This window comes from Streptomyces sp. M41, from assembly GCF_043673425.1.
GTDB lineage: Bacteria > Actinomycetota > Actinomycetes > Streptomycetales > Streptomycetaceae > Streptomyces.
The window spans coordinates 1-225793 of the sequence record NZ_JBIMKE010000003.1; the positions used below are offsets into that span (position 1 = coordinate 1).

Consider the following 225793-nt stretch of genomic DNA (forward strand, 5'->3'; position numbering starts at 1 on the left):
CGAACCCGGAAGCTAAGCCTTACAGCGCCGATGGTACTGCAGGGGGGACCCTGTGGGAGAGTAGGACGCCGCCGAACAAATTTTGAGAAATCCCCCGTGCCATTCGGCACGGGGGATTTCTGCGTTTAGGGTCGTGGCCATGGACTACGACCTCGTCATCTTTGACAACGACGGCGTGCTCGTCGACAGCGAGCCCATTTCCAATCGGCTTCTCGCCGCATACCTCACGGAGCTCGGGCACCGCACGTCGTACGAGGACTCCATTCGGGACTACATGGGCTCGGCGATGCACCGGATTCATGAGCTGGTGCTGGAGCGGACGGGGCGGCGGCTTCCCGAGGACTTCGACGATGTCTTCCACGCGCGAGTGTTCGCCGCGTTCGAGCGGGAGTTGAAGGCCGTGGTCGGGGCGGCGGACGTACTGGAGAAGCTGGTGGAGGACGGGGTGCCGTACTGCGTGGCATCGTCCGGGAGCCATGAGCGGATTCGGGTCGGACATCGGACGACCGGGCTCGACCGGTTCTTCGAGTACGGGCGGATCTTCAGTTCTCAGGACGTGGGGCGAGGGAAGCCGGCGCCCGATCTGTTCCTGTACGCCGCCGAGCGGATGGGCGTCGCGCCGGAGCGATGTGTTGTCGTCGAGGACAGCCCGTTGGGGGTGCAGGCAGCCGTTGCGGCCGGGATGGACGTGTACGGGTTCACCGCGATGACTCCCGCCGCGAAGCTGAGCGGGGCCACGCGACTCTTCGTCGGCATGGGGGAGTTGGTCGCTCTGCTCGGCACGCGCGCTGAGCACGGCCCGAACTGAACTTGAGGGAAATTCATCTTTGGCTGGATCTACCCACCAGTACCCCGGGGCCCTACGCTCGCCGCCATGACGGATGTGCTGCGGCGCGGTAGGGCCTCGTTGGCGTTCGGGTTCTTCGCCCAAGGGGTCGCCTTTGCCCTGCTGGTGACGCGGATTCCGGCCATTCAGGACCGGTACGGAGTCTCCGACGCGCTGCTGCCGGCCTTCCTTGCCGCCGTGCCGATCCTCGCCGGTGTCGGCAGTGTGGCCACCGAGCGGCTGGTGAAGCGGATACCGGCGAGCCGGTTGCTGCGCTGGTCCCAGCCCGTCGTGCTGCTGGCGCTGCTCGGGGTCGGGGCGGGGGAGCGGATGCTCGAGCTGGGGGTGGCGCTCGCCGCGTTCGGATTGGCGGTGGGTGTGCTGGACGCCTCGATGAACATGCTTGGGGTGAGCCTGCAACGGTCGTACGGGCGCAGCATCATGCTCAGTTTTCATGCGGCGTACAGCCTGGGCGGGATTGTGGGGGCCTCCTTGGCCTGGGTGGGGGCGCACTGGGAACTCGCGCTCGGCGTGTCGTATCTGCCGGTTGTCGTGGTGTTGGTGCCGGCGGCGCTGGTGGGGAGCCGGTGGTATGTCGATGGGCGCGTGGGGTGCGACGGGGCGGAGGAGGGGGCTGGTGAGCGGGGGGCGGTCGGCTTCAAGGTGCTGCTGCCGCTGTGTCTGGTGATGACCTTCGCCTACATCGGGGATTCGACCGTCTCCAACTGGAGCGCGAAGTACTTGCAGGATGTGCTGGGGAGTTCGGAGCAGCTGGCGACCGTGCCGTACAACATCTATATGGTCACCACGCTGGTGGGGCGGGCCCTCGGGGACCTCGGGGTGCGGCGGTTCGGTGCTGTCGCTGTGGTGCGGATGGGGGCGCTGGTGGCTGCCGTCGGGTTCGCGGTGGTGGCCGCGGCTCCGGGGGCGCGGGTCGGCATGCTGGGGTTCACGTTGCTGGGGCTCGGGCTGTGTGTGCTGGTGCCGCAGACGTTCGTGGCGGCCGGGCGATTGTTTCCCGGGGCGTCTGATACGGCCGTTGCGCGGCTCAATGTGTTCAACTACGTGGGCTTTTTGATCGGTTCGCCCTTGGTGGGGGCGTTGGGCGATGTGTGGAATTATCGCGGGGCCATGCTGGTGCCGATGGTGTTGGTGCTGGTGACGCTTGTGTACGCCCGTTCGTTCGCCACTCAACCGGACCGATACGGTGACGGGCATGAGCGGCCGCGCACAGCTGATGTGGGACGAGGCAGTAACGGGCTATGACTTCGGCCGGGACCATCCGATGGACCCGGTCCGGCTCGCCCTGACCCGGAGGCTCGTCGATGCCTTCGGCCTGGACAAGGACGTGGAGGTCGTCGCGGCGCAGCCGGCCGGGGACTCGACGTTGCGGCTGGTGCATCGGGAGGACTACATCGAGGCCGTGAAGGCGGCCTCGGCCGATCCGCGGGCGGCCGACCAGTCGTACGGGATCGGGACGCTGGATGATCCGGCCTTCGCGGGGATGCACGAGGTGTCCGCGCTGATCGCCGGGCAGTCGGTGGGTGCGGCGGAGGCCGTGTGGCGGGGGGACGCGCTGCACGCGGTGAACTTCGCGGGCGGACTGCACCATGCGATGCCGGGGGGTGCGTCGGGGTTCTGTATCTACAACGACGCCTCGCTGGCCATCGCCCGGCTGTTGGAGCTGGGGGCGGAGCGAGTCGCGTACATCGATGTGGATGTGCATCACGGGGACGGGGTGCAGGCGGCGTTCTGGGAGGACCCGAGGGTTCTGACGATTTCGCTGCATGAGCATCCTCGGACGCTGTTTCCGCAGACCGGGTGGCCCGAGGAGACCGGGGCGGGGGCCGCGGAGGGGACGGCTGTGAATGTCGCGTTGCCGGCCGGGACCGGGGACGCGGGGTGGCTGCGGGCGTTCCACGCGGTGGTGCCGGAGTTGATCGCGGAGTTCCGGCCGCAGGTGTTGGTGACGCAGCACGGCGCGGATACGCACTTCGAGGATCCCCTCGCGCATCTCGCCGTGTCTTTGGACGCGCAGCGGGCCGTGCAGGTGGCCTGTCATGAGCTGGCGCACGAGTACGCCGACGGGAAGTGGGTCGCCCTGGGCGGGGGCGGCTATGCGGTGGTGGAGGTGGTGCCGCGGTCCTGGACGCATCTGGTGGGGATCGCGGCGGGGCGGGCGGTCGAGCCTACGGCGATGATTCCGGAGGGGTGGCGGCAGGAAGTCTTCGCCCGTACCCGGCAGTTGGGCCCGGCGCGGATGACCGATGGGCGCTGGCCCGTGGCCTGGACGGACTGGGAGGCGGGGTACGACCCCGCGGATCGGTTGGATCAGGCGGTGCTGGCTACGCGGCGCGCGGTGTTTCCGCTGCGGGGGTTGTTGGCGTAGGGGGCCGGGGGCGTCCTGCGCCGCGCCGCGTGTGGTGGTGTGCGTGAGGCGGGTTTCCGGCTTCCGTGGTGCCCTGGGCGGTGTCAGGGTGTTAGGCCGACTGTGCGGTGTTTCCTCGTTCCCCGACCCGTGCTCTGTTTCATCCGTCACGATCGCTGACGTGTTGAGTAGGGGAGCTCTCCGTGCCCATCTGTTGGCTGCTCGGCTTGCCGGGTGCGTGGCTACCAGTCGGGAGGCAAGTCTCAGGAGTTATCGGCTTTTCGCGGCCCGGGACCCTCGGGTCGTCATCGGGCTGGATCCCGTGGGGGCGTGGGGGCAGCGGGAGTTGGTCGCGCTGATGGCGGAGAAGTGCGGGGTTTCGGCCGATCTGGGGTGTGTTTCTGGTCATGATGTGATTGATCCGGGGCGAACCTTGAGCAGGCTCGATGCCTTTGCCGAACGGGTCGGTGCTGCCGCCCAGCGCAGGGCTCCCGTGCTCATCGGGACCGGACATCCGCATCGGCTGCTCGGGTTCTACGCCGGCTTGGCGGACGCGTTGTCGGCGGCGGGATGTGCCGTCCTCACCCCTGCGTATGGTCGCTGTGTCGACATAACGACCCGGTTCGGCCTACGTACGTACAACCTTGACTACGTACGAGGAGTCGCGCTGGTGCGAGAACCCGGCGCCTCTCGCCCCGGTTGTGAGCCCGGCGCACACACGCACTCACCGCTCCCGGTTCGTACCGCGCTGGCCGCCGCGGCCGAGGCCGGCGGGCCGTTGCCCGAGCTGGTCGTCGGGGATCACGGCTGGGTCTGCGGGGCAGGTCAGCTGGGGTTTGAGGCCATTGGGCTGGCCGATATCGATGACCCCGCGCTCTTCGTGGGGGAGGCCGAGGGGGTTGTGGCCGTCGCCGTTCCACTTGATGACGCTGTGCGGTCTGATTACTACCGGCCGCTTACCCGCTACGTACTCAATCGAGCGTGTCTGTCCCAGTAGGCCGCCGATGGGTGCACCTCTTCCCCACTCGCATCACAGGCCCCTACATTGGGGAGTGAGCACGCAACGACGAAGAGTCACCGGAAGGGGAAGCCGGTGGCCGTCGAGTGCGGAAGGTTCAGGTGTGTCATGGCTGCAGCTGGCGAGAGGCCTCTGAACGAGGTTCAGTTCCTTACCGTGGCGGAGGTTGCCTCGGTGATGCGAGTGTCGAAGATGACCGTGTACCGGCTGGTGCACAGCGGTCATCTGCCCGCGATCCGGGTCGGGCGGTCGTTCCGAGTCCCGGAGCAAGCGGTTCACGAATACCTCCGCGAGAGCTATGTGGGGGTGGAAACCGCCTGACGGCACTGGGCGCAGGGGGATCCTCAGGGCTCTTCGGGATACCCCCTCGCCCCCTCGATTACGACCTCAGCGCTCGGGCGGGTAGGCTAGCCCCTCGTAGGTCGTGTGGGCCCATGGCGCCCAAACACCGAGTGATGAGAAGTGAGCGAGGGTAGTCGTGGGCTCTGTTATCAAGAAGCGGCGCAAGCGGATGGCCAAGAAGAAGCACCGCAAGCTGCTCAAGCGCACGCGCGTTCAGCGTCGCAACAAGAAGTAGTAGCAAAAAGAAGTGCGCGACGCCGCGAGACGCGGCGACGCCCTTGTGGCCCCCCACCGCATGGTGGGGGGCCACATGCGTATCGGATGCTGTGCGGTGAGCCGTACCGTGTGCGTATGTCCGGACGAGAGGTTCGGCGGTCCGGTCGTCCACACGGGTTTCTCGTCACTTCATGCAGTGGGCGGTCATCACAGCGCAACATCGACCCGCTAAGTTGGCCGCACACGGGGAACTCGGCTGGGGTACGAGTGCTGGAAGGAAGGCGCTGATCTTGGGCAAGGTCGTGCTCGTGACCGGAGTGGCCCGTCAACTGGGGGGCCGGTTCGTACGACGCATCCAGCGTGACCCGGAAGTGGACCGGGTGGTCGCCGTGGACGCGGTGCCGCCCGAGCATCATCTCGGCGGTGCCGACTTCATCCAGGCCGACATCCGGCAGCCCACCATCGCGCGGGTGCTGGCCGAGAGCGGCGCCGACACCGTCGTCCACATGGACGTGACCGGAACCGCGCTGGGCAGCGGCAGCCGGACCACGGTCAAGGAGACCAACGTCATCGGGACGATGCAGCTGCTGGGCGCCTGCCAGAAGTCCCCGAGCGTGCAGCGCCTGGTCGTGAAGTCCAGTACGAACGTGTACGGGTCCGCGCCGCGCGATCCGGCCGTCTTCACCGAGACGACTCCGCCCAAGTCGCTGCCCAGCGGCGGCTTCGCCAAGGACGCGGTGGAGGTCGAGGGGTATGTGCGCGGCTTCGCCCGGCGGCGGCCGGACGTCGCCGTGTGTGTGCTGCGGTTCGCCAACATCCTGGGCCCGTCCGCGGACACCCCGCTCGCCTCGTACTTCTCGCTGCCGGTCCTGCCCACCGGGTTCGGCTACGACCCCCGGCTTCAGTTCGTGCACGAGGACGACGTGATCGAGGTGCTGCGCATCGGCTCGCACGAACCGGCGCGGGGCACGCTCAACAGCGGCACCTTCAACATCGCCGGCGACGGTGTCCTGCTGCTCTCGCAGTGCGCCCGGCGGCTCGGGCGGCCCACGGTGCCGCTGCTGCTTCCCGCGGTCACCTGGGCGGGGTCCCTGGTGCGTACGCTGGGTATGTCGGACTTCTCACCCGAGCAGATCCGGCTGCTCACACATGGCCGGGTCGTGGCGACGGACCAGATGCGAGAGACGCTCGGATTCAAGCCGAAGTTCACGACGGCGGAGACGTTCGCGGAGTTCGCACGCAGCCGCGGGCCGGGTCTGCTGCCGCCGGAGGCCCTTGCGGGGGCCGTCGACCGGATCGCCGCGCTGCCCGTGCTGGGCGGCGGCCACCCCCCGACGCAGAGCGCCAACTGAGGAGCGCATCAACGATGGCGGACGCCAAGGTCATTCCGTTCGACGACGACCGGTCCCGTGGGAGCGCCGGGCAACGGCCGTCGCGGCGCCGGAGCGCGGGGAGCCGGCGCAAGAGTGGTGAATCCGCGCTGGTCCGCGAGGTCCAGCCCCTCCCGGGACGGGCCTTCGCGCAGGATGATGTTCCTGTGACACATGAGGAACAGCCGGCCCAGAAGCCCGAGCGCGACGGCGGTCTGGAGCGGCGTGTCGCGAGCGGCCTGGCCTTTCTGCGCCGCCGCCTCACCGGGGAATACGAGGTCGACGACTTCGGGTACGACGAGGAGCTCACCGACCAGGTCCTGATGTCCCTGCTGCGCCCGGTGTACGAGAACTACTTCCGGGTCGAGGTGAAGGGTGTCGAGAACATCCCGGCCGAGGGCGGCGCGCTGATCGTCGCCAACCACTCCGGGACGCTGCCGCTGGACGGCCTGATGATGCAGGTCGCCGTGCACGACCATCACCCGGCGGGCAGGCATCTGCGTCTCCTCGCCGCCGACCTGGTCTTCATGCTGCCGGTGGTCAACGAACTCGCGCGCAAGCTCGGCCACACCCTGGCCTGCGGCGAGGACGCGGAGCGGCTGCTGGGGCAGGGCGAGTTGGTCGGGGTGATGCCGGAGGGCTTCAAAGGCATCGGCAAGCCCTTCAGCGAGCGGTACAAGCTCCAGCGCTTCGGGCGGGGCGGGTTCGTCTCGACGGCGCTGCGGCAGCGTACGCCGATCATTCCCTGCTCGATCGTCGGGGCCGAGGAGATCTACCCGATGATCGGAAACGCGAGGACGCTGGCCCGGTTGCTGGGCTTTCCGTACTTTCCGCTGACGCCGACGTTTCCCTGGCTGGGGCCGCTGGGTGCGATTCCGTTGCCGACGAAGTGGACGATCCAGTTCGGGGAGCCGATCGCGACGGACGGTTATCCGCCGGAGGCGGCTGAGGATCCGATGCTGATGTTCAATCTGACGGACCAGGTCAGGGAGCAGATCCAGCACACGTTGTACAAGTTGCTGGTGCAGCGGCGGTCGGTGTTCTTCTGAGTTCTTCTTGCTTTTGAGTTCGTTCGCTTGCTTCTCGGTTCTTACGCCGATGGGGTGCCCCCCCGTGAGAAGGGGCGCCCCATCGGCGTAAGACCGGCTGTCCGAGCGCGCTAGTTCGTGTCGTCGCCCTCGATGCCCAGGCCCGGGAGGAGGCCGGGGAGCAGGGGCGGGAGGGTGACCGCGGGCTCGGTGCTCGGTGTGGACGTGGACGGTGAGGTGCCGGTGCTTCCGGTGTCCTTCGGGGGGTCGAGCAGGCCGCCGGTGTTGCCGCCGAGCAGGCCCTCGCCCTCGCTGCCGGAGCCCTCGGTCGACTTGCTGGGGCTGCTGGAGTGGCCGCTGCCGGAGGAGCCGCTGCCGGTGCTGGGGCGGGCGGAGCGGTCCGAACCGGACGAGCCGGTCGATGCCGACCCGGAACCGCCGCGCCGCTTGCCGTCGCCGCCGTCGGCTGCCGGGGGTTGCGGGAGCAGGGACTGGAGCGGGGCGACCTCCTCGTCTATGGCGTCGAACACCGACGAGACGCGGTCACTGACGTCCCCGAGCTGCATGGGCAGGCGCTCGCGGAGGCTGCCCCAGGCGGCCCGGTGCGAGCGGGAGAAGGCGGACAGGGCCTGGATGGGGCCCAGCGACTTCGGGTCGCGCTTGTACGCCTCGCGCAGCAGGCGATGCCCTTCGGAGGCGTCGTGCTGCATGCCGGACAGGGCGCGGCGGATCGCGGTGAGCGACTCGTGGTCGAGCTCTCCGCCGCGACCGCGCTCCATCAGTCGCCGGGCCTCGCTCAGCCGGGTGGAGGCCTGGTCGAGATAGCTGCGCCCGCGCTCGTCGTCGCCGTCGGCCAGGACGTTGAGCTTGAAGTCCTCGATGCCTCGTTTGAGGCCGTAGAGGGAGTCGCCGGGCAGTGCGTCGGAACTCGCCGCGGCCACGCCGCCGAAGGCTCCCGCGGCGACGCCCACGCTGAGCCCGCCCGCGGTGAGGCCCTTGGCGAGCCGTGAGCGTGGCCGGAACTTCCCCAGCGGGGTCGCCCGGTGCGCCCCTCGGGGCCGGTCCGTACGCTGCCCTGGTAGGCCGGGGCGCGCTTCGCCCGCCGCTGTGCCCTCCTGGAGCATGGCCTCCATCGCGGCCACGAGCTGAGCCCGCTGCACGACCTTGACCTCGGGGTCGAGTACGGGCTTGGGCAGCTCGCCGAGACCTTCGGTGAGGGCCAACAGGCGCCTCTGCTCGGACTGTTCCGCAGCAGCCGGTGCCGGTGCCGATCCATCGGGCTGCTCGGCCTGCTCGGCCGCCGAGCCCTGGTCGGTCAGCTCTTCCAGGGCCTGGGCGAAGGCGTTCGCCCGCCGGTGTGCCGATACGTTCGCGATCACTGGCGGCACCTCCTCTCGTCATGACGGTCGACTCCCCAGGGGGTCCTGAGGGTTGCACGCCCTGACCACTTGCACACGATCGAGTGATCGAAGTCGGCCAGGGAGTGACCACAGGGAGCCTGCATCCCGCACAACGAGCGGCGCGGCACTTGGGTTACGGACGGAGGAGGAACGGACCGCGAAGTCAACGGACTTTCACCGACGGTGAGTTGGAGTTGCGGAGAGTATTGGTCGGGTACGGGTGACGCGCTCAGCGCGCGTCGTCGGGCAGCAGCCGGGCGAGCGTGCGCACGGCCCGGTACTGCAGGGTCTTGATGGCGCCCTCGTTCTTGCCCATGACACGGGCGGTCTCGGCGACGGAGAGGCCCTGGAGGAAGCGGAGCGTGACGCACTCCTGCTGCTGGGGATTGAGCCGGCGGACGGCGTCGAGGAGGGCGGCGTTGGAGAGCGACTCGAGGACGGAGTCCTCCGGGGAGCGCTCGACCTCGTTGGCGTCGAGCATCTCGCCGGTGGTGACCTCCAGGCGGAACCGGCTGGACTTGAAGTGGTCCGCGACCAGGTTGCGGGCGATGGTGACGAGCCAGGCACCGAAGTCCCGGCCCTGCCAGGTGAAGGTACCGATGCGGCGCAGGGCCCGCAGAAAGGTCTCGCTCGTGAGGTCTTCCGCGGTGGCCTTGCCGCCGACCCGGTAGTAGATGTAGCGGTAAACGGTGTCGCTGTACTGGTCGTAGAGCCGGCCGAACGCGTCGGCCTCGCCGGCCTGCGCGCGTTCCACCAGATCCATCATGCGGGCGCTGTCGCTGTCCGCGGCAGGCCGCCGAGCGGTCGTGGCGCCGGCCGAGCGCCCGCGTCTGCCGACGGCGGCGCTGCCGTCGGCGAGCGCGTAGCAAGGGCCTACGGGCGCGGTGGTTACGGCGAGGGCGGGGACGGCGTACGCGGTGGGGACGAAGCCGCGCAACAGGTCTTGGACCGTTGCGCGCAGCGTAGCCAGGCCCGAGGCGTCAACCCCGACGTGTGGGTACACGGGACTCCCAGAGGCAGAGCTTCCATCACGTGCAGTGCGGGACCGTTCACCCGTCGTAGCGACGGAGGGGTACCGGATTGCGTCTGAGGAGAATAACGCTTCGTGCAGGCACTGCTACGCCCAGTTGCTCAAATCACCGATTGCGTCTCTTCTGTAACCGATTGACGGCCGATCAAGTGCCGGAGAGTGACCGTTTGTTGATCGAAGTCGTCCGTGTTCCGGCTGACTCCGGGGCGTGTTGTGGCCGTGTGCAGCCAAGGGGACTGGACAGCGGGATGCCGGGGTAGGGGAGCGGATTGGCCTGCGCGGCCGGGCGTGGCCCCAGGGGGTGCCCGACGGCGTCTCTAGCGGCGGCGGCGGTGCAGGGCGATCGCCGCGGCCGTGCCGCCGGCCACCGCGCCGACGCCCGCCGCCGCGGGGATGCCGACCTTCGCCGCCTTGCGGCCCGTGCGGTAGTCGCGCAGGCGCCAGTCCAGCTGCCGGGCGTGTTTGCGCAGCTTGGTGTCGGGGTTGATCGCGTAGGGGTGGCCGACCAGGGAGAGCATCGGGATGTCGTTGTGCGAGTCGCTGTACGCGGCGCAGCGGGAGAGGTCCAGGCCCTCCGCGGCGGCCAGGGCGCGCACCGCCTCCGCCTTCGCCGGGCCGTGCAGCGGCTCGCCGACCAGCTTGCCCGTGTATACGCCGTCCACCGACTCCGCGACCGTGCCCAGGGCGCCGGTCAGGCCGAGGCGGCGGGCGATCACCGTGGCGATCTCCACCGGGGCGGCGGTCACCAGCCACACCTTCTGGCCGGCGTCCAGGTGTGCCTGGGCCAGCGCGCGGGTGCCGGGCCAGATGCGCTCGGCCATGTACTCGTCGTAGATCTCCTCGCCGATCGACTGGAGCTCGGCGACGCGGTGGCCCTGCACGATCGACAACGCCGAGTCGCGGGCCTCCTGCATGTGCTCGGGGTCCTCGACCCCGGCCAGCCGGAACCACGCCTGCTGCCAGGCGAACTTGGCGAGCTCGCGGGTCTCGAAGAACTTCCGCTTGTACAGGCCCCGCCCGAAGTGGAAGAGGGCGGCGCCCTGCATCACCGTGTTGTCCAGATCGAAGAACGCGGCGGCGTGCTCGTCGCCGAGTACCGGGAACTCCGGTTCCTGGTCGGAGACCTCCGTCGTCTCCTGCGACGACTTGCGCGCTGCCTCCGCAGAGGCCTCGCCTGCCAACACGCTCCGCGCCGTGGCGGAGCGCCTACGGGGAGTGAGCCATCCGAGAGCGGCCATGACCGTGAGCATAGCCAGTTTGTTCGGAGCTACCGGTCTCGTGAGGTTTGAAGGCCGTGAACTCTCCGCGACCGTGTCGTTAAAGGGACGGCTGCCGAAGCGGATGCCGTGCCGGGGCGACCGCCAGGTCAGCCGGTGGTTCCCCTTCCGCTCCGCCGTGGCCCGCGTCGCGCGAGAATGGCTGACATGAGCCCCTTCTTCCGCCGTGGCGCGGCCAGGCCCCTGCAGGACCGGCTGGTCACGCTGATCCGTAAGCCCGGGTGCCATCTGTGTGATGACGCACAGATCGTCATCGAGAAGGTGTGCGGGGAACTGGGCGTGCCCTGGGAGGAGAAGGACATCTCCCAGGACCCGCAACTCCACGACCAGTACTGGGAGCAGATCCCCGTCGTCCTGGTCGACGGAGCCCAGCACACCTTCTGGCGCGTGAACGAAGATCGCCTCCGCAAAGCACTGACCGACTAGTCCAACTGGTCGGGAAACTGGCTTAGGATCGACGGCGAGTTGGTCTCGGGGGCGGGGATCGTTGAGGAGAGTGTGCGGTTTTGCCCCCAGGAGCAGAGGAACGGTGGTGCGTATGCGCCGGTTCCAAGCCAGTGCGCCGGGCGTGCGTGAGCCCGGTCACGTTGGGCGGGCAAATCGGACACCATCTTTGTGCACGCGTTCACAAAGACATAGCCTGCATTCGACGGGGCGGTCATGTAGGGACGTGTGACCGCCTACAGCCCCGCTCTACCCGCAGGAGCACCGTGGCAACTGGCCGAGCACACCGACCGGCGACCCGCAGCCGAGGGATTCCCGAGGCCACCGTCGCCAGGCTTCCGCTGTACCTCCGCGCGCTGACCGCACTGTCGGAGCGCTCGGTACCCACGGTCTCCTCCGAGGAGCTCGCAGCCGCGGCGGGGGTCAACTCCGCGAAGCTGCGCAAGGACTTCTCGTACCTCGGGTCCTACGGGACGCGTGGTGTGGGGTACGACGTCGAGTATCTCGTCTACCAGATCTCCCGCGAACTGGGGCTCACCCAGGACTGGCCGGTTGTGATCGTCGGTATCGGTAACCTCGGCGCCGCCCTCGCCAACTACGGCGGATTCGCCTCCCGCGGCTTCCGGGTGGCCGCGCTCATCGACGCCGATCCCGCGATGGCCGGAAAGCCCGTCGCCGGGATCCCGGTGCAGCACTCCGACGACCTGGAGAAGATCATCCAGGACAACGGCGTGTCCATCGGTGTCATCGCCACCCCCGCCGGTGCCGCGCAGGCCGTCTGCGACCGGCTCGTGGCCGCCGGGGTCACCTCCATCCTGAACTTCGCGCCGACCGTGCTGTCCGTCCCGGACGGCGTCGACGTGCGCAAGGTCGACCTGTCGATCGAGCTTCAGATCCTCGCCTTCCACGAGCAGCGCAAGGCCGGCGAGGAGGCCGCCTCCGACGGCGGTGTCCCGGCCGCCGCCACCCGTGACGAGTCCGCCGACCAGGGGCCCGACGGGGACGTACCCGCCGTGATGCCGGCATGAGTCTCCTCGTCGTGGGGCTGAGCCACCGCAGCGCTCCGGTCAGCGTGCTGGAGCGTGCGGCGCTCGGCGCGGACGCCCAGATCAAGCTGCTCCAGGACACCGTCGCCGCCGAGCCGGCCACCGAGGCCGCGGTGCTGGCCACCTGCAACCGCATCGAGCTCTACGCCGACGTGGACAAGTTCCACGCCGGGGTCGCCGAGCTGTCCACGCTGCTCGCCCAGCACAGCGGGGTGGGTCTGGACGAGCTCACGCCCTATCTGTACGTGCACTACGAGGACCGGGCCGTCCACCACCTGTTCTCGGTGGCCTGCGGGCTCGACTCCATGGTCGTCGGGGAAGGCCAGATCCTCGGCCAGATCAAGGACTCCCTCGCCAAGGCTCAGGACCTGCACAGCGCCGGACGGCTGCTGAACGACCTGTTCCAGCAGGCCCTGCGGGTCGGCAAGCGCGCCCACTCCGAGACGGGCATCGACCGCGCCGGGCAGTCCCTGGTGACCTTCGGCCTGGAGCAGCTGGCCGTCGGGACGGACGTGGCCACCTGGGCCGGCGGCAAGAAGGCGCTGGTCATCGGGGCCGGGTCGATGTCGTCGCTGGCCGCCGCCACCCTCGCGCGTGCCGGTGTCGCCGAAGTCGTCGTCGCCAACCGCACCTTCGACCGCGCCGAGCGCCTCGCCCAGATCCTGACCGAGGCCGGAGACACGGACGTGTCCGCCCGCGCGGTACCGATGGAGTCGGTGCCGGTCGAGCTGACACGTGCCGATGTCGTCGTCTCCTGCACCGGCGCGACCGGGCTGGTCCTCACCGCCGCGGCGATCGCGGAGGCGGTGGAGGGCCGTACCGGCCGGCCGGTCGCCTTCGACGAGGCCGCCGACGGCGGTCGTACGGCGGACCAGGTGCCCGGAGCCCGGGCGCACGGCGACAGCACCGACGTACCGCAGACTCCGCTGCCGCCCACCAGCGTCGGCACGGACGAGAACTGTCCGCTGGACCTCGCCGGTGTGCAGGGAGGATTCTCCGTGCACGGGGAGGCCGCCGTCGCCGGCATGGACGCGGCCACGCTGGAGCAGCACGCGGCGTGGGCGGCGGGCAGTGCCGTCGACCGCCGGGAGGCCGCCCGGCGCAGCCCCGAGGCCGACGCCGAGCTGATCACCGCGCTTGCCGCGACCGTGGCCACCGTCGGCCGGATCCCGGAGCGCCGGCGGCCCGAGCCGGTCGTCGAGGCGCCCCGCCCCGCTCCGGTGCTCTGGCTGCTGGACCTCGCCATGCCGCGCGACATCGACGCAGCGGCGCACCGGCTGGCCGGGGTGCGGCTGGTCGACATCGAGTCGCTGGCGGAAGCTTCCGCCACCGCCTCCGACGAGCGGACCGCGTCCGCGGCGCCGATGGCGGCCGACGTCGACCAGGTCCGCCGTATCGTCGCCGACGAGGTCGCGGCCTTCGGGGCGGCGCAGCGGGCCGCGCACATCACGCCCACCGTCGTCGCGCTGCGCACGATGGCCGCCGATGTCGTGGCGAACGAGATCGCCCGGCTCGAGGGTCGGCTGCCCGGCCTCGACGACAAGCACCGCAGTGAGATCACCCAGACCGTCAAGCGGGTGGTCGACAAGCTGCTGCACGCCCCGACGGTCCGGGTCAAGCAGCTCGCGGCCGAGCCCGGCGGCGCCGGGTACGCGGACGCCCTGCGGACCCTGTTCGACCTCGACCAGGAGACGGTGGCCTCCGTCTCGCGCGCCGAGGACAGCACCGAAGAGAACCGAGGCCCACGATGACTCAGCAGGCACTACGGCTCGGCACCAGGCGCAGCAAGCTCGCCATGGCCCAGTCCGGGATGGTCGCGGATGCCGTGCGCCAGGTGACCGGACGGCCCGTCGAGCTCGTCGAGATCACCACGTACGGCGATGTCTCCCGCGAGTCGCTCTCGCAGATCGGCGGCACCGGCGTGTTCGTGACCGCCCTGCGTGACGCGCTGCTGAGGGGCGAGGTCGACTTCGCGGTGCACTCCCTGAAGGACCTGCCGACCACGCAGCCCGAGGAGCTGTCGCTCGCGGCCGTGCCGGTGCGGGAGGACCCCCGGGACGTGATCGTCGCGCGGGACGCCCTGAAGTTCACCGACCTGCCGCGCGGTGCGCGCATCGGTACGGGTTCGCCGCGCCGCATGGCGCAGCTGAACGCGTACGCCCGCGGCCACGGGCTGGACATCGAGACCGTGCCGATCCGCGGGAACGTCGACACCCGCATCGGATACGTGCGTGACGGTGAGCTGGATGCGGTGGTGCTGGCCGCGGCCGGCCTCAGCCGCATCGGGCGCATCGAGGAAGTGACCGACTTCCTGTCGGTCGACACCGTTTTGCCCGCCCCCGGCCAGGGGGCCCTGGCGATCGAGTGCACCGCGGACGACGCGGACCTGATCGCCGCGCTCGGGGAGCTCGACGACCCGTTCACGCGGGTCGCCGTGACCGCCGAGCGATCACTGCTCGCCGCCCTGGAGGCCGGCTGCAGCGCACCTGTGGGTGCGCTGGCCGACCTTCTGGCCGACGGGCAGATTGTCAAGGAAATGCGCCTGCGCGGCGTCGTCGGGACGACCGACGGCACCCGCACGGTGCAGCTGTCCACCACCGGTCCCGTGCCCGAGACGCACGACCAAGCGCTGGCGCTCGGTCGCGAACTCGCCACCGAGATGCTTGCGCAGGGCGCGGCCGGTCTGATGGGGGAGCGAGCACAGTGAGCCCCACCACCCTTCCCGCCGGCCTCGAACACGGGCACGTCACCTTCCTCGGTGCCGGACCCGGGGATCCGGGACTGCTGACCCTGCGCGCCGTGGAGGCGCTGGCGAACGCGGACGTGCTCGTCGCCGAGCACGACGTGCTCGACGTCGTGCGGACGCACGCGCGGTCATCGGTCGCGGTCGTGAACACGCAGACCGGGCCGACGCCGGATCCGCAACCGGGCGCGAGCACGCCTCCCCCGACGCTGGTTGACGGCACGTCAAAAAGCGCTGAGGTACCCGCAGTGCGGGATGCGGCACATCTTGTCATGGAGGCCGCGCGGGGCGGCAGGCGGGTCGTGCGTGCGGTGTCCGGGGATCCCGGGCTCGACGCGTACGCCGCCGAGGAGATGCTGGCCTGCGCCGCGGCGGGCGTGCCGTTCGAGGTCGTGCCCGGCGTGGCCACGGCCGTCGGCGTGCCCGCCTACGCCGGCGTTCCGCTGCGGGACGCGCAGGGCGCGGACGTGCGGTTCGTGGACGCGCGCACGGCATCGGACCGCTGCTGGACCGAGGTCGGGGCGTCCGACGGGACCGTGGTCGTCTCGACGACGCTGGACTCCGTCGCCGCGGCAGCCGGTGAGCTGGTGTCGGCGGGCCGCAAGCCCGATACGCCGATGACGGTGACCGTCGCCGGTACGACGACCCGGCAGCGGACGTGGACGGCCACGCTCGGCACCATCGCCCAGACCCTGAAGCAGGCGAAGGTGCTGCCGTCGCCGGAGGGCGGCCGGCCGGTGATAGCCGTGGTCGGTGAGCGTTCCGCCCCCGCCCAGCGTGATCAGCTGGCGTGGTTCGAGTCCAAGCCGCTGTTCGGCTGGAAGGTCCTCGTGCCGCGCACGAAGGAGCAGGCGGCCTCGCTCTCCGACCAGTTGCGGTCCTACGGTGCCGTGCCGCACGAGGTGCCGACGATCGCCGTCGAGCCGCCGCGCACGCCCCAGCAGATGGAGCGGGCGGTCAAGGGCCTGGTGACGGGCCGCTACGAGTGGATCGCCTTCACCTCGGTCAACGCCGTCAAGGCGGTCCGGGAGAAGTTCGAGGAGTACGGGCTCGACGCCCGGGCCTTCGCGGGGATCAAGGTCGCCGCGGTGGGCGAGCAGACGGCCAACGCGCTGATCGCGTTCGGTGTGAAGCCGGACCTGGTGCCGAGCGGTGAGCAGTCGGCCGCCGGTCTGCTGGAGGACTGGCCGCCCTACGACCCGGTGTTCGACCCGATCGACCGGGTGTTCCTGCCGCGGGCCGACATCGCCACGGAGACGCTGGTGGCCGGGCTGATCGAGCTCGGCTGGGAGGTCGACGACGTCACGGCCTACCGGACCGTGCGGGCCTCGCCGCCGCCGGCGGAGACACGGGAGGCGATCAAGGGGGGCGGCTTCGACGCCGTGCTCTTCACGTCGTCGTCCACCGTGCGCAACCTGGTGGGTATCGCCGGCAAGCCGCACAACGTGACCGTGATCGCCTGTATCGGCCCGGCCACGGCCAAGACCGCCGAGGAACACGGCCTGCGCGTGGACGTCATGGCTCCCGAGCCGAGCGTGCACAAGCTGGCCGAGGCGCTGGCCGACTTCGGCATGAAGCGGCGGGCGGCGTCCCTCGCGGCCGGGGACGCGGTGACCCGGCCGAGCGAGCGCAGGCCGGGGGCCCGGCGGCGGCGGGCGACCTGAGCACGCCGCCGCTGCTCGCGAGCTGAGCGCACGCGCACGCCGTTCGCGATATGACGAAAAAGGGCCCGCCCCGGTGATCCGGGGCGGGCCCTTTCACTGTGTCGCGCCGTCTCGCGCGCCGCGTCAGTCCCTGGTCCAGCCTCGCAGTGGTGGTGCGCTCAGGACCTCGTCCAGGGCTGTCTCGAAGGTGGTGGCCGTCAGGTCGTCGGGGACCGTGAAGGTCAGCGCCGCGGTGCGGCCGGAGCACTCGAGCAGATTCGCCGTCCAGCCCGCCGGCAGCAGTGCGATCAGGCGGATCGCGGCGAACTCCGGGTGAGCTCCGTCAGGTCCGCTGATGCGTGCGCGGTGCTCGATGGGCATGGGATGGGCTCCTGGAGGGGTGCGGGTGGGTCAGCGGGAGGTGCGGCGGGCGCGGCTGAGCTGGTAGACGCCGACGACGATGCCGGCGAGGATCGCGCCGCCGATGCCGTAGCGCATGCCGTTGTCCAGGTCGCTGGTGAGGACGGCTACCTCGGCGCCGACCAGGACGGCCAGCAGGGCGGCGAGCAGGATGACGGAGTTCGGGCGGTTGGTGTTGTCGTTCATGGTGTTCTCCTTGCTGTGAGGGGTGGTTGCGCAGTGGATGGTAAGGAAGCGGATCAGTCGGCGAGCTTGAGGGCCTGCCGGAACGAGAGCTTTCGGCCGGTCTGCATCAGGGCCCGGCGGTAGACCCGCTCGGCGCCCAGGACGACCAGGGCGGCGGCGGCCAGCGAGATCAGCAGCGAGGCCGCCGGCTCCCACCAGGCGGTGTCCCCGGCGATGATCCGGGCGGGCATCGTGATGGTCGAGGTCAGGGGGGCGAAGGACAGGATGCTCTGGGCGGCGCCGGAGGCGGTGATGCCGGCGACGAAGACGACGGCGACGATCGCGTTCACCGGCGTGGTGGTCGACTGGATGTCCTCGGTGCGGGTGGCGATGGCGCCCGCCGCGGCGAACACGCAGGCCAGGACGGCGATGCCGACGACGTAGTAGACGAGGAACCAGCCGAGGCCCGCCGTGACCTGACCGAAGGTCTCCTCATGGCCGGCGGCGACCAGGCCGATCGCGGCGGCTGCCGTGAACGCGACCATCTGGGCCAGGGCCAGCGTCGTACTGCCGACGATCTTGCCGATGAGCAGGTCGCGTACCCGGATCGAGCTGGCGATGATCTCCACGACCCGGTTCTGCTTCTCCTCCACGATGCTGGTGGCCAGTGAGACGCCGAGCAGGACGGCGGCCAGGTAGAAGAGGAAGCCGAAGAAGTACGTCGCCATGCGGACGACCGTCTCCGGGGTCTCGTCGGGGGAGAGCAGGGAGTGCTGGAGCGTGGCGCCCTCGGCGAGCTCGGCCATGCTGGTGCCGGCGGCGGTGGCGTTGGCCTCCAGGGCGTTCGCCTGGACGGCGGCGCCGAGCCAGGTGGCTGCGGTGGAGTCGGTGTCGGTGTCGCCGAGGAGCTGCCAGCCGGCCGGGGTGTTCAGCAGGCCGGCGTCGACGTCTCCGGAGCGGACCGCGGCGCGTACGGCGTCCTCGGAGGACTCCTTGCGCAGCGTGATCTCGATGTCCTGGTCGGCCTGTCCGGCCAGGGTCTCGGCCTGCTTCGCCAACTCGGCGGAGGCGGGGGCGACCGCGGCGACCGTGATCTTCCCGGTCGTCGAGGCGATGTAGAACTGGAGGCCGACCGCGCCGAGGATGACGGCGAGGGTGGCGAGCGTGGAGAGCAGGAAGCCGCGGTCGCGGATCTTCACGGAGATCTCGCGGCCGGTGACGATGCGCCACGCCGAGGGCGTACGGAGCTTGGGTGTGGGGGGTTCGGTGCGCATGGTGGGCCGGGGTTTCTGGGGGGTCGGTTCGGTGGACGGATCGGTGGCGGAACGAGTCGGCTCGGTGGGCTCGTCCGGCTGGGTCTGCGGCTCGGTCGTCAGCGTGGTCATGCTGCGGTCATCTCCCTGAACACGTCGGCGACACTGGGGACGATCTCGGCGAACTCGCGGACCGGGCCCCGGCGCAGTGCCTCCGCCAGGAGCCGGTCGGCCACGTCGTCGGTGGCCAGTTCCAGCAGGGCGGTGCCGTGGCCGGCCTCGACGACGTCGACGCCCTTGACGTCCCGCACCCAGTCGGTCGGGCCGGCGGTCACCAGGCGGTGCCGGACGCGGCCACGGCGGCGCAGGCTGTCGGCGGTGCCGCGGGCCAGGGTGCGGCCGGCGGCCTGGATGACCAGGTCGTCGCAGAGCCGTTCGACGAGCTCCAGCTGGTGGGAGGAGAACAGCACCGGGACACCGCGGTCGGTGTGCTCGCGCAGCAACTCGGCCATGGAGTCCACCGCGTGCGGGTCGAGACCGGAGAACGGCTCGTCCAGGACGAGGAGTCGGGGATCGCCGATCAGCGCCGCCGCGATCTGCACCCGCTGCTGGTTGCCCAGGGACAGTGCCTCCAGACGCTCGGTGCGCTTCTCGGTGAGCGACAGCCGCTCGATGAGGTCGCCGGCGGAGCGTTCGGCGCCGCGGGCGGACAGTCCGCGCAGCCGGCCCAGATAGACCAGCTGGCCGAGGACGGTCTGCTTCGGATACAGGCCGCGCTCCTCGGGCATGTAGCCGAAGCCGCGCCGGTCGACGGCCGTGACCGGAGCGTCGTTCCAGCGGATCTCGCCGCCGCTCAGGGCCAGGACGCCCATGATCATGCGCATCGTCGTGGTCTTGCCGGCGCCGTTCCCGCCGACGAAGCCGGTCATCCGGCCCTCGTCGACGCGGAAGGAGACGTGGTCGACCACGCAGCGGTCGCCGAAGCGGCGTACCACGTTGTCCAGTTCCAGCATTGCGTGTTCCTCTTCGTCTCGGGTGCGGCCCGGCCGTCAGGGCAGCGGGTGGGGGGCGGCTGAGCGGTGGTCGGTCAGGCGGGCCGGGCAGCCGGTGCGCTGCGGTGCGGTGGTCAGGCGGGGCAGATGCCAGGTCCAGTCATGGTTCTCGTCCATGCGCAGGTGCTGATAGCCGGCCGGGACGACCTTCACCGCCTGCCAGCCCATCGCCCGGGTCGAGGCGGGCAGGCGGGGTGTGAGGTCGACGACCAGCGGGTCGGCGCCGTCGGCGAGGAGAGCGGCGACGATCTCGTCGGTGCTCACCTTCCGTGCCGTCATGGGAGCTTCGGCCGGGGTGAATCCGGCGACCCAGTCGCGTACGGCCGTGCAGGCGCCGGCCGTGAGCATGTACCGGATGCGGTCGTGCTCGGTGACCACCGCCTCCGGCGCCTCGACCGGGCCGTCCTGGCGGGTGGCGTCCAGGGCGGCGCGGACCTGCCAGGCCTCCTGGAGGGCGCCGAGCAGGGCGTCGTGCGGGCGGTCGGACGCCTTCATGCCGACGGTCGCCGTCGCGCCCGTTGCTCCCCCCGGTTCGACCAGGCAGGCCACCACGCACCACAGACCGGGTACGGCCGTCGGGATGTGCGCGAAGGTCGCCGCGATGCCCTGGTCGAGGGCGCGCTGCCACAGGGTGCGCAGGGCGTCGCCGGTGGGGCGGTCGGGGGCCTCGGCCACCGCCAGGAGCGGGTCGGTGTAGCTGGGCAGGCGCAGTTGGCGGCCCCAGGCCGTGGTGAAGGCGTCCCGCTCGACGATCTCGACCAGTGCCGAACGCAGCGCCATGTCGCGGCTGCCACCGGAGGCGGCGCCCGACGGGGACGGGTCGAAGAGCGCCGCCGGTGCGGTGGTGGGCCAGTCGACCAGGCCCGCCGGGACCAGCACGGTCGAGTGATCGCTCAGCCGGGTCGCCCGGTACCAGTCGAGTGGGGCGGTCGCCGCCGCCGGGTGGGCGAGGGCGTGGGAGTGCGCCGGGAAGGCGCTGCCTCCGAGGTCCGCCGCGGTGCCGTGCACCACGGGGAGGCTGTCGTCCGGGTGCAGGGCCCGGCGTTCCACCGCCTCGCCGGCGCCGCGCAGGAGGGCGTCGGCGCGGGAGTGGCCGTTGGCGCCGGCGACCAGCGCGGACAGCGGGACGTCCGTGGTGTCCCAGCCCTGGACGGGGTTGAGGGCTACGGCCGTGCTCCACAGGGGGTTGTCGGGCTGCGGGGGCAGGAGCGAGTAGCGGCTGGCGATGCCGGTGGTGGGGGCGAGGGTGCGGGGGACGTCGATCACGGGTGCACCGCCTCGGCCGCGCCTTCGGGCACGGTGGGCGTCGACGCGAACGGCAGTGCCTGCGTGTCGTCCTCCGCTATCGCCGTCAGCGCCAGCAGCACTCCCGCCGACCCCGTCGCCAGGTCCGTCGACAGGCGGTAGCCGTGGTCGCCGAGGAAGTCGATACGGCCGGGCTCGGCCGCCATCGCCTCCCAGCCGAGGGCGTCCAGGTGGGCACGGATCTGCTCGGGGTCGTGGTGGTCGCCGGTCAGGGTCAGCAGGGCGCCCGCGCGGCCGGTGAACAGACCGCAGGAGCTGGCGAAGTGGGCGTGGACCGTCTCCAGCAGGAGGGCGTGGGCCTCGTCCAGGTCGCCGGCCGGGCGGTGCCGGGAGATCGCGCGGATCACCAGGGCCATGCCGGCGCTGCCGATCAGCCCGGGGCCCAGGCGCAGCCGGCTGTCCTCCTGCGACAGGTCGACCGTCTCCAGGTCGGCGCGCAGCTCGGCCTCGGCGGCGTCCAGGTGGCGCTGCTCGCCGGTGCGCTCGAACAGGCGCAGCAGGAACAGGGCGTGGCCGGAGCGGCCGTAGACCAGGCCGACGCGCTTGGGGCCGGGCGTGGCGCTCTCGGGGCCGCCGATGCGGTCGGCGACGGCGCGGGCCATGTCCAGGTAGGCCGCCGGATCGTCGCGGCGGTCGGCCAGGTGCAGGGCGACCAGGCCCAGGCCCGACCAGCCGTTGCACACCGAGTCGCTGACGCCGGCCGCCGGGGTGGCGAAGGCGCGCTCCATCAGGGCGTCGGCCTCCTCGGCCCGGCCGAGGTGGTCCAGGGTGTACGCGATGCCGGCGAGGCCCGTGTAGAAGCCGGGGCCGTCCGTCTCGGTGCCGGCGGCGTGGTCCACCAGCCACTGGACGTGCTCGGACGGGATCTCGTACCCGGCGCGGGCCAGCGACCACAGGACGCCCGCCGCGCCGTAGGCGAAGGTCGTACCGCCGCCCGGCGTCAGGAACTGCATGGCGTCGCCCGGGTAGAGGCGGTCGTCGCGCTCCGGGGAGGCCGCCTCGACGATGGAGCGCGCGATGGCCTCGCGCAGCGCCGCGTCCGGCAGGGCCGGCCAGTCGACGGAGAAGTCGCGGCCGGCGGTCAGCACCTCCGGGCCGAGGCCGTCGGCGATCGTCGTGACCAGCGACTCGGGCAGGTCGAACTGCTCGGTGGCGACGTCCAGAAGGGTGCGTACCTTCGCCACACCCCACGGCACGATCTGCGGCAGCGGCATGAACATCGTCAGCCGCAGCACGTTCAGGGCGAACAGGTCGCAGTCCGCGCCGGTCAGGTGGTGCGGGGCGTGGAAGCCGAGGGCGCCCATCGCCTGCGGGTGACGGTCCTCGACCGGGGTGCAGGTCTCCATGTCGATGAACGCGACCGTGTTGTCGGCCTTGAGCAGGATGTTGCCGGGGTGCAGATCACCGAAGACGACACCGCGCTCGTGCATCGCGGCCACGCCCGCCGTCACCTGGTCGAGGATGTCCAGCGCCCAGGTGGTGTAAGCGGCCCGCGCCTCGGGCGAGTTGTCGCCGGAGGTGAACGGGTGCCGGCTGCGCAGGACATCGATCAGCGCCTCGCCGTCGATGAACTCCCGGGCCAGGAAGCGGTGTTCGTGACCGTCGCGGTAGTCGATCAGTGCCGGTACGGCGGGCAGCCCGGCCAGCTTGGTCAGCGCCCAGTGCTCGCGCTCCATCCGGGTGATCGCGTCGGCTCCGCTGGCGTCCAGGCCGGCCAGCGGGCGGGCCTCCTTCAGCAGGACCTCCGCGCCGGTGCGCTGGTCGATGGCGCGGTAGACGCCGCCGCCGTTGGAGAAGTGCAGCGCCTTGTGGACCCGGAAGGGGAAGTTCTTCAGCGTGCCCTGCTTGCGCTCGGCGTGGGCCTCGGCGAGGAACGGCGGCAGCGTCACCCACTCCGGCGGACGGAACGCCGGGCGGCGCACGTCCGGGACCATCTCGCCCTGCGGGTTGCGGATGCCGGGGACCAGGGCGCCGTTCTCGGCGCGGGCCATCTTCAGCACGAACCCGCCGTAGCGGACGAACAGCGGGCCCTGCTTCCAGCGCAGGTCGCTGAGGATGTACGGCGCCGGGGTGCCGCCGACCAGTGCCTCCAGCTCGTTGAGCGTGCGCTCGAGGCTCTCGTCGTTCGGCGGGTAGATGGTGATGAACTTGCCGCTGGCGCTGCGGTCGCCGTACTTGGAGCCGCGCCGGCCGAGGATCTCGCGGGTGGAGATGTACTTGTACATCAGCCCCCGTTCGACGCAGTACGGGGCGACGACGTCCAGCAGCTCGGCCGCGTTCTCCGGGGAGGCGGAGACGTGGATCTTCCAGCCCTGGTCGGGGACGTCGAGGTCGGGCGGGGTGCAGAACGTCCACTCTCTTCCGCGGGTCACCGTCCAGCCGGGTCCTGGGATGCGGCCCGCGTGGAAATCCTGGTCGGTGGCGCCGTCGTGGTCGGGGGCGTCGTAGAAGAGGGAGTCCTCGCGGCAGAAGTCGAGGAAGCGGAAGTCGAGCACGGTACGTCTCCTGGCCGTTTCGGGTGGGAAGAGTGGGTGGGCGTTCGGACGGGCTAAGGGAGGAAGGGGCTCACGTAGGTGCGGTAGCCGACCTCCCAGAGGGGCAGGCTGCCGGTGGCGACCTCGGCCGCTCCCGTAGGTTCGTCCGGTACGCGGTCGACGGTCAGCCGGTAGCCGGTGACCGGCAGGTCGTAGCCCTCGCCGAGGGCGATGGGGAAGAAGGACGACAGGGGCGCGGTGCCGGTGGGCGCCTCGGCGCCCACGGTCGCGGTGCCCGTCGTGGGGTGCAGCACCGGGCCGTTGGCGGTCAGCGTGACCTGCTGGCCCGGCTCGATCCGGTCGGTGTCCGAGCCGTCCAGCAGTACCAGCTCGACGCCGTCGGCACGGGTGACGTACGCGGCCGAGACGGTGTGCGGGACGGGCAGGAAGAGCAGCGCCGCGCAGGCCGCGGCGAGCGCGCCGGTGACCGCGGCGACCCTCGGGCGGGCGGCGCCGGCGGCACGCACCTCGCCGGCCAGTCGGCGCATCCCGCGGCCCAGGAAGTACAGGCCGTAGGAGACTCCGCAGGCGGCGAGGCTCACGCCGATCCAGCCGCCGCGCTTGAGCAGGTCGATCCACAGCTGGAGGGCGGTGGACAGCAGGTACAGCGGGAAGACCATGCAGGCCAGGCCGTACCAGGTGGTCCAGCGGGTGGTGAGCTCGCGTTCGTAGCGGCCACCGAAGAGCAGCCGGGCGAGGGCGCGGCGGGCGTCGGTGATGGCACGGTCGCGCAGGTAGGGGATGTCGGCGTGGCTCATCAGGGCGATGTAGCCGTCGAGCTTGATGAACGGCAGCAGGTTCAGCAGGCCCGTGATGTAGCTGCCCAGGGCGAAGAAGACGAGGGTCGTCTTCAGGCTTCCGTCGGCCAGCGGCCAGGCCGCGAGGGCGGCGGCACCGGCGAGGAAGGTCTGTACGGCCGGTCCGGCGAGGGCGACATGGACGCGCTGGCGGCGCTTGGGCAGGCGCCAGGCGTCGGAGACGTCGCAGAAGAACGCCGGCATCAGGTAGAAGAGCATGATCCCGATACGGGAGGGACGGCCGCCGTAGCGGATCAGGGTGGCGGCGTGCCCCAGCTCGTGGATCGATGTGCCGGCGATCAGTCCGAAGAGGACGCCGAGGTAGGTCAGCGGCGTCAGCGGGCCGGACAGCGCGCCCGTCACGAAGGTGTTCTGCACGGCGAGCGCGGCGACACCGGCCAGCGCGGTCAGCAGCGCGGCGCCGATCAGGTACGGGTTGCCGAGGCGGACGAACAGCGGTTGCAGGGACTGCATCGCGCGGCCCGGTCGCAGCAGCGTGAACTGGAAGGTGAACGGCGGGACCATCTTGAAGCGGCCCTCGCGGCGCGGAGCCTTCATCTCGCCGTCGTCGATCAGGCCGAGCTCGTCCAGGCGGCGGACGGCGAAGCCGACCATGGGGGCGGACCAGTTGCCGCCCATCAGGCGGGCGAGCTCCGCGTGGTCGCGCTCGCCGTCGAAGTGCTGGGCGAGACCGGCGACATCGGGGCTCACCCGGATGTAGCGCGGGCCACGCTGCAGCACCCAGGTGCCGCCGTCGCCCATGGGCGGGTGGATCTCGGTGCCCGGTGCGCGGTTCGGCCGCTGCGTGTGCGCGGCAGGCGCAGCGGGTGATGCGGTGGTGGCGCTCACGGTGGGTTCCTCACGGGTCGTTTCGGTCTTGTAAGGGGGGGGCGCCCCCCGCCTCGGCCCAGCTCATTCGTTTGCCGGAAGCAGGGCCGAGGCAGGATCTGCGGTGCGCTCTGCGCGTCACCGAAGACCTAGTGAGTGCTGCTCACTGGGGGTCGCGTTCCCTTGGTGGGGCTCGATCAGGTGAGGGCGATCGAGGTGGCGACGGCGGAGGAGACGCCCGCGCCGATGGAGACGCCGGTCCAGAAACCGGGGGCCTCCAGGGCCTCCAGCTCCTGCATCTCCAGCTCGACGTTGCTGTCGACGGCGGTCTCGGCCTGGATGTCCTGCTTGATGTCAGCCATGTCCGTTGTCCCTACTCGCAGTTGTGGTGGTGTGGTCGTGGTGTTCGGGATCAGGTGAGGGCGATCGACGTGGCGACCGCGGAGGAGACGCCGGCACCGATGGAGACGCCGGTCCAGAAACCGGGGGCCTCCAGGGCCTCCAGCTCCTGCATCTCCAGCTCGACGTTGGCGTCGACGGCGGTCTCGACGGGGATGTCCTGCTTGATGTCGGCCATGACGGCTTCCTTTCGTTTCGTCGGGTGTTTCGTCGGGTGTGCGGTGAGGTGAGGTCGGATCAGCTGAGATCGGACCGGATGAGGTCGGATCAGGTGAGGCTGAAGGCGACCGAGACGACCGAGATGCCGACGCTGACGCCCGCGGAGGTCGCCCAGCCCGGGGCCTCCAGGGCCTCCAGCTCCTGCATCTCCAGCTCCGAGTCGGCGGCGACGGACTGCAGTTCGGTCTCGACGATGTTGTTCTCGCTCATGGTTTTCTCCCTTGTCGGATCGGTGAGTGGTGGTGGATGTGCCGGTGGTCGACGCCCGCAGCGGTGCGGATCAGGTGAGGCTCCAGGCCACGGAGACCAGCGAGACGCCGACGCTGACGCCCGCGGAGGTCGCCCAGCCCGGGGCCTCCAGCGTCTCCAGCTCCTGCATCTCCAGCTCGGAGACGGCGAGGTCCTGAAGCTCGGTCTCGACGATGTTGTTCTTGTCGCTCATGTGCTTCTCCTTCTGGTCGGGTCCCGGGGGATCCGGGACCGCGGTGGGTTTCCGGCACGGTCACCGGGCGGTGTCCGTGCGGGTCTTGGGGCCTCGGGCGGCGGGGGAAGATGCGCCCGAGGCCGGCTCGGTGGCCTCGGTGAGGAGCGCGCGCACATCGGCCGCGCTCAACTCGTCGAGGATGGGCAGGCCCGCTCCCCAGCCGCGCATGATGCGCGTGGTGGCCCGGTCGATCCGGCCGGCGTCGGCGCGCACCTCGCGGTCGACGCGCCAGTCGCGCATCAGCCGGAGCAGACCGGCGGCCGGGTCGTCGGGCAGCCAGGGGGCCGCCGTACGCAGGTGTGTCCACAGGCGGTGGATGCGGGCGGGGCTGCCCAGCCGGGTGTCGCCGGCGAGGGTGTGCCGCCACAGCACCGGCCACAGGGCCGACACCGTGCGCATCTTGGCCAGGTCCAGGGTGGTCGACAGCTCGTTGGCCATCGCCCAGCACTTGACGGCGTACGGGCTGCGGCCGATGTTGATCCGGCCGATCTGGCTCTCGCCGCTCGACTCGGCGATCCGCAGCCGCAGTTCGGCGGGTACGGCTCGCTGTTCGGCGCGCAGGGCGGCCACTTCGTACCCGGCGACGACCAGCCGGGTCGCGAGGGACTCCACTTCGGCGTCCTGCTCGGGGAGTTCGGTGGGGTCGCCCACGTACGGGCTCACCGTGCGGAAGAGGGCTTCGAGGACGCCGTCGGCGATCAGCTCGCCGGGCAGGGTCTCGGTGGCCTCCGGCGCCCACAGGGCCGCGGTGGGCCGTAGACAGGGACCGGTGGCGAGGAGTTTGCCGCCGTCGCGTTCGAAGCAGGCGACCGTGCCGAGTTCGCTGCCCGTGCCGAGGGTGGTCGGGACGGCGAGGACGCGGGCGCGGGTGCCGAGCGCGGCCGGCAGCACCAGGAAGCCGCTGCGCTGCGGGGCGGTGAGATAGCGGGGGAAGTCGGGGTGGCGGGCGGACAGGGCCGCCAGCTTGGCGAAGTCCAGGGTGGTGCCGCCGCCGACGCCTATGACCAGCTCGTCCGGGGCCAGCCGGGCGGCCAGGCCGGCGACCGCGTCCAGTCCGGTGGGGCCGTCCAGGACGACGAGAGCCGGGGTGATGCCGGCGCTCTCGACCTGGGCGAGGACCCCCCTGGTCACGCTCTGCTCGGCGACCGCCGGGTCGGCGACCACGGTGACGGCTCGGGTGCCGTCCTCGCGCAGCCAGCCGGCCAGTTCGTCGATGCCGCGCAGCGGGGGCGCCGGGGGCACGAACGCGGGCCGGATCACACCCTTGCGGACCTTCGCCGGCCGCGTGGTGCGGTGCCGGGTGGTGCGTGTCGCGGCGGCGGTGGTCTCGGTGGGCACGGCAGCTCCTTCTGCTCTGCGTCGCTGGGTCGCTCTGCGTCGGATACGGTGGGTTCACCTGCCTCGGCCCAGCTCATTCCTTTGCCGGAAGTGGGGCCGAGGCAGGGTTGGCGGCCGGTACGAACCCCCGGGTCGCCGGGGGCGGTCGAGGCCGCCGGGGTACGGCGGGGTCGGTCGGGGGAGCGGGCTCAGGTCGCGACGACGACCGAGACGCTGACGGCGGTGCCGATCGACACACCGGTCCAGAAGCCGGGCGACTCCAGGGCCTCCAGTTCCTGCATCTCCAGCTCGGTGGCGTCGGTGGAGAAGTCCTCGGTGGCGAAGGGCTGCTCGGTCTGCGGGGTCTGCTTGCTCATGGTGGGTCTCCTTGGCGGGGTGGGGCGGTCAGTGACGGGGGGCCGAAGCGGCGCTGGGAACAAGGGCGTTGAGGCCGGACTCCACGCAGGTCATGAGCTCGTCGACCTCCGCGTCGGAGTACGTCAGGCTGGGCACGAGCTGGATGCCCGCGGGGCCCGGGTGGACGATGGCGCCGGCCTTGCGGATCGCGGCCACGAGGTGGGCGACGCCGGGCGGCGAGAGCCGGTGGCCGCCGGGGCCGCCGATGTGCAGGGTGTGGAAGCAGCCCCGGCCCGAGGAGCCGGTGACCAGTGGGTGCCGTTCGACGAGGTCGGCGATGGCCGCTTCCAGTCGGGCGGCGACCCTGCGGCCGGCGACGACCGCGTCCAGGCGCCGCATCTCGGCGATGGCCGCGCTGATCGCCGCGGCCGGGATCGAGGAGCCGCCCTGGGTCTCGGCGTGGGTGAGGATCGCGTCGTGACCGGTGAAGGCGTCGGCGATCTCCTGCGAGAAGACCACCGCCGAGGCGGGACAGGTGCCGTTGGTCAGGCCCTTGGAGGAGAGCAGGACGTCGGGCCGGCCCGGCCAGGTCTGCGAGGCGAAGAAGGTGCCGGTGCGACCGAAGCCGGTGGCGACCTCGTCGGCGACCAGCAGGAACCCGGTCTCGTCACGCAGCCGGACCAGCTCGGCGAGGTAGTCGTCGGTCAGCGGGATGGTCCCGGTGCCGAGGACCGGCTCGACGACCACGGCCGCGATCTGCCGCCCGCTGCGGGCGATCAGGTCCTTCAACTCGCCCACGTCGTTGGGCGTGACATGGCGGATCAGCCGCTGGTCGACACCGTAGACGCGCTGGCCGAGGTCCTCGCCGGTGAGGGCGAAGCCGCCGAAGGTCAGTCCGTGGAAGCTGCCGCGCAGGGCCACCACGAGGTTGCGCTGCGGGCTGCCCTTGAGGGCGTGGTAGTGCCGTACGAGCTTCATCGCGGCGTCGTTGGCGACGCCTCCGCCGCCGGCGAGCATGACCCGGCCGTAGTGCTCGGGGCCGCAGACCTGGAGCAGGTCGTCGGCCGCCTTGCGGGCGTAGGTGTTCTCGAAGCGGAAGGAGTGCAGGTACGAGCCGTTGACGGCGGCCTCGGTGACGGCGGCGGCGATCGCCTCGTTGCCGTAGCCGATCTGCACGTTCCACAGACCGCTGTCGGCGTCGAGGACCTCGCTGCCGTCGGCGAAGGTGATGCGGTGACCGCGGGCGCTCACCGCGCAGTTGGCGTCGTCGCCGTGGGTGCTCGGCGGGATCAGATAGGGCCACAGGGCGCTGCTCATCGGGCGGCCACCGCCTTCAGCAGGGTCACGCGGTGCCGGTCGCCCATGCCGGTCAGCGGGCGGCGTCCGGCCACCGTCAGCCCGGCCTCGGCGAGTTCGGTCTCGATGGCGGCGATGCTCATCGTGCCGACCTCGTCGACGCACACGGTGACGGGGCCGTCGGCGGGCGCGTCGGCGGGGGCGATGGTGACATAGCGGTGGTCGGCGCCGGCCGGCCAGTACTCGTACAGGTCGTACGACCTCCCGCTCGCGCCGCTCACCCGGGAGTGCACCTCGGTGGGGGCCTCGTCGTCGGCGCGTTCCATCACCGAGACCAGGAACTGTCCGCCCGGCACGAGATGGGCGGCCACCGACCGGTACAGGCCGGCCCGGCCCTCGGCGTCCAGCAGGGACAGCGAGGTGGTGCCGAGCACGATGTGGCCGTAGCCGCGGCGCAGGTCGAAGGTGGACATGTCGCCCTGGACGACCGTGCAGCGGTCCCGCATCGAACGCGGGGCCCTGGCCAGACGGGACTTGAGCAGGTCGAGCATGTCGGCGGACAGGTCGAGGGCGGTGACCTCGCGTCCGGTGGCCAGCAGCGGGAAGGTGAAGCGGCCGGCTCCGGCTGCCAGGTCGAGGACGGGGCCCTCGATGCCGGTGCGGATGGCGGCGACGATGTCACCGATCTCGAAGCCGTCGGCGGCGGCGAGATCGTCGTAGACGGGGGCGCCCAGGGTGTCGTAGAGGCCGCAGAGCCGGGCGCGGTCGCCGAGGGCGGTGATGCGCTCGCCGCCGAGGCCGGGCGGGAGGGTGAGGACGGTCATCGGGCACCTGCCGGTATGCGGGTGGTCGGGGTGGCCAGGGGCAGGCCGCGGTCGGTGAAGAAGGCGCGGACCTGGTCCTGGACATGGACGGGAAGGTGGTCGGTGGTCCCCGAGATCAGGCCCTCCACCGCGGTGGCGAAGGAGTGGTCCACGGCGAACACGCGGGTGCCGACGACGACATAGGCCTGTTCGGGGTTCCACAGGACCAGCGGCAGCGACGGGTCGCGCAGGTCGGCGTCGCCGGTGACCGCGGCGGCCAGACGGTTGCCGAAGCCGGAGACCTTCAGGCCGCCGACGTCCTGGGCGGTCAGGGCCCGCAGCGCCTTGACGGCGGCCAGGTAGCGGCCGAGGAAGGGGCGGGTCTGGAGGGCCGCGGTGCGTGCCTCCTCGGGCACGGCGGCACCCAGGCTGACCGCGCACGGGGCCTCGGTGGCGGCGTTGACGTGGGCGTAGCGGGTGGCGAGGGTGGCCAGGTCGTCGCCGACGGTGCCCAGCGGGGAGCCGGACGGCGAGGTGGAGATCCCTCCCTCGGCGTCGACGTACAGCCGCAGGGTGGGACCGTCGGTGTCCAGGGTGCCGCCGAGCGCGGCGGTGTCGGCGAGCAGGACCGCCGGGGTGATCAGGAACTCGGGGAAGCCACCCTGGTGCAGGGCGCGGTCGGCGTCGGCGAGGAAGGCGGAGAAGTCCTCCATGCCGAACACGCGGATCAGGGTCGGGCCGAGGACGGACATGTACGCGCTGGAGGCGTAGTCCTGGGTCTGGAGATAGAAGTCCTCCCCCAGGGCGAAGTCCGCGCCGGCCTCGGCGAGAGTGCCGCCGTAGGGGATCGTGTTCCCGCTCGCCTCGCCCGTGCCGGGCACGAAGACGAGGGTGCCGGGGCCGGCCAGGCCGGAGGCGGTGACGGCGTCGAGGTGGCGGGCGTCGGCGAGGACGATCGTGGCGACGGAGCCCTCGGGCACGGAGGCCGGGCGCCGGCCGCCGGAACCCCACGACATGATGTGGTCCTTCGCGCGTCTGCGCGTGGCTGAGTCCATGGCTGTCTGTCCTGCTTGTCCTGTGTGGGTGGGAAGGGCGGAAGGCTTTGGGAGGCGGGCGTGAAGCGGCCGGGCGGGGCTAGACGGCGCTGCGGAGGATCTCCGTGAGGTCGCCGATGGCCTCCTGGGTGCCGAACATCTTGTTGACACCCGTGGTGTTGAGGACGATCTCGTCGACACCGGCCTGCCGGTACTCGTCGAGCCGTTTGACGACCTCGTCGAGATCGCCGGTGACGAAGGCGCCCACGTCGACCGCGCCGCGTGCGACGGCATGCACGTCCTGGCCGTCGACCTCGACGCCGGCCCGCCTGAGCATGTCCAGGTAGTGCGGGGCCTGGAGGTGGGCGAAGTTGCTGGCCAGCGCGAGCCGTTCGGGCGCGGTGTCCTCGCGCCGGAGGCCGACGGGGACCATCGCGACGATGCGCGGGCGTTCGGTGCGGCCGGCCCGGGCCATGCCCTCCTCCACCGCGGGCAGCAGTACCTCGCGCAGATAGGAGGGCGGGGTCAGCCAGGTGATGACGGTGTCGGCGACCTCACCGGCGAGGCGAGCCATGCCCGGCCGCAGGACGCCCAGTCCGACGTCCACGCGGGGCGCGGCGGCCGGGGCGAGCTGGGCCTGGAAGCTCCACTCGGGGCCGTCCATCCGCACCAACTCCCCGTCGAGGAGCCGGCGTACGGCCGTCACGTACTGACGGGCGACGGCGAGCGGCTTGGCGTACGGCGCGCCCAGCATGTTCTCCTGGAAGGCCGGGGCGCCCGGGCCGAAGCCCGCGATCACCGGGTGGCCGGTGGCCAGGGCGACCGAACGAGCCTGGTTGGCAGCCTCGAAGGGGTGCCGCAGCGGCATCAGGGTGACCCCGAAGCCGACCGGGACGCGAAACCCTGCTCCGGCCGCCCCGGTGAAGGTCTGGTGGGGCTCCAGGAGCATCGACTGTCCCTGCCAGAGCCTTACGGCGGGCGTCCAGTTCACCAGGCCCGCGAACGGCAGCGTCTGCTCGAGGCGGCGCGGCACGAACGGGATAAGAACCGAATAGTCCGTCATAGCGGCATATATCTCTCTCGTTTGAGGGCAGGGAAGGTCCTGGATGGGCGCGGTATCGGCGGGGTGTCGGGTGGGGCCGGGGCGCGTGGGGCGGGCGGGGCGGTGCTACGGGCGGTTCGGTGACCCGGCGCGCCCGGCGCCCGGCGCCCGGGCACCGTCCTCGGGGACTTGGCGGCTCGACGGCTTGGTGGCTCGGCGACCCGGCGACTCGGTGACTTGGTGGCTCGGCGGTGCGTGGGCCGGCCGCCCGCGGCCTAGCGCAGCGGGGGCGTTCCCCAGTCGTGGTTGTCGCCGTTGAGGACGTCGACGACCGGGCCCAGGACGCCGCCCGGGAGCGAGGGCAGGTGCGGCAGGCGGGACAGGTCCGGCAGCGCCAGGTGGGCGGAGACCGACGCCCGCTGCTCGGCCGCGGGCCGGGCCTCGCCGGCCTGGGCGGTGCCCTGGGCCGTCAGGGCGAGTGCGCCGGCGGCGAGCACGACCGCGGTGGCGCGGGCGCCGGTGCGGACGAGACGGGCGGCGGCGGACTTGGTGGCGGCAGCAGAGCGGTTCATGACTTTCCCCCTGAAGTGCGAATGGTCTGTGCTGTCCGCAAGGGAGCCGGTTCCCGCTCGAGGTTCCGTTCTCTTGCGGTCTGGCCTCCTTGCGAGAACAACTCTGCCGTGGCGACCAGCCCCAAACGAGATGTGGATCGTGCAACTTGCTGCGCCCCGCTCGTGCCGTTTCCTGCACGCCCCCCGGCAACCCGGGACGCGGCACGGCCATGGCGAAAGGGGTGTGACCCGAGGTATTTCTTGTGGCGGGATCATGACCATGTCGTGCAGGGGGAGTCCATGACGCAGCCAAGCCTTCAGTTCCTCGGAGTGGGCAGAGAGGAGGAGGCCGCCTATCGCCGGCTCCTGCGGGACCCAGCCACGGACCCCGGCCAAGCCGTCGCGGATGTCTCGGGGGAGATCGCCGACCAGCTCGTCGAGCTGGGGATCGCCACCCGCACCCACACCGGGTCGCTGCGGCCGGTACCGCCGGCCCGGGCCGTGGAACGGCTCATCGAACGCCGGCTCGACCGGCTGCGGGGCGAGTTGGAGGACGCCGCCGAGGCCGACGGCATCGTGGACTCGCTGCGCGCGGAGCGGGAGGCGGTGACCGCACTGCCGTCCGCGCCGTCCCAGGCGCCTACCGTGCAGCAGATCGAGGGCATGGAGGCCGTACGGGCCGTCATCGACGAACTCACCTTCTTCGCCCGCACGGAGAGCCTGACCACCAACCCCGGCGGCATCATCACACCCGAGTCCGCGGACTTCTCGCGCCCCATCGATCTGCGGATCCTGCGCCGCGGGGTGCGGATGCGCACCCTCATGGGGGCACCCGCGCTGGACGATCCGACCACGCTGTCCTATCTGCGGGAGCTCGCGGCCAAGGGGGCGGAGATCCGGATCTCCCACCAGCCCCTGGAACGCATGATCATCTGCGACCGGGCCGCGGCCCTCACCCCGATCGACCCGGCCAGTACCGCCAAGGGCGCGCTGCTCACCCGCGAACCCGGTCTCGTCGCCACCCTCGTCACCCTCTTCGACCGGATGTGGGCGATGGCGCAGGAGCTGCCCGCGCAGGACGACGACCTGCCCACCGAGATCGAACGGCGGATCCTCGGCACCCTGTACGCCGCGGAGAAGGACGAGAGCGGGGCACGCGACCTGGGCATCTCCGTACGCACGTACCGCAAGCACGTCGCCTCACTGATGACCCGCCTCCAGGCGACCAACCGCTTCCAGGCCGCGCTGCTGGCCCGGGAGCGGGGCTGGTTCTGAGGGACCGGGGCGGGATCGGGCGTCGGGGCACGATTGGGGTGGCGGGCCGCGGCGAGATGTCGGGCGCCATGTCGGGCCGCCGGGCCGCGTCGGGACGCCTGGTCGTGTCAGTTCGTGGGGCCGCGTCGGAACGACCGGGCGCGCGTCGGGCCGCCCGGCCGTGTCAGGCGGTGGGGCCGGGGCAGGTGGCGGGCCTGGTCAGGCGGGGTCAGGTCGCGGGGCAGGTCGGGCCGCCGGGCGGTGTGGGAACGTCTGGTCGTGTCGGGCCGCCGGGTCGGGTCGGGACGTCGGGGCGTGTGAGGTCGTGGGGCTGCGCCGCCACGTCTGGCCGCGTCGGAACGACCGGGCGCGCGTCGGGCCGCCCGGCCGCGTCAGGTGGCGGGGCCGGGGCAGGTGGCGGGCCTGGTCAGGCGGGGTCAGGTCGTGGGGCAGGTCGGGCCGCCGGGCGGTGTGGGAACGTCTGGTCGTGTCGGGCCGCCGGGTCGCGTCGGGACGTCTGGTCGTGTCAGTTCGTGGGGCCGCGTCGGAACGACCGGGCGCGCGTCGGGCCGCCCGGCCGTGTCAGGCGGTGGGGCCGGGTCAGGTCGCGGGGCAGGTCGGGCGGTGGGCCGGGTCGGGCGGCGGGCAAGGTCAGGTCGCGGGGTCCGGTCAGGTCGTGGGTACCGTGTGGCCGAAGCGGAGCAGGTTGGCCGGGTCGTAGGTGGCCTTGTCCCTGCACAGCCGGTCGTACACCTCCGGGCTCCAGGCCCGGGCTCGGTCGGCGTCGTCGCCGGGGGTGCCGTGGATGTTGACCATGGTGCGACCGGTGCCGTAAGGGGCCATGGCCGTGTGCAGGGAGGCCGTCGCCGCCTCGAGGGCCTCGGCCGCGGGCGGCGCCGCCATCACTCCCACCGCCTCCAGCAGATACCCGGCGTCCCGGGCGCAGATCGCGTCCGCCGACCGGGCGGGACGGGACAGGGCGCCGGCCATGTGGCGCAGCCCCGCCGCGAGAAGGGGGCAGTCGGCGGCCTCCGGGCCCACCTGGTCCAGCAGAGCACGGATGGCGTCGGGTGTCAGATCGCGGAGCAGGGAGCAGGACTCCCGCGCGGGCAGCGGGTCCTGGGGTTCTATGTGGATACGGTCCAGGGCCGTGTACGGCATCTCCTCCACGGTGTCCACCGTCACCGGCGCCGCCGCGCGGACCGGGGCCAGGAGTTCCTCGCCCTGCGCGGGGGAGCCCGTCCAGGCGATCGCGACCCGGGCCCAGAATCCGCCGCGCAGGGGCTCGGGGATCTGCGGGATGGGGGGCAGCCGCAGCATGGTGAAGGCGCTGCACATCTCCTCGGGGATCCGGCGGGTCCACTGCGCCCACGTGGTCAGCAGCGCCTCCGCGTGCTCGCCCGGGCAGTAGATGCCACCCCCGAGGAGCGTCGGGACCGGGAGGAGCTCACAGGTGAGGGAGGTGACCACGCCGACATTGCCCTTGCCGCCGCGCAGCGCCCAGAACAGCTCCTGCTCGTGGTCGGGGTCGCTGTCGTGGAGCGTGCCGTCGGGCGTGACGACCTGGAAGGAGAGGACTCGGTCGCTGGCGTAGCCGTAGGTCCGGCCGAGCACGGGCAGACCGCCGCCCAGGGTGTAGCCGACCGCCCCCGTGTCCGTGGACGTGCCGCACAAAGCGGCGAGCCCGTGCGGCGCGGCGGCGTCCAGGACCTGGCGCCACTTCGCCCCGGCCGCGACGGTCGCGAGGCGCCGTTGCGGATCGACGTGAACGTCCGTCATCCGGGCCGTGCTGATCAGCAGGCCGTGGTCGACGGGGAAGTTCGCGCCGTGGCCCGTCGCCTGGACCGCGACCGGGGTGCCGGTGGCCGACGCCCAGCGCAGGGCCGACACGACGTCGTCGACCCCCGTCGCGCCCACCACCACGTCGGGAGTGCGCAGCGCGGCCAGGTTGAAGCCGGTGACCTCCTCCGCGTAGCCGTCGTCGCCCGGGCGCAGCACCGGGCCGCGCACATCGGACAGGGCGAAGAGATCGGGGGTGTTGTGATGGTGGGTGGCAGTCATCGCGTCCTCCGCGGTGGGCGTATGTACGGAGGGACGGCGGCGGCGGGGCGGGAGGGGCGGGGCCGTCGGGGTCCTCAGGTGCGGGGCGGGTGCGGGGCGGGCGGGGGCCGGGGCCGGGGGCCGGGGGCCAGGGGGTCTTGCGGGTCTCCTCCTCAGGATGGACCCGGTGGCCGGGGGCCCGCATGCGGGCTTGCCCGGCCCGCTCCGGTGCCGACGGCTCGTCGGCAAAGGTGCCGCCGGGGCGGGCGTAGCGTAGGTGCCATGACGACGTACGGATCCTTCCCCGGCGCGCGGCCACGGCGTCTGCGGACCACTCCCGCCATGCGGCGCATGGTCGCCGAGACCAGGCTGCACCCCGCCGACTTCATCCTCCCGGCCTTCGTTCGCGAAGGCGTCGGTGAGCCGGTCCCGATCGAGGCCATGCCGGGCGTGGTCCAGCACACGCGGGACAGCCTGAAGAAGGCCGCCGCAGAGGCGGTCGAGGCCGGTATCTCCGGGATCATGCTCTTCGGGGTGCCCGAGGAGGAGAAGAAGGACGCGCTCGGTACGCCCGGGACCGACCCGGACGGGATCCTCCAGGTCGCCATCCGGGACGTGCGCGCCGAGGTGGGCGACGACCTCCTCGTCATGTCCGACCTGTGCCTGGACGAGACCACCGACCACGGGCACTGCGGTGTGCTGGACGCGGACGGCCGTGTCGACAACGACGCGACGCTGGAGCGGTACGCCGAGATGGCCCAGGTGCAGGCCGACGCCGGCGCCCATGTCGTCGGGCCCAGCGGCATGATGGACGGGCAGATCGGGGTCGTCCGGGACGCCCTCGACCAGATCGGCCGGGAGGACGTGGCCATCCTCGCCTACACCGCCAAGTACGCCTCCGCGTTCTACGGGCCCTTTCGGGAGGCCGTCGGCTCCTCGCTGAAGGGCGACCGCAAGACGTACCAGCAGGACCCGGCGAACGCGCGGGAGTCCCTGCGCGAGCTCGCCCTCGACCTGGAGGAGGGCGCCGACATGGTGATGGTCAAGCCGGCCGGGCCCTACCTCGACATCCTCGCCCGCGTCGCCGACACGGTGGACGTGCCGGTCGCCGCCTACCAGATCTCCGGCGAGTACTCGATGGTCGAGGCCGCCGCCGAGAAGGGCTGGATCGACCGGGACCGGGCGATCTTCGAGACCCTCACCGGCATCAAGCGCGCCGGCGCCCGCAACATCCTCACCTACTGGGCGACGGAGGCCGCACAGAAGCTCGGCCGGCAGTAGCGGGTCGGGCGGGACCTCGGCCGACGGTAGCGGGCCGCGCAGAAGCTCGGCCGCAGGGGAACGGGCCGGATCAGGACTTCGGCCGTCGGGTGAGAGGTCGCGCTGGATCCGGGCCGCTGGGTTCGGGGCCGCGCGGGTTCGGCGACCGGGTGGGCCGGGCCGTGTGGAGGCTCGTCGAGTCCGTGACCGTGGGCGCGTCCGGCGAGGTCGCGGTCGCCATGCCGCGCGTCGGGTTTGGTTGCTGGGTATGGAGCCGCGCTGGGTCTGCCTGTCGGGTGAGGGGTCGCGCTGGATCCGGGCCGCAGGGTGCGGGGCCGCGCTGGATCTGGCCGCCGGGTAAGAGGTCCGCGCAGGATCCGGCCGCCCGCGTAAGAGGCCGCCGTAAGGCTCCTGTTCACGGCCCTGCGGGCGCCGGGGGCGGGGTCGGAGTGGGGGCCGTGGGGCGGGGTGGCGTTGTGGTCGTGGGGGCGGTCGAGGAGGACGGTCCTTCATCGCGCAGGCCCTCTCCGTCCTCGCACGCGGTGAGCCCGAGTGCGGAGACCGCCACCAGGGTGGCGGCGAGCAGCCGGGCGCGGGCGCGAAGGGGGTGTGCGGACGCGGACATGGTGCGGCCCTCTCCTCGGGTGGGGGCGGAGGTCGGACCCCAGCCTGAGCGATCAGCTGTCCCCGCCGCCACCTTCGGCCGGGAATTCGGGACGCCCGGGTGGAAGTGGGGGCCCTGACCTGCGGGGACGCCACGTCCCGAGGGCCCGGCGTGGGACGCCCGACTGCGCCGGCGACGCGGTTCGGCCGACGGCGGGTCCGTATTCCGGAAACCTGCTTGTAGGCGCCATGCAGTTCTCTAGGCTGCCCGGCACGAGCCGTCCCCGTGTCGTCGCAGCCGAAGGAGCCGTGTCATGACCGTCATCGAGCCCGCCCCCCACCACGCCTCGGGCGCCCTGCCGCCGCTCGCGGCGCGGACCCAGGTGGTCGGCGGCTCGCCCGTCCGGGACATCCTGGCCGTCACCGCCCGCCCCGAGGTCATCAACTTCGCGGGCGGCCTGCCCGCGCCGGAGCTGTTCGACCGGGAGGGCATCGCCGCCGCCTTCCGTGACGTGCTCGCCGAGACGCCGGAGCGGGCGTTGCAGTACTCCACGACGGAGGGCGAGCCGAGCCTGCGGGCCGGGCTCGCCGCGCGGTTCTCGGCGCGGGGCCTGCCCACCGACGCCGACGACCTCCTCGTCACCACCGGCTCCCAGCAGGGCCTGTCGCTCCTGGCCACCGCGCTGCTGGAACCCGGGGACACCGTCCTCGTCGAAGACCCCTGCTATCTGGCGGCACTTCAGGCCTTCGGCCTCGCCGGAGCGCGGGTCGTCGCCGTCCCCTCGGACGCGGACGGGGTCGATCCGCAAGCCCTGGAGGAGCTGGTCCTGCGGGAGCGGCCGAAGCTCTTCTACACCGTCCCCACCTTCCAGAACCCGACCGGCAGGACCCTGCCCGCCGAGCGCAGGGCGGCCGTCGCCCGGGCCGCCGCGCGCCGCGGGGTGTGGATCGTCGAGGACGACCCGTACGGCGAACTCCGCTACGAGGGCGAGCGGGTTCCCTGGATCGCCGCGTACCCGGGCGCCGAGGACCGTACGGTGCTGCTCGGCTCCTTCTCCAAGGTGATGGCGCCGGGGATACGGCTGGGCTGGCTGCGCGCGCCGGCCGAACTGCGCCGCGCGTGTGCCGTCGCCAAGCAGGCCGCCGATCTGCACACCCCGACCCTCAACCAACTCGCCGCCGCCCGCTGTCTTCCTGGCCTCGACGCCCATGTCGCCCGCATCCGGGACGTCTACCGCGAACGCCGCGACGCCATGCTGGCCGGTCTGGCCGGCGCGCTCCCGGAAGGCTCGTCCTGGAACCGGCCCCAGGGCGGCATGTTCCTGTGGGCCCGCCTCCCGGAGTCGTACGACACGACCGCGCTGCTTGCGGACGTGGTGCGGCACGAGGTCGCCTACGTGCCAGGGGCACCCTTCTACGCCGGCCAGCCGGACCGGTCGACGCTGCGGTTGTGCTTCGTGACGCAGACGCCGCAGGAGATCGCGGAGGGGCTGCGGCGGCTGGCCCAGGGGCTGCGGTCCTAGGACCGACTATCCGGGACGGGTCCGTCCCGGGACCGCGAACGGGCCGGGGCGGATCTTCATAGAGTGAGGTCATGTCCGACACCTTGCGCTTCGACCTCGACGAATACCTCCGGCGGATCGGTTGGGAGGGGGAGCGGCGGGCCGACGCGGCGACGCTGCGGGGCGTGCACCTGGCGCATATGCGGAGCATCCCGTTCGAGAACCTGGACGCGCTGCGGCGCACGGCGCCCTCCCTCGAACCGGCCGATCTGACGGCCAAGTTGCTGCGCAGCCGGCGCGGCGGTTACTGCTACGAGCACAACACCCTGTTCGCGGGCGCGCTGGAGACGCTGGGCTTCCGGGTGACCCGGCTGGCCGCGCGGGTCGTCGTGGGAGCGGACCGCGTCGAGAGCCGCCCGCGCACCCATATGGCGCTGCTCGTCGAGGCGCCCGGCGATCCGCAGCCGTACCTCGCGGACGTCGGTTTCGGCGCGATCGGCGCGCTGCTGGAGGCGGTGCCGCTGACGGCCGGCGTCGAGTTCCGGGACGCGGAACGCCGGCACCGGCTCGTCCACGCGGCACACGACGGGCCGCTCCAGCTGTGGCTGCTCCAGGCCTACGACCAGGTGAAGGGCGACTGGGCCGACCAGTACGCCTTCACCCTGGAGCCGTTCGAGAAGCCCGACTTCGACGTCATCAACTGGCACATCGGCACCAATCCGCGCTCGCCCTTCACCCAGCGGGCCTACGTGCAGAGTGTCCGGGGCGGACGGCACCTCCTGCTCGACGGCCGGATCCTCACGGAGACCAGGGCCGACGGGACCGTCGTCGAGCGGGAGGTGGGCGGGGAGGCGGAGGCGCGGCGCCTGCTGGACGAGGAGTTCGGCATCGATGTGCCGGACGGGATGCGACTGCTGCCCTAGCGCCTCCTGGGCATCGGGCCCCCCAGGCATCGGGCCGCCTCCTACACGTCTGGCCACCCCCTACGCATCGGGCGGCTCGGTCAGTCCCACCAGAAGTGCCAGGCCGGCCGGCCGAGCAGGTGGTTCTCGGCGTAGCCGCGAAGGGTCGGCTCGCTGCCCTGCCAGAGGTTGTCGGGGCAGAACGCGAGGTGCTCGGCGGCCAGGGCCTCCGCCTCCGCGAGCGTGGTGGGCGGGGCGGCCACGGACACCAGCAGCGTGTCGAAGCCGAGGGCGACGACCCGTATGCCGAACCGGTCCTCCCAGGAGCGGAGCACCGCCGACAGACGGCCGGTGTCGTCCTCGTGGTTCACCGGGCCCGTCCAGCCGAGCGCCGCCGGGATGTCGGCGCTGCGGCGGGCCGGGACGAGGGCGAGCCGGGGCTCTTCCAGGGGGCCGTCGCCGTCGAGGAGAGAACCCACGAAGTCGGCGGCGAGGGACTCGGGGTCCAGGCCCGGGTCCGTGACGTGGCCGGCGTCGGCGGCGTCCGCGCGCTCCGCGTCTCGCTGTCCGGGCCAGTCCGCGTCGTCCTGCGCGCACGCGTCCCAGAGCTCCGCCAGCACCTCCTCGACGTCATGATCACCCGGATACGACATCTCGCCCGGCATCAACTCCCAGCTCTCCGGCCCGCCATGACCGGAGCCGACGTCGAGAAGGACCGGAAGCAGTCCGACGGCGGGTGCCGTACGCCGCAGCGCGGCCCAGCCGCTGAGTGCGGCCCGGCCGTCCGCCAGCCATATGAGCGGCTCGTGCCACGGCCCTTCATCCGTCGCGTCCAGCAGCCTCCCGGGCGGGAGTTGAAGTCCCAGGGCGGCGCCCGTGGGGTCGGTGGCCAGCTTCGGCAGATGATTCGGAAGTGTCGCCATGCCGGTGACTGTAGGGGGTGGCACTGACAATGAACTCCCGGGCCGCCACGGCCCGCGACAAGACCGCGGCCCGCCCCCTCCGGGCGGGAGAGGACGGGCCGTGGTCGTGGTGCGGGTGGTCAGAGCCGCTCGGGCGTCCGGATGCCCAGCAGGGCCATGCCCTGGTGCAGGGTCCGGGCCGTCACGTCGCACAGGAACAGACGGTTCTGCACCTGCTCGGGCGTCTCGGCCTTCAGCACCGGGCACTTGTCGTAGAACGACGTGTACAGCGACGCCAGCTGGTACAGGTACGCGGCCAGCTTGTGCGGGGCGTACTCCGCGGCGGCCTCGAAGACCGTGTCGCCGAACGCGTCCAGGTGCAGGCCGAGCGCCCGCTCCGCCGCGTGCAGTTCCAGCTCCGGGTGCGCGGCCGGCTTCGTCTCGCCCGCCTTGCGCAGGATCGACTGGATACGGGCGTACGCGTACTGCAGGTACACGGACGTGTCGCCGTTCAGCGACACCATCTGGTCCAGGTCGAACTTGTAGTCCCGGTTCGGCGACGTCGACAGGTCCGCGTACTTCACCGCACCGATGCCGACCTGCGTGGCCCGCTCCTGGATCTCGTCCTCGGTGAGGTCCTGCGCCTTCTCCCGGACGACCTCGGCGGCCCGCTGCACCGCCTCGTCCAGCAGGTCCTCAAGGCGTACCGTCTCGCCCTCACGCGTCTTGAACGGCTTGCCGTCCGCGCCCAGCACCGTGCCGTAGCCCATGTTGTGCGCGGTGACGCCGTCGCTCAGCCAGCCGGCCCGGCGGGCCGTCTCGAAGACCATCTTGAAGTGCAGCGACTGCCGTACGTCCACGACGTAGAGCAGCGAGGTCGCGTGCAGGTCGGTGACGCGGTTGCGGATCGCGGTCAGGTCGGAGGCCGCGTAGCCGAAGCCGCCGTCGGCCTTCTGCACGATCAGCGGCACCGGCTGGTCGTCCTTGCCCCGGATCTCGTCGAAGAAGACGACCAGCGCGCCCTCGGAGCGGACCGCTACGCCCATCTCCTCCAGCAGGCGTGCGGTCTCCGGCATGCCCTCGTTGTACGCGGACTCGCCGACGATCTCCTCGTCCCGGATCTCCATGTCGAGCTTCTCGAAGACCGAGTAGAAGTAGACCTTCGACTCGTCCACGAACTGCTGCCACAGCTCGAGCGTCTCCTTGTCGCCGGACTGGAGGGCGACGACCCGCTTACGGGCCCGCTCCTTGAACTCCTCGTCCGCGTCGAAGACCGCACGCGACGCCTTGTACACCCGGTTCAGGTTGCTCATCGCCTGCTCGCCGTCGACGTCGGCCGCGGGGGCCAGCTCGCCGGGGTGCTCGAACAGGTACTGGATGAGCATGCCGAACTGGGTTCCCCAGTCGCCGATGTGGTGCCGGCCGATCGTCTTCTCGCCGGTGAAGTCGAGCATGCCCCGCAGGGCGTCGCCGATGACCGCCGACCGCAGGTGGCCGACGTGCATCTCCTTCGCCACGTTCGGCTGGGCGTAGTCGACGACCGTGACGCCCGCGTCCTGCTTCAGCGGCACGCCGAGCCGCTCGCCGTCCGCGTGCCGCGCGGCGAGGTTCTCGGTGATCGCCCGGTCGGCGATCGTGATGTTGAGGAAGCCGGGGCCGGAGACCTCGACGTCCTTGATCACGTCACCCGTGACGATGTTGCCGACGACCTCCGTCGCCAGCTCCCGGGGGTTCGACTTGGCCTTCTTGGCGAGGGCCAGGATCCCGTTGGCCTGGAAGTCGGCCCGGTCGCTGCGTCGCAGCAGCGGGTCGGCGTCGGCCTCCGGCCGGGTGGCCGACAGGGCGTTCGCGAGACGCTGCTGGACTTGAGCGGTGAGCGACGTGACCGAGGTCATGGGATGGGTGCCGTTCTCCTCGTGGGAATTGATAGACACGCTCAGTATCCCATGGGGGGTAAAGGGGTTTTCCCGGGCGCGATGCCGTCTGGGAGAATGGGCACCGGCCGTTGACCGTACGGCTGCCCTGGAGAAAGAAGGACGTGCCGATCGTGGCTCAGAGCACCGAGACCACCGACTGGGTCTCCCGTTTCGCGGATGAGGTCATCGAGGAGTCGGAGCGTCGGGCCCCGGGCAAACCGGTCGTCGTCGCGTCCGGACTCTCTCCCTCCGGCCCCATCCACCTCGGCAACCTGCGCGAGGTCATGACCCCGCACCTGGTCGCCGACGAGGTCCGGCGGCGCGGCCACCAGGTCCGGCATCTGATCTCCTGGGACGACTACGACCGCTACCGCAAGGTGCCGGCCGGCATCGCGGGCGTGGACGAGTCCTGGGCCGAGCACATCGGCAAGCCCCTGACCTCCGTCCCGGCCCCGCAGGGCTCGGCGTACCCGAACTGGGCCGAGCACTTCAAGGCGGCGATGGTCGAGTCGCTCGCCGAGCTGGGCGTCGAGTTCGACGGGATCAGCCAGACCGCGCAGTACACCTCCGGGGTGTACCGCGAGCAGATCCTGCACGCCATGAAGCACCGCGGTGACATCGACGCCGTGCTCGCCCAGTACCGCACCAAGGCCAAGGGCGGCGCCAAGAAGTCGCAGAAGCCGGTCGACGAGGCCGAGCTGGAGGCCGCCGAGGGGTCGGGGGCCGCCAGCGAGGACGACGGCTCCTCCGGCTCCGCCGGGTACTTCCCGTACAAGCCCTACTGCGGCAACTGCGAGAAGGACCTCACCACCGTCACCTCCTACGTCGACGACACCACCGAGCTGTCGTACTCCTGCGACGAGTGCGGCTTCTCCGAGACCGTCCGGCTCAACGAGTTCAACCGCGGCAAGCTGGTCTGGAAGGTCGACTGGCCGATGCGGTGGGCGTACGAGGGCGTCGTCTTCGAGCCCAGCGGCGTCGACCACTCGTCGCCGGGGTCGAGCTTCCAGGTGGGCGGCCAGATCGTCGGGATCTTCGGCGGCAAGCAGCCGATCGGGCCCATGTACGCCTTCGTGGGGATCTCCGGGATGGCGAAGATGTCGTCCTCGCGGGGCGGGGTGCCCACCCCGGCCGACGCGCTGAAGATCATGGAGCCGCAGCTGCTGCGCTGGCTCTACGCCCGCCGCCGGCCCAACCAGTCCTTCAAGATCGCCTTCGACCAGGAGATCCAGCGGCTCTACGACGAGTGGGACAAGCTGGACGCGAAGGTGGCGGACGGTTCGGCGCTGCCGGCCGACGTCGCCGCGCACTCCCGCGCGGTGCGCACGGCGGGCGCCGAGCTGCCGAGGACGCCCAGGCCGCTGCCGTACCGGACGCTCGCGTCCGTCGCCGACATCACCGCCGGCCACCAGGACCAGGCGCTGCGGATCCTCTCCGAGCTGGACCCGGAGAACCCGCTGGCCGCGCTCGACGAGGCCCGTCCCCGGTTCGACAAGGCCGAGGCCTGGATCAACACCCAGGTCCCCGCCGATCAGCGCACCATCGTCCGCGACGAGCCCGACGCCGAGCTGCTGAAGTCCCTCGACGAGGCGTCCCAGCAGTCGCTGCGGCTGCTGCTCGACGGACTGGAGTCGCACTGGTCGCTCGACGGGCTGACCCATCTCGTCTACGGCGTGCCCAAGGTGCAGGCCGGCTTCTCCGCGGACGCCACGCCCAAGGAGCTGCCGCCGGAGATCAAGACCGCCCAGCGGTCGTTCTTCGCGCTGCTGTACCACCTGCTGGTGGGCCGGGACACGGGACCGCGCCTGCCCACGCTGCTGCTGGCGGTGGGGCAGGAGCGGGTGCGGGCCCTGCTCGGGGAGTGACACCGGTTCCACGGTGATGGGGGCGCCCGGTGAACACCGGGCGGCCCCATCGTCGTACGCCGTCCCCTCAGGCGATGTGGTCCTCCTCCAGCTCCGCCGAGTGGCGCTGCTGGAAGCGTTCCGCCATGGTCTTCAGCGCGCTGGGGCTCAGCGACGTGCCGTACGTCGCCTGGATGTTGTCGCCGAGCACCCGCGGCGTCGGATAGCTGCCGTCGATCGACTGACGGAAGATCTGGTAGTACTCGTCCTCACCCGGCTCCGCGGGCTCCGGCGTGCCGCCACCCTCACCGAGCTCACGTGTGCGGCCGGGGCTCACCGGGATCGGAAAGCTTCCGGTCTCCTCCGGCGAGGGCTCCTGGAGCGGGGGCTCCTCCTGGTACTGGTCCTGGTACTGCTCCGCCCGCAGCTGCTCCTGGTACCAGTCCTCGTAGTGCTCCTGGGGCTCGTACGAGGCGTTGTAGCCGCCCTGGTACTCGACCTGGCGAGGCGTGTTGAACCAGTCCTGCACATAGTCCGGTTCCTCGGCGGCGTCCGGGACGGCGGCCGGCTCCGGGCGCCGCTCGCTCGGCTGCGCCGACTGCTGGGGAACGGCTGCCGGCACGGCGGCGGGGCCGGCCGCGGCCAGGCCCGGGGCCTGAGCGGACACGTTCGCCGCGGGCACCGCGTCCAGGGCCTGCTTGGGCACCGGGGGCAGCAGGGCCGGCTCGATGCCCGCCGCCGCCAGACCCGCCGGGGCCGTCTGCGCCAGCGGGACGCCGTACCGGGCCAGGCGCAGCGGCATCAAGGACTCCACGGGGGCCTTCCTGCGCCAGGAGCGGCCGAAGCGGGAGCGCAGCCGGGCCTGGTAGACCAGGCGCTCCTGCTCCAGCTTGATGACCTGCTCGTAGGAGCGCAGCTCCCACAGCTTCATACGGCGCCACAGCAGGAACGTCGGCCCCGGTGACAGCAGCCAGCGAGTGAGCCGGACGCCCTCCATGTGCTTGTCGGCCGTGATGTCCGCTATGCGCCCGATCGCATGGCGGGCCGCCTCCACCGACACGACGAACAGGATCGGGATCACGCCGTGCATGCCGACGCCCAGCGGGTCCGGCCAGGCCGCCGCGCCGTTGAACGCGATCGTCGCCGCCGTCAGCAGCCAGGCGGTCTGCCGCAGAAGCGGGAAGGGGATGCGGATCCACGTCAGGAGAAGGTCGAGGGCGAGCAGCACACAGATGCCCGCGTCGATACCGATCGGGAACACATAGCTGAAGTTCCCGAAGCCCTTCTGGATGGCCAGCTCGCGTACGGCCGCGTACGAACCGGCGAAGCCGATGCCGGCGATGATCACGGCGCCGAACACGACCACGCCGATGAGAACGCGGTGCATCCGGGTCAGCTGCGGTGGCGCGGCCACTCGTACTCCCCTCCCCTTGCGTGTTGTTGCGCGCAACAGGGTGGCACATCTGTGCGGCGGGCGGATCGCCGTGACAGCCGAGCCCGGCCCCCATGGGGAACCGGGCTCGGCCAAAGGGCTTTGCTGAGCAGGGAGTTCGGGCTCAGCGGCACACAGGTGTGACGGTCAGCTCTTCTTCGACGCTGACTTGGACGGGGAGCTCGACGCCGTCTTCGAGGGGCTGCCGGAGGGGGACTTCGAGGGAGACTTCGAAGCCGACTTCGAAGGGGTGCTGCTCGGCGTGCCCGCACCGCCGGCGCCGTTGGCCTCCTTGACCGCGGCCACCGCCTCCTTGGCCGCCTTGCGCGCCAGCTTGTCCAGGGTGTCCGCGCTCGGGGTCTTGTCACCGGCGTAACCGGCGCCGTTGTAGTCGAGCGTGACGACCACGTTCTCCACCCGGGCCACCACCGTCTGCTGCTTGAAGGCGCCCTCCTTCTTCTTCAGGTCGTAGCGCACCGCGGTCGCCTCGTCGCCCACCCCGGCGACCGGCGCCGACTTCGTGTTCTTCGCGCCGCTGACCGCCCGGGCGTCCTGCAGTTGCGTCTCGTAGTGCTCCCGGGCCAGCTTGTCGCCCGAGCCGCGCGCGGCGTCCGAGTCGAAGCGCAGCAGGGAGACGTTGAGCCAGCGGAACTGCGAGCCCTTCACGCCGTTGTTGTCGAGGCTGCTCCAGGAGCAGGAGCCACGCGAGGAGGGGCTGTCCGACTTGCCGGCCTTGCCGGACTTGGCCTTGGGGACCAGGTCTTCCAGGGTCTTCTTCGACAGCACCTTGCACGACTGGGGAAGCGACTTGTACGCCGCCGCCTGCACGGTCGGCGTGGGGCTCGCGGAGGCCGACGTCGAGGCCGAGTCCTTCGCCGCGCCGTCTCCGGCTCCGTCGTCCGAGCCGGAGTCCGAAGAACAGCCCGCGGTGATCAGCATCACGGGGACGGCGACCGCGCCGGCAAGGACGCGGTGCAGGCCCTTCACCCGCTTCTCACGCTGCTCATGCTGGTCTCGCTTAGCTGCTCGCTGCATGGTTCCTTCACTCATGAGTGACACTCGTGGTTCCTGCGGTCGGATCGGGTCCGAGGGGCCACGGTACGCGGTGAAGAAGCTGTGCGGTCTCGTTTCGGTTACGTCGCACCCGGGCGCACCGGGGTGCCCGAGGGGCGCTACTCCGCCAGTTCGTCAGCCAGTTGCGCGGCCAGTTTCTGGGCCCTGTCCTGCATTTCCTCGCTGTCCGGGACCGTGCCGACGGTTGCCGGCTGCTCCGCGTACTCGATCGTCACGACCACGTTGGACGTGCGGAACACCACAGTCACCGTGCGCTGCTGGGCGGTCGAACCGGAGCCGCCGAGCTGGTCGTCGAGGAAGGCCTCGTCGCCGAGGTCCTCGAGGACGCGGGGCTGAAGCCCGGCCGGTGCCGAGGTGCCGGCGGAGGCCGAGGCGGAGGGGGACGCGGTGGCCGAGGCGGACGAGGACGCCGAGGATGAGGGTGAGCCGCTGGGGCGGCCGGACGGGGCGCCCGTACCCGTCTCGCCGGTCTCACCGGCGTCACCGGTCTCGGCGGTGTCGGTGCTCACCGGCTCCGGCAGGTCGGCGGCCTCCTGCTCCTTCGCGAAGAGCTGCTCCGCCTCGCTGTCGTCGCTGACCGATGTGTCGTACGACACCACGCGCGCGAAGTCGACGAGGAGATGGTCGGTGGCCTCGGCCGACTCCACCTTCCAACGGCACCCGGCCTTGCGGTCGGTGTCGTAGGTGGGCGTCGGAGTGCCCTCGTAGGTCTTCTCGCGCTGTTCCGCGTCGGCGAGCTGCTTGATGCCGGGCAGCAGGGAGTCGAGGGTCTCCTCGCCGACCACGCCGCAGGGTTCGGGGAGCGTGCGGTACCGGCCGGGCTCGGCCACCGCGGTCGCCGTACCCGAGTCGTCGGGGTTGGACTCGTCGGTGGTGCCGCCGTCGTCGGAGCCGCCGGTGCAGCCGGCCAGCAGCGCCGCGAGGAGCGCGGCGACGCCGGATACGTACGCCTTCCGCTGCACGGTCAGGCTCCTCTCCACGGTGGCCGGGTGGTCGGTCCGTTGCCGGTTCTTCAGTGTCCCCGCTGGTTAATCGCTTGCCGCGCGGGTGCGACCCCTGCAGACAATGTGTATCGCACGCACTGCCGTGAACGCCGGTCCGATGTCCCTTTTCATCGACCCTGGCGCCGGTATTGCGATTTCAGACTTGTGTTGGGTTTCCGGGGGATAGAGGACGATATGTCGTACGTGGAGATGCCGGGCGCGAAGGTGCCGATCCGGATGTGGACGGACCCCGCGACGGTCGAGGACGTGGCCCTTCAGCAGCTGCGCAATGTCGCGACGCTGCCGTGGATCAAGGGCCTGGCGGTCATGCCGGACGTCCACTACGGCAAGGGTGCGACGGTCGGTTCCGTCATCGCCATGCAGGGGGCCGTGTGCCCCGCGGCGGTTGGTGTGGACATCGGCTGCGGGATGTCGGCGGTGAAGACCTCGCTGACGGCCAACGACCTGCCGGGGGACCTGTCGCGGCTGCGCTCGAAGATCGAGCAGGCCATTCCGGTGGGCCGTGGGATGCATGACCACGCGGTCGATCCCGGCCGGCTGCACGGGTTCGCCTCGGCCGGGTGGGACGACTTCTGGGGCCGGTTCGACGGGATCGCGGACGCCGTCAAGTTCCGTCAGGAGCGGGCCGGCAAGCAGATGGGGACACTCGGCTCCGGCAACCACTTCGTCGAGGTCTGCACGGATACGACCGGTCATGTCTGGCTGATGCTGCACTCCGGTTCCCGCAACATCGGCAAGGAGCTGGCCGAGCACCACATCGGCGTCGCCCAGAAGCTCCCGCACAACCAGGGCCTGGTCGACCGCGACCTCGCCGTCTTCGTAGCGGACACCCCGCAGATGGCGGCGTACCGCAACGACCTGTTCTGGGCGCAGGAGTACGCCAAGTACAACCGCACGATCATGATGGCGCTCCTGAAGGACGTGGTCCGCAAGGAGTTCAAGAAGGCCAAGCCGACCTTCGAGGCCGAGATCAGCGCGCACCACAACTACGTGGCCGAGGAGCGCTACGACGGCATGGACCTGCTCGTGACCCGCAAGGGCGCGATCCGGGCCGGCTCCGGCGAGTTCGGGATCATCCCGGGCTCGATGGGCACGGGTTCCTACATCGTCAAGGGCCTCGGCAACGCCAAGTCCTTCAACTCCGCCTCGCACGGCGCCGGGCGGCGCATGAGCCGCAACGCGGCCAAGCGGCGCTTCTCGACGAAGGACCTGGAGGAGCAGACGCGGGGCGTGGAGTGCCGTAAGGACTCCGGCGTCGTGGACGAGATCCCGGGGGCCTACAAGCCGATCGAGCAGGTCATCGATCAGCAGCGGGACCTCGTGGAGGTCGTGGCGAAGCTGAAGCAGGTCGTCTGCGTCAAGGGCTGACGCGGCGAGGTCGAGGGCGGACGCGGCGAGTGCTCGCTCCGTGAGGGTGAGGTCCTCGGCGATCGTCGGCTCCGGCACTCCGAGCAGGCCCAGGATCAGGGCCGCCGGCAGGCCGGTGCGGTCCTTGCCCGAAGCGCAGTGGAAGGCCGGCGGGGTGCCCGACTCCGCTGCGTCCGCCACGAGTTCCAGGGCGGCACGGATCTCCTTCGTGCCGTCCTGCGCCACCTGAGTGCAGCGCTCGGCCGGATAGGGGCCGGGGTCCACGTCCGCGTCCGTCGTCGTCCAGCCGCCCAGGTCACGGAAGTTGTGCAGCACAGCGAAGGGTATGTGCCTGTCCGCACCGCGTGACCTACTGCGCCGCTACAGGTCCCGGTGCACCTTCGTGTTGGACGCCTGGGCGCGGGGGCGGACCACCAGGAGGTCGATGTTGACGTGGCTGGGGCGGGTCACGGCCCAGGTGATGGTGTCGGCGACGTCGTCCGCGGTGAGGGGCTCGGCGACGCCCGCGTAGACCTTCTCCGCCTTCTCCTTGTCGCCGGCGAACCGGGTCAGGGCGAACTCGTCCGTCTTGACCATGCCGGGCGCGATCTCGATGACGCGGACCGGGCGCCCGACGATCTCCAGGCGCAGGGTCTCGGCGAGGACATGGGCGCCGTGCTTGGCGGCGACGTAGCCCGCACCGCCCTCGTAGGTGGCGTGGCCGGCGGTGGAGGAGACGACCACGACCGTGCCGTCGCCGCTCGCGTCCAGCGCGGGAAGCAGGGCCTGGGTGAGGTTCAGGGTGCCGATGACGTTCGTCTCGTACATCGTGCGCCAGTCGGCCGGGTCACCGGTGGCCACCGGGTCGGCGCCGAGTGCGCCACCCGCGTTGTTGACGAGGACGCCGATCGTCCTGAAGGCCGTGGCGAACTCGTCGACCGCCGCGCGGTCGGTGACGTCCAGCTGGTAGGCGGTGGCCGAGTGACCGGCCGCGTTGATCTCCTCGGCCAGCGCCTCGATGCGGTCCTTGCGGCGGGCGGTCAGGACGACCCGGTAACCGGCCGCGGCGAGCTGCCGTGCCGCGGCGGCGCCGATTCCGCCGCTCGCGCCGGTGACGACGGCGATCCGGGCGGCGGGGGACGGGGCTGCGGTGGGCATGGCTGCTCCTCGTGCATGGTCGAGTCCAGGGACTGTCCGGCCAGGATAGGCGGGCGATGCGGTGCGACAATGGGATGGGTGATCCCCTGGGCAGGAGGTGGATCATGGGACAGGCACGCGAAGTCATGGACCGGCTCACCGCGGCGATCACCACGGCGGACTCCACCGCCATCGCCGAGCTCTACGCCACGGACGCGACCGCAGTCACCCCGGACGGCGGGGAGCTGCACGGGCGGGACGACATCGCCGCGTACTGGCGGCAGATGACGCAAGCGGTCCCGGACGGCAGGTACGAGACGGTGCACTCCTACGAGGTCGGCGACACCGCCATCGACGAGGGCGTCTTCACCGGCCGCAACACAGGGCCGATCCAGCTGCCCACCGGCGAGACGCTGCCCGCGACCCAGAAGGAGATCAGGATCCGCGGCGTGGACTTCGCCACCGTCGACGACAGCGGACACATCGTCGACTACCGGCTCTACTTCGACGAGATGGACTTCCTGGACCAGTTGGGGCTGCTGCCGCCGGCCTGACGCTCCGACTCTCAGCGGCGTGGTGCGTACATGATCACTGCCATGCCCACGAGGCAGATCAGGGCGCCTGTGATGTCCCAGCGGTCCGGGCGGTAGCCGTCGGCGATCATGCCCCAGGCCAGTGAGCCGGCGACGAAGACGCCGCCGTACGCGGCGAGGATGCGGCCGAACTCGGCGTCGGGCTGGAGCGTCGCCGCGAAGCCGTAGGCGCCGAGGGCCATGACGCCCGCGCCGATCCACAGCCAGCCCCGTTGTTCGCGCACGCCCTGCCAGACCAGCCAGGCGCCGCCGATCTCGAAGAGCGCGGCGACGACGAACAGGGCGGCGGAGCGCAGCACAAGCATGCGGCTCAGCTTCGCATGCCCGCACCCGGGTCCTCGCGTCACCTGTTGGACGGCGCCTGCCCGTGGCGCCGCGTGGGATACATCCGTACGACCACGGTGGAGCGAGGACTGGGCGGCCGGGAGCGGACGGTATGCGGCGGATGCGGATTGTGGCGGTGTGCGGGGCGGCCGTGCTGGCGGTGGTCGGCGGGGCGGCGCCGGGCGCCGGGGCGGCGGACGCGCCCGCGGCGGGCCTGGCGTATCACGGCTCCGCCGTCCTGTCCGCGGGCCGCGTCGACGTACGGTTCACGCCGCGCAACGACGGGCCGAAGGCGGTGCCGGACTCGACGGTACGGCTGCGCTGGTCGGCGCCGCTGGCGGAGCGGCAGACGCTGCCCAAGGGGTGTGCGCGGGCGGATGAGCGGACGGTGACGTGCCCGGTGGGCGCGCTGGCCGCGGGCAGGACCGGACAGCGGATCGCCGTGCGGGTACGCCTGACGGGGGCGCCGTCGGAGGTGCTGCTGGAGTTCGCCACCACGCCGGGCGGCGGGGCCGGCACGCAGCGGGTGCTCGTGCTGGACACGGGGGACACGTACTACTTCTGAACACCGGGGCTGTCGGCGTCGTAGCGCACGCGGGCCTCGCGGACCTCGTCGAAGTGGGTCTCCGCCCAGTCCTTCACGGCTGTCAGGAGCAGGGCGAGGTTCTGCCCGAGGGGTGTGAGCGCGTAGTCGACGCGCACCGGGACCGACGGGGTGACCGTGCGGGTGAGGAGCCCGTCGCGTTCCAGTGAGCGCAGGGTCTGGGTCAGCATCTTGGGGCTGACTCCGGCGATCTTGCGGCCGAGATCGCTGTAGCGCAGGGGGCCCGGGGCGAGGGCGGAGACGACGAGGCCGACCCACTTGTCGCTGATGCGGTCCAGCAGCTGGTTGGTGGGGCAGCTCTTGAGGAACGCGTCGTACTCGACACGGGCCTGCTCGCGGCGCTGGGCCGCCGTCGTGGTCGCCATGGCTCACCTCTGGGGTACATACGCACTCTCAGGTAACTACTTACCGATAGATAGTAACTCTTCCTAGGGTTGTGCGCAGTGATCGGGAGGACATCCCGGACGCGGACAGATCAGAAACCCTGAGGAGAGTCGCTGTGCGTGCTGTTGTGGTGAACTCGTTCGGTGGTCCGGAGGCCGTGGAGGTCGTGCGGACCGAGGTGCCGGAGCCCGCCGCGGGGCAGATACGGATCAAGGTCGGGGCCGCCGCGCTGAACCCCGTGGACGCAGGACTGCGGTCCGGCGTCTTCGGGGGTGAGGGGACGCGGATCGGGCTCGGCTGGGACGTCGCGGGGACGGTCGACGCGGTCGGTGCGGCCGTGGGCGGCCCGGCCGGGGGTCCCTGGGCCGTCGGCGACGCGGTGGTCGCGCTCCACTACGGCATGGTCGAGCCGCTGGGCACTCATGCCGAGTACGTCGTCGTACCCGCGAACGCGGTCGCGAAGGCGCCGGCCACGGTGGACGTCGTCCACGCGGCGACCCTGCCGCTGAACGCGCTGACGGCCGTACAGGCCCTGGATTCGCTGGAGTTGACGCCGGATACGTCGCTGCTGGTGACAGGCGCGGCGGGCGCGGTCGGCGGCTATGCCATCCAACTGGCCGCGCATCGGGGCCTGTCGGTGACCGGGCTGGCACGGGAGGGCGACGAGGCGCTCGTACGGTCGCTGGGAGCCACGCGGTTCATCAGCGGTGCCGTCGCGGAGGGCGGCTTCGACGCGGTGCTGGACGCCGCCTTCCTCGGCGAGAGCGCGCTGGCCCAGGCGCGTGACGGCGGCCGGTACCTCGGCGTCATCCCGCATGCCGAGCCCGCCTCGGTACGGGGCGTGCGGACCGGCGCGGTCGAGGTGAGCGCCGACGGTGCACAACTGGCGGAGCTGGTGCGGCTGCTGGACGCGGGCGTGCTGACGACGCGGGTGGCCGAGACCTTCGCACTGGACGACGCAGCCAAGGCACACGCCCGGCTCGCGGAGGGCGGCCTGCGGGGCCGGCTGGTGCTGGTGCCCTGACGCCGCGCCCGTGCGGGCCGTGGCCGTGAGTTTCCTGCCCTCAAGGACTCGCCGCGGGTCCCGTGCCCGCGAGCCCCGCCCTCAGGTCCCCGGCCCGCGGCGGTCCGCCTGCGTCTCCGCCGCGTAGGCCGTCGGCGGTACCCCCACCGTCGCCGTGAAGTCCCTGACGAGATGGGCCTGGTCGGCGTAGCCGAGGTCGGCGGCGAGGGCAGCCCAGTCGACGTCGCGGTGGGTGCCGGCGTGCTCCAGGGCCTCGTGGATGCGATAGCGCAGGATGACCCACTTGGGGCTGACTCCCACGTAGGCCGAGAAGAGCCGTTGCAGCGCCCGCACCGACAGGCCCCGCGCCTCGGCGAAGTCGCCGACGCGGCGCACGGTGCGGTCGGCGCGGATGCCGTGGACCAGGTCGATGGCGAGGTCGGCCTGCGGATCCGGTGCACAGGGCACGGCGAGCAGGAAGGCGTCGAGGGCGGCGACCCGGGCGCGGTCGTCGGCCGGGGTGACGATCGAGTCGGCGGTGTCCTTGGTGACCTGCGCGAACACCTCCTGTGCGGGCAGCGCGCGGCCGGTCCAGCGCGTCACCGGTGCCGTCGGGGCGTACGGCCGGAAGCCGCCGGGCCGGAACTTCGCCCCGCAGACCCGGCCCCGCCCGCTGAGCTTCCTGGTGTACAGGCCGAGCGCCACACCGGTGACCTCGCCGTACGGCGGCCCCTCGTCCTCGTCCCACTGGAAGGTGAGGTTGACGGCGGGGTGCGGGACGACGTGGGAGGCGTAGGGCGCGGGCAGGTCCCAGTCGATGAGCCAGTACCACTCGATGTACCGGCGCAGCGGTTCGGCGGGCTCGTGGCGACGGAACCGCACGCGGTTCAGCAGCCCGGACGGGTCGACGATCCCGCGGGTGTCGTGCCGGGGTGCCTCCATGGCGGGATCGTACGTCGCGTTTCTTCAAGAAGGGCAGCCGTCGATGTCCCTACCGTCGGGGCATGGACGCGAATGGTGTGAAGACGTACGGCATCGGCGAGCTGCTGGCGATGGCGCGCGAGCGGGCGGTTCCGGTGGTGCGGGGCATTCCCGACGAGGCGCTGACGGCACCCACGCCCTGTGCGGAGTACGACGTGAAGGCCCTCGTCAATCACCTCTACCAGGTGATCGTGCAGTTCCAGCGGCTGGCCGCGAAGGAGGCGTCGGACTTCGGCGACACCCCGGACCGGGTCACGGGGAACGCCGGGTGGCGCGAGGGGCTCGCCCGGGAGGCGGATCTGCTGGTGGCGGCCTGGTCCGCGCCGGGCGCCGAGGAGGGGCGGACCGGCGGGATGGACATGCCCGCGCGGCTGGTCGGCTCGATGGCGCTGCTCGATCTGACGGTCCATGTGTGGGACCTGGCACGGGCGACCGGCCAGGACTACGCGGGTGCCGGCGAGGCGGTCGTGGCGGAGCTGACCGGCGCGGTGGACACCCTGGCGCCGACGGCCCGGAGGATGGGGGTGTTCGGGGAGCCGGCCCCCGAGCCGGAGGGCGCGTCCCCCTTCGAGCGCCTGCTCGCGCGGACCGGCAGGGATCCCCACTGGGGGAGCCTCACCGGGGCAAGCCGCGAAGGCCGGGAATAGCCCGCCCGGGGTCTCCGTTCTCCAGGTATAGTTGAACCATCAACAATCTGGAGGGTGAGCGACCATGCAGTTCGGGATCTTCAGCGTCGGCGACGTCACGCCGGACCCCACCACGGGCCGTACGCCGACCGAGCGCGACCGCATCAAGGCCATGGTCGCCATCGCGCTGAAGGCCGAGGAGGTCGGGCTCGACGTCTTCGCGACCGGTGAGCACCACAACCCGCCGTTCGTGCCGTCGTCGCCGACGACGATGCTCGGCTACATCGCGGCGCGCACGGAGCGGCTGGTGCTGTCCACCTCCACCACGCTCATCACCACCAACGACCCGGTGAAGATCGCCGAGGACTTCGCGATGCTCCAGCATCTGGCCGACGGCCGGATGGACCTGATGATGGGCCGCGGCAACACCGGCCCGGTCTACCCCTGGTTCGGCCAGGACATCCGCCAGGGCATCAACCTCGCCATCGAGAACTACGCCCTGCTGCACCGGCTGTGGCGCGAGGACGTCGTGACCTGGGAGGGCAAGTTCCGTACGCCCCTCCAGGGCTTCACCGCCACGCCCCGGCCGCTGGACGGTGTACCGCCGTTCGTCTGGCACGGCTCCATCCGCTCCCCGGAGATCGCCGAGCAGGCGGCCTACTACGGCGACGGCTTCTTCCACAACAACATCTTCTGGCCCGCCGACCACACCAAGCGGATGGTCGAGCTGTACCGGACCCGGTACGCCCACTACGGCCACGGCACGCCCGAGCAGGCGATCGTCGGGCTGGGCGGCCAGGTCTTCATGCGGAAGAACTCGCAGGACGCGATCCGTGAGTTCCGGCCGTACTTCGACGTCGCGCCGGTGTACGGGCACGGCCCGTCGCTGGAGGACTTCATGGACCAGACCCCGCTGACGGTCGGCTCCCCGCAGCAGGTCATCGAGAAGACGCTGGCCTTCCGCGAGTACGCCGGCGACTACCAGCGCCAGCTGTTCCTCATGGACCACGCCGGGCTGCCGCTCAAGACCGTCCTGGAGCAGCTCGACCTGCTCGGCGAGGAGGTCGTGCCGGTGCTGCGCAAGGAGTTCGCCGCCGGGCGGCCTGCCGACGTGCCGGACGCGCCGACGCACGCCTCCCTGCTGGCGAAGAAGGGCTCGCAGGAGGTGACCGTCGCATGAAGCTCGTCGTCGTGTCCGCGGGGCTGAGCGTCCCGTCCTCCACCCGGCTGCTCGGCGACCGGCTGGCGGCGGCGACCGAGCGGTCGGCCGCGGACCCCGTGGAGGTCGAGGTCGTCGAGCTGCGCGACCTCGCCGTGGAGATCGCGCACAACTTCACCAACGGCTTCCCCGGCAGGCGGCTCGCCGCCGCGATCGACGCGGTGACCTCGGCCGACGGCCTGATCGCCGTCACACCGGTGTTCTCCGCGTCGTACAGCGGGCTGTTCAAGTCGTTCTTCGACGTGATCGAGAAGGACGCGCTGGCGGGTCTGCCGGTGCTGATCGCGGCGACCGGCGGCACCGGCCGCCACTCCCTGGTCCTGGAGCACGCCCTGCGTCCGCTCTTCGCCCACCTGCGGGCCGTGGTCGTCCCGACCGGCGTCTACGCCGCCTCGGAGGACTGGGGTGCCGAGGGGCTGGAGGCGCGCATCGAGCGGGCGGCGGGGGAGCTGGCGGGGCTGATGCGGGGGCTGTCGGGCGCCGGCGCACCCGCCCGGGACGAGCCGGCGGTGGTGCCGTTCGCGGAGCAGCTGGCGGCACTGCGACCGGCCGGGTGAGAGGCCGGTAAGAAGGGCGCCCGGAGAGCCGCTCGGCACGTCGTACGACCGGGAGGGCTTGGCAGGATGAACCCCGTGCCCCCGACTGTTCTCCTCGCCGAAGACGACCGCGCCATCCGCAACGCGCTGGAGCGCGCGCTGACCCTGGAGGGCTACCAGGTCACCGCGGTCGCCGACGGCGTCGAGGCGCTGGCGCAGGCCCACCGCACACCCCCGGACGTGCTCGTCCTGGACGTGATGATGCCCGGCATCGACGGCCTCCAGGTCTGCCGGGTCCTGCGCGCCGAGGGCGACCGCACCCCGATCCTGATGCTGACCGCGCTCGTGGAGACCCAGGACCGCATCGCCGGCCTGGACGCCGGCGCCGACGACTACGTCGTCAAGCCCTTCGACGTCGAGGAGGTCTTCGCCCGGCTGCGCGCTCTGCTGCGCCGCGCCGCCGACGCGGGCGCCCCCGCCCCCGCCGACGTACCGAAGCAGGCCGCCGCCGAGCCGTCCGGGCGGCTGATCGAGGGGGCCGGGCTGCGCATGGACCCGCAGGCGCGGCGGGCGTGGCGGGGCGCGCGGGAGCTGGAACTGACGCGGACCGAGTTCGAGCTGCTGGAGCTCCTGGTGCGCAACGCCGGCATCGTCCTCGACCACGGCACCATCTACGACCGCATCTGGGGCTACGACTTCGGGCCCGGCTCCAAGAACCTCGCCGTCTACGTCGGCTACCTGCGCCGCAAGCTCGACGAGCCCGGCGCCCCGCAGCTGATCCACACGGTGCGCGGGGTGGGTTACGTGCTGCGGGAGGACTGAGGTGGGCCGCGGACACGGCCCGGCCCGCCGACGGCTCGGGCGTCTGCTGACGGGGCGCCGCCGCACCGGCCTCGGCACCACCTTCGCCGTCTCCTTCGCGGCCGTGACCGCCGTGGTCACCGTCCTGGTCGGTCTGCTGTCGTACACAGCCGCCGCCCGGCTGGTGCGGGTGGACCAGGAGTCCGTGTTCTCCGAGGTCGTACAGGATCTGCGGGGCGAGGTCCGGCAGCGGCCGATGACGCCGGGGGACTTCTCCTCCTCCGCGCCGGGGCACGATCTCGTACGACCCGCCCGCACCGATGTGCAGGTGCTCGGCCCGGACGGCACGGTCGTCGACCCCGGCCGACCGGGGCTGCCGGTCACGGCCGCCGACCGGCGGATCGCGACCGACGCGACGGCCGGGCGGATGATCCAGCACAAGGACGTCGGCGTCGACAGCGACGTCTACCGCATCGCGACCGTCGCGCTCGGCGAGGGACGGGGCGCGGTGCAGGTGGCCCAGGAGTTCAGCGACACCGAGGATCTGCTGCGCGCCCTGCAACAGCGGACCCTGCTGCTGATGGCGGCCGTGGTGACGCTCGCCGGGCTCTTCGGCTGGTGGCTGGCCCGGCGCATCACCCGCCGCCTCGTCGTCCTCACCGCCGCCGCCGAGGGCGTCGCCCGCACCCGCCGCCTCGGCATCCAGGTGCCGGTCGCGGGCCACGACGAGGTCGGCCGGCTGGGCCGGGCCTTCGACCGCATGCTGGGGCGGCTGGCCCAGTCGGAGGAGGACCAGCGGCGGCTCGTGCAGGACGCGGGCCACGAGCTGCGCACCCCCCTGACCTCCCTGCGCACCAACATCTCCCTGCTGCGCCGCATCGACGAGCTGCCGCCCGCGACCCGGGACGAGCTGGTGGCCGACCTCGGCCAGGAGGCGCGCGAACTGACCGACCTGGTCAACGAGTTGGTCGACCTGGCGGCCGGGCAGTCCGACACCGAGCCGGTCCAGCGGGTGGACCTCGCCGACATCGCCGAGGAGGTGGCCGGGCTCACCCGGCGGCGTACCGGGCGGCGGATCGTGGTCCGGGCCGGCGGGGACACCACGGCCGAGGGGCGGCCGGCGATGCTTCAGCGGGCGGTGACCAACCTGGTGGAGAACGCCGCGAAGTTCGACCGCGACGGCACCTCACCCATCGAGATCAACGTCGCCGGGCCCGCCCGTCCCGGCACCGTACGGGTCGAGATCCTCGACCGGGGGCCGGGCATCGCCGAGGACGATCTGATCCGGGTCTTCGACCGGTTCTACCGCGCCGCCGACGCCCGGTCGCTGCCCGGATCGGGGCTGGGCCTGTCGATCGTGCGGGAGGTGGCGCTGGCCCACGCGGGAGCGCCGTTCGCCTTCCGGCGGGACGGGGGCGGCACGGTGATCGGCTTCACGGTGGGCGGCTCCGGCTGACCGGGCTGCCTTCGCCCACCCTCTTGCTCGTCCCGCGTTTTGGGCGACCATCTCCTCGGGGCCCCGGGCAGCGTGCCCGTGGGCGCGGGTGAGGGGAGGGACGTCGGCGTGCTGAGTGACGTGGAGGGCGCCGTCCTGGCGCAGATCGACGAGGCCGGGATCGGGCGGACACTGCTGGAGCTGATCGCGGTGCCGAGCGTGACCGGCAGCGCGGCCGAGTCCGAGCTCCAGCATCTGCTGGCCGGGCGGCTCGGACGGCTCGGGCTGGACGTCGATCTGTGGTCCATGGACCTGGACGCGCTGCGCGCGGACCCGGAGTTCCCGGGAACGGAGGCCGAGCGCGAGGAAGCCTGGGGCCTGGTCGGGGTGACGCAGGACGGCGGGGACGGGCCCACCTTCGTCCTCCAGGGCCATGTGGACGTCGTACCGCCCGGGGACCTCGCGGCGTGGCACGGTGACCCGTTCGCGCCGAGGGTGGCCGGGGACGTCGTCCATGGGCGCGGGGCCTGCGACATGAAGGCCGGGCTGGTCGCCCACCTCGCCGCGCTCACCGCGATCCGGGCCGCCGGGGTGCGGCTGCGCGGGCGGGTCGGCGTGCACTTCGTGGTGGGGGAGGAGGACGGCGGCCTCGGCGCCTTCGGCACGCTGCGCCGCGGCCACCGCGGGGACCTCTGCGTCATCACCGAGCCGACCGGCGGCGCCCTCGTCACCGCCAACGCGGGCGCGCTGACCTTCCGCCTCACCGTGCCCGGCAGGGCGGCGCACGGCAGCGCCCGCGACGAGGGCGTCAGCGCGATCGACGCCTATGTGCCGCTGCACCGGGCCCTGGCCCGCCTGGAGGCCGAGCGCAACCGGGACGCCGACCCGCTGATGGCCGAGCACCCGATCCCCTACGCCCTGTCGGTGGGGACCGTGCGCGCCGGGGACTGGGCGAGCAGCGTGCCCGATCTGCTGGTCGCCGAGGGACGGTTGGGCGTACGGCTGGGTGAGGACCCGGCCGAGGCGCGGTCCGCGTTCGAGCGGTGCGTGGCGCGGGCGTGTGCCGACGACCCCTGGCTGCGGGCGCATCCGGCGGCCGTGACCTGGCCGGGCGGCCAGTTCGCCAGCGGGCGGCTCCCGGCGGGGCACCCGCTGCCGGACGTTCTGCGAGGCGCCCACGCCGACGCCGGGGGAGCGGCGGGGATGCGGGAGTGCGGGGCGCCGTACGGGAGCGATCTGCGGTTGTACGCGGGGGCGGGGATACCCACGCTCCAGTTCGGGCCGGGGGACATCCGGGTGGCGCACAGCGCCCGGGAGCAGGTGTCGGTGGCCGAAGTGGTGCAGGTGGCGCGGACGTTGGCCGTCACGGTGCTGCGGACCGTCGGCACCAAGTGAGCCGGCACCGTGCTCCGGCGCCGGCGAACTCCTGAGCGCGCCCTGGGCAGTCCGGTGTCGACGGCCGCCTCACCCGGGCTGTGCCGGTGTCGGTGTGGGCGTCCGCGCTTCCGCCGCTTCCTCGGCCGGGGCCGCGCGACCGCCCGGGTGGCGCAGGGCGCACAGGAAGGCGATGCCCAGCGCGATGGCCATGCCGTAGAACACCCACTGGTTGGCCTCGGCGAAGTCCATGCGTACGGCGTCCATCGCGTCCCGCATCGCCTCGTCGGAGGTCCCCGTACCGGTGGGTGGGCGGGAGTCGCCGGTGCCCGTGACGGACTCGCTGACGTCGCGGGCCACCTCGTTCGCCACGTCCGAGGGCAGGCCCTGGCCCTCCAGGGTCTTCACGATGTTGGAGTTGGTGACATGGGTCAGGATCGTGCCGAAGACGGCCAGGCCCACGGCCGCCGCGAAGTTGCGGACGGTCTGGGTGATGCCCGTGACCTCGCCGTAGGAGGGGCCGATGGCCCGGTTGACGGCGTCGGTGGAGGCGGGGGCCAGGATGAAGCCGATGCCGGCGCCGGCCAGACACGCGTACGGCCACTGGTCGTGCATGGACAGATCGGTGAGCTTGCCCGCCCACAGCGCGAAACCGACGGCGCCCAGCACCCCGCCCATCTTCAGCGCCGGACGCGCGCCCTGCTTGTCGAGGATCCGGCCGCCCCACTGCGAGGCGATGGCGAACCCCACGAAGACGTACAGCAGGAACAGCGCCGCCTGGTTCGGGGAGGCGCTGAGGGAGACCTGGGCGTACACCGAGGCGAAGAAGAACAGCGGTACGAAGGCCAGCATCGCGAAGAACAGCACGAGCGCGTCCACGGTGAACGCCCTGTCCTTGAAAACACGCAGATCGATCAACGGCTGCCGCACGCCCCGTTCGTAACGGACGAACACGGCGAGGACCAGCAGCCCGCCCGCGATGCAGACCCAGGTCGCGGCACTGTCCCAGCCCCACGCCCAGGCCTGTTGGAAGCCGAGGACGCTCAGACCCATGCCGAGGGCCATCAGCACGGCGCCTGGCACGTCGAGGGTGCCTTCACGCCTGCGGTCGGAGATGTGAGCCATCCCGGTGAGGATCAGGGCCACGACGGCCACGGGGACGTTGACCCAGAACACCGCCCGCCAGGTCCATGAGGTGAGCCAGCCGCCGAGGAGCGGCCCGATGGCGGTCAGGGCGCCGGAGACGCCGAAGAACAGCGCGAGGGCGCGTCCGCGCCGGTCGGGTGGGAACACCGCCACCACGACGGCCAGTGCCGCGGGGAAGAGCAGTGCCGCCCCGAAGCCCTGAGTGGCCCGGAAGCCGATGAGCCAGCCCTGTGCCACGTCGCCCTCGGGGACACAGCCGCACAGCACCGACGAGACGACGAACACCACGGTGCCGATGACGACCACGCGGCGCGGTCCGTACAGGTCCGCGAGCCGGCCGCCCAGCGCGAAGAACGCGGCCAGGGAGAGCAGATAGGCGTTCACCACCCACTGCATGCCGGACGACGAAAGGCCGAGTTCCCGGGTGATGTCGGGGGCGGCGATGGAGACGATGGTCTGGTCGATGAACGTCATCGACACGGCGAACATCATCGCCGCGAGTGCCAGGGTCTGGCGTGGTGCCGGCCGGTTCACGGACGCGTTCTCGCCACGCCCAAGGTGCGTGCCACTCATCGCTCCAGTCTGCGGCCGACCGGTGGGCGTCGCATCACAGGCGGTGCGCACGGGTCATCGGGTTGTCGTCCCGCCCCAGGTGTGGGGCCGGAGGAGGCCACCGAACCAGGGCCTGTCCGATCAGCGGGGCGTGGAGACCCGGACAGGCCCTGGTGGACCGGGGTGGAGCGTCACACGCTCAGCCAGGCCGCCTGATCCGGCGCCAGCATGCCGCCCTCGACGGGCCCGCTGCTCAGCAGGACGGCCTCGTGGTCGGGCAGCCGGTACGGCTGGGCCGAGAGGTTGACCACGCACACGAAACCCGGGTCGCGGCGGAAGGCCAGGATCTCGGCAGGGGCGTCCAGCCAGGTCAAGGCGCCGTCACCGAGGGCCGGGTGCTCGCGGCGCAGCCGCAGGGCCGTGCGGTACAGCTCCAGCATCGAGTCCGGGTCACCGCTCTGGGCGGCCACGGCGAGGCCGGCCCAGTCGGACGGCTGGGGCAGCCAGGGCTGCGCCGTGGCGTCCTCGGCGCTGAAGCCGTACGGGGCGGTGGTGCCGGACCACGGGATCGGGACCCGGCAGCCGTCGCGCCCCCGCTGGGTGTGGCCGGAACGTTCCCAGACCGGGTCCTGGAGGGCGGACTCGGGCAGGTCCTCGACCTCGGGCAGGCCGAGTTCCTCGCCCTGGTAGACGTAGGCACCACCCGGCAGGGCCAGCATGAGCAGGGCGGCGGCACGGGCGCGCCGGGTGCCCAGCTCCAGGTCCAGGGGGCCCTCGGCGCGATAGACGCCGTTGGCCACCCAGCGCTCGGCCGGGCTGGGGCGGCCGTAGCGGGTGGTGTGGCGTACGACGTCGTGGTTGGACAGCACCCAGGTGGCGGGCGCGCCCACCGAGCCGAGCATGGCGAGCGAGTCGTCGATGACCGTGCGCAGGTCCTTGGGCTCCCAAGTGGACATCAGGAAGTCGAAGTTGAACGCGGTGTGCAGGCCGTCCGCGCGGACGTAGGCGGCGAGGCGCTCGGGAGTGTCCGCCCAGGCCTCGGCGACGAAGCAGCGGTCGCCGGGGAACTCGTCGGCCACCTTGCGCCAGGCCCGGTAGACGTCGTGGACCTCGTCACGGTCCCAGTGCGGGTGCTCGACGTGCCGCGTACGCCGTCCTTCGGCCGCGTCCTGCCGCGGCGGCAGGTCGGGCAGCTCCGGGTGCTTGATCAGCCCATGGGCGACGTCGATACGGAAGCCGTCCACGCCCCGGCTGAACCAGAAGCGCAGCACCGACTCGAACTCCGCGCGGACCTCGGGGTGCTCCCAGTTGAGGTCCGGCTGCTCGGGCGCGAACAGGTGCAGGTACCACTCGCCGTCGGGCAGCCGCGTCCACGCCGGGCCGCCGAAGCAGGAGACCCAGTCGTTGGGGGGCTGCGCGCCGTCGGCACCCCGGCCCGGCCGGAACACGTACCGCTCGCGCTCCGGGCTGCCGGGCCCGGCGGCCAGCGCCGCCCGGAACCACGCGTGCTGGTCGGAGGTGTGGTTGGGCACGATGTCCGGGACGACTCGGATCCCGTGCTCGTGGGCCTCCTCGATGAGCCGCTCGGCCTCTTCGACCGTGCCGAACAGCGGGTCGATCTCGCGGAAGTCCGCCACGTCGTAACCGTGGTCGGCCATCGGCGACTTGTACCACGGGTTGATCCATATGGCGTCCACGCCGAGGGACTTCAGATACGGCAGCCGGGAGCGGATGCCGGCGATGTCGCCGACGCCGTCGCCGTTGCCGTCGGCGAAGCTGCGGATGTAGACCTGGTAGATGACGGCGCTGCGCCACCAGGGTGCGGTGGGGGACACGGTCGGGTAGCTCCTTGGGAGTCGGAGGGAGACAGGGAAAGAGGGCAGAACGTGGGGGGAGGGACACCGTCTACTTCGCCGCGCCGGCCGTGAGCCCGGCCACGATGCGGCGCTGGAAGAGCAGCACCATGACCACCAGGGGCACGGTCACGAGGACGCCCGCGGCCATCTGGCTGCCGAACGGGGTCTCGTACGTCGTCGCGCCGGTGAACTTCGAGATGGCCACCGGTGCGGTCTGCATGTCCGGCTTGTTGGTCATCGACAGGGCGATGAGGAACTCGTTCCAGGCCGCGATGAACGTGATGATCGCGGTGGTGAAGATGCCCGGCGCCGCGAGCGGGATGATGACCCTGCGAAATGCCTGGCCGCGGGTGCAGCCGTCGACCATGGCGGCGTGCTCCAGCTCGTCCGGCATCTGCCGGAAGAACGTGGTCAGGTTCCACACCGCCAGCGGCAGCGCGAAGGACATGCTCGGCACGATCATGGCCTGGTAGGTGTTGATCCAGCCCAGATCGGTGAACAGCTTCAGCAGCGGGACCACGATCGACACCACCGGGAACATCGAGGTGGCGATGATCAGGGTCAGGATCAGCCGCTTGAAACGGAACTCCAGCCGGGCCATCGCGTACGCCGTGAACGTCGCCAGCAGCAGCGCCAGAACGGTCGTGATCCCGGCCACGACGAGGCTGTTGAGCAGCGCGCGGCCGAATCCCTGCGCCGGGTCGAACACCGCGCGGTAGTTCTCGAACGACACCGTGGTGGGCAGCAGTGAGGTGTCGAAGATGTCCGAGGTGCGGCGCAGGCTGGAGACCAGCATCCAGTAGAAGGGGGCCAGACAGTAGGCCACGACCACGATGACACCGGCGTACAGCAGGCCGCTGCGCCATTTCGCCGTGAGGGTCATGCCGCCACCTCCGTCCGGCGCGCGGCGAGCAGCCGTAGGCGCCCGCCCTTGCGTTTACGTGTGCCCGAGGCGCCGCCGGCGTCGCCGATCAGGTCGGCGCCGAGCAGCCGCACGAAGGCCAGGGCGACGAGGAAGACGTAGAGGAAGAGGAGCACCGAGTACGCCGAGGCCGGGCCGAAGCGGACGTTGGACGCCTCGTTCTGCGCGAGCATCGACAGGGTCTCCACCGAGTGTTTCTGGGCGCCGACGAGGATGTACGGCAGGTCGAACATCCGCAGCGCGTCCATGCAGCGGAACAGCATCGCCACCAGCAGCGCCGGCTTCACCAGCGGCAGCGTGATGTGCCAGAACTGCCGTACCGGACTCGCCCCGTCGATGCGGGCGGCCTCGTAGACCTCCTTCGGGATCACCTGGAGGCCGGCGAGTACCAGCAGTCCGATGAAGGGGGCCGTCTTCCACACCTCGGCGACGATGACCGCCACCTTGGCGTGGAAGCCCTCGGTGGTCCACAGGACCTGATGGCCGATCAGCGCGTTGGCGATGCCGTCGCTGTTGAAGATCCACCGCCACAGCAGTCCGGAGATGGCCGTGGGCACCGCCCAGGGCACCAGGATCCCGGCGCGGACCAGACCGCGGCCCCGGAACGCCTTGTGCATGATCAGGGCCATCGCCACCCCGACCAGCGTCTCCAGGGCGACGGTGACGACCGTGAAGAACGTGGTGTTCCAGAAGGCGTTCCAGAACCGCTCCCCGGCCTCGCCGAAGATGTCGGCGTAGTTGCGCAGCCCGACGAACGGCTCGGTCGCGCTGATGAACCCGGTCTCGGGGTCCAGCCCCTTGGGTCCGTACAGCGACTCGTTCAGTGCCATGAGCGTCGGATAGAGCACGACGATCGTCAGCACCAGCAGCGTCGGGGACACCAGCATCGCGGCCATCCGCGCCGAGCCCGAGGTCGCGCGGGGCACGCGGCTCGTACGGCGGCGGGCCGCCTGCTCGAGGGGCTCCCGCTCCACCACGGTGACCGCGGGCGGGGTCTTGGTGTCGGCCATCTCCCCGCTCCTCACTGCCCGTCGGACTTCTGCAGGGCTTTCTGGAGGTCCTTCAGCGCCTGGTCGCTGCTCTTGCTCCCGGACAGCGCGGCGTACGCCTCCTGCTGCACCGCCGAGGTCACGTCGCCGTAGCTCACGACGCGGGGCCGGGGCACGGCGCGCAGGATGGACTCCTTGAGCACCGGCAGGTAGGGGTACTGCTCGATGAGCGCCTTGTCGTCGTACAGGGAGGCGTACGGCGGGGCGAGGGAGGCGTCCTTGAGGAAGGTGGCCGCGTTGTCCTCGTTGCTGAAGAACTTCATGAAGTCCAGTGCCGTGGCCTTGTTCTTCGCGAAGGACGACAGGGCCAGGTTGTGGCCGCCGAGGCTGGAGGAGCCGGGGCTGTCCAGGCCGGGCAGCGGGGCGACGGCGTACTTGCCCTTGATGTCGCTCTTGCCGGCGAGGGAGTACACGTACGGCCAGTTGCGCAGGAAGATCAGCTTGCCGGACTGGAACGCCTGGCGGCCGTCCTCCTCCAGGTAGGTGATGCCTTCCTTGGGGATGGTGCGGTCCTTGACGGAGTCGACGAGGAAGTCCAGGCCCTTCTTCGCCTCCGGTGTGTCGACGTCCGGTTTGCCGGCGGCGTCGGTGACGACGCCGCCCGCGGAGTTGACGGCCTCGGCGAAGTTGACGGTCAGGCCCTCGTACTTCTGGAACTGCCCGGCGTAGCAGGACATGTCCTTGGCCTCGGGCAGCTTCTTCACCTTGGCGCAGGCGGCCTTCATCTGGGCCCAGGTGGCCGGCGGCTCGCTGACCCCGGCCTTCTTCAGCAGGTCGGTGCGGTAGTACAGCATGCCGCCGTCGGAGCTGGCCGGGACCGCGTACAGGCCGTCGCGGTACTTGGCCGTCTCCACGACCGGCTTCAGCATCTTCCCCAGCGGGAACCGCTTCTCGGGCAGCTGGTCGATCCACCGGTGGGCGGCGAACTCCGACGTCCACACGACGTCGAGCGAGAGCACCGTATAGGCGTCGGACTTCGTCTCCGCGTTCTGGATCATCTGCTGGCGCTGCGCGTCCGGGTCCGTCGGCAGCTGGATGAAGGTGACCTTCTCGTCGGGGTGCAGCTTGTTCCAGCGGTCGAGCATCGGCTGGACCGAGCCGGTGGTGTCCTTGCCGGCCACGTACGTGATGGGCCCCCGGCCCTCGAAGCTGCCCGGCCCGGCCTGCCCCGCGGCGCCGTCGTCGGACGAGCCGCAGGCGGTGAGGAGAAGGGCGCCGACGGCGATCACGGCCGCATGCTGGAACGCTCTGGTGGATGTGGTCTTCACGGTGTCTCCTGGTCGTACGAGGTCGTACGTGACTGTCTGTCCCGGTTGCGAGACCGCGTTGTCATGCTGTTCTCAGATCAAATCCGCAGGTCATTGCCCCTACTGGCGGCTCATGGATCATCTGAGCGGCTCCTGCGTGACAACGCTTGCAAGCTAGGGGCCACATTTGCCAGAAGTCAATGCGTTACCACGCGGTAATGCGATGCGGGAGATGGTTTACGGTGCATGAAAGCGCTGTCTCGATGAGCTCGCGAATCGTGCCGCTTGTGCTACCGTCCGCTCATGCCACCAGCTCAGCGGCACCCCACGATGGCCGACGTGGCCGAACGAGCCGGGGTCTCCACATCCACCGTTTCGCGCACACTGCGCGGCCTGTCCACGGTCTCCCCGGAGGTCCGCGCCCGCGTGGAGCAGGCGGCGCGCGAGCTGAACTTCGCCGTGTCCCGCCAGGCCGCAAGCCTTGTCACAGGCCGCACCGGGAACGTGGCGGTGATGGTCCCCACGCTCCAGTCGTGGTTCATGGGGGCCGCCCTGTCCAGCCTGGCCCCGCTGCTGCGGGCGGCCGGCCTGGAGCTGAACGTCTATGTGATCCCCGACCTGGCGGCGCGCACCTCGTTCTTCGAACGCCTCCCGGCCCGCCGCAACGCCGATGCGCTCCTGGTGTTCTGCTTCGACCTCACCGACGAGGAGAGCGCGAGCCTGGACAACCTCGGTATGCCGGTGATCTACGTCAGCCAGCACGTCGAGGGCCGCCCGAGCGTCTACGTCGACGACGTGGCCGCCGCCGTGCACGGCACCCGGCATCTGCTCAACCTCGGCCACCGTCGCATCGCCTTCATGCAGACCGTGGGCGCCAGCGGCTTCTCGTTCAGCTCCAACGAACGGCTGCTCGGCTACCAGCAGGCCCTCACCGAAGCCGGCCTTCCGCTCGACGCCGACCTGGTGGTCTCCACCCTGTCCGGCGACAAGCGCACCACCGCCGAGGCCCTCGGCCGGCTGCTGAGCCTGCGTGAGCCGCCCACCGCCGTCTTCGCCGAGCAGGACGAGGTCGCCGTGGCCACGATGTGGACGCTGCGCAGGACCCAGATCCCGGTGCCCGAACGCGTCTCCGTCCTCGGCTTCGACGACCAGCCCATCGCCGACTGGTTCGACCTGACCACCGTGGCCCAGTCGCCCTCGGACCTGGGCCGTGAGGCCGGCGAACTGGCCCTGGCCCTCATCGACGACTCCGACGCGGACCATGTCCGGCACGTCGTACTGCCGACGCATCTGATCCCCCGCGGCACCACGGCCCCACCGCCGGCGCCCCAGGGTGACGAGGGCCGCACCGGCTGAACCCCGCCGGGCACGAGCCCTCCCGGTCTCGCCTCAGCTCCCGGTCCCCGCGGGCCTCGACAGCAGGGCGCGTCCGGAGCTCAGACGGTCGCGAGCGAGACCTCCGTGGACTTGAACAGGGCGGTCACGGCGGTGCCTTCGGCCAGGCCGAGCTCGGCGACCGCGTCCTCGGTGATCGCGGCGGTCAGCTCCCCGCCCTCCACCGAGACCCGGACCGACGCCATGGCGGCGCCCGACGTGACCCCGCGCACGGTGCCGGCCAGCCGGTTGCGGATGGACAGTCCCTCGACCGGGCCGGTGGCCAGCGCAACCTCCGTGGCCTTGACGAGGGCCTGCACGGCGGAGCCGGTGGCCAGGCCGAGTTCCTTGACGGCGTCCAGGGTGATGGCGGCGGTGACGTACTGGCCGCCGTCGAGACGGACCTTGACCGTGGCCATGGCCTCCCCGGGGGTGACTGCCGTGACGGTGCCGGGGATCTGGTTGCGGATGCTCAGGCTCATGGTGGGTGCCTCGCAAGGGGGAGGGGAGAGGAAGCAAGCGCTGCAGGAAAGTGGGCGATTCGTTCAAGTTGATGCCGATCTACGGCTCACCGTAGCCCGGCGAGGACGCTTCCGCGCCGACCTCCTCGCAACCGCGAGTCCGCTGTCGCGCGAGCCCTCGCACACCGGGGTCGACGGGTCAGGGCCGGCCGCGGGCGTGCGCCCCCCTCGCGGAGCCCCGGTGGCTCTCAGGCCGGATAGGCGTGGGTCTCGGCCGCTTTCACCGATGCCCAGACCGTGGCTCCGGGGTGGAGGTCGAGTTCGGCGGCGGAGACCGTGGTGAGGTCGGCGGCGAGGGGGAGTTCGCCGGTGAGGCCGGCGCGGATCTGGTCGCCGTGGGTCTCCAGCCCCGCCACCGCGCACCGCCAGACGTTGCGGGCGCTGGAGCCGGTGGGCCGGTCGCGGTGGAGGGTGACCGCGCTCGGCGGGAAGGCGACGAAGACCGGACCGGTGAGGTCCTCGCTGATGGTGATCCCGGGTCCGCCGTCGATGTGGACCGTGTGCCCTTCGGCCCGACCCCGGTAGAGGTTGAGGCCGACCAGATGGGCGATGTAGTCCGTGCGGGGGCGGCGGGCGATGTCGGCAGGTGTGCCCTCCTGGACGACATGGCCGTCCTCGATGACCACGAGGCGGTCGGCCAGGACCATCGCGTCCAGCGGGTCATGGGTGACGAGTACGGCCACCGCCTCGAACCCGGCCAGATGGTGCCGGAGTTGGGCACGGACCTCGAGCCGGGTGCGGGCGTCGAGAGCGGCGAGCGGCTCGTCGAGGAGGAGCAGGCGGGGGTGGGTGGCCAGGGCGCGGGCGAGGGCGACGCGCTGGGCCTGCCCGCCGGAGAGGCGGCGGGGTTTGGCACCGGCGTGGGCGGCGAGGTCCATGCGCTCCAGCCACTCGGCGGCCTGCGCACGGGCCTGCGCCCTGGTGGCGCCGTGGCAGCGCGGGCCGAAGGCGATGTTGTCGAGCGCGGTGAGGTGCGGGAAGAGCAGATAGTCCTGGAAGACGACGCCGACCGGGCGGGATTCGGGCGGCGTACGGTCCAACTCGACGCCGTCCAGCCGGAGATGGCCGCCGGTCAGCGGCAGCAGCCCGGCGAGAGCCCGCAGGGCGGTGGTCTTGCCGGCGCCGTTGGGGCCGAGGAGGGCGACGACTTCGCCGGGTGCGGCGGTCAGTGCCACGTCGAGCCGGAAGGAGCCGCGCTCGACCACCAGCCGGGTGTCGAGCCCCGCACCGGCCGGACCGGCCGCACCGGTCTCGACGCTCGATCCGGACGGCGCGGCGGCTCCCGGAGTGCTCTTCGCGATGTCGGTCATGAGGCGGTCATCCAGCGGTCACGCAGTCCGGCCAGGACCGCGATGGACACGGCGAGCAGGACCAGGCTGAGGGCGATGGCCGCCGCCGGATCGCTCTGGAGGGCGAGATAGACGGCGAGCGGCATGGTCTGGGTGCGGCCGGGGAAGTTGCCGGCGAAGGTGATGGTCGCGCCGAACTCGCCGAGCGCCCGGGCCCAGGCCAGAACCGCCCCGGCCGCGATACCCGGCGCGATGAGCGGCAGTGTGACCCGGCGGAACGCGGTGAAGCGGGAGGCGCCCAGCGTGGTGGCCGCCTCCTCGTAGCGGGGGTCGGCGGCGCGCAGGGTGCCCTCGACGCTGATGACCAGGAACGGCATCGCGACGAACGCCTCGGCGACCACGACACCCGCGGTGGTGAAGGGCAGGGTGATGCCGAACCAGGAGTCCAGCCACTGCCCGACGATGCCGTTGCGGCCGAGCGCCATCAGCAGCGCCACACCGCCCACCACCGGGGGCAGGACGAGGGGCAGCGTGACCAGTGCCCGTACGAGACCGCGGCCGGGGAACTCCACCCGCGCCAGCAGCCAGGCCAGCGGCACCCCGAGCACCAGGCTCACCGCGGTCGCCGCCGTGGCGCACAGCAGCGACAACTGGAGCGCCTGCCACACCTCGGCGCTGGCCAGCTGCTCGGGGAGGGCGCGCCAGGGGGTCCGTACCAGAAGGGCGATCAGCGGCACCACGAGAAACGCCAGGCCGAGCAGGGCGGGCAGCAGCAGGGGCAGCGGGACGCCGGTCCGCACACGCCGGCGCCGCGGCCCACCCCGCAGGGTGTCGGCCGCGGCTTCGGCGGGCCCGTCGGTCGAGGTCACGGCTTGAGGAACCCGGCCGCGGTCAGGACCTTCTGGCCCTCGGCGGAGCGCACGAGCGCGACGAACGCCTTGGCGGCCTCGGCGTTGGGGGCGTCCTTGAGCAGGGTGATCGGGTAGTCGTTGACGGCGTCGGCGGACTCGGGGAACTCCACGCCCTCCACCTTGTCGCCCGCCGCGTGCACATCGGTCTTGTAGACGACGGCGGCGTCGGCCTCCTTCAGCTCGACCTTGGTGAGGGCGGCCTTGACGTCCTGCTCGTAGGAGACGGGCGTGAGCTTCAGCTTGCTCGCGTCCAGGGCCTTCTGGGCGGCGGCGCCGCAGGGCACCTCCTTGTCGCAGAGCACGACCTTCAGGCCGGGCCCGGTGAGGTCCTCGAGGGAGTCGATCTTGTCCGGGTTGCCGGGCAGGGTGGCGATCTCCAGCTCGTTGCGGACGAAGGTGGCAGGCGTCCCCGAGGCGTCGCCGGCGTCCGTGACGATCTTCATCGTCTTGGGGCTGGCCGAGGCGAACACGTCCGCCGGGGCGCCGCCGGTGATGCTCGCGGCGAGCGAGTCGCTGCCACCGAAGCTGAACGTCACCTTCGTGCCGGGGTGCTCCTTCTCGAACTGCTTGCCCAGCGTCGTGAAGCTCTCCTTCAGCGAGGCGGCGGCGAACACGGTCACCGTGCCGGAGAGCTTGCCCGAGCCGGAGGCGGACGCGGCGGAGCCCGACTTGCCCGAGGCCGGGTCCGAGCCGGACGAGGAGCAGGCCCCCAGGGCCAGCAGCGCGGCGGCTGTCAGAACGGCCGCCCGGACGGGGCGGTGGGTCCGGCGCGCGGCACGGGTCATCACGATGTACTCCCTCTGGTCCTCGCGGACGCGATCACTACTGGGCATGGCGGACACGACACCTGCGGCGCCGCGGTCCCTGCGGACCCGGCACCTGCGTTCCTGGCGGGCCGTCACGCGCTCTCGACGACCACGTCGGCCGACTCGGTCACGCCGGTCCGGGGATGACCCGGTGCCCCGGCTCGTCGCGATCGGCGGGGGGTTTCCCGTCCTCGATCCGGAAGGTGTTCATGCGCCGATGATACTGCCGCAGTTGCAAGGGAAAAGTCCCCTGTTTCTTCGCATGAGCCGGGACTGGGATCCATGAGGTTGGCATGTGCGTTCGTACAGGGTGTCCAGGGCGAGCGAGTCGTCAGTCAAGCGCCCACCGGTTCCGCCGCCCGTCACGGGCATGAAAAAGGCGGGGTTCGAAAACCCCGCCCGCACACAAGGAACCCCAGCTCAGGGCCACACCAAGCAATACGGCTGATGCCCCGCCTCATGCAACCGATGGCTGAAGTCCTGCCACTCATGCAGCAGCTGATACACGTTGAACGCATCCCGGGGCCCGCCCCGGTCCGGGACCGTCGACCAGATGAACGCCGCCGCGCCGACCGCTTCCTCTCCTATGCCGCGCAGGGGGTCCACGACCGTCATCGGGAGCTTGACCACCGCGTAGTCGGGGTGCAGGACGACCAGTTCCAGGGGCGGGACCTTGTGGAGCGGGACGCCTTCGATGCCGGTCAGGACCATCGCGGCCATCGTCTCCGGCTTGATCTTGGTGAACATGCCGTTCATGCCGAGTTCGTCGCCGCCGAGTTCCTCGGGGCGCATCGAGATGGGGACGCGGGCCGCGGTCGCACCGTCCGGCGCGCCGAAGTACTTGTACGTCACCCCCACCCGACCACCATTCCTGCTCGCCCTCAGCCGATCACTGTGACGGTCGGCCCGCTCTGACTCGTTCGGTACACCCGGCATATCCGGTACTACGTGTCCCTGACGTGGTTCGTTCGAATCCTCCGCGTCGCGCCGGTGCCTTCCCCGCCGGGCACGTCGAGGACCCAGGTCATCAGTCCCCTCGCCCAGTCCGCCACCGCGATGCATATCTCCACCCGACTGCTTTTCTAGGACCCGTGGCCCCCGCCGCGCAACCCGATCATCGTGTCAGTGACCTCCCCCACGGCCGCCCGCCGAAACGTGCGTTGAAACACCTGTCCGCGGGATCTTTCCGGTCCCTGAACATCACACCCCGCATGAGCTGTGTGTATCACGCCCAGTCTCGCAGATCGCGGGGCTGAGCCGCTGTGAGACCGGTCGCCGGGCGACGGGCCCGGCCGGCGTCACCTTCCGCTGGCCTACCCTGAGGAGGTCACTGGCAACCGGAGTCCGAGATACGTCGGAGAAGGTCAGAGAAGGTCGGAGTAGTCGCAGGTCATGAGCGAAGCGCCCTCTTCAGGAACGCCCTATCCATACGATGCGCCTGCCTCGCAGGCCCTGTTCGACCGTGCGGCCACCGTCACGCCGGGCGGCGTGAACTCCCCGGTGCGCGCCTTCCGTGCCGTGGGCGGTACGCCCCGGTTCATGGTGTCCGGCACCGGTCCCTGGCTGACCGACGCGGACGGGCGCGAGTACGTCGACCTCGTCTGCTCCTGGGGGCCCATGATCCTCGGGCACTCGCACCCCGAGGTCGTCGCCGCCGTCCAGGACGCCGTCTCCCGGGGCACCTCCTTCGGCACCCCCGGTGAGGGCGAGGTCGCGCTCGCCGAGGAGATGGTCGACCGGATCGAGCCGCTGGAGCAGGTGCGGCTCGTCTCCAGCGGGACCGAGGCCACGATGTCCGCGATCCGCCTCGCCCGCGGGTTCACCCAGCGGTCCAAGGTGATCAAGTTCGCCGGGTGCTACCACGGGCACGTCGACTCGCTGCTCGCCGCGGCCGGCTCCGGCGTCGCCACCTTCGCCCTGCCCGACACCCCGGGTGTGACGGGGGCCCAGGCCGGCGACACCATCGTCCTGCCGTACAACGACCTCGAGTCCGTCCACGAGGCCTTCCACCGCTATCCCGGTGAGATCGCCTGTGTCATCACCGAGGCCTCGCCCGGCAACATGGGCGTCGTCCCGCCGCAGCCCGGTTTCAACGAGGGTCTGAAGGACGCCTGCCGCAAGAACGGCGCCCTGTACATCTCCGACGAGGTCATGACGGGCTTCAGGACCAGCCGCGCCGGGTGGTACGGCGTCGACGGGGTCAAGCCGGATCTGATGACCTTCGGCAAGGTGATGGGAGGCGGCTTCCCGGCCGCCGCGTTCGGCGGTCGCGCCGATGTGATGGCGCACCTCGCGCCCGCCGGGCCCGTCTACCAGGCCGGCACCCTCTCCGGGAACCCGGTCGCCACCGCCGCGGGCCTCGCCCAGCTGCGGCTCCTCGACCAGGCCGCGTACGACAAGATCGACGCCGTGTCGGAGACCGTCCAGTCGCTCGTGACCGAGGCCCTCACCAAGGAAGGCGTCGCGCACCGGCTGCAGAACGCCTCCAACATGTTCTCCGTGTTCTTCCTGGACCGGGACGTGCGCAACTACGAGGACGCCAAGCGCCAGGAGTCCTTCCGCTTCACCGCCTTCTTCCACGCGATGCTGGAGCAGGGCGTCTATCTGCCGCCCTCGTCCTTCGAGTCCTGGTTCGTGTCCACGGCCCACGACGAGCGGGCGGTCCAGCGGATCGCCGACGCTCTCCCGGCGGCGGCCCGAGCGGCGGCGGAGGCCACGGCGGCATGAGCGACGACATGGGCAAGAGCGCGGGCGGCGTCGAGAAGAGCGTCGGCGGCGAGCGGGGCTCCGGGCACAGCGACGGAGACATCACCGTCGTCCACCTCGTGCGGCACGGCGAGGTAGCCAACCCGGACGGGATCCTCTACGGCCGGCTGTCCGGGTACCACCTGTCGGAGCTGGGGCGGCAGATGGCCGACCGGGTCGCCGAGCACTTGGCCTCCCGTGACATCACCCACGTCTGCGCCTCCCCGCTGGAGCGGGCGCAGGAGACCGCGACGCCGATCGCCAAGGCGCACGGGCTGGACCTGGCGACCGACGCGCGGCTCATCGAGGCCGACAACGTCTTCCAGGGCAAGACCTTCGGTGTCGGGGACGGGGCCCTGAAGAAGCCCGAGAACTGGAAGCATCTGTTCAACCCCTTCAAGCCGTCCTGGGGCGAGCCGTACGTCGACCAGGTCATCCGCATGATGGGCGCGCTCGGCTCCGCCAAGGACGCCGCGCGCGGGCACGAGGCCGTGCTGGTCAGCCATCAGCTGCCGATCTGGATCGTGCGCAGCTATGTCGAGAAGCGGCGGCTGTGGCACGACCCGCGCAAGCGGCAGTGCACGCTGGCGTCCCTGACGACCTTCACGTACCAGGGCGACAGGATCGTGTCCGTCGGCTACACCGAGCCCGCCATCGACCTTGTTCCGGCCCATCTGCGCGCGGGAGCGAGGCCGGCGAAGGGGAAGGGCAAGGCCTTCGGCGCCTGAGCGATTCCCCCCTTCTGGTACATGTTCGTGACATTTATTACGAACTATGTACTAGCTCACGGAACCTCCCCGTTCCACACGTCCTCTGACTGGGTGACCACCAGCGGATGTGTACGAATGGGGATGCAATGCGCACGCTCACCCGAAGGGGAATGCTCGGGCTCGGTGCGGGTGCCGCGGCGGCTGCCGGTCTCGCCGGCTGCGGCACCCTCACGTCGTCGGACGAGTCGAACGGCACCGGGGGTTCCGGGGGCAGGCAGGACAACCGGCACGGCCCCCAGTCCGACCCGGCCCGCCCCATCGGCGACGGCTCCACCTCGTACACCGGCAAGCAGCCCAAGCAGCCGGCCAAGCCCGAACCGCTGGAGCCGGGCCGGCAGCCGCCGCAGTTCGTGGTCTTCTCCTGGGACGGCGCCGGCGAGGTCGGCAACGGCCTCTTCCCGCGCTTCCTCGACCTCGCCAAGGAGCACGAGGCGCACATGACCTTCTTCCTCTCGGGGATCTACCTGCTCCCCGAGTCGAAGAAGCGCCTCTACGAACCGCCGAACAACCCGCGCGGCGCCTCCGCCATCGGCTACCTCACCGACGACCACATCAAGGCGACGCTGAAGAACGTCCGCCGCGCCTGGCTCGAGGGCCATGAGATAGGCACCCACTTCAACGGGCACTTCTGCGACGGCACCGGAACGGTCGGCAACTGGACCCCGAAGCAGTGGCGCAGCGAGATAGACCAGGCCAAGTCCTTCGTGAAGGAGTGGCGGACCAACAGCGGGTGGACCGACCTGCCGTCGCTCCCCTTCGACTACGACAAGGAGCTCGTCGGCGGGCGCACCCCCTGTCTGCTGGGCCAGGACAACCTGCTGCCCACCGCACGCGAGCTCGGCTGGCGCTACGACGCCTCCTCGCCCGGCGGTCGCCAGGTGTGGCCGGTGAAGAAGCAGGGGCTGTGGGATCTGCCGTTGCAGCAGATACCTTTCCCCGGCCGCGGCTTCGAGGTCCTGTCGATGGACTACAACATGCTCGCCAACCAGTCGATCAACTCGACGAACGCGCCCAGCCACAACTACCCGGGCTGGCGTGAGCAGTCGGCGCAGGCGTACATCCAGGGCTTCAAGCGGGCGTACGAGACAAATCGGGCACCCTTCTTCGTCGGCAACCACTTCGAGCAGTGGAACGGCGGCATCTACATGGACGCCGTCGAGGAGGCCCTCAAGCACATCGCGCGGGAAAAGGAGAAGGGCGGCGACGTCCGGCTCGTCTCCTTCCGGCAGTTCGTGGACTGGATGGACGTACAGAAGCCGGAGGTGCTCGACAAGCTGCGCACCCTGGAGGTCGGGCAGAAGCCCGCCGGGGGCTGGAAGGCGCTCGTATAGGGGCGTTTTCGCCCGCAAGGGGGGTGCGCAAGATCCCCAGAACGGGCATGCGAAACTTTTCACATGAGTGCCGCCCGTCGCGCCCGAAGCCGTGTCGCCCTGTTCGCCACCACCAGCGCAGCCGTTGCCGCGCTGACGCTGTCCGCGTGCAGTTCGGGCGGTACGTCCGGGGGCGGCGGCGACACCAACTTCGTCACCGGCAACAACGGCATCGCCACGGTGTCGCAGGACAACCGGGACGCCGCGCCCGAGCTGTCCGGCAAGACCATCGACGGTGAGCAGCTGAGCACCGCCGACTACAAGGGCAAGGTCCTCGTCATCAACATCTGGGGATCGTGGTGCCCGCCCTGCCGGGCCGAGGCGAAGAACTTCCAGACCGTCTACGAGGACGTCAAGGACCAGGGTGTCGAGTTCGTCGGCATCAACACCCGGGACACCAACCTCACCTCCGCGAAAGCCTTCGAGAAGGAGTTCGGGGTCACCTACCCGAGCCTCTACGACCCCACGGGCAAGCAGATGCTCCGCTTCAAGAAGGGCACGCTCAACCCGCAGCTGATCCCCTCCACGCTCGTCATCGACCGCGAGGGCAGGCTGGCGGCGCGGGCCCTCCAGGGCCTCAGCGAGGAGCGGCTGCGGGACATGATCAAGCCCGTCCTCGCGGAGAAGTGACGTGAGCGCAGTGTCCACGCTCGCCGCGGAGTACAACGGCACCGTGCTGCACGGTGCGCTGCTGCTCGCGCTGCCGATCGCCGTGCTCGGCGGTCTCGTCTCCTTCTTCTCCCCGTGCGTCCTGCCGCTCGTCCCCGGCTACCTCTCCTATGTCACTGGCGTCAGCGGCACCGATCTGGCCGAGGCGCGGCGCGGGCGGATGGTCGCCGGCGCCTCCCTCTTCGTGCTCGGCTTCACCGCCGTGTTCGTCTCCGGCGGCGCCCTGTTCGGTTACTGGGGCTCGACGCTCCAGGAGAACAAGGACGTCCTGACGAAGGTCCTCGGCGTCCTCATGGTCCTCATGGGCGTCTTCTTCATGGGCCTGATGCCCTGGCTCAGCCAGCGCGAGTTCCGCTTCCACACCAGGCCGGCCACCGGCCTCGCCGGGGCACCGCTGCTCGGCGCCCTCTTCGGTATCGGCTGGGCGCCCTGCATCGGACCGACCCTGTCCTCCGTGCAGACGCTCGCCTTCACCGAGGCCAGCGCCGGACGCGGCGCCATACTGACCGTCGCCTACTGCCTCGGCCTCGGCATCCCGTTCGTGCTCACTGCCGTAGCCTTCCGCAAGGCCCTCGGCGCCTTCGCCTGGGTCAAGCGCCACTACGTCTGGGTGCTGCGCACCGGCGGCATCATGATGATCGCGACCGGTGTGCTGCTGCTGACCGGCGCGTGGGACCGCATCGTGCAGGAGATGCAGGTCTGGTCCAACGGCTTCACTGTGGGGATCTGACTCGATGAGCGACACCAAGACCAGCCCGCCGGACAACACCCCGGGCCGGGCCGAGGACCAGGAGCTGGGCGCCGCCGGCTCCCAGCTCTCCACCGCCCCCGTCGAAGAGATCGCCGGCCTGCCCTCCCTCGGCGTGATCGGCTGGGCCCGCTGGTTCTGGCGCCAGCTCACCTCGATGCGGGTCGCGCTGCTGCTGCTCCTGCTGCTGTCGCTCGGCGCCATCCCCGGCTCGCTCATCCCGCAGACCGGCATCGACGAGACCAAGGTCGCCGCGTTCCGCAAGGCCCATGAGACGCTCGCGCCGATCTACGACAAGCTCGGCCTCTTCAACGTCTACAGCTCGGTGTGGTTCTCCGCGATCTACATCCTGCTGTTCGTCTCCCTCATCGGCTGCATCGTCCCGCGCACCTGGCAGTTCGTCGGCCAGCTGCGCGGCCGTCCGCCGGCCGCGCCCAGGCGGCTGACCCGGCTGCCCGCCTACACCACCTGGCGCACCGAGGCCGAGCCCGAGCAGGTCCGCGAGGCCGCCCTCGCCCTGCTGAAGAAGCGCCGCTTCCGCTCCCACCTCACCGGTGACGCCGTCGCCGCCGAGAAGGGCTATCTGCGCGAGGTCGGCAACCTCGCCTTCCACATCGCCCTGATCGTGATGCTGATCGCCTTCGCCTGGGGCCAGCTGTACAAGTCGGAGGGCAACAAGCTGATCGTCGAGGGCGACGGGTTCTCCAACACCCTCACCCAGTACGACGACTTCAAGTCCGGCAGCCTCTTCGGCCAGGACGACCTCGACCCCTTCAGCTTCGACCTGAAGAACTTCAGGGGCACCTACGAGCCGACCGGCCCCAACCGCGGCACACCCCGCACCTTCGAGGCCGACCTCGTCTACAGCGTGGGCGCCGACGGCAAGGAGGAGAAGACCACCGTCAAGGTCAACGAGCCGCTGGAGATCGGCGGCTCGAAGGTCTACCTCGTCAGCCACGGCTACGCCCCCGTCATCACGGTCCGCGACGGCAAGGGCAAGGTCGTCTTCCAGGACGCCGTGCCCCTGCTGCCGCTCGACGGCAACGTCACCTCCACCGGCGCGATCAAGGTCATGGACGGCTACCGCGACGCCCGGGGCAAATGGGACCAGCTCGGCTTCCAGGCCTTCTTCCTCCCCACCTACGTCAAGGGCAACGAGCTCGCCTCCCAGTTCCCCGCGCTGCTCAGCCCGATCATGAACGTGGAGGCCTACCACGGGGACCTCGGGGTCAACGCGGGCCTGCCGCAGAGCGTGTACCAGCTGAACAAGAAGAACCTGAAGGGCTTCAAGGACGCCAAGGGCGCGCAGCTCAGGAAGAACCTGCGGCCCGGCGAGACCATGAAGCTGCCGAACGGCGCCGGCTCGATCACCTTCGAGAAGCAGATCAAGGAATGGGCCGGCTTCCAGGTCGCCCGCCAGCCCGGCAGCGGCTGGGCGCTCGCCGCTTCTGTCGCCGCGATCCTGGGCCTCGCCGGCTCCTTGTTCATCCAGCGCCGCCGCGTCTGGGTGCGGGCCACCGCCGGGCCCGACGGCGTCACCGTCGTCGAGATGGCGGGGCTCGGCCGCAGCGAGTCCGCCAAGGTGCCCGAGGAGCTCGGCGACCTCGCCGCGATCCTCTACGAGCAGGCCCCGGGCGCGCCCGACGCCGCCGCCGACCCCGCAGAATCCGAAGCTTCCCCCGACCCCCAAGTCGTACCTGCCGAAGGGGCTGAGAAGTGACTCTCGCCGCCGCGACCGAGCTGGCCGCCGCCACCAACGAAAACCTCGCCAGCATCAGCAACACGCTGATCTACTCGTCGATGGCCGTCTACACCCTGGCCTTCTTCGCGTACATCACCGAATGGCTCTTCGGCAGCCGCAGCAAGGTCGGCCGCACCGCCGCCGCGCTCACCCCGGCGAAGACCAAGAGGGCCGAGGCACCCGCGGTCACCGTGAACAAGGGCGGCTCCACCGCCGTACTGGAGCGGCCGAAGGTCGTCGTGCGGACCACGGCCGGGCAGCGGGACGTGCCCGACGGGCCCGGCGCGCACGGGGGCGACGAGCAGGGCGACCTCTACGGGCGTATCGCCATCTCCCTCACCGTCCTCGCCTTCCTGATCGAGTTCGGTGGTGTGCTCACCCGGGCTCTGTCGGTGCAGCGGGCGCCGTGGGGCAACATGTACGAGTTCAACATCACCTTCTCCACGGTCGCCGTCGGCGTGTACCTCGCGCTGCTCGCGCTGAAGAAGAACGTGCGCTGGCTCGGGCTGTTCCTGATCACCACGGTCCTTCTCGATCTCGGCCTCGCCGTCACGGTCCTGTACACCGCCAGCGACCAGTTGGTGCCCGCCCTTCACTCGTACTGGCTGTACATCCACGTCTCCACGGCGATCTTCTGCGGCGCGGTCTTCTACGTCGGCGCCATGTCCACGCTGCTCTACCTCTTCAAGGACAGCTACGAGAACAAGCTCGCGAACGGCGGCACCCCCGGACGGTTCGCCAACTCCGTCCTGGACCGGCTGCCGGCCGCGGCCTCCCTCGACAAGTTCTCCTACCGCGTCAACGCCGCCGTCTTCCCGCTGTGGACGTTCACGATCATCGCGGGCGCCATCTGGGCGGGCGACGCCTGGGGCCGCTACTGGGGCTGGGACCCCAAGGAGACCTGGTCCTTCATCACCTGGGTCGCCTACGCCTGCTACCTGCACGCCCGCGCCACGGCCGGCTGGAAGGGCCGCAAGGCCGCCTACCTGGCCCTGATCGCCTTCGGCTGCTGGCTGTTCAACTACTACGGCGTCAACATCTTCGTCTCCGGCAAGCACTCCTACGCCGGCGTGTGACGGGCTGACACAGGTCAGCGGCCGTAAGGGGTGCATTTCGGGCCTGGCGGGGTCAGGCTGGTGGCATGACCGGTTCGATGGAACAGGGCATCAGCCAGACCCACGGGAACACCCACATCCTGCACCTTCTGGTGCGGCTTCCCCGGTCCATGGAGGCGGTCTGGCCCGCACTGGCGACGCCGGACGGCCTCGCGTCCTGGTTCACCGCGGCCGACGTGTTCGAACCGCGTCTCGGTGGCGCGATCACGCTGCGGGACCTGGGGGAGGGGCGGATCACCGCGTGGGACGTGGAGCGGATCGCCGAGTACACGCTGGTGAGCGGCGAGCGGATCAGGTTCCATCTGGAGCGCGACGGGGACACGGGCAGCGCGCTGCGCTTCACCCATGAGTTCCAGGGCGCGGAGGACTCCCGGCCGCGCTGGCGCGAGCGCTTCGAGCGGCTGCTGGACGCGCTCGATGCGGCCCCCTGACCCACGCGCCCGGCGAGGATCCCTCCGATCACGAGGCCGTCGAGGCGATGACGTCCCGCAGGCGCTCCACGTACAGCCGCATGTTCTTGTGCGCCACATCGGTGTCCGGGTGGCGGCCGGCGAACCACAGCCCCTCGTGGAGCCGGACCACCCAGGCGCACACCTGATCGCCGTAGGACACCCGGACCAGTCCGTACGCCTTCTGCTCGGCCCAGCGCTCGGATCCGGGGACGCCCCGGGTGTCGAGGTAGGAGACGATCGAGTACAGGTCGGGTGAGGTGGGGCGGAAGTCCGTGCCGAGCAGGTCGAGCACCCGGGCGAGCGGCATGCGGGCCAGGTGCCGGCCCGCGTGCAGCGCGGCGCGCACCGCCCGCAGGGCGGCGGGAAAGTCACGGGCCTCGGCCGCGGGGATCTCGATGGGGGCGCCGCCCACGTACCAGCCGACGGAGTCGGACCAGCGGGACTTCGCGCGGGTGTGGAGCGGCACGACGGTGCGGTAGACGGGCACCTCGCCGATCTCCTGGACGACGAGGGCGGTCGCGGCCAGCACGCCGACCGCGCTGCCGCCGTAGGGGCGGCAGTACGCCTCGAACGCGGCGGCGGTGTCGGGGCCGGTGAGCTTCTCGCGCAGCAGCCGCTGAGCGGGCAGCCCGCCGTCGGGATCGAGGCCGAGGTCGACGGGGAAGGCCGGCAGTCGGCCGTCGCAGCGGCCGATGAACTCGCGCCATCGGGCGACGATGTCATGACCGGCGTCGATCCGGTCGGCGTCGGCGCGCTCCATCTCGCAGAAGTCGACGTAACTGCTGACCGGCGCCAGGTCCACGGTCCGGCCCGCGACGGCCGCCGCGTAAAGCTCGTGGATCTCGGCGGGGATGCGGTGGATGGAGTGCGCGTCGACGTTGCTGTGGTCGAAGGCCATGTACACGCTGGTGGAGTCGGCACGGACGACGGCCGCGTAGATGAGGTTGGGCCAGCGCAGGGCGTCCGCCGTGGCGTCGAAGCGGTCCTGGAGATGCCGTACCAGTTCGTCCGGGTCGCTGAAGTCGCCGGCCTCCACGCGGTGCAGGGACACGGCGTCGGCGTCGAGGGTGAAGCGGCGCATTCCGTCGCCGGGCCGGCCGCTCCAGCGGAAGCCACTGCGCAAGGTCTCGTGCCGCGCGGTCCAGCCGCGCAGCGCCTCCTGGAGGGCGTCGAGGTCGGTTCGGCCCGCGATGTCGAACGCGGTGCCGAGCCAGGTCGGCACGGACAGGCCGTCCTCGCGCACGGCCCGGGCCGTTCTGATGTGCGACTCCTGGATGTATGCCGGGGGCCTGGAGTCCTCGGGCAGCTCGGCCGCCGCGGCGACGGTTGCGGGACTGAGCGTCCATTCGACGAGTCGTCCGGGCCGGACCTCGCAGCGCTGGATGTCAGTCGTTCGCACGGGCGGCTCCGTTCGCGGCGGGGGACCCACCCGAAAGGGTGGTATCCCGCCCAACGAGGCAACCCTTTGTCAGAAACGGTTCGCGGTGCTCAGCCGACGGTGATCGAGTCCAGCTTCTGCCGCAGATACACATGCGAGTCGACCGGCGGATAGGCCACTCGGCCCACGGGGGCGGGCACGGACTCGACGAGTGTCCCGGGTGTGCATTCGCCGAAGTACACCAGGGACATCAGCTCCTCGGCGGGTGCGTCGGCGGGTGGCGGCAGCACGCGGTGCCGCCCCGACCGCCACCGGTCGCCGGTCCAACGGGCCATCAGATCGCCGATGTTGATGGTGAAGGCGTCCGGGTCGTACGGCGCGTCCTCCCAGCCGGCACCCCCGTCCGCGGGGTCGGTGTAGACCTGCAAGCCGCCTTTGCCCGCCTGCCGGTCGAGGATCGTCACCGTGCCGAAGTCGGTGTGCGGTCCGATGCGGAACTGGCCGGGCTCCGGCGCGCCGACGACCTCTGTCCCCGGATACCAGTTGATGTTGAAGCCGTACGTCGGGTGGGCCATGTGCCGGGTGAAGAAGTCCGGTTGGAGGCCGAGGGCCTCGCCGAGCAGCCGGAGCAGCCGGTTCTCCAGCTCGCCCATCCGCGTCAGGTACTCCTCGCACAGGGGCTGCAGTTCGGGCACCTGCGCCGGCCAGACGTTGGGCGCGTACCACTCGGCGTTGACGACCGGGTCCTCGAAGGGCTCGTGCGTCGCGAAGGTCAGGGACTCCTTCAGGTCCGGCGGGGTCTCGGTGCCCTCCGCGTACCCGTTGGCCTCCGCACCCGGTCCGAGCCAGCCCCGTCCGCCGACCTTCGCCTCGTAGCGCTGTTTGACCTCGGCCGGGAGCGTGAAGAAGGCGCGGGCGGCCGTGCGGATGCGGGCGCGCAGGCCGGGGTCGACGCCGTGCCCGGTGACCAGCAGGAATCCGGCGGTCCCGAGGGCCGCGTCGACGGTGCGGGCGATCTCCTCGCGCGCCCCGGCGTCACCGTGGAGCCAGGGCCGGAGGTCGATCGTGGGGATGCGGGGCTCACTCACCGATGTCCTCGTTCCACAGTGCCGGTTCGTTCCTGATGAATGCGCGCATCATGCCGACGCACTCGGGGTCGTCGAGCAGCACGATCTCCACGCCGTGCTCGGCCAGCCAGTCGTGCCCGCCGTGGAAGGTGACCGCCTCGCCGATGACGACGCGGGAGATCCCGAACTGCCGTACCAGTCCCGAGCAGTACCAGCAGGGCGAGAGCGTGGTCACCATGGTCGTTCCGCGATACGACCGCTGCCGTCCCGCCGCCCGGAAGGCGGCCGTCTCCGCGTGCATCGACGGATCCCCGTCCTGGACCCGCCGATTACGGCCACGGCCCAGCAAGCCGCCGTCGGCCCCGTACAACGCGGCACCGATCGGGACACCCCCCTCGCCGAGCCCAACCCGGGCCTCGGCGACGGCGACGGCCAGCCACCGGCGTGCCTCTGCCTGATCCATGCCCTCACTCTGCTGCGCGGGGGGCGGGAGGGCAACGGCGGACGGGGGTGGGGCGGAGCGTGGGGCAGGGCGGTCAGGGGCCCTTGCGGTAGTCGTCCAGGCGGTCCGCGGCGCCGGCCTCAGCCGCCCGACACCCGCAGCAGCAGCTTCCCGGTGGACGTCCGCGCGCCCATGAGCCGGTGCGCCTCCGCCGCCTCCGCCAGTTCGAACTCCGCCGTGACCGGCAGCGCGACCGTGCCGTCCACGACGGTGGCGAATGCGCGTTCGGCGAGCGCCCGCAGCGCGTCCGGGTCCGTCGCGGCCAGGGCGAGGATGGAGAAGCCGCTCACCGTCACGCCTCGCGGGTAGAGCTCGCCCTGCCCCACCCGCCACGGCTCGGCGGAGCTCGCGTTCCCGAAGGAGACCAGCCGACCGAAGACCGCCAGCGACGCCAGGGACGCCCGGAAGGTGTCGCCGCCCACGGGGTCCAGGGCCAGATCGACCCCACGGTCGCCCGTCGCGCCACGCACCGCCTTCTCGAACTCGCCGACGAACACCTCGTCGTACCCGTGCTCCCGGGCGTACGCCGCCTTCGCCTCATTCGACACCACGCCGTACACGGTGCCGGCGCCCGCGGCCCTCGCCAACTGGCCCACCACCGTGCCGATTCCGCCCGCCGCGCCCTGCACCAGGACCGTCTCGCCCGGCTGGAGCCGTCCCACCGAGTGCACCAGGGCGTACGCGCTCGGCACCACCGTCGGCAGCGTGGCGGCGGTCCGCAGATCGACCCCGGCCGGCGCGGGGAACACGGTCGAGGCATCGACGACCACCACCTCCGCATAGGCCCCGCCCCCGGACAGGGCAGCCACCTCCTGCCCGACGGCCAGACCCTCGACACCCGCGCCGAGCGCCCGCACCCGCCCGGAGACCTCCAGGCCGGGCACATACGGCAGCCCCGGCACGCGATACCCCTCCGCGCGGGCCTTCAGATCGGCGAAGTTGACCCCGGCGAAGGCGACATCGACGCTCACCTGCCCGGGCCCCGGCTCGGGAACCTCGGCGGCCACCGCCTTCAGGACCTCGGGACCGCCGTACCGGTGGATCTCGATCGCGCGCATGCCGGACCTCCGTGCCGAGTGTTCAATCAAAAGCGAACACTCGCGAGTGTATGGTTTCCATCGAACACTCGGCAAGTGCGGCACGGATCAGAACGGGTCACGGGTCCCGGAAAGAGGGAACAGGAGGCCGGCGTGGCACAGCGCAGCTCCAGTCATCGGGTCGCCCCCGAGCACACGCACCCCGATGAAGTTCCGGTCCTGGCCGCTCTCGCGGCGCTCGCGGACCCCGTACGAATCCGTCTGGTACGGGACCTGGCGGGATCTCCCGAGTGGACCCGCAGCTGCGGCAGCTTCGACGTGCCCGTCGGCAAGGCGGCCCTCAGTCACCACTTCGCGGTCCTGCGCGGCGCCGGTCTCGTCGAGCAGCGCGACGAGGGGCCGAGGCGCGTCAACCGCCTGCGCCGCGCGGAGTTCGACGCCCGTTTCCCCGGGCTCCTCGCACTGGTGCTGCGGCCCGACCCGCTGGAGCGGACGCCGTCCACCGGCTGATCCCGGAACGGGGCGTGGGCCGGCGGATCGGCGGTCACATCGCGGTCAGGGCTCGTCCCGCTTGTTCCTGTCGTCCTTCTTGTCGTCGTCCTCGTCCAGGGACTTCAGGAAATCGGGGTTGTCGTCGGGCGCGACCCACTGCTGACGCCGACGGCCGCGCACTCCGGACCAGCCGTCGGCGGCCGGGCTGCGCTTCTTGCCCGCGATCAGCCAGGAGATGGAGCCGACGAGCGGGAACACCAGGACGAGGATCGCCCACAGCGGCTTGGGCATGTGGCGGATGTCGTCCTCCTTCGTGCTGATGCAGTCGATGAACGCGTACACGCTCAACGCCAGTGGCACGAGGAACATCAGCACCCGGAGCATGGGCCCTCTCCAGCGAAACGGTCGTCGGGGCCGGGGGCACGGGCCCCCGGGTTCAGGGCCAGGGTAGCCGCTCGGGGATACTTGACCCCATGGCTTACGACGATCTTCGTTCCCTGCTCAGGGCGCTGGAGCGCGATGGCGACCTCAAGCGCGTCAAGGCTGAGGTCGATCCGTATCTGGAGGTCGGGGAGATCGTCGACCGGGTGCAGAAGTCCGGCGGTCCCGCGCTGCTCTTCGAGAACGTGAAGGGCTCTTCGATGCCCCTCGCGATGAACGTCTTCGGGACCGACCGGCGACTGCTGAAGGCCCTGGGCCTGAAGTCGTACGGCGACATCTCCGAGAAGATCGGTGGGCTGCTCAAGCCCGAACTGCCGCACGGGTTCGTCGGGGTGCGCGAGGCTTTCGGGAAGCTCGGCGCCATGACGCACGTGCCGCCGAAGAAGGTCAAGGACGGACCCGTCCAGGAGGTCGTGCTCACGGGCGACGACGTGGACCTCGACCAGCTGCCCGCCCTGTTCACCTGGCCCAAGGACGGCGGCTCCTTCTTCAACCTGGGGCTCACCCACACCAAGGACCCGGAGAGCGGCGTACGCAATCTGGGCCTGTACCGCCTCCAGCGCCACGACAGGCGCACCATCGGCATGCACTGGCAGATCCACAAGGACAGCCGCAACCATTACCAGGTGGCGGCGCGCAAGGGAGAGCGGCTGCCGGTCGCGATCGCCTTCGGCTGCCCGCCCGCCGTGACCTACGCCTCCACCGCGCCGCTCCCCGGTGACATCGACGAGTACCTGTTCGCCGGCTTCGTCTCGGGCAAGCGGATCGAGATGGTGGACTGCAAGACGGTGCCGTTGCAGGTGCCGGCGCAGGCGGAGGTCGTGCTGGAGGGCTGGCTGGAGCCCGGCGAGATGCTGCCGGAGGGGCCGTTCGGCGACCACACCGGGTTCTACACGCCGCAGGAGCCGTTCCCCGCGCTGAAGATCGACTGTGTGACGATGCGGCGCCGACCGCTTCTCCAGTCGATCGTCGTGGGCCGGCCTCCCACGGAGGACGGGCCCCTGGGCCGCGCGACGGAACGCTTCTTCCTCCCCCTGCTGAAGATCATCGTCCCGGACATCGTGGACTATCACCTGCCCGAGGCCGGCGGTTTCCACAACTGCGCGATCGTCTCGATCGACAAGAAGTACCCCAAGCACGCGCAGAAGACGATGCACGCCATCTGGGGCGCGCACATGATGTCCCTGACCAAGCTGATCGTGGTCGTCGACTCCGACTGCGACGTCCACGATCTGCACGAGGTCGCCTGGCGGGCGCTCGGCAACACGGACTACGCCCGTGACCTCACGGTCGTCGAAGGTCCCGTCGACCATCTCGACCACGCCTCCTACCAGCAGTTCTGGGGCGGCAAGGCGGGCATCGACGCGACGAAGAAGTGGCCCGAGGAGGGCTACACGCGCGACGGCGGCTGGCCGGACATGGTGGAGTCCGACCCGGATACGGCGGCGAAGGTCGACCGTCGCTGGAAGGAGTACGGCCTGTGAGCAGCGCCTCCGCCGCGATTCCGCAGCCGGGACGGACGAAGGCGTTCCTCCGGCTGGTCATGATCGAGCACTCGGTGTTCGCGCTGCCGTTCGCGTACATCGCCGCGCTGACGGCCATGTTCCAGCTGGACCAGAACATCCACTGGGTCCGGCTGCTGCTGGTGACGATCTGCATGGTCGGCCTGCGGACCTTCGCCATGGCCGTGAACCGGATCATCGACCGCGAGATCGACGCGCGCAACCCCCGGACCGCCCACCGCGAACTGGTGACCGGCGCGATGTCGGTCCGGCACGCGTGGACGGGCGCCCTGATCGCCCTGGTGATCTTCCTGGGCGCGGCGGCGCTGCTGAACCCCCTGTGCCTGGCCCTGGCCCCCATCGCGGTGATCCCGATGGTGGTCTACCCCTACGGCAAGCGGTTCACGAACTTCCCGCAGGCCATCCTGGGCCTCGCCCAGGCGATGGGCCCGGTCGGCGGGTGGCTGGCGATCACCGGTTCCTGGTCCTGGGACGCGGTGATCCTCGGGCTCGCCGTCGGCATCTGGATCGGCGGGTTCGACCTGATCTACGCCTGCCAGGACGTCGACACCGACCGCGCCACCGGCGTCATGTCGGTCCCGGCCCGCTTCGGTATCCCGGCGGCGATCCGGGGCGCCCGGGTCTGCCACGCGATCACGACGGCCCTGTTCGTCTGGTACGCCCTCGCCACGGACGCGGGCGCGTTCTTCTGGCTGGGCCTGCTGATCGTGGCCGGCGCGTTCGTCTACGAGCACTCGATCGTGCGCCCGCATGACCTGTCCCGCCTGAACCGGGCGTTCTTCAGCGTCAACGGGTTCATCGGGATTGCCCTGTTCGTGTGTGCGCTGCTGGATCTCCTGGTTCGGGGGCTGACCGTCTGACACGGTGCGGGCATGGACCGCCTGCACTCGCAGCTCGCCCGGTTCGAGGACGCCTTCCCCGGCTTTCGGACGGAGATCGCCGAGGGCAGCGTGGTGGCGACCCCGGTCACGCCTCATCACGGACGGACGATCCACCAGGTCTGGAGCTCCCTCGAACCGCAGCTCGCCCCGGAGTGGGGCGTGACGAGCGACGTCGCCTTCCCGTTCGACGAGGAGAACGAGTTCTGCCCCGACCTCGCCGTCATCCCGGCATCGGAGGTGGCGCGCAACGAGATCGCCTGCTCGCCCGACCTCATCGAGCTGGTCGTCGAGGTCGTCTCGCGAGGCAGCATCCATCGCGACTACGAGGTGAAGCCCCGCCGGTATGCCTCCCGGGGCATCGCCCACTACCTCGTCCTCGACCCCCTGGCGGGCCACTGCGTCACCAGCTGGAACCCCGGCCCGGACGGCTACCGCGGTCGCGACACCGTCCCCTACGGCCCCGAGGTGACCATCGACTCACCGCTCGGCAGGCTGACCCTCCCCACCGCCGGTCTCCCCGTCGACCCTAGGTCGCGGCCCCGGCCCTGAGCGCCTTTCCGCCCGCCCGGCGCCGCAGCAGGAACGCCGCCGCGACCCCCGCCACCAGCCCCACCAGATGCCCCTGCCAGCTGACGCCGGACTGGGTCGGGGCGAGGCCCGCCACTATCGAGCCGCCCCAGATCGCGGCGACCAGCACGCCGGCCAGGACGCCCAGTGGGCGGCGCTCCACGAAGCCCGTGACCAGCAGGAAGCCGAAGAGGCCGAAGATCAGGCCGGAGGCGCCCGCGGTGTTGGTGCCGGACGGGGACATCAGCCACACGCCGAGCCCGTCGGCGACGATGATCAGGGCACAGACGGCGGCGAACCGGCGTATGCCACCGAGTGCCGCGAGGAACCCGAGGACCAGCAACGGCACGCTGTTCGCGGCGACGTGGGCGAAGCCGAAGTGGACGAAGGACGCCGGGACGACGTCGACCAGATCGGAGGGTGTGCGCGGGACGATGCCGAAGCGGTCCAGCGCGTGCCCGCTGAGCACGTCGACCACTTCGAGCAGCCAGAGCAGCGCCACCCAGACCAGCATCAGCTTGGCCGCGGTCCGCGCCCGGTCACCCCGCGACCATTCGCGCTCCGCGCCCCGCATTCCCGCCGTACCCGACGCACCTGCCATGGCAACCCCACCGCCCAACTCGTCCCCCCTGGGGAACGCCTGGGCCCCCTTGGTCGGTTCCCACCCCGTACGGCCGGATAGGCTCGGTGTCGTGAACCCAGTCAAGCCAGGAGAGACGCCGCGCAGGCCTTGGATCGTAGGGGTGTCCGGCGCTTCCGGCACCCCATACGCCGCCGCCGTGCTGCGCGCCCTCCTCGCCGCCGGGCAGAGCGTCGACCTGGTGGTCAGCCGGGCGTCGCGGCTCACGCTGCTCGACGAGACGGGGATCGCGTTCCGCGACGCGCATTGGCGGGACGACCTGCGGGAGTGGCTGGCGCGCGGCGCCGACGGGAAGCCCGGGACCTTCGAGGTGGACACCGAGGACGTCCGGTACTGGAACGCCGGGGACCTCGCCGCCGGGCCGTCCTCGGGGTCGTACCCCGTGCGGGGCATGCTGATCGTGCCCGCCTCCACGGCCTGCGTCGCCGGCGTGGCGCTCGGCCTGTCGAAGGACCTGCTGCAGCGGGCGGCGAGCGTCACCCTGAAGGAGGGACGCAAGCTGGTCGTGGCCGTACGGGAGACCCCTCTGAACGGTCAGACGCTGCGCCACCTCGTCACCCTGGACGACGCGGGCGCGACCGTCGTACCCGCCTCGCCCGCCTTCTACGCGGGGGCCACACACATTCAGGACCTCGTCGACTTCGTCGCCGGACGCGTCCTCGACGCGGCGGGCGTCGAGCACCGGCTCTACCGACGCTGGAAGGGCGAACTCGGCGGCGGAACCCGCACGACATGAACGTCATCTGAGCAAGTCGCAGCACCATTCATCACTTCAGGAACTTTCACCGGAAGGCTTCGAATCGCATGGACGCGGTGGACAGGCAGCTCATCCAGGCCCTGAGGGAGAACGGCCGGGCCTCCTACGCGGAGCTGGGACGCCTCGTCGGACTGTCGGGACCCAGCGTCACCGACCGCATCAACCGGCTGGAGGCGGCCGGCGTCATCACCGGCTACCGCGCCACCGTCGACGCCGCCTCGCTCGGCCTCGGCGTCACCGCGCTGATCGGCATCTCCCTCTCCGACGCCACGGACCACGAGGACGTGGCGACCCGGCTGAAGGACCTCTCCGAGATCGAGGACTGCTGGTTCATCGCCGGCGACGACTCCTACATGCTCAAGGTGCGGGCGACCGACGTGGACGGCCTGGAGAAGATCATCCGGCGGCTCAGCGGGACCACCGGCGTCTCCCGGACCCGTACCACCATCGTGCTCTCCACGAAGTGGGAGAACCGCGTCGGAGAGCTGCCCGAAGAGGTCTGAGGGCGCAGGCGTAACGTGGGGGCGACTTCGTGGAAAGGTGTTGGCATGGACGTCGGGCTCAAGCGCGAGCTGGAGGAGAAGGTCCGCTCCGGTGAGCGGCTGACTCGCGAGGACGGCATCGCGCTGTACGAGTCGGACGACCTGGCGTGGCTCGGCGGGCTCGCGCACGAGGTGCGCACCCGCAAGAACGGCGACGTCGTGCACTTCAACGTCAACCGGCACCTCAACATGACGAACGTGTGCACCGCGTCCTGCGCCTACTGCTCCTTCCAGCGCAAGCCGGGCGAGAAGGACGCGTACACGATGCGCATCGAGGAGGCGGTGAAGCTCGCCAAGTCGATGGAGAGCGAGAACCTCACCGAGCTGCACATCGTCAACGGTCTGCACCCGAACCTCCCGTGGCGCTACTACCCGCGCTCGCTGCGGGAGCTGAAGGCCGCTCTGCCGAACGTGTCACTCAAGGCGTTCACCGCCACCGAGATCCACCACTTCGAGACCATCTCCGGGCTGTCCGCCTCCGAGATCCTCGACGAGCTGATCGACGCGGGGCTGGAGTCCCTCACCGGTGGCGGCGCGGAGATCTTCGACTGGGAGGTCCGCCAGCACATCGTGGACCACCGCACCCACTGGGAGGACTGGTCGCGGATCCACCGGCTGGCGCACGAGAAGGGGCTGAAGACCCCGAGCACCATGCTGTACGGCCACATCGAGGAGCCCCGCCACCGCGTCGACCACGTCCTGCGGCTGCGTGAGCTCCAGGACGAGACCGGCGGCTTCCAGGTCTTCATCCCGCTGCGCTACCAGCACGACTTCGTCGACATGAAGGACGGCAAGGTCCGCAACCGGCTCCAGGCCCGCACCCAGATGGCCACCGGCGCCGAGGCCCTGAAGACCTTCGCGGTCTCCCGGCTGCTGTTCGACAACGTCCCGCACGTCAAGGTCTTCTGGGTCATGCACGGTGTGCAGACCGCCCAGCTCGCCCTTCAGCACGGCGCCGACGACATGGACGGCTCGGTCGTCGAGTACAAGATCACGCATGACGCGGACAACTTCGGCACCCCGAACAAGCTGACCCGCGAGGATCTGCTGGACCTCATCCGGGACGCCGGTTTCCGGCCGGTGGAGCGCAACACCCGGTACGAGATCATCCGGGAGTACGAGGGCCCGGACCCGGCGCGCAGGGAGTCGCCGCAGCCGATGCGGGTCTGAGCCGATGCGGGTCTGAACCGATGAGCGCCTGAGTCGATGCGGGTCCGAGAGGGACCCGCGTCGGGTCGTCCTCCCCTCCGGCCGCGCCTTGTCGCGTGAGGTCGTGGGGCCGCTCCCGCCGTTCCGGCGCGTCCCCGCGTGGGTACTCGGTCCGGCATGGTCGCCACCAAGGCTCCCGAGGATGCCTACACCGCCGAACCCTTCCTTCCCGAGCGCGGCGGTCTGCCCGCCCTGCGCCGGGCCGCCGCCGAGTGCCGGGGGTGCCCGCTGCACCGGGACGCCACCCGGACGGTGTTCGGCGCGGGGGACAGCGATGCCCGTGTGATGCTGGTCGGCGAGCAGCCCGGTGACCAGGAGGACCGCCAGGGCAAGCCGTTCGTCGGCCCCGCGGGCAGGCTGCTGGACCGGGCGCTCGAAGAGGCCGGCATCGACCCCGGCGAGGCGTATGTCACCAACGCGGTCAAGCACTTCAAGTACACCCAGGCCGAGCCGCGCAAGCGCCGGATCCACAAGGCCCCGACCCTGAGGGAGATGACCGCGTGCGGGCCCTGGCTGGCCGCCGAGCTGGCCGTCGTCGAGCCCGAGCTGATCGTGCTGCTGGGGGCCAGCGCGGGCAAGGTCCTGCTGGGATCGTCGTTCCGGGTCGGCGAGGTGCGCGGCGCGCTGCTGGAGCGTGAGATCCACGGCCGGACGCGGCAGCTGGTGGCGACGGTGCATCCGTCGTCGGTGCTGCGGGCGCGGGACGACGCGGACCGCGAGGCGGCGTACGAGGGCCTGGTGGCGGATCTGAAGGTGGCGGCGCGGGCACTGTCATGACACCCCAGCGCGCACGGCCGTAATGGCTACCATTGCTCCGTGTCCCTTACGTTCACCCTTGACCCCGCCGTCACGCCCGGCCTTCGCGACGGCATCCTCGACCTGTGGACCGACGTCTCCAACGCCGGCGGAGCCGTCGGCTTCGTGCCGCCCGTGGGCCGGGAGACGGTGCGGCCGGAGCTGGTGCGGCACTTCGTGGCGATGGCGGAGGGGCGCAGCCGACTGCTGGTCGGGCACGACGAGGCGGGCCAGGTGTCCGCGACGGCGTTCTTCACCTTCAACACCCACCGTCTGATGACCCACTGGGTGTGGCTCTACACGGTGATGGTGCATCCCCGTCACCAGGGCAAGGGCTACGGCCGCGACCTCCTCTCGGCCGCCGAGCAGTCGGCCCGCACCTTCGAGGGCATCGACGCCGTCCGCCTCACCTGCCGCGGCGGCATGGGCCTGGAACGCTTCTACGGCTCCTGCGGCTACAAGGAGGTCGGCCGCATCCCGAACGCCCTCCGGGTCGCGCCGGGCGACGACCGGGACGACGTGATCATGCTGCTGCCGCTCGGCTGACCCCCCTGCAAGATCGGTGTGTCGGCGTGCTTCACTGGGCAGTGGCCCTTTTTGGAATCGGAAGAGTGGATTGAGATGCTCCGCTACACACTGATGCGCCTCGGAATCTTCGTGGGCTGCCTCGTGGTCGTCTGGGGCCTCGTCTACTCCGGCCTCGCCCCGCGCGGCCTGGGCGACTCCAACGGCATCTGGATCGTCCTGCTCGCCCTGGTGCTCTCGGCGCCGATCAGCTTCGTGGTCCTGCGCAAGGAGCGCGACCGCGCCTCCGAGCGGATCGTGCAGCGCGTCGACCGCATGAAGTCCAGCCTGGAGGCGAGCCGCAGCCAGGAGGACGTCGCCGACGACTCGGCTCGGGCGCAGGGACAGACCTCCTAGTCACCGATCTCTTCCGCATCCCGGCAGCCTGACCACTGGGTAACTGTCGAGGGTGCCCCCCTTACTCTTGGCCGGGCCCATGGTGTGAGATGGCCGAAATCACGCCAGGGACCAAGAACCGCACTGGTACAGCCAAGCAAGTAAGGGGGAACCGTGGCACGAGCGCGCGCAAAACAAGGCGCACGACGCGTCGCCGAAGCCGTCGCCTCCGGCACCGATCCACGGAAGGCCGCGCAGGAGGAACTCCAGCGGCAGCTCGGCGGACGAGGAGCCGGCGGCGAGGGATACGACGCGCAGGGCCAGGGCATCGACCCGGCCGACTTCCCGGCCGCCCGGGAACAGGGCGGCTCCACCGCCACCGTCATGCGGCAGAAGACGGTGCCGCTGGACGAGGCCGGTGAGGCGCTCGGCCGCAGCGAGCAGGTGCGCGAGGGTGGCGAGGTGGTGCACGCCATCTGTCCGATGGTGCTGCCCAAGGGCCGCTCGATCTTCTCCATGCTGCCGGTACTGATGCTGCTCGTGCTGGGTGTGGTGGGTGCGTCGATCGTGGGGGCCGCGGGCGCCGACGTGGTGACCAACCCGCTGTTCGGGGTGCACTACTGGGTCATCGCGCTGCTGGCTGTCGCCTTCGTGTGGTGGCGGCAGGGCATGGTCATGGTGCCGGACGGCTGCCAGGCGCTGATCACTCGCTTCGGCAAGCTGGAGAAGATCGTCGGCCCGGGCCGGGTCGTGCTGCTGAGCCCGTGGAAGCGGGTGTCGTACATCGTCAACACCACGCGTGAGTACCCGTTCAACGCGCCGGTGCGCGAGGCGCCGACCAAGGGTGGCGTGAAGGCGTCGATCGACCTGTTCATCCAGTTCCGGATCAGCGACCCGACCGAGTTCGTCTACACGCTGGGCGCGGTGCGCGGCTTCGAGGAGAAGCTGAGCAACGCCGTCAGCGAGACCATCCGCACCCTGGTCTACGAGCAGGAGGCGGCCGGCATCTACGACATGGTCGGCGAGGACACGGGCCGGCTGCTGGAGCAGCTCAACCAGCAGTTCCGCCCGGCCGTCGAGCTGACCAACGCCAACATCACCCACGCCGAACCGTCCGACCAGCGTTACCGCATGGACCTCGCGGCGCCCGAGATGGTGCGGGTGGCCAAGGAGGCGTACACGCACGAGTACGCCCTTCAGCTGCGCAAGGAGCAGGACGAGGGCGATCTGACCCGGGAGCTGGCGTCCAGCCAGGAGACGCTCTCCGCCATCCAGGCCGACATCGCCCAGTACCAGGCGCAGATGGACACCGCCGTGGAGCGGGAGACCAACCGCGCCGAGGCCCTCGCCCGGCAGCGCTACGTCCAGGCCGAGTCCGAGGCCAAGGCGAACGCGGCCCTGCTGGAGGCGCAGGCCCTCGACATCCGCGCGGTGACCGCGGCTCAGGCCCCGGAGATCCTGGAGTACCGCTACCAGCAGCAGGTGCTGGACACCCTGGAGCAGGTCGCCGACCATCTGCCGCGCCTGGTGCGCATCGGCGGGGCGACGGACGGCGGCGGCGCCGCCGGGATCGACTTCCTGGAGCTGGCCCGCGAGTTGGTGGGCGAGCGCGGCACGGAACTGTTCACCGACGAGGACATGGCCGCCGTACGGGCGCGTCTCGCCGAGGTGTCCGAGCGGATCGCCGCGCGCGAGACGGAGATCTCGGCGCTGCTGGCGGCCGAGCGGCCCACGGTGCCGCAGGTGCCCGACCAGCCCGCGCCGGCCGACGGTGCCGCAGCCGCCGACGCCGACGGCTCCCCCCGCTCCGACCGCTCCGACGACTCCGAGGAGGCCGCCCAGTGAGCAGCGCCCGTCCCCACCGCCGGTCGGTCATCTCCGAGTCCGTCGCCCCCTGGAGCGACATCGCGCGGCTGCTGCGCGGCGGCGAGGCCGACACCCTGATCCCGGTCATCATCCCCCGCCACCGGCGTCGCCTGTGGTGGATGCTGGTGCTGTGGCTCGGCGTGTACGCCCTGCTCATGGGCGTGATGCTGTCCCTTCAGGAGGCGGACGCCGAATCGGCCGCCGGGGACTTCGCCTACGGCACCCTCGCCTCCCTGTGCTACGCCGGTGGCGTCGTGCTGCTGCTGATCGGCGCGCTGTGGTGGTGGCGTTCCTCGATCGTGGAGATCGAGCAGGGCACCAACGGTGTGCTGACCCGCTACGGCGCCGTCACCCGCACCCTGGACGCCGGCCGCCACTATCTGTGGCACCCGTGGTCCCGGGTCGACTTCGTCGTCGACGTCGCCACCGAGATCCCGTACTCGGCACCGGTGATGGCCTGTCCGACGCAGGAGAACGTGCCGCTGCGCTCCATCGAGTTCTTCCTGAAGTTCCGCATCACCGACGCGGTGCTGTTCGTCCGCACCATCGGCGCGGGCAACTTCGACCTGGTGCTCTCCAGCGCCGTACAGGACGCCATCCGCCAGCGCGCGCGCAAGATGCGCACCGAGCGGGCGTACGACCTGCGTGGCTCGGACGTGGCCGACATGCAGGAGCTGCTCAACCGTCAGCTGTCCCGCTACGGCGTGCGCATCACCGGCTCCAACATCCCGGACGTGCAGCTCCCGGCGCAGTACCAGCAGCACCTGGCCACCCGGGAGCGGGTCGCCAAGGAGCGCACCGCCTACGACCAGGAGTGGGGCCTGATCCGCAAGCGCCGGATCGACCAGCTGGGCATGGACATCGAGCGGGCCAAGAAGGTGCGCGACGCCCGGATCGTCGAGGTCAGGGCGGCGCTGAACCGGGCCCGTGAGGAGGTCGCCCAGCTGCTGGAGCAGCAGGAGACCAACGCCCAGCGGGTGCGCTTCGAGATCGAGACACGGGGCCGCAGCGGTCTGATCGCCGCCGAGAACGAGGCCCGCGCCCAGCGCGCCCTCGCCAAGGCCTACCGCGACAACCGGGCCGTGCTCCAGTACGAACTGGCCCGGCGCCGGCTGGAGGTGGGCGCGAAGCTCGCCGGGAAGGCCCCGCAGCCGGTGGTGGTACGGACCGACGGCACGGGCGCGGACACCTCGGCCCTGTCCACCCTGCTCACCGCCCAGCTGCTGCCCAGGCTCACTGCGCTGCCGTCCCAGGTCGGTGACGCACAGCCCTGGCTGGAGCGCGCGGCACGGTTCGCGGAGGACGCGAACGGCGAGCGCTGACGGCGAGCGCTGACGGCGAGCGCTGACAGGGGGCGCCGACGAGGAGCGACGCGGCGAAGTGCGGCGGGCCGGGTGGGAACCTCCCTCCCGGCCCGTACGCTAATCGGCATGGGTGCCGTGAAGACCAAGCGGATGCCGCGTGCGGTCCGTGAGCAGCAGATGCTGGAAGCCGCCGTGCGGACCTTCGGCCGGCGCGGGTACATGGCCGCGTCGATGGACGAGATCGCCGAACTCGCCGGGGTGTCCAAGCCGTTGGTGTACCTGTACCTCAACTCCAAGGAAGACCTCTTCACCGCCTGTATCCGGCGTGAGGCGGCGGCCCTCACCGCGGCCGTCCGCGCGGGCGTGCGGCGCGACGCGCCCGCCGACCGCCAACTCTGGGAAGGGCTCCAGGCGTTCTTCACGCACACCGGGCAGAACCCGGACGGCTGGTCGGTGCTGCACCTCCAGGCCCGCACCCACGGCGAGCCCTTCGCCGGTGAGGTCGCCACGATGCGCGCGGAGATCGTCGCGTTCGTGACCCAGCTGATCCTCGCGGCGGCCCGGGAGGCGCACCGCGACCCGGACCTGCCCGAGCGTGAGGTCGCCGGGCTCGCCGAGGCGCTGGTGGGCGCCGCCGAGGCGCTCGCCGACTGGGCGAACGCCACCGGTGTGACGGCGAGGGAGGCGGCGGCCACCTTGATGAACTTCGCGTGGTCGGGCCTGGGCAACATGATGGCCGGCCGGCCCTGGACCCCGCCGGAGGCCACCGCTCAGCCCAGCGGCTGAACCCGGCCGGCCAGGTGCACGCGCCGCGCCGACCGGCCCCGCAGCTCGAACCGCTCGCCCTCGGCGGCGTAGGTCACCGTCCCCGGCAGCAGCACCGGCGCCCTGAACTCGGCCTCCACCAGGACCGCTTCGGCGGTGCCGTGCGCGGCGAGACAGCGGGCCACCGTCCACATGCCGTGCGCGATGGCGCGCGGAAAGCCGAACAGACGGGCGGTGAGGGGGTGCAGATGGATGGGGTTGCGGTCACCGGACGCGGCGCCGTAGCGCCGGCCGACATCCTCGGCGATGCGCCACTCGGCGACGTCGGGCAGCGGCTCGCGCTCCTCGGCCGCCGGTTCGGCGGCCGGCTGCCAGGTGGTGCGATGCCGGGCCAGATAGGTGCTCCGCGACTCCCATACGACCTCCCCGCCGGCCCGCAGCGCGGTGACCACGGCGGCCTGTGTACCGCGCCGGTGCGGTGTCAGCTCGTCGATGTGCACGGAGAGTTCGTACGCCGCGGTGGCCGCGAGGGCCCGGTAGCGGGTGACGGAGATCGAGGTGTGGACGAGCCCGAGCAGCGGCAGCGGGAAGTCCCTACGGCTCATCAGCCGCATCGCCAGCGGGAAGCCGAGCACATGCGGGTATGTCACCGGCAGGGCGTCCTCGCCGGTGGGGAAGCCGCACACCCTCTCGTAGGCGGCCAGCCGGGAGAGGTCGACGCGCAGGCCGGGCAGGACGAGCCGGGTGCGCGGGAACTCCGCGTCGGCGCTCGGGCGTTTGAAGGGTGACAGCAAGGCGCCCCGGGCGAGCAGCGGAGGCAGGGAAGGAGCACCGGTGAGGACGAGTGACATCAGGCCCCCAACAGGCTCTGGCCGCATACGCGTACGACCTGGCCGTTGACGGCCCCCGAGCCGGGATCGGCCAGCCAGGCGGTCGTCTCGGCGACGTCGGCGGGCAGCCCTCCTTGGGCGAGGGAGTTCATCCGGCGGCCCGCCTCCCGGATGAGGAGCGGGACCGCGGCGGTCATCTTCGTCTCGATGAAGCCCGGCGCGACGGCGTTCACCGTCACACCGTGCTCGGCGAGGGCGCGCGGCGCGAGGGAGCGCACCAGGCCGACGATGCCCGCCTTGCTCGCGCCGTAGTTGGTCTGCCCGGCGTTCCCGGCCAGTCCCGCGATCGACGCGGTCGCCACGATCCGGCCGCCCCGCCGCAGCGCTCCGCGCGCCAGCAGTGCGTCCGTCGTGCGCAGCACGCTCGCCAGGTTGACCTCCAGTACCGAACTCCACCGCTCGGCAGGCATGTTGGCCAGCCGGCGGTCCCGGGTGATCCCGGCATTGTGGACCAGGACGTCGAGTCCGTCGGGCAGCGCCCGCGCGATGCGCTCGCCCGCGTCGGCCGCGGTGATGTCGAGCGCGAGCGCGGTGCCGCCGAGCCGCTCGGCGACGCGCCGGGCGTCCTGTTCGGCCTGCGGTACGTCGAGGACGACGACCTGGGCGCCGTCCCTGGCCAGGGTCTCGGCGACCGCCTCGCCGATGCCGCGCGCGGCGCCGGTGACGAGGGCGGTGCGGCCGGCCAGCGGGCGGCCGGGATCGTCGGGTGCCGTCACCTCCCCGGCGCCGACCTCGATCACCTGCCCGCTGACGTAGGCGGACTTGGGGGAGAGCAGGAAACGCAGGGTCGACCCGGCGGTGTGCGCGTCCGTCAGCCGGACGAGGTTCACGGTGCGGCCCCGACCGATCTCCTTGCCGAGTGAGCGCGTGAAGCCCTCCAGGGCCTGCTGTACGGCGGCCTGGTGGTGGTCGGCGGGGTCCAGGGGCGCGCCGAGGACGACGATCCGGCCGCTCGGCGCCACCGACCGCACGACGGGATGCAGGGCCGCGTGCACCTCGGCGAGCGTCTCGACGTCCCGGACCCCGGTGGCGTCCAGGACGACGGCGGCCGGGTGCTCGGCGGAGGCCAGCAGGCCCAGGCCGCCGGCGGCGAGGTCGAGGCCGGACTTGCCGGCTGTGAGGAGCAGCCGTTCGCCCTCCGGCCCGGGCCGCTCGGGCGAGAAGCGTGCCAGCGGGGCCGGCTGGGGCAACCCCAGCCGGCGGGTGAGGAAGCGGCCGGGTGCGGTGCCGGTGAAGCTCAGATAGCGATCGGCCATAGGGGACTCCCAGTGCGCTCCGGAACTGACTCCGGAGTAAGGTTACCGGAGGTAAGTCCACAGTGGACGTGAGGAGTGGAGACAGATGAGCTCCCTGTTGGCCCCGGCGGTCCGGCGCGTCGCGATCATCGGCGGCACCCGCATCCCGTTCGCCCGCTCCGACGGCCCCTACGCCACCGCGTCCAACCAGGACATGCTCACGACCGTGCTCGACGGCCTGGTCGAGCGGTACGGGCTCACCGGTCCCGGCGCGGTCGGCGAGTTCGTCGCCGGGGCCGTCCTCAAGCACAGTCGGGACTTCAACCTCGCCCGCGAGAGCGTCCTCGGCTCGAAGCTGGACGCGCGTACGCCCGCCTACGACATCCAGCAGGCCTGCGGCACCGGACTCCAGGCCGTCGTCGCCGCCGCCAACAAGATCGCCCTCGGCCAGACCGAGTCGGCGATCGCGGGCGGCGCGGACACCGCGAGCGATGCGCCCCTCGGTGTCAACGACGAACTGCGCCGCATCCTCCTCCAGGCCCGGCGGGCCAAGTCGCCCGTCGGCCGGCTCAGGGCGCTGGCCGGCGTCCGGCCGTCCCACCTGATCCCCGACATCCCGCGCAACGCCGAACCGCGCACCCGGCTGTCCATGGGCGAGCACGCGGCCGTCACCGCCCGCGCCTGGGGCATCCCCCGCGAGGCCCAGGACGAGCTCGCGGCGACGAGCCATCAGCGGCTGGCGGCGGCGTACGAACGAGGGTTCTTCAAGGACCTCGTCGTGCCCTTCCGGGGCCTGGAGCGGGACCAGAACCTGCGTCCCGGCTCGACGCCGGAGAAACTCGCCGCGCTGAAGCCGGTGTTCGGCCTCGACCGTCCCGACCCCACGATGACGGCGGGCAATTCGACGCCGCTCACCGACGGGGCGGCGGTCGTGCTGCTGGCGAGCGAGGAGTGGGCCGCGGCGCGGGGTCTGGAGCCCCAGGCGTATCTCACCGCCTACGAGACGGCGGCCGTGGACTTCGTCCGGGGCGATGTCGCGGACGGCGAGGACGGACTGCTGATGGCACCGGCGCACGCGGTCCCCCGCATGCTTCGACGGGCGGGGCTCGACCTCACCGACTTCACGTTCGTCGAGATCCACGAGGCCTTCGCCAGCCAGGTCCTGGCCACCCTCGCGGCCTGGGAGCAGCGCGGGCTCGCACCCGTCGACCGGGCCCGGCTGAATATGGCGGGCTCGTCCCTGGCCACCGGTCACCCCTTCGCGGCGACCGGCGCACGGATCGTGGCGACCCTGGCCGGGCTGCTGGCCGAGCGGGGCGGTCCGGGACGCGGACTGATCTCGGTGTGCGCGGCGGGCGGACAGGGGGTGACGGCCGTCCTGGAGCGAAGGTAGGAGCGGGGTGAGGGGAAGCGGTGAGGGGAAGCGGTGAGGGGAAGTTGAGCACCCCTCACATAGCCCCCGACGTTGCACATACCCGGCTCCGGACTACCGCCGAACGCCCACAACGCCCACACGCGCACGCCGTACGATCGCCTCCCTAACCAGCGGTAACCCCTTTCCGCCGGCCTCCGCAGGTGAACGCCACGGTGCGCGAGGCACGTAATTCATGCAGCAAGCAGTTTCGTCGCTGCACGCCCGCCGCAGGAGTCGCCCGTGTCCACCCCGCTTCCCTCTTTCGCCCCCTCGGCCGCGTTCGACGACGCTCCCGGGCCCACGCTGGTGCGGCCCGAGACACGGAGGCTGGACGGGGCCGTACGGGAGGCGTACGTACCGCCGTTCGCGCCGCCCGTGACCCATGGGTCGCTCGCGGACCTGCCCTTCGACAACGCGAGCGCGGCGCCGGACGCGGTGGTCCTCAGCCGCCGGGGCGAGGACGGCCGGTGGGCGGACGTGACGGCGGCACAGTTCGCCGACCAGGTGGAGGCGGTGGCGAAGGGGCTGATCGCCGAGGGGCTGATGCCCGGCGACCGGATCGCCGTCATGGCCCGGACCCGCTACGAGTGGACGGTCCTCGACTTCGCCGCCTGGGCGGCCGGTCTGGTGACGGTGCCCGTGTACCCCACCTCCTCCGTCTTCCAGACCCGCTGGATCCTCCAGGACTCCGGCGCGGTGGCCCTGATCACGGAGAGCGGCGCCCAGGCAGCCGCGCTCGGCCCGGAGCTGGACCGGGTGCCCGACCTGCGCCACATGTGGGTGATGGACAAGGGCCATGTGGAACGCCTGGGCGAGCTGGGCGCCCAGCAGCCGGACGGGGAGGTGGACGTACGGCGCGGGATGCTGGCGCCGGACACGCTCGCGACGCTGATCTACACCTCCGGCACCACAGGCCGCCCCAAGGGCTGTGTGCTGACCCACGGCAACTTCTTCTCCGGGGTCGACAACGCCATCGAGCTCCTCTACCCGATCTTCAAGGCGCGGACCAGCGAAGAGGCGTCGGTGCTGCTCTTCCTGCCGATGTCGCACGTCTTCGGTCGCATGGTGGCGGTGGCCTGTGTCCGGGCCCGGGTGCGCCTCGGCCACGCGCCGAGCCTGAAGGCGGAAGACCTGCTCCCCGACCTGGCGGCGTTTCGCCCGACCTGTCTGCTCACCATCCCCTACATGCTGGAGAAGATCTTCAACTCCGCCCGCGCCAAGGCCGAGGCGGGCGGCCGCGCCTCGTCCTTCGACCGCGCCGCCTCGGTGGCCGAGCGCTACGGCGAGGCGCTGGAGGCCCGGCAGGCCGGCACGGGAGGCGGCCCGAGCGCGACCCTGAAGACCGCCCGCGCCCTCTACGACCCGCTCGTCTTCCGCCGCATCCGCAACGCGATGGGCGGCAGGGTGAAGTACGCGATCTGCGGCGGCTCACCGCTCGGCCGCCGGCTGGCCGCCTTCTACGCCGGCGCGGGCATCGAGATCTACGAGGGCTACGGCCTCACGGAGACGACCGGCGCGGCGACCATCACCCCGCCCTTGAAACCCCGCCTCGGCACCGTGGGCTGGCCGCTTCCCGGCACCCGGGTCCGGATCGCCGGGGACGGCGAGATCCTGCTCGGCGGCGAGCATGTGCTGCGCGGCTACTGGGATCCCGCGGCGGGCGGCGTGGTCCCGGCCACGGCCGACGGCTGGCTGCCGACCGGCGACATCGGCGAGCTCGACGACGAGGGCTACCTCACGATCACCGGCCGCAAGAAGGAGCTGCTGATCACCTCGGGCGGCAAGAGCGTGGCCCCGGCGCCCCTGGAGAACTGGCTGCGCTCGCACCCCCTGATCTCGCAAGTCCTCGTCCTCGGCGACCGCCGGCCCTACGTCTGCGCCCTGATCACCCTGGACATGGACGGCGTCAGCCACTGGCGCCGGATGAACGGCAGACACCCGGTCCCGGCGGAACTGCTGGTCGACGACGCCGAGTTGCGGGACATCCTGCAACGCGCGGTGGACGAGGCCAACAAGCTGGTGTCCAGGCCCGAGTCCATCCGCCGCTTCGCCGTCCTGCCCACGGACTTCACCGAGATGGCCGGGCATCTGACGCCGTCGATGAAACTGCGGCGGGACGCGGTCATGCGGGACTTCGCGGCCGAGGTGGAAGGGCTGTACGCGAAGTAGCCTCGCCGGCCACAACTGTTCATGTGATGCAAGTCACTTGGGTGGATGGAACTCGACGGCCCATGTCGGCGAACAGTGAGAGACCACGACATGGCTTTCGAGGGATACCGCATGAACCACAGAGGTGAGAGGTGACCGTGCTGTCGGACTCCGCGTCGGCGCCGGCCGCGACGGACTCCGACGGCTCGGTCATCGAACGGTCCTGGCGGACGCCCGACGCGTTCGCCGCGATCTTCGACCGTCACGCCGACGACATCCACCGCTACATCGCCCGGCGCCTGGGCACGGACACCGCCGACGACCTGATGGCGGAGACGTTCGTGATCGCGTTCCAGCGCCGTCACAGCTACGACCCGGCGCACACGCATGCCAGGCCCTGGCTGTACGGCATCGCCACCAACCTGATCGGCCGCCACCGCAGGGAGGAGGCCCGCCGGCTGCGGGCCCTGTCGCGCATGGCGGCCCTGCCCGCCGACCGGACGGCCGACGGCCCCGAGGCCGCGGTGGCCGCGGGGCTCGGCGCCGACGCGGCCCACGGCACGGTGGCCGGCGCGCTCGCCGCGCTGCCCGCCCGGTACCGGGACGTGCTGCTGGTCATCGCCTGGGGCGAACTCGACTACGCGGAGGCCGCGCAGGCCCTGGGCGTGCCCGTCGGCACCGTGCGCTCCCGTCTGCACCGGGCCCGCACCAAGCTGCAAAAGGCGCTGGGCGGACCGTCCGGCACGACGCCGACCGCGCCTCGGAAGGGGAACTGACCATGGATGAACTGACGTTGCTGCGTGACTGGGACGCCGACCGCACCGGCCCCTCCGAGGCGGCCCGCGCCACCGCCCGGGCCCGCCTCGACGCCGCCATGGCCGACGAGATCGGGCCGGTCGCGCTCAGGGGCGTCGCCTCCCGTGAATCCACCTCCCGGCACGGCTCACTGAGCCGACGGCTCGTGTTCCGTACGGCATTCGCCGGACTGGCCGCGGCGGCGGTGGGCGTCGCCGTCGTAGTGGCGGACGGTGAGGGTGACGGCGACGGCGGCAGGGAGAACGAGAACCCTCGTCTGCGTCTGAGCGCCGTGGAGGTGCTGCGCAGGGCGGCCGACCGCACCCGCTCCCTGGGCAGCGACCTGCCGGTGCCGCGCAACGACCAGTACTTCTACACCCGGACCCGGATCATGAGGACGCCGGTGAAGGGCGGAAAGACCAGGACCTGGACCGACGAGAGCTGGATGTCGGTGGACGGCTCCAAGCCGTCGAGGCGCCAGGAGCACGGGAAGGTCCACCACGACCCGCCGCTCGGCAAGCACGAGGTGCGCTGGCCGCCCACCGTCTACTCCAAGCTCCAGAAGATGCCGACGGACCCCGACGAGCTTCTGGACCGGCTCAGGTTCGGCCAAGAGGCTTCGGCCAAGGCCGACATGCACGCGTTCTTCGAGGGCTGCATGCTCATGATGGGGCCGCGGGTGATGCCGCCCGGCCTTCAGGCCGCCGCCTTCGAGGCGCTGTCGAAGCTCGAGCGGATCCGCATCGACCGCGACGCCGTGGACGTGGCCGGCCGGAGCGCGGTCGGCGTCTCGTACCCCAAGGCGGACTGGACCTTCCTGTTCGACCCCCGCACCTACGACTACTTGGGCCTGCGCACCAAGGGGAGCGTGCCCAAGAAGGTGGGCAAGGACGAATGGGTGCAGACCGGTTGGTACTGGGAGACCCGGACGCTTCAGGAGATCCAGGTGGTGGACCGTATCGGCCGGCACGACTGATCCCGCCGGGGGTGTCGACGGGCAGGACCTGGGCAGGAGGGGCGAAGAAGCCGTGTTCGAAGGCCCGGCGGGGGGTGCGGTCGCAAACGGTTGCCGTCTCGTTACGACAACTGCTTGACGTGACATGCCGTGGGCGCGTTGGCTACGCCACCGGGTAGCAAGGCCGCTCGTCCGCTCGGAAGGCACCGCAAGTGAACGCTCGTACCCCCCGCACGCCCCCCGCACGCCGTATGGGCATAGCCCTCGCGGCCACTGCCTCGGTCCTGTCGCTGACCGCCTGCGGTGTCATCGACGGCATCGGCGGCGGCGACAGCTCCGCCTCGCCGGAGAAGCGCGACGACATCACCGTGGGCCTCCTCCTGCCCGACAAGGACACGGCCCGGTTCGAGAAGTTCGACCACCCCCTGATCAAGAAGGAGGTCGCGGCCCTCACCCACGACAAGGGCAAGGTCGTGTACTCCAACGCCGGGGCCAGCCCGGACAAGCAGAGCCGGCAGTTCCAGCAGATGATCGCCGACCAGGTGGACGTGATCCTGGTGGACGCGGTGGATGCCAGAAGCATCGCGGCGGACGTACGGAAGGCCAAGGACGCGGGCATCCCGGTCATCGCCTACGACCGGCTCGCCGAGGGGCCGGTGGACGCGTACGTGTCCCACGACAACGAACTCGTCGGCGAGGTGCAGGGCCGCACGCTCGTCGAGGAACTCGGCTCCGGGCGGGGCGACGACAAGGTCGTCATGATGAACGGCGACCCGGCCGACCCCAACTCGGGCCGGTTCAAGAAGGGCGCCCTCGGCGAACTCGAGGGCCAGGTCGACATCGTCAAGAAGTACGACACCGACAAGTGGTCGCCCGAGGCCGCCGAGGCGAACATGCGCAAGGCGATCGCCTCCGTCGGTCTGGCGAACATCGCCGCCGTCTACTCGGCGAACGACGGCATGGCGGGGGCGGTCATCGAAGCGCTCAAGGACGCGGGCGCCACCACGATGCCGCCGGTGACCGGGCAGGACGCGAACCTGGACGCGGTGCAGCGGATCGTCGCGGGCGAGCAGTTCATGACCGTCTACAAGCCGTTCCGGCAGGAGGCGACCAACGCCGCGAGGATGGCCGTGTACAAGGTCCAGGAGCGCGACATCGAGTTCGACGCGCTGACCCAGGACTCGGTCGACAGCGGGTCCGCGAAGGGCATCCCGTCGCACCTGGTGCCGGTGGTCGCGGTCACGAACGCGAACATCGAGGAGACCGTGGTCCGCGACGGCGTCTACACCGTCAAGCAGATCTGCACCGCGGAGTACAAGGCGGACTGCGCGGCCATCGGCCTGGAATAGCCCACGACCCATGAGGCATGGCCCGTAGCCCATATCCCGTGCCACCGGCTGCCCTGGCCGCCGGTGGCCGCGGCGGCGGGGTGGCCGGAATCAGCCGGTGCCGTCGACGTGCTCGGCCCGCATCCGCCTGCGGCACTCCGCCACGAGGTCGGCGAACGCCCGGGCCGACGGGCTGAGCGCGTCCCAGCGGCGGACGGCCCAGCCGACGGGGAGCGGTCGCAGGGCGGGCAGCGGAATCAGCCGGAGGTCGCCGTCGCCCGGGACCGCCAGCCCCGGCAGCGCCGGCACCACCGCCCGCCCGACCCCGAGCTCGGCCAGCAGCAGCGCCGTGTCCCAGTCGGCGACGCTCGTGTCGTACGCCAACCGGACGCCCAACTCCGCGCAGGCCGCCTCCAGCTGTGCGGCCGAGGCGGAGTTCGGCGGCAGCCGGATCAGCCGTACGTCCGCCAGGTCGGCACCGACCTCGACATGCGGCCGCCGAGCCAGCGGATCGTCGGCCCGTACCGCAAGCACCCACGGCAGCTCCACCACCGGCCGCTGTTCGATGCCCCGCACCGGCGGGCCGAGGGTGATCCAGGCCAGGTCGAGGGTGCCGTCGGCCAGCGCGTCGAAGCTGCCCCGGCCGGAACTCACGGTGCGGAACTCCAGGTTGACCCGCGGATGCCGCCGGCGGTACGCGACGACCGCCTCCGACATGAAGTGCCGTACGGTCGTCGCCCCCGTGGCCACCCGCACATACCCGCTCTCGCCGTCCACGAGATCCCGCAGCCGCCGTATCGCCAGGTCCAGCCCGTTGATCCCCTCGGCGGCGGCCGTCTCCAGCACCCGTCCCGCCTGTGTGGGCACGACCCCGCGAGGCTGTCGCTCCAGCAGCGCGACCCCGGTCTCCCGCTCCAGCCGCTTCACATGCTGGCTCACCGCCGACTGCGTACAGCCCAGCTCCCGCGCCACCGCGCTCAGACTTCCGGCCCGGCACACGGCCACGAACACCCGCAGGTCATCAAGGGTCATGACCTCCAAGTTAATGCTTGGAGATCGCGACAAATCCCAAGGATTGACTGGGCTTTGCCCGATGGACGACGATTTTGACGGGCCCGGGCGGCAACCCGCTCCCCACCCCGCCGGAGTCCGGACCGGTGCGGGGGAGGGAGCGGGTGCCGACCCACTGTGCCGACTCACCCTGCCGGATCCCACCTTCCGTGCGCCGACGCCGAAAGGACGGCACGTGTCGACTCCCCTCGTCCGGGCGCGGTCCCTGCTGGAGGACCTCGGCGCCGCCACCCTCCCGCATCCCGGCGGCACCCTCCTCGCCCATCTGTGGCGCGTGCAGTCACGCCTCGCCGACTGGGGCGCCCGCCCGGCTCTGCGGCTCGCGGGCCTGTGCCATGCGTGCTACGGCACCGACGGCTTTCCGACGGCCCTGCTGCCCCTCGACCGCCGTGCCGAACTGGCCTGGGTCGTCGGCGCGGAGGCGGAGTCGACCGCTTCACGGGCCGTTCCCACACCCCGGACGCCAGGCTGCGCCGCGACCTGGCCGAGCTCACCGCCGCCAACGAACTCGACCTGGCCGACCACGACCCCGCCTTCCGTGCGCGGTACGGCCCCGGTCTGCTCGCCCTCTTCCACCGCTTCCGGCCGCTGTTGAGCGAGCCGGCCCGGACGGACTGTCTGAGCCTTGACTTCACAGGGCAGTCGCGCCACATTCGCATTTCTGACACACCGTCAGAGTGATCGGGCGGTCCAGGCGGGAGCGGCATCCATGACCACTGACGCGAACCCCTCACGAAGACACGTACTGGCCGCCGGGGCCGCGGGCACGGCCGCGGCCCTGGGTGCCGTCGGCGCGAGCCCGCAGCCCGCCCGGGCCGCCGACCTGCCCCTGCTCGGCACCTACGACGTCGTGGTCGTGGGCTCCGGCGCGGCCGGCATGACCGCCGCCCTCACCGCCGCCAAGCAGGGCCTGACCTGTGTCGTGCTGGAGAAGGCGGCCACCTTCGGCGGTTCGACCGCCCGGTCCGGGGCCGGGATCTGGATCCCCAACAACTCGGTGATCCTCGCGGCCGGTGTGCCGGACACGCCCGCGAAGGCCGCCGCCTACCTCGCCGCCGTGGTCGGCGCGGACGTCCCCGTCGAGCGACAGCGGGCCTTCCTCGACAACGGCCCGGCGATGCTCTCCTTCGTCATGGCCAACAGCCCGCTGCGGTTCCGCTGGATGGAGGGCTACAGCGACTACTACCCGGAGCTGCCCGGCGGCCTTGCAGGCGGCCGTTCCGTGGAGCCCGCCCAGCTGGACGGACACATCCTCGGCGCCGAACTGGCCCGCCTGAACCCGCCGTACATGCCCGTGCCGGCCGGCATGGTCGTCTTCAGCGCCGACTACAAGTGGCTGGCCCTGGCCGCGGTGAACGCGAAGGGGGCCGCCGTGGCGGCGGAGTGCCTCGCGCGGGGTACAGCCGCCGCCCTGCGCGGGGAGAAGCCGCTGACCATGGGGCAGTCCCTGGCGGCGGGCCTGCGCGCGGGCCTGCGGTCGGCGGGAGTTCCCGTATGGCTCGGCACGCCGCTCACCGACCTGTACGTCGAGAGCGGCGCCGTGGCCGGAGCGGTCGTCACCCGGGACGGCGGCCCCGCGCTGGTGCGGGCCCGCCGGGGGGTGATCGTCGGCTCGGGCGGCTTCGAGCACAACGCGGCGATGCGCGAGCACTACCAGCGCGCACCCATCGGCACGGACTGGACCGTGGGCGCGAAGGAGAACACCGGCGACGGCATCCGGGCGGGCCACCGCCTCGGCGCCGCACTCGGCCTCATGGACGACGCCTGGTGGGGCCCGGCGATCCCGCTCCCCGGCCAGCCGTACTTCTGCCTCGCCGAACGCACCCTGCCCGGCGGTCTGTTGGTCAACGCCGCCGGCGCCCGCTTCGTCAACGAGGCCGCCCCCTACAGCGACGTCGTCCACACCATGTACGACGTCCATGACACCAGCCCGGCCATCCCGTCCTGGCTGATCGTCGACCAGAACTACCGCAACCGGTATCTCTTCAAGGACGTCCTGCCCGCCCTGCCGCTGCCCGCCGGCTGGTACGACTCCGGCGCCGCGCACAGGGCCTGGACCCTGGACGCGCTCGCCCGCTCCATCGGCGTCCCGGCGGCGGCCCTGCGCACCACGGTGGACCGCTTCAACGCCCAGGCCCGGCACGGCAGGGACCCCGACTTCCACCGGGGCGACAGCGCCTACGACCACTACTACACCGACCCCGCCGTCCGCCCGAACTCCTGTCTCGCCCCGCTCTGGCTCCCGCCCTTCCACGCCTTCCGGATCGTCCCCGGCGACCTGGGCACCAAGGGCGGCCTCCAGACGGACGCCCGCGCCCGCGTCCTGCGGGAGGACGGCTCGGTGATCCGGGGCCTGTACGCCGCCGGCAACGCGAGCGCCGCGGTCATGGGCCACAGTTACGCGGGCGCCGGCTCGACGATCGGCCCGGCGATGACGTTCGGGTACATCGCGGCACGGGACATCGCCGGGGCTCCTCAGGACTAGGTCACGGCCCAGGGGTGCCGGATCAGGCGTCGGCGGCGGGTTTCCGGGCGAACAGGAACGCCTGGGGGGACGTCTCGTCGAGCGCCGGGTCGGCTTCGCGGACCGTGCGGGAGAGCAGGGTGAAACCGGCGGCCGTCAGCAGGTCGGCCATGTCCTGCGGCCGGCGCCGCTGGAAGGTGAGCGCGACCGGGTGCCCCCAGGGCCGGTCGTGGTGCCGGTGCTCCTCGCCGGCCTGGAACGCGACGAGCAGGGGCGCGCCGGGCGCCAGCACCCGGTGGCACTCGGCGAAGAGAGCGGGGAGTTTCTCCATGGGGGTGTGGATGGAGGAGTAGAAGGACATCGCCCCGGACAGGGCGCCGTCGGGGAGGTCCAGCTCCAGCATCGAGCCCTGCTCGAAGCGCAGCCGCGGGTTGTCGCGGCGGGCGATCGCGAGCATCGACTCCGACAGGTCGACCCCGAACACGGGCAGTCCCAGCGCCGCGAGGTGGGCCGTCGCCTCGCCGGGACCGCATCCGAGGTCGGCCACCGGGCCGTCGCCGTCGACGAGTTCGGCGAACAGCCCGAGCATCGCCCGCTCCAGGGGCCGTGTCATGAGCGCGTCCCGGAAGAGCGTCGCGTAGTCCTCGGCGATGGCGTCGTAGAAGGTGCGGGTGGTGGTCAGGAAGTCGGGTTCGGCCATGGGCCGGGACCCTAGCGAACCCCGTGGTGCGGGTGAGCCGGCCGGGCCCTACTCGCCGCTCTTCTCCTGCCCGCCCGCCCGGGTGCGGCCGGCGCCGATCGCGCTGCCGACGGCGATGCCCAGACTCATCCCCAGGGCGAGCCCGACCCCCATGTCGTCGAAGACGGTCATGCCGAGCACTATTCCGATGCTCGTACCGAAGGCGAGGCCGAGCGAGATCCCCGTCGCCTGGTTGTTCCGGGCGGAAGTGCCGCCGCCGTCCCCTTGGTTGTGCTCTTCCCCGTTGGTCATCCGGCGATTCTCCCACGGGGCCGCCTCATGCCACCCCCACCGCCCGCAGCACCGCCGTGGCCCCGGCGGCCCCCAGCACCACCACCGCGAACGGCGCCCGCCGCCACGCCAGCACGCCGCCGACCAGCACCCCGGCCGGCCGTGCCCACCCCGCGAAGCCACCGCCCTCGGTGAGCGCACCCGTGGCCAGCAGCGCCACCAGCAGCACGATCGCGCCCGCCGACAGCAGCTCCTGCACACGCGGCGAGAGCTCGACCCGCCCGTGCAGCACCGGCCCGACCAGGCGGAAGGCGTACGTGCCGACCGCGAGCGCCAGGATCATGGCCGCCGTCGCGCTCATGCCGTACGTCCCACGCCGTCGCGTCCGTACACCGCGAGCCCCGCCAGCGCCACCAGCACCGGCACGCCCGCCGGGACGGCCGGTGTGACCAGCAGGGCCAGTCCGGCGCCGAGCAGCGCACAACGCCGTACGGCAGGGCCCTCGCGCAGGGCGGGCAGCACCAGGGCGACCAGGACGGCGGGGAAGGCCGCGTCCAGACCGTAGTCGGCGGTGTCACCCATCGCGCCGCCGGCCAGCGCACCGGCCAGGACGCCCAGGTTCCACACGGCGAACAGCCCGAGTCCGGAGATCCAGAACGCGGCCCGCCGCCGCGCCGGGTCCGGCTGGGCGAGGGCGAAGGCCACCGTCTCGTCGGTGACGAGGTGGGCGCCGAGGAAGCGGGCGAGCCGGCCGCGGCCGATGATGTCGGCCACGGCGAGGCTGAACGCGGCCGTGCGCGTGTTCAGCAGCAGCCCGGTGGCCGCCGCCGCGAACGGGCCGCCCCCGGCCAGCAGCACGCCGACCGCGCTGAACTGCGCCGAGCCGGCGTACACGACCAGGGACATCGCCACCGGCACCCACACCGGCAGCCCGCCCGCCACGGAGATCGCGCCGAAGGAGACGCCGACGACGCCGCTCGCCAGCCAGACGAGTGAGCTGTCGCGCACCAGGGGTGTCATCATGGGTGTTCGGAGAAGCGAACGCATGTTTCCCAGAATGAACAACGCGCGTCCGTTCGTCAAGGCGAACGATTGGACCGGCGTAGCGAACGGCAGGAGTGACTGCATGAGCGAGCCCCTCACCTGGATCGCGGCCTCCCTGCGCCGCGAGCGCACCCGGGCCGGCCTGTCCCTCTCCGAGCTGGCCAAACGGGCCGGGATCGCGAAGTCCACGCTCTCCCAACTGGAGGCGGGCGGCGGAAACCCCAGTGTGGAGACCCTGTGGGCCCTGGGAGTCGCGCTCGGCGTGCCGTTCAGCGCGCTCGTGGAACCGCCCGCGCCCCCGGTGCAGGTGATCCGCGCGGGTGAGGGGCCCACCGTCGCCTCCGAGCGGGCGGACTACGTGGCCACCCTGCTCTCGGCCAGCCCGCCCGGCGCTCGCCGGGACATCTACTGCCTGCGCGCCGAACCCGGGCCCGCCCGGGAATCCGAGCCGCACATCCCGGGATCCGTGGAGCATCTGATCGTCAGCACGGGCCGGGTGAAGGCGGGGCCGCGCGGGGAAGCCGTGGAGCTGGGGCCGGGGGACTACATGACGTATCGCGGGGATGTGCCGCACGCGTACGAGGCGCTGCTGCCCGGGACGACGTTCGTGCTGATCATGCAGCACGTGTGAGAGGCGCGCGCGTATGAAAGGCGCGAGGGGGAAAGGCAGGAGCCCCGTCGCCTTGCGGCGCGGGGCTCCTTGGGTACTGCTATCTGTTCCGGATCAAAGCACCAGGCTCCGAGACCGAAGACTCAGACCGGGGTGACGTTCTCCGCCTGCGGACCCTTCGGGCCCTGCGTCACGTCGAAGGAGACCTGCTGGTTCTCCTCCAGCGAACGGAAACCGCTCGCGTTGATCGCGGAGTAGTGAACGAAGACGTCGGGGCCGCCGCCTTCCTGGGCGATGAAGCCAAAGCCCTTTTCGGCGTTGAACCACTTCACGGTTCCGGTAGCCATAAGCCCTCCTTGGGCCCAAAGGGTTGCCCTGCTCCAGAACCCTGCAAGTGTGAAAACAAGATGCCGCACAACTGCATACGTCTGAAAACGACGAGAGCCCGCGGTCACATGCTCCGCAGGCTCTGTACTGCAAGGGAAACCAAACTGCAACTTGCGGCGAGCCTAGCACGCGGGCAGCCGAAAGCAATAGAGGTCAAGATCACGTCACCCGGACGTTTGAAAAATTCGTGTCGGGTTGACGTGATGCGGGGCTACGGGAAGAGGGCCACAATCCGACACTCGGGTGACGGCAGGATGTGACGCGGGTGTCACGCCCCTGAGGGCTGCACGCTACCCCATGGGGTCTAGTCTCGCGATGTGGACAATTCTCGCACCCGCCCCCGCGTGGGCCACATCCAGTTCCTCAACTGCCTGCCCCTGTACTGGGGGCTCGCGAGAACGGGCACGCTGCTCGACTTCGAGCTCACCAAGGACACCCCGGAGAAGCTCAGCGAGCAGCTGGTGCTCGGCAGCCTCGACATCGGACCGATCACCCTCGTCGAGTTCCTGCGCAACGCCGACGACCTGGTCGCCTTCCCCGACATCGCGGTCGGCTGCGACGGCCCCGTGATGTCCTGCGTGATCGTCTCGCAGGTCCCGCTGGACGAGCTGGACGGCGCCCGGGTCGCCCTCGGCTCGACCTCGCGCACCTCGGTCCGCCTGGCCCAGCTGCTGCTCGCCGAGCGCTACGGCGTGCGGCCCGACTACTACACCTGCCCGCCCGACCTCAGCGTGATGATGCAGGAGGCGGAGGCGGCCGTACTCATCGGGGACGCGGCGCTGCGGGCCAACCTCCTGGACGGGCCGCGCTACGGCCTCCAGGTGCACGACCTCGGCGCGCTCTGGAAGGAGTGGACCGGTCTGCCCTTCGTCTTCGCCGTCTGGGCGGCGCGCCGGGACTACCTGGAGCGCGAGCCGCACATCACGCGCAAGGTCCACGAGGCCTTCCTCGCCTCCCGCAACCTCTCCCTGGAGGAGGTCGCCAAGGTCGCCGAGCAGGCGGCCCGCTGGGAGGCCTTCGACGAGCGGATCCTGGAGCGGTACTTCACGACCCTCGACTTCCGCTTCGGCGGTCCCCAGTTGGAGGCGGTCGCGGAGTTCGCCCGGCGGGTCGGGCCGACGACGGGATTCCCCGCGGACGTGAAGGTCGAACTGCTGCGGCCGTAACCTGCTGAAGAGTCCAACGGGGGATCCGTCGGGGGAGGGTGGACGCCATGCAGCCGCTGGGAGTGGACGAGCCGACCGTCGTCGGACCGTACCGGCTGCTCGGCCGGCTCGGCTCCGGCGGCATGGGCCGGGTGTACCTGGGGCGCAGCGCGGGCGGACGCACCGTCGCCGTCAAGATGGTGCACCCGCACTTCGCGCTCGACGAGGAGTTCCGGGCCCGGTTCCGCCGGGAGGTGGACGCGGCGCGTCGGGTGGGGGGTGCCTGGACGGCCCCGGTGCTGGACGCCGACCCGGAGGCCACGGTGCCGTGGGTAGCCACGGCCTATGCGGCGGGTCCCTCGCTGACGGCGGCGGTGACGGACTCGGACGGCCCGCTGCCGGCCCACACCGTACGGGTGCTGGGGGCCGGGCTCGCCGAGGCGCTGGCGGCGGTGCACGAGCTGGGTCTGGTGCACCGGGACGTGAAGCCGTCCAACGTGCTGCTGACGCTGGACGGCCCGCTGCTGATCGACTTCGGCATCGCCCGGGCCACGGACGGCACGGCGTCCCTGACGTCGTCCGGCGTCTCGATCGGGTCACCCGGCTACATGTCGCCCGAGCAGATCCTCGGCCACGGCGTCGCCGGAGCGGCGGACGTCTTCTCGCTGGGCGCGGTGCTGGCGTACGCGGCGACCGGCCGGCCGCCGTTCCCGGGGGACTCATCGGCGGCGCTGCTCTACAAGGTCGTCCACGAGGAGCCCGAACTCGACTCGCTGGACGGTGAGATACGGGAACTGGTGGCGTCCTGCCTGGCCAAGGAGCCCGGTGCGCGGCCCGCTCCGGGCGAGGTGGCACGCCGGCTGGCTCCGGACGGGGCCGCCCGTTCGGTGGCGGGCGGATGGCTGCCGGGCGCGCTGGTCGAGCAGGTCAGCCGGAGTGCGGTACAGCTGCTGAACCTGGAGGCGGCACAGGACGTGCCGTCGGGGCCGGTGGGGTTCACCCGGCCTTCGGTGGGGGCCGGGGCCGGGGACGGGCCGGCCGCCGGGGGAGTCGCGGATGCGTCCGGGGCGAGCGCGGCTGGTGCCGGGGACGGGACGACCGGCTGGGGCGGCGGGAACGGGACTACCGGCGGGGTTGGCGGGAACGGGAACGGGACTGCCGGCGGGGGTGGCGGGAACGGGAACGGGACTGCCGGCGGGGGTGGCGGGAGCGGGACGGCCACCGCGGGCGCCGCGGCCGGGGGGACCGCCGGCGGTGCCGGGAACGGGGCGACCTTCGGGGGCGACGCCGCTGGGCGTGGCACGGTCGGGGAGTTCGGGCCGCCGCCGGTGATGCCGGCAGCGGCATCCGGGTCGGCACCCGCGCACGCGTCGTCCGCCGCCGGGCTCCCGTCCCTGCCCGGGCCCGAACCCCGGGACGCCCGGCCGCAGGACGCGGTACCGGCGTCCGGTGACCGGCCGGGCAGGCTCACCCTGTCCGTCGCGGCGGCCTCGACGCCGGGGGACGGCGGGCGCGGGCGCAGGATGAGCTGCACCGTCGCGCTCGCGGTGGCGGGGGCGCTGGCGGCGGTGACCGTGGGGACCGTGTTCGTGTTCGAGCTGCTGCCCGGCCGGGACCGGGACACCAGCGCCGGTTCCGACGCCGCCTCCTCCGAAGCGCCGGGCGCGGAAGCCCCCACGCCGACGGGCCCCGCCGGGGACGGCGTCCCGGCCCGTTACCTCGGTACGTGGGAGGGCAAGGCCAGTGCCCTGAACGGTGCGCTGCCGGCGGGCACCTTCCGGCTCACCGTGCGCGAGGCCGACGTGGGTGAGGAGGTGGGCACACTCCGGCAGACCGACCTGCTGGGCGGCGTCTGCAACGACGTACTGACCCTGAAGAAGGCGTCGGCGAAGGAGCTCGTCGTGACGTCCGTGGGCAGGACGACCAACCACAAGGGCTGCAACCCGGCCCCGCACACCGTCCGGATCACTCCGCGGGGCGACGACCTGGTGTACCGCTCGGAGAGCGACGCGGAGGGCAACCCCGAGGCACGGCTGTCGAAGGCCGAGTAGGGAGCAGCGGGGACCAGTGGGCAACAGCAGGGACCCAAGTCCCGGCGATCACCGCGGTGTCCGTCCTTACTACTGTGTCTGCTCACGCGAGCATGACGACGGGGAAGGCCATCATGGAGACACTGACGCCCGACGATCCGCGGGAGTTGGGCAGTTACCGACTGCTGCGAAGACTGGGTGCCGGTGGCATGGGGCGGGTGTATTTGGCCCGTTCGCCCGGCGGCCGTACCGTCGCGGTGAAGGTGGTCCGCCAGGACCTGGCGGACGACGCCGACTTCAGGGGCCGGTTCCGGCATGAGGTCGAGACGGCCAAGGCGGTCTCCGGCCGCTTCACCGCTCCCGTCGTGGACGCCGACCCGGAGGCCGCGCTGCCGTGGCTGGCGACGTCGTACGTGCTCGGCCCGGACCTCACCGATGTGGTCGCCGCGCACGGCGCGCTGCCGGAGCGCACGGTCCGCGCCCTCGCCGCGGGGCTCGCCGCCGCGCTCCAGGAGGTCCACGCGGCCGGCCTGATCCACCGCGATCTGAAGCCCTCGAACGTCCTGCTGGCCGCCGACGGTCCGCGCGTCATCGACTTCGGCATCGCGCGCGCGGTGGACGGAAACCGTATGACGCAGACCGGGGTCGTGGTCGGCTCGCCCGGATACATGCCGCCGGAGCAGGCGCTGGGGCAGGATGTGGGGCCGGCCGGGGACGTGTTCTCGCTGGGCGCCGTCCTGGCGTTCGCCATCATGGGCCGCAACGCCTTCGGCGCGGGCGCCGCCTCGCACGCGGCGCTGCTCTACCAGGTCGTGCACGGCGAACCGGATCTCGCGGACATACCGCCGTCCCTGCTCGGACTGGTCCGCGCCTGTCTGATGAAGGACCCGGCGCAGCGGCCGGCTCCCGCCGAGATCGTCACGTCCCTGGCGCCGCAGGGCATCGACAGCGCGCTGCACGACTGGCTGCCCTCGGCGGTGGCGTCGACCATCGCCACGCATGCGGCCGGGATCCTGGACCTGGAGGCACCGCAACAGCCCGAGCCGGCGGCGGTGTTCGGTCCGGCGCCGACGATGGGTGCGGATGCGGGTGCGGGTGCGACGCCGGGTGCGGATGCGGGGGTTTCCGGGTACGGCGCGCCCGGGGCGTACGGCACCCCTCCTGGCGGCAGCCCCACGCCGGGGTACGGCTACCCGCCCGCGCCCGGCGGCGGCGCCACTCCCCAGCCCGGCACCGTCCGACTCGGCTCCGACCAGGCCGGTTCCAGCGACGGCCCGTCCCGTCGGCGCACCCTCATGCTCGCCCTGGGCGGCGCGGCGGCGGTCGCGGCGGTGGGCGGAGGTGCCGCGTGGTGGGTCGGAAGGGGCTCCGGCACGTCCGGCACGGGCGCGGGCGCGGAGGCGAAGGGCGGCGCGGGCGGGCCCGCCGAGGAGCAATTCACGACCCCGCCGGCCGGAGTGGCGCCGCAGCCGCTGTGGCGCACCACGGTCGCGGAGGACAGCACCAGCCCCGCCCTGCCGCTCCTCGTCCACAACGGCCTGCTCCTGATCAGCGGCGACCCTCTGGTGGCGTACCACACGAAGACCGGCAAGGCCGGTTGGAGCAAGCCCGAGATCTGCCGCCCCGGCGCCCCGCTGCTCTGCCACGACGGCAAGGTGTATCTGGCCGACGGCGACTACGACGGCGTCCTCGTCGCCTACGACGCCACCACCGGGGACGAGGCATGGCGCAGCCGGCTCGGCAAGCAGCTCGCCGTCGAGGACACGCTCGCCATCGACGACAAGAACGTGTACGTCACGGCCACCGACTACAGCGACTCCACAAGCGCCACCGACTACCGCACCGCGGTCGCCGCGATCAGCCACACCACCGGCCGGAAGGTGTGGGTGCAGAAGCGGGACTGGGGCACCGACGACTACGACGTCCAGGGCACCGCCTCCGGCAAGTACCTCGTCTACAGCGACTCCAAGCAGAACCTCACCGTCCGTGACACCGCCACCGGCGGGCAGCTGTGGACCAAGAAGATCGGTGACGACTGGGCGTGGCGCCCCACGGTCGCGAGCGGGCTGGTCTTCCTGCCCGGCGACCGGCTCACGGCCGTGGACGTGAACACCGGGGACCCCGTCTGGACGCTGCCCCCGAACGGCCGCCGCGGCTTCAAGAACCCCACGGTCGTCGACGGTGTGCTCTACGTCAGCGACCACGACGGCGGCGTCTGGGCCGTCAACGTCCGCACCGGCAAACGGATCTGGCTCTGCGACGAGCTGGACACCGACGGCCCGGAGACGTTCCTCAAGGCGGGCGCGACCCTGTACGGCGCGGCCGGCGCCCTGGACGGCGGCGTCGTCGCCCTCGAGGCCAGGACCGGCAAGCCGCGCTGGACCTTCACCACCGGCGAACAGCACGGCGAACCCTGGCAGATCGCCCTCGCCGGGAACCGTCTGATGGTGACGAACGGTCCGGCGATCCACGCGCTCCCGGCCGTCTGATGAGCACCGCCCTGCTGGTCCTCGCCGCCGCGCTGTGGGGCGCGGCGGCGGGGCTGTCCCTGCCCCGGGCCGCCTACCGGTTCTCGGTGCCGGTGGCCGAGGAGTGGCGGGACCGGTGTCCCGGCGGGCATCCGATCCGGGGGTGGTTCGGGCGGGCCCGGTGCGGTCCGTGCGGGAGCGGGACGTCGCCGTACGATCCCGCGGCCCCCGTCCTCGCCGTGGCCACCGCCCTCGTCTGCGCCGCCCTGGCCGCCGCCACCGGCACCCGGCCCGAGGTGGCGGTCTGGCTGCTGCTGGCGCCCGTCGGCGTGCTGCTGGCGGTCGTCGACCTGCGGGTGCACCGGCTGCCCGACCTGCTGACCCTCCCGCTCGCGGGCGCCGCGCTCGCGCTGCTCGGACTGGTCGCCCTGGTGCCCGAGCACGCCGGTGACTGGCCGACCGCCCTGTGGGGCGCGCTCGCGCTCGGCGCCGGCTACTACGTGCTGTACCGCATCAACCCCGGGGGGATGGGCTTCGGCGATGTGAAGCTGGCGCTTGGGGCGGGCGCGGTGCTCGGCTGGTACGGCTGGCCGGCCGTGATGCTCGGCACCTTCGCCGCCTTCCTGTCCGGGGCGCTGTACGGCTGGACGCTCGTCCTCGTGCGCCGGGCCGGGCGCAGGACGGCGATCCCGTTCGGGCCGTTCCTGATCGGCGGGGCGTTCATCGGGCTGCTGATCGGCGCCGGTGCGGCCTGACGTCGGTGCCCCGATACCCCTGGCGTAGGCTGGTTCGGTCCGCTCACAGCGGGCGGATCCGTCCACAACCCTTGACGAAAGGGACGCCCCGGTGACCGAGAAGGCCGACCTCCAGTCTGTGCTCGACCGTGCCGCAGCGGGCGGGCGGATCACCCCAGAGGAGGCGCTCGACCTCTACCGAGACGCCCCGCTGCACGCGCTCGGCGCCGCCGCGGACGCCGTACGCCGGCGCAGGTACGCGGGCACCGAGCACATCGCGACGTACATCATCGAGCGCAACATCAACTACACGAACGTGTGCGTCACGGCGTGCAAGTTCTGCGCCTTCTACGCCGCCCCCAAGGACAAGGCCAAGGGCTGGACCCGCGACCTCGACGACATTCTGCGGCGCTGCGCCGAGACCGTCGAACTCGGCGGCACGCAGATCATGTTCCAGGGCGGTCACCACCCGGACTACGGCGTGGAGTACTACGAGAAGCACTTCGCCGCCATCAAGAAGGAGTTCCCGCAGCTCGTCATCCACAGCCTGGGGGCGAGCGAGGTCGAGCACATGGCCCGGATCTCCGGGGTGTCGGTCGAGGAGGCCATCACCCGGATCCACGAGGCGGGCCTCGACTCCTTCGCCGGTGCCGGTGCCGAGCTGCTGCCCGAACGGCCGCGCAAGGCCATCGCCCCGCTGAAGGAGAGCGGCGAGCGCTGGCTGGAGATCATGGAGATCGCGCACGGCCTCGGCGTCGAGTCGACCTCGACCATGCTGATGGGCACCGGCGAGACCAACGCCGAGCGCATCGAGCACCTTCGGATGATCCGGGACGTCCAGGACCGCACGGGCGGCTTCCGGGCCTTCATCCCGTACACCTACCAGCCCGAGAACAACCACCTGAAGGGCCGTACGCAGGCCACGATCTTCGAGTACCTGCGGATGATCGCCATCGGGCGGCTGTTCATGGACAACATCGCCCACATCCAGGGGTCCTGGCTGACCACCGGCAAGGAGATCGGCCAGCTGTCGCTGCACTACGGCGCCGACGACCTCGGCTCGATCATGCTGGAGGAGAACGTCGTCTCCTCCGCCGGCGCCAAGCACCGCTCCAACCGGATGGAGATCATCGACCTGATCCGCAAGGCGGGGCGGGTTCCGGCCCAGCGGGCGACCACGTACGAGCACCTTGTCGTGCACGACGACCCGGCGAACGACCCCGTCGACGAGCGCGTGATGTCCCACATCTCCTCGACCGCGATCGAGGGCGGCACGGCCCATCCCGAGCTGAAGATCCTCGCCTCCAACTGATGTGACCGTGCTGACGATCCACGCGGACTCCAAGGGCCGGGCGCTCGCCGTCGAGGGCGCGTGGATCGCCGGGGCGGGACAGCTGACCGAGCTGTCCGCGGCGTATCCGCGGGCCCGGGTGCGTCAGTGGCCCGGCATCCTCACGCCCGGCTTCGTCAACCTGTACGGCACGGAGCTGCTGGAAGAGACCTACCACCCCGATCCGCGCGAGGCCGACGCGCTGGGCACCGAGCCGCTGACCGGGGACGCGCTGACGGCCCTCGCCATGGACGACACCCGCTGGGGCGCGAGCGCCCGGCGCGGCGTGCAGCGGATGCTGGCCCACGGGACGGTCGCGGCGGCCTTCGAACCGATGCGCAACCGCGCGGTGCGGGACGCCGTGCACCGCTCCGGCCTCGGCGTCCGCGACCGGCTCGGCCGCCCGGACGGACCGGCGTCCCTCGACCCGTACGCCTGCGGCACGCCACCGGAGTTCGCCCCGCCGAGGGAGCCGGGCTCCGCGGCCCGCTTCGCCGTGTTCGACGTACAGGACGAGACGGAACTGGCGCGGCGCGGCGCGGGCACGTGTGTGGCGACGGTGGTGGACGGCCGGCTGGTGCACCGCCGGCGGTGAGACCGGCTCACCCCGACAGCGCCTCCGCGAACGCCCCGTCCGCCTGCTCCACCCCGCTGCAATCGGTCAGGGCGTCGTCGTGCGCATCGTCACGGCACTGCCGATCCCGGAAGGTCGCCCACATCGAGACCCAGCCGATCCCTTTCGCCTCGGCGAACTCCCGCACCTGGGCGGCGTCGTCGAGCGAGAACGTCTCGTTGTCGACGTCGTTCACTCCGAGCATCGAGGTGAGCGCCATCGCCTTCCACGCGGTCGCGTCGGACGTGCCGAAGATCTTCTTCAACTGACGGTGCGTGGCCTCGGCGGAGGCGAGCGCGTAGTCACCCATGTCCCCGTCGTGCGACTCGCTGTAGTTCATCGTCATGATGTTCACGGTGGCGACCTGGACGTCGTGCCGATTCGCGGACTCCAGCAGCGCCACGGCGTCGGCGTCCAGGCCCGAGGGCATCACCGGCAGTGTGAAGGACACTTCGAGGTCGTCCCGCTCCTCCTGGAGCAGCGCGATCGCCTCCGACCGCAGGTCCACCGAGTCGGCGTCGGTCAGCTCGTCGCCCTCGATGTCGAAGTCGGCCCGCGAGGAACCGGCCGCGTCGAGCGCCTTCCCGTACGCCGCCGCCAGCTCGGCCGCGCTGTCGCAACTCGCCGCCAGCTCCTTGCCGGAGGCGCCGCCGAAGGAGACCCGGACGCCTGCGCCGTCCTGGGTGAGCTTGCGGATACGGGATCTCACGGCCGAGTCGGAGAGCGGGGTGGCGCCGTCCCACTCGGGCGTGCAGCCGCTGCCGTCCGAGACCACGAAGGCGAGGTTGTACACCGCCGGGGAGCCCGCGGAATCGGTCCCGGCGGCCTCGGTGGCGCTGATGTAGGGGGCGTACGACGTACCGGGGGAGCCCGTGCCCGACGGCGGTTCGGACGCGGACCCGCCCGTCCGCTGCGGCGCGGCGTCCGTCGTACCGCCGGACCCCGTCGAGCACGCCGAGCACGCCATGGCCAACGCGAGCAGGCAGGTGAGGAGTCCGGCCGCCGATTTCCCGAAGTGCGTCTGCATGCCCCCCAACCTCTCATCATCGCGTCATCATCGAGGCGAGGAGGAAGCCGCGGCCTCTTTCCGGAGGCCGTACTGCCACAATGGGCCCGTGACCCGCGCATCCCTGGACAAGCAGCCGCACGAAGTCGCCTCGATGTTCGACAACGTGGCGGAACGGTACGACCTGACCAACGACGTGCTGTCGCTCGGCCAGGACCGCAGATGGCGCAAGGAGGTCGCCAAGGCCGTCGACGCCCGTCCCGCGCAGAAGATCCTCGACCTGGCCGCAGGCACGGCCACCTCCTCACTGCCCTTCGCGCAGACCGGCGCCTACGTCGTCCCCTGCGACTTCTCCCTCGGCATGCTCCAGGTCGGCAAGCGCAAGCACACCTGGCTGCCGTTCACGGCGGGCGACGCGACGAGGCTGCCGTTCAAGGACGACACCTTCGACGCCGTGACGATCTCCTTCGGGCTGCGCAACGTCCAGGACTTCGATGCCGCGCTGCGCGAGATGTACCGGGTGACGCGGCCCGGCGGACGGGTCGTGATCTGCGAGTTCTCCCACCCGACCTGGGCGCCCTTCCGCACCGTCTACACCGAGTACCTGATGCGCGCCCTGCCGCCGGTCGCGCGCGCGGTGTCCTCGAACCCCGACGCGTACGTCTATCTCGCCGAGTCCATCCGCGCCTGGCCCGACCAGCCGGCGCTGGCCGAGCGGCTGCGCAAGGCCGGCTGGTCGAAGGTGGCCTGGCGGAACCTGACGGGCGGGGTCGTGGCCCTGCACCGCGGTTTCAAGCAGGGCTGAGCACCGGCCGCGGCAGGCTGAGCCCAGCGCCTTCGGGCCGAGCCGAGCCTTCGGGCCGAGCCCAGCCTTCATCCGAGCCCGGCTTCAGGCCGAGCTGACGACGACGTACGGGTCCCCGGGCTGGTCCAGTTCGCGCTGGAGCCCGCCCGAGGGCGGCCGTGGGATGCGTGGCTCGCGTACGCCTCCGCCGCCCTCGCCCTCACCGAAGTCGAACCAGACGTAGACCATCGAGTCCCGCGGCACCTCGGCACCGGGCTGGGGATACTGGCGGACGACGTAGTCGACGACGATGCGAGGGAAATCCGGCCGGTCGGGTGCGTTGAGGAGCAGGCCGTGCGACTTCGCCGCCTCGCGCGCGTCCATGGCCATCAGTCCGACGAGCTTCGGTACCCGCACCTCGGGCGTTTTGGGTGTTATACGCACAGATGTCACCCCCAGCGGTACTGGCAGGGTAACCGCCCCGCGGTGCCGTCCGGAAGCTTCAAGTACCTTTCTGTAACAGTCGATTACTCAAAGTGACCGAAGCGGAGTTCTGACCCCCGGATCGACCGTCACAGGGCGAGCCGGTAGCAGTGCCCCCGGTGCACCGCATCCGGCGTCGCGTAGACCTCGGCGAGACGCATCCCCAGCCGTCGCGTCACCGCGATCGAACGCTCGTTGCGGGCGTCGACCATCGCCACCACGCCCGGCACCCCGGCCGCCCGCACCCGCTCCAGCGTCAGCTGTGCCGCCGCCGCGACGTACCCCTTTCCCCAGTGCTCCCGGCCGAGCCGCCAGCCGATCTCGATCTCGCCCGTGGGACCCCAGTCCCGCTCCCAGGGCTGCGCCCCGGTGAAGCCGATGACCTGCTCGTCCTCGTCGAGGATCGTCCACAGACAGAACCCGCGCTCGGCGTCGTGTCGCCGCTGTCGGGCGGTGAGCTCCTCGTAGACGGACAGCTCCGCGGCCCGGCCGCCGTGGAACTCCATCACGTCCGGGTGGGCGAAGACCCGATGCCAGGCGATCGCGTCCTCATCGGTGGGCACACGCAGCCGTACTACGGGGAGGGTTCGGTTCACAGGGCAGCCCTTCAGCGGGGTGATCAATTCTGCTGAATAGACTGCCCATGTCCAGTGCCGGTCGGCACGCAGATTTCGAACCTTGGGGAGATCCCGCCGTGACCGAGCCCCTCTCCGAAAACACCGCCGATGTCATCGTCGTCGGCGCGGGGCCAGCCGGCTCCACCACCGCGTACCACCTCGCCAAGGCCGGACTCGACGTACTGCTCCTGGAGAAGACCGAGTTCCCGCGCGAGAAGGTCTGCGGCGACGGCCTCACCCCCCGGGCCACCAAGCAGCTCGTGGCCATGGGCATCGACATCTCCGAGGAAGCCGGCTGGCTGCGCAACAAGGGCCTGAGGATCATCGGCGGCGGTGTCCGCCTCCAGCTGGACTGGCCGGATCTCGCCTCCTTCCCGGACTACGGCCTCGTCCGCAAGCGCGACGACTTCGACGAGCAGCTCGCCCGCCAGGCCCAGAAGGCCGGCGCCCGCCTCTACGAGCGCTGCAACGTCGGCGCCCCGATCCTCGACGACCGCACCGGCCGGATCATCGGCGTGCACGCCAAGCTCGGCGAGGAGAAGCGCGAGGTCACCTTCCGCGCACCGCTGGTCGTGGCCGCCGACGGCAACTCCACCCGGCTGTCCCTGGCGATGGGCCTGCACCGCCGCGAGGACCGCCCGATGGGCGTCGCGGTCCGCACGTACTTCACCTCGCCCCGCCACGACGACGACTACCTGGAGTCCTGGCTGGAGCTGTGGGACCGCCGCGGCCCCGGCGAGGACCGTCTGCTGCCCGGCTACGGCTGGATCTTCGGCATGGGAGACGGCACCTCCAACGTCGGCCTCGGCGTGCTCAACACCTCCGAGTCCTTCAAGGAACTGGACTGGCGCGAGGTGCTGAAGGCCTGGTGCGCCTCCATGCCGGAGGAGTGGGGCTACACCCCGGAGAACATGACCGGGCCCATCCGCGGCGCCGCCCTGCCCATGGCCTTCAACCGCCAACCGCACTACACCAAGGGCCTGCTGCTGGTCGGCGACGCCGGCGGCCTGGTGAACCCCTTCAACGGCGAGGGCATCGCCTACGCCATGGAGTCCGGCCAGATCGCCGCCGACGTCATCGTCCAGGCCCACGCCCGCTCGACTCCCGCGGGCCGCGAGATGGCCCTCCAGCGCTATCCGCGCGTCCTGAAGGACACCTACGGCGGCTACTACACGCTGGGCCGCGCCTTCGTGAAGCTCATCGGCAACCCGAAGGTCATGAAGATCGCGGCCCAGCGCGGCCTGACCCACCCGATGCTGATGAGGTTCACCCTGAAGCTCCTCGCGAACCTCACGGACCCGACCGGCGGCGACGCCATGGACCGCATCATCAACGGCCTGAGCAAGGTGGCACCGAAGGCCTGACCCGCGACCGGCCCCGGGCGCGGGGCGGGCGGGACTTTGCGGGCGCGGCCTAGACCCTGTCGAGGGCCGCGACGTTGGCGGCCCGGCGGGCGAACACCTCGTCCCGCCGGTCCGCCATCTGCCCGAGCGCCTCCTCCCGCGCCCGCTCGGAGAGCCGGTCCAGATAGATCCGCCCGTCGCAGTGATCGGCCTCGTGGGCGAGGCAACGGGCGAAGTACCCGGTGCCCTCGATCACGAGCGGCTCCCCGTCCTTGTCGACCCCGCGCACCACGGCCCGGTCCGGACGCGGTACGTCCATCACCGCGCCCGGGACGGACAGGCACCCCTCGCCGTCGTCGACGAGCCTCCTGCGCGAGGCGTCGAGCGGTTCCAGCACCGGGTTGACGATGTGCCCGACGTGCCGGATCCCGTCGTCGTCCGGGCAGTCGTACACGAACAGCCGCAGACCGACCCCGACTTGGTTCGCCGCGAGCCCCGCCCCGTCCGCGATGTACATCGTCAGGAACATGTCGTCGATGAGCGCCGCGAGATCGGGCCCGAACTCGGTGACGTCCCGGCACGGCTTGTGCAGGACCTCCTCGCCCACCTCGGTGATCCTGCGCACCGACCCGCGCCGAGCCTCGGGGGCGAGGGGCGGATACGAGTCGACGGGCCGCCCCTGCACGAACACGCTTGGCATCTGAGGTCTCTCCCTGTGGTTGTGAGGATGCTGTGGGTGACCGGGAATCAGGCTTCCGGCTTGCGGAACCCCTCCCTACCCTCCGGGAATCATGACAACAGAACACGCGCAGAAGCCCCAGGAGAAGACGGGCCACCCGAGGCCGGGCCACACCCGCAGACACTTTCTGGCCGGAGCCGGGGGAGCGGCCGGCGCCCTCGCCTTATGGCCGGCCGGCAGTGCGAGCGCGGCGGCCGGCAAACGCGTGGCCGTCCTCGGCGGTGGAGTCTCCGGCCTGAGCGCCGCCCACGAACTCGCCGAGCGCGGCTACGCCGTCACCGTCTACGAGTACTACGACGCCCTCGGTGGCAAGGCCCGCTCCATGCCCGTCCCCGGCACGGCCGCCGGTGGCCGGGCCGACCTCCCCGCCGAACACGGCTTCCGGTTCTTCCCCGGCTTCTACCGGAACCTGCCGGACACCATGCGCCGCATCCCCGTCCCCGGCAACGCGCACGGCGTCCACGACGCCCTCGTCGGCGGCACCGAGGCCCTCTTCGCCCGCGCCGACGGCCGCCCCGACCTGCACTTCCCGCTGCGCCGCGCGACCACCCCGCCCCGGCCCGGCGACCTCGACCTCAACTGGATCCGCGACCAGATCCTCTCGGCCCTGGACCTCGGCACCCGCCTGCCCGCCCACGAGGCCGCCTACTTCGCCGGCCGCCTCCTCGTCCACCTCACCAGCTGCGAAGCCCGCCGTGAGCAGCAGTGGGAGAGGGTGTCGTGGTGGGACTTCATCCGCGCCGGCGAGATGAGCGAGGAGTACCGCACGCTCCTGGGCATCGGCCAGACCCGCAACCTCGTCGCCACCCGCGCGGAGGTGGCGTCCACCCGCACGGTCGGCCGCGTCATCATCGAGGCCCTGCTCCTGTGGGGCCTGCTCGGCCGCGGCATGGACGGCGACGCCGACATCGACCGTGTCCTCGACGCCCCCACCAGCGAGGCCTGGATCGACCCCTGGGAGGCCCACCTGCGCTCCCTCGGCGTCGAGTTCGTCCTCGGCACCCAGGTCCATGAGATCCGCTACGAGGGCGGTCGCGTGACCGGCGTCCGGGTCTCGGCGCGCGACGGCGGCGGCGCACGTACGGTCACCGCCGACCACTACGTCTGCGCCCTGCCGGTCGAGCACGCCCGTGCGACGTGGAGCCCGGCGCTGCGCGCGGCGGACCCGCAGCTCGCCCGGTGCGACGCGCTGAAGACGGACTGGATGACCGGCGTGATGTTCTATCTGCGCACGCCCACACCGGTCGTGCACGGCCACATCAACTGCCTCGACTCGCCCTGGTCGGTGACCGCGGTCGGCCAGGCCCAATTCTGGGACGGACGGGACTTTTCGCGCGACTACGGCGACGGCCGGGCCCAGGACTGCCTCTCCGCGATCATCTCGGAGTGGGACAAGCCCGGCATCCTGTACGGCAAGACGGCCAAGCAGTGCACCAAGGAGGAGGTCGTCGCCGAACTCTGGGCTCAGCTGAAGGACGGCTTGAACGACGCCGGCAAGACCACCCTGCGGGACGAGGACCGCCTCGGCTGGTTCATGGACCCGGCTGTGACGGGCCTGGGCGGCCCGGACCCGCAGAACCGCGAGCAGCTCCTCATCCACCCCACGGGCACCCTCTACAACCGGCCCACGGCCCGCACAAAGGTCCCGAACTTCTTCCTCGCGGGCGACTACGTCCGCACGGACGTCGATCTGGCCACGATGGAGGGTGCCAACGAGTCCGCCCGCCTGGCCGTCAACGCCCTCCTCGACGCGGACAATTCGGACGCCGAACGCTGCCGGATCTGGGAGCTGTACCGGCCCCCGGAGCTGGAGCCGCTGAAGCGCGTCGACGAGGTGCGCCACAGGCTGGGCCTGCCCAACACCTTCGACCTGGGATGAGGCGGAAGGGCCGCTGCCCCCGAGCGGCTGCGGCCCTTCAGGACACCGTACGGGTCAGAGCACTCGCACGGCACCCGACGCCGGGTAACCGGAAAGGTCCTGGATGACGACGCCCTTGGACGGGTTGGCCGCGTCCAGGTACTGGCCGTTCCCGATGTAGACACCCACGTGGTACGCGGAGCCCTTGCCGCCCCAGTAGAGGATGTCGCCGACCTGGATCTGCGAGAGCGGGATGTCCGTGCCGGACATCGACTGGTCCTGCGAGACCCGCGGCAGGTCGACGCCGACCTGCTTGTACGCGGCCTGGACCAGGCTGGAGCAGTCCCACGCGTTGGGGCCGGTGGCACCCATGACGTACGCGTCGCCCAGCTGCGCCTTGAGGAAGGAGATGACCGTGCCGACGCTGCCGCTGGCGGGCGCGGACACGTCCGTGCCGGTGCTCGCGGACGCGGACAGGGTGGCGCGCTCGGTGCTGCGCGAGGCGGCGGCCTCCGCGGCGGCCTTGCGGGCCTCTTCCGCCTTCTTCTTCGCCTCGGCCTTCTTCTTGGCCTCCGCGAGGTCCTTCTTGGCTTCCTTGGCCGCCGCGGCTGCGGCTGCGTCGCGCTCGGCGTCGAGCTCGTAGTTCGCCGCCGCCAGCTGCGTGGCGTCCGCGGACTGGGCGAGCTGGTTCGCCAGGTCGCCCGTGAGGGCGGGCAGTTCGATGGTCTGCGTCACCGGCTCGGCGGCATTCGCCGTGGCCGACGCACCCGCCGCTGCCATGCTGAGGACGCCACCGGCAACTCCGGCGCGCATCGCGATGGTCGTCGACGCGGTGCGGCGGGGCTTCCGGTGGCTACGTATGTGAGCGGTGTGGGACATGAGAACAACCGGTATCAGGGGCTCCTCCATACCTTCAAGAAACGTGTGCTGCGCCACAGTTGCTCAACGGACGCCTCAAATCCCTGCCGGACCGCCCCTTATTGACGCCGTAACGGACATTGCGGGCGAGCTGCATTCGGCCCGTGATCACGGGCTTTCATCATTAAGTCCGGATTGCCCTCCGCCTACCACTTGTTGGGACAGGTGGCCAAGCCCGGTTCTCATGGGACTCTCATGGATGTGGCAGAGGTCACGCAACGGTTACGGGGCCGTGCGCGTCACGTGCCCGGATCGCACCCCCTGACGCTCGTGAACGCGTGCACGCGTCCACATCCCCCCTCACACCTCCCTCTGATGTGTGAACGCGCTCCTCTATCAAGCCGTCCGGTCCAACGCCAATTTGCATGCAAGAGAACTCTCTTGATATGGAGACGCCCCCTCCGAGCTGCGGCGACGAGCGAAAATGTCACCTCTGGTGATCACCTGAACGCTTCTCGTGTGAAGATCACCGCTCATCCGGCTTCATGATCCTTCGTCAGGTGGTGGAGATCACAAAGCTTGTGCAATACCCCGTGTCGCAGATCACAGAGCGGCAGGCATAAGATGCGAGGCAGTTGGGCTTGTGACCTGCTTCACATGTTCTCGATCTTCGCCGGGACGAGCGGGGCTCGTGGGACCGGTGAGGCGGCTGTGAGCCCAGTGCAACCGCCAGCAGTCAGTGCCGACTGAGAGGAGCGAGGAGCGGTGAACGCGTATGCGCCCATCCTCGTACTGGGAGCCCTCGGGGCAGGCTTTGCGATCTTCTCCGTGGTCATGGCCACGCTGATCGGTCCGAAGCGATACAACCGGGCCAAGCTCGAGGCCTATGAGTGCGGCATCGAACCGACCCCCACGCCGGCCGGCGGCGGGCGCTTCCCGATCAAGTACTACCTGACGGCGATGCTCTTCATCATCTTCGATATCGAGATCGTCTTCCTCTACCCCTGGGCCGTCACCTTCGACGCCCTGGGGATTTTCGGGCTCGTGGAGATGCTGCTCTTCGTGCTCACCGTCTTCGTCGCGTACGCGTACGTATGGCGGCGCGGCGGCCTGGAATGGGACTGAGGGGCTTTTAACGACATGGGACTCGAAGAAAAGCTGCCGAGCGGATTCCTGCTGACCACCGTCGAGCAGGCCGCGGGCTGGGTGCGCAAGGCGTCCGTCTTCCCGGCCACTTTCGGCCTCGCCTGCTGCGCCATCGAGATGATGACCACCGGTGCCGGCCGCTACGACCTGGCGCGCTTCGGCATGGAGGTCTTCCGCGGCTCGCCGCGCCAGGCCGACCTGATGATCGTCGCCGGCCGGGTCAGCCAGAAGATGGCGCCGGTGCTCAGGCAGGTCTACGACCAGATGCCGAACCCCAAGTGGGTGATCTCCATGGGGGTCTGCGCCTCCTCGGGCGGCATGTTCAACAACTACGCGATCGTGCAGGGCGTCGACCACATCGTCCCGGTCGACATCTATCTGCCCGGCTGCCCGCCACGGCCCGAGATGCTGATGGACGCCATTCTCAAGCTCCACCAGAAGATCCAGTCCTCCAAGCTCGGTGTGAACGCCGAGGAGGCGGCCCGTGAGGCGGAGGAAGCGGCGCTCAAGGCCCTGCCCACGATCGAGATGAAGGGGCTGCTGCGGTGAGCGACGCGAACGGCACCAACGGAGCGAACGGGGCGAACGGCTCCAACGGGGCGAACGGCTCCAGCGAGGTCAACCCCGAGAAGGACCTCTCCGCCTCCAACCTCCCCGGCCAGCGCGGTCAGGGCGGTGAGGAGATCCGCGTTCAGCGCGGCATGTTCGGCGCCAACAACGGCGGCGACACCTCCGGATACGGCGGTCTGGTCCGCTCGGTCCGGCTCCCTGGACCGGCGAGCCGCCCCTACGGAGGCTGGTTCGACGAGGTCGCCGACGAACTCGAAGGCGCGCTGGAGGAACAGGGCCTCCTGCCCGACAACGCCATCGAGAACACGGTCGTCGACCGCGACGAACTCACCTTCCACATCGAACGCGAGCACCTGGTCCGAGTCGCCCGCACCCTGCGCGACGACCCGGCCCTGCGCTTCGAACTGTGCACCGGCGTCAGCGGCGTCCACTACCCGAGCGACAAGGGCCGCGAGCTGCACGCCGTCTACCACCTGCGCTCGATCACCCACAACCGGCTGATCCGCCTCGAAGTCAGCGCCCCCGACAGCGACCCGCACATCCCGTCGCTCGTCTCCGTGTACCCGACGAACGACTGGCACGAGCGCGAGACGTACGACTTCTTCGGCATCGTCTTCGACGGTCACCCCGCCCTGACGCGGATCATGATGCCGGACGACTGGCAGGGCCACCCGCAGCGCAAGGACTACCCCCTCGGCGGCATCCCCGTCGAGTACAAGGGCGCCCAGATCCCGGCTCCGGACCAGCGGAGGTCGTACTCGTGAGCACGCAGTCAGCATCCGCCCGTGAGACCACGGAAGGCACCGTATACACGGTCACCGGTGGCGACTGGGACGAGGTCGTCCAGGCCGCGGCCCGTGCCGACGACGAGCGCATCGTCCTCAACATGGGCCCCCAGCACCCCTCCACGCACGGAGTGCTCCGCCTGATCCTGGAGATCGACGGCGAGACCGTCACCGAGGCACGCTGCGGCATCGGCTACCTCCACACCGGCATCGAGAAGAACCTCGAGTACCGGACCTGGACGCAGGGCACCACGTTCGTTACGCGCATGGACTACCTGACGTCCTTCTTCAACGAGACCGCCTACTGTCTCGCCGTCGAGAAGCTCCTCGGCCTCGAGGACCAGATCACCGAGCGTGCCAAGATCATCCGGGTGCTCCTGATGGAGCTGAACCGGCTCTCCTCCCACCTGGTGTGCATCGCCACCGGCGGAATGGAACTCGGCGCCACCACGATCATGATCTACGGATTCCGTGATCGTGAAATGATTCTCGACATCTACGAGCTCATCACGGGCCTGCGGATGAACCACGCGTACATCCGCCCCGGCGGACTCGCCCAGGACCTGCCGCCCGGCGCGGTGGACCAGATCCGCGAGTTCGTGAAGAAGATGAAGAAGAACCTCCCGGAGTACGACAAGCTCGCCACCGGGAACCCCATCTTCAAGGCCCGCATGCAGGACATCGGCTATCTCGACCTGGCCGGCTGCATGGCCCTCGGTGCCACCGGCCCGATCCTGCGCTCCACCGGCCTGCCGCACGACCTGCGCAAGGCGCAGCCGTACTGCGACTACGAGACCTACGACTTCGAGATCCCGACCGCCGACACCTGCGACTCCTACGGGCGCTTCCTGATCCGCCTGGAGGAGATGCGCCAGTCGCTCGGGATCGTCGAGCAGTGCCTGGACCGGCTCCAGCCCGGCCCGGTCATGGTCGCCGACAAGAAGATCGCCTGGCCCGCCCAGCTCGCCCTGGGCCCCGACGGGCTCGGCAACTCCCTCGACCACATCAAGAAGATCATGGGCACCTCCATGGAGGCCCTGATCCACCACTTCAAGCTGGTCACCGAGGGCTTCCGCGTCCCGCCGGGACAGGCGTACGCGGCGGTCGAGTCGCCCAAGGGCGAGCTCGGGGTGCATGCCGTGTCCGACGGCGGCACCCGCCCCTTCCGGGTCCACTTCCGCGACCCGTCCTTCACCAACCTTCAGGCCATGGCGGCGATGTGCGAGGGCGGCCAGGTCGCCGACGTCATCGTCGCCGTGGCGTCCATCGACCCCGTGATGGGAGGCGTCGACCGGTGACCACCAGTTCTTCGGAGCGGGGCGTCAGCCTGGGCATGCCCGAACTGCCCGCGCCCGCGTACCCGGACGACGTTCGGGAACGGCTCGAGCGGGACGCGCGCGAGATCGTCGCCCGCTACCCGGACTCCCGGTCCGCACTGCTGCCGCTGCTGCACCTCGTGCAGTCGGAGGAGGGGCACGTCACGCGCACGGGCATGCAGTTCTGCGCGGACGTACTCGGCCTGACCACGGCCGAGGTCACCGCGGTCGCGACCTTCTACACCATGTACCGGCGCAGGCCGAGCGGTGACTACCAGGTGGGCGTCTGCACCAACACCCTGTGTGCGGTGATGGGCGGTGACGCGATCTTCGAGGAGCTCCAGGAGCACCTCGGCGTCGGCAACGGCGAGACCACCGACGACGGCAAGGTCACCCTGGAGCACATCGAGTGCAACGCGGCCTGCGACTTCGCGCCGGTCGTGATGGTCAACTGGGAGTTCTTCGACAACCAGACCCCGGCGAGCGCCAAGCGCCTCGTCGACGACCTGCGCGCCGGCCGGGACGTCGAGCCCACGCGCGGGGCCCGCTTGTGCACCTTCAAGGAGACCGCGCGGATCCTGGCCGGATTCCCCGACGAGCGGCCCGGGGCCGTCGAGGAGAGCGGCAGTGCGGGACCCGCGTCGCTGGTGGGCCTCCGCCTGGCCAGGGGAGAGGCCGCACCCCCGCGCGTGGTCCATCCGCGGGACGGCGGCCCGCACGACGAGCCGCAGGACAGGACAGTGCACCAACCGTCGCCGACTGAACACCTCAGTTCGCACGACGCGCCGCAGGAATCGTCCGCGTCCGACCCAGCCCACCCGGCAGGGCCTGTCGCCGAGGAGGGGGAGTGATGACGTTGGCACCAGAGCTGAAGGAAAACAGCCCCGAGAAGCTGCTCGCACCCGTGCTGTCGGCCTTCTGGGACGAGGACAGGTCCTGGACGCTGGACGTCTACCGAAGGCACGAAGGGTACGAGGGACTTCGTAAGGCGCTCGCCATGTCGCCGGACGACCTGATCGCGTACGTCAAGGACTCCGGCCTGCGCGGGCGTGGTGGCGCGGGATTCCCGACGGGAATGAAGTGGCAGTTCATTCCCCAGGGTGATGGAAAACCGCACTATCTAGTTGTCAACGCCGACGAATCGGAGCCCGGAACGTGCAAGGACATTCCGCTCCTCTTCGCGAACCCGCATAGCCTCATCGAGGGCATTGTCATCGCGTGTCATGCCATCAGGTCTTCGCATGCCTTCATTTATCTGCGTGGTGAAGTCGTCCCTGTTCTGCGGCGGTTGCACGAGGCCGTGCGCGAGGCCTATGCGGCCGGCTTCCTCGGCGAGAACATCCTCGGCAGTGGCCTCGACCTCGACCTCACCGTGCACGCCGGCGCCGGCGCGTACATCTGCGGTGAGGAGACCGCACTGCTCGACTCGCTCGAAGGCCGCCGCGGTCAACCGCGGCTGCGTCCCCCCTTTCCTGCGGTGGCAGGTCTCTACGCCTGCCCGACTGTTGTGAACAACGTCGAGTCGATCGCGTCGGTTCCCGCGATCCTGCATCGGGGCAAGGACTGGTTCAGGTCGATGGGCAGCGAGAAGTCCCCGGGCTTCACGCTCTACTCGCTCAGCGGCCATGTCGCGAGCCCCGGCCAGTACGAGGCCCCGCTCGGGATCACCCTGCGCCAGCTGCTGGACATGAGCGGTGGCATGCGCCCCGGTCACCGGCTGAAGTTCTGGACGCCGGGCGGCTCGTCCACGCCGATGTTCACCGACGAGCACCTCGACGTCCCCCTCGACTACGAAGGAGTGGGCGCCGCCGGTTCCATGCTCGGCACCAAGGCGCTCCAGTGCTTCGACGAGACGACCTGCGTGGTGCGCGCCGTCACCCGCTGGACCGAGTTCTACGCCCACGAGTCCTGCGGCAAGTGCACACCCTGCCGCGAAGGCACGTACTGGCTCGTGCAGTTGCTGCGCGACATCGAGGCCGGCAAGGGCGTCATGTCCGACCTCGACAAGCTGAACGACATCGCCGACAACATCAACGGCAAGTCCTTCTGCGCCCTCGGCGACGGTGCCGCCTCGCCGATCTTCTCCTCGCTGAAGTACTTCCGCGAGGAGTACGAGCAGCACATCACGGGCCGCGGCTGCCCCTTCGACCCGGCCAAGTCGACGGCCTGGGCCGACCACCGCACGGAGGTGAACGCATGACCGTGACCACGAGCGCTCCCTCCGGCGGGGGAGAGGCGGCCGTTCCGCCGGAGGATCTCGTGTCGCTGACCATCGACGGCGTCGAGATCAGCGTGCCGAAGGGCACCCTGGTCATCCGGGCCGCCGAGCAACTCGGCATCGAGATCCCCCGCTTCTGCGATCACCCGCTCCTCGACCCGGCCGGCGCCTGCCGGCAGTGCATCGTCGAGGTCGAGGGCCAGCGCAAGCCGATGGCGTCCTGCACCATCACCTGCACCGACGGCATGGTCGTGAAGACGCATCTCACCTCGCCGGTCGCGGAAAAGGCGCAGAAGGGTGTGATGGAGCTCCTGCTCATCAACCACCCGCTGGACTGCCCGGTCTGCGACAAGGGCGGCGAGTGCCCGCTGCAGAACCAGGCCATGTCGCACGGCGACGCCGAGTCCCGCTTCGAGGGCAAGAAGCGGACGTACGAGAAGCCCGTACCGATCTCCACGCAGGTGCTGCTCGACCGTGAGCGGTGCGTGCTGTGCGCCCGCTGCACCCGGTTCTCCAACCAGGTCGCGGGCGACCCGATGATCGAACTGCTCGAGCGGGGCGCGCTCCAGCAGGTCGGTACCGGCGAGGGCGACCCGTTCGAGTCCTACTTCTCCGGCAACACCATCCAGATCTGCCCGGTCGGCGCGCTCACCTCGGCGGCGTACCGGTTCCGCTCCCGGCCCTTCGACCTCGTCTCCTCGCCGTCGGTGTGCGAGCACTGCTCCGGCGGCTGCGCGACGCGTACCGACCACCGGCGCGGCAAGGTCATGCGAAGGCTCGCGGCCGACGACCCCGAGGTCAACGAGGAGTGGATCTGCGACAAGGGGCGGTTCGCGTTCCGGTACGCCCAGCAGCGCGACCGCCTTCAGACGCCGCTGGTGCGCAACGCGGAGGGCGATCTCGAACCGGCCTCCTGGCCGGAGGCGCTCCAGATCGCGGCGCAGGGGCTGCTCGCCTCGCGCGGCCGGACCGGTGTCCTGACCGGCGGCCGGCTCACCGTCGAGGACGCCTACGCGTACAGCAAGTTCGCGCGCGTGGCGCTCGACACGAACGACATCGACTTCCGCGCGCGGGCGCACAGCGGTGAGGAAGCCGACTTCCTCGCCTCCCGGGTCGCCGGTCACGGCCGCAACCTCGACGGTACGGGCGTCACGTACACCGCCCTGGAGAAGGCCCCGGCCGTCCTGCTGGTCGGGTTCGAGGCCGAGGAGGAGGCGCCCGGAGTCTTCCTGCGGCTGCGCAAGGCGTGGCGCAAGCACGGCCAGAAGGTCTTCTCACTCGCCACGCACGCCACACGCGGCCTGGAGAAGGCCGGCGGCACCCTGCTGCCGGCCGCCCCCGGCACCGAGACGGAGTGGCTGGACGCGCTCGCGAGCGGAGTCGGCCTGGACGAGGCCGGATCGAAGGCGGCCGAGGCGCTGCGCGCCGAGGGCGCGGTGATCGTCGTCGGCGAGCGGCTGGCCACCGTCGCGGGCGGACTCACCGCCGCCGTACGGGCCACGTCCGCGACCGGCGCCGAACTGGTCTGGATCCCGCGCCGGGCGGGTGAGCGGGCCGCCGTCGAGGTGGGCGCGCTGCCGTCGCTGCTGCCCGGCGGACGTCCCGCGACCGACCCGCGCGCGCGTGAGGAGGTCGCCGCCGTCTGGGGCGTGGCCGAACTGCCCCACCGCTACGGCCGTGACACCGGCCAGATCGTCGAGGCCGCCGCCTCCGGTGAACTACAGGCGCTGCTGGTCGCCGGCGTCGAGGTCGCCGACCTGCCCGACCCGGCACGCACGCGTGCGGCGCTCGCCGAGGTCGGTTTCGTGGTGTCGCTGGAGCTGCGGCCCGGCGAGGTGACCGAGCTCGCCGATGTCGTCCTGCCCGTCGCCGCAGTCGCCGAGAAGGCCGGCACCTTCCTCAACTGGGAGGGCAGGGTCCGCTTCTTCGAGGCCGCGCTCAAGCCCGACCAGATGACGCGCCGCATGGCCCCGACCGACGCGCGCGTGCTGCAGATGCTGGCCGACGCCATGGACGTACACCTGGGTCTGCCGGATCTGCGCACCACGCGCGCGGAGATCGACCGGCTCGGGTCCTGGGACGGACCGCGGGCGACCGACCCCCTGGAAACCGCCGCCGAGTTGCCGCGGCCGGCTGCCGGTGAGGCCGTCCTGGCCGGGCACCGGCTGCTGCTCGACCACGGTCTGCTCCAGGAGGGCGACGAGGCGCTCGCCGGTACCCGGCACGCAGCCCACGCGCGCGTGTCGGCCGCCACGGCTGCCGAGGCCGGTGTGAAGGACGGCGACGTCCTCGCGGTGGCCGGCCCCGTCGGTGCCGTCGAACTCCCGCTGAAGATCACCGAGATGCCCGACCGGGTGGTCTGGCTCCCGCTGAACTCCGTGGGCCACGGCGTCGCCTCCGACACCGGGGCGCTGCCCGGAGCACTCGTCCGCATCGGCCCGGCGACCCTCGCGTCCGAGGCCCCCGAGGAGGTGGAGGCATGAGCCCTTTCCTCGCCGCTGAAGACCTCTCGATGTTCGGCCGCGACCCCTGGTGGCTGGTCGTCATCAAGGCGGTGTTCTGCTTCGCCTTCCTGATGGTGACCGTGCTGTTCTCCATCGTGTGGGAGCGCAAGGTCGTCGCCTGGATGCAGCTGCGCATCGGTCCCAACCGGCACGGCCCCTGGGGCATGCTCCAGTCGCTCGCCGACGGCATCAAGCTGATGCTGAAGGAAGACGTCATCGTCAAGCGCGCGGACAAGGTGGTCTACATCCTCGCGCCGATCGTCGCGGCCATCCCGGCCTTCATGGCGATCGCGGTGATCCCCTTCGGCCCGGCCGGCAACGAGATCTCGATCTTCGGCCAGCGCACCACGATGCAGCTGACCGACCTGCCGATCGCGATGCTCTACATCCTCGCGGTCGCCTCCGTCGGCATCTACGGCATCGTGCTCGCGGGCTGGAGTTCCGGCTCCACCTATCCGCTGCTCGGTGGCCTGCGCTCCTGTGCGCAGATGATCTCGTACGAGATCGCGATGGGTGCCGCCTTCGCCTCGGTGTTCCTCTACTCCGGGTCGATGTCGACCTCGGCGATCGTCGAGGCGCAGCAGGACCGCTGGTACATCGTGCTGCTGCCGGTGTCCTTCCTGATCTACATCGTGACGATGGTCGGGGAGACCAACCGCGCCCCGTTCGACATGCCGGAGTCCGAGGGCGACCTGGTCGGCGGCTTCAACACCGAGTACTCGTCCATCAAGTTCGCGATGTTCATGCTCGCCGAGTACGTGAACATGGTGACGGTCTCGGCCGTGTCCGTGACGCTCTTCCTGGGCGGCTGGCGGGCCCCGTATCCGGTCAGCGCCTTCTGGGAGGGCGCGAACCACGGGTGGTGGCCGCTGCTCTGGTTCGTGGTCAAGGTGCAGCTGCTGCTGTTCTTCTTCATCTGGCTGCGCGGCACGCTGCCCCGCGTCCGCTACGACCAGCTGATGAAGCTCGGCTGGAAGGTCCTCATCCCGGTCTCCGTCGTCTGGCTGATGCTCGTCGCGACCGTGCGGACGCTGCGCAACGAGAACTACGACTTCGCCGACATCGCCCTCTACGTCGGCGGCGGCGTCCTCGCGCTGCTCATCCTCTCCTTCATCGCGGACATGTTCCGCGAGCGGACGAAGGCGGCAGCGCAGCCTGCCGAGGAACCCGCCGGGTTCGACGCGATGGCCGGTGGATTCCCCGTACCGCCCCTGCCCGGACAGGAGCTTCCGCCGGTGCCGCGGCGCCGCCCGCGCCGTGAGCGGGAGCTGATTGTCAGTGGTGGGTCCGATACTCCAAGTGACGGATCTCTGGATGGAAAGGAGGCGTCCGATGGCTGAGGAGCCCAAGGAGACCAAGCCCGGTTTCCAGAACCCCGTGGCCGGCTTCGGCGTGACCTTCAAGGCCATGTTCAAGAAGCGGCTGACCGAGCAGTACCCGGAGCAGCAGAAGACCACCGCTCCGCGCTTCCACGGACGGCACCAGCTCAACCGCCATCCGGACGGCCTGGAGAAGTGCGTCGGCTGCGAGCTGTGCGCCTGGGCCTGCCCCGCCGACGCCATCTATGTGGAAGGCGCCGACAACACCGACGAGGAGCGCTACTCGCCGGGCGAGCGCTACGGCCGCGTCTACCAGATCAACTACGCCCGCTGCATCCTGTGCGGCCTGTGCATCGAGGCGTGCCCCACGCGCGCGCTGACGATGACCAACGATTTCGAGCTCGCGGACTCCAGCCGCGCCAACCTCATCTACACCAAGGAGCAGCTGCTCGCCGGCCTCGAGGACGGCATGGTCGACACCCCCCACGCCATCTACCCGGGGACGGACGAACAGGACTACTACCGGGGTCTGGTGACGGAGGCCGCCCCGGGTACCGAGCGCCAGGTGGCCCTCTCCAAGGGCGAGGTCCCGCCGGAGGCCGCCACGACCTTCGGTGAGGACGAACCGGCGTCTGGGAAGGTGATCGGCCGATGACCCAGCAGCTCGCCGCCTACTCCACCTCGACCGGCGAGGCCGTCCAGTTCTGGATCCTCGGCACCGTCGCCGTCATTGGCGCCCTGTGCACCGTCTTCATGAAGAAGGCCGTGCACAGCGCGCTCTGCCTCGCCGGGACCATGATCGTCCTGGCGGTCTTCTACCTCGCCAACGGCGCCTACTTCCTGGGCGTCGTGCAGATCGTCGTCTACACCGGCGCGATCATGATGCTGTTCCTGTTCGTGGTGATGCTCGTCGGCGTCACGGCCGCCGACTCCTTGAAGGAGACCATCAAGGGCCAGCGCTGGCTGGCCCTTCTCAGTGGCCTCGGCTTCGGCATCCTGCTGATCGCGGGCATCGGCAACGCCTCTCTGGCGGAGTTCAACGGCCTCGCCCAGGCGAACGCGAACGGCAACGTGGAGGGTCTCGCCGCCCTCATCTTCACCAAGTACGTCTTCGCGTTCGAGATCACCGGAGCCCTGCTGATCACGGCCGCCGTCGGCGCCATGGTGCTCACGCACCGCGAGCGCATCGAGCGCGCCAAGACCCAGCGCGAGCTGTCCGAGGAACGCGTGCGCGAGGGCAAGCACGTCCCGCCGCTGCCGGCGCCCGGCGTCTATGCCCGGCACAACGCCGTGGACATCGCGGGGCTGCTGCCCGACGGCACCCCGTCCGACCTCACGGTCAGCAAGACGCTGCGTGAGCGCGGACAGATCCGGGACGTGTCCACCGAGGCGCTCAACGACCTGCGGGCGCTCGAACAGCGCGCGGAGGACCGCCTGGAGCGGACCGCGATCGAGCCGTCGGCCTTCAAGCGGCCGGAGGAGGCGTCCAAGTGAACCCGGTCAACTACCTCTATCTCGCAGCCCTGTTGTTCACGATCGGCGCCACCGGCGTGCTGATCAGGCGCAACGCGATCGTCGTCTTCATGTGCATCGAGCTGATGCTCAACGCCTGCAACCTCACGCTCGTCGCCTTCTCGCGGATGCACGGCAATCTCGACGGCCAGATCATCGCGTTCTTCACGATGGTCGTCGCCGCCGCGGAGGTCGTCGTCGGGCTCGCGATCATCGTGTCGCTGTTCCGTTCCCGCCACTCGGCCTCGGTCGACGACGCCAGCCTGATGAAGCTCTGAGGGGTCGGAAGAATCGTGGAGAACCTGATCGCGCTGCTGATCGCGGCGCCATTGCTCGGAGCGGCCGTACTGCTGTGTGGTGGGCGGCGGCTCGATGCCGTCGGCCACTGGATCGGCACGCTCCTGTCGTTCGTCTCCTTCGCCTTCGGTGTGGTCCTCTTCGCCGACCTGCTCGGCAAGACAGCCGAGGACCGGACCCTGACTAGCCACCTGTTCAGCTGGATCCCGGTCGAGGGCTTCCAGGCGGACATCGCCTTCCGCCTGGACCAGCTGTCGATGACGTTTGTGCTGCTGATCACGGGCGTCGGCTCGCTGATCCACCTGTACTCCGTCGGGTACATGGAGCACGACGAGCGGCGCCGCCGCTTCTTCGGCTATCTGAACCTGTTCCTCGCAGCGATGCTGCTGCTCGTCCTCGCCGACAACTACCTGCTGCTGTACGTCGGCTGGGAAGGCGTCGGTCTCGCCTCCTACCTGCTGATCGGCTTCTGGCAGCACAAGCCCAGCGCCGCCACCGCCGCGAAGAAGGCCTTCCTGGTCAACCGCGTCGGCGACATGGGTCTGTCGATCGCGATCATGCTGATGTTCCTGTGGTTCGGCACCTTCGCCTTCGAGCCGGTGCTCGGCAGCCCCGGAGAGGCCGGCCTGGTCGGTGACGCGAACGAGGGCAAGCTGACCGCGCTCGGCCTGATGCTGCTGCTCGCCGCATGCGGCAAGTCGGCCCAGGTACCGCTGCAGTCCTGGCTCGGGGACGCGATGGAGGGCCCGACCCCGGTCTCGGCCCTCATCCACGCCGCGACGATGGTGACCGCGGGCGTCTACCTGATCGTCCGCTCCGCCGACATCTTCAACGCCGCGCCGGACGCGCAGCTGGTCGTCACCATCGTCGGTGCGGTCACGCTCCTCTTCGGTGCGATCGTCGGTTGCGCGAAGGACGACATCAAGAAGGCGCTGGCCGGCTCGACCATGTCGCAGATCGGCTACATGATCCTCGCCGCGGGCCTCGGCCCCATCGGCTACGTCTTCGCGATCATGCACCTGGTGACGCACGGCTTCTTCAAGGCCGGGCTGTTCCTCGGCGCCGGTTCGGTCATGCACGGCATGAACGACGAGGTCGACATGCGCAAGTACGGCGGTCTGCGCAAGTACATGCCGGTCACCTTCGTCACCTTCGGACTGGGCTACCTCGCGATCATCGGTTTCCCGGGCCTGTCAGGCTTCTTCTCCAAGGACAAGATCATCGAGGCGGCGTTCGCCAAGGGCGGCACCGAGGGCTGGATCCTCGGCGGCTGCGCGCTGCTGGGCGCGGCCATCACGGCGTACTACATGACGCGCGTGATGCTGATGACGTTCTTCGGCGAGGAGCGCTGGCGTCACACGAAGACCGCGTCCCCGGCCGAGCCCAGCGCGGAGCCCGCCGCCGAGACGCACGGCGCGCACGACGAGCTGCACCCGCACGAGTCGCCCAAGATCATGACGATCCCCATGATCCTGCTGGCGGTCGGATCCGTGGCAGGCGGTGCGTTCTTCAGCATCGGCGACCGCTTCGTGCACTGGCTGGAGCCCATCACCGGGTACGCCCACGGCCACCCGCCGATCAGTGCGGCCACGGTCACCGGCGCCACCGTCGCGTGCATGGTCATCGGCGTCGCGGTCGCCTACGCGCAGTACGGCCGCCGCCCCGTCCCGGTCGTCGCCCCGCGCGGATCGCTGCTCACCCGGGCCGCCCGGCGCGACCTGCTCCAGGACGACTTCAACCACGTCGTCCTCGTGCGCGGCGGCGAGCACCTCACCCGCTCCCTGGTGTACGTCGACCACACCCTGGTCGACGGCGTCGTCAACGGCACGGCGGCCTCCATGGGCGGCCTGTCCGGACGGATGCGCAGGCTTCAGAACGGCTTCGCGCGGTCGTACGCGGTCTCGATGTTCGGCGGTGCGGCGATCCTCATCGCCGCGACCCTGCTGATGAGGGCGGTCTGATACCGATGTCCTTTCCTCTGCTGACAGCCACGGCGGTGCTCCCGGCGATCGGGGCGATCGCCACGGCCGCCGTACCGGCCGCGCAGCGCACCGTCGCCAAGTGGCTGGCGCTGCTCGTCTCGCTGGCCACACTCGCCCTCGCGATCACCGTCCTGGCCCGTTTCGACCCGGACGGCGACCGCTACCAGCTCACCGAATCCCACGCCTGGATCGCCGACTTCGGGGTCCGTTACGAACTCGGCGTGGACGGCATCGCGGTGGCGCTGATCGCGCTGACGGCGCTGCTGATCCCGTTCATCATCCTCGCGGGCTGGCACGACGCCGACCCGCTGGAGACCGGAAGCACGCGCTGGCGGCCCACGCAGGGCTTCTTCGCCCTGATCCTGGCCGTCGAGGCGATGGTGATCCTCTCCTTCGAGGCCACCGACGTCTTCCTTTTCTACATCTTCTTCGAAGCCATGCTCATCCCGATGTACTTCCTCATCGGCGGCTTCGGGGACCGTGCCCACGAGCACGGCGAGAAGGTGGCGTCGACGCAACGCTCGTACGCGGCCGTGAAGTTCCTGCTCTACAACCTGGTCGGCGGTCTGGTCATGCTGGCCGCGGTGATCGGCCTCTACGTGGTCGCCGGGAACTTCAGCCTCCAGGAGATCGCCGAGGCGCGCGCCAACGGCACGCTGGACATGGCGACGAACACCGAACGCTGGCTGTTCCTCGGCTTCTTCTTCGCCTTCGCGGTGAAGGCGCCACTGTGGCCGCTGCACACCTGGCTGCCCAACGCGATGCAGGAGGCCACCGCACCGGTCGCCGTCCTCATCACCGCGGTCGTCGACAAGGTGGGCACCTTCGCGATGCTCCGCTTCTGCCTCCAGCTGTTCCCGGAGGCCAGCAAGTGGGCGACGCCCGCGATCCTCGTCCTCGCCCTGATCAGCATCATCTACGGGGCGCTGCTCGCCGTCGGCCAGCGGGACATGAAGCGTCTGATCGCGTACGCGTCGATCTCGCACTTCGGGTTCATCATCATGGGCATCTTCGCGATGACCAGCCAGGGCCAGTCCGGTGCGACGCTGTACATGGTGAACCACGGCATCTCCACGGCCGCGCTGATGCTGGTGGCCGGCTTCCTGATCTCCCGGCGCGGCTCGCGGCTCATCGCTGACTACGGGGGAGTGCAGAAGGTCGCCCCGGTGCTCGCCGGCACCTTCCTGATCGGCGGCCTCGCGACCCTGTCGCTGCCGGGACTGGCGCCCTTCGTCAGTGAATTCCTGGTCCTGGTCGGCACGTTCACCCGTTATCCGGTGATCGGGATCATCGCGACCTTCGGCATTGTGCTCGCCGCGCTCTACACCCTCGTCCTCTACCAGCGGACGATGACGGGCCCGGTGAAGGCGGAGGTCTCCGCGATGCCCGACCTCAGGGTGCGCGAGATCGCGGTCGTCGCGCCGCTGGTCGTACTGCTGATCTTCCTGGGCGTCTACCCGAAGCCCGTCACGGACATCGTGAACCCGGCGGTCGAGCAGACCATGTCCGACGTACAGAAGAAGGACCCCCAGCCCGAGGTGGAGGCGGCCAAGTGAGCGCATCAGCCGTCCACAGCCTGTGGACAATCGCGGCCGACCCGATCCCGAAGATCGGCGCGCCGAAGATCGAGTACGGACAGCTCTCGCCCACCCTCATCGTCGTCGGCGCGGCGGTCGTCGGGGTGCTGATCGAGGCGGTCGTCCCGCGCAAGTCCCGTTACTACGCGCAGGTGTTCGTGGCCGTCGTCGCACTCGTCGCGTCCTTCGCCGCGGTCGTGGCGCTGGCGGCGGGCGGGTACGCCACGACCAAGTCGGGTATCGCCGCGATGGGTGCCATCGCCGTCGACGGCCCGGCCCTCTTCCTCCAGGGCACGATCCTGCTGGCGGCGCTGGTCGGCCTGTTCACCTTCGCCGAACGGCGACTCGACCCGGCGGCGCACGGCAACCGGGTCGACTCCTTCGCCGCGCAGGCCGCCTCCGTGCCGGGCAGCGACAGTGAGAAGGCCGCGGTGAAGGCCGGGTTCACCACCACCGAGGTGTTCCCGCTGCTGATGTTCGCGGTCGCCGGCATGCTGGTCTTCCCGGCGGCCAACGACCTGCTGACGCTGTTCATCGCACTGGAAGTCTTCTCGCTCCCGCTGTATCTGATGTGCGCCCTGGCCCGCCGCAAGCGGCTCATGTCGCAGGAGGCCGCGGTCAAGTACTTCCTGCTGGGCGCCTTCGCCTCCGCGTTCACGCTGTTCGGCATCGCGCTGCTGTACGGCTACGCCGGCTCCGTTTCGTACGGGGTCATCGCCCAGGTCGTCGACGGCACGGTCGCGGACGTCAACCCGGCCCTCGCCGACACCATGGGCAACGACGCGCTGCTGCTCGTCGGCGCCGCGATGATCGTCATGGGCCTGCTGTTCAAGGTGGGCGCGGTGCCGTTCCACATGTGGACGCCGGACGTCTACCAGGGTGCGCCTACACCGGTCACCGGCTTCATGGCGGCGGCTACGAAGGTGGCCGCGTTCGGCGCGCTGCTGCGCATCCTCTACGTGGTGCTGCCCGGCCTGCGCTGGGACTGGCGGCCGGTGATGTGGGGTGTCGCGATCATCACCATGCTGGGTGGTGCGATCGTCGCGATCACGCAGACCGACATCAAGCGGCTGCTGGCGTACTCGTCGATCGCGCACGCCGGTTTCATCCTCGCGGGTGTCATCGCGGCCACGCCGTCCGGGGTGTCGTCGGTCCTCTTCTACCTGGCCGCGTACTCGTTCGTGACGATCGGGGCGTTCGCGGTGGTGACGCTGGTGCGCGACGCCGGCGGCGAGGCGACCCACCTGTCCAAGTGGGCCGGCCTGGGCAGGCGCTCGCCGCTGGTCGCGGCCGTGTTCGCGGTGTTCCTGCTGGCCTTCGCCGGTATTCCGCTGACCTCCGGCTTCGCCGGGAAGTTCGCCGTGTTCAAGGCGGCGGCGGAGGGCGGTGCCGGCGCGCTGGTTGTGGTCGGTGTGATCTCGTCCGCGATCGCTGCGTTCTTCTACATCCGGGTCATCGTGCTGATGTTCTTCAGCGAGCCGAACCCGGAGGGCCCGACGGTCGCGGTCCCGTCGCCGCTGACGATCACGGCGATCGGGGTGGGTGTGGCGGTCACGCTGATGCTGGGTGTGGCGCCGCAGTACTTCCTGGACCTGGCGGGGCAGGCGGGGGTGTTCGTGCGCTGAGCCGATCCGGACGTGCAGCCGCCCGGCATCCCAGGTCTTGGGGTGCCGGGCGGCGGCGTTGCAGGTCTTGGGATTCCGGGCGGAGCAGTTCCCGGCCCTGGGATCCCGGGCGGTGGCGTGGCGGGCGGCGGGCTACTGGCCCTTCTCGCGGCGCGGCTTGATCGCGGTGAGGTCGAGGTCAACAGGGAAGGGGGCCCGCACCGTCATACGCTCGCGGAAGATTCCCACACCGACGTAGGTCCGTGTGGTGGGCTCCAGCTCGAAGACGTGTACGACCGCGCGGCCCTTCTCCTTCTCGACCCGCCAGTAGTGGGGGATCCCGGCCCGGGCGTACTTCAAAGGCTTGGTCTCACGGTCCCTGGACAGGGATTCCGGCGAGGCGACCTCGATGGCGAGGAGCACGGCTTCGGCGGGATACCGGGTCTGATCCGGGTCCTCCACCACGTCCTCACGCACGACGATCACATCCGGCTCGGGCCGGTTCTGCTCGTCGATGTCGATGGTGAACTCGCGAACGACCTCGAAGTCCTCCGGCGCCAGTGACTGGAGCTGCCACTCGAAGAAGCTCACAGCGCGTGAGTGAAAGAGGGTCTGCGGACTCACGAAGACCAGGCTCCCGTCGATCAATTCCGTGTGCGGAGGAAGATTCGGGAGGCGGTCCAGGTCGTCGGCGGTCCAGCCGCCTTCCGGCGGTGTCGGCCAAGCGGGCGTGGACGCCTTAGGTGCGACGCTCATCAGTGCTCCCATGGGACGGAGTCTCGCCGGTGCCTTCAGAGTATCGGGCGCAAACGGGCAGGTCTCCTTCGTACGTGTGAACGGGTGTCGTGTCCTTGACGGACTCCGCGTCCTGGTCGGCCCGCGCGCAGCGACCTGGGCGGCCTGTGGATAACTCAGGCGCTGTCGGTGGCGGCCCCTATCGTGGATGCAGTGGTCGAGGGACGACGTACGGGGGCACGACGATGGGTGGGACGGGCGGGATCAGCGAGATGCCAAGGGTGACCGAGGCGGCCGGGGCGGCCGACAGCGAGGCGCTGGCGGCGCTGCACCGGGTCTTCGGATACGAAGCCTTCCGTGGTGAGCAGCGGGCCGTCATCGACCATGTGGTGGCGGGCGGTGACGCCGTCGTGCTCATGCCGACCGGTGGTGGCAAGTCGCTGTGCTACCAGATCCCGTCCCTGGTCAGACCAGGCACCGGCATCGTCGTCTCGCCGCTCATCGCCCTGATGCAGGACCAGGTGGACGCGCTGCGGGCACTCGGTGTGCGCGCCGGGTTCGTCAACTCCACGCAGGACTTCGACGAGCGCCGGGTGGTGGAGGCGGAGTTCCTCGCGGGAGAGCTGGACCTGCTCTACCTGGCCCCCGAGCGGCTGCGGCTGGACTCGACGCTGGATCTGCTGTCCCGCGGCAAGATCGCGGTCTTCGCCATCGACGAGGCGCACTGCGTGTCGCAGTGGGGCCATGACTTCCGCCCCGACTATCTGGCCCTCTCCCTGCTCGGCGAGCGCTGGCCCGACGTCCCGCGGATCGCGCTCACCGCGACGGCGACGCGCGCGACGCACCAGGAGATCACCCAGCGCCTGAACATGCCGACCGCCCGGCACTTCGTGGCGAGCTTCGACCGGCCCAACATCCAGTACCGGATCGTGCCGAAGGCGGACCCGAAGAAGCAGCTGCTGAGCTTTCTGAAAGGCGAGCACGCGGGCGACGCCGGCATCGTCTACTGCCTCTCACGCAAGTCCGTGGAGGCGACCGCCGAGTTCCTGACCCGCAACGGCATCGAGGCGGTGCCGTACCACGCGGGCCTGGACGCGGGCACGCGGGCGGCGCACCAGTCCCGGTTCCTGCGGGAGGAGGGCCTGGTGGTGGTGGCGACCATCGCCTTCGGCATGGGCATCGACAAGCCGGACGTGCGGTTCGTCGCCCACCTCGACCTGCCCAAGTCGGTCGAGGGTTACTACCAGGAGACGGGCCGCGCCGGACGTGACGGCCTTCCCTCCACGGCCTGGATGGCCTACGGGCTCAACGACGTCATTCAGCAGCGCAAGCTGATCCAGTCGGGCGAGGGTGACGAGGCGTTCCGCCGCCGCGCCGCCGCTCACCTGGACGCGATGCTCGCCCTGTGCGAGACGGCCCAGTGCCGGCGTGGTCAGCTGCTCGCCTACTTCGGCCAGGACCCCGACCCGGTCGGCTGCGGCAACTGCGACACCTGCCTGACTCCGCCGGAGACCTGGGACGGCACCGTCGCCGCGCAGAAGGTGCTGTCCACGGTGGTGCGGTTGCAGCGGGAGCGGGGTCAGAAGTTCGGAGCCCTTCAGATCGTCGACATTCTGCTGGGGCGGCGCACCGGCAAGGTGATCCAGTTCGATCACGACCAGCTGTCCGTGTTCGGCATCGGCGACGAGCTGAGCGAGGGCGAATGGCGGGGCGTCATCCGCCAGTTGCTCGCCCAGGGACTGCTCGCGGTCGAGGGCGAGTACGGCACGCTCGTGCTGACGCAGGACAGCGGCTCGGTGCTGCGGCAGGAGCGGGAGGTGCTGCTGCGCAAGGAGCCCAAGAAGCCGGCGACCGCGCGATCGGCCTCCGGGGCGGGCGCCGCTGGATCCGGTCGCGGGGAGCGCAAGGCGAAGACGGCGGCGGCCGAGCTGCCTCAGGAGCTGGTGTCGGCCTTCGAGGCATTGCGGGCCTGGCGTGCCGAGCAGGCTCGGGAGCAGGGGGTTCCGGCCTATGTGATCTTCCACGACGCGACGCTGCGGGAGATCGTGACGGTGTGGCCCCGTTCGGTGGGAGAGCTCGGCGGAGTCAGCGGCGTGGGGGAGAAGAAGCTGGTGACGTACGGGGAGGGAGTGCTCGAGGTCCTGAGCGCGATGCGTGGGGAGCGGGAGTCGGGCGGTGCGGATGCCGGCGAATCCGTGGCTGCTGAGGGGGTCCGGAGCGTGAGATCCGAGCGCGGTCCCGGCCCGCACTCCGGCCGCGACCTTGACTCTGACCCGGCCCCCGCCCTCGCCCATGATCCCGACCCGGGCTCGGACGACTGGCCCGAGATGGAGCCGGAGCCCGAGCCGGAGGACTGGGCTTAGGAACATCAGAAGATCAGCTGCCGGGCGCCGGTGGCTGCTCGCGGCGCCGGTAGCCGGATCCTAGGCAGAGCGGGGCCGTAGGCAGGCGACCGGCCTCGTGGCCGGGCCACCCCGCTTCGTAGCCGGGCACCCGGTCCGCGGAGACAGTCACCCCGCTTCGTAGCCAGCTGCCCGGTCCGCGTAGAGGGTCACACCCGCTTCGTAGCCGGCCGCCCGGTCCGCGTAGCCGGGCGTCGGTGGCAGTCCAGGCACTGGTGGCCTTCAACCGCCGGTGGACGGGACCAGGCTCAAGCCGGCTGTAGCCGCCCCGGTGCAGCGGCGGCGGTGGGCACGAGGGCCTCAGGCCAGTGCCGTCAAGCCCGGTGCGAACGTGATCAGCAGTGGGAGCAGGGGCACCAGCGCTGCCAGCGTCGTCGTGAGGGCCCGGTGGCGGCGGCCCAGACGGGGCGGGGGCTGGAGGAGGCGGTTGACGCGCTCGCCCAGGAGGCGGTGGGTGGAGGCGCAGGACAGCACGCCACGGTGCTGGTTGAGCTCGATCAGCGCCAGGGCCGTCGTCAGGTGACCGCAGCGGCGGGAGGCGGTGTCGTCGGCGGCCAGTTCGACCAGGCGGTGCGTCTGGTCGCAGAAATGAGCGAACAACGGGATGCGGGGGAAGCCCGTGGCAAGCGCGGTGGAGAGGTGCAGCAGCCAGTCGTGGCGGGCCTGGGCGTGGCCGCGTTCGTGGGTGAGGACGGCGTCCAGCTGGTGGTCGGTCAGGCGGTGCAGGGCGCCCGTGGTGACGATCAGCTGGGGCGGGTTGCCCGGCATCCACCAGGCGTCCGGGTACTCGTCCTCCAGCACCAGGAGCGGCCCGCGTGCCGAACCCAGGCCGGCGGGCAGGTCGGGGGCGCGTTCCCGCAGGTGGGCCCTGGCCTGGCCGCGGCGCCGACTTGCCTCGACGAGCTCACGGGCCAGCATCGCGGTCGTCCAGGCCGCACCGCAGGCCAGCAGCAGGCTGAGGACGACCGTCCAGGCAGGAGTGGCCGAGAGGTCGTACGCCTCGGTGACCGACGGGGGCGCCGGCGCGAACAACTGCGCGCGCACCGTGCCGAAGACGGCGGCCGTGCCCAACGCCAGGGCCGTCACACAGCACAGCAGCACGGTGGCGACCAGGCATTGCCACACCCACAGCGCGACCACGGGTTCCCGTTCGGCCCAGGTGGCCCGCGTCAGGGCTCGCGGGACGGGGACGGCAGCCGTCAGGGCGACGATGCTCAGCAGGAGCAGGCAGACGGTCATGCCGGGGGCTCCGGATCCTGGTCAGGGAAGGTGCGGGGGCGGCTGTGCGAGACGGTGGGGCGCGGAGGACGAGTGCGGCTCGCTTCCCACCGCCAGCCAGTATGACGGTGACCTTCGCCGGAGTCAGGGGGAAGGACTGGCCGAATGCTCTTGGCGGGCCGGATCCGTTGCGCGTTCGGTCGCCCGTCCGGTCCCGCGCCACTGCGCCGAACCGGCAGGCGGGAGCCGGTGGTTGGAGCGGGTGGCTCAGCACCGGGCCGGGGTGGAGCCTTGCGCCCGCCCCCGGGCCGGGCTGACTCCTTGTCCGCGCTCGGGCCCGGCCCTGGCCGCCCGTGGGGGCTGGGCCTGGGCCCCGGCCGTCGTCGTCAGGTCGGGCCGGAGCGCCGCAGTCCGGTCGGTCGGCACTCCCGGCACGGCCCGTCATGTGGAGGGACCGTCCCGGCCGCGTCACCCAGCCACGATCCGCCCCGTGACCTCGCCGAGGCCCACCCGGATTCCGCCCGGTCCCGGTGCCCAGGCGGAGAGCGTCACCACATCGCCGTCCTCCAGGAACGTCCGCTTTCCGTCGAGGAGTTCAAGGGGGTCACGGCCGTTCCAGGTCAGCTCCAGCAGGGACCCGCGCTCGCGTTCGGTCGGCCCGCTCACCGTGCCCGAGCCGTACAGATCGCCGGTGCGCAAGGAGGCGCCGTTGACGGTCATGTGGGCGAGTTGCTGGGCGGCCGTCCAGTACATGGTGGAGAAGGGGGGCTCGGACACCACGTGGCCGTTGATGGCCACCGAGATACGCAGGTCGTAGCCGCCGGGCTCCGCCTCGGAGCCGGAGTCGTCGAGGTACGGCAGCAGAGGGTGGGTGCGCTCCGGCGGCGCCACCTGCGCCTCCTCCAGGGCGTCGAGGGGCGTGATCCACGCCGACACCGAGGTGGCGAAGGACTTGCCGAGGAACGGGCCGAGGGGGACGTACTCCCAGGCCTGGATGTCACGAGCGGACCAGTCGTTGAGCAGGCACAGCCCGAAGACGTGCTCTCGGAAGTCGCCCAGCGCGACCGGCTTGCCCATCTTGGAGGGTGTGCCGACTACGAAGCCGACCTCGGCCTCGATGTCCAGGCGGACAGAAGGGCCGAAGACCGGGGCCGGATCAGTGGGCGCCTTGCGCTGGCCGGACGGCCGTACGACATCCGTGCCGGAGACGACCACCGTGCCCGAGCGGCCGTGGTAACCGATCGGGAGGTGCTTCCAGTTCGGCGTCAGGGAGTCGGCCGCGTCGGGGCGGAACATCTGGCCGACGTTCCGGGCGTGGTTCTCGGAGGCGTAGAAGTCGACGTAGTCCGCGACCTCGAAGGGGAGGTGCAGCGAGACCGACGACAGGGGATGGAAGAGGTCCGCGATGGCCTCCTGGTGCGCCGGCACCGTCACCCACGCCGTCAGAGCGCGCCGTACGTCGGACCAGGCGGTGTGGCCCGCTGCGAGCAGCGGGTTCAGGGTCTCCTGGGCGAGCAGCGGGGCGTACGGCGAGCCCAGCGCGTAGGCCGCCCTGCCCGCGTCGAGGACGTGGTCGCCGAGCCGGACGCCGACCCGGGGTGCGGAGTCCGAGCCGGGGAGGGAGAAGACGCCGTACGGAAGGTTGTGGGTGCCGAAGGGGTCGCCTTCGGGGAGATCGAAGGGGGGCATGGGGTGCTGCCTCACTCTCATCCGCTCCGTATGCCATTGCATGCCATTGCCATGTGGTCCTGGCACACGTTACGGGTGAGGCGTCGGTCTTGGGCAGTGCCAATTTTCGCGTCGTGGGTCGGTGAATCGCCAGGTCGGCCGCCTACGGCGCCGCGCGGCGAGAATTTTCTCGGCCGATCGGTCACAACCACGGTCCGACATCCGTCAGTGCAGTGACAGTGACTCCACCGACATCGGAGGCAGCACCATGCAGGCACGGATGACCAACCCGGCGTACGTCCTTCCCCAGGCGCTCAAGGGGATCGGCACCCTCTTCCAGGCGATCGGCGAGAGCGGTCTGTCCCAGGAGGTGGCCGAGATCGTCGGGCTGCGCGCGAGTCAGATCAACGGGTGCGGCGCCTGTGTGCACGGCCACACGACCAATCTGCGCAAGGCGGGGACGAGCGCCGAACGGATCGACTCCGTCTCGGCGTGGCGGGAGGCGCCCTGGTTCACCGACGCGGAGCGGGCCGCACTGCGGCTGACCGAGGCGATGACGAGGCTCGCGGACCGTTCGCACGAGTCGGTGCCGGAGGAGCTGTGGGACGAAGTGGCCGACCACTTCGACGAGAAGGAGCTGTCGGCACTGATTCTCACCGTCTCCGTCACCAACATGTTCAACCGCATCAACACCACCATCAAGGAGCCCGCGGGCACCACTTGGGGGTGAAATAGCAACAAGGGGGCGGAAGTTGTCAGGGCGGAACGGAACCGGAAATGAAACGGTGAGCGGCGGCGCAACCGGAACAGGTGTCAACACATGTGAACACAGCAGCCGTCCGGTTCACGTCGAGTCGATGGGGCGTCCTGTCCGTATTCTCTGATCATGGCCGCACCTATCGCATATTCACTCATCGCCACTGACCTCGACGGGACCCTGCTCCGAGGCGACGACACGCTCTCGGACCGGTCCATCGACGCGCTCGCGCTGGCGGTGGCGGCCGGTGCCCAGCACCTCGTGGTGACGGGACGGCCGGCGCCCAGAGTGCGGCCTCTCCTGGATGTCATGGGCAGCACGGGGCTCGCGGTGTGCGGGCAGGGGGCGCAGTTGTACGACGCGGGCGCGGACCGTCTGCTGTGGTCCATCACCCTGGACCGGGAGTTGGCGGAAACCGCGCTCGGCAAGATCGAGGCCGAGGTGGGTCAGGTGTACGCGGCCGTCGACCAGGACGGTGTGGACGGGCTCACGCTCATCGAACCGGGGTACCTGATGCCCCACCCGACACTGCCCGCCGTACGGGTCAGGCACCGCGACGACCTGTGGTGCGAGCCGATCAGCAAGGTGCTGCTGCGCCATCCGGTCCTGTCGGACGACGAGTTGGCGGCGACGGCACGGGCGGTGGTCGGCTCTCTCGCCACCGTCACCATGTCGGGCCCCGGGACCGTCGAACTCCAGCCATGCGGCATCACCAAGGCGACCGGTCTCGCGCTCGCCGCCGACCATCTCGGCCTCGGCGCGCACGAGACCGTCGCCTTCGGTGACATGCCCAATGACATCCCCATGTTCGACTGGGCCGCTCACGGTGTCGCGATGGCCAACGCGCATCCCGAACTCAAAGCGGTCGCCGACGAGATCACCCTGTCGAACGAGGACGACGGCATCGCCGTCGTCCTCGAGGCACTGTTCGCGGGGAGCCTGGCCGACTTCGCCCAGTAGGTCGCCGACTTTGTCCAGTAGGTCGCAGGGTCCGGCCTCCGCCGGGACCGGACCCTGTTCCCCCGGGTTCGGTAGGGCCGCGCACGACCCTGGGGTCTAGTAAGGACCGTTGACGTTGTCGATCGAGCCGTAGCGCGCGGCTGCGTAGTTGCACGCGGCCGTGATGTTCGCGACCGGGTCGAAGGGGTCGTACGCCGTTCCCGGCACGTGGTAGGCCGCGAACGTCGGGTCGATGACCTGGAGGAGCCCCTTGGAGGGGGTGCCCGCCACGGCGTTGGAATCCCAGTTGTTGATGGCGGCCGGGTTGCCCGACGACTCACGCAGGATGTTGCGGTGAATGCCCTCATAGGAGCCGGGAATCCCCTTTTGCCCCATGATGTCCAGGGCCTCGCGGATCCAGCCGTCGAGGTTGTCGGGGTAGGTCTTCGCGGCGGCATGGGTGGCCTGGGCGACGCCGGACTTCTTGGCAGGCGAGGCCGCCTTGTCGGCCGTCTTCGTGGCGGCCGTCTTCGTGGCCCGGACCTTCAGGTCGACGCCCGGGTGGATCAGCCGCGGGTCGTCGCCGATGGCCTTGCGGTTGTCCTTGTAGAGCTGTCGCCAGCCGCCCTGGGCGTCGTAACGGTCCGCGATGCCGTAGAGCGTGTCGCCCTTCTTGGTGGTGTAGCTGAGGGATCCGACCTTCGCCGCGGTGGGGGCCTGGGCGGGCTCGGCGGCGGTCGCGGTGGTCGCGCTCAGCAAGGGGAGCGCGAGAGCGGCGGTGCCGGTTCCGGCGGCCACGACACGTCGGGTGAGCGGGTTGGTACGGGGGCGGCGGTGTTTGCCTCGGGGCATGGCGCTGTTCCTCTCCGGCGCCTGCGAGGTGAGCTGTCGGGTTCGGGCGGGAGATGCCCGGCCGCGCCGCCGTGTGACGGTGCGACTTCACCCCTAGCCGGCCCGGTGTGCCATCAAGGCGTCCGGTCCGGCGACTTACCTGGGTCCCCCGCTCCTGCCGTGCGTGTGTGAGTGGCGTAGGTGGATGGCGCGGGCGGCGGCAGGATTAGGCGTCCGCCCGACTGAGCGGGAACGTATGCGAGAGCACATGTCCGGAACAAGTGCCCTAGTCACCTGTCATGCGGGTTGACCATGGTCGGGTGCGTATGAGGCGCTTGATCCTTTGCGGTTGCCAAGCCTCAACTTGCGTTTGCCGTAAGGGGAGGCGGGGGTGGGCGCGGTCGCGGGGGAGAAGGGGGCTGCGTGACCCAACTCACTGGTATTCACAAGAGCGGCAAATCGGGCAATGAATCCAACTCGCCTGTAATGGGCCGCTCATGGAGTCCGTTTTTCCCGTGTCGGCAGCAATTGGGCCTCTTCGTGTCGTCTTCGAGCGGGGCGGTCAGGTGGGGGATTCATCCCTCAACGTCCATATTTCCTGGCGCACTTCACGCTTACTTCGCGCTCATTCCGCGCTCGGTTCGCGCTCGAGGGCGTTGGGCGTGGACGGAACCTCGGGCGTGATTCCAGTCGTTGTCATAGCGGTCGTCCGTGGGATGTCCCGCGGCGGGTACTCGGGGGGTGCCGGTGCGGGGTACGGCACCCGGCAGGGTGGCGAGGGGGAGGGGTGAACGGGTGCGCATGAAGGTGAATCCCGGCGGGGCGGTCACGTCCGGATCAGGACTCAGGGTGCTACTTACCTATAAGTGGATAGATGTCCGTCCGTATCAGGTGATCAAAAACTTGCCGGTCGTGATCCGATACCGCCCGTGGTGGACGGGTGGGCGGCATCGGTGATCGAAACGTGACCGGATACGCTGACTTGAGTGATGGCAGCGACCTATCGACAAACCGTGTAACCGCCAGTAGACACCAGCAGACAGGAGACCCCTCGTGACCGTCGTCGGGCCGTTCGGGCTGAGCGTGCGGGACCAGGCTCTGGAAGCCGATGTCCAGGCCGGATTGGCGGCTGTCGAGGAGGGTTTGCTCGAAGCCACCAAGAGCGAGGTCCCCTTCATCACCGAGGCCGCCCAGCACCTGGTGCGGGCCGGGGGCAAGCGGTTCCGGCCGCTGCTCGTGATGCTCGCCGCCCAGTTCGGGGACCGGCACGCGCCGGGGGTCGTGCCGTCGGCGGTGGTGGTGGAGCTGACGCATCTGGCGACGCTGTACCACGACGACGTGATGGACGAGGCCGCCGTACGTCGGGGTGTCGCGAGTGCGAACACCCGCTGGGGGAACTCCGTCGCCGTCCTGACCGGGGATTTCCTGTTCGCGCGTGCCTCGCACATCCTGGCCGACCTCGGTCCCGAGGCGGTGCGGGTGCAGGCCGAGGCGTTCGAGCGGCTGGTGACCGGGCAGATCCTGGAGACGGCGGGACCGCAGGACGGGCGGGATCCGGTCGAGCACTATCTGGATGTGCTGAGCGGGAAGACAGGGTCGCTGGTGGCGGTCTCGTGCCGGTTCGGGGCGATGATGTCGGGCACCGACGAGACGGTGGTCGACGTGCTGACCCAGTACGGGGAGCGCCTGGGGGTCGCCTTCCAGCTGGCGGACGACGTGCTGGACATCGCGAGCGACTCCCACGAGTCCGGGAAGACGCCCGGTACGGATCTCCGGGAGGGCATCCCGACCATGCCGGTGCTGCGGCTGCGCGAGCGGGCCGAGCGACTGGGGCTGGCGGAGGACATCGCCCTGTGCGAGCTGCTGGACTCCGACCTGAGCGACGACGCCCGGCATGCGGAGGCGTTGGCCGCCCTGCGGGTGCATCCGGCGCTGGAGCAGGCGCGGCGGGACACGGTGCGCTACGCGGAGGAGGCGCGGGCCGCGCTGGCTCCGTTGCCTGACATCGACGCCAAGGCTGCGTTGATGGAGCTGTGCGACGCCGTGGTGCATCGGGCGGGGTGAGGGGGAGGCGTTCCGCGCCCTTGGCCAGGGTGGCCAGGCTGATCGGGCCGGTCGTCATGCCGGCTGGGTCGGTCGTCATGCCGGCTGGGCTGGGTGTCTGTGCCGGGGCCCCAGGCCGTGACCTGATCCTTCTTGCGTGACGCGCCTCACGTTCTGGACTGAGTCCAATATTAGATCATCGTGAGCACCCCCGAGCTCGATCTGAGGGCCACTCAGTCCGGCAAGTGCCGCGGCTTGTTCGCCGAACCGCAGAGATCCTGCGGCGGAACACCGTCGACGCGTCTCCCCGGCGACGTTCGACCCCTACGGGTCGGGGGAGATACCGCGCTCGTGAGTCATACCGCAGGTGTACGCGGAGTTGGCTCCGGAGGTTGACGAATCTCCCCGGCCGATTTGGTCAGATGGAAACCACGGACATCACCACTCCTCACCGATTCGGGTGAGAATGGCGGCTCAGGGGTGGGCCTGCGGGGTCGTAAGACTCTCGGGCGGGGAGAAGAGACGGGCAGCCGCCGCCGACGACGGAGGTAAGGCACACATGGCACCGTACGCATCGGACGACAGTACGACCGCCGGGGAGGTCGACGACCTGCGCGCGGGGCGGCGCAAGGCCGCGCGATACATCGTTCCCGTCACGGTCGTGGGAGTCGCGGCGGCGACCATCGGGCTGGTCCCGGCGCTCGCCAGCTCGGGCGACCCGGACCTGCCGAAGATCACCGCGCAGCAACTCATCGAGAAGATCGCGAAGTCGGATGTGCAGCAGCTGTCCGGCACCGTGAAGATCAGCACCGATCTGGGCCTGCCCGACCTGGGCGGTCTGGAGTCGAGCCTCGCCTCCGGTGCCATGGGCTCGGACTCGGGTGACGGATCGTCCGCCGATCCCTCAGCCAAGCTCACCGCGCTGGCGTCCGGCACGCACACTCTGCGCGTCGCCCTCGACGGCCCGGACCGGCAGAAGCTCTCCCTCCTGGAGAACGCTTCGGAGTACAGCCTCATCCACAACGGCAAGGACGTCTGGGGCTACGACAGCAAGTCGAACGAGGTCTTCCACGGCTCCGCCGAGGAGTCCAAGGCCCACGACAAGCGGTCGGGGCGTTCGGAAGAGGCGCCGGCCACGCCCAAGGACCTCACCGAGGAGGCCCTGAAGGCGGTCGACGACACCACCTCCGTCACCGTCGACGGCACCGCCCATGTCGCGGGCCGGGACGCCTACCGGCTGCTCATCAAGCCGAAGCAGTCCGGGACCACGGTGGGCGCGATCACCGTCGCCGTGGACGCCAAGACCGGTATGCCGCTGAAGTTCACGCTCACACCCTCGAGCGGCGGGTCAGCCGTGATAGACGCGGGTTTCACCCAGGTCAGCTTTGCCAAGCCGGCCTCCTCCACCTTCGACTTCACCCCGCCCAAGGGCGCGAAGGTCACCGAGGAGGGCGAGCTGGAAGGGGCTGCCGGGGAGCACGGCAAGGGCTCGAAGTCGGAGGACGAGTTCCGCAAGGAGTTCGAGAAGGAGTTCGGCAAGGAGCTCGACGGCCCGAAGTCCGAGGGCAAGCCCGGCAAGGCATCCGACGGCCCCGAGGTCATCGGCGAGGGCTGGAACTCCGTGGCCGTCTTCGACACCGGCGGCGAGGGCGTTCCCTCCGGCGCCGAGGTCGGCGGCGACATGGGCGGCTTCCTCGACTCCCTGGGCGACAAGGTCACCGGCAAGTTCGGCTCGGGCACGGTGTTCAAGACCCGGCTGATCAACGCCCTGATCACGGACGACGGCAAGGTCTACGTGGGCGCCGTCGACAAGAACGCGCTCGTGAAGGCGGCCGACTCGACCAAGTGACCTCCGGTCGACTGCGGCCGTAGGCCCACAGGAGCCGAAGGAACCAAGGGACCAAGGGACCAAGGGACCAAGGGACCAAGCAACTCAGGGACCCAAGCAACTCAAGGACCCAACCAAACGCAAGGACCCAAGCAAACGCAAGGACCCAAGCAACCCGAGGAACCCGAGGAGCCCATGGACGCACTGCCCGCCGCGGACGCCGACCGGGCCGCCGAGGTCGGCACGGTGATCGCCACCCGGGCGCTCACCAAGCGCTTCCGCGGCGGGCAGCTCGCCGTGGACGGTCTCGATCTGACCGTCCCGGCGGGCAGCGTCTTCGGCTTCCTCGGCCCGAACGGCTCCGGCAAGACCACCACCATCCGGATGCTGATGGGTCTCATCGAGCCGACCTCCGGCACCGCGAGCGTGCTCGGGCACCCCATGCCCCGGGCCGCCCGCACCGTACTGCCAGGCGTCGGTGCGCTCATCGAAGGACCCGCGCTGTACGGCTTCCTCTCCGGCCGCGACAACCTCATCCGCTACGACGCCGCCGACCCGACCGCCGATCCGCGCACCCGGCGCTCACGGGTCGGGGCCGCCCTGGACCGGGTGGGCCTGGCTGCCGCCGCCGGCAAGAAGGCCAAGGCGTACTCGCTCGGCATGAAGCAGCGGCTGGGGCTCGCGGCAGCGTTGCTCCAGCCGCGCAGGCTCCTCGTCCTCGACGAGCCGACCAACGGTCTCGATCCGCAGGGCATGCGGGAGATCCGTTCGTTGATCCGGGAGTTGGCCTCCGACGGCACGACCGTCTTTCTCTCCTCCCACCTTCTCGACGAGATCGAGCAGGTCTGCACTCACGCGGCCGTGATGGCGCAGGGCCGGTTGATCACCCAGGGTGCGGTGGGGGAGCTGGCGGCCGGGATGCGAGTCCGGCTCGTCGTGATCACGCCGGATGCCGGGGACGCGGCCAGGGTGCTGAAGGAGCAGGGCGCCGGTGACGTCGTCGTCGAGGGCGATCGGGTGACCGCCGAGCCGCCCGACCGGGAGCCCGCCGAGCTCAACGCCGCCTTGGTGACCGCGGGCGTCCGCGTCCGCGGCTACGGTGTCGAACGGGCCTCCCTCGAGGACGCGTTCGTCGCACTCACGGGGGAGGGCTTCGATGTCGCGGGCTGAAGCGATCGAGGTACCGGCAGGGCCGCCGCGCAAGCCCAGCCCGTTGTGGACCTTCGGCCTCTTCCGCAGCGAACTGCTCACCACCTTCCGGCGCTGGCGCACCCTCGCGCTGCTGGCCGTCCTGGCGGGCGTGCCGATCCTGGTCGGGATCGCGGTGAAGATCGAGACCGGTGACGGTGGAGCGGGCGGCCCTGGTGGTGGGGGCGGTGGCCCGGCGTTCATCTCGCAGATCACCAACAACGGCCTGTTCCTGGTCTTCACCGCCCTTGCCGCCACGCTCCCGTTCTTCCTGCCGCTGGCGATCGGCGTCGTCGCGGGCGACGCGATAGCCGGCGAGGCGAACGCGGGCACCCTCCGCTATCTCCTCGTCGCCCCAGCAGGCCGCACCCGCCTGCTCCTCACCAAGTACGCGACCACGATGACCTTCTGCCTGGTGGCCACCCTCGTGGTCGCGGTCTCGGCACTGACGGTCGGGGCGCTGCTGTTCCCGCTAGGTGATCTGACGACCATCTCCGGCACCCGGATCAGCCTCGTGGAAGGGCTGGGCAGAGCCCTGCTGATCGCCCTGGTCGTCGCCGCGTCGCTCATAGGTGTGGCGGCGCTCGGCCTGTTCGTCTCGACGCTGACCAACAGCGGTATCGCGGCTATGGCGACCACGGTCGGCCTGCTCATCACCGTCCAGATCCTCGACCAGATCCCCCAACTGCACGCGATCCAGCCCTACCTCTTCTCCCACTACTGGCTGTCCTTCGCCGACCTCATGCGCGAACCCGTCTACTGGGACGATCTGATCAAGAACCTCGGCGTGCAGGCTCTCTACGCGGCGGTGTTCGGGTCGGCGGCGTGGGCGAGGTTCACGGCGAAGGACATCACCGCCTAGCCGGCCGAGCGTGCGGGCCCGGCCGGCGTCGGTCGGGCCCGCACGGCGCCTCGGTCAGTCGCGCACGGAGCGTCGGTCGGTCGCCTTCACGGCGTCGGTCCGTCTCGTCCGGTGGATCAGTCGGTCTCGTACGGGAAGCGGGCGAGCGGGGCCTCCTGGGCGAAGAATGTCTTCGCCCGGGCGAGGGCCTCCGTGTCGCTGAGCACGTCACCGGGCTTGCTGCCATTGCCGAGCAGCACACCGCCGAAGTGCATCCCCATGTACGCGGCGGAGTTGTTGAGCGTCCCGACCAGCGGGTCGGCGACCTCCTGCTCCTCGTGCGCGAGCGCCGTCACGCCCCACAGGGTGCGCCCGGCCATCGTCGCCTTGAAGTCGATGCCGGGGGTGCGCAGCCAGCCCGACCAGTAGTCCAGGTAGCGCTTGACGTGGGCGGACACCGAGTACCAGTACAGCGGCGAGACGATCACCACGTCCGTCGCCGCGAGGGTGGCGTCGATCAGCAGCGCGACATCGCCCTCCGTCGGGCGCACATGGTCGCTGTCGTGCCGCAGGTCCTCGAAGTCGGGCAGCGGATGCGCGGCCAGGTCGATCCACTGCTGCTCGATGGTCTCGGGCAGCTGCTCGGCAGCCCTGCGGGCCAGCAACTCGGAGTTGCCGTCCGAACGGCTGCTGCCGAGGACGAACAGGAAGCGGCGGGTCATGGGTCCCCCAAACGGTCGGCCCCGGCCTGGGGCCACAATGATCGGCGTACGACAAATAATCGCACGTGCATTATATGCGTACGCATCTAGATGTCCAGGGTAGCTGTCCAAGGTCCGATACACCGCTCGGCCGCTGCCGCCACCGCGAGCAGCAGCGATTCCGCCCCGTGCGCCGCCACCAGCTGGAGTCCGACCGGACACCCGTCCGACCCGAGCCCCGCCGGGATGCTGATCGCCGGATGCCCGCTGAGGTTGAAGGCCCAGGTGAGGGAGGTGGAGTAGCGGTCGCCGGGGCCTTCGTGGCCGTGCGGTGGGGCAGGGGTGGTCGGCGTCAGCAGCAGGTCGGCATCGGCGAAGAGGCCGGCCAGGCGGCTGTCGTTCACGGCTCGGATGCGGCGGGCGGGGTCGGGGTCTGGGACCGGGGAGAGGCCCGGGGTGGCGTCGGCACGCGGTGCGCGCAGGGCGAGCCAGGCGGGGGCCGGGTCGTCCAGGCGGAGGGGGGTGCGGGGGCGGATGAGCTGTATCGCACCGGCTTCTGCGAGACGTACGGCTGCGGAGTGGGCGACGGCGACGGCTGCCGGGTCGGGGGAGTCGAAGCCGAGGTCGGGGGACCAGACGGCGGTTGGCGGGGGGTGCTCCACGCGTCCGATGCCGTGGTTGCCGGGTGACGCCTCTCCTCCATGCGCCCCCGACTCCCAGGACTCCGCTCCCCGAACCGCCCCCGCATCCCCTCCCCGAACCGCCCCCGCGTCCCCTCCCCGAACCGCCCCCGCCATCACCCCCCAATACGCCGCCACATCCCCTACGCACCGTGCCAGCACACCCGGCGTCATGAGCCCCGTGCGGTCGGCCGACGGCAAGAGTCCGTTGGTCACCTTCAACCCCACGACCCCGCACCACGCCGCCGGAATCCGCACCGACCCGGCCCCGTCGCTCCCGGTGGCCAGCGGTACCAGCCCCGCGGCCACCGCCGCCGCGGACCCCGCGGAGGAGCCGCCCGGCGTGCGATCGGCCCGCCAGGGGTTGACCGTACGGCCGTGCCGGCCGAGCCCCCAGGTCTGCCAGGCGGTTCCAGGCCCCGGTACCGACGTGGCCCCCACCGCCACGCACCCCGCCGCCAGCAGCGGACCCGCAATTCGCAGCCCGTTCCGCCCCTTGACCCCGATCGGAACGCCGGCCAGGGGCAACCACTCACCCGCGGCGACCCGGGCGTCCACCTCAACGGCCCGCTCGAGCGCCTCCTCGGTCCACACCTCGATGAAGGCGCACAGGACGGGGTCGACGCGCCGGATCCGTTCGAGCGTCGCCGCGACGACATCGACCGCGCCCAGCGTCCGCGAACGTACGGCCGAGGCGATCTCCCCGGCCGACAGGGCGGCAGAGTCGGAGGGCGGCGAGGTCGTCATGGGAGTGATTCTCCGCGAGAGCTCCGAGCAACTCTCCACTCCCAGGCGGTTGCAAGGCCGCTCTGAGGCCGCAAGGCCGGCACAGGAGGCGTGCGCCCCCTCCCTCCCCCGGCGGCCTCCTCAGCGTGCAAGCCCCGTCAACCGCGCCAGCGCCTCCGCCTCCCGCGGCGGCCGTCCACCCACCTCACCCAGCCGCCACGCGGGCACCCACGGCACCCGGTACACATCGATGACCGACTCGATCACCTTGACGCGCTCGGCGAGCGCTCGTGGCAGCCGCCCCGGCGCGTCCGCGACCAGGACGACCGCATCGAGGTCGAGCCCGTGCGGCACCTCTCCGCGCCGGAAGACCTCGAGGGTGCCCAGGGCTGCGGCAAGCCCGGCCGCGTGCGTACGGGCGACGAGCAGCACCGACGGAGGATCGGCGGGCCCGGGCCAGTTCCGTCCGCAGTCATGGCCGCCGTAGACCGCGACGAGGGTGGAGACACCGGCCCCACCGTGAGTGCCGACCCAGGAGAAACGGCGGGGGAGACCGGCGGTGCGGGAGGGTGCCGGTTCGTCCGGCAGTGCCACGGGCCCGCGGATCCAGATCTCCGGCCCGGCCGCCGGCCGCCCTTGCTGCACGTGCATGTCGGGGCGCATGCCCGCACTCCTCCCTCTCACGCCGCCGACCTCCACGTCCAGGCACGTCAAGCACGTCAGTCCACGTCAGGCACGTCAGGCACGTCAGGCATGAGAACGCTGTGACGTGGCACAAGCTCCTGGAACGAGTCTGTGACGCGGCGGTGACGTCCGCGCCGCGCGCGGCCGGAGAGACTCGACAGCAGGTGTACGACGTGTCCGGCCGGTACGACCGGATTTGGCCGTCGGGGAAACCGAGCGTACGGCGGGAGGGGAGCACCATGGAACCCCAACGCGCTGTCCGCGAGGTCCCCGGCGCATGCGAGTGAGGGAAGCGATGTCTCGACTCAGCCGTGCGATGAAGCGGGAACAGAAGCGCGCCGCGGCCTCGGCGGCCCACACGGCCGCGCCGATAGACGTGCGCGTACCTGCCCTCGGTCCGGGGGCGGGCGGTGCGTCGATCGGCGGCGTTCCCGTCACCGCGGCTGCGGGGGAGGAGATCCAGCAGGCCGTCCTGACCCACCTCCAGCGCATCGCCGTCGCCTCCGGCCACCCCGTGCACGCCACGGTGCACGACGAGCGCATCGGCTACGTCGTCCCGCTCCGGGTCGACGAGGACGGCTCCAGCCACTACACGGCTGACCCCGTACGCACGACGGCAGCGCCTGATCAGCCGGCGCCGTACAACGACACACCCACGCATGTCCTACGCCCCCTGCCGGACCGGACACAGAGCCCCGCGCCCACCTTCCGACTGCGCGCCCTGGCCGAGCCGCCGGTGCAGGACGCGGCGCCCGGTGCCGTCGCACCGCCCCTCGGGGAGTTCGGCCCACCGCCCCTGATGGACGCGAGGCCGCTGCCGGCCGAAGCGCAGCTGCCCGATTCGTACGCGACCGAAGCGCAGCTGCCCGATCCGAACGCGACCGAAGCGCCGCGTCCAGACCAGAGCGCGACCGAAGCGCCGCGTCCAGATCAGAGCGGGACCGAAGCGCCGCGTCCAGACCAGAGCGCGACCGAAGCGCCGCGTCCTGACCACAACGCGACCGAAGCCCAACGCCCCGGCCCGAGTCTCGACCCCTTCCCCGCGCCGAGCCCGCTTCCGACCCCCGAGGCCACCCCCCTCTCCGACCCGCCCACCACAGCGCCCCGCTCCGCGCCCACCCCCACGCCCCCCTCCGTCTCCTCATTCGGTACCGCACTCACCTCTGACCTCGATCGCGACCTCGACCTCGACCCCAAGCCCACCCCACCCCGAGGCTTCGACGCCGTGGCCGAGGCCATCCTCGGGGACGCGCCCTCCGGCAACCGCAACGGCACCGGCACCAGCACCAGCACCGGCCCCGAAGACGCGTCCCCCTTCGCCGAGCCGCTGGCCCGGATCAACGAGGCCGTGGCGGCGGGCCGTACGGCTGAGGCGGCGGAGTTGGCGGAGCGGACCGTCGCGGAGGCGTCGGCCGTGCTGGGGCTTGAGCACGCCGAGGTGCTCCGCATGCGCGAACTGGCCGCGTACATCGCCTACCTGGAGGGCGAACCGGCGCGCGCTTTCCGCCTCGCCCTCGATGTCGCCCACACGCATCACCGAACCCGGGACGCGGAGGCGGCGTACGGCAGCATCCATGGCGCGGCGACGGCCTGGCGGGCGGTGAAGGACCCCGCCCTGGGGCTCGACCTGGGCCGGGACCTGCTCGGCCTGTGGACCGAGCTCATGACGGAGGGCGGCCCGGCCGCCGAGGACATCGAGGAGCTGGAGTCGGTCCGTGCCCGTATGGACCGCCTCGCCACCCGTGCCGCCAAGTCGACCGAACCGCCCACCGCTTGAGCCGATGAGGTCTGACCCTCTACTGCTCGTGACCGCCTGACGCTGGAGGCCGCCTACTGCTGGAGGCCGCCTGCCTTCTGGACCGCGTACGGTTCCCGCCGCGGCCTCAGTCGGACAGCTCCCACACCGCGTGCGCGACGGCGTCGCTGTTCCGGTTCAGGGCGGTGTCGTTGATGTTGGACGTGGTGTCGCAGGACGAGTGGTAGCAGCGGTCGAACGACTGTCCCGCCGTACCGCCCCACTTGGCCGCCTGCGCCGACGTCTTCGCACGGCTCGCGCCGGTGAACAGCCCGCCCACCGGCACGCCCGCGGCCTTGAACGGAGCGTGGTCGGAGCGGCCGTCGCCCTCGGTCTCGATCTCGGTCGGGACGCCGAGGCCGGCGAAGTAGTCCTTGAAGGTCTTCTCGATGGTGGGGTCGTCGTCGTAGACGAAGTAACCGGCGTTCCGGGAGCCGATCATGTCGAAGTTCAGATAGCCACTGATCTTCGCGCGGTTGGTGGCGCCGAGGTTGTTCACGTAGTAGCGGGAGCCGACGAGCCCCAGCTCCTCCGCGCCCCACCAGGCGAAGCGCAGATGCTTGGTGGGCTGGTACCCGGCCCGCGACACGGCGAGCGCGGTCTCCAGGACGGCCGACGAGCCGGAGCCGTTGTCGTTGATACCGGGGCCGGACGAGACACCGTCGAGGTGCGAGCCGGCCATGACGACCTGGTTGGGGTCGCCGCCCGGCCAGTCCGCGATCAGGTTGTAGCCGGTACGGCCGGAGGACGTGAACTGCTGGATGCTCGTGGTGTACCCGGCCGCGTCCAGCTTGGCCTTCACATAGTCGAGGGAGGCTTTGTAGCCGGGGCGGCCGTGGGCGCGGTTGCCGCCGTTGGCGGTGGCGATGGACTGAAGCTGGGTGAGGTGGGCCTTGACGTTCGCCAGGGGTATGTCGGGAGCGGCGACCGTCGAGGGGGTGGGCGCGGCGCCGGCTATGGATCCACCGGTGAGCAGCAGGGCGGCGGCGACGGTTCCCGTAGCCATGGCGCGCCCGGAGAAGGGGAGCTGCATGTGGGGGGCTCCGAATTCCAGGGGGGACCCTGTGGGATGACCGCAGGGATCCACGGTGAATGGGGTGCCTGGATGGTGGAGCCGTTCCTGACTCTTCGTCAAGAGTCAGGACAAGCCATGGAATTCACACGCAGGGGAGCGGGTGGGGAGTCGGTGAATCGCGCCCGACCCGGCGGGTCTCACTGCACGCAGAACTCGTTCCCCTCCGGATCCGCGAGCACGACCCACTCCCCGCCCTGCTCCTTCACCCGCCGCAGCACACTCGCTCCCAGCCCCTCCAGCCGCTCGACCTCCGCCTCGCGCTCCCCGGCCGCCGCGTGCACGTCCAGGTGGAGCCGGTTCTTGACCGTCTTCGCCTCCGGCACCCGCTGGAACAGCAGCCGACGCCCCAGCCCGGTGCCGCTGTCCTGGTCGTACGGGTCCTCGGGATGCCGTACGGCGACCAGGTCCCGGAAGGCGAGCCGGGCATGGAACTCGACGACGGCCTCCCGCGGCAGCGCGCCCAACTCCAGCAGCCGCTCGATCAGGGCGTTGTTGTCCTCGACCTCGTAGTGCAGGGCGGCCGCCCAGAAGTCGGCCTGCGACTGGGGATCGGCGCAGTCGATGACGAGCTTCCAGTGGAGGGGGGCGGGCTTCGCGGCGGGTGTCTGAGTCATGCGACCACTCATATGGGGTCGGTGAGCGGGTCGGCAACGGGAATCGCCGGGACGGAGCGGGCTGTCCCACGGCGCATGTGGCCCCCGGCTCAGCTCAAGCGTCCACCACGGCAGAGGTCGGCTTCTCCACCCGAGCCGTGCCGTACCGCACCAACCGGCTTCGCCGCGCGGAGCGCCACGCGTCCGCCGTCAGCAGCGTCAGCGCCAGCCACACCAGCGCGAACCCGGCCCACCTCTCGGCCGGCATCGCCTCGCGGAAGTACAGGACGCCGAGCAGGAACTGGAACACCGGCGCCAGGTACTGCAACAGCCCCAGCGTCGACAGCGGCACCCGTATTGCCGCCGCGCCGAAGCAGACGAGCGGCAGGGCGGTGACGACACCGGTTGCGGCGAGCAGCGCCACGTGCCCCGGCCCTTGCGTGGTGAAGGTCGACTTCCCTTGCGCCGACAGCCACAGCAGATAGCCCACGGCGGGCAGGAACTGGATCGCCGTCTCCGCGGCCAGCGATTCGACGCCGCCGAGGTTGACCTTCTTCTTCACCAGCCCGTACGTGGCGAAGGAGAAGGCGAGGACGAGGGAGATCCACGGTGGCCGGCCGTACCCGACGGTCAGCACGACCACCGCCGCGAACCCCACCCCGACCGCCGCCCACTGCACGGGCCGCAGCCGCTCCTTGAGGAGCAGCACTCCCATCGCGATGGTGACCAGCGGATTGATGAAGTACCCGAGCGACGCCTCCAGCACATGGCCGCTGTTCACGGACCAGATGTAGAGACCCCAGTTGACGGTGATCACGGACGCGGCCACGGCGACGAGCGCCAGCCGCCGCGGCTGGCGTATCAGCTCACCCGCCCAGGCCCAGCGCCGTACGACGAGCAGCGCGACCGCGACGAGGACGAGGGACCAGGCCATCCGATGGGCGAGGATCTCGACGGCACCGGCGGGCTTCAGCAGAGGCCAGAAGAGGGGGACCAGCCCCCACATCCCATACGCCGCGACACCGTTCAGCAGCCCTGTACGCCGCTCGACCTGTGACTTCCCGGCCACGGCCCCTCCTTACCACACACACCTGCCGCGCTCGTACGACGGCACGCACGAAGGTAACGCCGAACACCCTCGCCTGTCATGCCCGTATCGCCATACGGTCATGACAGGTGGGGTGGGGTGGGGTGAGGTGAGGTGGGGAGTGGGGCGGGGCGGCGGTGGCGCTGTCGGGCGCCTGCGCCTGCGCCTCCGCGTGCGCCAGCGTCCGGCGTCGGCGCCGAGGCGAGCCGTGCAGCCGCAGCCGCAGACAGACGCAGCCCCACCCCCAGCCCCCTCTCAGCCCTTGAGGGCCCCCGCGATCGACTCGGCGATCGGAGTGGTCGGACGACCGGTCAGCCGGGACAGATCCCCGCTCTCGACGACCAGCTCGCCCTTCTCGATGGAGGCGTCCACGCCCGCCAGGATCCCGGCGAGCGGCGCGGGCAGTCCGGCGCCGGTCAGGATGCCGGTGAAGGTCTCGACGTCGACGGCGTTGCTGCCGATCTCCTTGCCGGTCTGCCGGCTCAGCTCGGCGGCGTACTCGGCGAAGCTCCAGGCGACGTCCCCGCCCAGTTCGTACGTCTGGTTCTCGTGCCCTTCGCCGGTCAGTACGGCGACCGCGGCAGCCGCGTAGTCGGCGCGGGCGGCGGAGGAGACGCGGCCCTCCCCGGCGGCGTGTGTGACGGCGTCGTGCGCCAGGACCGGCGCGAGATTCTCGGTGTAGTTCTCGTGGTACCAGCCGTTGCGCAGCAGTGCGTACGGCAGGCCGGACGCGAGCAGCGCCGCCTCGGTTTCCCGGTGGTCGTCGGCGAGGGCGGCCGTGAGGCTGCCGGGGGCGCTGGTGTAGGCGAGCAGGGCGACACCGGCGGCCTTGGCGGCGTCGATGACGACCTGGTGCTGCCCGACGCGGCCCTTGTCGAACTCGTTGCCGGATATGAGCAGCACCTTGTCGCCGGCCGCGAAAAGTCCGTCGAAGGTCTCGGGGCTGTTGTAGTCGGCGGCGGCGATCTTCACACCGCGCTCGGCGAATTCGGCCGCCTTCCCGGGTGTGCGGACGGCAGCGGTGATCCGATCCGCCGGAACCTTCTCCAGCAGCTGCTCCACGATGTGGCGGCCCAGGTTTCCGGTGGCTCCGGTGACGACGATGCTCATGATCAGAACTCCTAGTGGGGTGCCTCGGCACCAACCCTGGTGGCTTGGCACTAACCCTGGTGGCTTGGCACTAACCCTAGGAGTGGCGCTAACTCATGGAAAGTACCCACTTTGAAGTAAGGTACTGTCATGGCAGTAAGTGCTTGGGGTGGCGTGACCGGGAGTAACGACGACCTCGGCGAGGGAATGTGCCCGCACCGCCGGGTACTGGAGCACGTCACCAGCCGCTGGGGCGTCCTCGTACTGATCGCACTACTGGAACGTTCCTACCGCTTCAGCGAACTGCGCCGCGCGATCGGCCGGGTGAGCGAGAAGATGCTGACCCAGACCCTCCAGACGCTGGAACGCGACGGCCTGGTCCACCGCGACGCCAAGCCGGTGATCCCACCACGGGTCGACTACTCCCTGACCGACCTGGGCCGTGAGGCGGCGGAGCAGGTCCGCGCACTGGCCCTATGGACCGAGCGGCGGATGGACGATGTGCACAAGGCGCGCGAGGCGTACGACTCCCGCCCCGTCACGCCCCCCTCCCGCGGCAGCCGCTCCTAGGCCCTGTCGTCAAATTCCCGCCTGCCCGGGACCGCGGCCCGACCCTGCTGCCGGACCGCGCCCGACCCTGCTGCGGCCCCCCGACGCAGAAGCCCGGGCGCCGCACGGCACCCGGGCTGCAAGCCTGGCTCGAACGCGTCGCTCAGCCGACGACCGTCCAGGTGTCCCCACCCGCCAGCAGCGCCGCCAGATCGCCCTTGCCGTTCTGCTCGATCGCCGAGTCCAGCTGGTCGGACATCTGCGTGTCGTACACCGGACGTTCCACCGAGCGGAGCACACCGATGGGGGTGTGGTGCAGGGTGTCCGGGTCGGCCAGGCGGGACAGCGCGAAGGCCGTGGTCGGGGACGCGCAGTGGGCGTCGTGGACCAGGATCTGCGACTCGTTCTCCGGGGTCACGGTGACGACCTTCAGATCCCCGGTCTGCGTATCCCGAACGACGCCGCGCGTACCGTCCGTGCCGAAGCGGATCGGCTGCCCGTGCTCCAGGCGGATCACCGCTTCCTCCGCTTGCTGCTTGTCCTTGAGGACCTCGAAGGCGCCGTCGTTGAAGATGTTGCAGTTCTGGTAGATCTCGATCAACGCCGTGCCCCGGTGGGCCGCCGCCTCACGCAGCACCTGGGTGAGGTGCTTGCGGTCGGAATCCACTGTGCGCGCCACGAAGGACGCCTCCGCGCCGATCGCGAGGGACACCGGGTTGAAAGGCTCGTCCAGCGAGCCCATCGGCGTCGACTTGGTGATCTTGCCGACCTCGGAGGTCGGCGAGTACTGGCCCTTTGTCAGCCCGTAGATCCGATTGTTGAACAGCAGGATCTTGAGGTTGACGTTGCGTCGCAGCGCGTGGATCAGGTGGTTGCCGCCGATGGACAGCGCGTCACCGTCGCCCGTGACCACCCAGACGCTCAGGTCCCGCCGCGACGCGGCCAGGCCCGTCGCGATGGCCGGCGCGCGGCCGTGGATGGAGTGCATGCCATAGGTGTTCATGTAGTACGGGAAGCGCGACGAACAGCCGATGCCCGAGACGAAGACGATGTTCTCCTTGGCGAGGCCCAGCTCAGGCATGAACCCCTGGACCGCCGCGAGAATCGCGTAGTCACCGCAGCCGGGGCACCAGCGCACTTCCTGATCGGACTTGAAGTCCTTCATGGACTGGCGGGCCTCGGCCTTGGGGACGAGCGAGAGCGCCTCGATCGTGCCCGTGCCTTCCGTGGACGTCTCAGCCATCGATGGCCTCCTTGAGCGCCTTGGCGAGCTGTTCCGCCTTGAACGGCATGCCGTTCACCTGGTTGTACGAGTGGGCGTCCACCAGGTACTTCGCCCGGACCAGGGTGGCGAGCTGGCCGAGGTTCATCTCGGGGATCACCACCCTCTCGTAGCGTCCGAGTACCACGCCCAGGTTGCGCGGGAACGGATTCAGATGACGCAGATGCGCCTGCGCGATCGCCTCGCCCGCGTTGCGCAGCCGGCGCACCGCCGCGGTGATCGGGCCGTACGTCGATCCCCAGCCCAGCACCAGCGTCTTCGCCTCGTGCGGGTCGTCGACCTCGAGATCGGGGACCTCGATGCCGTCGATCTTGGCCTGGCGGGTGCGGACCATGAAGTCGTGGTTGGCCGGGGCGTAGGAGATGTTGCCCGTGCCGTCCTCCTTCTCGATGCCGCCGATCCGGTGCTCCAGGCCCGGCGTACCGGGGATCGCCCACGGCCGGGCGAGGGTCTGCGGGTCGCGCTTGTACGGCCAGAAGACCTCGCTGCCGTCCTCGAGGGTGTGGTTCGGACCTTGCGCGAACTGCACGGTCAGATCCGGCAGCTCGTCCAGCTCCGGGATCCGCCAGGGCTCGGATCCGTTGGCCAGATAGCCGTCCGACAGCAGCATCACCGGGGTGCGGTACGTCAGCGCGATGCGGGCCGCCTCCAGCGCCGCGTCGAAGCAGTCGGCCGGGGTGCACGGGGCGACGATCGGCACCGGCGCCTCGCCGTTGCGTCCGAACATCGCCTGGAGCAGGTCCGCCTGCTCGGTCTTGGTCGGCAGACCGGTCGAGGGTCCGCCGCGCTGGATGTCCACGACCAGCAGCGGCAGCTCCAGCGACACGGCGAGCCCGATGGTCTCCGACTTCAGGGCCACACCCGGCCCGGACGTCGTGGTCACCGCGAGCGAGCCGCCGAAGGCCGCGCCCAGCGCCGCACCGATGCCGGCGATCTCGTCCTCGGCCTGGAAGGTCCGCACGCCGAAGTTCTTGTGCCGGCTCAGCTCGTGCAGGATGTCCGAGGCCGGGGTGATCGGGTACGAGCCCAGAAACAGCGGCAGGTCCGCCTGGCGGGACGCGGCGATCAGTCCGTAGGACAGCGCGAGGTTGCCGGAGATGTTGCGGTAGGTGCCGACCGGGAAGGCGGTCGTCGCCGGGGCGATCTCGTAGGAGACCGCGAAGTCCTCGGTGGTCTCGCCGAAGTTCCAGCCCGCCCGGAAGGCGGCGATGTTGGCGGCGGCGATGTCCGGCTTCTTGGCGAACTTCGACTTCAGGAACCTCTCGGTGCCCTCGGTCGGCCGGTGGTACATCCAGCTCAGCAGGCCCAGCGCGAACATGTTCTTGCTGCGCTCGGCCTCCTTGCGGGTGAGATCGAACTCCTTCAGCGCCTCCACCGTCAGCGTCGTCAGCGGCACCGGATGGAGGCTGTACCCGTCCAGCGAGCCGTCCTCCAGCGGCGAGACGTCGTAGCCCACCTTCTGCATCGCCCGCTTGGTGAACTCGTCCGTGTTGACGATGATCTCCGCGCCGCGCGGCAGGTCACCGATGTTGGCCTTCAGGGCGGCCGGGTTCATCGCGACCAGCACGTTCGGCGCGTCACCCGGGGTCAGGATGTCGTGGTCGGCGAAGTGCAGCTGGAAGGAGGACACGCCCGGCAGGGTCCCGGCGGGGGCGCGGATCTCGGCCGGGAAGTTCGGCAGCGTCGACAGATCGTTGCCGAAGGATGCCGTTTCCGAGGTGAAACGGTCGCCGGTGAGCTGCATACCGTCGCCGGAGTCCCCCGCGAAACGAATGATCACCCGGTCCAGCCGGCGGACGTCCTTCGTCCCTGCCGGTTTGCGCTGCTCTCCCACGACGGCTTCGTCGGCCTGCTCCGCTGGGCTACTGACCTGGCTGGTCACTGAACTGGACCTCCTTCGAGGCGGCTGTCTGGGCATGGCCTTCCCGCAAGCCTTCCCAGGATCAACCCTACGTCCGCAAAGGTCGCCCTCCCCGGGCCATTCGCATGACGGACATGGATCCGAGATGTTCCGCCGCCCTGACTTGTCATGATCTACGCCCCCCGGCGCTCCCTAGGAAGACGCGCCCTGTTCCCGGTTCGGTTGCCATGCCGGCGCCCGCCCGCTGGATGCCGTCTTTCGACCGCCGAAGCGTTCACCCATTTGACTGACACGGTGTCAGACCATCAGGAGTTGAGATAGGTGAGAACCGCGAGTACGCGCCGGTGATCCCCGTCACTCTGGGAGAGTCCCAGCTTCAGGAAGATGTTGCTGACGTGCTTCTCGACGGCTCCGTCGCTCACCACCAGCTGTCTGGCGATCGCCGAATTGGTCCGCCCCTCCGCCATCAGCCCCAGGACCTCCCGCTCTCTCGGGGTGAGCCCCGCGAGCACATCCTGCTTGCGGCTGCGGCCCAGCAGCTGGGCGACGACCTCCGGGTCGAGCGCGGTCCCCCCTTGGGCCACCCGCACGACCGCGTCCACGAACTCCCGCACCTCCGCCACGCGGTCCTTGAGCAGATAGCCGACCCCGCGGCTGGAAGCGGCCAGCAGCTCCGTGGCGTACCGCTCCTCCACGTACTGCGACAGCACGAGTACCCCGAGTCCGGGGTGCGCCTTGCGCAGCTGCACGGCCGCCCGCACCCCTTCGTCCGTGTGCGTCGGCGGCATCCGTACGTCCGCGACCACCACATCCGGCAGCTCGCCCCCTGCGTCCAGCTCCGTGATGGTCTTGATCAGCGCGTCGCCGTCGCCCACCCCCGCCACGACCTCATGGCCACGGTCGGTCAACAGCCGGGTCAGCCCCTCCCTGAGCAGCACCGAATCCTCGGCGATGACCACGCGCACCTTGTCCTCCACGATCCTCGGCCCCCCGAACCTTGGCATGCGGCCGAGCCTTCCCCGGCCATGTCGTCCCTCGCGACCTCAGTATCCCGCGATCGCCTCCTGGCCACCGGGCCTGTGGAAAACCCGCCCGACGGCGTTCGGATCACACGGCACGAGGCTGTGGACGGGCGTGCGCTGGGAGCGCGCGGAGGCCCCTGATCCGTCTGTGCAAGACATGCACGACAGATCAGGGGCGAAGCACTTCACACGGCGAGGGCACTTCGGCCCGCGGTCCACGGCCCGCGGTCCACGGTCCGCGATCTCCGGCTGGGACGATCCGTCCGCGTCCGCCGTAGCGGCTACACCGTCCGCCAGGGCAGCTCAGCCGTGACCCGGGTCGGTCCGCCCACCGGCGAGTCCACCACCAGGATTCCGTCCACCGCGTCGAGCCGTTCGGCCAGGCCGGCCAGGCCCGAGCCCGTGGCGGCGTCGGCGCCGCCGATGCCGTTGTCGACGACCTGGAGCATCAGCCGGTTCTCCACCCGCCACACGTCCACGGCCGCCCACGTGGCCCGCGAGTGCTTGCCGATGTTCTGGAGGAGCTCGGAGACCGTGAAGTAGGCGATGCCCTCGATCGCCGGCACCGGCCGCTCGCCGTACAGGTCGACCTGGACCTCCACCGGCACCGTGCACCGGGAGGCGACGGACGACAGGGCGGCGTCCAGTCCGCGGTCGGTCAGGACGGCCGGGTGGATGCCGCGGGCCAGGTCGCGCAGTTCCTGGAGTGCGGTCTTCACCTCGCCGTGCGCCTCGTCGACCATGCGTGCCGCCGCCTGCGGATCCTGCGTCAGCTTCTCCTTGGCAAGGCCGAGGTCCATGGCCAGGGCCACCAGCCGGGCCTGGGCGCCGTCGTGCAGATCGCGCTCGATGCGCCGCAGGTCGGCGGCGGCCGTATCGACCACGACACCGCGGTCCGACTCCAGCTCCACCACGCGCGTCGCCAGCCGTGTCGGCCCGAGCAGACCGTGCACCATCACCCGGTCGACCATCGTCAGCGCCCGCACGATCCACGGCGTCGCCAGCGTGAACAGAAGTCCGACCAGCGCGGTGATCGTGATCTCGAACGGGTTGTCGAGGTAGATGTTGTGGGTCTCGTCGCCGAACACCTGAAGACCGTCCTGACCGGCCCAGACCGGGAAGACCCAGAACCACAGCGGATACGTCAGCAGCGCCCAGCCGTACGCCCATACATTCACCGCGACGACGAAGGAGAACGTCGCCCACGGCAGGTGCAGCACCGCGTACAGCAGGCTCCGCCATGACGTCCCGCTCTTCAGTACGGCGCCCATCCACGCCATGAAGCCGCGTCGGCGCATCCGCAGCGGCTCCGGGTCGGCCACCTCCAGGTGCAGTAACGCACGCGCGCGTGCCCGCTCCAACGCCCCCAGGCCGCGGCAGCCGGCGAGGCCCGCGGCCAGCACCGGGACACCGAGGAAGGTCACCAGCAGGCCCGCGCCCAGCGACACCATCGTGATGCCGTACACGAACAGCACGATGCTGATCGGCAGGCTCAGCAGGACATATCCGAACTCCCGCCAGCTGCGCGCCTCGAACGGCGCCCGCAGCCCGGCCGGCAGCCGGTGCCGTCGCTCGCCGCCGTGCTCGGGAAGGCCGCGCTCGGGGAAGCCGAGCCCGTGCCCGTAGCCCTGTCCGTACTCCGTGGCCATCGGCGTCGTCCTGTCTCCTCGTCCCGTCAGCCCCACTGCTGCCGGGGGCTGTGCCGTCGTATCTCCACCCTCCTCGGCCGCAGGTCCACGGACCATGGAGGCCGTCGGCGTCTCGGACGGGGGGTTTTCCCTACCCCTCGCCGGGGGCGCGGTCCCGCCAGGGCAGCTCGGCCGTCACCGTCGTGGGGCCGCCCTGCGGGGAGTCGACGACGAACAGGCCGTCCACCGCGTTCAGCCGGTCGGCCAGCCCGCGCATGCCGGTGCCGCCGTCGAGACGCGCACCGCCGCGACCGTCGTCCCGCACCTGGATGAGCAGCCGGTCCTCCGACCGCCACACGTCGACGGACGCCGACTTCGCCCCGCTGTGCTTGCTGATGTTCTGAAGCAGCTCGGAGACGGTGAAGTACGCGATGCCTTCGATGGCCGCGACCGGTCGGGACAGCAGATCGACGGTCACCTTCACGGGTACCGTGCAGCGCGACGCGACGGACGACAGAGCGGCGTCCAGTCCGCGGTCGGTCAGCACGGCCGGATGGATGCCGCGCGCCAGGTCGCGCAGCTCCTGAAGCGCGAGCTTCACCTCGCCGTGCGCCTCCTCGACCATCGCCGCGGCCGAGTCCGGATCCTCCAGGAGCTTCTCCTTGGCCAGGCCCAGTCCCATGGCCAGGTTGACCAGCCGGGCCTGCGCCCCGTCGTGCAGGTCGCGTTCGATGCGTCGCAGGTCGGCCGCCGCCGTGTCCACGACGACCCCCCGGTCCGACTCCAGCTCGGCGATACGGCGCTCCAGCTCGTCGGAGGGCGACAGCAGGCCGCGCACCATCGCCCGGTCCGCGTTGGCCAGGCCCCGCGCGATGAACGGCAGCACCGGCCACAGTACGAACAGCGACGTCAGCGTGATGACGAAGGTGAGCACGCCCCAGGGCAGGCGAATGAAGTCGTACAGCATCGTGCGCCAGCCCACCGGGTCCTTCAACGCCAGCCACAACTGCGGGAAGAAACCGTCCCTGCCGCCGCGCAACGGCAGCGGACTCGGCTCGTCCACGCGCACTCCGAGCAACGCACGCGCGCGTGCCCGCTCCAGCTTGCCCAGCTGCCGTGCACCCAGCAGCCCGGCCGCGAGCAGCGGGAACCCGATCACCGTCAGGGTGAGGAAGGCACCGGTGAACAACACCGTCACGACATAGATGAAGCCGAGCAGCGACAACGGAAGGTTCGCCAGGAGGTGCGCGATCTCCCGCCACGTGTGCCGGTCGTAGGCGAAACGGACGGGCGGCAGCGGCGACTGCTCGCTGTCGGACCGCCTGGAGGCGTCCCGCGAAGGGCTGGGGCGTTCGGTCATATGGGCTAGCCTGCCGCGCGGTGCGCGGCCGCGCCATGAGGAGGGCCGCCCATGTCCGAGGGGGGTAATCCCCACCCCGCGCCACGGCCGCCCGCCGGACCGATGACCTGCCGCGCGGGCATCGTCGGATCTCAAGGGCATCTCAAGGCGTGACGGGCTGCTTACGCTGTCTTTAGCAGGGCCTAGACTCCCGTGCGTACAGATCGTCGAACAGCGGTGTTCACGAGGTCACAAGTCGCAGGACACTGGTCCCAGGGCCGGTTCCAGTTCCTGGGACTCGGTCACGAGGTCAGGGAGCGAGGGGCGGACGTGTCGGAACAGACCGTCGTCGTCACGGCGGCTGCGCATGACGTCGTCGTCGCGGCGGACTACTTCGAGTCCTACTCGGTCGTCGGACTGCTCGCCGTCATCGGCGTGCTGTTCGTCGCCGTCGCCTTCGGGGCGGGCCGCCTGCTGCGTCCCGTGGTCCCCACGCCCGAGAAGCTCCTGACATACGAGTGCGGCGTCGACCCCGTCGGCGAGGGCTGGGCCCACACCCAGGTCCGCTACTACGTCTACGCCTTCCTGTACGTGATCTTCGCCATCGACTCGATCTTCCTCTTCCCCTGGGCGACGGTCTTCGCCGACCCTGGCTACGGTGCGACCACGCTCGTCGAGATGTTCGTCTTCCTCGGCTTCCTGGCCGTGGGCCTGCTCTACGCATACAAGAAGGGCGTCCTGGCATGGACGTGACGCCAGACACCACCAATGAGCAGCCGGTTCTGCTGCCGGAGCCGAAGCGACTGGGCGCGCTCGCCCGCCTCGCTCCCGAGCCGATGAAGGTGATCCTCAACTGGGGCCGCCGCTACTCGCTCTGGGTCTTCAACTTCGGCCTCGCCTGCTGCGCGATCGAGTTCATCGCCGCGTCGATGGCCCGCCACGACTTCATCCGCCTCGGCGTGATCCCCTTCGCGCCCGGCCCGCGGCAGGCCGACCTCATGGTCGTCTCGGGCACGGTGACGGACAAGATGGCCCCGGCCGTGAAGCGCCTGTACGAACAGATGCCCGAGCCGAAGTACGTCATCTCCTTCGGCGCCTGCTCCAACTGCGGCGGCCCCTACTGGGACTCCTACTCCGTCACCAAGGGCGTCGACCAGATCATCCCGGTGGACGTCTACGTCCCCGGCTGCCCGCCGCGCCCCGAGGCACTGCTCCAGGGCATCCTCAAGCTCCAGGAGAAGATCGCGCGGGAGTCGCTGGGGGAGCGGTACGGCACGACGCCCCGGCCGTCCACGGCGGCCCTGCAAAGCGGCCTGGTGCGAGCGCCGGAGCGCTCCGACAGCGCCGCCGGCGATGCCGGGGAGGCAGGACGATGACGACGGTCGGCTGGCTGCCCACCCCCGTGGAGGACCTCTTCGGCCCGGATGCCACGGCCGAGGAGTCCTACGACGTCCTGACGGTCGACGTGCCCCCGACCTCCTGGATCGCGGCCCTTCAGACGGCCCGCGACGAACTGGGCTGCACCTACTTCGACTGGCTCAGCGCCGTCGACGAACCCGGCACGGGCTTCCGCGTCGCGGCCCACGTGGCCGCCCTGTCTCCCGTACGGCGCCTGCTGGTCCGCACCACGGTCCCGCACGAGGCCCCGACGCTGCCCACTGCCGTCGGCGTGTACGCGGGCGCGGCCTGGCACGAGCGGGAGACCCACGAGATGTTCGGCGTCGTCTTCGCCGACCACCCCGGCCTGGACCACCTCCTCCTCCCGGAGAACTTCGAGGGCCACCCCCTCCGCAAGGACTTCGTCCTCGCAGCCCGCGTCGCCAAGGCATGGCCGGGCGCCAAGGAACCCGGCGAGTCCGAACACGGCGGCCCCAAGCGCCGCCAGATGCTCCCGCCCGGCGTACCCGACCCGAACGAATGGGGCCCCCTCAAGGGCCAACTCCCCCCAGCCCCCACCCGCCCGACCAGAGCCACATCCCGCGGGGCCGGAGAACGCCCGGCACGCGCAGCCGGGGAACGCCCCGTGCGCGCGGCCGGGGAACGGCCCGTGCGTCGCGCGCGTACGGCGGCGGAGGGCTCGGCGAGTCAGGCGGAGGCGGAGGGCTCGGCGGGCCGGGCAGAGGGACCGGCGGGTGCCGGTGCGGCTCCCGCGCCGGGCGTCACACCGCGTCGCGCGCGTACGGCGGCGGAGGGCTCCGCCAGTCAGACAGCCGGGGGAGAGGCAGCCACCTCGTCGGAGGCGGACACGTCCGAAGCGAGCACCGGCACGCCGCCGACCGCGCCCGGCACCCCCGCCGGGCCGCACCGCGCACGCAGCGCGACCGAAGGCTCGGCATCGCAACGCCCCGCACCCGGCACGGCCCCTTCCGGCCCCCGTCGATCCCGCAGCGCTTCGCAGGGCTCGGCCAGCCAGCGGACCGGCGCGGGGGAGCAGGCGACCGGCCCGGCTCCGACTGGCGAGGTCTCGACTGGTTCGACGCCGGCTGCCGAGCGAGGCGCTGGTCCGAGGCCGACTCGCGAGGGAGCCGCTGGTTCGGCGCCGACCGGCGAGGGAGCCGCTGGTTCGGCGCCGACCGGCGAGGAGTCGGCTGGTCCGACGCCGGCCGGTGCGTCCGGCGAAGCCGCCCAGCCCTCGACTCCTCCGGCCAACCCCAGGCCTGCCAAGGCCCCTCGCAGCGCGGACGCCCCGTGGCACCACGCCCGCCCGGCCTTCGACGAGCCGAAACCCGAGCAACGAGCCGAGCCGCGGCCCGACGCCGAGCGCATCCCTGCCCCGGACCGCGGGGCCACCTCCGGCCCGGATGCCGAGGGCACCCCTGGCCGGGATGCTGAGGCCACCCGCGACCCGGATGCCGAGGTCGCGCCCGACTCGCGCCCGGCGGCCAAGCCCGTCCCGGGGCCTGAGGCCAAGCTCGGCCCGGCTGCCGAGGCCACCCCCGACCTCGACAGCCGGCCGCGCCCCGCAGCCGACTCGGCCGCGGACGAGCCCGCACGAGGCCAGCGCCCTGAGCAGCCCGCGCAGCCCAAGCAGGGCGACCACCGTGAGCCCGGCGAGACAGTCGCCCCCGCGGGTGAGGACTCCACCAAGCCCAGCCGCCGCGGACCGGCCGACGGGCCGGCCGACGGACCGGCCGACGGACCGGCCGACGGGCCGGGCGACGAACTGACCGATGGCCCCTCCGAGGGCCATCCCGACGAGCACACCGACCGCCCAGGAGGCCCGCAGTGAACGACGCGCTCGACGTCACCCTGCGACTCCTGATCGTCTTCGTCGTGTTCCTCACCTTCCCCCTGCTCATCGGCCAGACGGAACACAAGGTCATGGCCCATATGCAGGGCCGCCTCGGCCCGATGTACGCCGGTGGCTTCCACGGCTGGGCCCAGCTGGTCGCCGACGGCGTGAAGTTCGCGCAGAAGGAGGACGTCGTCCCGGCCGGCGCGGACCGCCGTATCTTCCAGCTCGCCCCTGCCGTGGCCCTCCTTCCGTATCTCCTCGTTCTCCTCGCCATCCCGATCGGCCCCGGCGAAGGCGCGGTCGGCGAGGTCATCGACGCGGGCATCTTCTTCGTCCTGGCGGTCATGGGCGTAGGCGTCCTCGGCTCGCTCATGGCCGGCTGGGCCTCCGCCAACAAGTTCTCCCTCCTCGGCGGACTGCGTACCGCCGCTCAGCTCCTCGCCTACGAACTCCCGATGCTGCTGACCGCCGCCTCCGTGGCGATGGCGGCCGGCACGGTCTCCCTGCCCGGCATCCTCGACGCCTTCGAGTGGTGGTGGCTGCCCTGGCAGATCGTCGGCGCGATCGTGTTCTTCGTCGCCGGCCTCGCCGAACTACAGCGCCCGCCCTTCGACATGCCGGTCGCCGACTCGGAGATCATCTTCGGCGCCTACACCGAGTACACCGGTCTCCGCTTCGCCCTCTTCCTCCTCGCCGAGTACGCCGGAATCGTCGTCCTGTGCGGCCTCACCACCGTCCTCTTCCTGGGCGGCTGGCACGGTCCCTGGGGCGCCGACGGCCTCGGCTGGGTCTGGACCCTGCTGAAGACCGCTGTCCTCGCCTTCATCGTGATCTGGCTCCGCGTCACCTATCCCCGGCTGCGCGAGGACCAGCTCCAGAAGCTCTCCTGGACCCTCCTCGTCCCCCTCTCCCTCGCCCAGATCGCCCTCACCGGCGTCGTCAAGGTGGTGATCCAGTAACCATGGCCCCCATTCCTGGCAGTGGCCTGGCCAAGGGCCTGGCCGTCACCCTCCGCACGATGACGAAGAAGTCCGTCACCGCTCAGTACCCGGACGCCCAGCCCGACCTCGCGCCCCGCACCCGTGGCGTGATCGGCCTGTTCGAGGAGAACTGCACGGTCTGCATGCTGTGCGCCCGCGAGTGCCCGGACTGGTGCATCTACATCGACTCCCACAAGGAGACGGTCCCGGCGGCGACCCCGGGCGGCCGTGAACGCAGCCGCAATGTTCTCGACCGTTTCGCCATCGACTTCTCCCTGTGCATGTACTGCGGTATCTGCATCGAGGTCTGTCCTTTCGACGCTCTGTTCTGGTCCCCGGAGTTCGAGTACGCCGAGACCGACATCCGCGACCTCACCCATGAGCGCGACAAGCTCCGCGAGTGGATGTGGACCGTCCCGGCCCCGCCCGCTCTCGACCCCGGCGCGGAGGAGCCCAAGGAGATCGCCGCCGCCCGCAAGACCGCCGAGAAGCTGGCTGCTGCGCAGGCGGAACCGCAGGAGGGAGAGTCGTGAGCCTTACCGCAGCCGCCGCGACGGCACGCACCGTGACCACCCATGCCGCGGAAACACACGGCTTCCTCTCCCCGACGGGCGTCGAGATCACGTTCCTTCTGGTCGGCTTGGTCACCTTCGGCGCCGCGCTGGTCACCGTCACCACCCGGCAGCTCGTGCACGCCGCTCTGTGGCTGGTGGTCGCCCTCGGTGGTCTCGCGGTGGAGTACCTCCTGCTCACCGCCGAGTTCATCGCCTGGGTGCAGGTCCTCATCTATGTGGGTTCCGTCGTCGTCCTCCTTCTGTTCGGTCTGATGCTCACCAAGGCCCCCATCGGCCGCTCTCCGGACGCCGACTCCGGCAACCGCTGGGCCGCCCTCACGGTGGCCGTCATCGCCGCGGCCACCCTGATCTGGGTCGTCGTCGACGCCTTCCGCACCACTTGGATCGACCTCGACGGGCCCGCGACCGGCACCACCAGGGCCACCGGCGAGAGCCTCTTCCAGAACTGGGTCCTCCCCTTCGAGGCCCTCTCCGTCCTTCTCCTGGCGGCACTGGTCGGCGCGATCGTCCTGTCCCGCAAGGCGAAGCCGGAGTCGAGCTTTCCCCCAGTGAACTCCCGGTCGACGACCGGGAGTTCCCCGTCCGTCCCGGATTCCCGTAATCACCCGATCGGGCGAAACGGGTCGTCCGAGGGAACCGAGCCGGCCGAGCAGGAAGGCGCCCTCTGATGCACCTCGCCTATCCCGCCGTACTCTCCGCCCTCCTCTTCTGCACCGGCCTGTACGGCGTCCTCGCCCGCCGCAACGCGATCCTGGTCCTGATGTCGGTCGAGCTGATGCTCAACGCCGTCAACCTCAACCTGGTCGCCTTCGACGTCTGGCTCAGCAAGGCCGCCGAGGAGACCCTGCACTCCGGCCAGGCCCTGACCCTGTTCACGATCACCATCGCCGCCGCCGAGATCGGCATCGGCCTGGCGATCGTGCTCGCCGTCCACCGCAACCGCGGCACCGCGGACATCGACAAGCTCCGCGACACCGCCGAGGGCCACAGCGCCGACGGCCCCGACCACGACACCCCCGCCGCCGGGCAGGCCGAGAAGGCTGAGGCCACCGCGTGACCACGACGACCCTCGCCGCACTCGTCCCCCTCCTTCCCCTCCTGGGCGCGGCGGCCGGCCTGCTCCTGGGCCGCACGGCACCCGGATTCGTCCGCCCGCTCGCCGTCCTGCCGACGCTCACGTCCCTCGTGCTCGCGGCTGTGGTCGCCGTGCGCCAAGGCGGCGACCAGGCGATCAACGCCGCCACCGAGCTCACACCCACCGGCTCGGTCCCGATCGAACTCGCCCTGTACATCGACGGCTTCGCCGCCCTCGTCGCGCTCGTGGTCGGCATCGTCGCGACCTGCGTGCAGATCTACTCGACGGGCTACCTGCGCGAGGACCCGCGCTACCCCTCCTACGCCGCGCTCGTCTCCCTCTTCACCTCCGCCATGCTGCTCGTCGTCTACTCAGGCGACCTCATGGTGCTGCTGGTCGGCTGGGAGATCATGGGCATCTGCTCGTACTTCCTGGTCGGCCACTACTGGGAAACCCCGGAGGCCCGCGCCGCCTCCATCAAGGCCTTCCTGGTGACCAAGCTCGGTGACGTCCCCTTCCTCATCGGCCTGTTCGCGCTGGCCACCGACGCCGGGTCCTTCCGCATCACGAAGATCCTCGGCACCGTCGCGAGCGGCGGACTCGACCATCCGACACTGATCGCCCTACTGCTCCTCGCCGGCGTGGCGGGCAAGTCGGCGCAGTTCCCGCTGCACACCTGGCTCCCCGACGCGATGGCAGGCCCGACGCCCGTCTCCGCGCTGATCCACGCCGCGACGATGGTCGCCGCCGGCGTCTACTTCGTCGCCCGTCTCCTCCCGGTCTTCGAGGCCTCGCAGGCCGCGATGATCGTCCTCGCCGTGATGGCCGCCGTCACGATGGTCGGCTCCGGTCTCGCCGCGCTCGCCCAGGACGACATCAAGCGCGTCCTCGCCTACTCGACGATCGGCCAGCTCGGCTACATGACCGGCGCCCTGGCCGTCGCCGACCGCGGAGCCGCCGTCTTCCACCTCCTCTCGCACGGCGCCTTCAAGGCGCTCCTCTTCCTCGGGGCCGGCGTGATCATTCACGCCGCAGGCACCAACTCGCTGGCCGCCATGTCCCGCATGGGCCATCTGCGCGACCGCGTCCCGGACGCCTTCTGGACGATGACCGTGGCGCTCCTCGCGCTCGCCGCGATCCCGCCGTTCAGCGGCTTCTTCTCCAAGGAGTCCGTCCTCGGCGCCGCCGAGCACGTGACCACCGGCCACACCGAGCACGCGCCCGGCGCCGCGGGCTGGACCGTCCTGATCGCCTGCGTGATCACAGCCCTGCTCACCGCCGCGTATGCGATGCGCCTGTGGCTGTTGGCCTTCCGCGGCCGAGGCGCCGAGGCCCCCGACCATGGCAGGCAGCCGCTGACGATGACCGTGGTGCTGTGGGTGCTCGCCGTGCCCACGCTCGCCTTCGGCGCGTTCGCCTACCCCGTGCTCCCCGACTGGTTCGACGGCAACGACCTCGCCCCCACCCTGGCCACCTCCGTCCTCAGCACGGGTGTGGCCCTCATCGGTGGCATCGTCACCTACGCGGCCTGGCGGCACACGACCTCGATCGCGGCCCGCGTACCGCTGGGTGCGGTCGCGGCACACCCCGAGGGGGATGCCGCGCAGGTCGAGGCGGAGGCCATCGCCAGTCACGCGCCCGTCTACGGGGGAGTGGCACATGCGCGGGACCCGGCGGACCCCGGCCGACTGCTGCTCGGCCCGCTGCACCGCCATGCGGCCGTCGGCTTCCACCTCGACGCCGTGTATCGGGCGTTGTTCATCCGCCCGGTACAGGGCGGCGCGAGCCTCGTCCGGTTCCTCGACCACGAGGTCGTCGACACCTACGTGCGTGGGGCGGGTGCTCTACCCCGCTGGCTCGGCATCGCCGTGCGACGCGCCCAAACCGGCAATGTGCAGACCTATGTGAGCGCGCTGCTCGCCGGCACCGTCGTCCTCGCGGTCGCCGCCGTCCTCGTCGCCACGGGAGCGTGAGCAGGCGTGATCGATATCAACGAGTCCGTGATGCAGTTCCTTCTGGCATTCGTGGTCGTCGGCCCGCTCCTGGGCGCCGCAGCCGCTCTCCTGCCGGCCCCGCCAGGACTGAAAGGGAAGTCTCCGGAGCAGGCGGTGCTCCGGCACGGCGTCACCGTCACCGGTGCGGTCCTCACCGCGGCGATCGTCCTCGCGCTGGGCTTCGACCACGACCAGCCGTCGAAGATGCAGGCCAGCACGGACATCAGCTGGATCCCCGCACTTGACGTGCGCGTCCACCTCGGCATCGACGGCATCTCCCTCCCCCTTCTGGTCCTGACCGCGCTGCTGACCTTCCTCTGCGCGCTCTACTCGTACTTCAAGATGCCTGCGGGCCCGACCCCGAAGGCCTTCGTCGCACTGCTGCTCGTCCTTGAGGCCGGCACCCTCGCCACCTTCGCCGTTCTCGACCTGCTGCTCTTCTTCCTCGCCTTCGAGATGGTCCTGATCCCGATGTACTTCCTCATCGCCCGCTGGGGTGGCGAGGGCCGGGCCCAGGCCGCCTGGAAGTTCATCCTCTACACGCTGCTCGGTTCCGTGGTCATGCTGCTCGGCCTGCTCCTGATCGGGCTCAAGGCGGGCACATTCGACATGGTGGCACTCGCCACTGACAGCGGCCGGTCGCTGTCCGCATCCGTGCAGGTCATCGCTGTTCTGGCGATCGGGATCGGACTGGCGGTCAAGACGCCGATGTGGCCGCTCCACAGCTGGCTGCCCGACGCCCACACCGCCGCGCCGACCGTCGGTTCGGTCCTGCTGGCAGGCGTGCTGCTGAAGATGGGAACGTACGGGTTCGTCCGCATTCTCCTGCCGATCACTCCCGATGGATTCGCCGACTTCGCGCCCTACCTCGCCGCCTTCGCCGTCGTCGGGATCATCTACGGGTCCCTGGCCTGTCTGGCCCTGGCCAAGCGGGGCGCCAAGGGTGACCTCAAACGCCTGATCGCCTACTCGTCCGTCGGCCACATGGGCTTCGTGCTGCTCGGCATCGCCACGATGACCCCGACCGGTGTGAACGGCGCACTCTTCGCCAACATCGCCCACGGCCTGATCACCGGCCTGCTGTTCTTCCTGGTCGGCGCGCTGAAGGACCGCACGGGCACCACCGACCTCGACACCCTCGCCGAGCAGACCGGCGCCGCCTTGTACGGCAAGGCGCCGCGCCTCGGCGGACTGCTCGCCTTCGCCGCGGTCGCCTCGCTCGGGCTGCCGGGGCTCGCCGGGTTCTGGGGCGAGATGCTCGCACTGTTCGGCGCGTTCCAGCCCGCCGCCGGACTCAGCCGCCCGGCGTTCCTCACCTTCATGACCATCGGTGCCTTCGGCACTCTGCTCACCGCCGCGTACCTGCTCGTCGTGGTCCGCCGCGTCTGCATGGGCGCCGTACCGCAGGACGCCCCGAAGCTCGCCGACGTCCAGGCGTACGAATTCGCGGCCTGGACCCCGCTCGTCGCCCTCACCGTCGTCGCCGGACTGTGGCCGAAGACCCTCCTCGGCCTGACCGACCCGGCCGTGCAGCAGCTCCTCGCAGGAGGTTCCCGATGAGCGCCCTGGCCCAGCCTCTTGCCGAGTCCGTGGTCCAGTCCGTCGACTGGCTCGCCATCGCCCCGCCCACCGTCGCGGCGGTCGTCGCACTCGCGGTCCTCGTCGCCGACCTGTTCATCGGGGAGCACAAGAAGGCGCTGCTCGGCTGGACCTCCGTTCTCGGTCTGGCCGCCGCCGCGCTTCTGCTGCTGCCGCTCCTCGACGGCGACCGCTCCACCTTCTGCCTCGTTGGTGACCCCGGCGTGTGCAGCTACACGGCTGACCGCTTCACCCTCGTCATCCAGTTCCTGGTCCTCGGCGGCGCCCTCCTCGCGGCCCTCCTGTCGGTCACCACCCTGAGGGACGACAACAAGGAACTCCCCGAAGGGGAGTTCTGGTTCCTGCTGCTGTCCTCCGCCGCCGGAGCGGCCCTGCTGCCCGCCTCCCGAGACCTGGCGACCCTCATCGTCGCCCTGGAAGTCGCTTCTCTCCCCGCCTTCGCCCTCGTCGGCCTGCGGTACGGCGACCGCAAGTCCTCCGAAGCGGCCCTGAAGTTCTTCCTGTCCTCGGTCACCGCGACCGCCGTCAGCCTCATGGGCATCAGCTTCGTGTACGCCTCCACAGGCACCCTCTACCTGACCCAGATCGCCGAGCGGATCCAGAAAGTCGACGGGCAGCTCCAGACCCTCGTCCAGACCGGAGTCGTCCTCACGCTGATCGGCTTCGCCTTCAAGACGGCCGCCGTGCCCTTCCACTTCTGGGTACCGGACACCTATGTAGGGGCGCCCTTGCCGGTCGCCGCCTACTTGTCGGTCGTCGGCAAGGCGGTCGGCTTCACCGGCCTGATCCTCGTCACGGTCATCGCCCTGCCGTCGTACGCCGACGTCTGGGGTCCTGCCATGGCAGCGCTGGCCGCCCTCACCATGACCGTCGGCAACGTCGGCGCCCTGCGCCAGCAGGCCACGCGCGCGTACAGTGCGGTACGCCTGCTCGCCTGGTCCTCCGTCGGCCAGGCCGGCTACCTCCTGGTGCCCATCGCCGCCGCCGCGTACTCCGACGACGCCGAAGGGTCGATCGGCTCCACCGTCGCCTACGCCCTCATGTACGCCGTCGTGAACCTCGGCGCCTTCGCGGTGGCCGCCCTCGTGGGCCGCACCAAGCCCCTGAACCGCATCAGCGACTACCGGGGGCTGTATGCGCGCAACCCACTGTCCGCCCTGATCCTTGCCTTCTTCCTGCTCTGCCTCGCCGGGCTCCCGCCGGGCATCATCGGCCTCTTCGCCAAGGTGACCGTCTTCTCCGCGGCCGTCGACGCAGGCCTCGGCTGGCTGGCCGTGGTCATGGCCGTCAACGTCGTGATCGCGCTCTTCTACTACCTCCAGTGGACAGCCCTGCTGTTCCGCGCCCCCGAGGGCGAATCCGTCAAGCACCTCGTCCCCGCACCCGTGACGGCCGCCATGGCCCTCACCGGTGTCGTCGGCATCGCCCTGTCCGGAGCTCCCCAGCTGATCCTGCGGTTCGCCGACACCGGGCTCTTCTGAGCCCCGGCGCATTCCGGACGCGCGCGTGGGGCACCCGGCCCTCAAGGCGCGCGTGGCGCGTGCCGGAGCTTCACCCGTACGGCGCACGCCCACCGCCGTACGCACCAGGGAACCCGTGGCCCTCGCCTGGCGTTGACCAGTACAGAAGGGTCCACTGGACGTGAGACCACGGCATCAGTGGCATCGGAGATCGACCAGCAAAGGGTTCCCCTGCCGCACCACTTGGAGGGCGTACCGTGCACCGCCGGCACAACGGGCTCAGGACCGCAGTACTCCTCGGGGGACTGTCCGCCCTCATCATCGTCATCGGCAGCTTTTTCGGCCGTATGGGGCTCGTCGTCGCGGTCCTGATCGCGCTTGCCACGAACGCGTACGCGTACTGGAACAGCGACAAGCTGGCGCTTCGCGCGATGCGCGCCCGCCCGGTCAGTGAGTTCGAGGCCCCCGGGCTCTACCGCATGGTCCGCGAGCTCTCGACCCAGGCCCGCCAGCCGATGCCACGTCTCTACATCTCCCCGACAGAGGCACCGAACGCGTTCGCGACGGGCCGCAACCCACGCAACGCCGCCGTGTGCTGCACCGACGGCATCCTGCGCCTGCTCGACGAGCGCGAGCTGCGCGGTGTCATCGGCCACGAGTTGAGCCACGTCTACAACCGCGACATCCTGATTTCGTCGGTCGCCGGTGCCCTGGCGTCGGTGATCATGTTCCTCGTCAACTTCGCCTGGCTGATCCCGATCGGACGGTCCGATGACGACGACGGCCCCGGCCTGCTCGGTATGCTGCTGATCATGATCCTGGGCCCGCTCGCGGCCTCGCTCATCCAGCTGGCCATCAGCCGTTCCCGGGAGTACGAGGCCGACGCGTCCGGCGCCCAGCTGACCGGCGACCCGCTCGCCCTCGCCAGCGCCCTGCGCAAGCTCGAACTCGGCACCAAGCAGCTGCCGCTACCCCCGGAGCCCCGCATCGAGACAGCCAGCCACATGATGATCGCGAACCCCTTTCGCCCGGGGCAGGGGTTCTCCAAGATGTTCTCCACCCACCCGCCGATGGCGGAGCGAATCGCCCGGCTCGAGAAGATGGCAGGCCCCCAGTGAAGACCATCCTGAACGTCATATGGCTCGTCCTGAGCGGCTTCTGGCTGTGCATCGGCTACCTGGTCGCGGGCGTGGTCCTGTGCATCACCATCATCGGAATCCCGTTCGGCATCGCGGCCTTCCGCATCGGCATCTATGCCCTGTGGCCCTTCGGATACACGACGGTCGAGCGCCACGACGCCGGCGCTCCCTCCTGCGTCGGCAACGTCCTGTGGCTGGTCCTGGCCGGCTGGTGGCTGGCCCTCAGCCACATCGTCACCGGCCTCGTCCTCTGCATCACGATCATCGGCATTCCGTTCGGCATCGCGAACTTCAAGCTGATCCCGGTGTCGCTGTTCCCGCTGGGCCGCGAAATCGTCTCCACGGACAGGCCGTTCGCGCAGAGCTGGTAGCCCACGCCGCGTCGGTAGCCCCGGTCGGGAGGGGAGTGACGAGGGGCGAGGGGCCGAGGGGAGATGGCAGCCGCGGGGCGGTCGACAACCCGGTGGTCATCCACAATCCGGTGGTTATCCACAGGCCGCTCCGATTGTCAGTGGCGGCTTGCATCATGAACGCATGACCGAGATGGAGCAGTTGCTGAAGCGGGTGATGGACAGGGCCCGCAACACCCGCCCGTGGGGCTGGACTTCCCTTCCCCAGCCGGTGGACGCGGCCACCGTGGCCCGCGCCGAGGCCGCCCTCGGCTTCCGCTTGCCCCCACTGCTCGCTGACCTCTACCTGTGTATAGGAGACGGCGGGTTCGGGCCGGAGTACGGCCTGTTGCCGCTGCTCGACAGCTCTCCCGCCGGCGAGCCCGCCGCCGTCCCGCAGTACCTCGCACGGCGCGAGAGCGCCCGCAAGGACCCTGACTGGCCCTGGCCGGAAGGCGTCCTCCCGATATCCCACTGGGGCTGCGCGATGTACGCATGCGTGGACTGCCACAGCCCTCAGGCCACCGTTCTGCTCTTCGAGCCGAACGCCGACGCTGTCGAGCAGGCGTGGTACGTGGACGCCCCGAGCCTTCCCGACTGGCTGCGTGCCTGGGTGGACGGCACGGGCTGGTACGAAGAGACGAACGAGGAGCTGGAGATGGCTCCATGGGCCGACCTCCACATACGGACTGCGACGGCACGGACACCCTGACGAAGCGTGGGGCCCGAACGGACGAGACACCCCGCCCCCTGCCCCCTGTGCCCTGCCGTCAGGCACTCGCACCGGAACCCGCACTCGCAGCCAACAGCGACAGGCTCGCCGACTACGCAGCAAGCCGCCAGTAAGTCACCGCGGCTTTCCCTCACCGTCCCCGGCCCCGCCCCGACCCTCCGACCGCACTGCCACCCACCACCTCCGCCCGCCGTACGCGACCACACCCATCGCCAGCACCCCGGCACCCGTCACAACCGATACCGCAGGAAGCGAGAAAGCCAGCACCCCACACCCAAGAAGCCCCGCTGCCGGCACAAGCCGAGATACGGGTGACGCGTTGAGAGTCCAGGCCGACGCGTTGGCCACCGCGTAGTACGCCAGTACACCGAAGGAGGAGAACCCGATCGCGCCCCGCACATCCACCGTGGCGGCCAGGAGTGCGACCAGCGTGCCCACGGCCACTTCCGCCCGGTGCGGCACTTGGTGACGCGGATGCACGGCCGCCAGGGTGTGGGGCAGATGCCGGTCGCGGGCCATGGCCAGCGTGGTCCGTGAGACACCCAGGATCAGAGCGAGCAGGGAGCCCAGCGCGGCGGCGCCGGCGCCCACCCGCACCACGGGTGCCAGCCCCGGCACTCCAGCCGCCCGTACCGCATCGGCCAGCGGCGCGTCGGCGTGCCGGAGGCCCTCGGCCCCCATCACGGAAAGGACAGCCACCGCCACGCACGCGTACACCACCAGCACGATGCCGAGGGCCAGCGGAATCGCCCGTGGGATGGTCCGCGCCGGGTCCCGCACCTCCTCGCCGAGGGTCGCGATCCGCGCGTACCCGGCGAAGGCGAAGAAGAGCAGCCCTGCCGCCTGGAGCACTCCGCCCATACCGCCTGAGGCCCCGATGTCCAGGCGCCCGGCATCGGACTGCCCGGACCCCAGACACACGACGACCACGGAAGCGAGGACAGCCAGGACAACCGCCACGATCACGCGCGTCAGCCGAGCGGACTTCTGGACGCCGCCGTAGTTCACCGCGGTCAGGGCCACGACGGCCGCGACGGCCACCGCGTGCGCCTGACCCGGCCAGACGTATGCGCCCACCGTGAGGGCCATCGCCGCACAGGAGGCCGTCTTACCGACCACGAACGACCAGCCCGCCAGGTATCCCCAGAACTCCCCGAGGCGCTCCCGCCCGTACACATATGTGCCGCCCGAGGCCGGATACAAGGAGGCAAGCCGTGCCGACGAGGTGGCGTTGCAGTAGGCGACCACGGCCGCGACGGCCAGCCCGAGCAGTAGTCCGGATCCGGCCGCGTCGGCGGCGGGCGCCAGGGCGGCGAAGATACCGGCGCCGATCATCGAGCCGAGCCCGATGAGAACGGCGTCGCCGACACCGAGGGTGCGGCGCAGTTCAGCGGACGCTCGGGGCTGACCCATGGCCGCACCTTACTGATCTCCGCAACCGTCGGGTGTCGCCGTGACGTCCTGTTCAGCAATAGAGCACGAACAAGCGCGCCCGAAATCACAGTGCCGGGAAAGTGCAGGCACAGCGCGGAAGGGCAGGTTCAGGGCATGACGATCATCAGCTGGATCATTCTGGGGCTGCTGGCCGGGGCCATCGCCAAGTTCCTGCTGCCGGGTCGTGACCCCGGTGGTCTCATCGGCACCACTGTCATCGGCGTCGCGGGCGCGTTCATCGGTGGCTGGATCTCGGCCCGCTGGCTGGACCACCCCATCTCCAAGGACTTCTACGACGGCGCCACCTGGGCCGCCGCGATCGGCGGCTCCCTGGTGCTCCTGATCGCCTACCGCCTCCTGTTCGGCCATTCACGCGACTGAGCGAGCCAGCAGGACCCCCTGGACCGCGGCCAGCAGGCGAAAAGGGTGGGCACCATGTGGTGCCCACCCTTCTTCGTACGCTCTTGCGTACGCTGCCGCAGTCCAGACCGGTGCCACTGCTGAACCCGATCGGTGCGGCAGCTGACCCGGTGCGGCAGCTGAACCCCACCCGCGCCGCGGCTGAACCCGGCGCCGGAACCGGCAGCGGATCAGCGGCTCACCGGTAGTTCACGAACTGCACCGCGAAGTCGAAGTCCTTGCCCTTCAGCAGGGCGATCACGGCCTGGAGGTCGTCGCGGCTCTTGGAGCTGACCCGGAGCTCGTCACCCTGCACCTGGGCCTTCACACCCTTCGGGCCCTCGTCGCGGATGATCTTCGCCACCTTCTTCGCGTTCTCCTGGGAGATGCCCTCCTCGATCGACGCGAAGATCTTGTACTCCTTGCCCGACAGCTGGGGCTCGCCCGCGTCCAGGGCCTTCAGCGAGATCCCGCGCTTGATCAGCTTGGACTGGAAGACGTCGAGGACAGCCTTCACCCGGTCCTCGGAGTTCGCCTCCATCACGATCTTTTCACCGGACCACGCGATCGAGGCACCCACGCCCTTGAAGTCGTAGCGCTGCGAGATCTCTTTGGCGGCCTGGTTGAGGGCGTTGTCGACCTCCTGCCGCTCGACCTTCGAGACGATGTCGAAACTGGAGTCGGCCATGTCCTGTGGCTCCTTGAATCGGGGTGCGTTTTGAGGTGCGAAACGGCGGGCGTGGGGGTGGCCGCCGAACCCGGGGCCGGCCCCGGACCGCATCCGGACAAGCCTAGCCACACCGCGTCCTCCGGGTGGCGATCAATCGGGTGGCGAAGCACCCCTACGCATCGGGTATTGTTTACGTCGTTGCCAGGGAGCACCGCCGAAAATCGGTGCGAACAGCAGCAAACCCGGCGGTGTGCCCGAGCGGCCAAAGGGAGCAGACTGTAAATCTGCCGGCTCAGCCTTCCCAGGTTCGAATCCTGGCGCCGCCACACTGGGGAAAGCCCCCTCCGATCTGCGGAAACGTAGAGCGGAGGGGGCTTTCGCATTCCGGTGTAAGAGCTTGCGGGCACACTGATCGCATGGCCATGCGTCGCAGAAGCTGCCCCGAGTGCCGTCGTGAGATCGCCGTGGTCGCCGGTCGGTTCGCTCGGCATGATCCGCCCGGCGCCCGGAAGCACGGGGAACTCGTGTCGTGCCCCGGCTCACGGCGCCAGGCGCAACTGGGGGTCGAGCAGCCCGCCTTGGACGGGTATGCCGTGCCGGAATTCCCGGGCCAACTTTCGCTGTTCTGAGCCTCTGAGGAACGGTCTGATTCGCTCAACACTCCGGTTCGCTGACGGCAGGTGGAACGCCAGGACATGCGGTCGGACATCCCCTGGCTGTCACCCTGCCACCCCCGTCGACACAACGTCAGTTTCCGGCCACCGACTTCACTGCCACCGACACGGGGGCCGAGCCGCCGATCAGTTCGAGCGTCAGGCCGGCCGTGGCCGGAGTGTCGAGCAACTCCGCGAGTACGGCGGCCACGTCGTCGCGCGGGATCGGGCCGCGGCCGGTGTGGGCCTCCAGGCGCACCATGCCCGTCCCCGCGTCGTTCGTCAGCATGCCGGGGCGCAGGATCGTCCAGTCCAAGGCATCGAGGCCCTGGACGTACGCGTCGGCCTCGCCCTTCGCGCGCTGGTAGACGTCGAAGATCTCGTCTCCCTCGTGCTGCGGGTCCGCGCCCATCGACGACACGACCAGGAAGCGGCGTACGCCCGCCTGGACCGCCGCATCGGCGAACAGGACCGCTGCGCCCCTGTCCACCGTGTCCTTGCGGGCCGACCCGCTGCCCGGCCCCGCGCCGGCCGCGAAGACCGCCGCGTCCGCGCCCCGCAGACATGCCGTGACCTCTTCGGCCGAGGCCGACTCCAGGTCCAGCAGGACGGGTTCGGCGCCGGCATCCCGCAGGTCGTCGGCTTGTTCGGCCTTGCGGATGATTCCTGCGACCTCGTCCCCGCGCCCGGCGAGCAGCCGCTCCAGCCGCAGCGCGATCTGACCATGACCACCAGCGATGACAATGCGCATGTCTCCGACCGTACGCCCGGACGGCCGCATCCGCCGCACGAGTTCGGCCGCGCCCCGCAGCTCGCGCGCGCCCCGCTGCCTGCAAACCGCACCGCCGGCACCGCGCACCGCCCGCACTCCGCACTGCCCGCACTCCGCTGTGCCCGCACGCCCCGCCGCGTTCACCCCCAAGGGCCACTCGCCGGCGCGCAGCTCTCGGCTCGAATTCAGGCGCTACGACTGTCCGCCGAGCGCGCACACGACCCGCACGCCGAGAAGTCAACCGACCTGCACGCCGATCACGCAACCCGCGCAACGCGAGCGTGCACCCGCACTCGCGCCGAGCACGCAACCTGCACGCACGCTCAGCGTGCGCCGCCCCCTGCCCTCGCCGCCGATCGCGCTCCCACGCACCTCGCCGCCCTCACCCAGCGCGCCCGTCAACCTGCCAGCCCCACACCGCGCCTCCCGGCTCCTCGTCCCCCGCCCCTCACGACAACTCCCCCCGCCCCTGCCGAGGCAACCCCAACTCCGCCGCCACAGCCGAGTTGCAGTACTCCCGTACCGCGCTGGTCCGCGCCACCACGCGCCCCCGGTGCACCACGATTCGGCTGTACGCGAGGGACAGCGCCCCCGCCAGCCGGTCGCCGCGCACTGCCAGCAGCTCGGCCGGGAAGCCCGCCTCCACCCGTACTTCCGGCAGGCCCAGCACCGCTCGCGCCGACGCGCTCACGGCGTCGTAGGAGTCCTCCGGGCGCAGCCCGTGGCGGGAAGACAGGAGGTAGGCGGCCTCCAGCGGGTCCCCGCGTCCCACGGGGTTGGACACGTCCCGCAGGGCGCCGCTCCCGGCGGCGACCCGTACGCCGGCGGCGCGCAGCAGGCGTACGGGCGCTGTGCCGCGCCGTTCCACGCCCCCACAGCCGCCCTGTGGCAGGCAGACCACCGTGACGCCGGCGGCGGCGAGCTGATCCGCGGTACGGGAGGCGGCGTGGCTCGGCAGGCGTCCCAGGCCGCCGCACGGGCCCAGGGTCACGCCGGGGCGCAGGCCGCCGGCCATCGCGGCGAGGCGGGCCAGCCGTGCCGGGTCCGTGGCGTCGGTGTGCAGGTCGACGGGGCAGCCGTGCTCCGAGGCGACCTCCAGGACCGCCTCCACGTACCCGGTCGGATCCGGGTCCAGGTCGGGACATCCGCCGACCACCGACGCGCCCATCTTCACCGCGTCCCGCAGCATCGCGAGCCCCTCGGCGCCGGCCACGCCGGTCAGCAGCCGTGGCATCGCCACCGTCGTCAACTCGGTGAGCCCGCGCAGCGAACGCCGCGCCTGCAGTACGGCGGCCAAGGCGCCCAGGCCCTGGACGTCGCCCACGCGTACGTGGGCCCTGAGCGCGGTCGATCCGTGGCCGAGCTGGAGCAGGGCCGCCTCGGTGGCGCGGCGTTGGACGTCCTGAGGGTCGTACGACACCGGCCCGCCTTCGTCGGCGGAGAGCGCGGTGTCGCCATGGGCGTGCGGTTCGGCGGGGGCCGGCAGCAGCAGATAGCCGCCGAGGTCCACGCGTGTGCCGCACGTGCGCGTGCCGTCCCCCGCCAGGCTTCCTGCCGTGCCGACCGCCTCGATGCGCCCGCCGCCCAGCCGTACGTCCACGGTCCGGCCGTCGGTGAGCCGCGCCCCGCACAGCAGCAGACCGGCCGGGTCGGCCGGTCCGGCCGGGCCCGACGAGGACGACGAGTGGGGTGGCTGGGGCTGGCTGTCGGGCATCGCGTTCCAGAGGGTCGGGGCTGTGCGGCGAGGCTGCGCGGACGGCGCGAGAGAACTGGGCCGGGCGCGCAAGATCACGCAGAGTGAGACGAGCCTAGGGTGGGGATCGGGCCCTGGGGCGCAGGAGCGCAATAGTCGTACCGGTGTGGTCCACCGAACGGGAGCCCCACGCGCGCTGCCCGAGGGGCCTGCGAGGCGTCTGTGCGGTCATCCGATCGGCCCCGGCGAGAGGCCGCGAAACGGATTTGGGTGAACGGCAGCCGAGCGTGTAATGTCTTCATCGCTCGCCCCAATAGCTCAGTCGGCAGAGCGTCTCCATGGTAAGGAGAAGGTCAACGGTTCGATTCCGTTTTGGGGCTCTGGTGTGTGAGGTTCCCGTCGTAAGGCGGGGCCCGATCGCATCACAGCGGTGTAGCTCAGTCGGTAGAGCAAGCGGCTCATAATCGCTGTGTCACCGGTTCAAGTCCGGTCACCGCTACTGACAGTAGCCGATTGCGGGGTCGGTCCTTCGATCGGCTACTCTTTCTTGCGTTAATTCATTCCATCCGTTCGTCAAGGAGCACTCACGTGGCTGCCACCGACGTCCGCCCGAAGATCACGCTGGCCTGCGTGGAGTGCAAGGAGCGGAACTACATCACCAAGAAGAACCGGCGTAACAACCCGGACCGTCTTGAGATGAAGAAGCACTGCCCGCGTTGCAACGCGCACACCGCGCACCGCGAAACGCGATAAATCAGGCTCGTACGCGAGGCCGTCCCCGACAGTGGGGGCGGCCTCGCGTCGTTTCAGGCCGGGTTACCGGTCGGTTGTCCGGCCGATCCCAAGCGACGTGGGCGGCGAACCAGCGGGTCAGCCGCAGCAGTCAGCAGGTCAGCAGGTCAGCAGTCAGCAGGTCAGCAGGTCAGCAGATCAGCAGTCACGTCAGCAGTCAGTAGCCAGCAGTCAGCAGCCTGCATGCGACAGGCAGACAGCAGGAGGTGCCGAGCCATGGCGCTCGACCAGTCCTTCGTGGGGCGGAGCTACCCGCCCACCGACCCCTATGAGGTGGGCCGGGAGAAGATCCGTGAGTTCGCGGAGGCGGTGGGGGACCCCAACCCGGCGTACACGGACCCGGAGGCCGCCAAGGCGCTCGGCCACTCCGATGTGATCGCCCCGCCGACCTTTGTCTTCGCGATCACCTTCAAAGCCGCCGGCCAGGTCATCCAGGATCCGCAACTCGGCCTGGACTACAGCCGGGTGGTCCATGGCGACCAGAAGTTCGCCTACACCCGTCCGGTGCGGGCCGGTGACCGGCTGACCGTCACCTCGACCATCGAGGCGGTCAAGACCATGGCGGGCAACGAGATCGTGGACATCCGCGGCGAGGTCCACGACGAGGCGGGCGAGCACGTCGTCACCGCCTGGACGAAGCTGGTGGCCCGCCCGGTGGCCTCCGCCGAAGGGGGTGCCTGAGCCGATGACGGCGAAGATTGCGTACGGTGACGTCGAGGTCGGCACGGAACTGCCCGCCCAGACCTTTCCTGTGACACGCGCCACCCTTGTCCAATACGCGGGTGCCTCCGGTGACTTCAATCCGATCCACTGGAACGAGAAGTTCGCCAAGGAGGTCGGGCTGCCGGACGTCATCGCGCACGGCATGTTCACCATGGCCGAGGCGATCCGTGTGGTCACCGACTGGACCGGCGACCCGGGCGCGGTCGTCGAATACGGCGTCCGCTTCACCAAGCCCGTCGTCGTGCCCAACGACGATCAGGGCGCCACGATCGAGGTCAGCGGCAAGGTGGGTGCCGTGCTCGACGACAACAAGGTCCGCGTCGACCTGACGGTGAAGAGCGCCGAGCAGAAGGTTCTCGGGATGTCGCGGGCGGTCGTACGACTGGCGTGACGCGGTCCTTGTGACTCGCGACCCGGGGTGAAGGGGCGTCCTCCGTGATTTTCCATGGGGGCGCCCCTTACGCGTCAGCAGGCCGGCCGAGGCACATCAGCAGGCCCAGGGCCGCATTACCGGGGCACATCAGCAGGCCCCCAGGGTCGCATCACCAGTCCGCCCGGGAAACATCGGCAGGCCGCCCGCGCCGCCCCTTGACGGAGTTAGTGATTGAGTACTAACTTAGTTCCATGGCCAGGATGAGTGCAGAAGAGCGGCGCGAGAGCGTCATCCGTGCGGCGATGGCCGAATTCGCCCGCGGTGGTTACTACGGCACCTCGACCGAGGCCATCGCCAAGCGGGTCGGCGTCTCGCAGCCGTACCTCTTCAGGCTTTTTCCCGGCAAGAAGGCGATCTTTCTCGCGACAGCGGAACGCTGCGTGGAGGAAACCATCCGGATGTTCGCGGAGGCCGCTGACGGGCTGGAGGGCGAAGAGGCCCTTCTCGCGATGGGGGCCGCCTACCGGAACGTGGTCTCGGAGCAGCCCGAGCGGCTGATGATGCAGATGCAGATGTACCTCGCCGTGGCGGCTGCCGAGCAGGAGGGTGACCACGAGTTCGGCGAGGCCGTGCGCGTCGGCTGGATGCGGCTCTGGGACACCGTTCATCTGCCGCTGGGCGCGGACGTCGGTGAGACGACGAATTTCATGGCGTACGGCATGCTCATCAACTGCCTCGTGGCCATGGGTTTCCCTCCCGAGCACCGGGTCTGGGCGGGGATGGAGCCGCTGGAGCAGGAGCGAGACGAGGAGCAGGCGCCGTAGGGGGTGCGCTCCTGGAGTGTCATCGCCTCTCCATGCGCTCAAAAGTTAGTGATCAATAACTACCCAAATGGAAATCCGCAGCCAACCGCAACGCATCACCCCTGGGGGAGCGATGTCACACCAGAGCGAACACACCACGCGAACCGCGCGCGCGGGCGGGGTCGGCTGGGCCCTTGTCATCACCGGCGTCGCCGGTTTCATGGCGGCACTCGACAATCTCGTCGTCACCACCGCACTGCCCGCCATCCGTGCGGACCTGGGGGGAGGACTGCACGACCTGGAGTGGACGGTCAGCGCCTACACGCTCACCTTCGCCGTCCTGCTGATGTTCGGCGCGGCCCTGGGCGACCGCTTCGGCCGTCGCCGGCTCTTCCTCGTCGGCATCACGATCTTCACCGGCGCGTCCGCCGCCGCGGCCCTGGCACCCGGCATCGACTCCTTGATCGCCGCCCGCGCGGTCCAGGGCGCGGGTGCGGCGATCATGATGCCGCTGACCCTGACCTTGCTGACGGCCGCTGTGCCCGTCGCCAAGCGTGGGATGGCGTACGGCATCTGGGGTGCCGTCAACGGGCTCGCGATCGCGTCCGGGCCGCTCATCGGCGGCAGCCTCACCGAACACATCTCCTGGCAGTGGATCTTCTGGCTGAACGTCCCCCTCGGCATCGCCCTGCTGCCGCTGGCCCGGCTGCGCCTCGCCGAGTCGCGCGGCACCGGCGCCCGGCTCGACATACCCGGCACCCTGCTCGCCAGCGGCGGCCTGTTCGGAATCGTGTACGGGCTGGTGCGCGGCCCCATCGACGGCTGGACCGGCCGACTCGTCCTGACCGGCCTGTTCACCGGGGGCGCGCTGCTCATCGGGTTCGTCCTCTACAGCACCCGCGCCAGGAACCCGATGCTGCCGATGCGGCTGTTCCGCTCCCGGGCGTTCTCCGGGATCAATGCCGCCAGCATGCTGATGTTCCTCGGCATGTTCGGGTCGATCTTCCTGCTCAGCCAGTACATGCAGGGCGTGCTCGGCTACTCGCCGACCGAGGCGGGGCTGCGGATGCTGCCGTGGACCGGCATGCCGATGCTGGTCGCACCGATCGCAGGCATCCTCTCGGACCGCATCGGGGGCCGTCCCGTGGTCGCGACCGGCCTGTTCTTCCAGGCCGCCGGCCTCGCCTACCTGGCGTACGTGGTCACCGTCGACGTCTCCTACGCCGCCCAGCTGCCCGGCCTGATCATCAGCGGTGTCGGCATGGCCCTGTTCTTCGCCCCGGCCTCCCACCTGGTCATGTCCAGCGTCCGCACCTCGGAACAGGGCATCGCCTCGGGCGCCAACAACGCCCTGCGTGAGGTCGGCGGCGCGCTCGGCATCGCGATCATGGGGTCGATCTTCGCCGCCCAGGGCGGCTACGAGACCGGTCAGACCTTCGTCGACGGACTGCGGCCCGCCCTGGTCACCGGCGCCGCAGTGGTGGCCCTCGCCGCGGTCGCGGCCCTGATCATCCCGGGGCGGCGACGGGCCGACAGGAGCGCGAGCGCGGCCGAGCAGAAGTCGGAGCGGGTGCTGGAGACGACCTCGCGCTGACCGGTCGGCACACCCGGTCGGCACAACCCGGTCGGCACACGCGCCACACCCGAAACACCCCATCCCTACGCCCATCCCGGACCATGAGGAGCAGCCATGCCCACTCTTCCCTGGACCGTCCCGAACCCCCCGCCGTCCGGCGCCGAGGTGCACGTCTTCGCCTCCCGTTTCGAGACCCGCACGCTCTGGGGAGCGCTCCGCTTCCTCGCCCGCACGCCGGGCGTGTGGCGGCAGGTGAGCCGGGCGCCCGGGGCGTACGGGGCCTCTTTGAAGGCTGAGCCCTTCAAGCGGACCTTCTGGACGCTGTCCGCCTGGGAGTCACCCGCCGCGCTGAAGGACTTCGCCCGATCGGGCACCCACGCCCCGACCTCGCGGGGACTGTCCGCGCAGATGCGGGACGCGAAGTTCGCCACCTGGCAGGTGCCGAGCGGCGACCTCCCGCTGGACTGGACGGAGGCCATCCGTCGCCTCACCTGAACGGCACGCGCGCGTGGTGCGCGCAACCGCCCCGGCGCCCCACACGGGTGCCGGGGCTGTCAGTGGCGTCTCGTAGTCTTGAGCCCGTGCAGGAACTCCACGACGCCCCCCTCGCCCCGCTCACCACCTTCCGGCTGGGCGGCCCCGCCACCCGCCTGGTCACCGCCACCAGCGACGCCGAGGTGATCGACGTCGTGCGTGAGGCGGACGCCGCCGGGACCCCGCTGCTGCTCATCGGCGGCGGCTCGAACCTGGTCATCGGGGACAAGGGCTTCGCCGGTACGGCGCTGGTCATCGGCACGAAGGGCTTCGAGCTGGACGGCACCTCGCTCGAACTGGCGGCGGGCGAGGTATGGACCGACGCCGTCGCCCGCACCGTGGAGGCCGGGCTCGCCGGGGTCGAGTGCCTCGCCGGAATCCCGGGCTCCGCGGGCGCCACACCGATCCAGAACGTCGGCGCGTACGGCCAGGAGGTCTCCTCCACGATCACCGAGGTGATCGCCTACGACCGCCGTGCCGGCGAGACCGTCGTCGTGCCGAACGCGGACTGTGCCTTCTCCTACCGCCACAGCCGCTTCAAGGCCGACCCCGAGCGCTACGTCGTCCTGCGCGTCCGCTTCCGGCTGGAGGATGCCGACGGGCTCTCCGCCCCGGTCAAGTACGCCGAGACGGCCCGCGCCCTCGGAGTCGAGGTCGGCGACCGCGTGCCGCTCGCCGCCGCGCGCGAGACGGTGCTGAAGCTGCGTACCGGGAAGGGCATGGTGCTGGACCCCGAGGACCACGACACCTGGTCCGCCGGCTCCTTCTTCACCAACCCGATCCTCACCGACGAGCAGTTCGCGGCGTTCCACGCGCGCGTACGGCAGTGGCTCGGCGACGGCGTGGAGCCGCCCGCGTACCCGGCGGGGGAGGGGCACACCAAGACCTCCGCGGCCTGGCTCATCGACAAGGCGGGCTTCACCAAGGGCTACGGCACCGGACCCGCCCGCATCTCCACCAAGCACACCCTCGCCCTGACGAACCGCGGCGAGGCGACCACCGAGGATCTCCTGGCCCTCGCCCGCGAGGTGGTCGCAGGCGTACGGGAGGCGTTCGGGATCACGCTGGTCAACGAGCCGGTGACGGTCGGCGTCAGCCTGTAGCTGCTGCCTGCTGCCTGCTGCCTGCTGCCTGCTGCCCGCCGCCCGCGCCTCCGTGGGCGCGCTAGGCGGTCAGCCAGTCGTCCACCCCTGCCAGCAGCTTCCTCCGCACCTCCTCCGGTGCCGCGGAACCCCGCACCGACTGCCGGGCCAGTTCCGCCAGTTCCTCGTCCGTGAAGGCGTGATGGCGGCGGGCGAAGTCGTACTGGGCGGCGAGACGGGAGCCGAAGAGCAGGGGGTCGTCGGCGCCGAGGGCCATCGGGACGCCGGCGTCGTACAGGGTGCGCAGCGGGACGTCCTCGGGCTTCTCGTAGACGCCGAGGGCGACGTTCGAGGCAGGGCACACCTCGCAGGTCACGCCCCTGTCGGCGAGCCGCTTCAGCAGCCGTGGGTCCTCCGCCGCCCGCACCCCGTGGCCGATCCGGTTGGCGTCCAGGTCGTCCAGGCAGTCTCGGACCGAGGACGGGCCGGTCAGCTCGCCGCCGTGCGGTGCCGACAGCAGGCCGCCCTCGCGGGCGATGTGGAAGGCACGGTCGAAGTCCCTCGCCATGCCCCGGCGCTCGTCGTTGGACAGCCCGAAGCCGACGATGCCCCGGTCGGCGTACCGCACCGCGAGCCGCGCCAGTGTGCGGGCGTCCAGCGGGTGCTTCATACGGTTCGCGGCGACCAGGACGCGCATCCCGAGACCCGTGTCCCGCGAGGCCCTGTCCACCGCGTCCAGGATGACCTCCAGCGCCGGGATCAGACCGCCCAGCCTGGGCGCGTACGACGTCGGGTCCACCTGGATCTCCAGCCAGCCGGAGCCGTCCCTGAGGTCCTCCTCAGCGGCCTCCTTGACCAGCCGCTGAATGTCCTCCGGCTGCCGGAGGCACGAGCGCGCGGCGTCGTACAGACGCTGGAAGCGGAACCACCCCCGCTCGTCCGTCGCCCGCAGCTTCGGCGGCTCCCCACCGGTCAGCGCGTCGGTCAGCGCCTCGGGCAGACGTACGCCGTACTTGTCGGCCAGTTCCAGCAGGGTCGTCGGCCGCATCGAGCCGGTGAAGTGCAGGTGCAGATGGGCTTTCGGCAGCTCAGAGACATCACGTACACGCTCCATCCCAGGATCCTGCCGCACGTGCGCGTGGTCCCGGTAGCGGTTTCCCCTTTAGTGGTCTTGCTCGCACAAACAAACGGGGCACATACCGAATTCGGTATGTGCCCCGGGGTCGATGCGGAAGCGTCAGTCGCGTGCCTCGGCCAGGAGCTTCTGGATCCGGCTCACGCCCTCGACGAGGTCCTCGTCACCGAGCGCGTACGACAGCCGCAGATAGCCCGGCGTGCCGAACGCCTCGCCCGGGACGACCGCGACCTCGGCCTCCTCCAGGATCAGCTCGGCCAGCTCGACGCTGCTCTGCGGGCGCTTGCCGCGGATCTCCTTGCCGAGCAGGGCCTTCACCGACGGGTAGGCGTAGAAGGCGCCCTCGGGCTCCGGGCAGACCACGCCGTCGATCTCGTTGAGCATCCGCACGATCGTCCTGCGGCGGCGGTCGAAGGCCTCGCGCATCTTCGCGACCGCGTCCAGCTCACCGGAGACGGCGGCGATCGCGGCCACCTGCGCGACGTTCGAGACGTTCGACGTCGCGTGCGACTGGAGGTTGGTCGCGGCCTTCACCACGTCCTTCGGACCGATGACCCAGCCGACCCGCCAGCCGGTCATGGCGTACGTCTTGGCCACGCCGTTGACGACGATGCACTTGTCCCGCAGCTCGGGGAACAGGCCCGGCAGGGAGACCGCGGCGGCGTCGCCGTAGACCAGGTGCTCGTAGATCTCGTCCGTCAGCACCCACAGACCGTTCTCGACGGCCCAGCGGCCGATCGCCTCGGTCTCGGCCTCGGTGTAGACCGCTCCGGTGGGGTTGGACGGGGAGACGAACAGGACGACCTTCGTCCGCTCCGTACGGGCCGCCTCCAGCTGTTCCACCGAGACGCGGTAACCGGTCGTCTCGTCGGCGACGACCTCGACCGGGACACCGCCCGCGAGACGGATCGACTCCGGGTACGTCGTCCAGTAGGGGGCGGGGACGATGACCTCGTCGCCCGGGTCGAGGATCGCGGCGAAGGCCTCGTAGATGGCCTGCTTGCCACCGTTGGTGACCAGGATCTGCGACACGTCGGGCTGGTAGCCGGAGTCGCGCAGCGTCTTCGCGGCGATCGCGGCCTTCAGCTCCGGCAGACCGCCGGCCGGCGTGTAGCGGTGGAACTTCGGGTTCTTGCAGGCCTCGATGGCGGCCTCGACGATGTAGTCCGGGGTCGGGAAGTCGGGCTCTCCGGCGCCGAAGCCGATCACCGGACGCCCGGCGGCCTTGAGGGCCTTGGCCTTGGCGTCCACGGCGAGGGTGGCGGACTCGGAGATCGCGCCGATTCGGGCGGAGACCCGGCGCTCGGTGGGAGGGGTTGCAGCGCTCATGGCCCCCATGGTTTCAGACCGGAAACGCGCGCGGCACGGGGGTTTCACGGACTGAACATCAGTTGAACATCTGTCCGGATCGGGCCCGCGGCCTGGGCGATCTTGCGCCGCCACCCGGTCGATCACCGGGCGATCTTCCGCCATCCAAGCCCCCAGCGGCCACTTTCTGTTCGACGAGGCGCCCGGGACCACGTACACTCTCACCTCGTTGGCCTTCAGCAGCCCGCAGCCGCCAGGTGCACACCGAGCATCCGGTCGGATGCGGTACGTTGGGGAAGACGCAAAGGGTCGTAGCTCAATTGGTAGAGCACCGGTCTCCAAAACCGGCGGTTGGGGGTTCAAGTCCCTCCGGCCCTGCTACACACACCATCGCCAGGATGTGTGCGCATGTACGTACAGCACTGCACCGCCGTGCGGCTCAGACCCGGGCGCGGCACGGCCACGACCCGGAATCAGGTGAGGACGAGTGACGGACGCCGTGGGCTCCATCGACATGCCTGATGCCCAGGACGAGGCGCCGGAGTCCAAGAAGAAGACCCGTAAGGGCGGCAAGCGCGCCAAGAAGGGTCCGCTGAAGCGACTCGCGCTCTTCTACCGCCAGATCGTCGCGGAGCTCCGCAAGGTCGTCTGGCCGACGCGCAACCAGCTGACGACGTACACCACTGTGGTGATCATCTTCGTCGTCATCATGATCGGCCTGGTGACCGTGATTGACTATGGGCTCGACAACGCGGCCAAGTACGTCTTTGGCTGAGCCAAGAGCGAAGGGCGCCGTGGTTACCGGCGCCCCTTTCGCATGTTCCACCCCTATGTATCCAGGAAGAAGCAGCCACCGTGTCTGACCAGAACGTGAACGACGCCATCGAGCCACACGGGCAGGGTGTCGAGTCCGTGGAAGACGAGCTCGACATCGTCGAAGGCGCGGACGAGGACCTGGACCAGGTCGAGGCTGCCGACGCCGAGGTGGGCGAGCCGGCCGAGGAAGCCGCGCTCCACGTGGAAGAGGAGCCCTCGGCGGACGCCGAGGCCGAGGCCGTCGAGGCCGCCGACGAGGAGGAGGCCGAGCCGGTCGACCCCATCGCCGCGCTTCGCGAGGAGCTCCGCACCCTCCCCGGCGAGTGGTACGTCATCCACACCTACGCCGGTTATGAGAACCGCGTGAAGACCAACCTCGAGCAGCGCGCCGTCTCGCTGAACGTCGAGGACTACATCTTCCAGGCCGAGGTGCCGCAGGAAGAGGTCGTCCAGATCAAGAACGGCGACCGCAAGACGATCAAGCAGAACAAGCTGCCGGGCTACGTCCTGGTCCGCATGGACCTCACGAACGAGTCCTGGGGCGTCGTCCGCAACACCCCTGGCGTCACCGGCTTCGTGGGCAACGCCTACGACCCGTACCCGCTGACCCTGGACGAGATCGTCAAGATGCTCGCCCCGGAGGCCGAGGAGAAGGCCGCCCGCGAGGCCGCCGAGGCCGAGGGCAAGCCGGCTCCGCAGCGCAAGGTCGAGGTCCAGGTGCTGGACTTCGAGGTCGGCGACTCGGTCACGGTCACCGACGGCCCGTTCGCCACGCTCCAGGCGACCATCAACGAGATCAACGCCGACTCGAAGAAGGTCAAGGGTCTCGTCGAGATCTTCGGTCGCGAGACGCCGGTCGAGCTGAGCTTCGACCAGATCCAGAAGAACTAGCTTCTTCAGGAAGAGCTTCCGAGCAGGTCAGACCAGCTGTCACAGCTTGTCTGACCTGCTCGGTTTTTGGCCGCGCATCTATACCCGTTATCGTTGTGCGGTATGCCTGCATCCAGTAGAGCCATTTGGGAGCAGGTAGGACCCGAAGAGAGGAACCGGAGAGCAATGCCTCCCAAGAAGAAGAAGGTCACGGGGCTGATCAAGCTCCAGATCCAGGCCGGTGCCGCGAACCCGGCTCCGCCGGTCGGCCCCGCGCTGGGTCAGCACGGCGTCAACATCATGGAGTTCTGCAAGGCCTACAACGCCGCGACCGAGTCGCAGCGCGGTTGGGTCATCCCGGTGGAGATCACGGTCTACGAGGACCGTTCCTTCACCTTCATCACCAAGACGCCGCCGGCCGCCAAGATGATCCTCAAGGCCGCGGGCGTGGAGAAGGGCTCCGGCGAGCCGCACAAGACCAAGGTCGCCAAGATCACCGAGGCGCAGGTCCGCGAGATCGCCACCACCAAGATGCCCGACCTCAACGCCAACGACCTGGACGCCGCTGCGAAGATCATCGCCGGCACCGCCCGTTCCATGGGCATCACGGTCGAGGGCTGATCCCACCTCCCCCAAGCAGTGAGTGGCAGGGCCTGCTCGGCCCGGACCACAACTCCTAAGAAAACCCAGGAGCAGTAGTGAGCAAGCGCAGCAAGACTCTCCGCGCTGCGGACGCCAAGGTCGACCGGGAGAAGCTCTACGCCCCGCTCGAGGCCGTCCGTCTCGCCAAGGAGACGTCCGCGACCAAGTTCGACGGCACCGTCGAGGTCGCCTTCCGTCTGGGTGTCGACCCGCGTAAGGCCGACCAGATGGTCCGTGGCACCGTGAACCTTCCGCACGGCACCGGTAAGACCGCCCGGGTCCTGGTCTTCGCGACCGGTGACCGTGCCGAGGCCGCGCGTGCCGCGGGCGCCGACATCGTCGGTGCCGATGAACTGATCGACGAGGTCTCGAAGGGCCGTCTGGACTTCGACGCCGTCGTCGCCACCCCGGACCTCATGGGCAAGGTCGGCCGCCTCGGCCGTGTGCTCGGTCCGCGTGGTCTGATGCCGAACCCGAAGACCGGCACCGTCACCCCCGACGTGGCCAAGGCCGTTACCGACATCAAGGGCGGCAAGATCGAGTTCCGCGTCGACAAGCACTCGAACCTGCACTTCATCATCGGCAAGGTGTCCTTCGACGACACCAAGCTGGTGGAGAACTACGGCGCCGCGCTGGAGGAGATCCTCCGTCTGAAGCCGTCCGCCGCCAAGGGTCGCTACATCAAGAAGGCCGCCATCAGCACCACGATGGGCCCCGGCATTCCGGTCGACTCCAACCGCACCCGCAACCTCCTCGTCGAGGAGGACCCGGCCGCGGTCTGAGCCATCGGCTCACCAGGCTCGTAGACGGGCCCCGCACCCTTCCCGGGTGCGGGGCCCGTTCCCGCTCTCCGGCCCCTTTGTCAGTGCGTTGGGTTAACGTGCATTCACGGGATTCACACCGGGGGGACGAATGACGAGCACCAAGGGGCGCCGGTCGGCGGCCTTCTGGGTCGCGCTTGCGGCCGTGCCGGCGTTCCTGACCGCCTGCACGTCCTCCGACCGGCCCACACAGGACGCCCGCCCCTCGGCCGGGGTGACGGCCGCCCTGCGCACCGTCGAGCGGTCCACCGACCGGGCCGAGTCCGCCCACGTCACGTCCACGACCACCATGGGCTCCACGCTCTCCATGAAGTCCGACGGCGCCCTGGCCTGGAGCGACGGCCTCACCGGCACCCTGAGGATCACGTACACCGGCGGCACGACGGCAGAGGCGATGCGCCGTCTGGGCACCACGTCGATGGAGGCCCGCTATCTCCCGGACGCCTACTACGCGCGCATGGGGGACGCGTTCGCCGAGAAGGCCGACGGCAAGCACTGGATCAAGTACGTCTACGCCGATCTGAAGCACTTCGCCGGGAGCTCCGGAGCGGACCTGGCGGAACAGATGCGCGGCTCCGCGCCGCACACAGCGGTGAAGCTGCTGCTGACCTCCACGGACGTACGGAAGGTCGGCGAGGAGGCGGTGCGCGGCACCCGCACCACGCACTACTCGGGCACGGTGCAGGGCGAGGGCGCCGCGACCCATACCGTCCAGATATGGGTCGATGACCGGAACCTGCTGGTCAAGAAGGTCGAGAAGGGCCGCACGGCGACCGGAAGCCTGACCCAGACCGCCTACTACAGCGACTACGGCGTGCGGGCCACGGCCGAGGAGCCTCCGGCGGCGGACACCGCGGACTTCAAGGAGCTGCTGAAGATACGCGAGGGACTCGGGACCACCCCCTGAGGGCGCCGACGAGCCGATCGTGCCGAGCGAGCCGCGTCGGACCGCTCTGTTCCGAGGACCGCCCCGGCCTCCTGGGATACGCTCCCGATCTTGCTGTGCGCCGACGACGCATCAGCCATGTGTTCCTTGGGGGGAATCGATGAAGCGTCCCGTACGCGCCGCTGTGCCTGTCTCCATGCCCCGTCGGGCGGCCGGTGCCGCCCTCGCGGCGCTCCTGCTCGCCGGCTGCGGGACCGGCGCGGACGCGGGGCGGCCCGTGGACTCGCCGGCCGCCGAGGCCGTCGCACGGGCCGCGGAGAAGGCCGAGGCCGTCACGTCCGTGCGATACCGGGTGACCGGCCGGATGCCTCAGCGAGGGAAGATCGCGGACGAGGGGGCTGCCCGTGAGGAGCCGGCCGCGGGTCTGCTGAAGACGGTCAACCTGGGCGGCGAGGAGCGGGGGGAGACCGAACTGCGCCTGGTCGGCGGCGTGCTGTACGCGAGCGCGCCCGACGACATGGTCGAGGAGATGGGCGGCCGGCACTGGATCAGCTACGGCCCGGCCACCGAGCTCACCACCGCGGGAGGGCTGCGCATGGATGTGGCCGGACTGCGCGACCAGGTGAGCCGCAACCCGGCCCGGGAAGCCGCCTTCCTGGCCGCAGCCGAGGACGTCGAGCGGATCGGCGCCGAGACGGTCGGCGGCACCGGCACCACGCACTACTCGGGCACGGTCACCGTCGACGAGCTTCGCGCCTCGCTCGACGACGTGGCGGACAAGGCCGTCCGGCAAGGACAGGCGAACAGCCTCCGCCAGTACGAGAAGCAGGGCGTGGACGAGCTCACCCTCGATGTGTGGGTCGACGGCGACGACCGCGTCAAGCAGCTCCGCACCCAGGGCTTCGGCCGCCATGGCGAGCTGGACCTCACCTGCACCTTCCTCGACCAGGGCAACCCGGTGACCGTCCGGGCACCGCGCGCCGCCGACACCGCCGACGTGCGCAAGCCCCTCGAGAAGAACAGGGGCTGAGCACCGTAAGGGCCGATTTGCCTCACGGTGATGGCGTCCCGTACTCTCCTACAGAAGCCCAAGACCGCTGGTCGTTGCCGTGCGCTCACTAGAGGGTGCGGTGGCCGAAGGATCCGCTGAAATGCGGGCGACCCGCGCAGGTGACTGTGGAAGAACTCCCGAAGCATGTACGTCCCGTGCGTGCACTCGGTCGAGTCCGCCCCGTGCGCCTGCGCCGGGGCGTTTCGTTTTCCCCAGTCCTCCTTCGGGTCCGCGCGGTCAGAATCACCCGGAAGGAGGCCGAGGCTCTATGGCGAGGCCCGACAAGGCTGCCGCAGTGGCGGAGTTGACGGAGCAGTTCCGCAACTCCAGCGCTGCCGTGCTGACCGAGTACCGCGGTCTCACCGTGGCGCAGCTCAAGACGCTGCGTCGTTCGCTCGGTGAGAACGCCCAGTACGCCGTGGTGAAGAACACGCTGACCAAGATTGCGGCCAACGAGGCCGGGATCTCGACGCTGGACGACCTGTTCAACGGTCCGACGGCTGTCGCCTTCGTCACCGGTGACCCGGTGGAGTCGGCGAAGGGTCTCCGTGACTTCGCCAAGGACAACCCGAATCTCGTCATCAAGGGCGGTGTCCTTGACGGCAAGGCGCTGTCCGCCGACGAGATCAAGAAGCTTGCGGACCTTGAGTCCCGCGAGGTTCTGCTCGCCAAGCTGGCGGGCGCTCTGAAGGGCAAGCAGACGCAGGCTGCTCAGGTCTTCCAGGCGCTCCCGTCGAAGCTCGTCCGCACCGTGGACGCGCTTCGTGCCAAGCAGGACGAGCAGGGCGGTGCCGAGTAATTCGGCTCGCACGATGACCGCCGCCGCCTGAGGCGGAGGTCGTAGCGGGCCAACGTACGCCCGCCATACATGTACATCCGGCACCTGCCGATTTAGTGGAAGGAAAGCCATCGTGGCTCTCACCCAGGACGAACTGCTCGCCGAGTTCGAGAACATGACCCTGATCCAGCTCTCCGAGTTCGTGAAGGCGTTCGAGGAGAAGTTCGACGTCACCGCCGCCGCCGCGGCCGTGGCCGTCGCCGCCCCCGCCGGTGGTGCCGGTGGCGGCGCCGAGCAGGCTGAGGAGAAGGACGAGTTCGACGTCATCCTCACCGGTGCCGGCGACAAGAAGATCCAGGTCATCAAGGTCGTGCGCGAGCTGACCTCCCTCGGCCTGAAGGAGGCCAAGGACCTGGTCGACGGTGCGCCGAAGCCGGTTCTGGAGAAGGTCAACAAGGAGGCCGCGGACAAGGCCAAGGAGTCCCTCGAGGGCGCCGGCGCCTCCGTCGAGGTCAAGTAAGACCTTCGCGAACGCCTGTGACAGCCCCGTAGGGCTGTAACGCGAACGCACCGAAGAGCGATCATCCATTCGGGTGGTCGCTCTTCGGCGTTCCGGGGGCGCGACCGCGGTTGCCTTGCACCCGCATCGGCGAGGGGTATGGTGATCTTCGTCGTGTCCCTGGTCGGCCCGGGGTTCGGGTGTGGGGGCCTTGACGAACCGCACGCAGCGCGCAATTCTCAGGACGCGTCGTCACAAGGATCCGAATCCGAGGCATGGATCGACGGCGAAGAGGGCAGTATCAACGTGCGTTGAAGGACGGCATGGCGCAGGCGTTGAGAACAACGAGGGTCTCTGAAAACCGGGACTGGACATCAGTGTGCCAAGTGGCTACACTGACCCTTTGCGCTGCCTGTTAGCTGTCCCCTGCCCGTCACCAGGGGTCTGCCCTCGCCTCAGCATGACGATCGGAACATCCCCGACCTGGCCGAACAGCCAAATCAGGGAAGCCTGTCTCTGTGCGCGGGTGAGGGGCCGGTACGCGCGTAGTGAGTCCGAGCCCTCGGAAGGACCCCCTCTTGGCCGCCTCGCGCACTGCCTCGACCGCGAATACGAACAACGGCGCAAGCACCGCCCCGCTGCGCATCTCTTTTGCAAAGATCAAGGAGCCCCTCGAGGTTCCGAACCTGCTCGCGCTGCAGACCGAGAGCTTCGACTGGCTGCTCGGCAACACCGCCTGGCAGAGTCGGGTCGAGGCGGCTCTGGAGTCCGGTCAGGACGTCCCCACCAAGTCCGGCCTCGAGGAGATCTTCGAGGAGATCTCTCCGATCGAGGACTTCTCCGGGTCGATGTCGCTGACGTTCCGCGACCACCGTTTCGAGCCCCCGAAGAACAGCATCGACGAGTGCAAGGAGCGCGACTTCACGTACGCGGCTCCGCTCTTCGTCACGGCCGAGTTCACGAACAACGAGACCGGCGAGATCAAGTCCCAGACGGTCTTCATGGGCGACTTCCCGCTCATGACCAACAAGGGCACCTTCGTCATCAACGGCACCGAGCGTGTCGTGGTGTCGCAGCTGGTCCGTTCGCCTGGTGTCTACTTCGACAGCTCGATCGACAAGACGTCCGACAAGGACATCTTCTCCGCCAAGATCATCCCGTCCCGGGGTGCCTGGCTGGAGATGGAGATCGACAAGCGCGACATGGTCGGCGTGCGCATCGACCGCAAGCGCAAGCAGTCCGTCACCGTACTGCTCAAGGCGCTCGGCTGGACGACCGAGCAGATCCTCGAGGAGTTCGGCGAGTACGAGTCGATGCGCGCCACCCTGGAGAAGGACCACACCCAGGGCCAGGACGACGCGCTGCTCGACATCTACCGCAAGCTGCGTCCGGGCGAGCCCCCCACGCGTGAGGCCGCGCAGACGCTGCTGGAGAACCTGTACTTCAACCCCAAGCGCTACGACCTCGCCAAGGTCGGCCGCTACAAGGTCAACAAGAAGCTGGGTGCGGACGCTCCGCTCGACGCGGGCGTCCTGACCGTCGAGGACGTCATCTCGACGATCAAGTACCTGGTCAAGCTGCACGCGGGCGAGACCGAGACGGTCGCCGAGGGCGGTCAGACGATCGTTGTCGAGACCGACGACATCGACCACTTCGGCAACCGTCGTCTGCGCAGCGTCGGCGAGCTCATCCAGAACCAGGTCCGCACGGGTCTGGCTCGTATGGAGCGCGTCGTGCGCGAGCGCATGACGACCCAGGACGTCGAGGCGATCACGCCGCAGACCCTGATCAACATCCGGCCGGTCGTCGCCTCCATCAAGGAGTTCTTCGGCACCAGCCAGCTGTCGCAGTTCATGGACCAGAACAACCCGCTGTCCGGGCTGACGCACAAGCGTCGTCTGTCCGCGCTCGGCCCGGGTGGTCTGTCCCGCGAGCGGGCCGGCTTCGAGGTCCGTGACGTTCACCCGTCGCACTACGGCCGCATGTGCCCGATCGAGACGCCTGAAGGCCCGAACATCGGTCTGATCGGCTCGCTCGCCTCGTACGGCCGGGTCAACGCGTTCGGTTTCGTCGAGACCCCGTACCGCAAGGTCATCGACGGCCAGGTCACCGACGAGGTCGACTACCTGACCGCCGACGAAGAGGACCGCTTCGTCATCGCGCAGGCCAACGCGCCGCTGACGAACGACCTCCGCTTCGAAGAGGCCCGTGTGCTCGTCCGCCGTCGTGGCGGCGAGGTCGACTACGTCGGCGGCGAGGACGTCGACTACATGGACGTCTCGCCGCGCCAGATGGTGTCGGTCGCGACCGCCATGATCCCGTTCCTCGAGCACGACGACGCCAACCGCGCCCTCATGGGCGCGAACATGATGCGTCAGGCCGTTCCGCTCATCAAGGCGGAGTCGCCGCTCGTCGGCACCGGCATGGAGTACCGCTCCGCCGTCGACGCCGGCGACGTGGTCAAGGCCGAGAAGGCGGGTGTGGTCCAGGAGGTCTCCGCGGACTACATCACCACCGCCAACGACGACGGCACGTACATCACGTACCGCCTGGCCAAGTTCGCCCGCTCCAACCAGGGCACCTCGGTCAACCAGAAGGTCATCGTCCACGAGGGCGACCGGATCATCGAGGGCCAGGTCCTCGCCGACGGTCCGGCCACCCAGAACGGCGAGATGGCGCTCGGCAAGAACCTGCTCGTGGCGTTCATGCCGTGGGAGGGTCACAACTACGAGGACGCGATCATCCTGTCGCAGCGCCTCGTGCAGGACGACGTCCTCTCCTCGATCCACATCGAGGAGCACGAGGTCGACGCCCGTGACACCAAGCTCGGCCCCGAGGAGATCACCCGGGACATCCCGAACGTCTCCGAGGAGGTCCTCGCCGACCTCGACGAGCGCGGCATCATCCGCATCGGTGCCGAGGTCATCGCCGGTGACATCCTCGTCGGCAAGGTGACCCCCAAGGGTGAGACCGAGCTGACGCCGGAGGAGCGCCTGCTGCGCGCGATCTTCGGTGAGAAGGCCCGTGAGGTCCGTGACACCTCGCTGAAGGTGCCGCACGGCGAGACCGGCAAGGTCATCGGCGTCCGCGTCTTCGACCGCGAGGAGGGCGACGAGCTTCCCCCCGGTGTGAACCAGCTGGTGCGCGTCTACGTCGCGCAGAAGCGCAAGATCACCGACGGTGACAAGCTCGCCGGCCGTCACGGCAACAAGGGCGTCATCTCCAAGATCCTGCCCATCGAGGACATGCCGTTCCTCGAGGACGGGACCCCGGTCGACATCATCCTCAACCCGCTGGGTGTGCCGTCCCGAATGAACCCGGGACAGGTCCTGGAGATCCACCTCGGCTGGCTCGCCAGCCGCGGCTGGGACGTCTCCGGCCTCGCGGACGAGTGGGCGCAGCGCCTCCAGGCGATCGGCGCCGACGCCGTCCAGCCGGGCACGAACGTCGCGACCCCCGTCTTCGACGGTGCGCGCGAGGACGAGCTCGCCGGTCTGCTCGAGCACACGATCCCGAACCGCGACGGCGAGCGCATGGTGCTCCCGACCGGTAAGGCCCCGCTGTTCGACGGCCGCTCGGGTGAGCCGTTCCCGGAGCCGATCTCGGTCGGCTACATGTACATCCTCAAGCTGCACCACCTGGTCGACGACAAGCTGCACGCCCGTTCGACCGGCCCGTACAGCATGATCACCCAGCAGCCGCTGGGTGGTAAGGCCCAGTTCGGTGGCCAGCGCTTCGGTGAGATGGAGGTGTGGGCGCTGGAGGCTTACGGCGCCGCGTACGCCCTCCAGGAGCTGCTGACCATCAAGTCCGACGACGTCACCGGCCGCGTGAAGGTCTACGAGGCCATCGTCAAGGGCGAGAACATCCCCGAGCCCGGCATCCCCGAGTCCTTCAAGGTGCTCATCAAGGAGATGCAGTCGCTCTGCCTGAACGTGGAGGTGCTGTCCAGCGACGGTATGTCCATCGAGATGCGTGACACCGACGAGGACGTCTTCCGCGCTGCGGAGGAGCTCGGCATCGACCTGTCCCGGCGCGAGCCGAGCAGCGTCGAAGAGGTCTGACGGGAGTCCGGCGGGGCCCTCACCCTTGAGGGCCCCGCCGACCCCCAGGCCCCCGTTTCAGACCAAAGACTCACGACCCTGAGAGGGATTGACGCATAGTGCTCGACGTCAACTTCTTCGACGAGCTCCGGATCGGCCTGGCCACCGCGGACGACATCCGTCAGTGGAGCCACGGCGAGGTCAAGAAGCCCGAGACCATCAACTACCGCACCCTGAAGCCCGAAAAGGACGGACTCTTCTGCGAGAAGATCTTCGGTCCGACCCGGGACTGGGAGTGCTACTGCGGCAAGTACAAGCGCGTCCGCTTCAAGGGCATCATCTGTGAGCGCTGCGGCGTCGAGGTGACCCGCGCCAAGGTGCGCCGTGAGCGGATGGGCCACATCGAGCTGGCCGCTCCCGTCACGCACATCTGGTACTTCAAGGGTGTCCCGAGCCGGCTGGGCTACCTGCTCGACCTGGCTCCCAAGGACCTCGAGAAGGTCATCTACTTCGCGGCGTACATGATCACGTACGTCGACGAGGAGCGCCGTACCCGCGACCTGCCCTCCCTGGAGGCGCACGTCTCCGTCGAGCGTCAGCAGGTCGAGAACCGCCGGGACGCCGACCTCGAGGCCCGCGCCAAGAAGCTCGAGACCGACCTGGCCGAGCTGGAGGCCGAGGGCGCCAAGGCCGACGTGCGCCGCAAGGTGCGCGAGGGTGCCGAGCGCGAGATGAAGCAGCTGCGTGACCGTGCGCAGCGCGAGATCGACCGTCTCGACGAGGTCTGGACTCGCTTCAAGAACCTCAAGGTCCAGGACCTGGAGGGCGACGAGCTCCTCTACCGCGAGCTGCGTGACCGCTTCGGCACGTACTTCGACGGCTCGATGGGTGCCGCGGCGCTGCAGAAGCGCCTGGAGTCCTTCGACCTCGACGAGGAGGCCGAGAAGCTCCGCGAGATCATCCGCACCGGCAAGGGCCAGAAGAAGACCCGTGCGCTCAAGCGCCTGAAGGTCGTCTCCGCGTTCCTGCAGACCAGCAACAGCCCCAAGGGCATGGTGCTGGACTGCGTGCCGGTCATCCCGCCGGACCTTCGCCCGATGGTGCAGCTGGACGGTGGCCGCTTCGCGACCTCCGACCTGAACGACCTGTACCGCCGTGTGATCAACCGGAACAACCGACTGAAGCGCCTTCTCGACCTCGGTGCGCCCGAGATCATCGTGAACAACGAGAAGCGCATGCTCCAGGAGGCCGTCGACGCGCTGTTCGACAACGGCCGCCGTGGTCGCCCGGTCACCGGTCCCGGTAACCGTCCGCTGAAGTCCCTCAGCGACATGCTGAAGGGTAAGCAGGGTCGATTCCGTCAGAACCTGCTCGGTAAGCGTGTGGACTACTCCGCGCGTTCCGTGATCGTCGTCGGTCCGCAGCTGAAGCTGCACCAGTGCGGTCTGCCCAAGGCGATGGCGCTGGAGCTCTTCAAGCCGTTCGTGATGAAGCGCCTGGTCGACCTGAACCACGCGCAGAACATCAAGAGCGCCAAGCGCATGGTGGAGCGCGGCCGCACGGTCGTGTACGACGTCCTCGAAGAGGTCATCGCCGAGCACCCGGTTCTGCTGAACCGTGCTCCCACCCTGCACCGCCTCGGCATCCAGGCCTTCGAGCCGCAGCTGGTCGAGGGCAAGGCCATCCAGATCCACCCGCTCGTGTGCACCGCGTTCAACGCGGACTTCGACGGTGACCAGATGGCCGTGCACCTGCCGCTGTCCGCGGAGGCGCAGGCCGAGGCCCGCATCCTGATGCTGTCCTCGAACAACATCCTCAAGCCCGCCGACGGCCGTCCGGTGACGATGCCGACCCAGGACATGGTCCTCGGTCTGTTCTTCCTCACCACCGACGGCGAGATGCGTGACGTCAAGGGCCAGGACCGCGGCTTCTCGTCCGTGGCCGAGGCGATCATGGCGTTCGACGCGGGCGAGCTGTCGCTCCAGTCGAAGATCGACGTGCGCTTCCCGGTCGGCACCATCCCGCCCCGTGGCTGGACCCCGCCGGCGCAGGAGGAGGGCGAGCCGGAGTGGCAGCAGGGTGACTCGTTCCGGCTGCGGACGACCCTGGGCCGCGCGCTCTTCAACGAGCTGCTGCCCGAGGACTACCCGTTCGTCGACTACGAGGTCGGCAAGAAGCAGCTCTCCGAGATCGTCAACGACCTCGCCGAGCGCTACCCGAAGGTCATCGTGGCGGCGACGCTCGACAACCTGAAGGCGGCCGGCTTCTACTGGGCCACCCGTTCCGGCGTCACCGTCGCCATCTCCGACGTCGTCGTTCCCGAGGCGAAGAAGGAGATCGTCCGCGGCTACGAGGCGCAGGACGAGAAGGTCCAGAAGCAGTACGAGCGCGGTCTGATCACCAAGGACGAGCGCACGCAGGAGCTCATCGCGATCTGGACCAAGGCGACCAACGAGGTCGCCGAGGCGATGAACGACAACTTCCCGAAGACCAACCCGATCTTCATGATGGTGAACTCGGGTGCACGAGGCAACATGATGCAGATGCGTCAGATTGCCGGTATGCGTGGTCTGGTGTCGAACGCGAAGAACGAGACGATCCCGCGTCCGATCAAGGCGTCCTTCCGTGAGGGCCTGTCCGTGCTGGAGTACTTCATCTCCACGCACGGTGCCCGTAAGGGTCTGGCGGACACCGCCCTGCGTACCGCCGACTCGGGTTACCTGACCCGACGTCTGGTGGACGTCTCGCAGGACGTGATCATCCGCGAGGAGGACTGCGGCACCGAGCGCGGTCTGAAGCTGAAGATCGCCCACCGCGACGCCGCGGGTGTGCTGCGCAAGGCCGAGGACGTCGAGACCAGCGTCTACGCCCGCATGCTCGCCGAGGACGTCGTCATCGACGGCAAGGTGATCGCGCCGGCCAACGTGGACCTGGGCGACGTGCTCATCGACCAGCTGGTGCACCACGGCGTCGAGGAGGTCAAGACCCGCTCGATCCTGACCTGCGAGTCGCACGTCGGCACCTGCGCCATGTGCTACGGCCGCTCGCTGGCCACCGGCAAGCTGGTCGACATCGGTGAGGCGGTCGGCATCATCGCCGCCCAGTCCATCGGTGAGCCCGGTACCCAGCTGACGATGCGTACCTTCCACACCGGTGGTGTGGCCGGTGACGACATCACCCAGGGTCTGCCGCGTGTCGTCGAGCTCTTCGAGGCCCGTACCCCGAAGGGTGTCGCCCCGATCTCCGAGGCCACCGGCCGCGTGCGGATCGAGGAGACCGAGAAGACCAAGAAGATCGTCGTCACCCCGGACGACGGCAGCGACGAGACGGCGTACCCGATCTCGAAGCGTGCCCGACTCCTGGTCAGCGAGGGCGAGCACGTCGAGGTGGGCCAGAAGCTCACCGTGGGTGCCACCAACCCGCACGACGTGCTGCGCATCCTGGGCCAGCGTGCCGTCCAGGTCCACCTGGTCGGCGAGGTCCAGAAGGTCTACAACTCGCAGGGTGTGTCGATCCACGACAAGCACATCGAGATCATCATCCGGCAGATGCTCCGCCGTGTGACGATCATCGAGTCCGGCGACGCCGAGCTGCTGCCCGGCGAGCTGGTCGAGCGCTCGAAGTTCGAGACCGAGAACCGTCGTGTGGTGCAGGAGGGCGGTCACCCGGCCTCCGGTCGTCCGCAGCTCATGGGTATCACCAAGGCCTCGCTGGCCACGGAGTCCTGGCTGTCGGCGGCGTCCTTCCAGGAGACGACGCGAGTCCTCACGGACGCGGCGATCAACGCCAAGTCCGACTCGCTCATCGGCCTCAAGGAGAACGTCATCATCGGTAAGCTCATCCCGGCCGGTACGGGTCTGTCCCGCTACCGCAACATCCGGGTCGAGCCGACCGAGGAGGCCAAGGCCGCGATGTACTCGGCCGTCGGCTACGACGACATCGACTACTCGCCGTTCGGCACCGGCTCCGGCCAGGCCGTTCCGCTGGAGGACTACGACTACGGTCCGTACAACCAGTAAGCGGGCAGCCTGAACCCAGGCGCAGTCGAGGGCGGTCACCTTTCGGGGTGGCCGCCCTTCGGCGTCCCCGGGACGCGCCGGGCCGGTCTCCGGGTTTTCTCCGGGCCGACCCCGATGCCGGGAAGGGCGGTTCGGCGCATCATGGAAGGACTCCGACCAGTACGGGGGAGGTGCTCCATGACGCAGCCGTCGTGGCAGCCGTGGCAGCCCTGGCAGTCATGGCAGGGGAGCGGTGTGCCGCAGCCGGGGCAGGGCGGTGGTGTCCCGCAGCGGTGGGCCGGTCCCGGTGCCCCATCGATGCTGGCCTCGCATGCCGACCGTGAGCGTGCCGTGGATGTGCTCAGAGCGGGGTACGGCGAAGGGCGGCTGGAGAAGCCCGAGTTCGAGCAGCGGGTGGCGCGGGCCTACGCGGCTCGTACGGTGGGGGAGCTGGCCCTGCTCGTCGCTGACCTGCCCTTGGGGCCGATGCCGCAGCCTGCGGCCGTCACCCCCGTGCCGCGCACGTTCCTGGCGTCGCCCCGCCCGCCCACGAACAGCAAGGCCGTCGGGTCGGCGGTCTGCGGGGTGCTGTGCCTGGTGAGCTTCGGGCTGACCGGCATTCCGGCCGTGGTCCTGGGCCACGCGGCCCGCTCCGAGATACGCCGCTCCGGGGAGACCGGCGACACGCTCGCCCTGACCGGGCTCGTACTGGGGTGGCTGTCGACGGCGGGCTGGGCGATTCTGCTGGCCCTGATGATCGTGGCCGCCGCGGCGTCCGCGTGAGTGCCATGAGTCCCGTGCGCCTTGGCAGCCCCCGGTGGTCCGATCGGGGATTCGAAGATCGAAATCGCCGTGCGGTCTTGACATCGGGCGCAGGGCGATGCGGGCAGGGCCCATTTGTTTTGACCGCAGCGAATGAGGTAGGTACGCTCAGACCTTGTGCCTGGGGTGTGCCCTGGCTCTCGTGCGTGCCTTCAACCGCATAACGAGCTGTGAGCGGCCACCGCAATCTGTGCTCTTTTCGCCTCGCGGCGGGAGTCCGCCGGATTCGACACACCCGACCGCGTGGGTCGGCGACGTTCCAGGTTAGCTTCACCATTCGGCACACAGAAACCGGAGAAGTAGTGCCTACGATCCAGCAGCTGGTCCGTAAGGGCCGGCAGGACAAGGTCGAGAAGAACAAGACGCCCGCACTCGAGGGTTCCCCTCAGCGTCGTGGCGTCTGCACGCGTGTGTTCACGACCACCCCGAAGAAGCCGAACTCGGCCCTGCGTAAGGTCGCGCGTGTGCGTCTGACCAGCGGGATCGAGGTCACCGCTTACATTCCGGGTGAGGGACACAACCTGCAGGAGCACTCCATCGTGCTCGTGCGCGGCGGCCGTGTGAAGGACCTGCCGGGTGTTCGCTACAAGATCATCCGTGGCTCCCTCGACACCCAGGGTGTCAAGAACCGCAAGCAGGCCCGTTCCCGCTACGGCGCCAAGAAGGAGAAGTAAGAATGCCTCGTAAGGGCCCCGCCCCGAAGCGCCCGGTCATCATCGACCCGGTCTACGGTTCTCCTCTGGTCACGTCGCTCATCAACAAGGTGCTGCTGAACGGCAAGCGTTCCACCGCCGAGCGCATCGTCTACGGCGCCATGGAGGGTCTGCGTGAGAAGACGGGCAACGACCCGATCATCACGCTGAAGCGCGCGCTGGAGAACATCAAGCCGACCCTCGAGGTCAAGTCCCGCCGTGTCGGTGGTGCGACGTACCAGGTTCCGATCGAGGTCAAGCCCGGTCGTGCCAACACGCTCGCGCTGCGCTGGCTCGTCGGCTACTCCCGCGCCCGTCGCGAGAAGACCATGACCGAGCGTCTGCTCAACGAGCTTCTCGACGCTTCGAACGGCCTCGGTGCGGCCGTCAAGAAGCGCGAGGACACGCACAAGATGGCCGAGTCCAACAAGGCCTTCGCGCACTACCGCTGGTAGTCGCTACCCACATCGAGACCGAGAGAAGACTGAAGCCTTATGGCTACCACTTCACTTGACCTGGCCAAGGTCCGCAACATCGGGATCATGGCCCACATCGACGCGGGCAAGACGACCACCACCGAGCGGATCCTGTTCTACACCGGTGTGTCTTACAAGATCGGTGAGGTCCACGACGGCGCTGCCACCATGGACTGGATGGAGCAGGAGCAGGAGCGTGGCATCACGATCACCTCTGCTGCCACCACCTGTCACTGGCCGCTGGACGACGTCGACCACACCATCAACATCATCGACACCCCGGGCCACGTCGACTTCACCGTCGAGGTGGAGCGTTCCCTGCGCGTGCTCGACGGTGCCGTGACGGTGTTCGACGGCGTCGCCGGCGTTGAGCCGCAGTCCGAGACGGTGTGGCGTCAGGCGGACCGCTACGGCGTTCCGCGTATCTGCTTCGTCAACAAGCTCGACCGGACCGGCGCGGAGTTCCACCGCTGCGTCGACATGATCTCGGACCGCCTCGGTGCGCAGCCGCTGGTCATGCAGCTTCCGATCGGCGCCGAGGCCGACTTCAAGGGCGTTGTGGACCTGGTCCGCATGAAGGCGCTCGTGTGGTCCGCCGAGGCCGCCAAGGGCGAGATGTACGACGTCGTCGACATCCCGGCCACGCACACCGAGGCTGCCGAGGAGTACCGCGGCAAGCTGATCGAGGGCGTCGCCGAGAACGACGAAGAGATCATGGAGCTGTACCTGGAGGGCCAGGAGCCCACCGAGGAGCAGCTGTACGCCGCGATCCGTCGCATCACCATCGCGTCCGGCAAGTCCAGCGACACCACGGTCACCCCGGTGTTCTGTGGCACCGCGTTCAAGAACAAGGGCGTCCAGCCCCTGCTCGACGCGGTCGTGCGCTACCTCCCCACCCCCCTGGACGTCGAGGCCATCGAGGGCCACGACGTCAAGGACCCGGAGACGGTCGTCAAGCGCAAGCCGTCCGAGGACGAGCCGCTGTCCGCGCTCGCCTTCAAGATCATGAGCGACCCGCACCTCGGCAAGCTCACCTTCGTCCGGGTCTACTCGGGCCGCCTGGAGTCCGGCACCTCGGTGCTGAACTCCGTCAAGGGCAAGAAGGAGCGCATCGGCAAGATCTACCGCATGCACGCGAACAAGCGTGAGGAGATCGAGTCGGTGGGCGCCGGCGACATCATCGCCGTGATGGGTCTGAAGCAGACCACGACCGGTGAGACGCTGTGCGACGACAAGCAGCCGGTGATCCTGGAGTCCATGGACTTCCCGGCGCCGGTCATCCAGGTCGCCATCGAGCCCAAGTCCAAGGGTGACCAGGAGAAGCTGGGTGTCGCCATCCAGCGTCTCGCGGAGGAGGACCCCTCCTTCCAGGTCCACTCGGACGAGGAGACCGGCCAGACCATCATCGGTGGTATGGGCGAGCTGCACCTCGAGGTGCTGGTCGACCGTATGCGCCGTGAGTTCAAGGTCGAGGCCAACGTCGGCAAGCCGCAGGTCGCTTACCGCGAGACGATCCGCAAGGCCGTCGAGCGCGTCGACTACACGCACAAGAAGCAGACTGGTGGTACCGGCCAGTTCGCCAAGGTGCAGATCGCGATCGAGCCGATCGAGGGCGGCGACGCCTCGTACGAGTTCGTGAACAAGGTGACCGGTGGTCGTATCCCGAAGGAGTACATCCCTTCGGTCGACGCCGGTGCGCAGGAGGCCATGCAGTTCGGCATCCTCGCGGGCTACGAGATGACCGGCGTGCGCGTCACGCTGATCGACGGTGGCTACCACGAGGTCGACTCCTCCGAGCTCGCCTTCAAGATCGCCGGTTCGCAGGCCTTCAAGGAGGCCGCGCGCAAGGCCAGCCCCGTGCTGCTCGAGCCGATGATGGCCGTCGAGGTCACCACGCCCGAGGACTACATGGGTGAGGTCATCGGCGACATCAACTCCCGCCGTGGCCAGATTCAGGCCATGGAGGAGCGGGCCGGTGCCCGCGTCGTGAAGGGTCTCGTGCCCCTCTCGGAGATGTTCGGCTACGTCGGCGACCTGCGCAGCAAGACGTCCGGCCGTGCGAGCTACTCCATGCAGTTCGACTCCTACGCCGAGGTTCCGCGGAACGTCGCCGAGGAGATCATCGCGAAGGCCAAGGGCGAGTAACGCACCGCGTTCACACGCTTTAGGCTTGACTCCGGAGCCTCAGGGGGCATTCCACCGCAATAGCGGTCGGAATGCCCCGGGGCCCGGGCTTTCCAGCAAAGATCACCTGGCGCCGATGAAGCAAGGCGTTCAGAACCACTCCACAGGAGGACCCCAGTGGCGAAGGCGAAGTTCGAGCGGACTAAGCCGCACGTCAACATCGGCACCATCGGTCACATCGACCACGGTAAGACGACCCTCACGGCCGCCATTACCAAGGTGCTGCACGACGCGTACCCGGACCTGAACGAGGCCTCGGCGTTCGACCAGATCGACAAGGCTCCTGAGGAGCGCCAGCGCGGTATCACCATCTCCATCGCGCACGTCGAGTACCAGACCGAGACGCGTCACTACGCCCACGTCGACTGCCCCGGTCACGCGGACTACATCAAGAACATGATCACCGGTGCTGCCCAGATGGACGGCGCCATCCTCGTGGTCGCCGCCACCGACGGCCCGATGCCGCAGACCAAGGAGCACGTGCTCCTGGCCCGCCAGGTCGGCGTTCCGTACATCGTCGTCGCCCTGAACAAGGCCGACATGGTGGACGACGAGGAGATCCTGGAGCTCGTCGAGCTCGAGGTCCGCGAGCTGCTCTCCGAGTACGAGTTCCCGGGCGACGACCTGCCGGTCGTCAAGGTCTCGGCGCTCAAGGCCCTCGAGGGCGACAAGGAGTGGGGCAACTCCGTCCTCGAGCTGATGAAGGCCGTGGACGAGAACATCCCGCAGCCCGAGCGTGACGTCGACAAGCCGTTCCTGATGCCGATCGAGGACGTCTTCACGATCACCGGTCGTGGCACCGTCGTCACCGGTCGTATCGAGCGTGGTGTCCTCAAGGTCAACGAGACCGTCGACATCGTGGGCATCAAGCAGGAGAAGACCACCACCACGGTCACCGGCATCGAGATGTTCCGCAAGCTGCTCGACGAGGGCCAGGCCGGTGAGAACGTCGGTCTGCTCCTCCGCGGCATCAAGCGCGAGGACGTCGAGCGCGGCCAGGTCATCATCAAGCCGGGCTCGGTCACCCCGCACACCGAGTTCGAGGCGCAGGCCTACATCCTGTCCAAGGACGAGGGTGGCCGCCACACGCCGTTCTTCAACAACTACCGTCCGCAGTTCTACTTCCGTACGACGGACGTGACCGGCGTCGTGACCCTCCCCGAGGGCACCGAGATGGTCATGCCGGGTGACAACACCGAGATGAAGGTGGAGCTCATCCAGCCCGTCGCCATGGAAGAGGGCCTGAAGTTCGCCATCCGTGAGGGTGGCCGGACGGTCGGCGCCGGCCAGGTCACCAAGATCAACAAGTGAGCTTGTTGACTTGACCTGGTAGCTCCAGCGCGAGCTCCTGAAGGGGCCCGTACGACTTCGGTCGTACGGGCCCTTTCGCTGTTCCGGGACGGCTCTCGCGCTGACGGGGGCGCTCACTCTCGTGGCTCACCCCGGGTGGCATGCCGATCACGCCTCGCAAAGATTGCTGGGAGGAATGAAGAAAGGTGTCGGCATGGCACATTCGGGCCGCTGGGTGCGGTATTCATCCCGGTTCTGCATAACCTCGCTCACCGCTGCGGCTGCCCTGCTGGCCGGAGCGGTGCCGTCAACCACCGCTCTGGGCAAGGGAGTTGCCGAGCGAGCCGCCGTCGACGTAGCCGGGTTCTCCTCGGGCTGGTCCAATCCCTGGGCCATCTCCTTCCTGCCGGGCGGACGCTCGGCCCTGGTGACCGAGAACGAGACCGCCCGGGTCTACCGCCTGCGCACCGACGGCACCCGGACCCTCGTCGGCAAGGTGCCGAAGGTGGCCGTCTTCCAGCCCGGTGACCAGGCCAAGGGCGGGCTGCTGGGGGTGGCGCCCTCTCCGACCTGGGACGGCAGGAAGGACAAGCACGTCTTCTTCATGCACACCACGGCGTCCGGGAGCCGGGTGGTGCGGATGAACTTCGACGGCAGATCGCTCAGCGGCTACACCGTCGTCCTCGGGGGGCTCAAGCGGGGCTCGAACCATCACGGCGGCAAGATCGCCTTCGGCCCGGACAAGTACCTCTACGTCGCGACCGGCGAGGCCACGCACGCCCGGCTCGCGCAGGACAAGAACTCGCTCAACGGGAAGATCCTGCGGATCACCAGGAGCGGGAAGCCGGCTCCGGGCAACCCCTTCGGCAACCACGTCTACAGCTACGGCCACCGCAATCCGCAGGGCCTGGCCTGGGACCGCAAGGGCCGGCTCTGGTCGGTGGAGATCGGGCAGGAAGCCAAGGACGAGCTCAACCTGATCGAGCGGGGCGCCAACTACGGCTGGCCCACCTGCGAGGGCACCTGCGCAGTCAAGGGCATGACCAGCCCCAGGGCCACCTGGAACCACACCACCGCCCCGGCGCAGATCGCCGTCGTCGGCGACGACCTCTATGTGTCGTCGCTGCGCGGCTACCAGCTCTGGCGCGTCCCGGTCGCCGCCGCTCTCCAGGGTACGGGCGACAGCGCGAAGACCAAGGTCTTCTCGGGCTACGCGCTGCGGGCCCTCACGAAGGTCCCCGGCAGGAACGAGCTGTGGCTGGGCACCGCGAGGCAGGCGGACGGCGACCGGATCCTCCGTGTGACCGTCGGCTGACGCCACCGCGCCGCCGGATCGAGCAACGACGAAGGACATCCACATGACCCACATACGCCGCTCGATGCGGCTTTCCTCCCGGTTCGGCAGAGCCTCGCTGGCCACCGCCACCGCCACCACC

At 70.5% G+C, this 225793-nt stretch carries 211 protein-coding genes, 4 tRNA genes, 1 rRNA gene, 2 pseudogenes and 1 riboswitch (1 of these 219 cut by a window edge); of the genes and pseudogenes, 134 read left to right on the forward strand and 84 right to left on the reverse strand.

Annotated elements, in window-relative coordinates; translation table 11 throughout:
• The 9 genes from rrf to ACHBTE_RS04400 form a co-directional block, all read left to right on the forward strand.
• Positions 1 to 77: ribosomal RNA gene (rrf, locus tag ACHBTE_RS04360) — 5S ribosomal RNA — on the forward strand; the annotation flags it as partial.
• 62 nt (positions 78 to 139) lie between these two features.
• Positions 140 to 808 (forward strand): HAD family hydrolase, encoded by a 669-nt coding sequence (locus tag ACHBTE_RS04365; RefSeq protein ID WP_394722003.1) that lies wholly within the window; start codon positions 140 to 142, stop codon positions 806 to 808.
• A gap of 66 nt (positions 809 to 874) precedes the next feature.
• On the forward strand, positions 875 to 2092 hold the full coding sequence (locus tag ACHBTE_RS04370; protein WP_394722004.1) for an MFS transporter: 1218 nt from the start codon (positions 875 to 877) through the stop codon (positions 2090 to 2092).
• Complete coding sequence (locus ACHBTE_RS04375; protein ID WP_394722005.1) at positions 2043 to 3215, forward strand: acetoin utilization protein AcuC; 1173 nt, start codon at positions 2043 to 2045, stop codon at positions 3213 to 3215. Before ACHBTE_RS04370 ends, ACHBTE_RS04375 begins: the two co-directional genes overlap by 50 nt.
• Before the next feature lie 160 nt (positions 3216 to 3375).
• Positions 3376 to 4191: a phosphatase gene (locus tag ACHBTE_RS04380; RefSeq protein ID WP_394722006.1), complete on the forward strand. Its 816-nt coding sequence runs from the start codon at positions 3376 to 3378 to the stop codon at positions 4189 to 4191.
• A 129-nt stretch (positions 4192 to 4320) separates the two neighbouring features.
• The gene (locus ACHBTE_RS04385; RefSeq protein WP_004984898.1) at positions 4321 to 4533 is read left to right on the forward strand and encodes a helix-turn-helix domain-containing protein; all 213 of its coding nucleotides are present in this window, start codon (positions 4321 to 4323) and stop codon (positions 4531 to 4533) included.
• A 157-nt stretch (positions 4534 to 4690) separates the two neighbouring features.
• Entirely contained in the window at positions 4691 to 4789 is a 99-nt protein-coding gene (locus tag ACHBTE_RS04390) for a 30S ribosomal protein bS22 (RefSeq protein ID WP_003948845.1), read from the forward strand.
• 271 nt (positions 4790 to 5060) lie between these two features.
• Positions 5061 to 6122, forward strand: a complete 1062-nt coding sequence (locus tag ACHBTE_RS04395) for an NAD-dependent epimerase/dehydratase family protein (protein ID WP_394722007.1) — start codon at positions 5061 to 5063, stop codon at positions 6120 to 6122.
• Between the two features lie 14 nt (positions 6123 to 6136).
• Positions 6137 to 7189, forward strand: a complete 1053-nt coding sequence (locus tag ACHBTE_RS04400; RefSeq protein ID WP_394722009.1) for a lysophospholipid acyltransferase family protein — start codon at positions 6137 to 6139, stop codon at positions 7187 to 7189.
• 110 nt (positions 7190 to 7299) lie between these two features.
• Here ACHBTE_RS04400 and ACHBTE_RS04405 read toward each other — a convergent pair whose 3' ends face one another.
• The 3 genes from ACHBTE_RS04405 to ACHBTE_RS04415 form a co-directional block, all read right to left on the reverse strand.
• Positions 7300 to 8547 carry a DUF5667 domain-containing protein gene (locus ACHBTE_RS04405; protein ID WP_394722012.1) on the reverse strand — a complete coding sequence of 416 codons (1248 nt, stop codon included), beginning with the start codon at positions 8545 to 8547 and terminating at the stop codon, positions 7300 to 7302.
• Positions 8548 to 8797: 250 nt separating this feature from the next.
• A complete protein-coding gene (locus tag ACHBTE_RS04410; protein WP_394722013.1) occupies positions 8798 to 9571 on the reverse strand; it encodes an ECF subfamily RNA polymerase sigma factor, BldN family in 774 nt (257 codons plus the stop codon).
• Positions 9572 to 9915: 344 nt separating this feature from the next.
• A complete protein-coding gene (locus ACHBTE_RS04415; protein WP_394722014.1) occupies positions 9916 to 10836 on the reverse strand; it encodes an HAD family hydrolase in 921 nt (306 codons plus the stop codon).
• 177 nt (positions 10837 to 11013) lie between these two features.
• Between ACHBTE_RS04415 and ACHBTE_RS04420 the strand changes: the two genes are divergently transcribed.
• From ACHBTE_RS04420 to ACHBTE_RS04440, 5 genes are all read left to right on the forward strand, one after another.
• A complete protein-coding gene (locus tag ACHBTE_RS04420; RefSeq protein WP_394722015.1) occupies positions 11014 to 11301 on the forward strand; it encodes a glutaredoxin family protein in 288 nt (95 codons plus the stop codon).
• A 284-nt stretch (positions 11302 to 11585) separates the two neighbouring features.
• Positions 11586 to 12347, forward strand: a complete 762-nt coding sequence (locus ACHBTE_RS04425; RefSeq protein WP_394722016.1) for a redox-sensing transcriptional repressor Rex — start codon at positions 11586 to 11588, stop codon at positions 12345 to 12347.
• On the forward strand, positions 12344 to 14116 hold the full coding sequence (locus tag ACHBTE_RS04430) for a glutamyl-tRNA reductase (protein WP_394722017.1): 1773 nt from the start codon (positions 12344 to 12346) through the stop codon (positions 14114 to 14116). The genes ACHBTE_RS04425 and ACHBTE_RS04430 overlap by 4 nt, the downstream gene beginning before the upstream one ends.
• Entirely contained in the window at positions 14113 to 15072 is a 960-nt protein-coding gene (hemC, locus tag ACHBTE_RS04435) for a hydroxymethylbilane synthase (RefSeq protein WP_394722018.1), read from the forward strand. Before ACHBTE_RS04430 ends, hemC begins: the two co-directional genes overlap by 4 nt.
• Entirely contained in the window at positions 15069 to 16772 is a 1704-nt protein-coding gene (locus ACHBTE_RS04440) for a uroporphyrinogen-III synthase (RefSeq protein WP_394722019.1), read from the forward strand. Before hemC ends, ACHBTE_RS04440 begins: the two co-directional genes overlap by 4 nt.
• Positions 16773 to 16895: 123 nt before the next feature.
• Here the strand turns inward: ACHBTE_RS04440 and ACHBTE_RS04445 are convergent, their stop codons facing one another.
• From ACHBTE_RS04445 to ACHBTE_RS04530, 18 genes are all read right to left on the reverse strand, one after another.
• A complete protein-coding gene (locus ACHBTE_RS04445; RefSeq protein WP_394722020.1) occupies positions 16896 to 17132 on the reverse strand; it encodes a hypothetical protein in 237 nt (78 codons plus the stop codon).
• Positions 17133 to 17162: 30 nt separating this feature from the next.
• Complete coding sequence (locus ACHBTE_RS04450) at positions 17163 to 17357, reverse strand: hypothetical protein (protein ID WP_394722022.1); 195 nt, start codon at positions 17355 to 17357, stop codon at positions 17163 to 17165.
• 53 nt (positions 17358 to 17410) lie between these two features.
• Positions 17411 to 18721 carry an ABC transporter permease gene (locus tag ACHBTE_RS04455; protein WP_394722023.1) on the reverse strand — a complete coding sequence of 437 codons (1311 nt, stop codon included), beginning with the start codon at positions 18719 to 18721 and terminating at the stop codon, positions 17411 to 17413.
• Entirely contained in the window at positions 18718 to 19602 is an 885-nt protein-coding gene (locus tag ACHBTE_RS04460; protein ID WP_394722024.1) for an ABC transporter ATP-binding protein, read from the reverse strand. Before ACHBTE_RS04460 ends, ACHBTE_RS04455 begins: the two co-directional genes overlap by 4 nt.
• Positions 19603 to 19638: 36 nt before the next feature.
• Positions 19639 to 20907, reverse strand: coding sequence for a YcaO-like family protein (locus ACHBTE_RS04465; protein ID WP_394722025.1), 1269 nt, complete (start codon positions 20905 to 20907; stop codon positions 19639 to 19641).
• Positions 20904 to 23441: a class III lanthionine synthetase LanKC gene (gene lanKC / locus ACHBTE_RS04470; protein WP_394722026.1), complete on the reverse strand. Its 2538-nt coding sequence runs from the start codon at positions 23439 to 23441 to the stop codon at positions 20904 to 20906. Before lanKC ends, ACHBTE_RS04465 begins: the two co-directional genes overlap by 4 nt.
• A gap of 53 nt (positions 23442 to 23494) precedes the next feature.
• On the reverse strand, positions 23495 to 25126 hold the full coding sequence (mpaP, locus tag ACHBTE_RS04475; RefSeq protein WP_394722027.1) for a daptide biosynthesis intramembrane metalloprotease: 1632 nt from the start codon (positions 25124 to 25126) through the stop codon (positions 23495 to 23497).
• A 176-nt stretch (positions 25127 to 25302) separates the two neighbouring features.
• Positions 25303 to 25467 (reverse strand): daptide-type RiPP, encoded by a 165-nt coding sequence (locus tag ACHBTE_RS04480; protein WP_394722028.1) that lies wholly within the window; start codon positions 25465 to 25467, stop codon positions 25303 to 25305.
• A gap of 50 nt (positions 25468 to 25517) precedes the next feature.
• Positions 25518 to 25682, reverse strand: a complete 165-nt coding sequence (locus ACHBTE_RS04485; RefSeq protein ID WP_394722029.1) for a daptide-type RiPP — start codon at positions 25680 to 25682, stop codon at positions 25518 to 25520.
• A gap of 89 nt (positions 25683 to 25771) precedes the next feature.
• Positions 25772 to 25933 (reverse strand): daptide-type RiPP, encoded by a 162-nt coding sequence (locus ACHBTE_RS04490; protein WP_394722030.1) that lies wholly within the window; start codon positions 25931 to 25933, stop codon positions 25772 to 25774.
• Between the two features lie 70 nt (positions 25934 to 26003).
• On the reverse strand, positions 26004 to 26165 hold the full coding sequence (locus ACHBTE_RS04495) for a daptide-type RiPP (protein WP_394722031.1): 162 nt from the start codon (positions 26163 to 26165) through the stop codon (positions 26004 to 26006).
• A 60-nt stretch (positions 26166 to 26225) separates the two neighbouring features.
• On the reverse strand, positions 26226 to 27545 hold the full coding sequence (gene mpaC, locus ACHBTE_RS04500; protein ID WP_394722032.1) for a daptide-type RiPP biosynthesis dehydogenase: 1320 nt from the start codon (positions 27543 to 27545) through the stop codon (positions 26226 to 26228).
• A 188-nt stretch (positions 27546 to 27733) separates the two neighbouring features.
• Positions 27734 to 27901 (reverse strand): daptide-type RiPP, encoded by a 168-nt coding sequence (locus ACHBTE_RS04505; protein WP_394722033.1) that lies wholly within the window; start codon positions 27899 to 27901, stop codon positions 27734 to 27736.
• 28 nt (positions 27902 to 27929) lie between these two features.
• Positions 27930 to 29198: a daptide-type RiPP biosynthesis aminotransferase gene (mpaD, locus tag ACHBTE_RS04510; protein ID WP_394722034.1), complete on the reverse strand. Its 1269-nt coding sequence runs from the start codon at positions 29196 to 29198 to the stop codon at positions 27930 to 27932.
• Entirely contained in the window at positions 29195 to 30001 is an 807-nt protein-coding gene (mpaM, locus tag ACHBTE_RS04515; protein ID WP_394722036.1) for a daptide-type RiPP biosynthesis methyltransferase, read from the reverse strand. The genes mpaD and mpaM overlap by 4 nt, the downstream gene beginning before the upstream one ends.
• Complete coding sequence (gene mpaB / locus ACHBTE_RS04520; protein WP_394722038.1) at positions 29998 to 31035, reverse strand: daptide biosynthesis RiPP recognition protein; 1038 nt, start codon at positions 31033 to 31035, stop codon at positions 29998 to 30000. Before mpaB ends, mpaM begins: the two co-directional genes overlap by 4 nt.
• A gap of 79 nt (positions 31036 to 31114) precedes the next feature.
• A complete protein-coding gene (locus tag ACHBTE_RS04525) occupies positions 31115 to 32077 on the reverse strand; it encodes an LLM class flavin-dependent oxidoreductase (RefSeq protein WP_394722039.1) in 963 nt (320 codons plus the stop codon).
• 254 nt (positions 32078 to 32331) lie between these two features.
• Positions 32332 to 32628 carry a hypothetical protein gene (locus ACHBTE_RS04530; RefSeq protein ID WP_394722041.1) on the reverse strand — a complete coding sequence of 99 codons (297 nt, stop codon included), beginning with the start codon at positions 32626 to 32628 and terminating at the stop codon, positions 32332 to 32334.
• A gap of 279 nt (positions 32629 to 32907) precedes the next feature.
• Between ACHBTE_RS04530 and ACHBTE_RS04535 the strand changes: the two genes are divergently transcribed.
• Complete coding sequence (locus tag ACHBTE_RS04535; protein ID WP_394722043.1) at positions 32908 to 33882, forward strand: LuxR C-terminal-related transcriptional regulator; 975 nt, start codon at positions 32908 to 32910, stop codon at positions 33880 to 33882.
• Between the two features lie 648 nt (positions 33883 to 34530).
• Here ACHBTE_RS04535 and ACHBTE_RS04540 read toward each other — a convergent pair.
• Complete coding sequence (locus ACHBTE_RS04540) at positions 34531 to 35922, reverse strand: FAD-binding oxidoreductase (protein ID WP_394722045.1); 1392 nt, start codon at positions 35920 to 35922, stop codon at positions 34531 to 34533.
• 261 nt (positions 35923 to 36183) lie between these two features.
• Between ACHBTE_RS04540 and hemB the strand changes: the two genes are divergently transcribed.
• The gene (hemB, locus tag ACHBTE_RS04545) at positions 36184 to 37182 is read left to right on the forward strand and encodes a porphobilinogen synthase (protein WP_394722046.1); all 999 of its coding nucleotides are present in this window, start codon (positions 36184 to 36186) and stop codon (positions 37180 to 37182) included.
• Positions 37183 to 37576: 394 nt separating this feature from the next.
• On the opposite strand, the gene ACHBTE_RS04550 is transcribed toward hemB, so the two are convergent.
• Positions 37577 to 37786 carry a hypothetical protein gene (locus ACHBTE_RS04550; RefSeq protein WP_394722047.1) on the reverse strand — a complete coding sequence of 70 codons (210 nt, stop codon included), beginning with the start codon at positions 37784 to 37786 and terminating at the stop codon, positions 37577 to 37579.
• A 292-nt stretch (positions 37787 to 38078) separates the two neighbouring features.
• Between ACHBTE_RS04550 and ACHBTE_RS04555 the strand changes: the two genes are divergently transcribed.
• Both ACHBTE_RS04555 and ACHBTE_RS04560 read left to right on the forward strand, forming a co-directional pair.
• The gene (locus ACHBTE_RS04555; RefSeq protein ID WP_394722048.1) at positions 38079 to 39287 is read left to right on the forward strand and encodes a PLP-dependent aminotransferase family protein; all 1209 of its coding nucleotides are present in this window, start codon (positions 38079 to 38081) and stop codon (positions 39285 to 39287) included.
• Positions 39288 to 39358: 71 nt separating this feature from the next.
• Positions 39359 to 40189: an arylamine N-acetyltransferase gene (locus ACHBTE_RS04560; protein WP_394722049.1), complete on the forward strand. Its 831-nt coding sequence runs from the start codon at positions 39359 to 39361 to the stop codon at positions 40187 to 40189.
• An 80-nt stretch (positions 40190 to 40269) separates the two neighbouring features.
• Here the strand turns inward: ACHBTE_RS04560 and ACHBTE_RS04565 are convergent, their stop codons facing one another.
• Both ACHBTE_RS04565 and argS read right to left on the reverse strand, forming a co-directional pair.
• Complete coding sequence (locus ACHBTE_RS04565; RefSeq protein WP_394722050.1) at positions 40270 to 41091, reverse strand: DUF4253 domain-containing protein; 822 nt, start codon at positions 41089 to 41091, stop codon at positions 40270 to 40272.
• Between the two features lie 119 nt (positions 41092 to 41210).
• Positions 41211 to 42965: an arginine--tRNA ligase gene (gene argS, locus ACHBTE_RS04570; RefSeq protein ID WP_394722463.1), complete on the reverse strand. Its 1755-nt coding sequence runs from the start codon at positions 42963 to 42965 to the stop codon at positions 41211 to 41213.
• Between the two features lie 143 nt (positions 42966 to 43108).
• On the opposite strand from argS, the gene lysS reads away from it, so the two are divergent.
• Positions 43109 to 44851: a lysine--tRNA ligase gene (lysS, locus tag ACHBTE_RS04575; protein WP_394722051.1), complete on the forward strand. Its 1743-nt coding sequence runs from the start codon at positions 43109 to 43111 to the stop codon at positions 44849 to 44851.
• A 67-nt stretch (positions 44852 to 44918) separates the two neighbouring features.
• Here the strand turns inward: lysS and ACHBTE_RS04580 are convergent, their stop codons facing one another.
• The 3 genes from ACHBTE_RS04580 to ACHBTE_RS04590 all read right to left on the reverse strand — a co-directional run bounded on the left by ACHBTE_RS04580 (position 44919) and on the right by ACHBTE_RS04590 (position 48298).
• On the reverse strand, positions 44919 to 46244 hold the full coding sequence (locus ACHBTE_RS04580; RefSeq protein WP_394722053.1) for a DUF2637 domain-containing protein: 1326 nt from the start codon (positions 46242 to 46244) through the stop codon (positions 44919 to 44921).
• A 165-nt stretch (positions 46245 to 46409) separates the two neighbouring features.
• Positions 46410 to 47297, reverse strand: coding sequence for a DUF3558 family protein (locus ACHBTE_RS04585; RefSeq protein ID WP_394722054.1), 888 nt, complete (start codon positions 47295 to 47297; stop codon positions 46410 to 46412).
• 137 nt (positions 47298 to 47434) lie between these two features.
• Positions 47435 to 48298 (reverse strand): DUF3558 domain-containing protein, encoded by an 864-nt coding sequence (locus ACHBTE_RS04590; RefSeq protein ID WP_394722056.1) that lies wholly within the window; start codon positions 48296 to 48298, stop codon positions 47435 to 47437.
• A 216-nt stretch (positions 48299 to 48514) separates the two neighbouring features.
• On the opposite strand from ACHBTE_RS04590, the gene ACHBTE_RS04595 reads away from it, so the two are divergent.
• Complete coding sequence (locus ACHBTE_RS04595; protein WP_394722057.1) at positions 48515 to 49708, forward strand: RtcB family protein; 1194 nt, start codon at positions 48515 to 48517, stop codon at positions 49706 to 49708.
• Between the two features lie 9 nt (positions 49709 to 49717).
• On the opposite strand, the pseudogene ACHBTE_RS04600 reads toward ACHBTE_RS04595, so the two are convergent.
• Positions 49718 to 50023: pseudogene (locus ACHBTE_RS04600) on the reverse strand (tyrosine-protein phosphatase); the annotation flags it as partial.
• Positions 50024 to 50068: 45 nt separating this feature from the next.
• Entirely contained in the window at positions 50069 to 50845 is a 777-nt protein-coding gene (locus ACHBTE_RS04605; RefSeq protein WP_394722058.1) for an SDR family NAD(P)-dependent oxidoreductase, read from the reverse strand.
• A 104-nt stretch (positions 50846 to 50949) separates the two neighbouring features.
• Between ACHBTE_RS04605 and ACHBTE_RS04610 the strand changes: the two genes are divergently transcribed.
• Positions 50950 to 51378: an ester cyclase gene (locus tag ACHBTE_RS04610; protein WP_394722059.1), complete on the forward strand. Its 429-nt coding sequence runs from the start codon at positions 50950 to 50952 to the stop codon at positions 51376 to 51378.
• Between the two features lie 11 nt (positions 51379 to 51389).
• On the opposite strand, the gene ACHBTE_RS04615 is transcribed toward ACHBTE_RS04610, so the two are convergent.
• Positions 51390 to 51722 carry a YnfA family protein gene (locus tag ACHBTE_RS04615; RefSeq protein ID WP_394722060.1) on the reverse strand — a complete coding sequence of 111 codons (333 nt, stop codon included), beginning with the start codon at positions 51720 to 51722 and terminating at the stop codon, positions 51390 to 51392.
• Between the two features lie 140 nt (positions 51723 to 51862).
• Between ACHBTE_RS04615 and ACHBTE_RS04620 the strand changes: the two genes are divergently transcribed.
• Positions 51863 to 52306, forward strand: coding sequence for a hypothetical protein (locus ACHBTE_RS04620; RefSeq protein ID WP_394722061.1), 444 nt, complete (start codon positions 51863 to 51865; stop codon positions 52304 to 52306).
• Here ACHBTE_RS04620 and ACHBTE_RS04625 read toward each other — a convergent pair.
• Positions 52297 to 52710 (reverse strand): winged helix-turn-helix transcriptional regulator, encoded by a 414-nt coding sequence (locus tag ACHBTE_RS04625; RefSeq protein WP_394722062.1) that lies wholly within the window; start codon positions 52708 to 52710, stop codon positions 52297 to 52299. The two genes, ACHBTE_RS04620 and ACHBTE_RS04625, sit on opposite strands and share 10 nt — an antisense overlap.
• Before the next feature lie 134 nt (positions 52711 to 52844).
• Here ACHBTE_RS04625 and ACHBTE_RS04630 point away from each other — a divergent pair, with 134 nt between their 5' ends.
• The gene (locus ACHBTE_RS04630; RefSeq protein ID WP_394722063.1) at positions 52845 to 53753 is read left to right on the forward strand and encodes an NADP-dependent oxidoreductase; all 909 of its coding nucleotides are present in this window, start codon (positions 52845 to 52847) and stop codon (positions 53751 to 53753) included.
• A gap of 81 nt (positions 53754 to 53834) precedes the next feature.
• Here ACHBTE_RS04630 and ACHBTE_RS04635 read toward each other — a convergent pair whose 3' ends face one another.
• Positions 53835 to 54674, reverse strand: a complete 840-nt coding sequence (locus tag ACHBTE_RS04635) for a DUF6597 domain-containing transcriptional factor (protein WP_394722064.1) — start codon at positions 54672 to 54674, stop codon at positions 53835 to 53837.
• Between the two features lie 62 nt (positions 54675 to 54736).
• Between ACHBTE_RS04635 and ACHBTE_RS04640 the strand changes: the two genes are divergently transcribed.
• From ACHBTE_RS04640 to ACHBTE_RS04665, 6 genes are all read left to right on the forward strand, one after another.
• Entirely contained in the window at positions 54737 to 55360 is a 624-nt protein-coding gene (locus ACHBTE_RS04640; protein WP_394722065.1) for a TIGR03086 family metal-binding protein, read from the forward strand.
• Between the two features lie 64 nt (positions 55361 to 55424).
• Entirely contained in the window at positions 55425 to 56519 is a 1095-nt protein-coding gene (locus ACHBTE_RS04645; RefSeq protein WP_394722066.1) for an LLM class flavin-dependent oxidoreductase, read from the forward strand.
• Positions 56516 to 57115, forward strand: coding sequence for an FMN reductase (locus ACHBTE_RS04650; RefSeq protein ID WP_394722067.1), 600 nt, complete (start codon positions 56516 to 56518; stop codon positions 57113 to 57115). The genes ACHBTE_RS04645 and ACHBTE_RS04650 overlap by 4 nt, the downstream gene beginning before the upstream one ends.
• A gap of 75 nt (positions 57116 to 57190) precedes the next feature.
• The gene (locus ACHBTE_RS04655) at positions 57191 to 57916 is read left to right on the forward strand and encodes a response regulator transcription factor (RefSeq protein WP_394722068.1); all 726 of its coding nucleotides are present in this window, start codon (positions 57191 to 57193) and stop codon (positions 57914 to 57916) included.
• 1 nt (position 57917) lies between these two features.
• On the forward strand, positions 57918 to 59351 hold the full coding sequence (locus ACHBTE_RS04660) for an ATP-binding protein (protein ID WP_394722069.1): 1434 nt from the start codon (positions 57918 to 57920) through the stop codon (positions 59349 to 59351).
• A 108-nt stretch (positions 59352 to 59459) separates the two neighbouring features.
• Positions 59460 to 60725, forward strand: coding sequence for an ArgE/DapE family deacylase (locus ACHBTE_RS04665; RefSeq protein ID WP_394722070.1), 1266 nt, complete (start codon positions 59460 to 59462; stop codon positions 60723 to 60725).
• Between the two features lie 69 nt (positions 60726 to 60794).
• On the opposite strand, the gene ACHBTE_RS04670 is transcribed toward ACHBTE_RS04665, so the two are convergent.
• The 5 genes from ACHBTE_RS04670 to ACHBTE_RS04690 form a co-directional block, all read right to left on the reverse strand.
• Positions 60795 to 62423 carry an MFS transporter gene (locus ACHBTE_RS04670; protein WP_394722071.1) on the reverse strand — a complete coding sequence of 543 codons (1629 nt, stop codon included), beginning with the start codon at positions 62421 to 62423 and terminating at the stop codon, positions 60795 to 60797.
• Positions 62424 to 62593: 170 nt separating this feature from the next.
• Positions 62594 to 64237, reverse strand: a complete 1644-nt coding sequence (locus tag ACHBTE_RS04675; RefSeq protein WP_394722072.1) for a glycoside hydrolase family 13 protein — start codon at positions 64235 to 64237, stop codon at positions 62594 to 62596.
• A 70-nt stretch (positions 64238 to 64307) separates the two neighbouring features.
• Positions 64308 to 65141, reverse strand: coding sequence for a carbohydrate ABC transporter permease (locus tag ACHBTE_RS04680; RefSeq protein WP_394722073.1), 834 nt, complete (start codon positions 65139 to 65141; stop codon positions 64308 to 64310).
• Complete coding sequence (locus ACHBTE_RS04685; protein WP_394722074.1) at positions 65138 to 66190, reverse strand: carbohydrate ABC transporter permease; 1053 nt, start codon at positions 66188 to 66190, stop codon at positions 65138 to 65140. The genes ACHBTE_RS04680 and ACHBTE_RS04685 overlap by 4 nt, the downstream gene beginning before the upstream one ends.
• Positions 66191 to 66201: 11 nt before the next feature.
• Positions 66202 to 67497 carry an ABC transporter substrate-binding protein gene (locus ACHBTE_RS04690; protein ID WP_394722075.1) on the reverse strand — a complete coding sequence of 432 codons (1296 nt, stop codon included), beginning with the start codon at positions 67495 to 67497 and terminating at the stop codon, positions 66202 to 66204.
• 309 nt (positions 67498 to 67806) lie between these two features.
• On the opposite strand from ACHBTE_RS04690, the gene ACHBTE_RS04695 reads away from it, so the two are divergent.
• A complete protein-coding gene (locus tag ACHBTE_RS04695; protein WP_394722465.1) occupies positions 67807 to 68832 on the forward strand; it encodes a LacI family DNA-binding transcriptional regulator in 1026 nt (341 codons plus the stop codon).
• Positions 68833 to 68912: 80 nt separating this feature from the next.
• Here the strand turns inward: ACHBTE_RS04695 and ACHBTE_RS04700 are convergent, their stop codons facing one another.
• The 5 genes from ACHBTE_RS04700 to ACHBTE_RS04720 all read right to left on the reverse strand — a co-directional run bounded on the left by ACHBTE_RS04700 (position 68913) and on the right by ACHBTE_RS04720 (position 73439).
• Complete coding sequence (locus ACHBTE_RS04700) at positions 68913 to 69332, reverse strand: molybdopterin-binding protein (RefSeq protein WP_394722076.1); 420 nt, start codon at positions 69330 to 69332, stop codon at positions 68913 to 68915.
• A 227-nt stretch (positions 69333 to 69559) separates the two neighbouring features.
• A complete protein-coding gene (locus ACHBTE_RS04705; protein WP_394722077.1) occupies positions 69560 to 70681 on the reverse strand; it encodes an ABC transporter ATP-binding protein in 1122 nt (373 codons plus the stop codon).
• A complete protein-coding gene (gene modB, locus ACHBTE_RS04710) occupies positions 70678 to 71529 on the reverse strand; it encodes a molybdate ABC transporter permease subunit (protein WP_394722078.1) in 852 nt (283 codons plus the stop codon). The genes ACHBTE_RS04705 and modB overlap by 4 nt, the downstream gene beginning before the upstream one ends.
• Positions 71526 to 72356, reverse strand: coding sequence for a molybdate ABC transporter substrate-binding protein (gene modA, locus ACHBTE_RS04715; RefSeq protein ID WP_394722466.1), 831 nt, complete (start codon positions 72354 to 72356; stop codon positions 71526 to 71528). Before modA ends, modB begins: the two co-directional genes overlap by 4 nt.
• 441 nt (positions 72357 to 72797) lie before the next feature.
• Positions 72798 to 73439 carry a hypothetical protein gene (locus ACHBTE_RS04720; RefSeq protein WP_394722079.1) on the reverse strand — a complete coding sequence of 214 codons (642 nt, stop codon included), beginning with the start codon at positions 73437 to 73439 and terminating at the stop codon, positions 72798 to 72800.
• Positions 73440 to 73769: 330 nt separating this feature from the next.
• Here ACHBTE_RS04720 and hemL point away from each other — a divergent pair, with 330 nt between their 5' ends.
• The 8 genes from hemL to ACHBTE_RS04760 all read left to right on the forward strand — a co-directional run bounded on the left by hemL (position 73770) and on the right by ACHBTE_RS04760 (position 81966).
• Positions 73770 to 75104 (forward strand): glutamate-1-semialdehyde 2,1-aminomutase, encoded by a 1335-nt coding sequence (gene hemL / locus ACHBTE_RS04725; protein WP_394722080.1) that lies wholly within the window; start codon positions 73770 to 73772, stop codon positions 75102 to 75104.
• Between the two features lie 8 nt (positions 75105 to 75112).
• A complete protein-coding gene (locus ACHBTE_RS04730) occupies positions 75113 to 75850 on the forward strand; it encodes a histidine phosphatase family protein (protein ID WP_394722468.1) in 738 nt (245 codons plus the stop codon).
• A 128-nt stretch (positions 75851 to 75978) separates the two neighbouring features.
• On the forward strand, positions 75979 to 77223 hold the full coding sequence (locus tag ACHBTE_RS04735) for a hypothetical protein (protein ID WP_394722081.1): 1245 nt from the start codon (positions 75979 to 75981) through the stop codon (positions 77221 to 77223).
• 63 nt (positions 77224 to 77286) lie between these two features.
• Entirely contained in the window at positions 77287 to 77892 is a 606-nt protein-coding gene (locus ACHBTE_RS04740) for a TlpA family protein disulfide reductase (RefSeq protein ID WP_394722082.1), read from the forward strand.
• A 1-nt stretch (position 77893) separates the two neighbouring features.
• Positions 77894 to 78661, forward strand: a complete 768-nt coding sequence (locus tag ACHBTE_RS04745) for a cytochrome c biogenesis CcdA family protein (protein WP_394722083.1) — start codon at positions 77894 to 77896, stop codon at positions 78659 to 78661.
• Positions 78662 to 78665: 4 nt separating this feature from the next.
• The gene (locus ACHBTE_RS04750; RefSeq protein ID WP_394722084.1) at positions 78666 to 80399 is read left to right on the forward strand and encodes a cytochrome c biogenesis protein ResB; all 1734 of its coding nucleotides are present in this window, start codon (positions 78666 to 78668) and stop codon (positions 80397 to 80399) included.
• Positions 80396 to 81496, forward strand: coding sequence for a c-type cytochrome biogenesis protein CcsB (gene ccsB, locus ACHBTE_RS04755; RefSeq protein WP_394722085.1), 1101 nt, complete (start codon positions 80396 to 80398; stop codon positions 81494 to 81496). Before ACHBTE_RS04750 ends, ccsB begins: the two co-directional genes overlap by 4 nt.
• A 65-nt stretch (positions 81497 to 81561) precedes the next feature.
• Positions 81562 to 81966 (forward strand): SRPBCC domain-containing protein, encoded by a 405-nt coding sequence (locus tag ACHBTE_RS04760; protein ID WP_394722086.1) that lies wholly within the window; start codon positions 81562 to 81564, stop codon positions 81964 to 81966.
• Between the two features lie 28 nt (positions 81967 to 81994).
• Here the strand turns inward: ACHBTE_RS04760 and ACHBTE_RS04765 are convergent, their stop codons facing one another.
• The 4 genes from ACHBTE_RS04765 to ACHBTE_RS04780 form a co-directional block, all read right to left on the reverse strand.
• Positions 81995 to 83386, reverse strand: coding sequence for a condensation domain-containing protein (locus tag ACHBTE_RS04765; RefSeq protein ID WP_394722087.1), 1392 nt, complete (start codon positions 83384 to 83386; stop codon positions 81995 to 81997).
• A gap of 89 nt (positions 83387 to 83475) precedes the next feature.
• On the reverse strand, positions 83476 to 84453 hold the full coding sequence (locus tag ACHBTE_RS04770) for an isopenicillin N synthase family dioxygenase (RefSeq protein WP_394722088.1): 978 nt from the start codon (positions 84451 to 84453) through the stop codon (positions 83476 to 83478).
• Positions 84446 to 84895, reverse strand: a complete 450-nt coding sequence (locus tag ACHBTE_RS04775) for a nucleoside deaminase (protein ID WP_394722089.1) — start codon at positions 84893 to 84895, stop codon at positions 84446 to 84448. The genes ACHBTE_RS04770 and ACHBTE_RS04775 overlap by 8 nt, the downstream gene beginning before the upstream one ends.
• Positions 84896 to 85014: 119 nt before the next feature.
• Complete coding sequence (locus ACHBTE_RS04780) at positions 85015 to 85992, reverse strand: zinc-binding alcohol dehydrogenase family protein (protein WP_394722090.1); 978 nt, start codon at positions 85990 to 85992, stop codon at positions 85015 to 85017.
• Positions 85993 to 86124: 132 nt separating this feature from the next.
• Here ACHBTE_RS04780 and ACHBTE_RS04785 point away from each other — a divergent pair, with 132 nt between their 5' ends.
• Positions 86125 to 86481 (forward strand): ArsR/SmtB family transcription factor, encoded by a 357-nt coding sequence (locus tag ACHBTE_RS04785; protein ID WP_394722091.1) that lies wholly within the window; start codon positions 86125 to 86127, stop codon positions 86479 to 86481.
• Between the two features lie 45 nt (positions 86482 to 86526).
• Here the strand turns inward: ACHBTE_RS04785 and ACHBTE_RS04790 are convergent, their stop codons facing one another.
• On the reverse strand, positions 86527 to 86847 hold the full coding sequence (locus tag ACHBTE_RS04790; RefSeq protein ID WP_394722092.1) for a PLD nuclease N-terminal domain-containing protein: 321 nt from the start codon (positions 86845 to 86847) through the stop codon (positions 86527 to 86529).
• 89 nt (positions 86848 to 86936) lie between these two features.
• On the opposite strand from ACHBTE_RS04790, the gene ACHBTE_RS04795 reads away from it, so the two are divergent.
• The 3 genes from ACHBTE_RS04795 to ACHBTE_RS04805 are packed head-to-tail and all read left to right on the forward strand — an operon-like array spanning position 86937 to position 89857.
• Complete coding sequence (locus ACHBTE_RS04795) at positions 86937 to 88388, forward strand: menaquinone biosynthesis decarboxylase (RefSeq protein ID WP_394722093.1); 1452 nt, start codon at positions 86937 to 86939, stop codon at positions 88386 to 88388.
• The gene (gene mqnP / locus ACHBTE_RS04800; RefSeq protein WP_394722094.1) at positions 88385 to 89287 is read left to right on the forward strand and encodes a menaquinone biosynthesis prenyltransferase MqnP; all 903 of its coding nucleotides are present in this window, start codon (positions 88385 to 88387) and stop codon (positions 89285 to 89287) included. Before ACHBTE_RS04795 ends, mqnP begins: the two co-directional genes overlap by 4 nt.
• Positions 89288 to 89299: 12 nt before the next feature.
• On the forward strand, positions 89300 to 89857 hold the full coding sequence (locus tag ACHBTE_RS04805; RefSeq protein WP_394722095.1) for a Uma2 family endonuclease: 558 nt from the start codon (positions 89300 to 89302) through the stop codon (positions 89855 to 89857).
• On the opposite strand, the gene ACHBTE_RS04810 is transcribed toward ACHBTE_RS04805, so the two are convergent.
• Positions 89835 to 90449 carry a rhomboid family intramembrane serine protease gene (locus ACHBTE_RS04810; protein ID WP_394722470.1) on the reverse strand — a complete coding sequence of 205 codons (615 nt, stop codon included), beginning with the start codon at positions 90447 to 90449 and terminating at the stop codon, positions 89835 to 89837. The two genes, ACHBTE_RS04805 and ACHBTE_RS04810, sit on opposite strands and share 23 nt — an antisense overlap.
• A gap of 118 nt (positions 90450 to 90567) precedes the next feature.
• On the opposite strand from ACHBTE_RS04810, the gene ACHBTE_RS04815 reads away from it, so the two are divergent.
• From ACHBTE_RS04815 to ACHBTE_RS04855, 9 genes are all read left to right on the forward strand, one after another.
• Positions 90568 to 91251: a UbiX family flavin prenyltransferase gene (locus ACHBTE_RS04815; RefSeq protein ID WP_394722096.1), complete on the forward strand. Its 684-nt coding sequence runs from the start codon at positions 90568 to 90570 to the stop codon at positions 91249 to 91251.
• Positions 91252 to 91319: 68 nt separating this feature from the next.
• Positions 91320 to 91775: an Lrp/AsnC family transcriptional regulator gene (locus ACHBTE_RS04820; RefSeq protein WP_394722097.1), complete on the forward strand. Its 456-nt coding sequence runs from the start codon at positions 91320 to 91322 to the stop codon at positions 91773 to 91775.
• Positions 91776 to 91820: 45 nt separating this feature from the next.
• Positions 91821 to 92984: an aminofutalosine synthase MqnE gene (gene mqnE, locus ACHBTE_RS04825; protein ID WP_394722098.1), complete on the forward strand. Its 1164-nt coding sequence runs from the start codon at positions 91821 to 91823 to the stop codon at positions 92982 to 92984.
• Between the two features lie 156 nt (positions 92985 to 93140).
• Positions 93141 to 93800, forward strand: a complete 660-nt coding sequence (locus tag ACHBTE_RS04830; RefSeq protein ID WP_394722099.1) for a UdgX family uracil-DNA binding protein — start codon at positions 93141 to 93143, stop codon at positions 93798 to 93800.
• Between the two features lie 39 nt (positions 93801 to 93839).
• The gene (locus tag ACHBTE_RS04835) at positions 93840 to 94364 is read left to right on the forward strand and encodes a GNAT family N-acetyltransferase (protein ID WP_394722100.1); all 525 of its coding nucleotides are present in this window, start codon (positions 93840 to 93842) and stop codon (positions 94362 to 94364) included.
• A 75-nt stretch (positions 94365 to 94439) separates the two neighbouring features.
• Positions 94440 to 94739 carry a DUF4229 domain-containing protein gene (locus tag ACHBTE_RS04840; RefSeq protein ID WP_394722102.1) on the forward strand — a complete coding sequence of 100 codons (300 nt, stop codon included), beginning with the start codon at positions 94440 to 94442 and terminating at the stop codon, positions 94737 to 94739.
• 153 nt (positions 94740 to 94892) lie between these two features.
• Positions 94893 to 96563: an SPFH domain-containing protein gene (locus ACHBTE_RS04845; protein WP_394722103.1), complete on the forward strand. Its 1671-nt coding sequence runs from the start codon at positions 94893 to 94895 to the stop codon at positions 96561 to 96563.
• The gene (locus ACHBTE_RS04850) at positions 96560 to 97906 is read left to right on the forward strand and encodes an SPFH domain-containing protein (RefSeq protein ID WP_394722104.1); all 1347 of its coding nucleotides are present in this window, start codon (positions 96560 to 96562) and stop codon (positions 97904 to 97906) included. Before ACHBTE_RS04845 ends, ACHBTE_RS04850 begins: the two co-directional genes overlap by 4 nt.
• A gap of 108 nt (positions 97907 to 98014) precedes the next feature.
• Positions 98015 to 98674 carry a TetR/AcrR family transcriptional regulator gene (locus ACHBTE_RS04855; RefSeq protein ID WP_394722105.1) on the forward strand — a complete coding sequence of 220 codons (660 nt, stop codon included), beginning with the start codon at positions 98015 to 98017 and terminating at the stop codon, positions 98672 to 98674.
• Here ACHBTE_RS04855 and ACHBTE_RS04860 read toward each other — a convergent pair.
• Both ACHBTE_RS04860 and ACHBTE_RS04865 read right to left on the reverse strand, forming a co-directional pair.
• Positions 98659 to 99504 carry a MaoC family dehydratase gene (locus ACHBTE_RS04860; protein WP_394722106.1) on the reverse strand — a complete coding sequence of 282 codons (846 nt, stop codon included), beginning with the start codon at positions 99502 to 99504 and terminating at the stop codon, positions 98659 to 98661. The two genes, ACHBTE_RS04855 and ACHBTE_RS04860, sit on opposite strands and share 16 nt — an antisense overlap.
• On the reverse strand, positions 99504 to 100799 hold the full coding sequence (locus ACHBTE_RS04865) for a 3-oxoacyl-ACP reductase (protein WP_394722107.1): 1296 nt from the start codon (positions 100797 to 100799) through the stop codon (positions 99504 to 99506). Before ACHBTE_RS04865 ends, ACHBTE_RS04860 begins: the two co-directional genes overlap by 1 nt.
• A gap of 85 nt (positions 100800 to 100884) precedes the next feature.
• Between ACHBTE_RS04865 and ACHBTE_RS04870 the strand changes: the two genes are divergently transcribed.
• The 5 genes from ACHBTE_RS04870 to ACHBTE_RS04890 all read left to right on the forward strand — a co-directional run bounded on the left by ACHBTE_RS04870 (position 100885) and on the right by ACHBTE_RS04890 (position 107439).
• Positions 100885 to 102171 (forward strand): acetyl-CoA C-acetyltransferase, encoded by a 1287-nt coding sequence (locus tag ACHBTE_RS04870; RefSeq protein ID WP_394722109.1) that lies wholly within the window; start codon positions 100885 to 100887, stop codon positions 102169 to 102171.
• Positions 102172 to 102432: 261 nt separating this feature from the next.
• Positions 102433 to 104361 carry an AMP-dependent synthetase/ligase gene (locus ACHBTE_RS04875; RefSeq protein ID WP_394722110.1) on the forward strand — a complete coding sequence of 643 codons (1929 nt, stop codon included), beginning with the start codon at positions 102433 to 102435 and terminating at the stop codon, positions 104359 to 104361.
• 131 nt (positions 104362 to 104492) lie between these two features.
• Entirely contained in the window at positions 104493 to 105116 is a 624-nt protein-coding gene (locus ACHBTE_RS04880; RefSeq protein WP_394722111.1) for an RNA polymerase sigma factor, read from the forward strand.
• A gap of 2 nt (positions 105117 to 105118) precedes the next feature.
• A complete protein-coding gene (locus ACHBTE_RS04885; RefSeq protein WP_394722112.1) occupies positions 105119 to 106111 on the forward strand; it encodes a CU044_5270 family protein in 993 nt (330 codons plus the stop codon).
• Between the two features lie 191 nt (positions 106112 to 106302).
• Complete coding sequence (locus ACHBTE_RS04890) at positions 106303 to 107439, forward strand: sugar ABC transporter substrate-binding protein (RefSeq protein ID WP_394722114.1); 1137 nt, start codon at positions 106303 to 106305, stop codon at positions 107437 to 107439.
• Positions 107440 to 107529: 90 nt separating this feature from the next.
• Here the strand turns inward: ACHBTE_RS04890 and ACHBTE_RS04895 are convergent, their stop codons facing one another.
• Positions 107530 to 108450: a LysR family transcriptional regulator gene (locus ACHBTE_RS04895; RefSeq protein WP_394722115.1), complete on the reverse strand. Its 921-nt coding sequence runs from the start codon at positions 108448 to 108450 to the stop codon at positions 107530 to 107532.
• A gap of 214 nt (positions 108451 to 108664) precedes the next feature.
• Here ACHBTE_RS04895 and ACHBTE_RS04900 point away from each other — a divergent pair.
• A pseudogene (locus ACHBTE_RS04900) lies at positions 108665 to 109170 on the forward strand (DUF6817 domain-containing protein).
• A 28-nt stretch (positions 109171 to 109198) separates the two neighbouring features.
• Positions 109199 to 110974 (forward strand): 3-oxosteroid 1-dehydrogenase, encoded by a 1776-nt coding sequence (gene kstD / locus ACHBTE_RS04905; RefSeq protein WP_394722116.1) that lies wholly within the window; start codon positions 109199 to 109201, stop codon positions 110972 to 110974.
• A gap of 22 nt (positions 110975 to 110996) precedes the next feature.
• Here the strand turns inward: kstD and ACHBTE_RS04910 are convergent, their stop codons facing one another.
• Genes ACHBTE_RS04910 through ACHBTE_RS04925 form a run of 4 tightly spaced genes read right to left on the reverse strand, consistent with a single transcriptional unit; the run spans position 110997 to position 112970 of the window.
• On the reverse strand, positions 110997 to 111653 hold the full coding sequence (locus ACHBTE_RS04910; RefSeq protein ID WP_394722117.1) for a class I SAM-dependent methyltransferase: 657 nt from the start codon (positions 111651 to 111653) through the stop codon (positions 110997 to 110999).
• A 48-nt stretch (positions 111654 to 111701) separates the two neighbouring features.
• Complete coding sequence (locus tag ACHBTE_RS04915) at positions 111702 to 111944, reverse strand: hypothetical protein (protein ID WP_394722118.1); 243 nt, start codon at positions 111942 to 111944, stop codon at positions 111702 to 111704.
• A 25-nt stretch (positions 111945 to 111969) separates the two neighbouring features.
• Positions 111970 to 112284 carry an AzlD domain-containing protein gene (locus tag ACHBTE_RS04920; protein WP_394722120.1) on the reverse strand — a complete coding sequence of 105 codons (315 nt, stop codon included), beginning with the start codon at positions 112282 to 112284 and terminating at the stop codon, positions 111970 to 111972.
• Positions 112281 to 112970 (reverse strand): AzlC family ABC transporter permease, encoded by a 690-nt coding sequence (locus tag ACHBTE_RS04925; protein WP_394722121.1) that lies wholly within the window; start codon positions 112968 to 112970, stop codon positions 112281 to 112283. The genes ACHBTE_RS04920 and ACHBTE_RS04925 overlap by 4 nt, the downstream gene beginning before the upstream one ends.
• A 79-nt stretch (positions 112971 to 113049) precedes the next feature.
• Here ACHBTE_RS04925 and ACHBTE_RS04930 point away from each other — a divergent pair, with 79 nt between their 5' ends.
• Complete coding sequence (locus ACHBTE_RS04930) at positions 113050 to 113598, forward strand: helix-turn-helix domain-containing protein (RefSeq protein WP_394722122.1); 549 nt, start codon at positions 113050 to 113052, stop codon at positions 113596 to 113598.
• 122 nt (positions 113599 to 113720) lie between these two features.
• On the opposite strand, the gene ACHBTE_RS04935 is transcribed toward ACHBTE_RS04930, so the two are convergent.
• Complete coding sequence (locus tag ACHBTE_RS04935) at positions 113721 to 113924, reverse strand: cold-shock protein (protein ID WP_003992177.1); 204 nt, start codon at positions 113922 to 113924, stop codon at positions 113721 to 113723.
• A 357-nt stretch (positions 113925 to 114281) separates the two neighbouring features.
• Here ACHBTE_RS04935 and ACHBTE_RS04940 point away from each other — a divergent pair, with 357 nt between their 5' ends.
• The 6 genes from ACHBTE_RS04940 to ACHBTE_RS04965 all read left to right on the forward strand — a co-directional run bounded on the left by ACHBTE_RS04940 (position 114282) and on the right by ACHBTE_RS04965 (position 122266).
• Positions 114282 to 115130: a menaquinone biosynthetic enzyme MqnA/MqnD family protein gene (locus ACHBTE_RS04940; RefSeq protein ID WP_394722125.1), complete on the forward strand. Its 849-nt coding sequence runs from the start codon at positions 114282 to 114284 to the stop codon at positions 115128 to 115130.
• Between the two features lie 47 nt (positions 115131 to 115177).
• Complete coding sequence (locus ACHBTE_RS04945; protein ID WP_394722127.1) at positions 115178 to 117160, forward strand: serine/threonine-protein kinase; 1983 nt, start codon at positions 115178 to 115180, stop codon at positions 117158 to 117160.
• A gap of 113 nt (positions 117161 to 117273) precedes the next feature.
• Positions 117274 to 119628, forward strand: coding sequence for a PQQ-binding-like beta-propeller repeat protein (locus tag ACHBTE_RS04950; protein WP_394722129.1), 2355 nt, complete (start codon positions 117274 to 117276; stop codon positions 119626 to 119628).
• Positions 119628 to 120362: a prepilin peptidase gene (locus tag ACHBTE_RS04955; RefSeq protein WP_394722130.1), complete on the forward strand. Its 735-nt coding sequence runs from the start codon at positions 119628 to 119630 to the stop codon at positions 120360 to 120362. The genes ACHBTE_RS04950 and ACHBTE_RS04955 overlap by 1 nt, the downstream gene beginning before the upstream one ends.
• Positions 120363 to 120453: 91 nt before the next feature.
• Positions 120454 to 121653, forward strand: coding sequence for a cyclic dehypoxanthinyl futalosine synthase (gene mqnC / locus ACHBTE_RS04960; RefSeq protein WP_394722132.1), 1200 nt, complete (start codon positions 120454 to 120456; stop codon positions 121651 to 121653).
• Positions 121654 to 121660: 7 nt separating this feature from the next.
• On the forward strand, positions 121661 to 122266 hold the full coding sequence (locus tag ACHBTE_RS04965) for a hypothetical protein (protein WP_394722473.1): 606 nt from the start codon (positions 121661 to 121663) through the stop codon (positions 122264 to 122266).
• 7 nt (positions 122267 to 122273) lie between these two features.
• On the opposite strand, the gene ACHBTE_RS04970 is transcribed toward ACHBTE_RS04965, so the two are convergent.
• On the reverse strand, positions 122274 to 123311 hold the full coding sequence (locus ACHBTE_RS04970; protein WP_394722134.1) for a chitinase: 1038 nt from the start codon (positions 123309 to 123311) through the stop codon (positions 122274 to 122276).
• Between the two features lie 88 nt (positions 123312 to 123399).
• Between ACHBTE_RS04970 and ACHBTE_RS04975 the strand changes: the two genes are divergently transcribed.
• Complete coding sequence (locus ACHBTE_RS04975) at positions 123400 to 124095, forward strand: demethylmenaquinone methyltransferase (RefSeq protein WP_394722136.1); 696 nt, start codon at positions 123400 to 123402, stop codon at positions 124093 to 124095.
• Positions 124096 to 124179: 84 nt separating this feature from the next.
• On the opposite strand, the gene ACHBTE_RS04980 is transcribed toward ACHBTE_RS04975, so the two are convergent.
• Together ACHBTE_RS04980 and ACHBTE_RS04985 are read right to left on the reverse strand one after the other, a co-directional pair.
• Complete coding sequence (locus ACHBTE_RS04980; RefSeq protein WP_394722474.1) at positions 124180 to 124491, reverse strand: PASTA domain-containing protein; 312 nt, start codon at positions 124489 to 124491, stop codon at positions 124180 to 124182.
• Positions 124492 to 124646: 155 nt separating this feature from the next.
• Positions 124647 to 125153 (reverse strand): GNAT family N-acetyltransferase, encoded by a 507-nt coding sequence (locus ACHBTE_RS04985; protein WP_394722138.1) that lies wholly within the window; start codon positions 125151 to 125153, stop codon positions 124647 to 124649.
• A 98-nt stretch (positions 125154 to 125251) separates the two neighbouring features.
• Between ACHBTE_RS04985 and ACHBTE_RS04990 the strand changes: the two genes are divergently transcribed.
• Complete coding sequence (locus ACHBTE_RS04990) at positions 125252 to 126538, forward strand: geranylgeranyl reductase family protein (protein WP_394722139.1); 1287 nt, start codon at positions 125252 to 125254, stop codon at positions 126536 to 126538.
• A 49-nt stretch (positions 126539 to 126587) separates the two neighbouring features.
• Here the strand turns inward: ACHBTE_RS04990 and def are convergent, their stop codons facing one another.
• On the reverse strand, positions 126588 to 127217 hold the full coding sequence (gene def, locus ACHBTE_RS04995) for a peptide deformylase (RefSeq protein ID WP_394722140.1): 630 nt from the start codon (positions 127215 to 127217) through the stop codon (positions 126588 to 126590).
• Between the two features lie 91 nt (positions 127218 to 127308).
• On the opposite strand from def, the gene ACHBTE_RS05000 reads away from it, so the two are divergent.
• Positions 127309 to 129135 carry an FAD-dependent oxidoreductase gene (locus tag ACHBTE_RS05000; protein ID WP_394722141.1) on the forward strand — a complete coding sequence of 609 codons (1827 nt, stop codon included), beginning with the start codon at positions 127309 to 127311 and terminating at the stop codon, positions 129133 to 129135.
• 54 nt (positions 129136 to 129189) lie between these two features.
• On the opposite strand, the gene ACHBTE_RS05005 is transcribed toward ACHBTE_RS05000, so the two are convergent.
• Positions 129190 to 130023 (reverse strand): C40 family peptidase, encoded by an 834-nt coding sequence (locus ACHBTE_RS05005; RefSeq protein ID WP_394722143.1) that lies wholly within the window; start codon positions 130021 to 130023, stop codon positions 129190 to 129192.
• 714 nt (positions 130024 to 130737) lie between these two features.
• On the opposite strand from ACHBTE_RS05005, the gene ACHBTE_RS05010 reads away from it, so the two are divergent.
• The 14 genes from ACHBTE_RS05010 to nuoN are packed head-to-tail and all read left to right on the forward strand — an operon-like array spanning position 130738 to position 146823.
• Positions 130738 to 131097, forward strand: coding sequence for an NADH-quinone oxidoreductase subunit A (locus ACHBTE_RS05010; RefSeq protein WP_003974383.1), 360 nt, complete (start codon positions 130738 to 130740; stop codon positions 131095 to 131097).
• Positions 131098 to 131112: 15 nt separating this feature from the next.
• On the forward strand, positions 131113 to 131667 hold the full coding sequence (locus tag ACHBTE_RS05015; RefSeq protein ID WP_007383964.1) for an NADH-quinone oxidoreductase subunit B family protein: 555 nt from the start codon (positions 131113 to 131115) through the stop codon (positions 131665 to 131667).
• On the forward strand, positions 131664 to 132452 hold the full coding sequence (locus ACHBTE_RS05020; protein WP_394722145.1) for an NADH-quinone oxidoreductase subunit C: 789 nt from the start codon (positions 131664 to 131666) through the stop codon (positions 132450 to 132452). The genes ACHBTE_RS05015 and ACHBTE_RS05020 overlap by 4 nt, the downstream gene beginning before the upstream one ends.
• The gene (locus ACHBTE_RS05025; RefSeq protein ID WP_394722146.1) at positions 132449 to 133771 is read left to right on the forward strand and encodes an NADH-quinone oxidoreductase subunit D; all 1323 of its coding nucleotides are present in this window, start codon (positions 132449 to 132451) and stop codon (positions 133769 to 133771) included. The genes ACHBTE_RS05020 and ACHBTE_RS05025 overlap by 4 nt, the downstream gene beginning before the upstream one ends.
• Positions 133768 to 134640, forward strand: a complete 873-nt coding sequence (gene nuoE, locus ACHBTE_RS05030; RefSeq protein WP_394722147.1) for an NADH-quinone oxidoreductase subunit NuoE — start codon at positions 133768 to 133770, stop codon at positions 134638 to 134640. The genes ACHBTE_RS05025 and nuoE overlap by 4 nt, the downstream gene beginning before the upstream one ends.
• Positions 134640 to 135989, forward strand: coding sequence for an NADH-quinone oxidoreductase subunit NuoF (gene nuoF, locus ACHBTE_RS05035; RefSeq protein WP_394722148.1), 1350 nt, complete (start codon positions 134640 to 134642; stop codon positions 135987 to 135989). Before nuoE ends, nuoF begins: the two co-directional genes overlap by 1 nt.
• On the forward strand, positions 135986 to 138490 hold the full coding sequence (locus tag ACHBTE_RS05040) for an NADH-quinone oxidoreductase subunit G (RefSeq protein WP_394722149.1): 2505 nt from the start codon (positions 135986 to 135988) through the stop codon (positions 138488 to 138490). The genes nuoF and ACHBTE_RS05040 overlap by 4 nt, the downstream gene beginning before the upstream one ends.
• Positions 138487 to 139851 (forward strand): NADH-quinone oxidoreductase subunit NuoH, encoded by a 1365-nt coding sequence (nuoH, locus tag ACHBTE_RS05045; protein ID WP_394722150.1) that lies wholly within the window; start codon positions 138487 to 138489, stop codon positions 139849 to 139851. The genes ACHBTE_RS05040 and nuoH overlap by 4 nt, the downstream gene beginning before the upstream one ends.
• Complete coding sequence (gene nuoI / locus ACHBTE_RS05050; RefSeq protein WP_394722151.1) at positions 139844 to 140485, forward strand: NADH-quinone oxidoreductase subunit NuoI; 642 nt, start codon at positions 139844 to 139846, stop codon at positions 140483 to 140485. The genes nuoH and nuoI overlap by 8 nt, the downstream gene beginning before the upstream one ends.
• Positions 140482 to 141324 carry an NADH-quinone oxidoreductase subunit J gene (locus tag ACHBTE_RS05055; protein ID WP_394722154.1) on the forward strand — a complete coding sequence of 281 codons (843 nt, stop codon included), beginning with the start codon at positions 140482 to 140484 and terminating at the stop codon, positions 141322 to 141324. Before nuoI ends, ACHBTE_RS05055 begins: the two co-directional genes overlap by 4 nt.
• Complete coding sequence (gene nuoK / locus ACHBTE_RS05060) at positions 141321 to 141620, forward strand: NADH-quinone oxidoreductase subunit NuoK (RefSeq protein WP_003998919.1); 300 nt, start codon at positions 141321 to 141323, stop codon at positions 141618 to 141620. The genes ACHBTE_RS05055 and nuoK (ACHBTE_RS05060) overlap by 4 nt, the downstream gene beginning before the upstream one ends.
• Before the next feature lie 15 nt (positions 141621 to 141635).
• Positions 141636 to 143600: an NADH-quinone oxidoreductase subunit L gene (gene nuoL, locus ACHBTE_RS05065; RefSeq protein WP_394722156.1), complete on the forward strand. Its 1965-nt coding sequence runs from the start codon at positions 141636 to 141638 to the stop codon at positions 143598 to 143600.
• A gap of 5 nt (positions 143601 to 143605) precedes the next feature.
• Entirely contained in the window at positions 143606 to 145177 is a 1572-nt protein-coding gene (locus tag ACHBTE_RS05070) for an NADH-quinone oxidoreductase subunit M (protein ID WP_394722158.1), read from the forward strand.
• Positions 145174 to 146823, forward strand: a complete 1650-nt coding sequence (gene nuoN, locus ACHBTE_RS05075) for an NADH-quinone oxidoreductase subunit NuoN (RefSeq protein WP_394722159.1) — start codon at positions 145174 to 145176, stop codon at positions 146821 to 146823. The genes ACHBTE_RS05070 and nuoN overlap by 4 nt, the downstream gene beginning before the upstream one ends.
• Before the next feature lie 132 nt (positions 146824 to 146955).
• On the opposite strand, the gene ACHBTE_RS05080 is transcribed toward nuoN, so the two are convergent.
• Positions 146956 to 147558: a Uma2 family endonuclease gene (locus ACHBTE_RS05080; RefSeq protein ID WP_394722160.1), complete on the reverse strand. Its 603-nt coding sequence runs from the start codon at positions 147556 to 147558 to the stop codon at positions 146956 to 146958.
• Positions 147559 to 147782: 224 nt separating this feature from the next.
• On the opposite strand from ACHBTE_RS05080, the gene recQ reads away from it, so the two are divergent.
• Positions 147783 to 149900 (forward strand): DNA helicase RecQ, encoded by a 2118-nt coding sequence (recQ, locus tag ACHBTE_RS05085; protein ID WP_394722163.1) that lies wholly within the window; start codon positions 147783 to 147785, stop codon positions 149898 to 149900.
• 339 nt (positions 149901 to 150239) lie between these two features.
• Here the strand turns inward: recQ and ACHBTE_RS05090 are convergent, their stop codons facing one another.
• Both ACHBTE_RS05090 and fahA read right to left on the reverse strand, forming a co-directional pair.
• A complete protein-coding gene (locus tag ACHBTE_RS05090; protein ID WP_394722164.1) occupies positions 150240 to 151178 on the reverse strand; it encodes a M56 family metallopeptidase in 939 nt (312 codons plus the stop codon).
• A 447-nt stretch (positions 151179 to 151625) separates the two neighbouring features.
• Entirely contained in the window at positions 151626 to 152846 is a 1221-nt protein-coding gene (gene fahA / locus ACHBTE_RS05095) for a fumarylacetoacetase (protein ID WP_394722165.1), read from the reverse strand.
• A 247-nt stretch (positions 152847 to 153093) separates the two neighbouring features.
• Between fahA and ACHBTE_RS05100 the strand changes: the two genes are divergently transcribed.
• Positions 153094 to 153555 (forward strand): carboxymuconolactone decarboxylase family protein, encoded by a 462-nt coding sequence (locus tag ACHBTE_RS05100; protein WP_394722166.1) that lies wholly within the window; start codon positions 153094 to 153096, stop codon positions 153553 to 153555.
• A gap of 156 nt (positions 153556 to 153711) precedes the next feature.
• Entirely contained in the window at positions 153712 to 154542 is an 831-nt protein-coding gene (locus ACHBTE_RS05105; RefSeq protein ID WP_394722167.1) for an HAD family hydrolase, read from the forward strand.
• Between the two features lie 96 nt (positions 154543 to 154638).
• Here the strand turns inward: ACHBTE_RS05105 and ACHBTE_RS05110 are convergent, their stop codons facing one another.
• Positions 154639 to 155373: a transglycosylase SLT domain-containing protein gene (locus tag ACHBTE_RS05110; protein WP_394722168.1), complete on the reverse strand. Its 735-nt coding sequence runs from the start codon at positions 155371 to 155373 to the stop codon at positions 154639 to 154641.
• 5 nt (positions 155374 to 155378) lie between these two features.
• Positions 155379 to 155560: riboswitch (cyclic di-AMP (ydaO/yuaA leader) on the reverse strand.
• Positions 155561 to 156405: 845 nt separating this feature from the next.
• On the opposite strand from ACHBTE_RS05110, the gene ACHBTE_RS05115 reads away from it, so the two are divergent.
• From ACHBTE_RS05115 to ACHBTE_RS05130, 4 genes are all read left to right on the forward strand, one after another.
• A complete protein-coding gene (locus ACHBTE_RS05115; RefSeq protein ID WP_394722169.1) occupies positions 156406 to 157416 on the forward strand; it encodes a polyprenyl synthetase family protein in 1011 nt (336 codons plus the stop codon).
• 538 nt (positions 157417 to 157954) lie between these two features.
• A complete protein-coding gene (locus tag ACHBTE_RS05120; protein WP_394722171.1) occupies positions 157955 to 159244 on the forward strand; it encodes an outer membrane lipoprotein carrier protein LolA in 1290 nt (429 codons plus the stop codon).
• A 174-nt stretch (positions 159245 to 159418) separates the two neighbouring features.
• A complete protein-coding gene (locus tag ACHBTE_RS05125) occupies positions 159419 to 160393 on the forward strand; it encodes an ABC transporter ATP-binding protein (RefSeq protein WP_394722172.1) in 975 nt (324 codons plus the stop codon).
• Positions 160380 to 161273 carry an ABC transporter permease gene (locus tag ACHBTE_RS05130; RefSeq protein WP_394722173.1) on the forward strand — a complete coding sequence of 298 codons (894 nt, stop codon included), beginning with the start codon at positions 160380 to 160382 and terminating at the stop codon, positions 161271 to 161273. The genes ACHBTE_RS05125 and ACHBTE_RS05130 overlap by 14 nt, the downstream gene beginning before the upstream one ends.
• Positions 161274 to 161389: 116 nt before the next feature.
• Here ACHBTE_RS05130 and ACHBTE_RS05135 read toward each other — a convergent pair whose 3' ends face one another.
• From ACHBTE_RS05135 to ACHBTE_RS05145, 3 genes are all read right to left on the reverse strand, one after another.
• The gene (locus tag ACHBTE_RS05135; RefSeq protein ID WP_394722175.1) at positions 161390 to 161974 is read right to left on the reverse strand and encodes a flavodoxin family protein; all 585 of its coding nucleotides are present in this window, start codon (positions 161972 to 161974) and stop codon (positions 161390 to 161392) included.
• Positions 161975 to 162060: 86 nt separating this feature from the next.
• Positions 162061 to 163380: an amidase gene (locus ACHBTE_RS05140; RefSeq protein ID WP_394722176.1), complete on the reverse strand. Its 1320-nt coding sequence runs from the start codon at positions 163378 to 163380 to the stop codon at positions 162061 to 162063.
• A gap of 120 nt (positions 163381 to 163500) precedes the next feature.
• Positions 163501 to 164022: a DUF6668 family protein gene (locus ACHBTE_RS05145; protein ID WP_394722177.1), complete on the reverse strand. Its 522-nt coding sequence runs from the start codon at positions 164020 to 164022 to the stop codon at positions 163501 to 163503.
• A 316-nt stretch (positions 164023 to 164338) separates the two neighbouring features.
• Between ACHBTE_RS05145 and ACHBTE_RS05150 the strand changes: the two genes are divergently transcribed.
• The gene (locus tag ACHBTE_RS05150; protein ID WP_394722178.1) at positions 164339 to 165820 is read left to right on the forward strand and encodes a tetratricopeptide repeat protein; all 1482 of its coding nucleotides are present in this window, start codon (positions 164339 to 164341) and stop codon (positions 165818 to 165820) included.
• Positions 165821 to 165926: 106 nt separating this feature from the next.
• On the opposite strand, the gene ACHBTE_RS05155 is transcribed toward ACHBTE_RS05150, so the two are convergent.
• The 4 genes from ACHBTE_RS05155 to ACHBTE_RS05170 all read right to left on the reverse strand — a co-directional run bounded on the left by ACHBTE_RS05155 (position 165927) and on the right by ACHBTE_RS05170 (position 169703).
• Entirely contained in the window at positions 165927 to 166871 is a 945-nt protein-coding gene (locus ACHBTE_RS05155; protein WP_394722179.1) for a M28 family metallopeptidase, read from the reverse strand.
• Between the two features lie 179 nt (positions 166872 to 167050).
• Complete coding sequence (locus tag ACHBTE_RS05160; RefSeq protein ID WP_394722182.1) at positions 167051 to 167527, reverse strand: VOC family protein; 477 nt, start codon at positions 167525 to 167527, stop codon at positions 167051 to 167053.
• A gap of 94 nt (positions 167528 to 167621) precedes the next feature.
• Positions 167622 to 168575 (reverse strand): EamA family transporter RarD, encoded by a 954-nt coding sequence (gene rarD, locus ACHBTE_RS05165; protein WP_394722184.1) that lies wholly within the window; start codon positions 168573 to 168575, stop codon positions 167622 to 167624.
• A gap of 273 nt (positions 168576 to 168848) precedes the next feature.
• Positions 168849 to 169703 (reverse strand): SDR family oxidoreductase, encoded by an 855-nt coding sequence (locus ACHBTE_RS05170; protein WP_394722185.1) that lies wholly within the window; start codon positions 169701 to 169703, stop codon positions 168849 to 168851.
• 129 nt (positions 169704 to 169832) lie between these two features.
• Between ACHBTE_RS05170 and ACHBTE_RS05175 the strand changes: the two genes are divergently transcribed.
• On the forward strand, positions 169833 to 170252 hold the full coding sequence (locus ACHBTE_RS05175; RefSeq protein ID WP_394722187.1) for a winged helix-turn-helix transcriptional regulator: 420 nt from the start codon (positions 169833 to 169835) through the stop codon (positions 170250 to 170252).
• Between the two features lie 142 nt (positions 170253 to 170394).
• Here ACHBTE_RS05175 and ACHBTE_RS05180 read toward each other — a convergent pair whose 3' ends face one another.
• The 5 genes from ACHBTE_RS05180 to ACHBTE_RS05200 form a co-directional block, all read right to left on the reverse strand.
• A complete protein-coding gene (locus ACHBTE_RS05180; protein ID WP_394722188.1) occupies positions 170395 to 171474 on the reverse strand; it encodes a 2-oxoacid:ferredoxin oxidoreductase subunit beta in 1080 nt (359 codons plus the stop codon).
• Complete coding sequence (locus ACHBTE_RS05185; RefSeq protein WP_394722189.1) at positions 171467 to 173395, reverse strand: 2-oxoacid:acceptor oxidoreductase subunit alpha; 1929 nt, start codon at positions 173393 to 173395, stop codon at positions 171467 to 171469. The genes ACHBTE_RS05180 and ACHBTE_RS05185 overlap by 8 nt, the downstream gene beginning before the upstream one ends.
• A gap of 284 nt (positions 173396 to 173679) precedes the next feature.
• Positions 173680 to 174351, reverse strand: coding sequence for a LuxR C-terminal-related transcriptional regulator (locus tag ACHBTE_RS05190; RefSeq protein WP_394722476.1), 672 nt, complete (start codon positions 174349 to 174351; stop codon positions 173680 to 173682).
• 326 nt (positions 174352 to 174677) lie between these two features.
• Positions 174678 to 176045, reverse strand: coding sequence for a sensor histidine kinase (locus ACHBTE_RS05195; protein WP_394722190.1), 1368 nt, complete (start codon positions 176043 to 176045; stop codon positions 174678 to 174680).
• Between the two features lie 130 nt (positions 176046 to 176175).
• Complete coding sequence (locus tag ACHBTE_RS05200; protein WP_394722192.1) at positions 176176 to 177384, reverse strand: sensor histidine kinase; 1209 nt, start codon at positions 177382 to 177384, stop codon at positions 176176 to 176178.
• Between the two features lie 309 nt (positions 177385 to 177693).
• Between ACHBTE_RS05200 and ACHBTE_RS05205 the strand changes: the two genes are divergently transcribed.
• The 13 genes from ACHBTE_RS05205 (at position 177694) to ACHBTE_RS05265 (ending at position 190521) form a co-directional block, all read left to right on the forward strand.
• Positions 177694 to 178116: an NADH-quinone oxidoreductase subunit A gene (locus ACHBTE_RS05205; protein WP_394722194.1), complete on the forward strand. Its 423-nt coding sequence runs from the start codon at positions 177694 to 177696 to the stop codon at positions 178114 to 178116.
• Positions 178107 to 178739, forward strand: a complete 633-nt coding sequence (locus ACHBTE_RS05210) for an NADH-quinone oxidoreductase subunit B (protein ID WP_394722195.1) — start codon at positions 178107 to 178109, stop codon at positions 178737 to 178739. The genes ACHBTE_RS05205 and ACHBTE_RS05210 overlap by 10 nt, the downstream gene beginning before the upstream one ends.
• Entirely contained in the window at positions 178736 to 180592 is a 1857-nt protein-coding gene (locus ACHBTE_RS05215) for an NADH-quinone oxidoreductase subunit C (RefSeq protein WP_394722196.1), read from the forward strand. The genes ACHBTE_RS05210 and ACHBTE_RS05215 overlap by 4 nt, the downstream gene beginning before the upstream one ends.
• Positions 180589 to 181557, forward strand: a complete 969-nt coding sequence (locus ACHBTE_RS05220) for a complex I subunit 1 family protein (RefSeq protein WP_062724073.1) — start codon at positions 180589 to 180591, stop codon at positions 181555 to 181557. The genes ACHBTE_RS05215 and ACHBTE_RS05220 overlap by 4 nt, the downstream gene beginning before the upstream one ends.
• A 2-nt stretch (positions 181558 to 181559) precedes the next feature.
• The gene (locus tag ACHBTE_RS05225; RefSeq protein ID WP_394722198.1) at positions 181560 to 182111 is read left to right on the forward strand and encodes a NuoI/complex I 23 kDa subunit family protein; all 552 of its coding nucleotides are present in this window, start codon (positions 181560 to 181562) and stop codon (positions 182109 to 182111) included.
• Positions 182108 to 182821 carry an NADH-quinone oxidoreductase subunit J gene (locus ACHBTE_RS05230; RefSeq protein WP_394722199.1) on the forward strand — a complete coding sequence of 238 codons (714 nt, stop codon included), beginning with the start codon at positions 182108 to 182110 and terminating at the stop codon, positions 182819 to 182821. Before ACHBTE_RS05225 ends, ACHBTE_RS05230 begins: the two co-directional genes overlap by 4 nt.
• The gene (gene nuoK, locus ACHBTE_RS05235) at positions 182821 to 183210 is read left to right on the forward strand and encodes an NADH-quinone oxidoreductase subunit NuoK (protein WP_394722200.1); all 390 of its coding nucleotides are present in this window, start codon (positions 182821 to 182823) and stop codon (positions 183208 to 183210) included. The genes ACHBTE_RS05230 and nuoK (ACHBTE_RS05235) overlap by 1 nt, the downstream gene beginning before the upstream one ends.
• Complete coding sequence (locus ACHBTE_RS05240) at positions 183207 to 185201, forward strand: NADH-quinone oxidoreductase subunit L (RefSeq protein ID WP_394722201.1); 1995 nt, start codon at positions 183207 to 183209, stop codon at positions 185199 to 185201. The genes nuoK (ACHBTE_RS05235) and ACHBTE_RS05240 overlap by 4 nt, the downstream gene beginning before the upstream one ends.
• 6 nt (positions 185202 to 185207) lie before the next feature.
• Complete coding sequence (locus ACHBTE_RS05245; RefSeq protein ID WP_394722202.1) at positions 185208 to 186782, forward strand: NuoM family protein; 1575 nt, start codon at positions 185208 to 185210, stop codon at positions 186780 to 186782.
• A complete protein-coding gene (locus ACHBTE_RS05250; RefSeq protein WP_394722203.1) occupies positions 186779 to 188302 on the forward strand; it encodes an NADH-quinone oxidoreductase subunit N in 1524 nt (507 codons plus the stop codon). The genes ACHBTE_RS05245 and ACHBTE_RS05250 overlap by 4 nt, the downstream gene beginning before the upstream one ends.
• Before the next feature lie 236 nt (positions 188303 to 188538).
• On the forward strand, positions 188539 to 189399 hold the full coding sequence (htpX, locus tag ACHBTE_RS05255; RefSeq protein ID WP_394722204.1) for a zinc metalloprotease HtpX: 861 nt from the start codon (positions 188539 to 188541) through the stop codon (positions 189397 to 189399).
• The gene (locus tag ACHBTE_RS05260; protein WP_394722205.1) at positions 189396 to 189791 is read left to right on the forward strand and encodes a YccF domain-containing protein; all 396 of its coding nucleotides are present in this window, start codon (positions 189396 to 189398) and stop codon (positions 189789 to 189791) included. The genes htpX and ACHBTE_RS05260 overlap by 4 nt, the downstream gene beginning before the upstream one ends.
• A 163-nt stretch (positions 189792 to 189954) precedes the next feature.
• Positions 189955 to 190521 carry an SMI1/KNR4 family protein gene (locus tag ACHBTE_RS05265; RefSeq protein WP_394722206.1) on the forward strand — a complete coding sequence of 189 codons (567 nt, stop codon included), beginning with the start codon at positions 189955 to 189957 and terminating at the stop codon, positions 190519 to 190521.
• Positions 190522 to 190656: 135 nt separating this feature from the next.
• Here the strand turns inward: ACHBTE_RS05265 and ACHBTE_RS05270 are convergent, their stop codons facing one another.
• Positions 190657 to 191955, reverse strand: coding sequence for an APC family permease (locus ACHBTE_RS05270; protein ID WP_394722207.1), 1299 nt, complete (start codon positions 191953 to 191955; stop codon positions 190657 to 190659).
• A 135-nt stretch (positions 191956 to 192090) separates the two neighbouring features.
• Here ACHBTE_RS05270 and ACHBTE_RS05275 point away from each other — a divergent pair, with 135 nt between their 5' ends.
• Positions 192091 to 192357: a GlsB/YeaQ/YmgE family stress response membrane protein gene (locus tag ACHBTE_RS05275; protein WP_394722208.1), complete on the forward strand. Its 267-nt coding sequence runs from the start codon at positions 192091 to 192093 to the stop codon at positions 192355 to 192357.
• 217 nt (positions 192358 to 192574) lie between these two features.
• Here ACHBTE_RS05275 and ACHBTE_RS05280 read toward each other — a convergent pair whose 3' ends face one another.
• Positions 192575 to 193063, reverse strand: a complete 489-nt coding sequence (locus ACHBTE_RS05280; RefSeq protein ID WP_394722209.1) for a YajQ family cyclic di-GMP-binding protein — start codon at positions 193061 to 193063, stop codon at positions 192575 to 192577.
• 226 nt (positions 193064 to 193289) lie between these two features.
• Between ACHBTE_RS05280 and ACHBTE_RS05285 the strand changes: the two genes are divergently transcribed.
• A tRNA-Tyr gene (locus ACHBTE_RS05285) sits at positions 193290 to 193371 on the forward strand.
• Positions 193372 to 193461: 90 nt separating this feature from the next.
• On the forward strand, positions 193462 to 193674 hold the full coding sequence (locus ACHBTE_RS05290; RefSeq protein ID WP_394722210.1) for a hypothetical protein: 213 nt from the start codon (positions 193462 to 193464) through the stop codon (positions 193672 to 193674).
• Positions 193675 to 193792: 118 nt separating this feature from the next.
• Here the strand turns inward: ACHBTE_RS05290 and ACHBTE_RS05295 are convergent, their stop codons facing one another.
• Together ACHBTE_RS05295 and ACHBTE_RS05300 are read right to left on the reverse strand one after the other, a co-directional pair.
• The gene (locus tag ACHBTE_RS05295) at positions 193793 to 194449 is read right to left on the reverse strand and encodes an SDR family oxidoreductase (protein WP_394722211.1); all 657 of its coding nucleotides are present in this window, start codon (positions 194447 to 194449) and stop codon (positions 193793 to 193795) included.
• Positions 194450 to 194918: 469 nt separating this feature from the next.
• Entirely contained in the window at positions 194919 to 196184 is a 1266-nt protein-coding gene (locus ACHBTE_RS05300) for an amidohydrolase family protein (RefSeq protein ID WP_394722212.1), read from the reverse strand.
• Between the two features lie 286 nt (positions 196185 to 196470).
• Between ACHBTE_RS05300 and ACHBTE_RS05305 the strand changes: the two genes are divergently transcribed.
• From ACHBTE_RS05305 to ACHBTE_RS05345, 9 genes are all read left to right on the forward strand, one after another.
• Positions 196471 to 196543: transfer RNA gene (locus ACHBTE_RS05305), tRNA-Thr, on the forward strand.
• Positions 196544 to 196589: 46 nt separating this feature from the next.
• Positions 196590 to 196662: transfer RNA gene (locus ACHBTE_RS05310), tRNA-Met, on the forward strand.
• 89 nt (positions 196663 to 196751) lie between these two features.
• Entirely contained in the window at positions 196752 to 196916 is a 165-nt protein-coding gene (rpmG, locus tag ACHBTE_RS05315; RefSeq protein WP_003948671.1) for a 50S ribosomal protein L33, read from the forward strand.
• Positions 196917 to 197171: 255 nt separating this feature from the next.
• A complete protein-coding gene (locus ACHBTE_RS05320; RefSeq protein ID WP_394722213.1) occupies positions 197172 to 197636 on the forward strand; it encodes a MaoC family dehydratase N-terminal domain-containing protein in 465 nt (154 codons plus the stop codon).
• A gap of 4 nt (positions 197637 to 197640) precedes the next feature.
• On the forward strand, positions 197641 to 198069 hold the full coding sequence (locus ACHBTE_RS05325; RefSeq protein ID WP_394722214.1) for a MaoC family dehydratase: 429 nt from the start codon (positions 197641 to 197643) through the stop codon (positions 198067 to 198069).
• A gap of 233 nt (positions 198070 to 198302) precedes the next feature.
• Positions 198303 to 198875, forward strand: coding sequence for a TetR/AcrR family transcriptional regulator (locus tag ACHBTE_RS05330; RefSeq protein WP_394722215.1), 573 nt, complete (start codon positions 198303 to 198305; stop codon positions 198873 to 198875).
• A 112-nt stretch (positions 198876 to 198987) separates the two neighbouring features.
• Positions 198988 to 200448, forward strand: a complete 1461-nt coding sequence (locus ACHBTE_RS05335; RefSeq protein WP_394722216.1) for an MFS transporter — start codon at positions 198988 to 198990, stop codon at positions 200446 to 200448.
• 96 nt (positions 200449 to 200544) lie between these two features.
• Positions 200545 to 200925 (forward strand): DUF3291 domain-containing protein, encoded by a 381-nt coding sequence (locus tag ACHBTE_RS05340; RefSeq protein WP_394722217.1) that lies wholly within the window; start codon positions 200545 to 200547, stop codon positions 200923 to 200925.
• Between the two features lie 56 nt (positions 200926 to 200981).
• Positions 200982 to 202067, forward strand: a complete 1086-nt coding sequence (locus ACHBTE_RS05345) for a UDP-N-acetylmuramate dehydrogenase (protein ID WP_394722477.1) — start codon at positions 200982 to 200984, stop codon at positions 202065 to 202067.
• A gap of 61 nt (positions 202068 to 202128) precedes the next feature.
• On the opposite strand, the gene ACHBTE_RS05350 is transcribed toward ACHBTE_RS05345, so the two are convergent.
• Together ACHBTE_RS05350 and ACHBTE_RS05355 are read right to left on the reverse strand one after the other, a co-directional pair.
• Positions 202129 to 203160, reverse strand: a complete 1032-nt coding sequence (locus ACHBTE_RS05350) for an adenosine deaminase (protein ID WP_394722218.1) — start codon at positions 203158 to 203160, stop codon at positions 202129 to 202131.
• Positions 203161 to 203283: 123 nt separating this feature from the next.
• Positions 203284 to 204510 carry a pyridoxal phosphate-dependent aminotransferase gene (locus tag ACHBTE_RS05355; protein WP_394722219.1) on the reverse strand — a complete coding sequence of 409 codons (1227 nt, stop codon included), beginning with the start codon at positions 204508 to 204510 and terminating at the stop codon, positions 203284 to 203286.
• A gap of 284 nt (positions 204511 to 204794) precedes the next feature.
• On the opposite strand from ACHBTE_RS05355, the gene ACHBTE_RS05360 reads away from it, so the two are divergent.
• From ACHBTE_RS05360 to ACHBTE_RS05445, 18 genes are all read left to right on the forward strand, one after another.
• Positions 204795 to 204867: transfer RNA gene (locus tag ACHBTE_RS05360), tRNA-Trp, on the forward strand.
• 109 nt (positions 204868 to 204976) lie between these two features.
• Positions 204977 to 205264, forward strand: coding sequence for a preprotein translocase subunit SecE (secE, locus tag ACHBTE_RS05365; RefSeq protein ID WP_003998859.1), 288 nt, complete (start codon positions 204977 to 204979; stop codon positions 205262 to 205264).
• A gap of 80 nt (positions 205265 to 205344) precedes the next feature.
• Positions 205345 to 206196, forward strand: coding sequence for a transcription termination/antitermination protein NusG (nusG, locus tag ACHBTE_RS05370; protein ID WP_394722220.1), 852 nt, complete (start codon positions 205345 to 205347; stop codon positions 206194 to 206196).
• A gap of 165 nt (positions 206197 to 206361) precedes the next feature.
• Positions 206362 to 206796 carry a 50S ribosomal protein L11 gene (rplK, locus tag ACHBTE_RS05375; RefSeq protein ID WP_028805116.1) on the forward strand — a complete coding sequence of 145 codons (435 nt, stop codon included), beginning with the start codon at positions 206362 to 206364 and terminating at the stop codon, positions 206794 to 206796.
• A 77-nt stretch (positions 206797 to 206873) separates the two neighbouring features.
• The gene (rplA, locus tag ACHBTE_RS05380) at positions 206874 to 207599 is read left to right on the forward strand and encodes a 50S ribosomal protein L1 (protein ID WP_394722221.1); all 726 of its coding nucleotides are present in this window, start codon (positions 206874 to 206876) and stop codon (positions 207597 to 207599) included.
• A 130-nt stretch (positions 207600 to 207729) separates the two neighbouring features.
• On the forward strand, positions 207730 to 208545 hold the full coding sequence (locus ACHBTE_RS05385; protein ID WP_394722222.1) for a hypothetical protein: 816 nt from the start codon (positions 207730 to 207732) through the stop codon (positions 208543 to 208545).
• A 175-nt stretch (positions 208546 to 208720) separates the two neighbouring features.
• On the forward strand, positions 208721 to 209554 hold the full coding sequence (locus ACHBTE_RS05390) for a hypothetical protein (protein WP_394722223.1): 834 nt from the start codon (positions 208721 to 208723) through the stop codon (positions 209552 to 209554).
• A 289-nt stretch (positions 209555 to 209843) separates the two neighbouring features.
• A complete protein-coding gene (gene rplJ / locus ACHBTE_RS05395) occupies positions 209844 to 210374 on the forward strand; it encodes a 50S ribosomal protein L10 (RefSeq protein WP_055622549.1) in 531 nt (176 codons plus the stop codon).
• A gap of 109 nt (positions 210375 to 210483) precedes the next feature.
• The gene (gene rplL, locus ACHBTE_RS05400; RefSeq protein ID WP_394722478.1) at positions 210484 to 210873 is read left to right on the forward strand and encodes a 50S ribosomal protein L7/L12; all 390 of its coding nucleotides are present in this window, start codon (positions 210484 to 210486) and stop codon (positions 210871 to 210873) included.
• A 557-nt stretch (positions 210874 to 211430) separates the two neighbouring features.
• Positions 211431 to 214916 carry a DNA-directed RNA polymerase subunit beta gene (gene rpoB / locus ACHBTE_RS05405; protein ID WP_394722224.1) on the forward strand — a complete coding sequence of 1162 codons (3486 nt, stop codon included), beginning with the start codon at positions 211431 to 211433 and terminating at the stop codon, positions 214914 to 214916.
• 98 nt (positions 214917 to 215014) lie between these two features.
• Entirely contained in the window at positions 215015 to 218914 is a 3900-nt protein-coding gene (locus ACHBTE_RS05410) for a DNA-directed RNA polymerase subunit beta' (RefSeq protein ID WP_394722225.1), read from the forward strand.
• Positions 218915 to 219091: 177 nt separating this feature from the next.
• Positions 219092 to 219676: a DUF1707 and DUF4190 domain-containing protein gene (locus ACHBTE_RS05415; RefSeq protein ID WP_394722226.1), complete on the forward strand. Its 585-nt coding sequence runs from the start codon at positions 219092 to 219094 to the stop codon at positions 219674 to 219676.
• 341 nt (positions 219677 to 220017) lie between these two features.
• Positions 220018 to 220389 carry a 30S ribosomal protein S12 gene (gene rpsL / locus ACHBTE_RS05420; RefSeq protein WP_003948652.1) on the forward strand — a complete coding sequence of 124 codons (372 nt, stop codon included), beginning with the start codon at positions 220018 to 220020 and terminating at the stop codon, positions 220387 to 220389.
• A gap of 2 nt (positions 220390 to 220391) precedes the next feature.
• Entirely contained in the window at positions 220392 to 220862 is a 471-nt protein-coding gene (rpsG, locus tag ACHBTE_RS05425) for a 30S ribosomal protein S7 (protein ID WP_003992340.1), read from the forward strand.
• 39 nt (positions 220863 to 220901) lie between these two features.
• Positions 220902 to 223028 carry an elongation factor G gene (gene fusA, locus ACHBTE_RS05430; RefSeq protein WP_394722227.1) on the forward strand — a complete coding sequence of 709 codons (2127 nt, stop codon included), beginning with the start codon at positions 220902 to 220904 and terminating at the stop codon, positions 223026 to 223028.
• Positions 223029 to 223184: 156 nt separating this feature from the next.
• Positions 223185 to 224378, forward strand: coding sequence for an elongation factor Tu (gene tuf, locus ACHBTE_RS05435; RefSeq protein ID WP_030839706.1), 1194 nt, complete (start codon positions 223185 to 223187; stop codon positions 224376 to 224378).
• A gap of 193 nt (positions 224379 to 224571) precedes the next feature.
• On the forward strand, positions 224572 to 225672 hold the full coding sequence (locus ACHBTE_RS05440) for a PQQ-dependent sugar dehydrogenase (RefSeq protein ID WP_394722228.1): 1101 nt from the start codon (positions 224572 to 224574) through the stop codon (positions 225670 to 225672).
• A gap of 43 nt (positions 225673 to 225715) precedes the next feature.
• On the forward strand, positions 225716 to 225793 hold the 5' portion of the coding sequence (locus ACHBTE_RS05445; RefSeq protein ID WP_394722229.1) for a PQQ-dependent sugar dehydrogenase. It continues 1041 nt past the right edge of the window; 78 of the gene's 1119 nt are visible here — the first part of the coding sequence; its start codon is at positions 225716 to 225718; the stop codon falls past the right edge of the window.

What these genes read in the sequence shown, in the direction of transcription:
- ACHBTE_RS05320 (WP_394722213.1), top strand. Translation starts at nt 197,172, where the DNA reads ATGGCGCTCGACCAGTCCTTCGTGGGGCGGAGCTACCCGCCCACCGAC.
- ACHBTE_RS04920 (WP_394722120.1), bottom strand. Translation starts at nt 112,284, where the DNA reads ATGAGCGCGACGGCGGCCATGATCCTGGCGCTCGCGGTCGGCACGTAC.
- ACHBTE_RS04485 (WP_394722029.1), bottom strand. Translation starts at nt 25,682, where the DNA reads ATGGCCGACATCAAGCAGGACATCCCCGTCGAGACCGCCGTCGACGCC.
- ACHBTE_RS04560 (WP_394722049.1), top strand. Translation starts at nt 39,359, where the DNA reads ATGTCCGACACCTTGCGCTTCGACCTCGACGAATACCTCCGGCGGATC.
- ACHBTE_RS04865 (WP_394722107.1), bottom strand. Translation starts at nt 100,799, where the DNA reads ATGGCCGATCGCTATCTGAGCTTCACCGGCACCGCACCCGGCCGCTTC.
- ACHBTE_RS04530 (WP_394722041.1), bottom strand. Translation starts at nt 32,628, where the DNA reads ATGAACCGCTCTGCTGCCGCCACCAAGTCCGCCGCCGCCCGTCTCGTC.
- ACHBTE_RS05340 (WP_394722217.1), top strand. Translation starts at nt 200,545, where the DNA reads ATGCCCACTCTTCCCTGGACCGTCCCGAACCCCCCGCCGTCCGGCGCC.
- ACHBTE_RS05110 (WP_394722168.1), bottom strand. Translation starts at nt 155,373, where the DNA reads ATGCCCCGAGGCAAACACCGCCGCCCCCGTACCAACCCGCTCACCCGA.
- ACHBTE_RS05350 (WP_394722218.1), bottom strand. Translation starts at nt 203,160, where the DNA reads ATGGAGCGTGTACGTGATGTCTCTGAGCTGCCGAAAGCCCATCTGCAC.
- ACHBTE_RS04375 (WP_394722005.1), top strand. Translation starts at nt 2,043, where the DNA reads ATGAGCGGCCGCGCACAGCTGATGTGGGACGAGGCAGTAACGGGCTAT.
- recQ (WP_394722163.1), top strand. Translation starts at nt 147,783, where the DNA reads ATGGGTGGGACGGGCGGGATCAGCGAGATGCCAAGGGTGACCGAGGCG.
- ACHBTE_RS04635 (WP_394722064.1), bottom strand. Translation starts at nt 54,674, where the DNA reads ATGGAGGCACCCCGGCACGACACCCGCGGGATCGTCGACCCGTCCGGG.
- nuoF (WP_394722148.1), top strand. Translation starts at nt 134,640, where the DNA reads ATGACGTTGGCACCAGAGCTGAAGGAAAACAGCCCCGAGAAGCTGCTC.
- ACHBTE_RS04555 (WP_394722048.1), top strand. Translation starts at nt 38,079, where the DNA reads ATGACCGTCATCGAGCCCGCCCCCCACCACGCCTCGGGCGCCCTGCCG.
- ACHBTE_RS04620 (WP_394722061.1), top strand. Translation starts at nt 51,863, where the DNA reads ATGCGGATTGTGGCGGTGTGCGGGGCGGCCGTGCTGGCGGTGGTCGGC.
- ACHBTE_RS05440 (WP_394722228.1), top strand. Translation starts at nt 224,572, where the DNA reads ATGGCACATTCGGGCCGCTGGGTGCGGTATTCATCCCGGTTCTGCATA.
- ACHBTE_RS04750 (WP_394722084.1), top strand. Translation starts at nt 78,666, where the DNA reads ATGAGCGACACCAAGACCAGCCCGCCGGACAACACCCCGGGCCGGGCC.
- def (WP_394722140.1), bottom strand. Translation starts at nt 127,217, where the DNA reads ATGCCAAGCGTGTTCGTGCAGGGGCGGCCCGTCGACTCGTATCCGCCC.
- ACHBTE_RS04955 (WP_394722130.1), top strand. Translation starts at nt 119,628, where the DNA reads ATGAGCACCGCCCTGCTGGTCCTCGCCGCCGCGCTGTGGGGCGCGGCG.
- ACHBTE_RS04840 (WP_394722102.1), top strand. Translation starts at nt 94,440, where the DNA reads ATGCTCCGCTACACACTGATGCGCCTCGGAATCTTCGTGGGCTGCCTC.
- ACHBTE_RS04895 (WP_394722115.1), bottom strand. Translation starts at nt 108,450, where the DNA reads ATGACCCTTGATGACCTGCGGGTGTTCGTGGCCGTGTGCCGGGCCGGA.
- ACHBTE_RS04605 (WP_394722058.1), bottom strand. Translation starts at nt 50,845, where the DNA reads ATGCCCACCGCAGCCCCGTCCCCCGCCGCCCGGATCGCCGTCGTCACC.
- ACHBTE_RS05300 (WP_394722212.1), bottom strand. Translation starts at nt 196,184, where the DNA reads ATGCCCGACAGCCAGCCCCAGCCACCCCACTCGTCGTCCTCGTCGGGC.
- ACHBTE_RS04970 (WP_394722134.1), bottom strand. Translation starts at nt 123,311, where the DNA reads ATGCAGACGCACTTCGGGAAATCGGCGGCCGGACTCCTCACCTGCCTG.
- hemB (WP_394722046.1), top strand. Translation starts at nt 36,184, where the DNA reads ATGACGACGTACGGATCCTTCCCCGGCGCGCGGCCACGGCGTCTGCGG.
- ACHBTE_RS04685 (WP_394722074.1), bottom strand. Translation starts at nt 66,190, where the DNA reads ATGGCCGACACCAAGACCCCGCCCGCGGTCACCGTGGTGGAGCGGGAG.
- ACHBTE_RS04935 (WP_003992177.1), bottom strand. Translation starts at nt 113,924, where the DNA reads ATGGCTACCGGAACCGTGAAGTGGTTCAACGCCGAAAAGGGCTTTGGC.
- ACHBTE_RS05040 (WP_394722149.1), top strand. Translation starts at nt 135,986, where the DNA reads ATGACCGTGACCACGAGCGCTCCCTCCGGCGGGGGAGAGGCGGCCGTT.
- ACHBTE_RS04420 (WP_394722015.1), top strand. Translation starts at nt 11,014, where the DNA reads ATGGCTGACATGAGCCCCTTCTTCCGCCGTGGCGCGGCCAGGCCCCTG.
- ACHBTE_RS04610 (WP_394722059.1), top strand. Translation starts at nt 50,950, where the DNA reads ATGGGACAGGCACGCGAAGTCATGGACCGGCTCACCGCGGCGATCACC.
- ACHBTE_RS04455 (WP_394722023.1), bottom strand. Translation starts at nt 18,721, where the DNA reads ATGACCACGCTGACGACCGAGCCGCAGACCCAGCCGGACGAGCCCACC.
- ACHBTE_RS05200 (WP_394722192.1), bottom strand. Translation starts at nt 177,384, where the DNA reads ATGACCGAACGCCCCAGCCCTTCGCGGGACGCCTCCAGGCGGTCCGAC.
- ACHBTE_RS04490 (WP_394722030.1), bottom strand. Translation starts at nt 25,933, where the DNA reads ATGAGCGAGAACAACATCGTCGAGACCGAACTGCAGTCCGTCGCCGCC.
- fahA (WP_394722165.1), bottom strand. Translation starts at nt 152,846, where the DNA reads ATGCCCCCCTTCGATCTCCCCGAAGGCGACCCCTTCGGCACCCACAAC.
- ACHBTE_RS05415 (WP_394722226.1), top strand. Translation starts at nt 219,092, where the DNA reads ATGACGCAGCCGTCGTGGCAGCCGTGGCAGCCCTGGCAGTCATGGCAG.
- ACHBTE_RS04855 (WP_394722105.1), top strand. Translation starts at nt 98,015, where the DNA reads ATGGGTGCCGTGAAGACCAAGCGGATGCCGCGTGCGGTCCGTGAGCAG.
- ACHBTE_RS04670 (WP_394722071.1), bottom strand. Translation starts at nt 62,423, where the DNA reads ATGAGTGGCACGCACCTTGGGCGTGGCGAGAACGCGTCCGTGAACCGG.
- ACHBTE_RS04370 (WP_394722004.1), top strand. Translation starts at nt 875, where the DNA reads ATGACGGATGTGCTGCGGCGCGGTAGGGCCTCGTTGGCGTTCGGGTTC.
- nuoH (WP_394722150.1), top strand. Translation starts at nt 138,487, where the DNA reads ATGAGCCCTTTCCTCGCCGCTGAAGACCTCTCGATGTTCGGCCGCGAC.
- ACHBTE_RS05005 (WP_394722143.1), bottom strand. Translation starts at nt 130,023, where the DNA reads ATGGAGGAGCCCCTGATACCGGTTGTTCTCATGTCCCACACCGCTCAC.
- ACHBTE_RS04780 (WP_394722090.1), bottom strand. Translation starts at nt 85,992, where the DNA reads ATGCGCGCGATCGAGATCCACCGGTACGGCGGTCCCGAGGTCCTGAAG.
- ACHBTE_RS04680 (WP_394722073.1), bottom strand. Translation starts at nt 65,141, where the DNA reads ATGACCCTCACGGCGAAATGGCGCAGCGGCCTGCTGTACGCCGGTGTC.
- ACHBTE_RS05135 (WP_394722175.1), bottom strand. Translation starts at nt 161,974, where the DNA reads ATGACCCGCCGCTTCCTGTTCGTCCTCGGCAGCAGCCGTTCGGACGGC.
- argS (WP_394722463.1), bottom strand. Translation starts at nt 42,965, where the DNA reads ATGACCTCGGTCACGTCGCTCACCGCTCAAGTCCAGCAGCGTCTCGCG.
- ACHBTE_RS04740 (WP_394722082.1), top strand. Translation starts at nt 77,287, where the DNA reads ATGAGTGCCGCCCGTCGCGCCCGAAGCCGTGTCGCCCTGTTCGCCACC.
- ACHBTE_RS05330 (WP_394722215.1), top strand. Translation starts at nt 198,303, where the DNA reads ATGGCCAGGATGAGTGCAGAAGAGCGGCGCGAGAGCGTCATCCGTGCG.
- ACHBTE_RS05055 (WP_394722154.1), top strand. Translation starts at nt 140,482, where the DNA reads ATGACCCAGCAGCTCGCCGCCTACTCCACCTCGACCGGCGAGGCCGTC.
- ACHBTE_RS04720 (WP_394722079.1), bottom strand. Translation starts at nt 73,439, where the DNA reads ATGCATCGCGGTGGCGGACTGGGCGAGGGGACTGATGACCTGGGTCCT.
- ACHBTE_RS04705 (WP_394722077.1), bottom strand. Translation starts at nt 70,681, where the DNA reads ATGACCGACATCGCGAAGAGCACTCCGGGAGCCGCCGCGCCGTCCGGA.
- ACHBTE_RS04795 (WP_394722093.1), top strand. Translation starts at nt 86,937, where the DNA reads ATGGCTTACGACGATCTTCGTTCCCTGCTCAGGGCGCTGGAGCGCGAT.
- ACHBTE_RS05335 (WP_394722216.1), top strand. Translation starts at nt 198,988, where the DNA reads ATGTCACACCAGAGCGAACACACCACGCGAACCGCGCGCGCGGGCGGG.
- mpaD (WP_394722034.1), bottom strand. Translation starts at nt 29,198, where the DNA reads ATGAGCAGCGCCCTGTGGCCCTATCTGATCCCGCCGAGCACCCACGGC.
- fusA (WP_394722227.1), top strand. Translation starts at nt 220,902, where the DNA reads ATGGCTACCACTTCACTTGACCTGGCCAAGGTCCGCAACATCGGGATC.
- ACHBTE_RS04525 (WP_394722039.1), bottom strand. Translation starts at nt 32,077, where the DNA reads ATGACGGACTATTCGGTTCTTATCCCGTTCGTGCCGCGCCGCCTCGAG.
- ACHBTE_RS04625 (WP_394722062.1), bottom strand. Translation starts at nt 52,710, where the DNA reads ATGGCGACCACGACGGCGGCCCAGCGCCGCGAGCAGGCCCGTGTCGAG.
- nuoK (WP_394722200.1), top strand. Translation starts at nt 182,821, where the DNA reads ATGCACCTCGCCTATCCCGCCGTACTCTCCGCCCTCCTCTTCTGCACC.
- ACHBTE_RS04925 (WP_394722121.1), bottom strand. Translation starts at nt 112,970, where the DNA reads ATGCGTTCGCTTCTCCGAACACCCATGATGACACCCCTGGTGCGCGAC.
- ACHBTE_RS05215 (WP_394722196.1), top strand. Translation starts at nt 178,736, where the DNA reads ATGACGACGGTCGGCTGGCTGCCCACCCCCGTGGAGGACCTCTTCGGC.
- ACHBTE_RS04820 (WP_394722097.1), top strand. Translation starts at nt 91,320, where the DNA reads ATGGACGCGGTGGACAGGCAGCTCATCCAGGCCCTGAGGGAGAACGGC.
- ACHBTE_RS04540 (WP_394722045.1), bottom strand. Translation starts at nt 35,922, where the DNA reads ATGACTGCCACCCACCATCACAACACCCCCGATCTCTTCGCCCTGTCC.
- ACHBTE_RS05175 (WP_394722187.1), top strand. Translation starts at nt 169,833, where the DNA reads ATGGCAGTAAGTGCTTGGGGTGGCGTGACCGGGAGTAACGACGACCTC.
- ACHBTE_RS05125 (WP_394722172.1), top strand. Translation starts at nt 159,419, where the DNA reads ATGGACGCACTGCCCGCCGCGGACGCCGACCGGGCCGCCGAGGTCGGC.
- ACHBTE_RS04565 (WP_394722050.1), bottom strand. Translation starts at nt 41,091, where the DNA reads ATGGCGACACTTCCGAATCATCTGCCGAAGCTGGCCACCGACCCCACG.
- ACHBTE_RS04365 (WP_394722003.1), top strand. Translation starts at nt 140, where the DNA reads ATGGACTACGACCTCGTCATCTTTGACAACGACGGCGTGCTCGTCGAC.
- ACHBTE_RS05145 (WP_394722177.1), bottom strand. Translation starts at nt 164,022, where the DNA reads ATGCGCCCCGACATGCACGTGCAGCAAGGGCGGCCGGCGGCCGGGCCG.
- ACHBTE_RS04415 (WP_394722014.1), bottom strand. Translation starts at nt 10,836, where the DNA reads ATGGCCGCTCTCGGATGGCTCACTCCCCGTAGGCGCTCCGCCACGGCG.
- ACHBTE_RS04810 (WP_394722470.1), bottom strand. Translation starts at nt 90,449, where the DNA reads ATGCGGGGCGCGGAGCGCGAATGGTCGCGGGGTGACCGGGCGCGGACC.
- ACHBTE_RS04695 (WP_394722465.1), top strand. Translation starts at nt 67,807, where the DNA reads ATGGCCGACGTGGCCGAACGAGCCGGGGTCTCCACATCCACCGTTTCG.
- ACHBTE_RS05265 (WP_394722206.1), top strand. Translation starts at nt 189,955, where the DNA reads ATGACCGAGATGGAGCAGTTGCTGAAGCGGGTGATGGACAGGGCCCGC.
- modA (WP_394722466.1), bottom strand. Translation starts at nt 72,356, where the DNA reads ATGACCCGTGCCGCGCGCCGGACCCACCGCCCCGTCCGGGCGGCCGTT.
- ACHBTE_RS05385 (WP_394722222.1), top strand. Translation starts at nt 207,730, where the DNA reads ATGACGAGCACCAAGGGGCGCCGGTCGGCGGCCTTCTGGGTCGCGCTT.
- ACHBTE_RS04585 (WP_394722054.1), bottom strand. Translation starts at nt 47,297, where the DNA reads ATGCAGCGAGCAGCTAAGCGAGACCAGCATGAGCAGCGTGAGAAGCGG.
- ACHBTE_RS05325 (WP_394722214.1), top strand. Translation starts at nt 197,641, where the DNA reads ATGACGGCGAAGATTGCGTACGGTGACGTCGAGGTCGGCACGGAACTG.
- ACHBTE_RS05130 (WP_394722173.1), top strand. Translation starts at nt 160,380, where the DNA reads ATGTCGCGGGCTGAAGCGATCGAGGTACCGGCAGGGCCGCCGCGCAAG.
- rpsG (WP_003992340.1), top strand. Translation starts at nt 220,392, where the DNA reads ATGCCTCGTAAGGGCCCCGCCCCGAAGCGCCCGGTCATCATCGACCCG.
- ACHBTE_RS04885 (WP_394722112.1), top strand. Translation starts at nt 105,119, where the DNA reads ATGGATGAACTGACGTTGCTGCGTGACTGGGACGCCGACCGCACCGGC.
- ACHBTE_RS05355 (WP_394722219.1), bottom strand. Translation starts at nt 204,510, where the DNA reads ATGAGCGCTGCAACCCCTCCCACCGAGCGCCGGGTCTCCGCCCGAATC.
- kstD (WP_394722116.1), top strand. Translation starts at nt 109,199, where the DNA reads ATGACCACTGACGCGAACCCCTCACGAAGACACGTACTGGCCGCCGGG.
- ACHBTE_RS04480 (WP_394722028.1), bottom strand. Translation starts at nt 25,467, where the DNA reads ATGGCTGACATCAAGCAGGACATCCAGGCCGAGACCGCCGTCGACAGC.
- ACHBTE_RS04730 (WP_394722468.1), top strand. Translation starts at nt 75,113, where the DNA reads ATGGGCAAGAGCGCGGGCGGCGTCGAGAAGAGCGTCGGCGGCGAGCGG.
- ACHBTE_RS04945 (WP_394722127.1), top strand. Translation starts at nt 115,178, where the DNA reads ATGCAGCCGCTGGGAGTGGACGAGCCGACCGTCGTCGGACCGTACCGG.
- ACHBTE_RS05105 (WP_394722167.1), top strand. Translation starts at nt 153,712, where the DNA reads ATGGCCGCACCTATCGCATATTCACTCATCGCCACTGACCTCGACGGG.
- ACHBTE_RS05275 (WP_394722208.1), top strand. Translation starts at nt 192,091, where the DNA reads ATGACGATCATCAGCTGGATCATTCTGGGGCTGCTGGCCGGGGCCATC.
- ACHBTE_RS04930 (WP_394722122.1), top strand. Translation starts at nt 113,050, where the DNA reads ATGAGCGAGCCCCTCACCTGGATCGCGGCCTCCCTGCGCCGCGAGCGC.
- ACHBTE_RS05120 (WP_394722171.1), top strand. Translation starts at nt 157,955, where the DNA reads ATGGCACCGTACGCATCGGACGACAGTACGACCGCCGGGGAGGTCGAC.
- ACHBTE_RS05210 (WP_394722195.1), top strand. Translation starts at nt 178,107, where the DNA reads ATGGACGTGACGCCAGACACCACCAATGAGCAGCCGGTTCTGCTGCCG.
- ACHBTE_RS04385 (WP_004984898.1), top strand. Translation starts at nt 4,321, where the DNA reads ATGGCTGCAGCTGGCGAGAGGCCTCTGAACGAGGTTCAGTTCCTTACC.
- ACHBTE_RS05280 (WP_394722209.1), bottom strand. Translation starts at nt 193,063, where the DNA reads ATGGCCGACTCCAGTTTCGACATCGTCTCGAAGGTCGAGCGGCAGGAG.
- ACHBTE_RS04645 (WP_394722066.1), top strand. Translation starts at nt 55,425, where the DNA reads ATGCAGTTCGGGATCTTCAGCGTCGGCGACGTCACGCCGGACCCCACC.
- ACHBTE_RS05170 (WP_394722185.1), bottom strand. Translation starts at nt 169,703, where the DNA reads ATGAGCATCGTCGTCACCGGAGCCACCGGAAACCTGGGCCGCCACATC.
- ACHBTE_RS05140 (WP_394722176.1), bottom strand. Translation starts at nt 163,380, where the DNA reads ATGACGACCTCGCCGCCCTCCGACTCTGCCGCCCTGTCGGCCGGGGAG.
- ACHBTE_RS04805 (WP_394722095.1), top strand. Translation starts at nt 89,300, where the DNA reads ATGGACCGCCTGCACTCGCAGCTCGCCCGGTTCGAGGACGCCTTCCCC.
- rplJ (WP_055622549.1), top strand. Translation starts at nt 209,844, where the DNA reads ATGGCGAGGCCCGACAAGGCTGCCGCAGTGGCGGAGTTGACGGAGCAG.
- ACHBTE_RS04450 (WP_394722022.1), bottom strand. Translation starts at nt 17,357, where the DNA reads ATGAACGACAACACCAACCGCCCGAACTCCGTCATCCTGCTCGCCGCC.
- ACHBTE_RS04595 (WP_394722057.1), top strand. Translation starts at nt 48,515, where the DNA reads ATGTCGTACGTGGAGATGCCGGGCGCGAAGGTGCCGATCCGGATGTGG.
- ACHBTE_RS04760 (WP_394722086.1), top strand. Translation starts at nt 81,562, where the DNA reads ATGACCGGTTCGATGGAACAGGGCATCAGCCAGACCCACGGGAACACC.
- ACHBTE_RS05180 (WP_394722188.1), bottom strand. Translation starts at nt 171,474, where the DNA reads ATGGCTGAGACGTCCACGGAAGGCACGGGCACGATCGAGGCGCTCTCG.
- mpaM (WP_394722036.1), bottom strand. Translation starts at nt 30,001, where the DNA reads ATGACCGTCCTCACCCTCCCGCCCGGCCTCGGCGGCGAGCGCATCACC.
- ACHBTE_RS04550 (WP_394722047.1), bottom strand. Translation starts at nt 37,786, where the DNA reads ATGTCCGCGTCCGCACACCCCCTTCGCGCCCGCGCCCGGCTGCTCGCC.
- nuoI (WP_394722151.1), top strand. Translation starts at nt 139,844, where the DNA reads ATGGCTGAGGAGCCCAAGGAGACCAAGCCCGGTTTCCAGAACCCCGTG.
- ACHBTE_RS05225 (WP_394722198.1), top strand. Translation starts at nt 181,560, where the DNA reads ATGGCCCCCATTCCTGGCAGTGGCCTGGCCAAGGGCCTGGCCGTCACC.
- rplK (WP_028805116.1), top strand. Translation starts at nt 206,362, where the DNA reads ATGCCTCCCAAGAAGAAGAAGGTCACGGGGCTGATCAAGCTCCAGATC.
- ACHBTE_RS05000 (WP_394722141.1), top strand. Translation starts at nt 127,309, where the DNA reads ATGACAACAGAACACGCGCAGAAGCCCCAGGAGAAGACGGGCCACCCG.
- ACHBTE_RS04535 (WP_394722043.1), top strand. Translation starts at nt 32,908, where the DNA reads ATGACGCAGCCAAGCCTTCAGTTCCTCGGAGTGGGCAGAGAGGAGGAG.
- ACHBTE_RS05090 (WP_394722164.1), bottom strand. Translation starts at nt 151,178, where the DNA reads ATGACCGTCTGCCTGCTCCTGCTGAGCATCGTCGCCCTGACGGCTGCC.
- ACHBTE_RS04650 (WP_394722067.1), top strand. Translation starts at nt 56,516, where the DNA reads ATGAAGCTCGTCGTCGTGTCCGCGGGGCTGAGCGTCCCGTCCTCCACC.
- ACHBTE_RS05270 (WP_394722207.1), bottom strand. Translation starts at nt 191,955, where the DNA reads ATGGGTCAGCCCCGAGCGTCCGCTGAACTGCGCCGCACCCTCGGTGTC.
- ACHBTE_RS05250 (WP_394722203.1), top strand. Translation starts at nt 186,779, where the DNA reads ATGAGCGCCCTGGCCCAGCCTCTTGCCGAGTCCGTGGTCCAGTCCGTC.
- mpaB (WP_394722038.1), bottom strand. Translation starts at nt 31,035, where the DNA reads ATGGACTCAGCCACGCGCAGACGCGCGAAGGACCACATCATGTCGTGG.
- ACHBTE_RS05295 (WP_394722211.1), bottom strand. Translation starts at nt 194,449, where the DNA reads ATGCGCATTGTCATCGCTGGTGGTCATGGTCAGATCGCGCTGCGGCTG.
- ACHBTE_RS05155 (WP_394722179.1), bottom strand. Translation starts at nt 166,871, where the DNA reads ATGCAGCTCCCCTTCTCCGGGCGCGCCATGGCTACGGGAACCGTCGCC.
- ACHBTE_RS04495 (WP_394722031.1), bottom strand. Translation starts at nt 26,165, where the DNA reads ATGAGCGACAAGAACAACATCGTCGAGACCGAGCTTCAGGACCTCGCC.
- ACHBTE_RS04445 (WP_394722020.1), bottom strand. Translation starts at nt 17,132, where the DNA reads ATGCCCATCGAGCACCGCGCACGCATCAGCGGACCTGACGGAGCTCAC.
- ACHBTE_RS04860 (WP_394722106.1), bottom strand. Translation starts at nt 99,504, where the DNA reads ATGTCACTCGTCCTCACCGGTGCTCCTTCCCTGCCTCCGCTGCTCGCC.
- ACHBTE_RS04830 (WP_394722099.1), top strand. Translation starts at nt 93,141, where the DNA reads ATGGTCGCCACCAAGGCTCCCGAGGATGCCTACACCGCCGAACCCTTC.
- ACHBTE_RS04640 (WP_394722065.1), top strand. Translation starts at nt 54,737, where the DNA reads ATGGACGCGAATGGTGTGAAGACGTACGGCATCGGCGAGCTGCTGGCG.
- ACHBTE_RS04950 (WP_394722129.1), top strand. Translation starts at nt 117,274, where the DNA reads ATGGAGACACTGACGCCCGACGATCCGCGGGAGTTGGGCAGTTACCGA.
- hemL (WP_394722080.1), top strand. Translation starts at nt 73,770, where the DNA reads ATGAGCGAAGCGCCCTCTTCAGGAACGCCCTATCCATACGATGCGCCT.
- ACHBTE_RS05015 (WP_007383964.1), top strand. Translation starts at nt 131,113, where the DNA reads ATGGGACTCGAAGAAAAGCTGCCGAGCGGATTCCTGCTGACCACCGTC.
- ACHBTE_RS05160 (WP_394722182.1), bottom strand. Translation starts at nt 167,527, where the DNA reads ATGACTCAGACACCCGCCGCGAAGCCCGCCCCCCTCCACTGGAAGCTC.
- ACHBTE_RS05390 (WP_394722223.1), top strand. Translation starts at nt 208,721, where the DNA reads ATGCCCCGTCGGGCGGCCGGTGCCGCCCTCGCGGCGCTCCTGCTCGCC.
- ACHBTE_RS05195 (WP_394722190.1), bottom strand. Translation starts at nt 176,045, where the DNA reads ATGGCCACGGAGTACGGACAGGGCTACGGGCACGGGCTCGGCTTCCCC.
- ACHBTE_RS05100 (WP_394722166.1), top strand. Translation starts at nt 153,094, where the DNA reads ATGCAGGCACGGATGACCAACCCGGCGTACGTCCTTCCCCAGGCGCTC.
- ACHBTE_RS05150 (WP_394722178.1), top strand. Translation starts at nt 164,339, where the DNA reads ATGTCTCGACTCAGCCGTGCGATGAAGCGGGAACAGAAGCGCGCCGCG.
- ACHBTE_RS04615 (WP_394722060.1), bottom strand. Translation starts at nt 51,722, where the DNA reads ATGCTTGTGCTGCGCTCCGCCGCCCTGTTCGTCGTCGCCGCGCTCTTC.
- ACHBTE_RS04790 (WP_394722092.1), bottom strand. Translation starts at nt 86,847, where the DNA reads ATGCTCCGGGTGCTGATGTTCCTCGTGCCACTGGCGTTGAGCGTGTAC.
- ACHBTE_RS04915 (WP_394722118.1), bottom strand. Translation starts at nt 111,944, where the DNA reads ATGACCAACGGGGAAGAGCACAACCAAGGGGACGGCGGCGGCACTTCC.
- ACHBTE_RS05080 (WP_394722160.1), bottom strand. Translation starts at nt 147,558, where the DNA reads ATGAGCGTCGCACCTAAGGCGTCCACGCCCGCTTGGCCGACACCGCCG.
- hemC (WP_394722018.1), top strand. Translation starts at nt 14,113, where the DNA reads ATGACTCAGCAGGCACTACGGCTCGGCACCAGGCGCAGCAAGCTCGCC.
- ACHBTE_RS04870 (WP_394722109.1), top strand. Translation starts at nt 100,885, where the DNA reads ATGAGCTCCCTGTTGGCCCCGGCGGTCCGGCGCGTCGCGATCATCGGC.
- ACHBTE_RS04735 (WP_394722081.1), top strand. Translation starts at nt 75,979, where the DNA reads ATGCGCACGCTCACCCGAAGGGGAATGCTCGGGCTCGGTGCGGGTGCC.
- ACHBTE_RS04430 (WP_394722017.1), top strand. Translation starts at nt 12,344, where the DNA reads ATGAGTCTCCTCGTCGTGGGGCTGAGCCACCGCAGCGCTCCGGTCAGC.
- ACHBTE_RS04505 (WP_394722033.1), bottom strand. Translation starts at nt 27,901, where the DNA reads ATGAGCAAGCAGACCCCGCAGACCGAGCAGCCCTTCGCCACCGAGGAC.
- ACHBTE_RS04910 (WP_394722117.1), bottom strand. Translation starts at nt 111,653, where the DNA reads ATGGCCGAACCCGACTTCCTGACCACCACCCGCACCTTCTACGACGCC.
- ACHBTE_RS04700 (WP_394722076.1), bottom strand. Translation starts at nt 69,332, where the DNA reads ATGAGCCTGAGCATCCGCAACCAGATCCCCGGCACCGTCACGGCAGTC.
- ACHBTE_RS04460 (WP_394722024.1), bottom strand. Translation starts at nt 19,602, where the DNA reads ATGCTGGAACTGGACAACGTGGTACGCCGCTTCGGCGACCGCTGCGTG.
- ACHBTE_RS05290 (WP_394722210.1), top strand. Translation starts at nt 193,462, where the DNA reads ATGGCCATGCGTCGCAGAAGCTGCCCCGAGTGCCGTCGTGAGATCGCC.
- ACHBTE_RS05070 (WP_394722158.1), top strand. Translation starts at nt 143,606, where the DNA reads ATGTCCTTTCCTCTGCTGACAGCCACGGCGGTGCTCCCGGCGATCGGG.
- mqnE (WP_394722098.1), top strand. Translation starts at nt 91,821, where the DNA reads ATGGACGTCGGGCTCAAGCGCGAGCTGGAGGAGAAGGTCCGCTCCGGT.
- ACHBTE_RS04775 (WP_394722089.1), bottom strand. Translation starts at nt 84,895, where the DNA reads ATGGATCAGGCAGAGGCACGCCGGTGGCTGGCCGTCGCCGTCGCCGAG.
- ACHBTE_RS04400 (WP_394722009.1), top strand. Translation starts at nt 6,137, where the DNA reads ATGGCGGACGCCAAGGTCATTCCGTTCGACGACGACCGGTCCCGTGGG.